Origin of the sequence: Chryseobacterium sp. X308, from assembly GCF_020733145.1 — a bacterium.
Classification (GTDB): Bacteria; Bacteroidota; Bacteroidia; order Flavobacteriales; family Weeksellaceae; genus Chryseobacterium; species Chryseobacterium cupriresistens.
This window is the reverse complement of record NZ_JAJFZH010000002.1, coordinates 288,358-519,043: the sequence shown is the minus strand read 5'-3', so window position 1 is coordinate 519,043 and position 230,686 is coordinate 288,358. Positions and strand designations below refer to the sequence as shown.

The 230,686-nt window shown below is 36.8% G+C and carries 206 protein-coding genes, 3 tRNA genes and 1 CRISPR repeat array (2 of these 210 running past the window's edge); of the genes, 129 read left to right on the top strand and 80 right to left on the bottom strand.

Translation table 11 applies throughout. The features are described from left to right. Both purD and guaA read left to right on the top strand, forming a co-directional pair. Positions 1 to 11: the 3' portion of a phosphoribosylamine--glycine ligase gene (gene purD, locus LIV57_RS05300; protein ID WP_137904208.1), read on the top strand. Its footprint begins 1,228 nt before the window's first position; 11 of the gene's 1,239 nt are visible here — the last part of the coding sequence; the start codon falls outside the window, past its left edge; its stop codon occupies positions 9 to 11. A gap of 195 nt (positions 12 to 206) precedes the next feature. Beyond that, positions 207 to 1,736 carry a glutamine-hydrolyzing GMP synthase gene (gene guaA / locus LIV57_RS05295; RefSeq protein WP_227941741.1) on the top strand — a complete coding sequence of 510 codons (1,530 nt, stop codon included), beginning with the start codon at positions 207 to 209 and terminating at the stop codon, positions 1,734 to 1,736. Positions 1,737 to 2,234: 498 nt separating this feature from the next. Here guaA and LIV57_RS05290 read toward each other — a convergent pair whose 3' ends face one another. Beyond that, positions 2,235 to 2,420, bottom strand: a complete 186-nt coding sequence (locus LIV57_RS05290; protein ID WP_227941740.1) for a hypothetical protein — start codon at positions 2,418 to 2,420, stop codon at positions 2,235 to 2,237. A gap of 90 nt (positions 2,421 to 2,510) precedes the next feature. Here LIV57_RS05290 and LIV57_RS05285 point away from each other — a divergent pair, with 90 nt between their 5' ends. Beyond that, positions 2,511 to 4,013, top strand: coding sequence for a carbon-nitrogen hydrolase family protein (locus tag LIV57_RS05285; RefSeq protein ID WP_227941739.1), 1,503 nt, complete (start codon positions 2,511 to 2,513; stop codon positions 4,011 to 4,013). Positions 4,014 to 4,075: 62 nt separating this feature from the next. Here the strand turns inward: LIV57_RS05285 and LIV57_RS05280 are convergent, their stop codons facing one another. Beyond that, the gene (locus tag LIV57_RS05280) at positions 4,076 to 4,720 is read right to left on the bottom strand and encodes a hypothetical protein (RefSeq protein ID WP_227941738.1); all 645 of its coding nucleotides are present in this window, start codon (positions 4,718 to 4,720) and stop codon (positions 4,076 to 4,078) included. A 151-nt stretch (positions 4,721 to 4,871) separates the two neighbouring features. Then, positions 4,872 to 5,036 (bottom strand): hypothetical protein, encoded by a 165-nt coding sequence (locus LIV57_RS05275; protein ID WP_202843929.1) that lies wholly within the window; start codon positions 5,034 to 5,036, stop codon positions 4,872 to 4,874. A 213-nt stretch (positions 5,037 to 5,249) separates the two neighbouring features. Here LIV57_RS05275 and LIV57_RS05270 point away from each other — a divergent pair, with 213 nt between their 5' ends. From LIV57_RS05270 to LIV57_RS05260, 3 genes are all read left to right on the top strand, one after another. Then, positions 5,250 to 6,896 (top strand): ABC1 kinase family protein, encoded by a 1,647-nt coding sequence (locus LIV57_RS05270; RefSeq protein ID WP_227941737.1) that lies wholly within the window; start codon positions 5,250 to 5,252, stop codon positions 6,894 to 6,896. A 100-nt stretch (positions 6,897 to 6,996) separates the two neighbouring features. Further along, entirely contained in the window at positions 6,997 to 7,506 is a 510-nt protein-coding gene (locus LIV57_RS05265) for a hypothetical protein (protein ID WP_227941736.1), read from the top strand. A gap of 158 nt (positions 7,507 to 7,664) precedes the next feature. Continuing rightward, entirely contained in the window at positions 7,665 to 9,017 is a 1,353-nt protein-coding gene (locus LIV57_RS05260) for a DEAD/DEAH box helicase (protein ID WP_227941735.1), read from the top strand. Between the two features lie 45 nt (positions 9,018 to 9,062). Here LIV57_RS05260 and LIV57_RS05255 read toward each other — a convergent pair whose 3' ends face one another. The 5 genes from LIV57_RS05255 to LIV57_RS05235 form a co-directional block, all read right to left on the bottom strand. After that, positions 9,063 to 9,533, bottom strand: a complete 471-nt coding sequence (locus tag LIV57_RS05255) for a hypothetical protein (protein WP_227941734.1) — start codon at positions 9,531 to 9,533, stop codon at positions 9,063 to 9,065. A gap of 2 nt (positions 9,534 to 9,535) precedes the next feature. Further along, positions 9,536 to 10,192, bottom strand: coding sequence for a GDSL-type esterase/lipase family protein (locus tag LIV57_RS05250; RefSeq protein ID WP_227941733.1), 657 nt, complete (start codon positions 10,190 to 10,192; stop codon positions 9,536 to 9,538). Between the two features lie 63 nt (positions 10,193 to 10,255). Then, the gene (locus LIV57_RS05245) at positions 10,256 to 10,717 is read right to left on the bottom strand and encodes a lipocalin family protein (RefSeq protein ID WP_110009340.1); all 462 of its coding nucleotides are present in this window, start codon (positions 10,715 to 10,717) and stop codon (positions 10,256 to 10,258) included. A gap of 251 nt (positions 10,718 to 10,968) precedes the next feature. Continuing rightward, positions 10,969 to 12,132, bottom strand: a complete 1,164-nt coding sequence (locus LIV57_RS05240) for an iron-containing alcohol dehydrogenase (protein ID WP_227941732.1) — start codon at positions 12,130 to 12,132, stop codon at positions 10,969 to 10,971. A 152-nt stretch (positions 12,133 to 12,284) separates the two neighbouring features. After that, positions 12,285 to 12,686: a winged helix-turn-helix transcriptional regulator gene (locus LIV57_RS05235; protein ID WP_227941731.1), complete on the bottom strand. Its 402-nt coding sequence runs from the start codon at positions 12,684 to 12,686 to the stop codon at positions 12,285 to 12,287. Between the two features lie 99 nt (positions 12,687 to 12,785). Between LIV57_RS05235 and lpdA the strand changes: the two genes are divergently transcribed. After that, a complete protein-coding gene (gene lpdA / locus LIV57_RS05230; RefSeq protein ID WP_227941730.1) occupies positions 12,786 to 14,186 on the top strand; it encodes a dihydrolipoyl dehydrogenase in 1,401 nt (466 codons plus the stop codon). 156 nt (positions 14,187 to 14,342) lie between these two features. Here the strand turns inward: lpdA and LIV57_RS05225 are convergent, their stop codons facing one another. Both LIV57_RS05225 and LIV57_RS05220 read right to left on the bottom strand, forming a co-directional pair. Next, positions 14,343 to 14,948 (bottom strand): hypothetical protein, encoded by a 606-nt coding sequence (locus LIV57_RS05225; RefSeq protein ID WP_227941729.1) that lies wholly within the window; start codon positions 14,946 to 14,948, stop codon positions 14,343 to 14,345. A gap of 37 nt (positions 14,949 to 14,985) precedes the next feature. Then, positions 14,986 to 15,390 (bottom strand): hypothetical protein, encoded by a 405-nt coding sequence (locus LIV57_RS05220; protein WP_227941728.1) that lies wholly within the window; start codon positions 15,388 to 15,390, stop codon positions 14,986 to 14,988. Positions 15,391 to 15,610: 220 nt separating this feature from the next. Between LIV57_RS05220 and LIV57_RS05215 the strand changes: the two genes are divergently transcribed. Continuing rightward, a complete protein-coding gene (locus LIV57_RS05215) occupies positions 15,611 to 18,145 on the top strand; it encodes a phosphoenolpyruvate carboxylase (protein ID WP_227941727.1) in 2,535 nt (844 codons plus the stop codon). A gap of 207 nt (positions 18,146 to 18,352) precedes the next feature. Here the strand turns inward: LIV57_RS05215 and LIV57_RS05210 are convergent, their stop codons facing one another. Together LIV57_RS05210 and LIV57_RS05205 are read right to left on the bottom strand one after the other, a co-directional pair. Then, positions 18,353 to 19,237, bottom strand: a complete 885-nt coding sequence (locus tag LIV57_RS05210) for a S8/S53 family peptidase (protein ID WP_227941726.1) — start codon at positions 19,235 to 19,237, stop codon at positions 18,353 to 18,355. Next, positions 19,209 to 19,955: a hypothetical protein gene (locus LIV57_RS05205; protein ID WP_227941725.1), complete on the bottom strand. Its 747-nt coding sequence runs from the start codon at positions 19,953 to 19,955 to the stop codon at positions 19,209 to 19,211. Before LIV57_RS05205 ends, LIV57_RS05210 begins: the two co-directional genes overlap by 29 nt. Before the next feature lie 88 nt (positions 19,956 to 20,043). On the opposite strand from LIV57_RS05205, the gene LIV57_RS05200 reads away from it, so the two are divergent. The 4 genes from LIV57_RS05200 to LIV57_RS05185 all read left to right on the top strand — a co-directional run bounded on the left by LIV57_RS05200 (position 20,044) and on the right by LIV57_RS05185 (position 23,199). Beyond that, complete coding sequence (locus LIV57_RS05200; RefSeq protein WP_110009332.1) at positions 20,044 to 21,168, top strand: DegT/DnrJ/EryC1/StrS family aminotransferase; 1,125 nt, start codon at positions 20,044 to 20,046, stop codon at positions 21,166 to 21,168. A 3-nt stretch (positions 21,169 to 21,171) separates the two neighbouring features. Beyond that, positions 21,172 to 21,582 (top strand): hypothetical protein, encoded by a 411-nt coding sequence (locus LIV57_RS05195; RefSeq protein ID WP_227941724.1) that lies wholly within the window; start codon positions 21,172 to 21,174, stop codon positions 21,580 to 21,582. Positions 21,583 to 21,591: 9 nt separating this feature from the next. Further along, positions 21,592 to 22,614, top strand: a complete 1,023-nt coding sequence (gene galE / locus LIV57_RS05190) for a UDP-glucose 4-epimerase GalE (RefSeq protein WP_227941723.1) — start codon at positions 21,592 to 21,594, stop codon at positions 22,612 to 22,614. Positions 22,615 to 22,746: 132 nt separating this feature from the next. Beyond that, positions 22,747 to 23,199, top strand: a complete 453-nt coding sequence (locus LIV57_RS05185) for an adenylyltransferase/cytidyltransferase family protein (protein WP_110009329.1) — start codon at positions 22,747 to 22,749, stop codon at positions 23,197 to 23,199. Positions 23,200 to 23,244: 45 nt separating this feature from the next. On the opposite strand, the gene LIV57_RS05180 is transcribed toward LIV57_RS05185, so the two are convergent. The 5 genes from LIV57_RS05180 to pnuC all read right to left on the bottom strand — a co-directional run bounded on the left by LIV57_RS05180 (position 23,245) and on the right by pnuC (position 29,234). Then, positions 23,245 to 25,854 carry a TonB-dependent receptor gene (locus tag LIV57_RS05180; RefSeq protein ID WP_227941722.1) on the bottom strand — a complete coding sequence of 870 codons (2,610 nt, stop codon included), beginning with the start codon at positions 25,852 to 25,854 and terminating at the stop codon, positions 23,245 to 23,247. 132 nt (positions 25,855 to 25,986) lie between these two features. Beyond that, positions 25,987 to 27,012: an endolytic transglycosylase MltG gene (gene mltG / locus LIV57_RS05175; protein WP_227941721.1), complete on the bottom strand. Its 1,026-nt coding sequence runs from the start codon at positions 27,010 to 27,012 to the stop codon at positions 25,987 to 25,989. Between the two features lie 29 nt (positions 27,013 to 27,041). Further along, on the bottom strand, positions 27,042 to 27,809 hold the full coding sequence (gene dapF, locus LIV57_RS05170) for a diaminopimelate epimerase (RefSeq protein ID WP_227941720.1): 768 nt from the start codon (positions 27,807 to 27,809) through the stop codon (positions 27,042 to 27,044). A gap of 89 nt (positions 27,810 to 27,898) precedes the next feature. Then, complete coding sequence (locus tag LIV57_RS05165) at positions 27,899 to 28,555, bottom strand: hypothetical protein (protein ID WP_227941719.1); 657 nt, start codon at positions 28,553 to 28,555, stop codon at positions 27,899 to 27,901. Between the two features lie 4 nt (positions 28,556 to 28,559). After that, entirely contained in the window at positions 28,560 to 29,234 is a 675-nt protein-coding gene (gene pnuC, locus LIV57_RS05160) for a nicotinamide riboside transporter PnuC (RefSeq protein WP_227941718.1), read from the bottom strand. Positions 29,235 to 29,675: 441 nt separating this feature from the next. On the opposite strand from pnuC, the gene LIV57_RS05155 reads away from it, so the two are divergent. The 3 genes from LIV57_RS05155 to hemN all read left to right on the top strand — a co-directional run bounded on the left by LIV57_RS05155 (position 29,676) and on the right by hemN (position 33,790). Beyond that, on the top strand, positions 29,676 to 31,193 hold the full coding sequence (locus tag LIV57_RS05155; RefSeq protein WP_227941717.1) for an amino acid permease: 1,518 nt from the start codon (positions 29,676 to 29,678) through the stop codon (positions 31,191 to 31,193). 48 nt (positions 31,194 to 31,241) lie between these two features. Beyond that, complete coding sequence (locus LIV57_RS05150) at positions 31,242 to 32,255, top strand: WD40/YVTN/BNR-like repeat-containing protein (RefSeq protein ID WP_227941716.1); 1,014 nt, start codon at positions 31,242 to 31,244, stop codon at positions 32,253 to 32,255. 176 nt (positions 32,256 to 32,431) lie between these two features. Beyond that, positions 32,432 to 33,790 (top strand): oxygen-independent coproporphyrinogen III oxidase, encoded by a 1,359-nt coding sequence (gene hemN, locus LIV57_RS05145; protein WP_227941714.1) that lies wholly within the window; start codon positions 32,432 to 32,434, stop codon positions 33,788 to 33,790. Positions 33,791 to 34,076: 286 nt separating this feature from the next. Here hemN and LIV57_RS05140 read toward each other — a convergent pair whose 3' ends face one another. After that, positions 34,077 to 35,447: a PQQ-dependent sugar dehydrogenase gene (locus tag LIV57_RS05140; RefSeq protein ID WP_227941713.1), complete on the bottom strand. Its 1,371-nt coding sequence runs from the start codon at positions 35,445 to 35,447 to the stop codon at positions 34,077 to 34,079. 216 nt (positions 35,448 to 35,663) lie between these two features. Here LIV57_RS05140 and secD point away from each other — a divergent pair, with 216 nt between their 5' ends. From secD to LIV57_RS05125, 3 genes are all read left to right on the top strand, one after another. After that, entirely contained in the window at positions 35,664 to 38,573 is a 2,910-nt protein-coding gene (gene secD, locus LIV57_RS05135) for a protein translocase subunit SecD (RefSeq protein ID WP_227941712.1), read from the top strand. A gap of 188 nt (positions 38,574 to 38,761) precedes the next feature. After that, the gene (locus tag LIV57_RS05130) at positions 38,762 to 40,021 is read left to right on the top strand and encodes a TCR/Tet family MFS transporter (RefSeq protein WP_110011131.1); all 1,260 of its coding nucleotides are present in this window, start codon (positions 38,762 to 38,764) and stop codon (positions 40,019 to 40,021) included. Between the two features lie 91 nt (positions 40,022 to 40,112). Beyond that, positions 40,113 to 40,916, top strand: coding sequence for an arylamine N-acetyltransferase family protein (locus tag LIV57_RS05125; RefSeq protein WP_227941711.1), 804 nt, complete (start codon positions 40,113 to 40,115; stop codon positions 40,914 to 40,916). Between the two features lie 74 nt (positions 40,917 to 40,990). Here the strand turns inward: LIV57_RS05125 and LIV57_RS05120 are convergent, their stop codons facing one another. After that, the gene (locus tag LIV57_RS05120; protein ID WP_227941710.1) at positions 40,991 to 41,938 is read right to left on the bottom strand and encodes a hypothetical protein; all 948 of its coding nucleotides are present in this window, start codon (positions 41,936 to 41,938) and stop codon (positions 40,991 to 40,993) included. Between the two features lie 400 nt (positions 41,939 to 42,338). Here LIV57_RS05120 and LIV57_RS05115 point away from each other — a divergent pair, with 400 nt between their 5' ends. From LIV57_RS05115 to LIV57_RS05100, 4 genes are all read left to right on the top strand, one after another. Continuing rightward, positions 42,339 to 42,683: a twin-arginine translocase TatA/TatE family subunit gene (locus LIV57_RS05115; RefSeq protein ID WP_110011128.1), complete on the top strand. Its 345-nt coding sequence runs from the start codon at positions 42,339 to 42,341 to the stop codon at positions 42,681 to 42,683. 2 nt (positions 42,684 to 42,685) lie between these two features. Next, positions 42,686 to 43,252, top strand: a complete 567-nt coding sequence (locus tag LIV57_RS05110; protein ID WP_110011127.1) for a phosphatase PAP2 family protein — start codon at positions 42,686 to 42,688, stop codon at positions 43,250 to 43,252. After that, a complete protein-coding gene (locus LIV57_RS05105) occupies positions 43,249 to 44,061 on the top strand; it encodes a tetratricopeptide repeat protein (RefSeq protein ID WP_227941709.1) in 813 nt (270 codons plus the stop codon). Before LIV57_RS05110 ends, LIV57_RS05105 begins: the two co-directional genes overlap by 4 nt. Positions 44,062 to 44,125: 64 nt before the next feature. Further along, complete coding sequence (locus tag LIV57_RS05100) at positions 44,126 to 44,578, top strand: tRNA (cytidine(34)-2'-O)-methyltransferase (protein WP_202843859.1); 453 nt, start codon at positions 44,126 to 44,128, stop codon at positions 44,576 to 44,578. A gap of 82 nt (positions 44,579 to 44,660) precedes the next feature. Here the strand turns inward: LIV57_RS05100 and LIV57_RS05095 are convergent, their stop codons facing one another. Continuing rightward, a complete protein-coding gene (locus tag LIV57_RS05095; RefSeq protein ID WP_227941707.1) occupies positions 44,661 to 45,134 on the bottom strand; it encodes a 23S rRNA (pseudouridine(1915)-N(3))-methyltransferase RlmH in 474 nt (157 codons plus the stop codon). Between the two features lie 308 nt (positions 45,135 to 45,442). Between LIV57_RS05095 and LIV57_RS05090 the strand changes: the two genes are divergently transcribed. After that, positions 45,443 to 46,456, top strand: a complete 1,014-nt coding sequence (locus tag LIV57_RS05090; RefSeq protein ID WP_202843857.1) for a YihY/virulence factor BrkB family protein — start codon at positions 45,443 to 45,445, stop codon at positions 46,454 to 46,456. Here the strand turns inward: LIV57_RS05090 and nhaA are convergent. From nhaA to LIV57_RS05025, 13 genes are all read right to left on the bottom strand, one after another. Continuing rightward, the gene (nhaA, locus tag LIV57_RS05085) at positions 46,453 to 47,631 is read right to left on the bottom strand and encodes a Na+/H+ antiporter NhaA (RefSeq protein ID WP_227941706.1); all 1,179 of its coding nucleotides are present in this window, start codon (positions 47,629 to 47,631) and stop codon (positions 46,453 to 46,455) included. The genes LIV57_RS05090 and nhaA overlap by 4 nt on opposite strands. 2 nt (positions 47,632 to 47,633) lie before the next feature. Further along, complete coding sequence (locus LIV57_RS05080; protein WP_137904224.1) at positions 47,634 to 49,844, bottom strand: RelA/SpoT family protein; 2,211 nt, start codon at positions 49,842 to 49,844, stop codon at positions 47,634 to 47,636. A 109-nt stretch (positions 49,845 to 49,953) separates the two neighbouring features. Then, a complete protein-coding gene (locus LIV57_RS05075) occupies positions 49,954 to 50,319 on the bottom strand; it encodes a hypothetical protein (RefSeq protein WP_227941705.1) in 366 nt (121 codons plus the stop codon). 744 nt (positions 50,320 to 51,063) lie between these two features. Next, positions 51,064 to 52,971 carry an acetate--CoA ligase gene (gene acs, locus LIV57_RS05070; RefSeq protein WP_227941704.1) on the bottom strand — a complete coding sequence of 636 codons (1,908 nt, stop codon included), beginning with the start codon at positions 52,969 to 52,971 and terminating at the stop codon, positions 51,064 to 51,066. A gap of 62 nt (positions 52,972 to 53,033) precedes the next feature. After that, positions 53,034 to 54,920 (bottom strand): AMP-binding protein, encoded by a 1,887-nt coding sequence (locus tag LIV57_RS05065; protein ID WP_227941782.1) that lies wholly within the window; start codon positions 54,918 to 54,920, stop codon positions 53,034 to 53,036. Between the two features lie 69 nt (positions 54,921 to 54,989). Further along, positions 54,990 to 55,349 carry a response regulator transcription factor gene (locus tag LIV57_RS05060; RefSeq protein WP_227941703.1) on the bottom strand — a complete coding sequence of 120 codons (360 nt, stop codon included), beginning with the start codon at positions 55,347 to 55,349 and terminating at the stop codon, positions 54,990 to 54,992. Between the two features lie 9 nt (positions 55,350 to 55,358). Next, positions 55,359 to 58,061 (bottom strand): ATP-binding protein, encoded by a 2,703-nt coding sequence (locus LIV57_RS05055; protein ID WP_410673321.1) that lies wholly within the window; start codon positions 58,059 to 58,061, stop codon positions 55,359 to 55,361. Continuing rightward, positions 58,054 to 58,248: a hypothetical protein gene (locus tag LIV57_RS05050; RefSeq protein ID WP_062670711.1), complete on the bottom strand. Its 195-nt coding sequence runs from the start codon at positions 58,246 to 58,248 to the stop codon at positions 58,054 to 58,056. Before LIV57_RS05050 ends, LIV57_RS05055 begins: the two co-directional genes overlap by 8 nt. Before the next feature lie 2 nt (positions 58,249 to 58,250). After that, on the bottom strand, positions 58,251 to 58,709 hold the full coding sequence (locus tag LIV57_RS05045; protein WP_062670709.1) for a GNAT family N-acetyltransferase: 459 nt from the start codon (positions 58,707 to 58,709) through the stop codon (positions 58,251 to 58,253). A 64-nt stretch (positions 58,710 to 58,773) separates the two neighbouring features. Then, positions 58,774 to 59,001: a DUF6814 family protein gene (locus LIV57_RS05040; RefSeq protein WP_062670707.1), complete on the bottom strand. Its 228-nt coding sequence runs from the start codon at positions 58,999 to 59,001 to the stop codon at positions 58,774 to 58,776. 43 nt (positions 59,002 to 59,044) lie between these two features. Next, positions 59,045 to 60,625: an MFS transporter gene (locus LIV57_RS05035; protein ID WP_227941701.1), complete on the bottom strand. Its 1,581-nt coding sequence runs from the start codon at positions 60,623 to 60,625 to the stop codon at positions 59,045 to 59,047. Between the two features lie 184 nt (positions 60,626 to 60,809). After that, positions 60,810 to 62,189 carry a porin gene (locus tag LIV57_RS05030; protein ID WP_227941700.1) on the bottom strand — a complete coding sequence of 460 codons (1,380 nt, stop codon included), beginning with the start codon at positions 62,187 to 62,189 and terminating at the stop codon, positions 60,810 to 60,812. A gap of 291 nt (positions 62,190 to 62,480) precedes the next feature. Further along, positions 62,481 to 62,897: a helix-turn-helix domain-containing protein gene (locus tag LIV57_RS05025; protein ID WP_227941699.1), complete on the bottom strand. Its 417-nt coding sequence runs from the start codon at positions 62,895 to 62,897 to the stop codon at positions 62,481 to 62,483. Between the two features lie 160 nt (positions 62,898 to 63,057). Between LIV57_RS05025 and LIV57_RS05020 the strand changes: the two genes are divergently transcribed. The 8 genes from LIV57_RS05020 (at position 63,058) to argH (ending at position 72,002) form a co-directional block, all read left to right on the top strand. Then, complete coding sequence (locus LIV57_RS05020) at positions 63,058 to 63,723, top strand: GNAT family N-acetyltransferase (RefSeq protein WP_227941697.1); 666 nt, start codon at positions 63,058 to 63,060, stop codon at positions 63,721 to 63,723. Continuing rightward, positions 63,695 to 64,891 (top strand): argininosuccinate synthase, encoded by a 1,197-nt coding sequence (gene argG / locus LIV57_RS05015; protein ID WP_227941696.1) that lies wholly within the window; start codon positions 63,695 to 63,697, stop codon positions 64,889 to 64,891. Before LIV57_RS05020 ends, argG begins: the two co-directional genes overlap by 29 nt. A 52-nt stretch (positions 64,892 to 64,943) precedes the next feature. Next, entirely contained in the window at positions 64,944 to 65,909 is a 966-nt protein-coding gene (gene argC, locus LIV57_RS05010) for an N-acetyl-gamma-glutamyl-phosphate reductase (RefSeq protein WP_227941695.1), read from the top strand. 257 nt (positions 65,910 to 66,166) lie between these two features. Beyond that, the gene (locus tag LIV57_RS05005) at positions 66,167 to 67,306 is read left to right on the top strand and encodes an aspartate aminotransferase family protein (RefSeq protein ID WP_227941694.1); all 1,140 of its coding nucleotides are present in this window, start codon (positions 66,167 to 66,169) and stop codon (positions 67,304 to 67,306) included. Between the two features lie 240 nt (positions 67,307 to 67,546). Next, positions 67,547 to 68,506, top strand: a complete 960-nt coding sequence (locus LIV57_RS05000) for an N-acetylornithine carbamoyltransferase (RefSeq protein WP_227941693.1) — start codon at positions 67,547 to 67,549, stop codon at positions 68,504 to 68,506. A gap of 66 nt (positions 68,507 to 68,572) precedes the next feature. Continuing rightward, on the top strand, positions 68,573 to 69,367 hold the full coding sequence (gene argB, locus LIV57_RS04995) for an acetylglutamate kinase (RefSeq protein WP_227941692.1): 795 nt from the start codon (positions 68,573 to 68,575) through the stop codon (positions 69,365 to 69,367). Next, entirely contained in the window at positions 69,342 to 70,424 is a 1,083-nt protein-coding gene (locus tag LIV57_RS04990) for a M20 family metallo-hydrolase (protein ID WP_227941691.1), read from the top strand. Before argB ends, LIV57_RS04990 begins: the two co-directional genes overlap by 26 nt. A gap of 273 nt (positions 70,425 to 70,697) precedes the next feature. Then, a complete protein-coding gene (gene argH / locus LIV57_RS04985) occupies positions 70,698 to 72,002 on the top strand; it encodes an argininosuccinate lyase (protein WP_227941690.1) in 1,305 nt (434 codons plus the stop codon). Between the two features lie 431 nt (positions 72,003 to 72,433). Here the strand turns inward: argH and LIV57_RS04980 are convergent, their stop codons facing one another. Continuing rightward, on the bottom strand, positions 72,434 to 72,895 hold the full coding sequence (locus LIV57_RS04980) for an Lrp/AsnC family transcriptional regulator (protein ID WP_002980286.1): 462 nt from the start codon (positions 72,893 to 72,895) through the stop codon (positions 72,434 to 72,436). A 240-nt stretch (positions 72,896 to 73,135) separates the two neighbouring features. Here LIV57_RS04980 and LIV57_RS04975 point away from each other — a divergent pair, with 240 nt between their 5' ends. The 11 genes from LIV57_RS04975 (at position 73,136) to LIV57_RS04925 (ending at position 86,229) form a co-directional block, all read left to right on the top strand. Then, positions 73,136 to 74,026 carry an aspartate carbamoyltransferase catalytic subunit gene (locus tag LIV57_RS04975; protein WP_262908295.1) on the top strand — a complete coding sequence of 297 codons (891 nt, stop codon included), beginning with the start codon at positions 73,136 to 73,138 and terminating at the stop codon, positions 74,024 to 74,026. Between the two features lie 166 nt (positions 74,027 to 74,192). After that, positions 74,193 to 75,266, top strand: coding sequence for a carbamoyl phosphate synthase small subunit (locus LIV57_RS04970; RefSeq protein WP_227941689.1), 1,074 nt, complete (start codon positions 74,193 to 74,195; stop codon positions 75,264 to 75,266). Positions 75,267 to 75,307: 41 nt separating this feature from the next. Beyond that, a complete protein-coding gene (locus tag LIV57_RS04965; RefSeq protein WP_062670677.1) occupies positions 75,308 to 75,661 on the top strand; it encodes a four helix bundle protein in 354 nt (117 codons plus the stop codon). Positions 75,662 to 75,719: 58 nt separating this feature from the next. Then, complete coding sequence (gene carB / locus LIV57_RS04960; RefSeq protein ID WP_227941688.1) at positions 75,720 to 78,902, top strand: carbamoyl-phosphate synthase large subunit; 3,183 nt, start codon at positions 75,720 to 75,722, stop codon at positions 78,900 to 78,902. 120 nt (positions 78,903 to 79,022) lie between these two features. After that, the gene (locus LIV57_RS04955; RefSeq protein ID WP_227941687.1) at positions 79,023 to 79,466 is read left to right on the top strand and encodes a hypothetical protein; all 444 of its coding nucleotides are present in this window, start codon (positions 79,023 to 79,025) and stop codon (positions 79,464 to 79,466) included. Positions 79,467 to 79,480: 14 nt separating this feature from the next. Continuing rightward, positions 79,481 to 80,176, top strand: a complete 696-nt coding sequence (locus LIV57_RS04950; protein ID WP_227941686.1) for a hypothetical protein — start codon at positions 79,481 to 79,483, stop codon at positions 80,174 to 80,176. 202 nt (positions 80,177 to 80,378) lie between these two features. Further along, positions 80,379 to 80,879 (top strand): hypothetical protein, encoded by a 501-nt coding sequence (locus tag LIV57_RS04945; protein ID WP_227941685.1) that lies wholly within the window; start codon positions 80,379 to 80,381, stop codon positions 80,877 to 80,879. A gap of 52 nt (positions 80,880 to 80,931) precedes the next feature. Further along, the gene (locus tag LIV57_RS04940; protein ID WP_202843822.1) at positions 80,932 to 81,393 is read left to right on the top strand and encodes a hypothetical protein; all 462 of its coding nucleotides are present in this window, start codon (positions 80,932 to 80,934) and stop codon (positions 81,391 to 81,393) included. Positions 81,394 to 81,550: 157 nt separating this feature from the next. Continuing rightward, positions 81,551 to 83,701: a TonB-dependent siderophore receptor gene (locus LIV57_RS04935; RefSeq protein WP_227941684.1), complete on the top strand. Its 2,151-nt coding sequence runs from the start codon at positions 81,551 to 81,553 to the stop codon at positions 83,699 to 83,701. A 217-nt stretch (positions 83,702 to 83,918) separates the two neighbouring features. Further along, a complete protein-coding gene (locus LIV57_RS04930; RefSeq protein ID WP_227941683.1) occupies positions 83,919 to 85,193 on the top strand; it encodes a PepSY-associated TM helix domain-containing protein in 1,275 nt (424 codons plus the stop codon). After that, positions 85,177 to 86,229, top strand: coding sequence for an alpha/beta hydrolase (locus tag LIV57_RS04925; RefSeq protein WP_227941682.1), 1,053 nt, complete (start codon positions 85,177 to 85,179; stop codon positions 86,227 to 86,229). The genes LIV57_RS04930 and LIV57_RS04925 overlap by 17 nt, the downstream gene beginning before the upstream one ends. Before the next feature lie 231 nt (positions 86,230 to 86,460). Here the strand turns inward: LIV57_RS04925 and LIV57_RS04920 are convergent, their stop codons facing one another. Next, positions 86,461 to 87,504, bottom strand: coding sequence for a hypothetical protein (locus tag LIV57_RS04920; RefSeq protein ID WP_227941681.1), 1,044 nt, complete (start codon positions 87,502 to 87,504; stop codon positions 86,461 to 86,463). 3 nt (positions 87,505 to 87,507) lie between these two features. Further along, positions 87,508 to 88,362 (bottom strand): hypothetical protein, encoded by an 855-nt coding sequence (locus LIV57_RS04915; RefSeq protein WP_227941680.1) that lies wholly within the window; start codon positions 88,360 to 88,362, stop codon positions 87,508 to 87,510. Positions 88,363 to 88,431: 69 nt separating this feature from the next. On the opposite strand from LIV57_RS04915, the gene LIV57_RS04910 reads away from it, so the two are divergent. From LIV57_RS04910 to LIV57_RS04860, 10 genes are all read left to right on the top strand, one after another. Next, on the top strand, positions 88,432 to 88,950 hold the full coding sequence (locus tag LIV57_RS04910) for a Crp/Fnr family transcriptional regulator (protein WP_227941679.1): 519 nt from the start codon (positions 88,432 to 88,434) through the stop codon (positions 88,948 to 88,950). Positions 88,951 to 89,003: 53 nt separating this feature from the next. Then, on the top strand, positions 89,004 to 89,549 hold the full coding sequence (locus LIV57_RS04905; RefSeq protein ID WP_227941678.1) for a DinB family protein: 546 nt from the start codon (positions 89,004 to 89,006) through the stop codon (positions 89,547 to 89,549). Between the two features lie 280 nt (positions 89,550 to 89,829). Then, positions 89,830 to 90,102, top strand: coding sequence for a methylated-DNA--[protein]-cysteine S-methyltransferase (locus LIV57_RS04900; RefSeq protein ID WP_227941677.1), 273 nt, complete (start codon positions 89,830 to 89,832; stop codon positions 90,100 to 90,102). 94 nt (positions 90,103 to 90,196) lie between these two features. After that, complete coding sequence (locus tag LIV57_RS04895) at positions 90,197 to 90,964, top strand: isocitrate lyase/phosphoenolpyruvate mutase family protein (protein WP_227941676.1); 768 nt, start codon at positions 90,197 to 90,199, stop codon at positions 90,962 to 90,964. Then, positions 90,961 to 92,007 carry a methylated-DNA--[protein]-cysteine S-methyltransferase gene (locus LIV57_RS22945; RefSeq protein WP_317259034.1) on the top strand — a complete coding sequence of 349 codons (1,047 nt, stop codon included), beginning with the start codon at positions 90,961 to 90,963 and terminating at the stop codon, positions 92,005 to 92,007. The genes LIV57_RS04895 and LIV57_RS22945 overlap by 4 nt, the downstream gene beginning before the upstream one ends. Positions 92,008 to 92,062: 55 nt before the next feature. Then, complete coding sequence (locus tag LIV57_RS04880) at positions 92,063 to 92,668, top strand: CDP-alcohol phosphatidyltransferase family protein (RefSeq protein WP_227941675.1); 606 nt, start codon at positions 92,063 to 92,065, stop codon at positions 92,666 to 92,668. 128 nt (positions 92,669 to 92,796) lie between these two features. Beyond that, positions 92,797 to 93,399 carry a DUF2911 domain-containing protein gene (locus LIV57_RS04875; protein ID WP_227941674.1) on the top strand — a complete coding sequence of 201 codons (603 nt, stop codon included), beginning with the start codon at positions 92,797 to 92,799 and terminating at the stop codon, positions 93,397 to 93,399. 3 nt (positions 93,400 to 93,402) lie between these two features. Next, the gene (locus LIV57_RS04870; protein WP_227941673.1) at positions 93,403 to 93,930 is read left to right on the top strand and encodes a GNAT family N-acetyltransferase; all 528 of its coding nucleotides are present in this window, start codon (positions 93,403 to 93,405) and stop codon (positions 93,928 to 93,930) included. After that, on the top strand, positions 93,927 to 94,298 hold the full coding sequence (locus LIV57_RS04865) for a cupin domain-containing protein (RefSeq protein ID WP_110011086.1): 372 nt from the start codon (positions 93,927 to 93,929) through the stop codon (positions 94,296 to 94,298). Before LIV57_RS04870 ends, LIV57_RS04865 begins: the two co-directional genes overlap by 4 nt. Before the next feature lie 245 nt (positions 94,299 to 94,543). Continuing rightward, the gene (locus tag LIV57_RS04860; protein ID WP_227941672.1) at positions 94,544 to 94,924 is read left to right on the top strand and encodes a PEGA domain-containing protein; all 381 of its coding nucleotides are present in this window, start codon (positions 94,544 to 94,546) and stop codon (positions 94,922 to 94,924) included. 59 nt (positions 94,925 to 94,983) lie between these two features. On the opposite strand, the gene LIV57_RS04855 is transcribed toward LIV57_RS04860, so the two are convergent. Together LIV57_RS04855 and LIV57_RS04850 are read right to left on the bottom strand one after the other, a co-directional pair. Beyond that, positions 94,984 to 95,727: a dienelactone hydrolase family protein gene (locus LIV57_RS04855; protein WP_227941671.1), complete on the bottom strand. Its 744-nt coding sequence runs from the start codon at positions 95,725 to 95,727 to the stop codon at positions 94,984 to 94,986. 197 nt (positions 95,728 to 95,924) lie between these two features. Then, the gene (locus tag LIV57_RS04850) at positions 95,925 to 96,356 is read right to left on the bottom strand and encodes a type I restriction enzyme HsdR N-terminal domain-containing protein (protein ID WP_062670636.1); all 432 of its coding nucleotides are present in this window, start codon (positions 96,354 to 96,356) and stop codon (positions 95,925 to 95,927) included. A gap of 7 nt (positions 96,357 to 96,363) precedes the next feature. Here LIV57_RS04850 and holA point away from each other — a divergent pair, with 7 nt between their 5' ends. After that, positions 96,364 to 97,401: a DNA polymerase III subunit delta gene (holA, locus tag LIV57_RS04845; RefSeq protein WP_227941670.1), complete on the top strand. Its 1,038-nt coding sequence runs from the start codon at positions 96,364 to 96,366 to the stop codon at positions 97,399 to 97,401. 317 nt (positions 97,402 to 97,718) lie between these two features. Then, positions 97,719 to 98,663 (top strand): thioredoxin-disulfide reductase, encoded by a 945-nt coding sequence (gene trxB / locus LIV57_RS04840; protein WP_227941669.1) that lies wholly within the window; start codon positions 97,719 to 97,721, stop codon positions 98,661 to 98,663. Positions 98,664 to 99,202: 539 nt separating this feature from the next. Here the strand turns inward: trxB and LIV57_RS04835 are convergent. Beyond that, on the bottom strand, positions 99,203 to 100,054 hold the full coding sequence (locus LIV57_RS04835; RefSeq protein WP_227941668.1) for a hypothetical protein: 852 nt from the start codon (positions 100,052 to 100,054) through the stop codon (positions 99,203 to 99,205). A gap of 172 nt (positions 100,055 to 100,226) precedes the next feature. On the opposite strand from LIV57_RS04835, the gene LIV57_RS04830 reads away from it, so the two are divergent. Next, entirely contained in the window at positions 100,227 to 100,439 is a 213-nt protein-coding gene (locus LIV57_RS04830; RefSeq protein WP_227941667.1) for a glyceraldehyde-3-phosphate dehydrogenase, read from the top strand. 71 nt (positions 100,440 to 100,510) lie between these two features. Here the strand turns inward: LIV57_RS04830 and LIV57_RS04825 are convergent, their stop codons facing one another. Further along, on the bottom strand, positions 100,511 to 100,882 hold the full coding sequence (locus LIV57_RS04825; protein ID WP_317259033.1) for a helix-turn-helix transcriptional regulator: 372 nt from the start codon (positions 100,880 to 100,882) through the stop codon (positions 100,511 to 100,513). A 283-nt stretch (positions 100,883 to 101,165) separates the two neighbouring features. Here LIV57_RS04825 and LIV57_RS04820 point away from each other — a divergent pair. Together LIV57_RS04820 and LIV57_RS04815 are read left to right on the top strand one after the other, a co-directional pair. Beyond that, positions 101,166 to 101,250, top strand: a tRNA-Ser gene (locus tag LIV57_RS04820). Positions 101,251 to 101,544: 294 nt separating this feature from the next. Further along, positions 101,545 to 102,918 (top strand): site-specific integrase, encoded by a 1,374-nt coding sequence (locus LIV57_RS04815; RefSeq protein WP_227941665.1) that lies wholly within the window; start codon positions 101,545 to 101,547, stop codon positions 102,916 to 102,918. A 51-nt stretch (positions 102,919 to 102,969) separates the two neighbouring features. Here LIV57_RS04815 and LIV57_RS04810 read toward each other — a convergent pair whose 3' ends face one another. Both LIV57_RS04810 and LIV57_RS04805 read right to left on the bottom strand, forming a co-directional pair. Beyond that, positions 102,970 to 103,272 carry a hypothetical protein gene (locus LIV57_RS04810; RefSeq protein ID WP_227941664.1) on the bottom strand — a complete coding sequence of 101 codons (303 nt, stop codon included), beginning with the start codon at positions 103,270 to 103,272 and terminating at the stop codon, positions 102,970 to 102,972. Further along, positions 103,259 to 103,531 (bottom strand): helix-turn-helix domain-containing protein, encoded by a 273-nt coding sequence (locus LIV57_RS04805; protein ID WP_227941663.1) that lies wholly within the window; start codon positions 103,529 to 103,531, stop codon positions 103,259 to 103,261. The genes LIV57_RS04810 and LIV57_RS04805 overlap by 14 nt, the downstream gene beginning before the upstream one ends. 401 nt (positions 103,532 to 103,932) lie before the next feature. Between LIV57_RS04805 and cas9 the strand changes: the two genes are divergently transcribed. The 3 genes from cas9 to cas2 are packed head-to-tail and all read left to right on the top strand — an operon-like array spanning position 103,933 to position 109,486. Further along, entirely contained in the window at positions 103,933 to 108,255 is a 4,323-nt protein-coding gene (gene cas9 / locus LIV57_RS04800) for a type II CRISPR RNA-guided endonuclease Cas9 (protein ID WP_227941779.1), read from the top strand. A 2-nt stretch (positions 108,256 to 108,257) separates the two neighbouring features. Further along, positions 108,258 to 109,151, top strand: coding sequence for a type II CRISPR-associated endonuclease Cas1 (gene cas1 / locus LIV57_RS04795; RefSeq protein ID WP_227941662.1), 894 nt, complete (start codon positions 108,258 to 108,260; stop codon positions 109,149 to 109,151). Then, positions 109,148 to 109,486 (top strand): CRISPR-associated endonuclease Cas2, encoded by a 339-nt coding sequence (gene cas2, locus LIV57_RS04790; protein ID WP_227941661.1) that lies wholly within the window; start codon positions 109,148 to 109,150, stop codon positions 109,484 to 109,486. Before cas1 ends, cas2 begins: the two co-directional genes overlap by 4 nt. Before the next feature lie 57 nt (positions 109,487 to 109,543). Further along, positions 109,544 to 111,438: direct repeats of the CRISPR family, unit length 47 nt; unit sequence GCTGTGACTAATCACGAAGATAATAATTTTTGAAAGCAATTCACAAC. 2,078 nt (positions 111,439 to 113,516) lie between these two features. Here the strand turns inward: cas2 and LIV57_RS04785 are convergent. After that, positions 113,517 to 113,834, bottom strand: a complete 318-nt coding sequence (locus LIV57_RS04785; RefSeq protein WP_227941660.1) for a DUF6922 domain-containing protein — start codon at positions 113,832 to 113,834, stop codon at positions 113,517 to 113,519. A gap of 37 nt (positions 113,835 to 113,871) precedes the next feature. Further along, a complete protein-coding gene (locus tag LIV57_RS04780; protein WP_227941659.1) occupies positions 113,872 to 114,552 on the bottom strand; it encodes a nucleotidyl transferase AbiEii/AbiGii toxin family protein in 681 nt (226 codons plus the stop codon). Between the two features lie 764 nt (positions 114,553 to 115,316). On the opposite strand from LIV57_RS04780, the gene LIV57_RS04775 reads away from it, so the two are divergent. From LIV57_RS04775 to LIV57_RS04745, 7 genes are all read left to right on the top strand, one after another. Continuing rightward, positions 115,317 to 116,858 carry a T9SS type A sorting domain-containing protein gene (locus LIV57_RS04775; RefSeq protein ID WP_227941658.1) on the top strand — a complete coding sequence of 514 codons (1,542 nt, stop codon included), beginning with the start codon at positions 115,317 to 115,319 and terminating at the stop codon, positions 116,856 to 116,858. A 6-nt stretch (positions 116,859 to 116,864) separates the two neighbouring features. Next, on the top strand, positions 116,865 to 120,275 hold the full coding sequence (locus tag LIV57_RS04770) for a hypothetical protein (RefSeq protein WP_227941657.1): 3,411 nt from the start codon (positions 116,865 to 116,867) through the stop codon (positions 120,273 to 120,275). Between the two features lie 5 nt (positions 120,276 to 120,280). After that, positions 120,281 to 123,835 carry a DUF6443 domain-containing protein gene (locus LIV57_RS04765; RefSeq protein WP_227941656.1) on the top strand — a complete coding sequence of 1,185 codons (3,555 nt, stop codon included), beginning with the start codon at positions 120,281 to 120,283 and terminating at the stop codon, positions 123,833 to 123,835. 1 nt (position 123,836) lies between these two features. Beyond that, a complete protein-coding gene (locus LIV57_RS04760; RefSeq protein ID WP_227941655.1) occupies positions 123,837 to 124,637 on the top strand; it encodes a hypothetical protein in 801 nt (266 codons plus the stop codon). A gap of 363 nt (positions 124,638 to 125,000) precedes the next feature. Further along, positions 125,001 to 125,510, top strand: coding sequence for a hypothetical protein (locus tag LIV57_RS04755; protein WP_227941654.1), 510 nt, complete (start codon positions 125,001 to 125,003; stop codon positions 125,508 to 125,510). Between the two features lie 23 nt (positions 125,511 to 125,533). Next, the gene (locus LIV57_RS04750; protein ID WP_227941653.1) at positions 125,534 to 126,085 is read left to right on the top strand and encodes a DUF922 domain-containing protein; all 552 of its coding nucleotides are present in this window, start codon (positions 125,534 to 125,536) and stop codon (positions 126,083 to 126,085) included. Positions 126,086 to 126,544: 459 nt separating this feature from the next. Continuing rightward, complete coding sequence (locus tag LIV57_RS04745) at positions 126,545 to 127,513, top strand: hypothetical protein (protein WP_227941652.1); 969 nt, start codon at positions 126,545 to 126,547, stop codon at positions 127,511 to 127,513. A gap of 589 nt (positions 127,514 to 128,102) precedes the next feature. Here LIV57_RS04745 and LIV57_RS04740 read toward each other — a convergent pair. Next, positions 128,103 to 129,197, bottom strand: a complete 1,095-nt coding sequence (locus LIV57_RS04740; protein ID WP_227941651.1) for a hypothetical protein — start codon at positions 129,195 to 129,197, stop codon at positions 128,103 to 128,105. Between the two features lies 1 nt (position 129,198). Then, complete coding sequence (locus LIV57_RS04735) at positions 129,199 to 130,017, bottom strand: RNA polymerase sigma factor (RefSeq protein WP_227941650.1); 819 nt, start codon at positions 130,015 to 130,017, stop codon at positions 129,199 to 129,201. A gap of 362 nt (positions 130,018 to 130,379) precedes the next feature. On the opposite strand from LIV57_RS04735, the gene LIV57_RS04730 reads away from it, so the two are divergent. The 4 genes from LIV57_RS04730 (at position 130,380) to LIV57_RS04715 (ending at position 137,246) form a co-directional block, all read left to right on the top strand. Next, entirely contained in the window at positions 130,380 to 130,604 is a 225-nt protein-coding gene (locus LIV57_RS04730) for a helix-turn-helix domain-containing protein (protein ID WP_227941649.1), read from the top strand. A 692-nt stretch (positions 130,605 to 131,296) separates the two neighbouring features. Beyond that, entirely contained in the window at positions 131,297 to 134,734 is a 3,438-nt protein-coding gene (gene cas13b, locus LIV57_RS04725; RefSeq protein WP_227941648.1) for a type VI-B CRISPR-associated RNA-guided ribonuclease Cas13b, read from the top strand. 1,478 nt (positions 134,735 to 136,212) lie between these two features. Further along, positions 136,213 to 136,392 carry a bacteriocin-like protein gene (locus tag LIV57_RS04720; RefSeq protein WP_227941647.1) on the top strand — a complete coding sequence of 60 codons (180 nt, stop codon included), beginning with the start codon at positions 136,213 to 136,215 and terminating at the stop codon, positions 136,390 to 136,392. Continuing rightward, positions 136,386 to 137,246 carry a GLPGLI family protein gene (locus tag LIV57_RS04715; RefSeq protein WP_227941646.1) on the top strand — a complete coding sequence of 287 codons (861 nt, stop codon included), beginning with the start codon at positions 136,386 to 136,388 and terminating at the stop codon, positions 137,244 to 137,246. Before LIV57_RS04720 ends, LIV57_RS04715 begins: the two co-directional genes overlap by 7 nt. Positions 137,247 to 137,564: 318 nt before the next feature. On the opposite strand, the gene LIV57_RS04710 is transcribed toward LIV57_RS04715, so the two are convergent. Together LIV57_RS04710 and LIV57_RS04705 are read right to left on the bottom strand one after the other, a co-directional pair. Further along, positions 137,565 to 138,548 (bottom strand): sterol desaturase family protein, encoded by a 984-nt coding sequence (locus LIV57_RS04710; protein ID WP_227941645.1) that lies wholly within the window; start codon positions 138,546 to 138,548, stop codon positions 137,565 to 137,567. Positions 138,549 to 138,559: 11 nt separating this feature from the next. Then, positions 138,560 to 139,132 carry a lysoplasmalogenase gene (locus tag LIV57_RS04705; protein WP_227941778.1) on the bottom strand — a complete coding sequence of 191 codons (573 nt, stop codon included), beginning with the start codon at positions 139,130 to 139,132 and terminating at the stop codon, positions 138,560 to 138,562. 853 nt (positions 139,133 to 139,985) lie between these two features. Here LIV57_RS04705 and LIV57_RS04700 point away from each other — a divergent pair. Together LIV57_RS04700 and LIV57_RS04695 are read left to right on the top strand one after the other, a co-directional pair. Next, positions 139,986 to 141,134, top strand: a complete 1,149-nt coding sequence (locus LIV57_RS04700; RefSeq protein WP_227941644.1) for a cation:proton antiporter — start codon at positions 139,986 to 139,988, stop codon at positions 141,132 to 141,134. Positions 141,135 to 141,329: 195 nt separating this feature from the next. Beyond that, positions 141,330 to 141,782 (top strand): Hsp20/alpha crystallin family protein, encoded by a 453-nt coding sequence (locus tag LIV57_RS04695; protein WP_202843791.1) that lies wholly within the window; start codon positions 141,330 to 141,332, stop codon positions 141,780 to 141,782. 136 nt (positions 141,783 to 141,918) lie between these two features. Here LIV57_RS04695 and LIV57_RS04690 read toward each other — a convergent pair whose 3' ends face one another. Then, the gene (locus LIV57_RS04690) at positions 141,919 to 142,707 is read right to left on the bottom strand and encodes a PhzF family phenazine biosynthesis protein (protein WP_227941643.1); all 789 of its coding nucleotides are present in this window, start codon (positions 142,705 to 142,707) and stop codon (positions 141,919 to 141,921) included. Between the two features lie 316 nt (positions 142,708 to 143,023). On the opposite strand from LIV57_RS04690, the gene LIV57_RS04685 reads away from it, so the two are divergent. Continuing rightward, positions 143,024 to 144,316, top strand: a complete 1,293-nt coding sequence (locus LIV57_RS04685; RefSeq protein ID WP_227941642.1) for a hypothetical protein — start codon at positions 143,024 to 143,026, stop codon at positions 144,314 to 144,316. 55 nt (positions 144,317 to 144,371) lie between these two features. On the opposite strand, the gene arsB is transcribed toward LIV57_RS04685, so the two are convergent. The 7 genes from arsB to LIV57_RS04650 form a co-directional block, all read right to left on the bottom strand. Further along, a complete protein-coding gene (gene arsB / locus LIV57_RS04680; protein WP_227941641.1) occupies positions 144,372 to 145,403 on the bottom strand; it encodes an ACR3 family arsenite efflux transporter in 1,032 nt (343 codons plus the stop codon). 2 nt (positions 145,404 to 145,405) lie between these two features. Further along, on the bottom strand, positions 145,406 to 146,017 hold the full coding sequence (locus LIV57_RS04675) for a low molecular weight phosphatase family protein (RefSeq protein ID WP_227941640.1): 612 nt from the start codon (positions 146,015 to 146,017) through the stop codon (positions 145,406 to 145,408). Positions 146,018 to 146,031: 14 nt separating this feature from the next. Beyond that, entirely contained in the window at positions 146,032 to 146,505 is a 474-nt protein-coding gene (locus LIV57_RS04670) for a DUF6428 family protein (RefSeq protein ID WP_227941639.1), read from the bottom strand. 76 nt (positions 146,506 to 146,581) lie between these two features. Further along, positions 146,582 to 146,911, bottom strand: coding sequence for an ArsR/SmtB family transcription factor (locus tag LIV57_RS04665; protein WP_137904257.1), 330 nt, complete (start codon positions 146,909 to 146,911; stop codon positions 146,582 to 146,584). 173 nt (positions 146,912 to 147,084) lie between these two features. Continuing rightward, entirely contained in the window at positions 147,085 to 148,026 is a 942-nt protein-coding gene (locus tag LIV57_RS04660; RefSeq protein ID WP_227941638.1) for a 3',5'-cyclic-nucleotide phosphodiesterase, read from the bottom strand. A gap of 126 nt (positions 148,027 to 148,152) precedes the next feature. Then, positions 148,153 to 149,274, bottom strand: coding sequence for an agmatine/peptidylarginine deiminase (locus LIV57_RS04655; protein WP_410673267.1), 1,122 nt, complete (start codon positions 149,272 to 149,274; stop codon positions 148,153 to 148,155). Between the two features lie 69 nt (positions 149,275 to 149,343). Further along, positions 149,344 to 150,168 carry a GyrI-like domain-containing protein gene (locus LIV57_RS04650; RefSeq protein WP_227941636.1) on the bottom strand — a complete coding sequence of 275 codons (825 nt, stop codon included), beginning with the start codon at positions 150,166 to 150,168 and terminating at the stop codon, positions 149,344 to 149,346. 162 nt (positions 150,169 to 150,330) lie between these two features. Here LIV57_RS04650 and LIV57_RS04645 point away from each other — a divergent pair, with 162 nt between their 5' ends. Beyond that, entirely contained in the window at positions 150,331 to 150,579 is a 249-nt protein-coding gene (locus LIV57_RS04645; RefSeq protein WP_110009680.1) for an FUSC family protein, read from the top strand. Next, a complete protein-coding gene (locus tag LIV57_RS04640) occupies positions 150,579 to 150,986 on the top strand; it encodes a YybH family protein (protein ID WP_227941635.1) in 408 nt (135 codons plus the stop codon). The genes LIV57_RS04645 and LIV57_RS04640 overlap by 1 nt, the downstream gene beginning before the upstream one ends. Before the next feature lie 70 nt (positions 150,987 to 151,056). On the opposite strand, the gene LIV57_RS04635 is transcribed toward LIV57_RS04640, so the two are convergent. Both LIV57_RS04635 and LIV57_RS04630 read right to left on the bottom strand, forming a co-directional pair. Continuing rightward, positions 151,057 to 152,511, bottom strand: coding sequence for a sigma 54-interacting transcriptional regulator (locus LIV57_RS04635; RefSeq protein ID WP_227941634.1), 1,455 nt, complete (start codon positions 152,509 to 152,511; stop codon positions 151,057 to 151,059). A gap of 61 nt (positions 152,512 to 152,572) precedes the next feature. Then, positions 152,573 to 153,712 (bottom strand): vWA domain-containing protein, encoded by a 1,140-nt coding sequence (locus LIV57_RS04630; RefSeq protein WP_227941633.1) that lies wholly within the window; start codon positions 153,710 to 153,712, stop codon positions 152,573 to 152,575. Positions 153,713 to 154,288: 576 nt separating this feature from the next. On the opposite strand from LIV57_RS04630, the gene LIV57_RS04625 reads away from it, so the two are divergent. The 4 genes from LIV57_RS04625 to LIV57_RS04610 all read left to right on the top strand — a co-directional run bounded on the left by LIV57_RS04625 (position 154,289) and on the right by LIV57_RS04610 (position 158,668). Then, a complete protein-coding gene (locus LIV57_RS04625; RefSeq protein ID WP_110009683.1) occupies positions 154,289 to 156,022 on the top strand; it encodes a sensor histidine kinase in 1,734 nt (577 codons plus the stop codon). Next, positions 156,000 to 156,653 carry a LuxR C-terminal-related transcriptional regulator gene (locus LIV57_RS04620; RefSeq protein WP_227941632.1) on the top strand — a complete coding sequence of 218 codons (654 nt, stop codon included), beginning with the start codon at positions 156,000 to 156,002 and terminating at the stop codon, positions 156,651 to 156,653. The genes LIV57_RS04625 and LIV57_RS04620 overlap by 23 nt, the downstream gene beginning before the upstream one ends. Positions 156,654 to 157,173: 520 nt before the next feature. Then, positions 157,174 to 157,581 (top strand): ACT domain-containing protein, encoded by a 408-nt coding sequence (locus tag LIV57_RS04615; RefSeq protein WP_227941631.1) that lies wholly within the window; start codon positions 157,174 to 157,176, stop codon positions 157,579 to 157,581. Between the two features lie 139 nt (positions 157,582 to 157,720). Further along, a complete protein-coding gene (locus tag LIV57_RS04610) occupies positions 157,721 to 158,668 on the top strand; it encodes an alpha/beta fold hydrolase (RefSeq protein ID WP_227941630.1) in 948 nt (315 codons plus the stop codon). A gap of 71 nt (positions 158,669 to 158,739) precedes the next feature. Here the strand turns inward: LIV57_RS04610 and LIV57_RS04605 are convergent, their stop codons facing one another. Next, positions 158,740 to 159,135, bottom strand: a complete 396-nt coding sequence (locus tag LIV57_RS04605; RefSeq protein ID WP_227941629.1) for a VOC family protein — start codon at positions 159,133 to 159,135, stop codon at positions 158,740 to 158,742. A gap of 98 nt (positions 159,136 to 159,233) precedes the next feature. Next, positions 159,234 to 159,920 (bottom strand): Crp/Fnr family transcriptional regulator, encoded by a 687-nt coding sequence (locus LIV57_RS04600; protein ID WP_202843153.1) that lies wholly within the window; start codon positions 159,918 to 159,920, stop codon positions 159,234 to 159,236. A 365-nt stretch (positions 159,921 to 160,285) separates the two neighbouring features. Between LIV57_RS04600 and LIV57_RS04595 the strand changes: the two genes are divergently transcribed. After that, on the top strand, positions 160,286 to 161,011 hold the full coding sequence (locus tag LIV57_RS04595; RefSeq protein ID WP_227941628.1) for a YoaK family protein: 726 nt from the start codon (positions 160,286 to 160,288) through the stop codon (positions 161,009 to 161,011). A 48-nt stretch (positions 161,012 to 161,059) separates the two neighbouring features. Here the strand turns inward: LIV57_RS04595 and LIV57_RS04590 are convergent, their stop codons facing one another. From LIV57_RS04590 to LIV57_RS04580, 3 genes are all read right to left on the bottom strand, one after another. After that, complete coding sequence (locus tag LIV57_RS04590) at positions 161,060 to 161,875, bottom strand: DUF4249 domain-containing protein (protein ID WP_227941627.1); 816 nt, start codon at positions 161,873 to 161,875, stop codon at positions 161,060 to 161,062. Between the two features lie 3 nt (positions 161,876 to 161,878). After that, the gene (locus LIV57_RS04585) at positions 161,879 to 164,209 is read right to left on the bottom strand and encodes a TonB-dependent receptor (RefSeq protein ID WP_227941626.1); all 2,331 of its coding nucleotides are present in this window, start codon (positions 164,207 to 164,209) and stop codon (positions 161,879 to 161,881) included. Between the two features lie 322 nt (positions 164,210 to 164,531). Next, the gene (locus tag LIV57_RS04580) at positions 164,532 to 165,515 is read right to left on the bottom strand and encodes a helix-turn-helix transcriptional regulator (protein ID WP_227941625.1); all 984 of its coding nucleotides are present in this window, start codon (positions 165,513 to 165,515) and stop codon (positions 164,532 to 164,534) included. Between the two features lie 197 nt (positions 165,516 to 165,712). Here LIV57_RS04580 and LIV57_RS04575 point away from each other — a divergent pair, with 197 nt between their 5' ends. The 5 genes from LIV57_RS04575 (at position 165,713) to LIV57_RS04555 (ending at position 172,344) form a co-directional block, all read left to right on the top strand. Next, positions 165,713 to 166,432 (top strand): DUF6796 family protein, encoded by a 720-nt coding sequence (locus tag LIV57_RS04575; protein ID WP_227941624.1) that lies wholly within the window; start codon positions 165,713 to 165,715, stop codon positions 166,430 to 166,432. Between the two features lie 155 nt (positions 166,433 to 166,587). Further along, entirely contained in the window at positions 166,588 to 167,190 is a 603-nt protein-coding gene (locus LIV57_RS04570) for a TlpA family protein disulfide reductase (protein ID WP_227941623.1), read from the top strand. 9 nt (positions 167,191 to 167,199) lie between these two features. After that, entirely contained in the window at positions 167,200 to 167,691 is a 492-nt protein-coding gene (locus LIV57_RS04565) for an SMI1/KNR4 family protein (protein ID WP_227941622.1), read from the top strand. A gap of 102 nt (positions 167,692 to 167,793) precedes the next feature. Next, positions 167,794 to 168,582, top strand: coding sequence for an SDR family oxidoreductase (locus LIV57_RS04560; RefSeq protein WP_227941621.1), 789 nt, complete (start codon positions 167,794 to 167,796; stop codon positions 168,580 to 168,582). Positions 168,583 to 168,858: 276 nt separating this feature from the next. Next, a complete protein-coding gene (locus LIV57_RS04555) occupies positions 168,859 to 172,344 on the top strand; it encodes a DUF2723 domain-containing protein (RefSeq protein ID WP_227941620.1) in 3,486 nt (1,161 codons plus the stop codon). A gap of 64 nt (positions 172,345 to 172,408) precedes the next feature. Here LIV57_RS04555 and LIV57_RS04550 read toward each other — a convergent pair whose 3' ends face one another. Then, positions 172,409 to 173,221: a helix-turn-helix domain-containing protein gene (locus tag LIV57_RS04550; RefSeq protein WP_227941619.1), complete on the bottom strand. Its 813-nt coding sequence runs from the start codon at positions 173,219 to 173,221 to the stop codon at positions 172,409 to 172,411. A 131-nt stretch (positions 173,222 to 173,352) separates the two neighbouring features. Between LIV57_RS04550 and LIV57_RS04545 the strand changes: the two genes are divergently transcribed. The 5 genes from LIV57_RS04545 (at position 173,353) to LIV57_RS04525 (ending at position 179,264) form a co-directional block, all read left to right on the top strand. Next, positions 173,353 to 174,675 (top strand): TolC family protein, encoded by a 1,323-nt coding sequence (locus LIV57_RS04545; protein ID WP_227941618.1) that lies wholly within the window; start codon positions 173,353 to 173,355, stop codon positions 174,673 to 174,675. A 4-nt stretch (positions 174,676 to 174,679) separates the two neighbouring features. Next, positions 174,680 to 175,744, top strand: a complete 1,065-nt coding sequence (locus LIV57_RS04540; protein ID WP_227941617.1) for an HlyD family secretion protein — start codon at positions 174,680 to 174,682, stop codon at positions 175,742 to 175,744. Next, complete coding sequence (locus tag LIV57_RS04535) at positions 175,737 to 177,329, top strand: beta-carotene 15,15'-monooxygenase (RefSeq protein ID WP_227941616.1); 1,593 nt, start codon at positions 175,737 to 175,739, stop codon at positions 177,327 to 177,329. Before LIV57_RS04540 ends, LIV57_RS04535 begins: the two co-directional genes overlap by 8 nt. 195 nt (positions 177,330 to 177,524) lie before the next feature. After that, entirely contained in the window at positions 177,525 to 178,523 is a 999-nt protein-coding gene (locus LIV57_RS04530) for a GlxA family transcriptional regulator (protein ID WP_227941615.1), read from the top strand. 102 nt (positions 178,524 to 178,625) lie between these two features. Beyond that, entirely contained in the window at positions 178,626 to 179,264 is a 639-nt protein-coding gene (locus LIV57_RS04525) for a DJ-1/PfpI family protein (RefSeq protein WP_227941614.1), read from the top strand. A 68-nt stretch (positions 179,265 to 179,332) separates the two neighbouring features. Here the strand turns inward: LIV57_RS04525 and LIV57_RS04520 are convergent, their stop codons facing one another. Together LIV57_RS04520 and LIV57_RS04515 are read right to left on the bottom strand one after the other, a co-directional pair. Further along, a complete protein-coding gene (locus LIV57_RS04520; protein ID WP_227941613.1) occupies positions 179,333 to 179,836 on the bottom strand; it encodes a transposase in 504 nt (167 codons plus the stop codon). 14 nt (positions 179,837 to 179,850) lie between these two features. Next, a complete protein-coding gene (locus LIV57_RS04515) occupies positions 179,851 to 180,306 on the bottom strand; it encodes a MarR family winged helix-turn-helix transcriptional regulator (RefSeq protein WP_227941612.1) in 456 nt (151 codons plus the stop codon). 284 nt (positions 180,307 to 180,590) lie between these two features. On the opposite strand from LIV57_RS04515, the gene LIV57_RS04510 reads away from it, so the two are divergent. Next, a tRNA-Lys gene (locus tag LIV57_RS04510) sits at positions 180,591 to 180,663 on the top strand. Positions 180,664 to 180,844: 181 nt separating this feature from the next. Here the strand turns inward: LIV57_RS04510 and LIV57_RS04505 are convergent. Beyond that, complete coding sequence (locus LIV57_RS04505; RefSeq protein ID WP_227941611.1) at positions 180,845 to 181,006, bottom strand: hypothetical protein; 162 nt, start codon at positions 181,004 to 181,006, stop codon at positions 180,845 to 180,847. 327 nt (positions 181,007 to 181,333) lie between these two features. Between LIV57_RS04505 and LIV57_RS04500 the strand changes: the two genes are divergently transcribed. Beyond that, positions 181,334 to 181,406: transfer RNA gene (locus LIV57_RS04500), tRNA-Lys, on the top strand. Between the two features lie 204 nt (positions 181,407 to 181,610). On the opposite strand, the gene LIV57_RS04495 is transcribed toward LIV57_RS04500, so the two are convergent. After that, positions 181,611 to 181,919, bottom strand: coding sequence for a hypothetical protein (locus LIV57_RS04495; RefSeq protein WP_227941610.1), 309 nt, complete (start codon positions 181,917 to 181,919; stop codon positions 181,611 to 181,613). Between the two features lie 281 nt (positions 181,920 to 182,200). Here LIV57_RS04495 and LIV57_RS04490 point away from each other — a divergent pair, with 281 nt between their 5' ends. The 10 genes from LIV57_RS04490 to LIV57_RS04445 all read left to right on the top strand — a co-directional run bounded on the left by LIV57_RS04490 (position 182,201) and on the right by LIV57_RS04445 (position 189,915). Next, positions 182,201 to 182,854, top strand: coding sequence for a MarR family winged helix-turn-helix transcriptional regulator (locus LIV57_RS04490; protein ID WP_227941609.1), 654 nt, complete (start codon positions 182,201 to 182,203; stop codon positions 182,852 to 182,854). A gap of 44 nt (positions 182,855 to 182,898) precedes the next feature. Then, on the top strand, positions 182,899 to 184,383 hold the full coding sequence (locus LIV57_RS04485; protein ID WP_227941608.1) for a phytoene desaturase family protein: 1,485 nt from the start codon (positions 182,899 to 182,901) through the stop codon (positions 184,381 to 184,383). A 6-nt stretch (positions 184,384 to 184,389) separates the two neighbouring features. Further along, positions 184,390 to 185,226, top strand: coding sequence for a phytoene/squalene synthase family protein (locus LIV57_RS04480; RefSeq protein ID WP_227941607.1), 837 nt, complete (start codon positions 184,390 to 184,392; stop codon positions 185,224 to 185,226). A gap of 56 nt (positions 185,227 to 185,282) precedes the next feature. Continuing rightward, positions 185,283 to 185,747, top strand: a complete 465-nt coding sequence (locus tag LIV57_RS04475) for an SRPBCC family protein (protein WP_227941606.1) — start codon at positions 185,283 to 185,285, stop codon at positions 185,745 to 185,747. 1 nt (position 185,748) lies between these two features. Further along, positions 185,749 to 186,201, top strand: coding sequence for a sterol desaturase family protein (locus LIV57_RS04470; RefSeq protein WP_110009708.1), 453 nt, complete (start codon positions 185,749 to 185,751; stop codon positions 186,199 to 186,201). Next, complete coding sequence (locus LIV57_RS04465) at positions 186,198 to 186,887, top strand: lycopene cyclase domain-containing protein (RefSeq protein WP_227941605.1); 690 nt, start codon at positions 186,198 to 186,200, stop codon at positions 186,885 to 186,887. The genes LIV57_RS04470 and LIV57_RS04465 overlap by 4 nt, the downstream gene beginning before the upstream one ends. Continuing rightward, the gene (locus LIV57_RS04460; protein ID WP_227941604.1) at positions 186,877 to 187,425 is read left to right on the top strand and encodes a lipocalin family protein; all 549 of its coding nucleotides are present in this window, start codon (positions 186,877 to 186,879) and stop codon (positions 187,423 to 187,425) included. The genes LIV57_RS04465 and LIV57_RS04460 overlap by 11 nt, the downstream gene beginning before the upstream one ends. 29 nt (positions 187,426 to 187,454) lie before the next feature. After that, positions 187,455 to 188,045 carry a GTP cyclohydrolase II gene (ribA, locus tag LIV57_RS04455; RefSeq protein ID WP_227941603.1) on the top strand — a complete coding sequence of 197 codons (591 nt, stop codon included), beginning with the start codon at positions 187,455 to 187,457 and terminating at the stop codon, positions 188,043 to 188,045. A 48-nt stretch (positions 188,046 to 188,093) separates the two neighbouring features. Then, positions 188,094 to 189,533, top strand: a complete 1,440-nt coding sequence (locus tag LIV57_RS04450; RefSeq protein ID WP_227941602.1) for an SDR family oxidoreductase — start codon at positions 188,094 to 188,096, stop codon at positions 189,531 to 189,533. A gap of 82 nt (positions 189,534 to 189,615) precedes the next feature. Continuing rightward, on the top strand, positions 189,616 to 189,915 hold the full coding sequence (locus tag LIV57_RS04445; protein ID WP_227941601.1) for a hypothetical protein: 300 nt from the start codon (positions 189,616 to 189,618) through the stop codon (positions 189,913 to 189,915). Between the two features lie 103 nt (positions 189,916 to 190,018). Here the strand turns inward: LIV57_RS04445 and LIV57_RS04440 are convergent, their stop codons facing one another. Continuing rightward, positions 190,019 to 190,636, bottom strand: a complete 618-nt coding sequence (locus tag LIV57_RS04440) for a Crp/Fnr family transcriptional regulator (RefSeq protein WP_227941600.1) — start codon at positions 190,634 to 190,636, stop codon at positions 190,019 to 190,021. A gap of 198 nt (positions 190,637 to 190,834) precedes the next feature. Between LIV57_RS04440 and LIV57_RS04435 the strand changes: the two genes are divergently transcribed. The 6 genes from LIV57_RS04435 to LIV57_RS04410 are packed head-to-tail and all read left to right on the top strand — an operon-like array spanning position 190,835 to position 198,108. Beyond that, positions 190,835 to 192,307 (top strand): response regulator, encoded by a 1,473-nt coding sequence (locus tag LIV57_RS04435; protein ID WP_227941599.1) that lies wholly within the window; start codon positions 190,835 to 190,837, stop codon positions 192,305 to 192,307. Between the two features lie 5 nt (positions 192,308 to 192,312). Next, positions 192,313 to 195,915 (top strand): response regulator, encoded by a 3,603-nt coding sequence (locus LIV57_RS04430; RefSeq protein WP_227941598.1) that lies wholly within the window; start codon positions 192,313 to 192,315, stop codon positions 195,913 to 195,915. A gap of 15 nt (positions 195,916 to 195,930) precedes the next feature. Next, positions 195,931 to 196,296 carry a response regulator gene (locus LIV57_RS04425; RefSeq protein ID WP_227941597.1) on the top strand — a complete coding sequence of 122 codons (366 nt, stop codon included), beginning with the start codon at positions 195,931 to 195,933 and terminating at the stop codon, positions 196,294 to 196,296. After that, positions 196,297 to 197,127: a CheR family methyltransferase gene (locus LIV57_RS04420; protein ID WP_110009717.1), complete on the top strand. Its 831-nt coding sequence runs from the start codon at positions 196,297 to 196,299 to the stop codon at positions 197,125 to 197,127. Positions 197,128 to 197,129: 2 nt separating this feature from the next. Further along, entirely contained in the window at positions 197,130 to 197,708 is a 579-nt protein-coding gene (locus tag LIV57_RS04415) for a chemotaxis protein CheB (protein WP_227941596.1), read from the top strand. Between the two features lie 28 nt (positions 197,709 to 197,736). Further along, entirely contained in the window at positions 197,737 to 198,108 is a 372-nt protein-coding gene (locus LIV57_RS04410; protein ID WP_227941595.1) for a PleD family two-component system response regulator, read from the top strand. A 48-nt stretch (positions 198,109 to 198,156) separates the two neighbouring features. Here LIV57_RS04410 and LIV57_RS04405 read toward each other — a convergent pair whose 3' ends face one another. Further along, entirely contained in the window at positions 198,157 to 198,444 is a 288-nt protein-coding gene (locus tag LIV57_RS04405; protein ID WP_227941594.1) for a hypothetical protein, read from the bottom strand. A 262-nt stretch (positions 198,445 to 198,706) separates the two neighbouring features. Between LIV57_RS04405 and LIV57_RS04400 the strand changes: the two genes are divergently transcribed. The 3 genes from LIV57_RS04400 (at position 198,707) to LIV57_RS04390 (ending at position 200,833) form a co-directional block, all read left to right on the top strand. Continuing rightward, positions 198,707 to 199,384: a MarR family winged helix-turn-helix transcriptional regulator gene (locus tag LIV57_RS04400; RefSeq protein WP_227941593.1), complete on the top strand. Its 678-nt coding sequence runs from the start codon at positions 198,707 to 198,709 to the stop codon at positions 199,382 to 199,384. A gap of 78 nt (positions 199,385 to 199,462) precedes the next feature. Continuing rightward, on the top strand, positions 199,463 to 200,092 hold the full coding sequence (locus LIV57_RS04395; protein WP_227941592.1) for a Crp/Fnr family transcriptional regulator: 630 nt from the start codon (positions 199,463 to 199,465) through the stop codon (positions 200,090 to 200,092). Between the two features lie 54 nt (positions 200,093 to 200,146). Then, positions 200,147 to 200,833, top strand: coding sequence for an MBL fold metallo-hydrolase (locus tag LIV57_RS04390; RefSeq protein WP_227941591.1), 687 nt, complete (start codon positions 200,147 to 200,149; stop codon positions 200,831 to 200,833). A gap of 5 nt (positions 200,834 to 200,838) precedes the next feature. Here LIV57_RS04390 and LIV57_RS04385 read toward each other — a convergent pair whose 3' ends face one another. Then, positions 200,839 to 201,705 carry an alpha/beta fold hydrolase gene (locus LIV57_RS04385; protein ID WP_227941590.1) on the bottom strand — a complete coding sequence of 289 codons (867 nt, stop codon included), beginning with the start codon at positions 201,703 to 201,705 and terminating at the stop codon, positions 200,839 to 200,841. Between the two features lie 151 nt (positions 201,706 to 201,856). Continuing rightward, positions 201,857 to 202,342, bottom strand: a complete 486-nt coding sequence (locus tag LIV57_RS04380; RefSeq protein ID WP_227941589.1) for a GNAT family N-acetyltransferase — start codon at positions 202,340 to 202,342, stop codon at positions 201,857 to 201,859. Between the two features lie 395 nt (positions 202,343 to 202,737). Here LIV57_RS04380 and LIV57_RS04375 point away from each other — a divergent pair, with 395 nt between their 5' ends. The 3 genes from LIV57_RS04375 to LIV57_RS04365 all read left to right on the top strand — a co-directional run bounded on the left by LIV57_RS04375 (position 202,738) and on the right by LIV57_RS04365 (position 209,475). Next, on the top strand, positions 202,738 to 204,231 hold the full coding sequence (locus tag LIV57_RS04375) for a tetratricopeptide repeat protein (protein ID WP_227941588.1): 1,494 nt from the start codon (positions 202,738 to 202,740) through the stop codon (positions 204,229 to 204,231). A 171-nt stretch (positions 204,232 to 204,402) separates the two neighbouring features. Further along, positions 204,403 to 205,827, top strand: coding sequence for a tetratricopeptide repeat protein (locus LIV57_RS04370; RefSeq protein ID WP_227941587.1), 1,425 nt, complete (start codon positions 204,403 to 204,405; stop codon positions 205,825 to 205,827). A gap of 645 nt (positions 205,828 to 206,472) precedes the next feature. Continuing rightward, positions 206,473 to 209,475, top strand: coding sequence for a reprolysin-like metallopeptidase (locus tag LIV57_RS04365; RefSeq protein WP_227941586.1), 3,003 nt, complete (start codon positions 206,473 to 206,475; stop codon positions 209,473 to 209,475). 100 nt (positions 209,476 to 209,575) lie between these two features. Here the strand turns inward: LIV57_RS04365 and LIV57_RS04360 are convergent, their stop codons facing one another. Next, positions 209,576 to 210,739 (bottom strand): FAD-dependent oxidoreductase, encoded by a 1,164-nt coding sequence (locus LIV57_RS04360; protein WP_227941585.1) that lies wholly within the window; start codon positions 210,737 to 210,739, stop codon positions 209,576 to 209,578. A gap of 27 nt (positions 210,740 to 210,766) precedes the next feature. Further along, positions 210,767 to 211,522 (bottom strand): helix-turn-helix domain-containing protein, encoded by a 756-nt coding sequence (locus LIV57_RS04355; RefSeq protein WP_227941584.1) that lies wholly within the window; start codon positions 211,520 to 211,522, stop codon positions 210,767 to 210,769. A 142-nt stretch (positions 211,523 to 211,664) separates the two neighbouring features. Between LIV57_RS04355 and LIV57_RS04350 the strand changes: the two genes are divergently transcribed. Together LIV57_RS04350 and LIV57_RS04345 are read left to right on the top strand one after the other, a co-directional pair. Continuing rightward, complete coding sequence (locus LIV57_RS04350) at positions 211,665 to 212,246, top strand: Crp/Fnr family transcriptional regulator (RefSeq protein WP_227941583.1); 582 nt, start codon at positions 211,665 to 211,667, stop codon at positions 212,244 to 212,246. A 64-nt stretch (positions 212,247 to 212,310) separates the two neighbouring features. After that, positions 212,311 to 213,246, top strand: a complete 936-nt coding sequence (locus LIV57_RS04345) for a ketopantoate reductase family protein (RefSeq protein ID WP_227941582.1) — start codon at positions 212,311 to 212,313, stop codon at positions 213,244 to 213,246. Positions 213,247 to 213,330: 84 nt separating this feature from the next. Here the strand turns inward: LIV57_RS04345 and LIV57_RS04340 are convergent, their stop codons facing one another. The 4 genes from LIV57_RS04340 to LIV57_RS04325 form a co-directional block, all read right to left on the bottom strand. Then, the gene (locus LIV57_RS04340; protein ID WP_227941581.1) at positions 213,331 to 213,681 is read right to left on the bottom strand and encodes a 4Fe-4S dicluster domain-containing protein; all 351 of its coding nucleotides are present in this window, start codon (positions 213,679 to 213,681) and stop codon (positions 213,331 to 213,333) included. Positions 213,682 to 213,850: 169 nt separating this feature from the next. Further along, positions 213,851 to 214,408 carry an NADPH-dependent FMN reductase gene (locus LIV57_RS04335; RefSeq protein ID WP_227941580.1) on the bottom strand — a complete coding sequence of 186 codons (558 nt, stop codon included), beginning with the start codon at positions 214,406 to 214,408 and terminating at the stop codon, positions 213,851 to 213,853. A 3-nt stretch (positions 214,409 to 214,411) separates the two neighbouring features. Then, complete coding sequence (locus LIV57_RS04330) at positions 214,412 to 214,912, bottom strand: DUF2480 family protein (protein ID WP_227941579.1); 501 nt, start codon at positions 214,910 to 214,912, stop codon at positions 214,412 to 214,414. A 23-nt stretch (positions 214,913 to 214,935) separates the two neighbouring features. Further along, the gene (locus LIV57_RS04325; RefSeq protein ID WP_227941578.1) at positions 214,936 to 215,562 is read right to left on the bottom strand and encodes a superoxide dismutase; all 627 of its coding nucleotides are present in this window, start codon (positions 215,560 to 215,562) and stop codon (positions 214,936 to 214,938) included. Positions 215,563 to 215,756: 194 nt separating this feature from the next. Between LIV57_RS04325 and LIV57_RS04320 the strand changes: the two genes are divergently transcribed. Then, positions 215,757 to 216,377: a helix-turn-helix transcriptional regulator gene (locus LIV57_RS04320; RefSeq protein ID WP_227941577.1), complete on the top strand. Its 621-nt coding sequence runs from the start codon at positions 215,757 to 215,759 to the stop codon at positions 216,375 to 216,377. A 35-nt stretch (positions 216,378 to 216,412) separates the two neighbouring features. Further along, complete coding sequence (hxpB, locus tag LIV57_RS04315; RefSeq protein ID WP_227941576.1) at positions 216,413 to 217,060, top strand: hexitol phosphatase HxpB; 648 nt, start codon at positions 216,413 to 216,415, stop codon at positions 217,058 to 217,060. A gap of 416 nt (positions 217,061 to 217,476) precedes the next feature. Here the strand turns inward: hxpB and LIV57_RS04310 are convergent, their stop codons facing one another. Continuing rightward, positions 217,477 to 218,103: an RNA polymerase sigma factor gene (locus LIV57_RS04310; protein WP_227941575.1), complete on the bottom strand. Its 627-nt coding sequence runs from the start codon at positions 218,101 to 218,103 to the stop codon at positions 217,477 to 217,479. Positions 218,104 to 218,344: 241 nt separating this feature from the next. On the opposite strand from LIV57_RS04310, the gene LIV57_RS04305 reads away from it, so the two are divergent. From LIV57_RS04305 to LIV57_RS04260, 10 genes are all read left to right on the top strand, one after another. Further along, positions 218,345 to 219,301, top strand: coding sequence for a FecR family protein (locus LIV57_RS04305; protein WP_227941574.1), 957 nt, complete (start codon positions 218,345 to 218,347; stop codon positions 219,299 to 219,301). A 47-nt stretch (positions 219,302 to 219,348) separates the two neighbouring features. Further along, the gene (locus LIV57_RS04300) at positions 219,349 to 222,636 is read left to right on the top strand and encodes a TonB-dependent receptor (protein ID WP_227941573.1); all 3,288 of its coding nucleotides are present in this window, start codon (positions 219,349 to 219,351) and stop codon (positions 222,634 to 222,636) included. A 289-nt stretch (positions 222,637 to 222,925) separates the two neighbouring features. Continuing rightward, positions 222,926 to 224,218 (top strand): hypothetical protein, encoded by a 1,293-nt coding sequence (locus LIV57_RS04295; protein WP_227941572.1) that lies wholly within the window; start codon positions 222,926 to 222,928, stop codon positions 224,216 to 224,218. Positions 224,219 to 224,272: 54 nt separating this feature from the next. Further along, complete coding sequence (locus LIV57_RS04290; protein ID WP_227941571.1) at positions 224,273 to 224,488, top strand: hypothetical protein; 216 nt, start codon at positions 224,273 to 224,275, stop codon at positions 224,486 to 224,488. Between the two features lie 53 nt (positions 224,489 to 224,541). Continuing rightward, entirely contained in the window at positions 224,542 to 225,834 is a 1,293-nt protein-coding gene (locus LIV57_RS04285; protein ID WP_227941570.1) for a hypothetical protein, read from the top strand. Positions 225,835 to 225,910: 76 nt separating this feature from the next. Next, the gene (locus LIV57_RS04280; RefSeq protein WP_227941569.1) at positions 225,911 to 226,834 is read left to right on the top strand and encodes a T9SS-dependent choice-of-anchor J family protein; all 924 of its coding nucleotides are present in this window, start codon (positions 225,911 to 225,913) and stop codon (positions 226,832 to 226,834) included. A 177-nt stretch (positions 226,835 to 227,011) separates the two neighbouring features. After that, a complete protein-coding gene (locus tag LIV57_RS04275; protein ID WP_227941568.1) occupies positions 227,012 to 227,755 on the top strand; it encodes a hypothetical protein in 744 nt (247 codons plus the stop codon). Between the two features lie 6 nt (positions 227,756 to 227,761). After that, positions 227,762 to 229,102 (top strand): S41 family peptidase, encoded by a 1,341-nt coding sequence (locus LIV57_RS04270; protein WP_227941567.1) that lies wholly within the window; start codon positions 227,762 to 227,764, stop codon positions 229,100 to 229,102. Between the two features lie 270 nt (positions 229,103 to 229,372). Continuing rightward, on the top strand, positions 229,373 to 229,642 hold the full coding sequence (locus LIV57_RS04265) for a hypothetical protein (protein ID WP_062670440.1): 270 nt from the start codon (positions 229,373 to 229,375) through the stop codon (positions 229,640 to 229,642). A gap of 79 nt (positions 229,643 to 229,721) precedes the next feature. Beyond that, positions 229,722 to 230,444, top strand: a complete 723-nt coding sequence (locus LIV57_RS04260; protein ID WP_227941566.1) for a sterol desaturase family protein — start codon at positions 229,722 to 229,724, stop codon at positions 230,442 to 230,444. A gap of 9 nt (positions 230,445 to 230,453) precedes the next feature. Here the strand turns inward: LIV57_RS04260 and LIV57_RS04255 are convergent, their stop codons facing one another. Next, positions 230,454 to 230,686, bottom strand: the 3' portion of a protein-coding gene (locus tag LIV57_RS04255; RefSeq protein ID WP_227941565.1) for a MarR family winged helix-turn-helix transcriptional regulator. It continues 190 nt past the right edge of the window; 233 of the gene's 423 nt are visible here — the last part of the coding sequence; its start codon lies off the right edge, out of view — the gene reads right to left on this strand; its stop codon occupies positions 230,454 to 230,456.

Below are 230,686 nucleotides of genomic sequence, written 5' to 3'. Positions count from 1 at the left end.
GAAAGTTTTAATAAAAATCACGAAAAAAGATTTGGAGTCATTCCAAGTCTTTTTTTGTAAAACAGTTAATAATTAGAAGGTAGAAGCTAGAGGTTAGAAATTTAATTGCTGAAAGTGAAATTGGGAAATTATTTCCAGGCCAGAAGCCATTAGCCAGTGGCCATTAGCTCTATCATTTATCAATCATCATTTATCAATTATCAAAAATGAACAACGGTATTATTATTTTAGATTTCGGATCCCAGTACAACCAGCTTATCGGAAGAAGAATCCGTGAGATGGGTGTGTACTCTGAAATCTTGCCTTACAATACACCATTACAAGATATTTTAGCAAAACAGCCAAAAGGAATCATCCTTTCCGGTGGACCAAGTTCTGTAAATGCAGAAAATGCCCACCTGGTTGAAAAAGAATTATATGAGCAGGGAGTTCCTGTCTTAGGAATCTGTTACGGAATGCAGATGACAGCTCACCTTTTAGGAGGTAAAGTAAACAAAGGAGAAAAAGGAGAGTATGGTAAAGCCAACTTAGAGATCGTTAAAGAAAGCTCTTTATTAAAAGGAGTTACTCAGAACTCTGTTGTTTGGATGAGCCACTTTGATGAAGTAGGAGAATTACCTGCAGGTTTTGAATTAAATGCGAAATCAGGTGTAATTGCCTCTATCTCCAATGAAGATAAAAAAATCTTCTGCGTTCAGTTCCACCCGGAAGTTTCTCATACAGAAGAAGGAGGGAAAATGCTTGAAAATTTCGTTTTCAGCATCTGTAACTCAGAGAAAAACTGGAAACTGACTAACTATATTGAAAAAACAGTTGAGGAAATCCGCGAGAAAGTAGGTAACAACAAAGTGATCCTTGGTCTTTCCGGAGGAGTAGACTCTTCTGTAGCTGCTGTTTTGATCCACAAAGCCATCGGTGATCAGTTGACTTGTATTTTCGTAGATACGGGATTATTAAGAAAGGATGAAGGGAAGAAAGTAATGGATCAGTATGGAGAGCATTTCCATATGAACATTAAAATGGTGGATGCTAAAGAAAGATTCCTTTCAAAACTAGCCGGAGTAGACGATCCGGAAGCAAAGAGAAAGATCATCGGAAACGAATTCATCCACGTATTTGACGAAGAATCTCACAAAATTGAAGGTGCTAAGTTCTTAGCTCAGGGAACCATTTATCCTGACGTTATCGAAAGCCAGTCTGTCAACGGACCATCTGCAGTAATCAAGTCTCACCACAATGTGGGAGGACTTCCTGAAGATATGGAATTCGAGTTATTGGAGCCATTAAGAGAGCTTTTCAAGGACGAAGTAAGAAGAGTAGGAGAAGAATTGGGTATTCCTCATCATCTGGTATACAGACACCCTTTCCCAGGTCCTGGATTAGGAATCAGAGTATTGGGAGCTGTGGATGCTGAGAAAGTACGAATCCTTCAGGAAGCTGATGATATCTTCATCGAAGAATTATACAAAAATGATCTTTACGAAAAAGTATCTCAGGCATTTGTAGTCCTTCTTCCTGTAAAATCTGTAGGAGTAATGGGGGATGAAAGAACATATGAATACACTGCTGTAGTTCGTTCTGCCAATACCATCGATTTCATGACAGCAACATGGAGCAGACTTCCTTACGAGTTCCTGGATACCGTTTCCAGCAGAATCATCAACGAAGTAAGAGGAATCAACAGAGTAGCTTACGATATTTCAAGCAAACCGCCTGCAACGATTGAGTGGGAATAATTTTTGACTTGAATTTAAATATAAATCCTGCCCTTTTTGGGTGGGATTTTTTTGTTAAAACTGTTTCAATGAAGAAATGATCAGTAAAATATTTAAAGCAATTAACAAGCAATATATCAGCTTGAAGAGTATATGTTTATGGAAAATGACATAACTTGTTAACATAGTACCTATTAAATAAAGTAAATAAAACTTTTCGCTTCCTGAGGCTTTATTTCAGATGCTGAAAACAAGTTTAAATTATGCGAAACATGGGCTGATGTATCAGCATAAAAGATTCTTAAAGTAAAAATAATGGTACATCATGAATTAACAGGTCGCTCCTCCGGAGCTTTATTTTTATGGGAACTTCTTTTTTCTATTAACAGCAGATCCCGACGGGATCAAATCCAGCTCCACTAGGAGCTAACTGTTAATAGGACATATTTGTTTTAAAATTATAGCTCCGGAGGAGCGACCTGCTAATTAAGTTTTAGGTTAATCGGACAAGAATGATTTTTAATTTACATTGTAAAAGTAAAAATCTTCCGCAGAAAAAGCATTCAGGTTTTCCATAAAATCAAAATAAGCATTATAAATATCAGGATCTACAGTCAAATATGGATCAGTTACAGAAATAAAATCACAGTGTTTCCAATAATTATTTGAGTGAACTGCTGCTTGCAAAATTTCGGTGATATCCACTGTTAAATTTTGTATAAATAGTTGGGGAAGTACTTTTCTGTAAGGGTTGAAATAAAATATTTTCCCTAAATTTAAGTAAAATTACATCAAATGCAAATAGAAACAAGAAACCTGACCCTTCAGGATTATGATGAACTGGCGGAAACGATGAAAAGGGCCTACCCACAGATGTCGGAGTCTATATGGTCCAAAAAAAGTATTGATAAACTGACAAAAATATTCCCTAACGGACAAATTTGTATTACGGTTGACGGAAAACTCGCTGCTGTAGCGCTTTCCATTATCGTCAATTATGAAGAATTCGGGGACGACCATACCTATAGTGATATTACAGGAAATTATACATTCAATACCCATACTTCAACGGGGAATGTTCTCTACGGAATTGAAGTTTTTGTAGATCCTGAGTTTCGGGAACTACGTTTGGGAAGAAGATTGTACGATGCACGAAAAGAACTTTGTGAGTTATTAAACCTGAAATCGATTATTCTTGGAGGCAGAATCCCTAATTATCACAAATACAGCCACGAACTTTCTGCAAGAAATTATATCCGAAAAGTAAGAGATAAGGAGATCTATGATCCGGTATTGTCTTTCCAGCTTTCCAATAATTTTCTTCCGATAAAAATCCTGAAAAAATATCTTCCGGAAGATGAAGCTTCCAGAGAAAATGCAGTTCTTTTGCAGTGGAACAACATTTATTACAGCAGAAAGCCGAATACCATGCAGGACAGCATTATCCGTCTCGGATTGGTGCAATGGCAGATGAGGCATTTTAAAGATATTGAAGCTTTTTATGAACAGGTAGAATTCTTTGTAAACGTTATGGGAGATTACAAATCTGATTTTGTTCTTTTCCCGGAGCTGTTCAACACGCCTTTGCTGGCACCCTTTAATAATCTTTCCGAAAGGGACAGTATGATAGAGCTGGCGAAGCTGACAGAGAAAATCAAAGAAAAAATTTCAGAGCTGGCCATCAGTTACAACGTCAATATTATTTCGGGAAGCATGCCTGTTTTTGAAAATAATGAATTATACAACGTAAGCTATCTTCTTCACCGTGACGGACGTATGGATGAATACAGAAAAATTCATATTACTCCAAACGAAAAGAGATATTATGGAATGAAAGGCGGAAATGAAATCAAAGTTTTTGATACCGACTGCGGAAAAATAGGTCTTGTCATCTGCTATGACGTGGAATTTCCGGAGTTACCAAGAATTCTTGCCGATCAGGGGATGAAGATTCTGTTTGTTCCTTATCTTACAGACACTCAGAATGCCTACATGAGAGTACGCCACTGTGCCGCAGCAAGAGCCATTGAAAACGAATGCTACGTTGCCATTGCCGGTTGTGTAGGAAACCTTCCGAAGGTTAATAATATGGATATTCAGTTCGGACAGGCTGCCGTATTTACCCCTTCCGATTTTGCCTTCCCATCCAATGCCGTGAAAGGAGAAGCTACTCCAAACACCGAAATGACCCTGATTGTGGATGTAGACCTGAACCTCCTGAAAGATCTCCATCATAACGGTTCTGTTCAGGTTATGAAAGACCGAAGAAAAGACCTTTACGAAACTTATCTTAAATAATAAAACTTCGGGGCGGCTCCATAGGAGCCGCCCCGAAGTTTTAAGTATTAACACAAACTGAATTATCCTTTTTTAACAGAGTCCCTGATTAAATCCTGGTTATTTTTATACACCTCATATTGCTCAGGACTTAGTATCTTTTTAAAATCTTTGTCCAGTGTTTTAAAATCACTGATGATAACCTTTTTTGCCTTATTGCTGTCAGCATCTTCAGGACCTGCATTTTTCTTGTTAAGACGCTTTCCAAAGTCTTTCTGAACCTTCTGTACTCCTTTAAAGTTGATCTCATAGGCCTGCTCAACCTGTCTTTCGGTCAGATCCAGAATAGGGATCATAATCAATGTTCTGAAAAGAGCAATCTTTTCTGCCCTGTCTTGTTTTACAATTGCCATCTGCTCAGGAGTCAGGATCTGTTCCATTGCCTGATGACGTTGGGCAATGATGCTTACAAATTCGTCAGCAATAATTTTGTTGTTTTCAGGGCTGGTATTGTTACCGGCTTTGTTATCAAGAGCAATAAGTGCATCTGCTGTAGTATTATTGATCTCAGCAACTTTATTCACCTGTGATTCTGTAAGTCCTAAATAACTCATTTCTTTTGTGGCTACTTCGGCAATAGAATGAGCTGATGCTACCTGAGCTTTTATTTGTGTTGTAAACAGAACTGCTGATACAATAAGACCAGCTGAAATAATTTTTTTTAACATAGTGTTGTATTTAAATATTTATAAAATTTTTTTGTTCTTCCAGATGGAAATAATGTGCCAGAAATTGAGGTACGTAGGCATTTTTTAGGGTAAAAAAAATACCCGAAGAATATTTCTTCGGGTACTGTATAATTCTGTATAAAATTTGATCTTACATATACTGAGGGCATACTACAGCAGGACAGATCAGTCCAGGACATTTTGGTCTTCCGTCTGTAGGGCAGCATTGGTTTGAGCAGTTTCCGATAATAATTCCGTTTCCTGCAATTCCTTTTAATTGCTCTCTTGAAAGTTTGTTGTTGCGTAAATTTTTCATGTTCTAATACTTTTGATTTGTTTTAATTTTGTACGTTGTAAATATATTAATTTTTACAATATATGATGTGTTTTTATTGATATTGGTGTATTTTATTCTTTAAAATACTGATTATGTGTTGTTATTTTTAATTTTATTTGTTGGCGTTGTTGTCATAATTGTTTTCATAAAGGAACAATTTTTGGAGTAAATTGCACCTACTATTGATACACTATGTTTGATAAACCTCAAAGAAAACTGAAAAGATCCGCAAGACTGATTTCCGTACTCAGTAAATATGGATTCAAAGATCTTCTGGCCAGAATGAACGGAAATAAGCAGGAAGAAGCTTCGGGTCATTCAGATGAAATCATCTCAAAAGGAACCGTTTACGAAAGAATTAGACTAGCTCTTGAAGAGTTGGGGCCTACCTTTGTAAAATTGGGTCAGACATTCAGTAACAGGGAAGATTTATTGCCGCCGGAAATGATCCAGGAACTGCAGAAACTTCAGGACAAAGTGGAAACAGTAGATATGAATGTGGAAGAAGCGCTGGAAAGTGAATTCAATATTTCCGTCAAAGATTATTTCCGTGAAATTCAGAAAAAGCCTTTGGCTACAGCTTCCATTGCACAGGTTTACAAAGCTGTTCTGCTGGATGGCAGCCCGGTGATTTTAAAATTGAGAAAACCCGATGTACAGTCCGTCATTGAAGATGATTTACTGTTGATTAAAGATATTGAAAAACTGATATCCACTTATTCGGAGATAGGAGAAAAACTGAATCTGAAACAGGCCATTTCTACCTTTGAAAGATCTTTACTGGAAGAAGTTTCTTTGATCAATGAAAAAAACAATATCCAGCAGTTTCGTGTGAACTTTAAGAACAATAAAGAAACTTATGTTCCTAAAGTCTACGAAGAGTTTTCCAACAACAATATTCTTTGTATGGAATTTATTGATGGAATCAAAGTAACCGATAAATCTGTTCTTTTGGCCAATGATATTGATCCTGTAAAAGTTTCGGAAGAAGGACTAAGGCTTTTTGTATCGCAGATTTTAGATTATGGATTTTTCCATGCCGATCCTCATGCCGGAAATATTTTAGTAAGAAAAGATGGCAGAATTGTTTTCATTGATTTTGGAGCGGTAGGGAAAATTCAGCCAAACGATAAAGAAATTCTTGAAAATCTTATCGTAAGCTTTGTTGCCAAAAACTCTCATAAAATAGTCCGTTCACTCAAAAAGATGGCAATCAGCTATGAAATACCTGATGAAAGACGCTTTGAAAATGATGTGGAAGAAATTCTGAATTTTGTACACAGTTCATCATTACAGGACATTAATGTACAGGTGATCATCAATAAGATGAAAGACATTTTAAAAGACAACAGGCTTTATATGCCGGATTATTTCTATCTTTTATTCAAAGGAATCAGCCTGATAGAAGGAGTGGGAAGAAGCATTAATCCTGATCTTGATATTGTTAAAAGTCTTCATCCTTACACCAAAAAGATTTTTACCAAGAAAATCAGCCCTAAAAATCTTTTAAAAACAGGGATGGACCGTATGATGAATTTCACGGATAATGTAGATGAAATTCCGAAAGAACTTCGTTCCGTTCTTCAAAAACTGGATGAAAATAAATTCACTGTTTCCAGTGAAATCAAAAATATAGAGAAGACCAACCAGCTCATCAAATCCAGTGTCATCAATCTGATTCTGGCCATGGTTTTAGGTGCGAATATCATTGCCACGGCTATTGTTTTTTCTTCCGAATCCGGACCAAGAATCGGAGAACTGTCGTTAGTTGCCGTTTTAGGTTTTATTTTTTCAATTCTTTTAGTCATTATCCTTCTGCTAAGAGTAACCAGAAAATAAAAAGGAAGTTGGCTTTGAACCCGAAGAATGTATAAACGCTAATCCCGCACCTCGTAACCCGTAACCCGAATCCCGCCACCCCGTATTTAAACCAAAAACAATGAAAACACTTATTATAACATCCATCACCTTATTCAGCTCACTTTGTATGGCTCAACAAGGAAGTGAAGAAAAACTTCAGGGAGATTTTGACGGAAACGGAACAAAAGAATACGCTTACACAAAAGTCAGCGACTGTGGCGACGAATGTGAAGGGAAGTGTGAAACCACCATTTATTTCAGCGATAAAAATATACATCCGATCACTATTACTCCTGCAAACCAGGGAAGTCTGTATAACTTAGGAGATCTTAATGGTGACGGAAAAGACGAGATCGGCTTTTATCCCAATTGGTGCACCAGCTGCTGGCATCCGTTCTATGTGTATACTTTAAGTAAAACGGGTTGGAAGCCATTATTGCCTTCTATCTCAACCCATTGTAATCAGTGGGAAGAAGATCAGTTTCCTATTAAAAAAGATCCGAAAAAGAAAGGATACGTTATCGTTACCTCCAGTAAATGGGAAGATGATGATATTAAAATCAGTAGTAAAAGTGTAAAAGTGAATTGATTACAATCGCTTGAGGCTGGAAGAGGGAAGGAAATGACCTGTATTAATACATTGATCTGTTTCATTATGCATTCAAAAAATTAAAAGAACGTTTGATAATCTTCCAGCTTAAGACTTCGTGCTTCCATACTACAAAATTAAATACCTATCTTTGCAAAATGGAAAAACTCACTTTTGCGGATTTTGACCTTCCGGTTAAAATTCTCGATGTTTTAGCGGATCTGGAATTATTTGAACCTACTCCAATTCAGGAGAAGAGCTTAAAGCCTATACTTTCGGGAAGAGATGTAATGGGAATTGCGCAGACAGGAACCGGGAAAACATTAGCTTATCTTTTACCTGTTCTTAAAACATGGAAATACAGCAAGACAGGAAATCCAACTGTTTTGGTGCTTGTTCCTACAAGAGAACTGGTGGTACAGGTAACAGAAATCCTTGAAAAACTGACAGAAAATATTACGGCAAGAGTAATCGGAATATACGGTGGAAAAAATATCAATACTCAAAAACTATTGTTTAATGATGGCTGTGATATTCTGGTAGGAACACCGGGACGAGTGATGGATCTTTCCATAGACAACGCGATTTCTCTGAAAGAAGTTCAGAAGCTGATCATCGATGAGTTTGATGAGATGCTTAACCTTGGTTTCAGACCACAGCTTACTCACATTTTTGAAATGATGAAGGAGAAGAGACAGAATATTCTTTTCTCTGCAACCATGACGGAAGCGGTAGATGAAATGCTGGATGTTTATTTTGCCAATCCGATTGAAATTTCATTGGCTAAATCAGGAACACCACTTGAGAAAATCGAACAGATTGGTTACAAAGTAGAAAACTTTAATACCAAGATCAATTTACTGGAGCATTTGCTGAAAAATGATGCAGACATGTCCAAAGTATTGATCTTCAATAACAATAAAAGACATGCAGACCTTCTCTTTACTAAAATCGATGAGCTTTTCCCAGAACAGTTTGATGTGATTCATTCCAATAAATCGCAGAACTACAGACTGAAAGCGATGAAAAGGTTTGAGAATGAAGAGATCAGAGGTTTGATTACCACAGATGTCATGGCAAGAGGTCTGGATATCTCGAACATTACACACGTCATCAATTTTGAAACGCCTGATATTCCGGAGCAGTATATCCACAGAATCGGTAGAACAGGTAGAGCAGACAAAGAAGGGAAAGCTTTGGTTTTTGTAACAAAAAAAGAAGAACCTTTGCTTCTTGATATTGAGCTGTTGATGGATAAGGAATTGAAATTTAATGAATTCCCTGAGGAAGTTAAAATCAATCCTAAAAAGATTGCTGCCGAAGAAGATCAGGTAGTCATGAAAAATCCTGTACAGGTAAAACTGAACGAAGGAGGAGGAGCTTTCCACGAGAAAAAGGCTAAAAATACCAAAGAAAACTGGGGTGGTCCTTCCAAGAGAAAGGCACCTAAGAAGTTTGGAGCCAACAGAGCGCAACAGAAGGCAAAATCTAAATCGAAAAGAAAGAAATAAAATAAAAAAACGATTCCTGAAATTGGAATCGTTTTTTTTATGGATTTAGTTATCCTCATCATCTTCATCCAAAAAGTCTAGTTCATCGTCTCTTTGAATATAATCAGGTGATATGCCGGGAGGGTTGAATAGTCCCCACTCATCAACAATATAATGCTTGGGATTAAATCCGGCAACCCAGTCAATAAATAAAAGACGAAATTCTTCTATCATATTGCGGATAATCTTATAATATTTGGCATCAGAAAATCCTAAATATTCAAGCTGATGACCACTCACCATGATCTCACGTGCTGCTTTTCGGATTATAGCCGCATTTTCCATTTTAATATCATACAGCTTCACAGCTTCAGCACCTGAAATTTTAGCCTGAATTACCATGATATCTTCCAATAAATTAGATTTCAGATGTTGGAGATAGTCATTGTCTTCAGGAAAGAGGTCTGTAATGGTCTGCAATGTTTTGTAGATCTCTTCAGCCTTTTTATAAATAGGTAAATCACGGTGCTCTTTCATTTTTATTTCATATAAGGAGTGATCACCTTAGCCCAGATTTTATATCCTTCCGGCTTAAAATGAAGCATGTCTTCCACAAAAATATCTTTTCTTACATTTCCATTAGCATCTTCCATTGCTTTGGTAACATCAATAAATTCTGCGTTTGGTTCCTTTTTCATGAACGCAGCAATCTTTTTGTTGGCAACCTTCATCTGAGGCCAGATCACTTCTCGGCTCGGCGAATATTTGATGGAGATATAATCTACTTCAATATCAGGAAACCTCTCACGGATTTTTTTGTAAAAAGCTTTGAATCGGTCAACGACTACTTTGGCTTTTAGCTTATGATTATCTGCAAAATCATTTTCACCACAGTAAATGATGATCTGTTTGGGCTGATAAGGCGCTAAAAGGTCATTCGCAAAATCATTAAGATCTGTAAGTCTTGATCCTCCAAACCCTCTGTTGATGATTGTTTTACCAGGAAAATAATCTGCTACATCAGTCCATTTTGTGAATGATGAGCTTCCGATAAATAAAATAGCATCCTTTTGAGGCGGGCTTTGCTGGTCCAGCTTTTTAAATTCCTGGATGTCCTGCCAGAACATCGGTTTTTTCTCCTGAGAAAAAGCAATAGCAAAATACAGCAATAGAAATGCTGATAGAATCTTCTTCATTATATTCAGTTTTAAATTAGATATAAAAGTAATAAAAAACTCCCGATTAGCGGGAGTTATAATTTATCTTTTGTAGGTTACGTAAGGGACATCCGGTATTTTATCTCCATCCATATCAAAGATTCCTGACTGCTGGGCAAGTTTAAGATCTTTGGCTGTCAGAATATCAATTCTGTAGTTTACTGATCCTTCATCACCAAGTTTAATTCCAATGATTTTTGAATCGGCATCGTAGGTAAATGTTCCTTCAGTTTTTGGCGATGGGGTACAGTCTGCACCTTCTCCCGTATACGCTGTATAGCTTACATAATAATCTGTTCTGAAGAAAAGAGTATTTTTAGCTGCACATCCTGTTAAAGTTTCAGTATAAAGCACTGTTTTATTGTCTTTTCCGGAAATTACTTCCCTTTTAACTTCCTTCCAATCTCCCTTCATGATTTCCATATCATAAGCTTCGAGATTGTCATCTTTACAAGAAGTAAGTGCCAAGGCAGAAAAGGCAAATAAAAGTAGCTGTTTTTTCATTTTCACAAATTTAAGAATATGCTAAAATATAAATAAATTTGAAATATCTGTAATGAAATAGTGAATTTTTAAACGAATGTTTGTAAATTAAATAATTTTATAGAGGTTGCAATACGAGATGCGGCTTTCGGTTATCTATTTTCAACTTGAAAATGAATATAAACATTTTCGTTTTACTACAAACCCATTCACCCGAATCTCGAAATAGCGTAGCTCAAACCTCGTACCGCGAAACCCGTACCCCGAATCCCTTAATAGCTCATCTCTACAATCTTATAAGCATCCTGCGGAGTCAGTTTTTTATATTCTCCAAGGCCTAGCCACTTTCTGTCTGTAAAGGCTTTTTCAACCTTTTCAGCGGTTCCTTTAAAGTCCTCCGTATATTCGGAAAGCTTGGTTTTGATATGAAGACTGTGGAAAAATTCTTCCAGCTTTTTAATGCCCAGTTCAGCTTTTTCCTCTACACTTCCGTCTTTGATTCCCCAAACTCTTTCAGCGTACTGAGCCAGTTTTCCTTTTTTATCTTCAAAGTTGTAACGGTAATGAGAAGGAGCAATAATGGCCAGTGTTCTTGCATGATCAATTCCAAAATAAGCGGTCAGCTCATGTCCCATTGCATGTACGGCCCAGTCTGTAATAACTCCTTTCTGGATCAGTCCGTTTAACGCCATGGTACAGCACCACATAAAGTTTCCTGCAGCATCGTAGTTGAAATCATCAGCCAATACTTTTGGAGCAGTTTCCTGCAGGCTGATCAGGATGCTTTCTGCAATTCTTTCCTGAAGGTCGGCAGAAGAAGGAGCGGTCATATATTGTTCCAATACGTGAGTATAGGCATCTGTGATTCCGTTCACAATCTGATTTTTTGGAATAGATCTGATTACCTCCGGATCCAGTACAGAAAATTGCGGGAAAAGTCCCGGTCCTCCTGAAGATAATTTCTCATGGGTTTCCCTTCTGGAGATCACATACCCGGAATTCATTTCTGATCCCGTTGCAGGCAGTGTTAAAATACTTCCGAAAGGCATTCCTTCCCCTTCAAAAGTTCTTACCGATTTTCTCAGGATATCCCATGGCTCACCGTCATAATTGGCTGCTGCAGAAAGGAATTTTGTACCGTCAATGACAGATCCGCCACCTACAGCAAGAAGGTAAGTAATGTTTTTCTCTTTAATAAAGCTTAAAGCATTGATCAGAACTTCATATTCAGGGTTGGCAGGAACTCCGCCAAACTCGTATAATTCATGATCTTTTAAAGCCTCTTTTACCTGATCGTAAACACCATTGTTTTTGATGCTTCCGCCACCGTAAATCATTAATATTCTTGCGTCTTGAGGAATTTCTTTGGAAATTTTAGCGATTTCGCCTTTCCCGAAAAGTATTTTTGTTGGGTTTTTAAACTCGAAATTAAGCATTGTTCTATATTTATTTTAGTCAAATTTACGGAATGAAAAAAGAAAAGTAGGTTAATGAAATTTTAAAATTGCTATTATTCTATTTTATGAAAGCTATTGCTTTTAGCTTTTCCGATTCCTATTTCCGATTCTCTTGTAACATTTATTTATATCTAAGAAGAAAGAAAGGCCTTTGCTCTTTTTATAAAACCTTCCTTATCCTTTTTAATCTCGTCCAGCAATTTTTTCCGGTCATCAGGAATCGTAAGATACTGATCACCCCAAAGATTGATTTCAACGATTACGGGAATAAGGTCAATTCCTTTCTGAGTCAGAAAATAAAGAATTTTCAGCTTACTGTCCGGATGGTCTTTTTTATCAATGATTCCATTGTCCAATAGGTTTTGAAGTCTTGCAGCCAGAATATTCGTTGCAATTTTTTCATCAGCCTTAAGGAAGTCTCCGTAAGTGCATTCCTTTTTCAGCATGAGATCCCTTATGATCAACAGAGTCCATTTGTCTCCCCACATTTCAAGTGAGCAGCTGATGGGGCAGTCTGATCTTTTTTTACTCATTTTGTTAATTTAAAAATAATACTTGCAAATTGAAAGTGTTTGGTTTAAATTTGCTTTTGTTTTGCAAGTAAATTTAATCATAAAAAATTAATAAATCAAATGGATCATTATGACATTGCCGTAATCGGCTCAGGACCCGGCGGATATGTAGCGGCGATAAGAAGCGCCCAGCTGGGATATAAAACCGTGATTATCGAGAAATATGATACACTGGGAGGAACATGTACCAATGTGGGCTGTATTCCGACTAAAGCTTTATTGGACAGTACACATCATTATTCAGAAGCACAGCATCAATTCAATGAACATGGGATTAAGCTGGATCATATAGAACTGGACTTTTCTCAGATGTACAGAAGAAAAGCAGATGTAGTTTCAAAAAATACAGGTGGCCTGGATTTTTTAATGAGTAAAAATAATATTACAAGATTACAGGGAACGGCTGGATTTATCAATAATTCTACCATCAGAGTTGTAAACGGATCTGAAGTTAAAGAAATAACTGCCCGATATTATATCATTGCTACAGGTTCGAAACCATCCACTATTCCCGGAGTGGAAATTGATAAAAAAAGAATTATTACTTCCACAGAAGCATTGTCATTAAAGGAAAAACCTGAATCTATGATAATCATAGGCGGTGGAGTAATCGGGGTGGAAATGGCTTCTATTTTCAACCGCATCGGAACGAAAGTCACTATCCTTGAATATGCTGATTATCTGATCGCTGCTATGGACCATGAATTGGGGAAAAGCCTTCAGAAAATCCTGAAAAAAGGAGGAATTGATATCCGGCTTAATCATGCGGTGTATAAAACTGAGGATACCGGATCTGCTGCTAAAGTGTTTTTTAAAGATAACAACGGAACAGAAGGCGAGCTGGAAGCAGATTATGTATTGGTAGCGGTGGGAAGAAGTCCTTATATAAAAGGTCTTGATCTTGAAAATACTGATGTACAGCTGGATGAGAGAGGATTTATTAAAGTGGATGAAAACAGCCGGACTTCCGCATCCAATATCTATGCGATTGGTGATGTTATTGGTGGTGCAATGCTGGCTCACAAAGCTGAGGAAGAAGGTGTTTTTGTAGTTGAAACCATTAACGGGCAAAAACGACCGATTCACTATAACCGTATTCCTTCAGTGGTGTATACCTGGCCGGAAGTAGCTTCAGTAGGCTATACCGAAGAATATCTGAAACAAAATAATATCGCATATAATGTAGGGAAATTTCCATTTTCTGCCAGTGCAAGAGCCCGCGCTTCAATGGATATGGAAGGTTTTGCGAAAGTTTTGGTGGATCCGAAATATGGCGAAGTGCTGGGTGTTCACATCATTGGAGCCAGAGCTGCCGATTTGATTGCACAGGGGGTCATAGCTCAGGAATATGAAGTGACCGCCGAGGATATGTTCCGTATTTCCTATGCGCATCCAACCTATTCTGAAACATTGAAGGAAGCTTACCTGATTGCATCTGGGCAGGGAGCTATTAATATATAAGAAATTAAACCATTAAGGTTAATGAAGACAATAAGAATAATTAAGATCCATCTTTGATGGAAGATAAAGCGGATCGCTGAAAAATAGCTTAGCTATTCCTTAACTATCATTATCAACTTAAAAAATCTTAATGGTTTATTTGCGTTTTCAAAAGAACTACAACGAATTACAGTTTTCATCCTTCGCATACACGCCATTGCTTTTTGCCTCCAGCCTTCCGGTTTTTCTGTTGATTGTAACTAAAAAGGACTCTTTCACAGCCGGGCAGCCCTTAGACTGCATCAGATACATGGAGATATGACGGTTTTCAATTTTATATGATCCGCTAAAGCGATTGCTTGTATCCACAGAATACCCATACGTTTTAGCCAGTAAAATAGCCTCCGGAAGATTGTCTACTGTTCCGATAAAATCTCTCAACTGTTGTTCATTGGAAAAATAAACTGATCTTTCATTCTTACACGCCAGAATGTATGAAAAACAGTTGTTCCCGATACATTTCTGGAAAAAGCCTCTTTCTGGAACAGGTTCATTGATCGTCATAAAATCAGGAGCCTGGCTTTCATAGAGTACTGCTTTTTCATAATCCATATCATTGCTGAGAACACGCCAGTAAGCATACTCTTTATCAGGAATAATGAAAGGGTAGAGGTATTCTGCAGTATCAAGAATATCAGGAATTTTTTTATAATCATCGGGAACCTTGATCTGGCTGTAAAGCAGATTGGAGAGAATCAGGAAAAATGTGATGATTACTTTCATAGAGAGTGGGTTTCCGGTGCAAATGTAAGAAAGAGAATTATTCCAGTACAATTTTATAATATCCTTTTTCAGCAGTTACATCAATATCTATACCTGTAAAAGTCAGTTTATTGATCTGATAACCATCACAGCCTCCATTAAACTCCGATGACTGGATGGAAAAGTCAATATCTTTAATATTAGAATAAAATTTATAATTTTTTGTTCCGTTATAAGCACCTACATTTTCTAAAAGAACTCTGTCATCGGATGTTTTGGATAATTGTACACCAGCATTATTTTCATCCTGAATGGAATACGTTGTTAATGTTCCATTGGTGATAAGATTTTCATTATTGGAATTGACGAACTCAAAAATGACAGGTAATGGTGCATTGTAACAATCTTTTTCACAAGAGATGAACAGAAGGGTAATAAGTAAGAAAGTCAATATTTTTTTCATGGATGATGGTTAGTGTTAACAGTAAAGTTAATCAAAATTATATTAATCCTGAATGAGTAAAACGGATTTCTATGTTTTTATACCTGTACAATATTTCATGGTTAATCGTTCGTTTATTCTGAAAAGTACTTATAAATTTTAAATATATTTTTTGATTTTCGTCCTTAATTTTTGTCATTTGTCAATTAAATTAATTTGAAAATCGCTTACATTTGTTAGTATGATACATGACCAACGCGCAGAAAAATTCAGGCAGATTGTGGAAAATAAGTTCCAGATCTATAATTCATTATTTATGAGCCTGCCTTATGATAAAATGACGAATATCGGAATGCTGCTTCCATTTCTTTATGAGGAAAGCAGGACCGGCTATGAAGCAGGAAAAACTCCTGAAAATATCGTCGAAGAATTTTTTAAAAACCATACAGATCTCCAGACGGAAGAGCAGAAACTGGAATTGCTTTTCAAGATCATACAATATATAGAAAGACAGGTCGTTTTGTTTGACAGTATTGAGGATGCTGCATTTCCCAACCTTCATTCTGAAAGTGATAATGGAACAGTAACCAATCTTTTTGAACGTTCTTTTCAGGATCATAAAATTGAAAAAGTACGCGAGAAATTAAAAGACTTTAGCGTTAAGGTCGTATTTACGGCACACCCGACCCAGTTTTATCCTAGTTCGGTACAAAGAATTATTCAGGATTTGAGAGGGGCCATTACCAGTGATTCGGTTACCCAGATTGATATGCTTCTTCAACAGCTGGGCAAGACTCCTTTTGTCAATAAAGAAAAACCGACTCCGATAGATGAAGCGCTGAGTATTATTTCTTACCTGAGATATGTATATTATGATACCATTGGGGAATTGTTTACGAAGATCAAAAAGACTTTCGGAAATGGCCATTTTCATCTTCATGAAGATATTATCCAGCTTGGTTTCTGGCCGGGAGGAGACAGGGACGGAAATCCTTTTGTAACAGCGGATGTAACGAAAAGAGTAGCGGAAGAACTTCGTTCAGCGATTCTGAAATCATACTACAGCCATTTGAAATTTATCAGGAGAAGATTGAGTTTCAGAGGTGTTTCTGAAGTCTTAACCCAATTAAGTGAAGAATTGTATGCAGCCATTTTTGACGGAAAGAGCATTAAAGCAGAAGATATTTTAAACAAAGCTGCTGAGGCAGAAAAAATACTGATCAACGAGCATAACTCTTTGTTTTTAGATCTTTTGGTGAATTTCAGGGATCGTGTGATGATCTTCGGAACTCACTTTGCTACGCTGGATATCCGCCAGGACAGCAGAATTCATCAGAAAGTTATTGATGAGGTTTATGCAAAAGTATACGGAAATGAAGACGCTGATTATGAACAGAAATTCAATAAGCTTATTCAGACTTCAGAAACGGTAGCTGCTGAAGATTTTGAAGACATTGTAAAAGATACTTTGTTAACGGTTTCACAGGTTAAGGATATCCAGCATCTGAACGGATTAAGAGGAATGAACCGCTATATTATTTCCAATTCTGACGCGGTAAAAGATGTTATGAATGTATATGCCTTCTTTAAAATCTGCGGTTATAAGGATGAAGCGATCAATATGGATATTGTTCCGCTTTTTGAAACCATGGAAGGGCTTGCCAATGCAGAAAATGTAATGAATGAGCTGTATCATAATCCTGTTTATAAAAAGCATCTTGAAAAAAGAGGAAATCAGCAGACGATCATGCTCGGATTCTCTGATGGAACCAAAGACGGAGGTTATTTAAAAGCCAACTGGGAAATTTATAAAGCCAAAGAAGTACTGACAAAACTTTCCGAGCAGAATAATATCAAAGTCGTATTTTTCGATGGCAGAGGAGGACCGCCGGCAAGAGGAGGTGGAAAAACCCACGACTTCTATGCTTCCCAGGGAAAAACGATTGCCAATAATAAGATTGAATTAACCATTCAGGGGCAGACCATTACCAGTATTTTTGGAAACAAAGAGCAGGCAAAATACAACTTTGAACAGCTTCTGACCGCTGGTGTTGAAAATGATGTATTCAAAAATTCAAAAAAAGAACTTACAGAAAAAGAAAGAGCTTTGATTATTGAGTTGGCGGATATCAGCTATAAAAAATATTCGGATCTGAAAGCGCACCCTATGTTTGTTCCCTATCTGCAGGAAATGAGTACGCTTGAATATTACGGAAAAACGAATATCGGAAGCCGGCCTTCAAAAAGAGGAAACGGAAGCGAACTGAAATTTGAAGATCTGAGAGCCATCCCGTTTGTAGGATCGTGGTCACAACTGAAGCAAAACGTACCTGGGTTCTTCGGTTTTGGATATGCGATGCAAAAGATGAAAGAACAGGGTAGATTTGAAGAAGTAAGAGAGCTGTATAAAGGTTCAGATTTCTTTAAGACTTTAGTTCTGAACTCCATGATGAGTATGAACAAGTCTTACTTCCCATTGACTTACTATATCAAAAATAATCCGAAGTTCGGTGCTTTCTGGAATGTCCTTTTTGATGAATATGAGCTTTCCAGAGACATTATGCTGGAACTGACAGGATTTAAAATGCTTCAGGAAGAAGACCCGCTTTCCAGAAAATCGGTGAAGATCCGTGAAAAGATCGTCCTTCCATTGCTAAGTATCCAGCAGTATGCGTTGATGAAAATTCAGAAAGGGGAAGGGAACAAAGAAGCTTATGAAAAGCTGGTGACCCGTTCTTTATTTGGGAATATTAATGCCAGCAGAAATTCGGCATAAGCTATTTTTAAAATGAGAATGATCATAACGAAATGATAATCAATATCAATAGAAACGGGCTTTAGCCCGTTTTTTTATTATAAACCATTCAATGAGCTTTAGTTCAAATTTATGTTGTAGTAAGACCCAAAATAGTAATATATCTCCCACAGATTGCACAGATGTTTATGTTGTAATCAATCTGTACAATCTGAGGGAAATAAAAAATTACTCCTTTAAGAATTTTTCGTAGAAAACCTTGTCCTTCATCTGAATCTTCAGATAATAAGTTCCTTTGGAAAAATCTTCCACTTTTATAGATTTCTGGTTGTTGCTTTTCCTGATGAGTCTTCCAAGGTTATCATATATTTCTAACGATTCCACTTCTAGCTCTGATGCAATATTCAGGATGCTTTTTGCAGGATTCGGGAATATGGAGAACCTGTCTTTTTTTACAGTCTCAGAGGTATTCAGAACGAGATTATATAAACTTCCGAAATTAAGAATACCATATCCCATCTGATCGGTATGGGCAGGATATAGTGAAGCCGTTTGTCTCAGCTTTGCTCTCATCTGCTCTCTGTTCATCGCTGGAAATGCCTGAATAAGACATGCAACACCGCCGGCAGCAATAGGAGTAGCAATTGAAGTTCCATTCACGATTAAGGTAGCATTATCATAAACGGTTGTCGTACCGGTTCCCTGGGTGCTTCCGTCCGGTTTTACCACTCCGAGAGCATTGGGTCCGAAAGAAGAAAAAGCTGAAGCGTTTCCGGCTGAATCTACAGATCCGATAGAAAATACTTTAGCGTTATCAGCCGGTGTCATAAGGTAATGCCACGGCTGTTGTCCGGCGTTACCGGCAGCGGCAAGAACAAAAATACCTTTTTCAGCCGCAATACCAGCTCCGCGGGCAATGAAGGATGTGTTACCATCCATATTGGCATATGTATAATTGTAGCGGCTTTCGTCAAAAACATTGTATCCCAATGATGAGGTGATAATGTCAACCCCTTTACGGTCTGCTTCCTCAGCTGCTTCAATCCAGTATAGCTCTTCTTCGGGAATTTCTACCGCCGCATTTTCACTGCGGTAAAGATAAAAAATCAGCATCCGGTGCTGCTCCTACAAAAACATTCTGCAGATATCCTCCTATAACTCCTAACACGACAGAGCCATGTGTGCTGAGTGAAGTATTATAAATATCTCCTGTTTTGGTTACAAAATCATAAGAGGCTTTGATGTGATTGTTGGTCCATAATCTTGCAAAAGCAGTTCCTGTATTCACCGTTGGGAATCCGGCATCAATTACCGCAATGGAAACTCCTGTGCCTGTATAGCCTGCCAGATGAAGCGGCCGGATATTGACCTGATCAATTTGTCCGGCCCCTGAACCATAATTGAAGTTAGTAAGTGTTTTATTGATACCTGCATCGTCTTTCCATTTTCCCGGTGCTGTTTTCACGGTAGTAGAACTGTTTCTGGCAAAACTTTCAACAGATAAAACATAAGATTGAGCCTGTAATAAAGTTTTTTGTGCCGGAGTAGCATTTACCGCAGCTCCGTTAAGCCATTTTGAATAATCTGTCACAACAAATCCCAGGTTTTGAAGATTCTGAAGATAAGACTGTTCAATAGGGGCGTCCTGGTCATTAAGCGGAATTCCCAGCGCAGTGCGTCTGCTAAGTGATTTCTGGCTGAGTTCTGACAGCGGATTTGCATAAAAAGCAGCTTTATTAGGCTTATCCGTGAAGTAAACAAAAACAAGCTCCGTTTGTGCGAAAACGGTTAGGTAACCTGTTAGGAAACAAAAGAGTAAAAGTTTTTTCATAAAATTTATTTGTATAAAGATAAAAACAAAATCAATAAAATTTTTGATAGGATTTTAAATTCCTTATTTTTACAGAAATATTTAGTATATGAAAAAAATTCAGATGGTTGATTTGCAAAGTCAGTATTACAAAATAAAGAATGATGTAGACAATGCAGTTTTGAATGTAATGGATTCTGCGGCATTTATTAACGGTCCTGAAGTAAAGTCTTTCCAGAATGAATTGGAGTCTTATTTAGACGTAAAACATGTGATTCCGTGTGCCAATGGTACAGATGCATTACAGATTGCCCTGATGGCTTTGGACCTGAAAGAAGGAGACGAAATTATCACGGCTGATTTTACTTTTGCTGCAACAGTAGAAGTAATTCATTTGCTTAAATTAAAGTCTGTATTGGTAGATGTAGATTATGATACATTCACAATCTCTACAGAACAAATTAAAAAAGCAATTACGCCCAAAACAAAAGCAATTATTCCGGTACACATTTTCGGACAGTGTGCCAATATGGAAGAAATTTTAAAAATTGCTGAAGAACATAATTTATATGTTATTGAAGATAATGCCCAGGCAATCGGTTCAGAATATACTTTCTCCGACGGAACAGTAAAACAGGCAGGAACAATGGCAACAGTGGGAACAACTTCTTTCTTTCCTTCCAAAAACCTGGGATGCTACGGAGACGGGGGTGCTATTTTTACCAATAATGATGAATTAGCTCACCGTTTAAGAGGAATTGTAAACCACGGAATGTATGAAAGATATTACCATGACGAGGTAGGGGTAAACTCACGTCTGGACAGCATTCAGGCAGCAGTTTTAAGAAAAAAACTTCCTCATCTGGACTCTTACAACGAAGCAAGAAGAAAAGCAGCAGATTTCTATGATGAAGCATTTGCTGGTCACCCGGATATCCTGACTCCAAAAAGAGCGGAAAACTCTACTCACGTATTCCACCAGTATACGTTAAGAATTCTGAACGGAAAGCGTAATGAGCTTCAGAAGTTTTTATCAGAAAAAGATATTCCTGCAATGATCTATTATCCTGTAGCATTAAGAAAGCAAAAAGCATACTTTCAGGAAAGTAATGCTGCAGATTTTGTGAATACAGATAAGCTTTTGGATCAGGTAATTTCTTTACCGATGCATACGGAATTAGACGAAGAGCAGCTGAAGTATATTACGGATGCAGTGCTTGAGTTTATGGGATAATTAATGAAAAGAAAGATATTTAAATATAAGCTGGTATACTATATAGCGGTAATAACCAGCTTACTACTTTTTATAATATCTGCATTTTGGATTCTTGAAATATTTAATGACTTTAACCTATATAAAACATTATTTATTGTTATTTCGTTAGTTATTAATGCATTTGCATTTGTTAATCTGATTGAAAAATATGATAAAGCAATTTTGTTTCTAAATCTCAGTTTATTACTATCCATAATTCTTTTAGGTTATCCTTTATTGTTTGGATTTTTAAACGGATATTCTGTTTTAGAACATTTTACTTTTAGATTTTTAATCATATTTATATTGTGTTTATTAATTGTAAATGTATTTAAGGTGAAAAAAAATGACGGAGTAAAAGAAATAGAACACATAGGAAAAAGCGAAGATTAAAAAATAAAAATGGCAATACTTGTTACCGGCGGACTTGGATATATTGGTTCTCACACAGTGGTAGAACTTATTAATAACGGCTTTGAAGTGGTTATTGTTGATGATTTATCCAATACGGAAAGGTTTATTTTAAATAATATTGAGGAAATTACGGGTAAGAAACCTGTTTTTTATCCTTTTGATCTGAGAAGAAAAGAGCTTCTTACTCAGGTTTTTGATGCTCACCAGATTGATGGTTGTATCAATTTTGCTGCCTCTAAAGCAGTAGGAGAGAGTCAGATCATACCTGTAGACTATTATGAGAATAATCTGTTTTCCTTGATTAATATTCTTCAGGAATTTAAAACAAGAAAGATCTCCAACTTTATTTTCAGCTCATCATGTACGGTATACGGACAGGCAGATGTGATGCCGATCGATGAAAATACTCCGTTGAAAACCCCTGAAAGTGTCTATGGGAAAACAAAACAAATGGGCGAACAGATCCTTATTGATTTTGCCAAAGCCTATCAAAGTAAAATATCACTGTTAAGGTATTTTAATCCAATCGGAGCACATCCTTCCGGAAAGCTGGGTGAATTGCCAATCGGGATTCCTAATAATTTAGTGCCTTATGTAATGCAGACGGCTTCAGGAGTGCGTGAGAAACTGAATATCTGGGGCGATGATTACCCTACAGAGGATGGAACTGCTGTTCGTGATTATATCTATGTTGTTGACCTGGCAAAAGCGCACGTTGCAGCATTAAAGAAGCTGATAGAAGATTCTTCATCTGATGCGGTGATTGATACCTACAACCTGGGAACAGGAAAAGGCTCATCCGTACTGGAAGTAGTAAAAGCATTTGAAAAAGCCAATAATGTAGAAGTGCCATATCAGATCTGTGCAAGAAGAGAAGGGGATATTACTATAGCGTATGCCAACCCCGGAAAAGCAGAGAAAGAACTCAACTGGAAGTCTGAAACGTCTCTGGAAGAGGCTTTGAGGACAGTTTGGGAGTGGCAGAAATATCTGAACACCAGAAATTCGTAAATTAGCATTGAGAAATAATTGCATCAAAACAACAATTTAAACAATCATAAAACAAATTACAAAACATTTTACTGAAGAGTAAGTGTTATCCTAAAAACATTGAATTCAGTGAAGCTTTAATTTTAAATTAGTATGAAGACACAGAGAATAGGTATTACATTTTCGTCATTTGACTTATTACATGCGGGTCACATCAAAATGCTTGAAGAAGCTAAAACTGTATGTGACTATTTAATCGTCGGACTTCAAATTGATCCGTCCCACGACCGTCCTACTAAAAATAAGCCAAGCCAGACTATTGTTGAAAGATATATTCAACTGAAAGCTGTGAATGCTGTGGATGAGATCATTCCTTATTACACGGAAGAAGACCTTTTGGATATTCTTAAATCATTTGTAATTGATGTAAGAATCATAGGAGATGATTATATGGACAAAGACTTTACAGGTAAAAAATACTGTGAAGAAAAAGGAATTGAAATTTTTTTCAACAAGAGAGACCATAGGTTTTCCACCAGTGATCTGAGAAGAAGGATCTATGAAGCTGAAAAAGAAAAATATTCGAAAGCAGAACCTGTAAAATAACAGAAATAAAAAATCCCGAAAGTAACTTTCGGGATTTTTGTTGTATTACATTGGGCCGCCTTGCTGGTCATCACCTGTTGCATTGGAATTGATGTCCTTTTTCTTTTTAGGCTGTTCAATTCTCTCTCCCTGCTTAAATCTGTAAGTTAAGGAAATAGCAAACTGTCTTGGCTGCCACTGCATATAGTTTCTTCGTGTATAATCATCATTGAAACTGAATACTTCTCTGCTTCTTGTATTGAATATATCCTGGATATTGAAGGAAATTGTTCCGTCTCCTTTCCAGATTGTCTTGGAGGCACCAAGATTCAGAGCATACATATCCTCTGTATTCTGGCTGGCCGTTTTCTGTGCTCCTCTATAGAATCCCTGTAATTGTACACTTAAAGTTTTGTCAAGTTTAAATGTTGTATTAAGACGGGCTCTGGTAGAAAATCCGTTTCCTGTGAAATCCATACTGCGGGTTTGCTGCAGCTTATTTTTATCAATGGCATCATAATAAGCAATTCCACTTGTTTTATATCCGAACATATCCAGACTTCCCATGATTTTCAACCATGCAAAAGGATCATAAGTAAAGTTCAGATCCAAACCATAACGGTCATCATTTCCTAAGTTGATTGGTTTTGTATAAAATACACCCAGGCTTTCATCAGGTCTGTATACCAGCATTTTGGTATCATCAGTGGCGTGTCTGTAGTATAGGGTAGGATTAACCGTAAATTTTTTTCTGGTAATATTATATCCTACTTCAAATGAATCTACGTACGATGGATTCAGGTCTATGTTTCCTTCAAAAATATTCTGGCTGTTGCTGTAATTCGGGAAAGGAACCATAAAGAATGACCTTGGTCTGTCTATTCTACGGGAATAATTAAGCAAAATCTGATTATTTTTAGATACGTCATAGCTTAAGAATACACTTGGAAATAAATTGTTGTAGTTCTTTGTTTTATTTAATTGCGGATCATTAGGATTTTGATTGATGTAATTGATCTTTACATTGGAAAGTTCATCTCTTAAGCCTAGCTGATAAGCAAATTTTTCTCCGATTTTACTCTTAAATTGCAGATAGAAAGCATTGAAGACTTCTTTATAATCTGTATTGTTATTGTAGCTTGGAATAAAAGGATTGTTGGAAGTACTGCTTACAAAATTATCGTAAGTATTATCATTCACATCCAGTCTGTATCCTGCTTCAAGCTTGGATTGTTCTCCTATTGGCAGCTCATAGTCAGCTTTACCAATAATGGTTTTACTTAGTGAATATCTTCTGGTAATATCCTGTACATCAGGACGAAGATCGTAAGTTTCCAGAATATCCGCATTATTGTTACTTCTGTTTCTTTGCAGACTTAATGATACAGATAAATTTTGCCCGTTATCATCAAATTTGTGATCTAATCCCAGATCTCCCTGGAAAGCAAGGTTATTGAAGACACTTTTAGAATCTCTCCTTCCATACGGATTTAATAAATTCCATTTTCCTGCTGTAGTACTTGGATCCGGTGAATCTCTGAAAAACCTGTAAAAACTGTCATACGTATCAAGAAGTTCATTTCCGTCTCCCTCAAATGTTCTCACCAATCCTGTAAAATTGATTGAAGTCTTATCAGATAAATCATAGACAAAACCTGCACTTACGTTATAATTTTTATTATACGTTTTATTCTCGGAGTTTTGTAATTGATGTTCAAGAACATCATTAGGCTGCTGGAAAGGAATCACATTGGGAAATGTGAGATTGTGATAGGTTGTTTCCGAATTATTCTTCGTTTTGTTTTCCGTGTAACCACCGCCACCATTCAGGAACCAGGTCCAGTTGTTTTTTCTCCAGCTAAGGTTCGTGTTAAGGGATGTTCTTGGAAAATATCCCAGTGACCCTACCACACTACCATTAAATCCTACCTTTTTGTTCTTTTTAAGGATGATATTCAGGATACCGGATGTTCCGCTTGCTTCAAATTTAGAAGAAGGATTGGTAATTACTTCAATTCTTTCAATCTGGTCAGCGGGAATACTCTGCAATGCATTAGCTCCGTCATCTATCCCAAGAAGGGCAGAAGGCTTTCCATTGATCAGAAACTTTACATTGGTACTTCCTCTCATCGAAACTGTTCCGTCCGTATCCACAGACACTGAAGGAACATTGGTTAAAACATCCTGAAGATTTCCTCCTTTGCTCACAATGTCCTGTGAAGGATCATATGTTTTCTTGTCAAGCTCTACTTTATAAGGTTTTGCTGCTGAAGCAGTAATAACAACACCCTGAATTTCTTTTGTTTTGCCATCAACCGTAGAAGAGGGCTCTGCTTCAATAGATAATGCACCGATATTACCTGCTGTTGCAATATTTTTGCTGACTACACTTTTTTTGTAATCAATGGCTTCTACTGTAATTTCGTAATCGCCGGGCATAAGTTGCAGCTGATACTGTCCTTTTTCATCAGTCAGTACGGCATCACTTAAAGTTTTGTTGGCCTTATTGCTGAAAGTTACAGAAGCGTAAGGAACCGGTTGATTTTTCTTGTTGACAATGATTCCTGAAACTCCAGCCTTCTCCTGTGCAAAAGCCATTGCTGCCGCTGAAAGTACTAATGTAAGTCCTAAAGTTTTTCTGGTGAAAATAGTGACAATTTCTGTCTTATTCTTCATAGGTTATTTTTTTGTATAAGATCGTGAAAGAATAACCCTTAATATTTTGAATATCCATATCAATTTGATAGCCAAAACATTATGGTTGTTTATTGTTTTCTAACTGTATAAGTTTCCTGGTGCTTTCTAAGCTTATTTTATATTTTTTGAGTTGAGCCAATCCTGATAAGCCTTCGCATTTACAGTGTGTTCTTCTGCACTTGCCGTAAACTTGTGGTATCCGAATCTTGCCGGATCAGCACACATAAATATATAATTGTTGTTTTCAGCATTTAAAACAGCATCTATTGAGTTTTTATCCACTACACAGATGGGGCCCGGAGGAATACCTGCATTGGCATAAGTGTTATAAGGTGAAGGTGTCGATAAATGCTTATATAATACTCTTTTTATGGGTTCTTTAAAATTGGTCTGTTTATTAATCGCATAGATCACCGTAGGATCGGACTGAAGCTTCATTCCTTTTCTGTAACGGTTTAAATATAATCCTGCAATAGTTTTCATTTCATCCTTTTTCCCTCCTGATTCTTTATAAACAATGGAAGCCAAAGCATAAATCTGATCTCTTGTAAGCCCGGACTGCTGCTCCTTATTCTTTCTTTCACTCGTCCAGAAATCATTATACTGATTTTCGAACTTCGCAAAAAATTCTCTCGGACTTACTGTCCAGAAAAAATTATACGTATCGATGAAAAAATATTTTTTTAAATCTTCAACATTTTTATAGCCTTTCTCCTGTGCCACGGCATCCAGATCATTCACAAAATGTAATGAATCAATTTCCGTTTTTTTGGTCACCTTACCAATCATCTGATACATATCTCCAAAATCCCCGATTCTGTAAGAGTTGGCTGTCTGGTTACCTGCTTTGATCATATTGACAAGGTTTTTGTTGCCTGTTCCGCTCTGGATGTGATAACGTCCTGCTTTGAAATTGGTATCAAGACCTTTTTCTTTAGCCACAGCTTCAAAAGATTCCCTGTCTTTAATATAAGGAGCAATAGAATCCAGGATCTGTTTAAAACCTGCTCTATGAGGAATCAGAACATAACCATCTTTTTCTACGTTGTTTCCTAAATATTTATTATAAAATCTCAAACCAAAAAATCCTGCCACTACAAAAACCAGCAGAATGATAATGAGAATAGCTTTTTTCATTCTTAAATGTTGATTAAAAGTTTTTTGTTTTAAAGAAGATCTGTTTTACCTCTAAAAACTTGCTTTGCAGGACCTTCCAGCCAAATATTCTGGAATGCATCACCGCTTTTTTCAGCATATACCTTAAGGTTTCCGCCTAAAGTTTTAACTTTTACAGAGGTTAGATTATGTTTTTGCAGAAAAGTTAAAGCGGAAGCTGTAACTCCTGTTCCACAACTGTAAGTTTCGTCCTCAACGCCTCGTTCATAGGTTCTTACAAAAATTTCATTATCTGAAATTTTTTCTACAAAGTTCACATTGATTCCTTTTTCTTTATATTTTTCAGAATTTCTGATGCCATATCCTTCGTCATAAACGTCATAATCTTTCAGATTGTCTACATATTTTACGTAGTGTGGAGATCCGGTATTCAGCACAAAGTCATTTCCGTCCTGTAAAACGGTGTCTACATTAATCATTTTTAATTTGATGATTCCGTTATGGATTTCAGCTTCATGTTCACCATCTGTCGCAATGAATTTGCATTTGTCTTCAAAGATGTCAAGGAAAAAAGCAAAAGCGACAAGGCATCTTCCTCCGTTTCCACACATCGTACTTTCTCCGCCATCAGAATTGTAGTACACCATTTTGAAATCATAATGAGGATCGTTTTCCAATAGAATAAGACCGTCAGCACCTATTCCGAAACGTCTGTCGCATAATTTTTCAATACTGTCTTTATCTTTGGTAAACTGCAGATCCCGGTTGTCTACCATTACAAAATCATTCCCTGTTCCCTGATATTTATAAAATTCCATATTTTTTTGTTAAATGAAGAAGCAAAATTACTATATTTAAAATAAAAAACGAACAGTGTTAGCTGTTCGTTTTCTTATTTATAATCGTTTTATCTAAAGCCGCCTCCGCCGCTCTGCTGTCTGTTTGAACTGCTGCTTTGGCTGCCTGAGCTATTCCTGAATCCGCCACCAGAGGATTGTGATCTGTTGCTTTCAGAATTTCTGAAACCGCTATTATTCTGGCTGTTCTGATTACTGCTGTTTTGATTTCTGAATCCACTGTTACTGTTGGAATTTCTGAAACCACTGTTGTTCTGATTTCCCTGATTGTTTTGATAACCACTATTCTGGTTTCTGAATCCGCTGTTGCTGTTGGAGTTTCTGTTGTTATTAAATCCTCCGTTATTATTGTATGAACCGTTACTGTTCGTTGTACGCGTATTCTGGAATCCGTTTTGAGGTCTCGAAGATGAAGAAGATCTTCTTTCTACGTAAACTTTTCTTCTTGAGTTATTATAGCTATCATAGTAATAAGGAATACCATTATCATAGTAATAATTAATATTGTTTCTATAATAGTAGCCGTCATTACCCCAATATCCGCCACTTCCGTAATATCCTGACGGAGCATAGTAATATCCGTTGTTATAATACGGATCTCCATACCCATAGCTTCCGTTGCTTCCGTATCCGTCGGTATATGCTAAACAAGAGGTTAAACTGGTAATAGCAAAAATACTGAATGCTATTTTAAATAAATTTTTCATGACTTTATTGTAATTGTATTTTTTTTAAAAAACTTTTTTGCCAATTGGCGTATCCTATTATCGCCATTATAGTAAATACCAAATATTGAACCGAAGTGATTCCAAGTCCCTTAAAAATCATCATAGGGATGCAAATCAAATCTCCGATAATCCAGAAAATCCAGCTCTCAATGCGCTGTTTGGCCATCAACCACATGCCCACTAAAAATATTGAAGTTGTGAATACATCCATCCAGTTGGCCCAATCCAGATGATACAATCCAAAACTGGTTCCTTCCATCGAAAACTGATTATCAATATAAGGTTTATAATAATAGATAAGGGTAACAAGAGCCAGGCTCAGTATAAAAAGGATGCTGGCATAGATCCATTCCTTTCTGGTGGCCCAGCTAACATCGACGTGAATATGATCATCAGAATTTTTTGCCCATAAAATCCATCCGTAGATACTCATTACAGTATAATAAACGTTGATCAGGCAGTCTCCGAGTAAGCCGAAGTTGAAAAGAATATAAACATAGATCAGCGTAGAAACAATACCGGTAGGGTATACCCAGATATTTTTTTTAATCGAAAAATAAACACTCAGAGTTCCAAGGACGGCGCCCGACGTTTCCAGCATAATCTGTAAAGTATCATAACCTTCATAAGGCTTTATGAAAAGATCATATAAATTCATAGTATCAAAAATAAAGAAATTTTGCTTTTAAGAAGTTTCCTGTTATTTATTAATAATAAAGTTCTGGTAAAGTTTCCGGCTTTTTGAAAAATCAACGGGGAAGTGATACCTAATCAGGAAATCTATTTTTTCTGATTCTAAAGCAATTGTCAGATCATCATCAAATCGCTGTAGTTTTTTAACTATAAACGTCATTATTTATCCTTACAAATATTTTTTTTATAAAACTACGGATTACGGCATATTTGTATTATTACTGACTTCCTGATTTTGTGGATCAAAATCAGAACAGGAAAACTTCATGTCTGTAGAATACTATGAATAAGGTGCTGGTCAGGTTTTTAAAGTCTTTAATGTAAAATAAATGATGAAATTTTAACGATTAACGTGAGAGTTTCTAAATTTTTTATATTTTCGTAAATCCTTAATAAATAAAAAAACATGTCGAAAATTTGGGTTAAAAAGCCACTAAGTGCCTATGAGGCAGATATGAAGAAAAGTGAGCTGAAAAAAGTCCTTGGTAAATGGAGTTTAACAGCAATTGGAGTAGGTGCTATCATCGGTGGTGGAATCTTTGTTCTTACCGGAACAGGAGCCTATTATCATGCAGGGCCAGCACTTGCAATTTCCTTTATCATCGCAGGGATCGCCTGCGTTTTTGCTGCATTATGCTATGCAGAGTTTGCATCCATTATTCCTGTAGAGGGTTCAGCATATGCCTACGCGTACGGAACTGTAGGAGAAATTTTTGCATGGGCCATGGGATGGTGTCTCATCCTCGAGTATGCCATGGCCAGTATGGCCGTTTCCGTGAGCTGGTCCGGATATTTTAATAAATTTTTGAAGATTTTTAATATTCACCTACCTTCCTATCTGACTTCAGATCCCGCAAGTTATACCGGAGACGGATTTTCAATGAACCTGCCTGCATTTATTCTTGTTCTTCTGATTACTGCATTATTGGTAAAAGGGACTAAAGAAGCAGCAGGAGCAAATAACCTGATCGTTTTAATGAAAACTTCAGCTGTTATCTTTGTAATTATCGCCGGAGTATATATCATTTTCTCTAATACAGATCTTTATAACGCTGTAGATGGGGTTAAAAACTGGAAGCCTTTTATTCCGGATCCGATAAAGATCAAGAATTCCGAGGGCGATATGGTCTCGGCATATGGTATTAAAGGGATCATTTCCGGAGCAGCAGCTATTTTCTTTGCTTATATCGGTTTTGATGCTGTTTCTACACAGGCTGGAGAAGCTATTAACCCTAAAAAAGATGTACCTTTCGCTATCATCGCTTCACTATTGATCTGTACAGCTTTATATATCTGTGTATCTCTTGTATTGACAGGGATGATGCATTATACAGACTTTAATCCTGAAGGAAGATATCCGGATGCCATCAAAGCACCTGTTGCGTATGCTTTTGAAATTGCAGGAAAGCACTGGGCGAGTAATATCGTAACGATTGCTGCTACTGTAGGGTTGATTTCTGTTGTAATGGTAATGATGATGGGGCAGTCCAGAATCTTCATCGGTATGGCAAAAGACGGCTTGATTCCTAAATTCTTCGGACAGCTTCACCCAAAAACAAAAACACCTTACAAAGGAATTATCCTGTTGGGAATTGTAGTAGCTTTAATCGCTGCATTTACACCAATTTCTACATTGGCAGATATGACAAGTTTCGGAACCCTGTTTGCATTTACACTGGTTTGTATCGCAGTTTGGGTGATGAGAAAGAAAGAACCTAACCTGATCAGACCTTTCAAAGTTCCTGCTTATAAAATCGTAGTGGCATTAGGAGTAATTATCAACCTATATTTGATTTTTAACCTAAGTGCCCATGCATTGGAACTTTCTGCAGTATGGTTATTCTTAGGAGGTTTGGTATACTTCCTTTACGGAAAATCAAACAGTAAGCTTAATAACCCTGAAAAATATCAGAATCAGGATTAATAATAATATAAACCGCTTCGGCGGTTTTTTTTGTCCCAATATCAGTATATGAAAAAACTTTTTTCCATTTTATTTTTGTCCGCTGGACTTACAGCGTTTTCCCAGCAGGTGGAAAGCCTTGAAACCATTCTTAACGATAAAATCAGTATCAGGGCTCTTGAACTATATGACAACAAAGTCTGGTACAGCGGTACGGATTCCAAATTCGGGTTTGTAGATCTTAAAGACTATAAAAACCAGAAACAGATCAGGCTGTCTGAGGAAAAACTTCAGTTCAGAACATTAGCGCAGGACAAAACATCTTTTTATGCAATCAACATTGAAAGTCCTGCACGTTTTTTCAAAATTGATAAAAAAGATCTGAAAGCACAGGTGATTTTTAAAGATACTGCAAAAACTGCTTTTTATGATGCTTTGCATTTCGTGAATGATAAACTTGGCTATACCTTCAGTGACGCAGAAAAAGATCACCTGCTGAAACTGGCAGTGTATAAGGATGGGAAATGGAACATGTTTAAAAATACTGTAACGTTAAATGATGGCGAAGCTGCTTTTGCTGCCAGCAATACCAATATTTCATCCTCTAAAAAATACTTATGGATTGCGACTGGAGGAAAAGCTTCAAGAATCTTAAGAATGAACCTGAAAGATGAAAAAATAGAAGTATTCAACACTCCAATCATACAAGGAGAATCTTCTCAGGGAATGTATTCCATTGATTTTTTTGAAGACCGTTTCGGAATAGCAGCAGGAGGAGATTATACCAAACAGGATGCTAATATCAATAATATCGCAACCACAATTGATGCCGGCGAGACCTGGCAGATTCAGGCTTCAGGGCAGAACGCAGGATATACAACCTGTGTGAAAATTAAACCGGGATCAAAAGGAAAAGAAATCATTGCAGTAGGAGATAAGCATATCAGCTATTCCTCAGATTTTGGGAAGACCTGGAAAAAGATTTCTGATGAAAAAGGCTTCTTTGTCTGCCAATGGATTGATAGGAATAATATTGTTCTTGCAGGAAATAGCAAAATTGCCGTCATGAAATTAAAATTTTAAATATCAGGAATAGAATTTATCACTATTGGCCAAAAGCCTGATCATACGTATTTAGACTCATTATAAAATAGAACCTAATATAATTCATAGGTTAAAATTCATAACTAATGGTTAATTTTGTAAGATGAATTTTAATTATGTTAAATTTCATACCCTTATAAAATTTAATTTTCACAATGAACTCTTTAATAGATAAGTATAATATTCCCGGACCGCGTTACACTTCTTATCCTACCGTTCCGTATTGGGATGAGTCAACATTTTCACCGGAAAAATGGAAGGAAACCGTAATCAGGTCTTTTCATGAAAGCAATGCAGAGGAGGGAATTTCTATTTATATCCATTTGCCTTTCTGTGAGGCATTGTGTACATTTTGTGCATGCCATAAGCGTATCACCAAACAGCACAGTGTTGAAGTTCCTTATCTTGAAAGTGTTTTAAAAGAATGGAAATTATATCTTGATCTTTTCAATGAAAGACCTAAACTGAAAGAACTACACCTTGGAGGAGGAACACCCACGTTCTTCTCACCTGAAAATTTAAGAACATTGCTGGAAGGTATCTTTTCATCAGTGGATATTGCAGAGCATCCTGAATTTTCTTTCGAGGGACATCCAAACAATACGACGAAAGAACATCTTCAGACTTTATACGACCTTGGTTTCAGAAGAGTGAGCTTTGGAGTTCAGGATTACGATCCTAAAGTTCAGAAAGCCATCAACAGAATCCAGCCTTTTGAAAATGTGAAAAACGTTACAGAATGGGCAAAGGAAATAGGGTACAGAGGAATCAGTCATGACCTGGTTTTCGGATTGCCACACCAGAATTGGGAAGCAATGGAACATACCATCAGAAAAACAATGGAACTGAAGCCGGACAGGTTAGCATTCTATTCTTACGCCCATGTTCCATGGGTGAAAGGTGTCGGACAAAGAGGATTTGATGAAAATGACCTCCCAAGCGGTGAAGAAAAACGCCGTTTGTATGAAGATGGGAAAAAGCTTCTTCAGGATTTAGGATATATTGAGGTTGGGATGGATCACTTCTCTCTTGAGCATGATGATCTGTATCAGTCTCTGATTCATAAAAAACTTCACAGAAACTTCATGGGATATACATCAAGCAAAACCCAGCTGATGGTAGGACTTGGGATGTCTGCTATTTCAGATTCATGGTATGCTTTTGCCCAGAATGTAAAAACAGTTGAGGAATACCAGAAAATGGTTGAAGAAGGTGAAATTCCTGTGGTAAAAGGACATGTACTGAGTAAAGAGGATCTTACGGTAAGAAGACATATTCTGAATCTGATGTGCCAGCTTGAAACCACTTTTGATATCAACAACTCTTTCCCTGAGCTTGAAAATGCACTGGAAATGCTGAAAGAGATGGAAAATGACGGTTTGGTTGAAATCAATGGAACTGAAGTTAAAATTACAGAAGCCGGAAGAGCATTCACAAGGAATGTAGCCATGGTTTTTGACCTGAGAATGATGAGAAATAAACCTGAAACAAGGATTTTCTCCATGACAATATAAGCAAAAGCGGTTCAGTTCTGAACCGCTTTTTTATTGACTTATGGGCTTATTTTGAACTTGTTTAAACTTTCAAGAAATATCCAATGTTTTTTGATAGTTTAAACAACTCCTTTATTTAAAAATAATTAAACGCAAGGTTGGCAAAGATTTTATAATGCCGATTTATTTTTTTGCTCGCAAAGCCGCTCTGCTTAGTAATATTTTTGCTTAGTGAAACCCATTTGCAATCCTTTTTTATAGAATGTAAAAACCTTAGCGTTTCGTTTGCGTTTACAACCAGCTACTACTATTTGATAATCAATTTCTGACTATATGATTTCAGTTCCCCGGATTTCAGATTAATATAATACACTCCGGCAGGAACCCCTGAAATATTAATTCCTTTGCCATTAATAATCTGATCCGTTTCCATCACTTTTCTTCCCTCTACACTGATGATTTCCAGGGTTGCTTTTTTATCTTTCACCCCATCAATGAAAACTTCTTTTGAAGCCGGATTAGGATAAACTTTTATATTTCCAAAAGCATTATTTTCTTGGGTTCCCAAAGTACCAGTGGTTATTTTAAAAATCTTTCCACTGTTTACGGCAGCTACGTACAATCCTTTTTGGTAGTCTTCTCCGAAAGTGGAAAAGTTATTTCCGGAATAAGGAGTTGTCCATGTGATGGCATTATTGCTATCCAGAATTCCGATCTGGGTAGAGCAGTAATCGGCAAAAAAATATTTTCCCTGAAGTGACGGATACTGCGTTCCTCTGTAGACATAACCACCCGTGATGGAACATTTGCCACCGGAATGGTCGTATACGGCAACAGGGAAGGTCATGGTGGACTGTGCGGCACATCCTGCAGTATTGTACGCATTATTCCCTTCATAACATCGCCAGCCGTAGTTTAAGCCACCCTGGGTAATAGGCATTTTATTGATTTCCTCTATTGCTCCCTGTCCGACATCAGCAATCATGGCGTTTCCTGTTGTAAGATCAAACGAAAACTTCCATGCGTTTCTGAGCCCGTAAGCCCAGATCTCGTCTGCACCATCCACTCCGGCTCCTGCAAAAGGATTGTCAGGAGGAATGTTATAGGGGCCTGTAGCATCTACATCTATTCTCAACATTTTCCCCAGCAGTGAATTTTTGTTTTGAGCATTGTTATTCGGGTCACCACCGCTTCCTCCGTCTCCGGTGATAATCCAGAGTTTTCCGTCAGGGGCAAAATGGATACTTCCTCCATTGTGATTGTCGAATGGCTTGGGAATGTTCAGCAGAATTTTTTCAGAAGCGGGATCCGCTACATCCGGATTTGTTGAACTTACGCTGTATCTTGCAACAATAATATTCCCAGAAGGGTTGTTGTAGTACACAAAAAAATACCCGTTAGCAGAGTATTGAGGATGAAATGCAAGACCTAGAAGACCTCTTTCGCCGCCAAAAATAATCTTTGTTCCGATATTGAGGAAATTGGTAGCGTTAATTGTCCCATTGGGTTGAATAATTTTAATGATACCGTTCTGTTGAACCACAAAAAGACGGCTGTCATTGGCATTCGTAATCTCTACAGGACTCGTCAGTCCTGTGGCAAATTCTTCCAAATTAATGCTTTGAGAATTAACAATTAAGGAAGAAAAAATACTGATGCAAAAAAGTAATTTTTTCATAATATTTTGAGAGTTAGTGTGTTGGAAAAGTAAATGAAAATTTTATACCAATCGATTTTGAAGACTTCATTATAATCGTATGAAAAAATTGTTAAATCTTAAATAGAAATCACCACACCAATATATCTGGAAATAAACCATTTCTGTTGTTAAAAATTCATAAAATACAAGAAAATCATTATATTTGCCGACTTAATTTAACGTAGTTATAACAAAATGCAAGGAAAAGGACTTATTACAATTGTCGCTATTGTACTAGGGTTGATTTGCTTAAACGAGCTATTACCAACATGGTACGCCAGCAAAATTGAAAAGCAGGCGACTGCTTTTGCAGGAGACAATCCGGAGAAGTATCAGAAAGAAATCGCAAGACTTTCTAAGGATACTTTGAACTTAGGATTCACAAAACTTTATTACACTAAAGCCAAAGACAAGGAAATGAAACTTGGTCTTGACCTGAAAGGAGGGATCAACGTTCTTTTGGAAATTAACCAAAGAGATCTTGTGAATGATTTAACCAATTATTCTACAAATCCTATCCTTATTGAGGCTTTAAACAAAACTGATGAAGCACAGAAGAATTCTACTAAACCTTACATCGACAACTTCTTCGAGCAGTTCGATGTAATTAACAAAGCTAAAGGTACCAACCTGAAGTTGGCAGATCCGGAAATTTTCGGAAATACAACGCTTACTGAAGTGAAGTACAACACTCCTGATGATCAGGTAAAAAGCATTGTTAAAAGAAAAATCGATGCATCTGTAGGAACCGCTTTCGAGGTAATCAGAACGAGAATTGACAAGCTTGGAGCGATCCAGCCAAACGTTCAGAGAGTACCTGGTACTGCGAGAATTTCTGTAGAAATGCCTGGTATGAAGGACATCGATAAAGTGAAGAAAATGCTTCAGACTTCTGCAAAACTTCAATTCTGGGAAGTACAGCAGGTTCCTGAAATTGCGCCTTATTTCCAGACTTTGACAACTATGGTTGCTACAAAAGGAGATTCTATGGGAGTGGCAAAGAATGTGAACTTCATGAGCCTTTTACAGCTTGACAAATTAAGAACGAATGGTGTTGCCAACGTAAAATTATCCGATACTGCTGTTGTAAACAAAATCTTAAACAGCAAAGTAGGTCAGTCTTTACGTCCGGCTAACATTAAATATACACAGTTCATGTGGGGTTACAAGCCTGAAGCTACCGATACTGAAAGTTTAGTATTGTATGCGATCAGAGGTAACATCAACCAAAAAGCTCCGGTAGACGGTGCTGTTGAAACTGCAAACATCGGCTACGATGAACTAAGCAGAGTAGTGGTAGATATGCAGATGGACTCTAAAGGAGCTAAAGAATGGAAAACATTAACCGAGAAAAACGTTGGAAAACCAGTTGCTGTAACTCTTGATAACAGAGTATACACAGCTCCTAACGTTGTTAATGCTATCCCTAACGGTAGAACCCAGATCTCCGGTAACTTCTCTCAGGAAGAAGCTAAAGAACTGGTAGACGTGTTAGGTGCCGGTAAATTGCCTGCAGGTGCAAAAGTAGTTCAGGCTACGGTTGTAGGTCCATCTTTAGGACAGGAGGCTATTGATTCTGGATTAATGTCGTTCATCATTGCATTTGCGATTATCATTGTTTATATCATTTTCTACTACGGTGGAGCTGGGGTTTACGCGGTAATTGCGATGGTGATCAACTTATTCTATATTTTCGGTATTATGGATTCGGGAGACTTTACGCTTACGCTTCCAGGTATCGCAGGTATCGTTCTTACGATGGCAGTGGCGGTCGATACGAACGTTATCATTTACGAAAGAACCAAAGAAGAATTATTCGCCGGGAAAAGTATTCTTGAAGCTTACAAAGATGGTTTCAAACATGCATTAAACGCGATTATTGACGGTCACACTACGACTTTCCTAACGGCAGTTGTATTGTTCTTCTTCGGAACAGGACCTATCAAAGGTTTTGCATTGACGTTGATGATCGGTATCTTAATGACATTGTTTACATCTGTATTGCTTTCAAGAGTAATGATCTTCTCAAGATTAAATAAAGGAAAAGGACTTTCTGTATGGACTCCGGCAACGAAGAACCTGTTCAGAAATACCTGGATCGATTTCATCGGAAAGAGAAAATATGCTTACATCATTTCTGCTGTTCTTACAGTTGTATGTATTATTTCTATCGCAACACACGGTTTCAAATACGGTATCGACTTTACCGGTGGTAGAAACTATGTCGTTAGATTTGATAAAGATGTAAAAGCTGAAGATGTTGAAGAAAAATTAGTAGCATTATTTAAAACTGAAGATGGTAAAAACTCTTCTGTAGAAGCTAAAACTTTCGGAAACAACAAACAATTAAAGATCTCTACAGATTACCTTATCGAAGATGAATCTTTAAAAGCTGACCAGATTATCGAACAGAAATTATTTGAAGGTTTAAAATCAAACTTACCGGCAGGAACGACATTGAAAGATTTCAAATCTGCTGATAAAGACCATGCAGGAATTATTTCTTCCGAGAAAGTAGGACCTTCTGTGGCTGATGATATTCAAACTCACGGTATCTATGCGGTATTAGCGGCATTAGCAATGATCTTCATCTATATTCTTGTAAGATTTAGAAAATGGCAGTTCTCTCTTGGAGCGGTTGCTGCACTATTCCACGATGCGGTAATTATTTTGGGAGCCTATTCATTGCTTCACAAATATATGCCGTTCAACATGGAGATCAACCAGGATTTCATCGCTGCAATTCTTACTGTATTAGGTTACTCAATCAACGATACGGTAATTATCTTCGACAGAATCAGAGAATACCTGAGAGAGAAAAAATCTTTAACATTGGCAGGTCTGTTTGATGACTCTATTTCAAGCACATTGGGTAGAACATTCAACACCTCATTCACTACGATTCTGGTGATCCTTGCGATCTTCATTTTCGGTGGAGATAACTTGAGAGGATTTATGTTTGCGATGTTAATCGGTATTGGATTCGGTACTTACTCATCCATCTTTATTGCGTCTGCAATTGCTTACGACTTCCTTAAAACAGGAAAAGAAGAAGAGGTACATGGAAAATCCACTTCTGCTAAAGAAGAACTTGCTTCAAAGTAATACAAACTACAATAAATTAGTAAGGGCCGTTTCGAAAGAGACGGCCTTTTTTTAAAAGTTAAAGTCAGAAATATCAAGATCAGCTATTCATGATCATGTTGGCTTTACAATTTTTTAGTATTCATATTAACTATTCATATCATAATTTAGAATCATTATTTTTCAGATTTGATTAATTTTGCACCATCATGGAAAATTCAAAGAAAAAAGCAGCTATAGGCTTCATATTTATTACTTTACTGATCGATATTACAGGATGGGGGATCATCATTCCTGTTGTTCCCAAATTAATAGAGGAACTTATTCATGCAGATATTAGTGAAGCCGCAAAATATGGTGGCTGGCTCGGATTTGCCTATGCATTTACCCAATTTATATTCTCTCCGTTAGTCGGAAACCTCAGTGATAAATACGGACGAAGACCCATCATTCTGATCTCTCTTTTCGGATTTGCAGTAGATTATATTTTCCTTGCATTGGCTCCCACGATCTGGTGGCTGTTTTTAGGAAGAATCATTGCAGGGATCACAGGAGCAAGTGTCACTACGGCCAGTGCTTATATTGCCGATATTTCCACTGATGAAGACCGTGCCAAGAATTTTGGACTGATAGGGGCAGCCTTTGGTCTTGGATTTATCATTGGGCCGGTTCTGGGTGGAGTTCTCGGGCATTACGGAGCAAGAGTACCTTTCTATGCTGCGGCAGGCCTATGCTTACTTAATTTCCTTTACGGTTATTTTATCCTTCCCGAAAGTCTTGATAAAGATAAAAGAAGAGAATTTGATTGGAAACGTGCCAACCCTATTGGTTCATTTAAGTTTTTAGGCAAGCACCCTGAAATTTCAGGTTTGATTGTTTCTTTGATATTGATCTATATTGCAGGCCATGCGGTACAGAGTAACTGGAGCTTCTTTACGATGTATAAGTTCAGCTGGACAGAAAGAATGGTAGGAATCTCATTGGGAGTAGTAGGTTTGCTGGTAGGTCTTGTACAGGGCGGGCTTATCAGATATACAACGCCAAGGCTGGGAGAGCAGAAAAGCATTTATTACGGACTGGCTTTCTATGCTGTAGGAATGCTGTTGTTTGCCTTTGCTTCAGAAGGCTGGATGATGTTTGTATTTCTGGTGCCTTACTGCTTAGGCGGAATCTGTGGGCCGGCTTTACAGTCTGTTATCACGAAAAGTGTTCCTTCCAACGAACAGGGAGAACTTCAGGGAGCGTTAACGAGCTTAATGAGTGCTACATCCATTATCGGACCTCCGATGATGACGAACTTGTTTTACTATTTCACGCATGATGAAGCACCGTTCAAATTTTCCGGTGCGCCTTTCTTTTTAGCATTTATTTTAATGGCAGTCAGTGTCGTGATTACGTATTCTGCTTTTCAGAAAAAAAATAAAAATTTAGTTGATGTAACCTCGGAAAAGGATTTTCATAAGTCATAGGTCTATTGATGAGCTATAATTGATTTTCGGGTTATATTATTCAATAATTTTACAAGTCTTTTTTATTTATTTTGAAACAAAAAACCAAATTATGAATACATCAGATCTGGAAAAGTATTTGGAACGGATTCATTTCTCCGGAACTCCGGAATTGAGCATGGAAACACTGAAAAGGATTCATCAGCTTCATCCGAAACATATACCCTTTGAGAATATTGACCCTTATACGGGGACTGTTCCTTCTTTAAAGTTAAATGATGTTTTCAGAAAACTGGTGATCGAATCCAGAGGCGGATATTGCTATGAACAAAACCTGCTTTTAAGTGAAGTTTTGAAAACACTAGGTTTCAATGTAAAGCTTCAGCTTGGAAGGGTAGTGTGGGGAAGAGAGGAAGACAGTATGGCGGCGCAGACTCATCTCTTGCTTATTGTGGATCTTGATGGTGATCAATATGTAGTGGATTGCGGATTTGGAACAGCTACGCTTACTTCACCCATACTTTTAAATAAAGAAGATCAGCAGCAAACGCCCAACGGAATATTTAAAATTTCCCACAAGGAAGAAACCTATACACTCTGGATGTGGAAAGAGCAGTGGCTTCCGGTGTACCGGTTTATTCCTGAGCATGTAGAACTTATTGATCTGGATATTTCCAACTGGTATCTGTCTACCCATCCGGATTCCCATTTTAAAAACAGACTGATTCTTTCAAAAGTAGATGAAAATGCCCGCTATACCTATACGGATCATGTGCTGAATATACGCTCCGGCGATGGTGAAAAAGAAGCTGTAACAATAGAAAATGATGTACAGCTTTATGAAATACTGATGAATACTTTTGGCCTTAAAGAAAATGCAATAGAAGCATTGAAATCTAAAGTCAGAATCTGGTAGAACTTATCAATGCAATAAACGGGAAACTCACTGAGCTTCCCGTTTTGATTAAAATCTGATTTTTATGAAAATAACTATGGATAAAGGGATTTTGTCCCGTTACTTACTATATTGCTGCCCAATCCGGAGAATGACACAGAGAAATTAGTGGAATTAAAGCTTAAAGAACCTGTAGGAGTACAAAGTCCAAGGGCATAACGGCATTGTCCGTAGGCACCTGTTCTTTTTATAATTTTACTCTCACTTTTCGCTTTTCCTAAGCTGATGTACCCCCAATCACTGACATCTGCATTGGAAACGGTGGATCCTGAATAATAAATGGTAATCTTATATCCGGCTTCACCTCGTTTAGAACCCCAAAGCCAATTGGCTGTCCACCACTGTTTATACCATGTAGAAGCTACTTTTGAAGCTTCGCTGTCAGATGTTTCTGAATTTCCCCTGGTATCCATCATCACAAGACCTCCGAAGATATTGTCCCATATAATTCCTGAATCTCCATAAAAACACAACGTGGTAAATTTTCCGCTTTTTCCGTTCCATGTTACTTCCATAACTTGAGTGCCCGGTTTTACTTCTTCGGTGATGGCTTCTTTTAATCCCCGTTGTGCAGTTGTCAGATCCTCTCCGTTATACAAATCTCCGATTTTTCCGATTTTTACAGAGGATGGATCCATTATGTTCCCGGATGCAATGAACTCATTTTGATCCGTAATAAGGCTTTTTGAAAGTTCAACACCCTGTTGGGTTGAAATTTTTCCCAGCACTGTTACTCCGGTAATCTGTAAATCATTTTTTAAATAGATTTCGAGATTTTTGCCGGATTCATCCAGCTGATGCTGTACTGCTTCAGGAACAATCTGGGAAGAAGCAGGAGTGATCTCTTTTTTCAGATCGTCTAGGGTTACCTTAGCCTGAATGGTTTCCTGCTGGTTCACCTCATTGTTTTCATTCCGGCAGCTTTGAAGTACCATTACCGTCAACACGGCAAAAACTTTAAAAGTAGTTACTAGTTTTTTCATAATGAATATTGATTTGGTTGTGTATTATAAATATACATAAATATTAATTAATTCTCACTATTTTGAATTAAATATTTGTTAATTAATAAGTGGAGGTTGCAGATGTTAGGAGCTAAGTTTGAGAGTTTGAGAGTTTGAGAGTTTGAGGGTTCAGGGTTCTAAGTTTAAGTTTGTGGGTAACAGGAATAAAAAGAACCAGCAACTCGCCCTCGTAACAACACCAAAAACTCGCTACCAAGCAACCTGCACTAAAATAATCGCGAAACCCGCAACCCGTCTACAAAACATTAAACTTTGAACCTTGAACATTGAATCCTGAACTTCATTATAAAATCTTAAAATTTGTTTAAATTTTTAGTTTACAGTCCATAAATGCAATAATCTTTCGTAATTTTACGCCATGGAATTAAGCATTGGAGAAATGGCACTCATTGCCATTGCAATCGTTGTATTATTCGGTCCGGATAAGCTGCCCCAGATTGCGCGTGACTTAGGTGCAGGCGTTAGAAAGATGCGTGGAGCAGTGGAAGATATTAAAACTGAAATTATGAAAGAAACAGATAACCCTGTTTCTGAAATCAAACGTGAGATTGAGAAGGTAAAAGATGCTGCAAAGGATTTCAATCCGATGAATGATATTCAAAAAGATATTCTAACGGAACCTTCTTCTTCTGTTGCCTCCAATGAGCCGCCAAAACCGAAGCCTGCAGATGATGAGACTTATGAAGGACCTGTAAGCAGATAATCATGGAGGAAATCATACAGGAAGATAAGAAGGTATTTCTTTACCTTAATAATTTGGGGGATTCATCTTTTGACCAGTTTTGGATGCTGATTTCAAGTACCTGGATCTGGGTACCTCTTTATATTATATTTCTTTATTTTTTATACAAAAACCATCAACTAAGATCATTAGTTTTTATCCTTATATTTCTGGCCATCGGTGCGACGGTTTCTGATCAGCTGGCCAGTGTTTTCAAATATGGTGTAGCTAGGTTGAGACCTTGTCATGACCCTACACTGGAACATCATATGAGAATCGTGAAATGTGGTGGGCAATATGGTTTTTATTCTGCTCATGCTTCCAATACATTCTTTTTGGCATCCTTTTTAAGTATTTTATTAAAAAATAAGCTTAAATGGTTTCCATATGCTATATTTGTATGGGCTCTGGTGGTTTCCTACAGCCGGATATATTTAGGAGTGCATTTCCCGATAGATATTTTGGTGGGGGCGTTTGTTGGATCTTTATTGGGAGTGATATTTGGTGCACTCGCCAAAAAAGTGATCAACAAACAAACTATAAACTCATGAAAAAAACTTTACCAGCAGTAATTTCCCTCTTTTTATACCTTAATTTCTATGCCCAGAATAAAAAACTGGCTGAAGAATGCTTTAACAAGGCTGATTATAAATGTGCAGAAGAACAGTATTTAAAACTGGCAGAAAAAGAACAGATCCAAAAATTTCAATCAGAATATTACGATTATCTTGGAACGTCCCAAAGAAGGCTTGGAAAAACGACTCAGGCTTTTAAGTCTTATGATTCTGCTTTAAAAGCAAACCCTATGTCAATTTCTGTATACGTGAATCTGTCATCGCTTTACAGCCAGAAAGGAAACAAAGTAAAGGCATTGGAATATGTAGAAAAAGGACTCAAAGTAAATCCTGAAACAGCTGATTTGTATCTTACCCGTTCCAAAATTTACGACAGCCAGGGAAAAAAAGATCTTGCTATTAAAGATCTTAACCAGATTCTCACTTTTGCTCCGGATAACATTTTTGCAAAAACAGGGCTTGCCAATCTGAAAAAAAATAATGGTGACCTGGATGGAGCGTTGAAAGATTATAATCAACTTCTTGCTGAAAAACCGGAATCATTACTTTATAACGGAAGATCAGACGTCTATTTTAAAATGAAAAAATATAAGGAAGCGCTGGCAGATGCTAATAAAGCAATTTCCATAGATCCGAAATTTGCCCAGTCTTATGTAAGCAAAGCCATGATTCTCCTGGACATCTCCAAACTTAAGGAAGCCTGTGAAAATCTGGATAAAGCAGTGGCTCTAGGCTATGAAAAAGCAGTCCTTACTGATTCTTATGCTAAATGTGTAAAGAAATAAATTAAAAACATTCTACCCAAATCATTAAATAAATCCATACTAAAAAGAATAAAGAGATAAAAAGATGTTGAATATTGTTCTTGTAGAGCCAGAAATACCTAATAATACAGGAAATATCGGAAGATTGTGTGTAGGAACCGAAAGCAGATTACACCTGGTTCATCCGTTTGGATTTGTAATTAATGATAAAAACCTGAAGCGTTCCGGATTGGACTATTGGGTGCATCTGGATGTTTCTGAATATGCAGATGTGGATGAATGGATCAGTACAATCCCTGACAGGTCACGTGTTTTTCTAATGAGCTCCCATGCCGAAAAATCATATCTTGAAACTGATTTTCAGGACGGAGACTGGCTGGTTTTCGGAAAGGAGAGTGTAGGACTGAGTAAAGAGGTTCTGGACCGTTTTGAAAATCATCTGACCATTCCTATGTCTAAACTCATCAGGAGCTTTAATATTGCCAATTCCGTTGCTTTTGTGGTGGGTGAAGCCAAGAGGCAGATCAGTCTGAAATAAAAAAGAGGTTGTTTCAGGAATGTCATTCTGTGTCAGAATGACAAAAACCAATTATTTGACTTTTGAGATAATACCTTTTGTTTTAATCGTTATGATAAGGTTTACCCTGCAAAATCTGATCAGCGCGGTAGAGCTGTTCTACAATAAACAGGCGGATCATCTGGTGGGTAAAAGTCATTTTGGATAAAGACATTTTTTCATTGGCTCTGCTATAGATTTCTTCGGCGAAGCCATAAGCGCCTCCGATCAGAATATGTACTTTCTTGACAGAAGAATTCATCCAGGTGTCAATTTTCTGTGAAAACTCGCGGCTGGTAAACTGTTTTCCTTTTTCATCAAGAATCATCACCAGATCGTTTTTGTCGATATGGTTTAAGAATAACTTGGCTTCTTCTTTTTTAAGAAGGTCTGGAGATAGGTTTTTGGCATTTTTCACATCCGGAATTTCTGTAATTTCAAAATTCCAGTGTTTGGGTAAACGGTTGAGATAATAATTGATTAAAGAGGTAATTTCCTTATCATCCGTTTTTCCGATACAAAGTAAGCTGATTCGCATTGTAAGAAGTTTCAGAGGGCAAAGATAGGGCTTCGCAGGGTAAAGTTCAAAGTTCAGGGGTTTAAAGTTTAGAGTTATTGTTGTTGATTGTTTTGCGGGATACGTGATACGTGATGCGTGATACGTGATGCGGGGTTAGGTGATAAAGAATTGCAGGTGATTACGTTCTCATTAACTTTAAACCTTAAACCTTAAACCTTAAACCTTAAACTTTAAATTCTCAAATTTCTGCTAGCTGCCACCTATCATCTTATATCTTTTCCCATTTAATTTAATTCCCCTACCTTTGTATAAAGACAAACAGATCGATGAGTGTAAAGGTTCCTAAGTTTATTTTAAAGATTCAAGATTTTTTTGACAGCATCCATATTCCTGTTTTGGGAATATCGCTTTGGCAGATGTTTCAGATCTATATCTCCGGGATTTTTAAAGGGAAAATAGGCAGAAAAGCGGCTGCTATTTCGTGGAGTTTTACCATAAGTCTGTTTCCGTTTATTCTGTTTTTGCTTTCTGTACTGCCTCATATGCCGCTGTATGATGAGCTTCAGTTCTATATTTTTGATGTGCTGATGCATAATGTTTTTCCATCCAACATGGAAGGCGACGTAAAAGGATACATTGTAAGCAATATCATCCCGAATATGAAAGGAATCAGTAACCTGACGATTCTTCTGGCTCTTGTTTTTGCAACGAACGGTACATTTTCCCTGATCAACGGATTTAATGAAAATACAGATGAAAAATTAAGTGACGTAAAAGAGTTTATTCTTTCATTTTTTATCACGATAGGCTTTATTACCATCGTTTTTTTAACACTGTTTGGAGTGTATTACGCAGAGGTTGTAATGAAGCTTTTTACGCCGGCTTATGATGTAACCTGGCTGGTAGATAACCTTTCTAAAATTATCGGATTTGTTTCTTTTCCGCTTTTTTATTTTATACTTCTGACCTTATTTTACTGGCTGGGCACTGTGAAGATCACGAGATTCCGACAAGCGGTTCCGGGAGCTATTCTGACTACAGTATTGTTTGTGGTTACAACTTATATTTTTGCCATTTATGTAAAGGATATCGCCCGGTATAATGTTCTTTACGGATCCATTGGCAGTATGATTCTACTGATGGTTTGGGTAAATGTAAATGTATATCTCCTGTTATTCGGGAATGAGCTGAATATGGCGATCCGAAAACTCAGAATAGAAAAGCTGCTGTCTGATGAGATAAAGAAAGAAGCCTCAGAATATCATGCACAGATTACTGAACCGGACTTTGATAGTGATGAGGAACACAAAAGAAAATTGGAGAACCGGAAGGAAGATTAATTCTCTTCCAGTTCAGGGTTTTCTTTTGAACTTAGACTGAGTACAATAAATCCGGCAATGGCGGCAATAAAGGACGCAATCAGAATTGCAAACTTCGCTTCATCCTGAATCGGAATTTCTTCTTTGAAAGAAAGCAATGCAATAAAAATAGACATAGTAAACCCGATTCCGGCCAGCAATCCTACACCAATCATCTGAAGCCAGTTACTGTTTTGAGGTAGTGAACTGAGCTTTAATTTAATAGCAATCAATGAAAACAGATTGATCCCAATCAGCTTACCCAATACCAATCCACAGATAATTCCCAGTCCTAATGTGCTTGTAACTCCTGCCACCATTTCACTGGAAAAAGTAATATTGGTATTCGTTAAAGCAAATATTGGCATGATCAGAAAACTTACCGGAATATGAAGCTGATGCTCCAGTTTTTCCAGAGGTGAAATTTCTACATTCGAAGCATTGGTAGGAATGGAGAACGCCAGCAAAACACCTGCTATGGTTGCATGAATTCCGGAATGATGAAGGAAATACCATAAAAACAGTCCCGGAATGATGTACAATATTGTTTTGGTTACTTTTAAAAAGTTCAAAATAAAAAGTAAGGCTGTTACCCCAAAAGATAGCAGGAGATAGCTCCAGTGAATTTGCTCTGTATAGAAAATCGCGATCACTAGGATCGCTCCCAGATCGTCTACAATAGCTAATGCCGCTAAAAATATCTTGATAGAATTGGGAATCTTTTTGCCTAACATCGAAATAATGGCAAGAGAAAAGGCTATATCGGTTGCCATAGGGATTCCCCAGCCATTGCTGTATTCCGTTCCTGTATTGAAAATGCTGTAGATAACAGCGGGAATAAGCATTCCGCCTACGGCTGCAAAAATAGGAAGAGAAGCATTTTTAAAAGATGAAAGCTCACCTTCTACAAGTTCACGTTTTATTTCAAGACCTACCAGAAGGAAAAAAACTGCCATCAGACCATCATTGATCCAGATGCTGACAGGATATTCCAATCCAAAAAGATGCGTTCCCACCACTTTGTCTAAAAAATGCTGAAAGTTCTCTGCAGCAGACGAATTGGCAATAAGCAATGAAATAAGTACACAGAAAATAAGAATAATTCCTGAGGACTGACTGTTGTTGAAAAATTTTTTAAAATAAAGAGATAAATTCATGTTTACGATTGTACCCGTCTCACTCTGGAAACACCATTAATATTTTTAAGTTTTTTAAAGGTCTCTTCCAGCTGACCTTTATTTTTGACTTCGAGGTTGATATTTCCTGTGAAAACACCATTGTTGGATTCAATAGACATACTTTTCATGTCCATCCCCATACTCCCGCTGATGACAGTCGTGATATCATTAATCATACCCATTCTGTCAAGCCCTTCAATTTCAATTTTTACTCTGTTTTTGAAGCTTTCCGCATTCACCCACTTGGCAGGAATGACACGGTAATCGTACTGTGCCCTCAGATTGATGGCATTCGGGCAGTTGTCACTGTGTACCTTGATTCCGTCTGAAATCGTTATGAATCCGAAGATTTTGTCTCCCGGAATCACTGTGCAGCATTTTGCATACGTGTAGTTAAGTTTCTCTTCGTCCTTCCCAAACACAATCATATCAAGGTTTTCCTCTTTCGGATCGTCAAAATGCAGATTTTTGTTGGGTGATTTTCTGAATCTTGAAAGTAAATTGTTGAATACGTTTTTACTTTCTATATATTTTCTCAGGCTGCTTACATCCAGTTCATTACTTTGGAATTTAAGGAAGAGTTCCTGGGAAGATTTTAAATTAAAGAACTTCTGAAGTTTATTAATTTCATCATCATTAAAATTGATTTTGGCGTGACGAAGTTTTCGCTGCAGAATTTCTTTTCCTTCTTCTACCAGCTGGTTTTTCTGAGAGTTCAGATAACTTTTAATCTTGGATTTGGCCTTAGACGTCACAACAAATTCCAGCCAGTCCGATTTAGGTTTCTGGTTCTGAGAAGACAGGATGTCTACCTGATCTCCGTTTTGAAGGATGTAGGAGATAGGAACCAGTTTTCCATTGATCTTGGCACCTAAGCATTTCATTCCCAGATCGGAGTGAACAGAGAAAGCAAAATCCAGAGCGGTAGCATTAGTCGGAAGGATTTTAATTTCTCCTTTTGGCGTAAAGACAAATACTTCTTTGGAATATAAGTTAAGCTTAATATTATCCAGAAGTTCCGAGGTGGAAAGATTCTGCTGCTGTTCCAGTACTTCACGGATCTCGGTTACCCATTTTTCAAAATTTCTGTCATCAGAACTCTGTTTGTAACCTTCTTTGTATTTATAGTGTGCGGCAACCCCTTTCTCAGCAATTTCATCCATTCTTTCGGAACGGATCTGTACTTCAATCCACTTTTTATCAGGGCCTAAAACTGTTAAATGTAAACTCTCGTATCCTGTAGAGCGGGGCTGGGTAATCCAGTCACGCATTCTGGATGGGTTACTGTGGTATACATCCGTAACGATAGAGTAAATTTTCCAGGCCAGGAATTTTTCATTTTTCGCATCCGATTTATAAATAATTCTGATGGCGTAGTTGTCAAAAACCTCTTCAAAGGAAACTCCCTGTTTCAGCATTTTCCTGTAAATGGAAGAAATAGCTTTCGCGCGGCCTTTGATTTTAAAGTTTAAGCCTTCTTCATGAAGCCTTTCGGATACTTCCTTCTTAAATTCTTCAATATACCTTTCACGGCTTTCCTTGGCCAGTTCCAATTTCTCCGTGATCTCGTTATAGACTTCCGGATTATTATATTTTAAAGAAAGATCTTCAAGCTCAGATTTGATATTATACAATCCAAGACGGTGAGCCATCGGAGCATAGATATACACTGTTTCCGAAGCAATTTTTTTCTGCTTATCCGGAGCCATGCTTTCCAGAGTCCTCATATTATGGAGACGGTCTGCAATTTTAATCAGAATCACTCTGAAATCCTCAGATAATGTCAGTAAGAGTTTTCTGTAGTTTTCAGACTGCACAGAGATATTCTGGTGGTTCATGATGGAAATTTTCGTCAGTCCATTCACGATATTGGCAATCTTCTCACCAAAGATTTTTTTCAGATCTTCGTAGGTATAATCAGAATCTTCAATCACATCGTGCAGAAGTGCACAGGCAATAGAAGTAGCACCCAAACCAATCTCTGTTGCTACAATTTTAGCAACAGCAATAGGGTGGTAGATGTAAGGTTCTCCGGATTTTCTCCTTTGATCCTTGTGGGCATCCAGCGCGATATCGAATGCCTTTCGGATGAGCTTATTATTTTCCTCATCCAATGTTCTGTATGTATTAGAGATCAGGTCCTTATATCTGGCAAGGATCTCTTTATTCTCTTGTTCTAAATCGTAGCTCATTTGTGCACATGCCTATAATTAGACGAAAATACGAAATTTTTTACTTTTTTCAAACATAAAAGATCCGCAGTATGCACTACGGATCTCCGGCTATTAGATTTTATATCGATTAGAATTTCACTTCAGAATTCATACCGTCACTTGACGTTTTGATTTTAATATCAGGGCTGCTGTGGATTTCAGCTCTGTTTCTTGCATCAATATACCTTTTGATGGTATCATAATTGGTTTCATTGATCTTCATATTTTCAAATAAATAGGATTTCAATGCTGCATTCTGAATAAATGCGTTTCTTGCAAGGTCAATCTGATTAAGATCATTTACGGTAACACTTGCCAGAAATTGAGAATTACCGGAACCATCATTAAGGTATACAATATAATCTGAGTTTTCAAATCCTGAATTTTCCAGATCACTTTCCAGTTTTTTGTAGTCGCTGTGATGACCAAATACTCCAGCTAATATATGTGACATAGTTAATTGGTTTTAAGTTCCCATTAAAGTTACTAATAATTTTCTGATTATCATTGCATTTGAGTTAATATAATTTGTTAATTAATATTTGGTTTTCAATAGATATAGGTAATGTTTAAGGATAATTATTGAACGGGTGTTTAATTTTAACAATTGGATAATATTTGTGCTTTTGAAACCTTGATGCCTCTTTTGCTTGGTTTTGCATTTGAAGACAGAAGACCATAAACAAAAAACTTCAAATTGCGGTTTTTTTAACGAGCAAGATGCTCGTGCCAGGGAAGGATTTCAAAGTTGCCTTATCATCATACTTAATGCCCAATATAGCAAAGGAAAATTCTAAAGCATTATTTTTTTAATTTACCAGAAAAAATAAATAATATCCAAAATAAAAAACCAAAAATAAGATCAAATATTAGATTAGTTGATGTTAAATGATGAGAAACTGTAAGGCTATATGTAATATCAATCACTAAGATAATTCCACAAAACATCAATAAATACGTAATTGCTCTTATGATATTCCTTTTCATCGTATTTCTTTTGAATTTAATTGCTTAAAAGATTTTGATTGAATTAAAATTTAGTTTTGTTCACGGTATAAAAATAGTGAAATCTACTTTATTAGGTTACAGTATTTAATGAGTAGGAGAAGGGCGAGGTGATTTTGTTTAATTTATTTATCCATAAACAAAAAGCCCCGAAATAAATTCCGGGGCCCACTATTGGTTAAATAATGATTAATTAAATTCTTTCGTTTTTAATTTCTTCTACAATTTCAGGATTTAAAAGCGTACTGATGTCTCCAAAATTACTGAAGTCACCTTCTGCAATTTTTCTCAGAATTCTACGCATGATCTTTCCGGAACGTGTTTTCGGAAGCCCGGAAACGAACTGTATCTTATCAAGCTTGGCAATAGGTCCGATCTGATCCGAAATTAACTGATTGATCTCCTTTTTAAGATTTTCCTTATCACGTCCTTCTCCGGTTTCTTTAAGCATTACATAGCCATACAGCGCATTTCCTTTGATGTCATGAGGGTAACCTACAATGGCGGATTCTGCAACAGCCGGGTGCTGGTTGATGCTGTCTTCAATAGGTGCTGTTCCAAGATTATGTCCTGAAACGATAATTACATCATCTACACGCCCGGTAATTCTGTAATAGCCCACTTCATCCCTCAAAGCTCCGTCTCCTGTAAAATATTTTCCAGGGAAAGCTGTGAAATAAGTTTCTTTATATCTCTGATGGTCACCCCAGATGGTTCTTGCGATTCCGGGCCATGGAAAACGGATACAAAGATTTCCTGTCACCTGATTTCCTGTGATTTCATTGCGCTTATCATCCATCAGAACTGGTTGTACACCAGGCAAAGGAAGAGTAGCATAAGTTGGCTTTGTAGGTGTTACAAAAGGAAGCGGTGAAATCATGATTCCTCCTGTTTCCGTTTGCCACCATGTATCTACAATCGGACATTTTTTCTTCCCGACATGGTCATTGAACCAGTGCCATGCCTCATCATTGATAGGTTCACCTACTGAGCCAATGACCTTCAGAGAACTTAGATCATGTTTGTCTACCCATTCCGTACTTTCTTTTGCTAAGGAACGGATCGCAGTAGGTGCCGTATAAAACTGAGTGATCTTGTGTTTTTCAATCACTTCCCAGAAACGGTCCGGTTCCGGATAAGTAGGAACGCCTTCAAAGATCACTGTAGTAGCACCGTTCAACAGCGGCCCGTAAAGAATATAGGAGTGTCCGGTGATCCATCCGATATCTGCTGTACACCAGTAAATATCATTTTCTTTATAATTGAAGACGTTTTTGAAGGTGTAAGCGGTGTACACCATATACCCGGCGCAGGTGTGCAACATTCCTTTAGGTTTTCCTGTAGATCCGGAAGTATATAAAATAAAAAGAGGATCTTCAGAATCCATAATGACAGTAACGAAATCAGGAGAAGCTTTTTCATACAGATCGGCCATCCAGTAATCTCTTCCTTCTTTCATTTTAATTTCGTTGTGAGTTCTTTTTACCACAAGAACTTTCTCCACGGTCGGCGTTTTTTCCAGCGCATCATCTACAATGCTTTTCAGATCCAGAACTTTATTACCTCTGTAGCTTCCGTCTGATGTGATAACCATTTTGGCTTCACAGTCATTGACCCTTGAAGCCACTGCTGAAGCTGAGAATCCTGCAAAAATAACAGAATGAATAGCTCCCAGTTTTGCACAGGCAAGCATCGTAACAGCCAGTTCAGGAATCATAGGAAGATAAATGCAGACCCTGTCTCCTTTTTCAATACCCATATCGCGCAAAACATTGGCCGTTTTATTCACCCGGGTGTATAATTCGTTGTAAGAAATATGCTGTGCTTCTTCCTTAGGATCGTTGGGTTCCCAGATGATTGCTGTTTTTTCTCCTCTTATGGTAAGGTGTCTGTCGAGACAGTTTTTGGTAATATTGAGTTTCGCATTTTTAAACCAGGTGATCTTCGCTTCATTCATGTCGTACTTAACAACCTTGCTCCATCTCTGATACCACACGAAGTTTTGATCTGCAACTTTATCCCAGAATTTTTTAGGATTTTTGATAGACTTCTTATAGTCTTCAAAATATTGTGGTAAATCTTCTATTAAGTAATTTCTCATATCCCTTTCGTTTTTTGAAATTTGAATTTATTATATTTTTAAATTTATGTTTAATTTCCCGTTTAAGCTCTATAAACCTGGATTTTTTCCTGAATTTCCTCAATGATTTTTTCATCATCAATAGTGGATGGAATCTGAAAATCTTTACCGTCCAGCAGTGTCCGGATCAGCTTTCTTAAAATTTTTCCGGATCTCGTCTTGGGTAAACGTTTGACAACCATTACGTTTTTTAAAAAAGCAACTGCTCCTATTTTATTGCGAACCATCTGAACGATGTCTTTTTCAATATCTTCTTCAGAAATCGCCGAGCCGTTTTTCAAAACCACCGTGGCAAAAGGAACCTGTCCTTTTAAATCATCATCAATGCCTACAACGGCACATTCGGCAACATCAGGATGTGAGGAAACAATTTCTTCCATTTCGGAGGTTGAAAGCCTGTGTCCAGCTACATTGATCACGTCATCCACTCTTCCTGTGATGAAAATATAACCGTCTTCATCCTGAATAGCACCGTCTCCCGAAAAATAATACCCTTTATACTGAGACAGGTAACTGCTTTCAAAACGGGCGTAGTCTTTCCATATTCCAAGCATGGCGCCAGGTGGGAGGGGAAGTTTGATCACCAGATAACCTTCATGGTGAGGATCGAGTTCGTAACCGTTTTCATCAAATATTTTAATATCATATCCCGGAACAGGCTTTCCTGCAGAGGCCCTTTTGATCTGATAGTTTTCTTCGTGAGTGAGCAATCCAAGCATTGGCCAGCCGGATTCTGTCTGCCACCAATGGTCTATTGCAGGAACACCAATATGTTCTGCAAACCAGTCCAAAGTGGCAACATCGCATCTTTCACCAGCGAGAAACTGTTTTTTAAAATGGGTTAAATCGTATTTTTTTACCAGCTCTCCGTTCGGATCTTCTTTTTTAATAGCTCTGATAGCTGTAGGGGCCGTAAACATCACCGAAACTTTATATTCTGAGATAATTCTCCAGAAAGTTCCTGCATCAGGAGTCATGATAGGTTTTCCTTCAAAAATAATGGTCGTGTTTCTGTTGATTAAGGGGCCGTACACAGAAAAGCTATGGCCAACCGCCCATCCGAAGTCTGAAGCAGCCCAATACGTTTCTCCCGGCTCAACACCATAGACATAAGTCATTGAGAATTGTAATGCCGTGGCATAACCTCCTGTATCACGAACGATCCCTTTAGGTTTTCCGGTAGTTCCTGAGGTGTAAAGCAGGTAGAGTGGATGAGTAGATTCTACAGAAACGCAGTCCGCAAGAGCTGATTTTTCTACCAGTTCTTCATAATCAATAAGACCTTCAAACATTTCATTCTGATTATCAACTAGTTTTCTGTTGTATACAACAATATTGTCTACTTTGTCCTGAGCCAGCTCGATCGCTTTTTCTACCAGCGGCAGATAGGGGATTCTCTTTGCAATTTCAACACCGGCCGTGGCTGTGATTAAAACTTTCGGTTTGCAGTCATCAATTCTTACTACAAGCTCATGAGGAGCAAAGCCTCCGAAAACTACATTGTGAATCACCCCGATTCTTGCGCATGCCAGCATGGCAAAAAGCGTCTGCGGAATCATAGGCATATAAATAACGGCTGTGTCTCCTTTTTTTAATCCTAAAGAAACCAATCCTCCTGCCAGTTTTGCTATTTCCTCTTTTGCCTGATGAAATGTGTAGGTTTTCTTCTGATGGGTTACAGGAGAATCATAAACGATCGCAATCTGATCACCAAAACCGTCTTCAATGTGTCTGTCAATGCATAAGTAACACATATTGAGCTTTCCGTCAGAAAACCACTGTGGATAATCGTTCTCACCATTGGAAAGAATCTGCTGCGGAAATTCAAACCATTGTATTTTCCCGGCCTGTTCCTTCCAGAAGTCTTCTTTGTTTTCTATGCTTTGTTTAAATAAGGTATCTGTATTCATATCAATATCAAGGTCAATAGTTGTGTTTAGTGTCTGCATGTCATTACGAGCCGCAGGCGAAGCAATCTCTTAAAACATCTCCTCAATCTGCTGCATCAGTTTCTTAATCGAGTAGGGTTTTGTAACGTAAGCGTTAGCTCCCATTTCCAATCCTCTTTCAATATCTCTCGGGTTATTTTTAGCACTTAGAAAGATCACTTTGGTGTCTTTCAGTTTTTCATCCTGTTTAATAAGATCCAGGGTGCTGTAGCCATCAAGATTGGGCATCATAATATCGAGAAGAATCACATCCGGAACCATGGTTTTCAGAAAGTCAAGGACTTCCATTCCGTCACGGGCAATGTAAACATCATATCCGTTTTTCTTAAAGCTGTATTCCAACGACATCAATATTTTGTGTTCGTCATCCGCAATGATTATCTTTCTCATAATAAGTTTTTAATGGTGTTCAACTTCATCTGTAATCTCTTTTTTAGTTTTTTTGGGAATGTTGATGGTGAAAGTTACGCCCAGCCCGCTGTTTTCTGCTTTTATACTTCCTCCGTGTGCCTCTACAATTTTTTTGGAAATGGCCAGTCCCAGTCCGCTTCCTGTAGGCTTTAATATGTTTTGATTTTTCGATTGATAAAATTTATCAAAAATCATTTCCAGATCCTCTTCCGGGATATGCTTTCCGGTATTGAAAATGGTAATGATCAGCTGCTGATCTTTTTCAAACAATTTGGTCTGAATGGTGCCGTGTTCTTCCGTAAATTTTAAAGCATTTCCCCAGATATTCTGAAACAGCTGAATCATTCTTGCTTCATCATATTCAAATATAGACTGATTCAGGAGATTAACTTCACTTAAATGAATATTTTTCTGCTGTATCAGGTGAAGAAGCGGATTCAATGCTTTTTTATACGTGTCAACAATATTGTTTTCCTGAATATGCAAAGAGATTTCACCATGCTGCAGTTTATCCAGATAAAGAATATCATTGATGATTTCGCTTAATCTGTCGGATTCTGTGATGATGTTGCTTAAAAACTCCTGTTTGATGTCAAAAGGAATATCATCGTCATCCGCTAAAATTTCTCCTGCTGAACGGATGGCCGTAATCGGAGTTCTTAGCTCGTGAGCGACAGAATCCAGAAAGTCGTCTTTTTGGCGGTCTTTAATAATCAGACTTTCGTTGGCAGTTCTTAGATCATTAGACAATTTCTGAAGTTCTGCAGACTGTTCGGTAAGCTTTTTATTTAAGCTGATATTTTCCTGCGATTCTTCGAGAATATTTAAAACTTCTTTTAAAGATATTTTATCTTCCTTGGTTACTCCTTCAATCAATATTTTTGCGGAAGCTGTACCGATTCTTCCGGCCAATAGGTTTTCTGAGAATTTGATAAACCTTGAATCGGCAGTCTCAGTATTGGAGTCGATGTTATATTTTAAATTAAAAATCCTTAAGGCCTGCTCCGTTTTATTCTTACCTAAGAAACGTTCCAGAATATTTTGAATATCAGAAATATATGCGGTTCCACGCCAGATGAAAGCATTTTCGTGATTCTGAATGTACTTATCAATGTCTACGTAAAGCTCAGCAAAGTTTCTTTCGCGGTAATTTCCTTTGGAGCTTACAGAAACAATTGTAAATAAACTTGTGTTCACCAGTATCGACCAGAAAAAGATCTGTGGAATCATTCCTAAATAAGGAATGGTAAAAAATCCGAAAGCATTATACATATCCCTCAAGACCCCTTTAAATTCCTGATTGTACGAAAAATAATATTGTGGAATAATCAGCCCGAAATAGCAGATTACCAATCCGGCTAAAAGTCCTGTAACAGCACCCTTATAACTTCCTCTTCTCCAGAATAAAGCTCCGAAAAATGCAGGTGCCAGCTGTGCAATCACTACAAATGAGATTAATCCTACCGAATCAAGTGAGGTCTTCAGAATGAAATATTTATAGAAGGCAAAAGCCATAATGATCAATGCGAAAATACTGAACTTCCTGATATTGGTGATGATTCTTGTATTTTGCTCCTCGCTTTCAGATTTTAATTTTCCCAGTAATCCGTATGGAATGATGAGGTTGTTGGAAAGCATGATGGATAAAGTAATGGCAGAGATAATGATCATGGAAATACATGAGCTCAATCCTCCAAGAAAGACGAATACTGTGATCAAAGTATTGTCGAAATGCTGTGGAATCAGAATAGAGTAGAACTCAGGATTTACTTTCTGTCCGTCAAAAATTAATCTTCCTCCCCAGGCAATCGGGAAAATAAATACAGTAAAGATTAGAAGGTAAAGCGGAAAAAACCAAATAGCTGTTCTGATGTGCTTTTCCTGCCTGTTTTCAACAATAGCAGTGTGGAACTGTCTTGGGAGAATGCAGATCGCTGTTGCGGAAATCATGCAGAGAACCATCCAGTTCAGGGCACCTTCAATTCCGTTGAAGGTGTTTTTTTCTTTAAAATCTTCAAATTTACTGGCTTTCTCATAAATATCTGAGAAACCATCAAAAACATAATAAATAACGAAAAATCCGAGAATAATAATGAAAAACAGCTTTAAAAAACTTTCCAGAGCAATGGCGGAGATAATTCCAAGCCTTTTTTCTGAAGCATCCACATATCGTGTTCCATAGTAAGAAGAAAATAAAGCGATTAAAATTACCACGAAAGTTGCATTATCAGTAAGAATGTCTTTCGACATCGGAGTTTCAGTTACCAGATGGAAGGTTTCAGAAATGGCTTTAATCTGCAGCCCGATATAAGGAACTATCGCCAGAAGGCAGACTATCGTGATAATGGCACTCAGGCTTCTGCTGTTCCCGTATCTCAATGAAATGAAATCGGCAAGGCTGCTTATTTTGTTGACCCTTGAAATTCTTACAATCCGGGTATTGATATAGATCCATGCCGGAATAATCATAATAGGTCCAATGTAAATTGGTAAATAGTTTAATCCGCTTGTTGCTGCCACACCGATACTTCCATAATACGTCCAGGCAGTACAATATACAGCAAGAGATAAAGCATAGATGTATGGATTATTGATCCAAAGCTTGCTTCTTTTCTTCTCTGCCAGGTAGGCAACTAAGAAAAGGAGGGCCAGATAAAACAGAACGACAAAAAATAATGCGAAACTACTCATCATGTCTTTTTACAATTACAAAAGAAATCACAATGGAAATCATCCAGACCACGAACAGATAAATAAGGATCATAGGATAGCCCAAAACTTCCCTGTCACTATTGAAAAGAAGTGAAATAGGAATGCTGAAAGCAATCATAAGCCCTACGCTCAGTATGATAAGTTTTTGTTCGTGTCTTTTTTTCATAATTATTTTATTTCCTTACTGAAGCATATCGCTTCTTCACGTCCGATGTAAATTCCATAATTTTCAATGACCTTATATTCGTTTTTCAGATAAAACTTTACGGCATTGTCATTTTTTTTACGGGTTTCCAGATAGATGTATTTATAGTCGAATTGTTTTGCGGCTTTTTCTAACGCCGAGAGAATCTTTCCGCCCAGGCCTATGTTTTTGTCCAGGGAGAACATGCGTTTAATTTCACATATTTCTGGTGAAAGGGGGCGAAAACCTCCACAGGCTATGGGTTTTTCATCACTTACAGCAATGAGGAACAAAGCTTTCTCCTGACAAAAGTCATCAAGGTTTGCACTTTTGCTTCCACTCTCACCAGAGATTGTAATAAGAGAAGTATTTAATCTGTGGATGAGGTCAATAACGCTCTTATCCTGAGAAGGACGGGGAATTGCTTTAATCGTGATATCCATTTTTTTATAATTTATAACAGATCATTGATGAATGCCGCATTCATCAATGATCTGTTTTTTGCTTTTAAATTTTATCGTCAGAATATTCTCCTTTTAAGGCGTAATAACCGAAAACTGCCATTCCGCCTGAGATAATCGGCATCAGTACAAAAAGAATGATGATGCCAAAAACCAGATCTTCCTGTTTTCCGGAAGTTATTTTCGGGATTCCCAGTACGGTAATTCCGAAGTAACCCACAATTACTGCTATTGCGATCCAGAGAATGCCTAATATTTTTTTTAGTCCGTTCATTTTAGTAGTTTTAAAATTAATAAAAATTTGAGTGATTCAGTACCTAATCGTGAAGATTATTGTTCTTATTTTTAAGATAAAATAATCCGATGATCAAACATACGGCAGCGACTCCAATCGGGTACCAGAGTCCTTCCAGATACCATGTTGCATGTCCTGCTTCTTTTCCTGTAGTCACCAGATAAGTAGCTACCGCTGGAAGAAGTCCTCCAAATACCCCGTTTCCAATATGATAAGGTAATGACATTGAGGTGTAACGGATTCTCACAGGGAACATTTCAACAAGGAAGGCAGCGATAGGTCCGTAAACCATCGTTACAAAGATCACCTGGATGAAAACAAGGAATACCAGGTACCATTTGGTGTTGTCACTTAATTTTAAACTTTGAGAAACTTTGGCTTCCTCCGGTTTTCCGTCTTTCATAACAACTCCTGATGGAGACCAATGAACTACGCTGTCTTTTTTAATTAAAGTTCCGTCCGTATAAAGTGTTTCTTTGTGAAAAGTCACCAGGCTGTCTGTCGCAATATCATTGTGGATTTTCGCCGTTCTTTTTTCTGTAATTCCATTGGCTGCAATCGTTTTGTTTTCGAGGTTTACACTTTTAAACATGCTGTCGTAGATAGGTCTGTACGCTAAAATAGCGATCAGCATTCCGGTCATCATCACTGCTTTTCTGCCGATTTTGTCAGAAAGCCATCCGAAGAATACAAAGAAGGGTGTTCCTAAAAATAAAGCCGTAGCCATCAGTGAATCTACCTGCGCCGATTCTACATTCATGACCTTTTGAAGGAAACTCATGGCATAGAATTGTCCTGTATACCAGATCACCCCTTGCCCCATCGCAGCCCCGAATAAAGCCAGTAGTACAAATTTGAAATTGTATTTGTTTCCAAAACTTTCCTTTAAAGGGTTTTTGGACGTTTTTCCCTCGCTTTTGGCTTTCGCAAAAAGGGGTGATTCTTTCATGTTCTTTCTGATAATATAAGATACGGCCACCATCAGAATAGAAATCCAGAATGGAACTCTCCATCCCCAGGTATCAAATTCTTCTGCAGAAAGAGTAGTCTTGGTGATCAGAATAACGATTAATGAAATGAAAAGTCCGGCTGTTGCTGTAGTCTGGATCCAGGAGGTCCAGTATCCGCGGCGATGAGGTTGTGCGTATTCTGCAACATACGTGGCAGCACCTCCGTATTCACCTCCTAAAGCAAGCCCCTGAAGTAATCTTAAAATTAAAACCAAGACCGGCGCCAGAAATCCAATGGTTTCATAGCTGGGAATACACCCGATCAGAAAAGTGGAAAATCCCATAATCAGTAACGTAACCAGGAAAGTATATTTTCTTCCGATAAGATCTCCCAGTCTCCCGAAAAATAATGCCCCGAAAGGTCTTACTACAAATCCGGCAGCAAAAGTAGCCAGGGTAGATAAAAATGCGGCAGTAGGATTATCCGCAGGGAAAAATTTGGTCGCTAAAACAACGGCCAGACTTCCAAAGATATAGAAGTCATACCATTCTATCAATGTTCCGAGAGATGAGGCAGTGATCACACTCCAGATGGTGCGGTTTTTCTGCCTGTCGGTCATATTTTCGTAGCTTTCGTGATGATTTTCGCTCATATTGATTAGTTTTTGATGTTAGTGGAATAGGAATTTAATTTGTTTTAAACCATTAAGGGATTTTAAGTTGATAAGAATAATTAAGATGATAGCTGAAGCTATTTTATTCAGCGGTATGCTTTTATCCATCTTTGATGGAGCTTAATTTATCTTAAATTCTTTACTATTCTTAATGGTTCAAATTTTAAAGGTAGATTTGAAACTGTACAATAAATTCTCCTTTAGAAGAAGGACTTTCTGTAGGATTTGTATAAACAGGTCTTGTGGAATACTGTGTCGTTATTTTTGCGTGATGTCCGTCTATAAACCAATTGGCTCCGACATCAAACTGAGATGAAGATTTATCAAAAGCCTCAAAGCTTTTGTGGGTATAAGCAGCAAAAGGCTGTATTCTGATTTTTGGCTTTTCTGCCTGACTCGGTAATAGTAAACCTGCCTGGGCGTAGATAATATTACCTGTTCCAATGGTTGGCTGTAGATTTCCTGGCCCTGCAATGGCTTTATTGCCGATGAAATTAGGATCAGAGGCGCCAATATTCATGGTCCCCAGATTTCTTACATAGTTCGGTCCGAAATTGTAATTATAATATCCGGCATAGGCAGAAACGGCCATTTTGTTTTTTGCCTCACCCAAAGGTATATCTGCAAACGCATCTACCGCAAAAAGGGTAATATCATGTTTTTCAATGTTTGAATTTACGGACGTTCTTGTTCCGTCAGCCTGATGATAAAAACCGGCACCTATATTGAAAACTTTTTTTGTTCCCAGGTAAGATCCAACTTTAAAAGGAAGGGTATTGGATTCTTCATCAAGAAACTGATATTCAACATATCCTGCCTTTGAAAAACTGGGATTTCCGTTATTATCAACAGCGACTGCTTTTGAAGGATCTGTTACATTCACAGGAACAAGGTCTGTGGCGAAAGGTTTATTTAAACTGAAACGATATTCCAGTTTTCCATACTTTCCTTTGGCAAACATTCCGAGCTGTCTTGCAAACTGATCTGAATTATCAATTAAAGGCCATGAAAAAACAGGAGAATCTAATGTAAGAAAGTTAAGCGTAGAAGCCATGGTCATACGGGAAAGTCCCGTATAATAGTGAAGCCCGGCCCCTAAAGTTAAACTGAATTTTCCCGCTTCTCCAGGTAAAATAACTGCATATTCGTTCCAGGCATCATGAAAAAACAGCTGGGTTTTCTTTCCGTTTCCATAACCTCCTGTTCCTAAGGTGCCTGAAGCGCCGCCATTGATGAAAGTCTGATTATTAATTCCGAAATGGAGCAGGATCATATATCTCTTAGAGATCTGTGCGTACGTTAATGCACGTAACCTTCTGTTTCCCAGGCTCCATGAGTTGTCAGCAGGTTCACCGCCTACCATGGTTCCGGGGTTCATAGATGTATTTCGTACCCAAAACTGGTCCCATAAAATAAATCTGACGAATTTATCCCCGTTTTGGTTGAGGTTAAGTTTTAAGCCACTGCCATAATCAGGAGAACCTTGTGAATATAAGGAACCGCTGATTAAAGCTAATCCAATGAATATAAGTAATTTCTTCATAAATTATCAATTTTTGGCGTTGTTTTTTGTGAATGCCAAATTGTAATTAATAATTTATTTATGAAAATTTAATATATATTAGTGGTAATAGTATAGTTGGTATTTAGTAGACTTTGATTTTCGGGATGCGGGGTTCGAGGTTTGCGATTAGAGATTTAGGGTGCGAGATTTTAAAATTATAATTTTTTTAAAGATTTGATATACCGTTTTTTGCAAGAGTATTTTCACCTCGGTTTTTAAACCTCGTAACTCGCATCCCGAAACCCCGCATCCCGTAACTCGTACCCCGTACTACTTCTTAAACCGTTCCCACTTAATCAGCATATACTTATCGGCAAATTGTGTGATGATAATTCCGGAGTTTTTAATATTCTCTTCCTGAGCGATATACTCAATCAGTTCGCTTTGTTTTAATATTTTATAAACAGGATGGAATTCAGAATGGGGAGGTCTTGTGATATTGTATTTTTTAATCCATGAGCTTATGGTAACATGGGAAACACCAATGATTCTTTCAATTTCACGGTAACTTAAACCTTCCAGATAAAGCTGAAGAGCTTTGGTTACGTAGTAATCGTCAATTTGTTTTCCCAGTTTTTTAACGGTAAAATAATAATTGCAGTCTTTGCAGTGGAAACGCTGTTTATTGTTGATAATGCCGCTTTTTACTACTTTGACACTCTTGCATTTAGGACAGGTATTTTCCATAACTATATTATTTTAGCAAATATATAATAAATTAGCAAATGTATATTTTTTCATAAAGATAATTTTACCTGTTTAAAATTTTAAAACAAAAAAAATATCTTTTTTATTTGGATTTAAAAGAAATTATATTTTAAATTTGCCAAAAAATTTAGATAAATAAATGGAAATAGAAATTTCCTCATGCGAACATCTAATGTATGTGAGTGAAATACAGCAGGAAATGTACGATTCTGCACAGCGTAGAGGAACGGGTATCGCAAAACGTTCCATAGAATATTTGAGTAAGAAGATTTCAGAAGGCAATGCTGTGGTAGCCACTGAAAACGGTGAGTGGGTAGGTTTCTGTTATATAGAGACCTGGTCGCACGGGAAGTTTGTGGCCAATTCGGGCCTGATTGTGTCACCGAAATTCAGGAACGGGGGAGTAGCGACTCAGATCAAGCAGAAAGTTTTCCAGTTATCTAGAGACAAATATCCGGATGCAAAAGTATTTGGATTAACAACAGGTTTGGCAGTGATGAAAATCAATAGTGATTTGGGATATAAACCCGTGATCTATTCTGAACTGACTCAGGATGAAGAATTCTGGAACGGCTGCAAGAACTGTGTAAACTATGAGATTTTAATGATGAAGGAACGCAAAAACTGTCTGTGTACAGCCATGTTATTTGTTCCTGAAAATGATAAAAAAAAAGAGGAGGTAGTGAATAATCTGCCTGAAAATAAATATGATGGAATGATTCAGAAAGATTTTGATGAATTCCATGCGACCATTAATAAAAATAAAAAGAGTCCAGATGAAAAAGAAAGTCATCTTAGCGTTTAGCGGAGGTTTAGATACTTCCTACTGTGCTAAATATCTTAGTGAAACACTGGGATATGATGTGTATGCCGTTACTGTAAATACCGGAGGTTTTTCAAAAGAAGAGGAAAAAGAACTGGAGAAAAAAGCCTTAAACCTTGGAGTAAAAGAATACAGGTGCGTAGACGCTCAGGAAGATTACTATAATTCATGTGTGAAATATTTGATTTTCGGGAATGTATTGAAAAATAATACGTATCCGCTTTCTGTAAGTGCTGAGCGTACTATTCAGGCGCAGGAAATTGCAAAATATGCCATTGAAGTACAGGCAGATGCCATTGCTCACGGAAGTACAGGAGCTGGGAATGACCAGGTTCGTTTTGATCTGATTTTTCAGGTAATGTGTCCGAATATCGAAATCATTACGCCTATCCGTGATATGGCTTTATCCCGTGAGGAAGAGATTGAGTTTTTGAAGCAGCATGGGTATGAAATGGAATTCCATAAAGCTCAATATTCTGTTAATAAAGGACTTTGGGGAACTTCAGTAGGCGGTAAAGAAACTTTAACTTCAAGAAATTACCTGCCTGAAGAAGCTTTTCCATCTCAGATTAAAGAAACTCAGCCTTCAGAACTTGAAATTGAGTTTAAAAACGGAGAGGTTGTAGCTGTCAATGGAGAAAGTTTTGAACATTCAGTATATGCCATTCAAAAAATAGAAGAATTGGCTTCAGCATATGGAATTGGCCGTGATATTCATGTAGGTGATACTATTGTTGGGATTAAAGGAAGAGTAGGATTTGAAGCAGCTGCAGCATCGGTGATTATCAAAGCGCATCATTTATTGGAAAAGCATACGCTTTCAAAATATCAGCAAATGATGAAGTCGCAGTTATCCGACTGGTATGGAAACTGGCTTCATGAAGCACTTTTCTTAGATCCTGTGATGAGAAATATTGAGTCGTTCCTGACAGATTCTCAGAAAACAGTAACCGGGAAAGTATTTGTAACCCTTCATCCTTACAGATTTATTTTGAATGGAATTGAATCTGCTCATGATCTGATGTCCGACAAATTCGGAAGCTATGGAGAAGCGAACAGAGCATGGACAGGCGATGATGTGAAAGGGTATACTAAGATTGTTAGCAATTCTCTCAATATATACCACCAGATTAACCAGAATATCAACTAGTTCCGAAGGGACGATTTAATGAAAGGCAGAACAAAATTCTGTCAGAATCAAAATGAAGAAAACAGTAGGAATCATTGGTGCCAACGGTTATACAGGAAGTGAGCTGATACGCTTACTGGCTTTTCATCCCCATGTGACATTGAGTTTTTTATATAGTCGTTCGAATTCGGGAACAAAAATTTCAGATCTGTACCCGGATTTAACGACGGTTTGTGAAATGGTTTTGACTGATAAATCTGAAGACGTAGATATTCTTTTTCTGTGTCTTCCGCATAAAGAAAGTCAAAACTGGTTAACGCAGAACCCTGTCAAAGATGAAACGCTGGTGATTGATCTTGGAAACGATTTCCGTTTAGAAGGAAATTTCGGAAACAGAGATTTTATCTACGGATTACCTGAAATTAATAAAAAACAACTAACGGGTGCTAAGAGTATCGCCAATCCGGGATGTTTTGCTACGGCTATTCAGTTGGCTTTGCTGCCATTGGCAGAAAAAGGAGTGTTGAATGAAGTCTTTACCACGGGGATTACGGGTTCTACAGGAGCCGGGCAGTCTCTGCAGGCAACGACTCATTTTACCTGGAGAAATGATAATGTTTCAGCCTATAAAACTTTAACACATCAACATGTGGATGAGATTTTACAACAGCTGATTGCATTCAATAATAAAGAAGTAAACCTGAACTTTGTTCCTTGGAGAGGAGATTTTGCAAGAGGGATTTTTACAAGTTCCACCATGAAGACGGAGCTGGAGCTGGAGGAAATAGAACAGTTGTATCAGGATTTTTATGCAGAGGAGCCTTTTGTTACAGTAAGCAGGAAGGCAGTGGATTTAAAGCAGGTTGTCAATACCAATCGCTGTGTGATTCAAATCGAAAAGAGTGGAAATGTGGTCGTTATTCACTCAGCGATTGACAATTTGTTAAAAGGTGCTTCGGGACAGGCCGTACAGAATATGAATCTGGCTATGGACTGGGAAGAAAATGCAGGATTAAACCTGAAACCGATTGCCTTTTAAATTGACAATAATTGAAAATTTTAAACAAAAAGTAAATCCGACTTAGGAAAGTGGAGCGTTAAGAAAATTAATTCTATGAACGTTAAGAAAATTCTACTGTTCGAAGTGCGAGGAAAATAGAGGGCCGAAGAACCCATTTGGATTTCGCGCAAGTTTTAGAATTTTTAGAGAATAGAACTAATTTTTAGCGGAAGTTTCCAGGTCTTGAACTTTTGTTTCTTTTGTTTTAAGACAAAAGAAAAATAAAAAACAAAAAAATGAATTTATTCAACGTATATCCATTATTCAATATCAATCCGGTTAAAGCACAGGGATCTTTTCTGTGGGATGACAAAGGAGAACAATATCTTGATTTTTACGGAGGTCATGCGGTAATCTCTATCGGGCACAACCATCCGTATTATCAGAATAAGCTGAAAGATCAGCTGGAAAAAATATCTTTCTATTCCAATTCTGTTCAGAATGAATTGCAGACTGAGTTAGCAGAAAAACTGGGTAAACTTTCAGGGTATAAAGATTATAACCTTTTCCTGTGTAATTCCGGAGCAGAAGCGAATGAAAATGCATTGAAGCTGGCTTCTTTTCATAACGGGAAAAGCAAAGTGCTTTACTTTTCAGGCTCATTCCACGGCAGAACTTCTGCAGCGGTTTCAGTGACTGATAATCCGAAAATTGTAGCTCCGGTTAATTTTTCTGAAAGATTTATCAAATCAGAATGGAATGATGTACAACAGCTTGAAGAAACCTTTGAAAAATATGGAAATGAAATCTCTTCTGTGATCATCGAGGGAATTCAGGGAGTTGGCGGCATTATGATTCCGACACCGGAATTTTTATCTAAAATCAAGGAACTGTGTGAAAAATATGATGCTGTTCTTATTTTGGATGAAGTGCAGTCAGGATACGGAAGAAGCGGATATTTCTTTGCGCATCAGGAATTTGGTGTAGAAGCAGATATTATTACGACTGCTAAAGGAATGGGAAATGGCTTCCCTGTGGGCGGAGTTTTGATCCATCCTAAATTTGAGGCAAGCAACGGTTTGCTGGGAACGACATTTGGAGGAAACCACCTTGCCTGTGCCGCTTCTATTGCTGTTCTGGATGTTATGAAAGATGAAAATCTTATCGAAAATGCTCAGAAAATGGGTGAGTATATTGAAAATGAAATTAAAGATTTACCACATATTAAATCCATCCGAAGGAAAGGATTGATGATCGGAATAGAACTCGACAGAGACTGTTCAGAAGTAAGGAAAGAGCTCCTTTTTGATCATCATATTTTCACAGGAAACTCAAATGATAAAACCGTGTTGAGGATTCTTCCGGCACTGAATATCAAAAAAGAGGAAACGGATCTTTTCATCAATGCTTTGAAAGCAGTGCTTGGAAATATTTAAACCATAAAAGTCACAAAAGAATTTAAACACTTAAGTGATTTTAAGAAAATACTAAAGGCTTAAGAAGTGCACTTAAGTTTTCGAAAATCTTTGATTTTCTTCTTCTGTGAGCTTATATATTTTCAAAATAATCAACTTTTAAAACTTAAGTGTTCTAAAGTGTTTTAGTAAAAACTTTTGTGCCTTTTGTGGTTAGATCAACAATCAATGTGTAAACAAAATCTTTAAAATTAGTTTAAAATGAAAAAATTTACCTCTGTAAGTGATGTAGAAAACTTACAGGAAATCATAAAAAAAGCTTTACAGATAAAAGCAGACCCCCTTACTGAAACAGAAAAAGGAAAGGGAAAAACAATCGGACTTGTATTTTTGAATTCAAGTTTAAGAACCCGTCTGAGCAGCCAGATTGCAGCTCAAAATCTTGGATTGAATGTATTGACGTTAAACGCAGCACAGGAAGCCTGGAATCTTGAATTTGCTGACGGAGCGGTAATGAACGGAGACACGGTAGAACATATCAAAGATGCTATTGAAGTCTTAAATCAATATTGTGATATCATTGCGGTACGTTGTTTTGCAGGGATGAAGAGCAAAGAAGATGATGTGAATGAAAGCATATTAAGCCAGTTTGAAAAGCATGCAAAAGTACCTGTCATTTCTTTGGAATCAGCTACACGCCATCCTTTACAAAGTCTTGCAGACTGCATCACCATTACAGAAAACTGGAAAAAAGACCATAAACCAAAAGTAGTATTAACATGGGCGCCGCACATCAAGCCTATCGCTCATGCTGTTGGAAATTCTTTCGCAGAATGGATGCAGGAAATGGATGTGGAATTGGTGATTGCTAATCCCGAAGGGTATGATTTAGATAAAAACTTTACCAAAGATGTGAAAGTAATCCATGATCAGGATGAAGCGTTGAAAAATGCAGACTTTATCTATGTGAAGAACTGGTCTTCTTTTGATGATTATGCTGCAATGCCAGAAGTGAAGGGAAACTGGATGCTCACGAATGAAAAATTAGCCAATACCAATAATGCGAAAGTAATGCACTGCCTTCCGGTTCGCCGTAATGTAGAATTGAGCGATGAAGTAATGGATGGAGATCATTCTATTATCTATCAGCAGGCAAAAAACCGGATTTTTTCTGCACAGGCTGTGTTCAGTAAAATTTTAGATGAATTAAAAGCCCAATAATAATCCTTGTCAAGGTTCAAAACCCTGACAAGGATAGAAAAAAGTAAGGATCACAAAACGTTTACAATGAAAGAAAAGTTATACATCATAAAAATTGGCGGAGCTTTAATAGATGATGAGGAATTATTAAACCAATTCTTAGAACAGTTTTCTGAAATTACTGAAAAGAAAATCCTTGTTCATGGCGGTGGCAAGCTGGCAACAACGTTGGCTGATAAACTGGGCATTGAACAGAAAATGATTAATGGCAGGAGGATTACGGATAAAGAGACATTGGATATTGTAACGATGGTATATGCAGGAGGAATTAATAAAAATATCGTTGAAAAGCTGCAGCAGAAAAAATGCAATGCCATAGGATTCTCGGGGGCAGACGGAAATTTAATTAAAGCTAAGAAAAGAGAACATCCTGAAATAGATTTTGGATTTGTGGGGGATATTACAAAAAAAAGCGTGAACAGGAAGCTGGTGTCAAAATTAATCAAGCTGGATCTTGTTCCTGTGTTTTCTGCGATTACCCACGACAGAAAAGGAAATCTTTTCAACACTAATGCTGATACTATTGCCTCTGTGATGGCTCAGGCTTTGTCTGAGAAATATGAAGTTGAACTGTTGTATTGTTTTGATAAAGAAGGTGTTTTAGAAGATGTAAACGATCCGGAATCTGTGATCAAAACTGTCAATGAAGAAGAATTCACGGTATTAAAAGACGAAGGGAAACTTCATAAAGGGATTTTACCCAAACTTGAAAATGCTCTTGGAGCGATAAAAAATAATGTAAATAAAGTGTTTCTGATCAAAGAAACAGAACTGAAAAACCATATAGAAAATCATCATGCAGGAACTGAAATCTGTTTATAATAAAGAAGAACTGTTGAATAACGCGGTCGGATTGCTTAAAAATTTGATTGAGATTCCTTCATTCAGTAAAGATGAATTCAATACGTCGGTAGAGATTGAAAATTTTTTCAAAAAACATCAGATTCCTACCAAACGTTTTAAAAACAATATCTGGGCGGTGAACAAACACTTTGATGTGTTTAAGCCTTCCGTTTTACTGAATACCCATCATGATACGGTAAAGCCTAATAAAGCTTATACACTTGATCCGTTTGTACCGATCGAAAAAGAAGGTAAACTGTTCGGATTAGGTAGCAATGATGCAGGAGCTTCTCTGGTTTCTATGGCACAGGTTTTTTTACATTTTTATGATAAAGAAGATTTAAAATATAATTTAGTTATTGCTTTGACGGCAGAGGAGGAGATTTCAGGATTTGATGGAATCGAAGCCTTATTTCCGCAGCTACCCAACGTAGAACTCGCCATTGTAGGAGAACCCACGCAGATGAACCTGGCGATTGCAGAAAAAGGACTTCTTGTGATTGATGGAGAAATGAAAGGTACTCCTTCTCACGCCGCTCATCCTAATGATGATAACTCAATTGTAAAATGTATGCAGGATCTGCAGAATATTCTTTCCTTTAAATTTCCGAAGGTTTCAGAATATCTGGGCGAAGTTAAAGTGACTTTATCAGGGATCCATGCAGGAGTACAGCATAATGTGGTTCCGGAATCGTGCAATTTTACACTGGATGTGAGGGTAACGGATGAATATTCCAATCAGGAAGCATTTGAAATTATCCAATCTCAGATGAAATCTACATTAACGGCAAGATCGTTCAGGTTGAATTCCTCCAGGATCGAAATGGATCATCCGTTTGTAAAAGCAGGAATTGAAGTCGGAAGGACAACCTACGGTTCACCTACTTCCTCAGATCAGGCGATTATTCCATGTACATCTGTGAAGATAGGTCCTGGAGACAGCAGGCGCTCTCACACAGCAGATGAATTTATCTATATCCAGGAAATAGAAGAAGGGATAGAAATCTACATCAGCATTTTAGAAAAAGTGTTATAAAAGTGAGAAACTAGAAGCTAGAGACTAGAAATTAGTAAAAAAAGACCGTATAAAGGTTGTAACTAACTTCTAACATCTAATTTCTAACCTCTAAAATATATGTTTTGACTCCGTCCGGCAGGCTCTAAAAGTTCAGTTTTTAATAAGATTTATGCAAAAAGAAAATTAAAAATGAAAGCTTTACATAAGGAAATGTTTTTTTATAGTTATTAGTAATAAGGATTGCCTTGCCGGGCATGTCAAAACCAACAAATATTTAAATCAAATATTATCATGAAAAAAATATGGCAGAAGGATGACCTTGCCACCAATATATTAGTCAATCAATTTACAGTCGGTAAAGATCTTGACTTCGACGAGCGTTTAGCCAAATATGACGTTAAAGGTTCTATGGCACATTGTAAAATGCTGGCACAAACCGGCATTATTACAAAAGAAGAATCAGAGCAGATGTTATCTGTTTTAAATAGTATTTTAAATCAAATTGAGGATGGGACTTTTGAAATTGATAAAGAAGCTGAGGATATCCATTCTCAGGTAGAAGCGATCCTGATTGAAGAATTAGGAGATACGGGAAAGAAAATCCATACGGCACGATCAAGAAATGATCAGGTTTTACTGGATATCAAATTGTATTTATTGGATGAAATCCGTGAAATTACAGCCCTTACAGACGAGTTTTTTCAGATTTTAATTCAGCTGGCAGATCAGCATAAAAATGTTCTGCTTCCGGGATATACCCATTTCCAGATTGCGATGCCTTCATCATTTGGGTTGTGGTTCGGAGCTTATGCAGAAGCGCTTTTGGATGATGTGGAAATGCTGTTTTCAGTGAAGAATATCATTAATAAAAATCCACTGGGATCAGCTGCTGGTTATGGTTCGTCTTTTCCGATCAATCGTGAAAGTACCACCTATAACTTAGGCTTCCAGTCCATGAATTACAATTCTGTGTACGCTCAGATGACCCGTGGAAAGTCGGAAAAAATGCTGGCCATGGCGATGGCCACTTTAGCGGGAACGCTTGGTAAGTTCGCTTATGATGTATGTCTTTATCTGAGCCAGAACTTTGATTTTATCAGTTTTCCAAAAGAATTTACTACGGGAAGCAGTATTATGCCGCACAAAAAAAATCCGGATATCTTTGAGCTGGTTCGTGCACGATGCAACAGAATTCAGTCACTTCCAAACGAACTGATCCTTTTAACAAGCAATCTGCCTTCAGGATATCACAGAGATGTACAGCTGACAAAAGAAATTCTTTTCCCTGCGATAGATTCTTTAAAGGAATGTCTGGAAATCTTAAGCTATACTTTACCGAATATTAAGGTGAAAGACGGGATTCTGGAGGACGAGAAATACAAATACCTTTTCAGTGTGGAAAAGATCAATGAAGAGGTGAAAAGCGGAAGCTCTTTCCGTGATGCTTATGTAAAAGTAGGGCAGGAGATTGAAAACAATACGTTTGAATTTGAACCCGGCAACCTTGAACATACCCATCAGGGAAGTATAGGAAATCTTTGTCTGGATAAAATAGAATATCAGTTCAATAAACTGAAAAATAAATTATTGGGTTAGAATCTAAGCCATTAAGGTCATCAAAACTTAGGCAAAAATCAGTAGAATTTCTAAAATTATTTTAGCCTGCTGTCTTTTCGTTGTGGAAGCCTTAATCTTAAATCTTATCTGCTTAAGTGATCTTAATGGTTGGATTTTACTCTGCTCTTTGAATTTGATGATTGATCTTTAAACTGACTATGGTTGAAAATTGAGATTAAATCTGCTGTATAAAATTTTATCAGAGATAAAATCTTTGCGCCTTAAAGCATAAAGTTTATAAATTTCTTTTGCGTCTTTGCGTTTTCTAACAAAATAGTAGAAATGAAAAGGTTGGTATACGCAAAGGCGCAAGGAATTGTATAATTAATATTACTCTTTTAAGACGCAAGAAAATCAAAAATTTTCAGCAATTGAAATAGGAATGAATAATGAGTTTAAAATAGAAGGGATTATTCCAGATCAATTTTAAATTTGGTAGATTTTTTCACCTCGTGAAGAACGATAGAACTGTGGTACTGTCCGATATTGGGAATGTTTGAAATAACATTAACCGCAAATTCGTTATAAGAATTGATGTCCTTGGCAATAATCTTCAACATATAATCGTACTCTCCGGAAAGGCTGATGATTTCCTGTACTTCATCATATTTTCCGATATGGTTCTCAAAAGTTTCCAAAACTTTCTTGGATTGTTCTTTGAGACGGACATTACAATAGACTACAATATTTAAACCCAGTTTTTCACGGTTTAAAAGTCCCACATACTTCTGAATGATCCCCTGCTTCTCCAATTGTTTGATTCGCTCATACGTAGGAGTAAAGGTAAGACCTATCTTTTCGGAAATTTCTTTAACCGATAGCGTAGAGTCTTCCTGAATAATGCTGAGAATCATTTTGTCTTTTAAATCCATAGAATAAATTTGAGTGTTAACAAAAATATTAATTTTAAATGAGAATAAGGAAAGACTGAAGTTTTTAATTTATTTTAAACATAATTTTTGCCAGTTCATAAAATTGTTGTATCTTTGCACCTAATGAATAAAAAAGCATTTATATCATTAGATTTACCGGGCGAAAGCGCCCTTTACGATATTTATTGTTATTAGCGAAGATTGTTGTCTTCGCTTTTTTTATGCCCAAAAATTAGAATTATGTTTACGATTACAGAACTAAGCACCGAGAGAATCAACAGTATACTGAAAGAAGCACTGGCTTTTGCAAACGGTAAAACTGCTAAAATTGAAGGAGAAGTTTTTTGCTCAAATCTTTTCTTCGAAGACAGTACAAGAACGAAAACAAGTTTTGATCTTGCAGAAAGAAAACTGGGACTTCAGGTAGTTCCTTTTGATGCATCACACAGTTCGGTAAACAAAGGTGAGAGTCTTTATGACACCGTAAAGACTATTGAAAGTATAGGAGTAAACCTTGTAGTGATCCGCGATAAGAAAGACAGATACTTCGAAGAACTGAAAAATATTAACATTCCGGTGATCAACGGAGGAGACGGAACAGGAAACCACCCTTCACAATGTATGCTGGATTTGCTGACTATCTATCAGGAATTCGGAAAGTTTGAAGGCCTTAAGGTAGGAATTGTAGGAGATGTAAAACACAGCCGTGTAGCCAACTCAAATGCAGAGGCGCTAAGAAGACTGGGAGCCAAAGTATACTTCTCGGGACCGGAACAGTGGTTTGACGAAGGAGCCCTGATCAACGGAACTTATATGTCAGTAGATGAACTGATCGGCGAAGTGGATGTGTTAATGCTATTAAGAATCCAGCACGAAAGACACGATTCCGCAATGAGTTTCACCGCTTCAGAATACCATAAAAGATATGGTCTGACGAAAGAAAGAGAAAAGGCGATGAAAAAAGAAGCAATCATCATGCATCCGGCTCCCATCAACAGAGGAGTGGAAATAGATTCGGATCTTGTAGAATGCGAAAGATCAAGAGTCTTCAAACAAATGCAAAACGGAGTATTCGCAAGAATGGCCATCCTAAAAGGAGCATTGGAAAGCAAAGGGTATACTTTTAAATAAGAACCAGGGTAAAAGAACCAGGGTAAAAGTAAAAAGTAAAAAGTAAAGAGCCCTGTAAGGACGGCCTGTTAATAGCCATAGAAACAAAAGGATTTAGATAATCCTAGCCCCGTAGGGGCGACCTGTTAATGACATATAATAAAATAATAAGAGATAAAAGTTTAAAATGAAGAAAAAATTAATACTGGAGTCCGGTGAAGTGTTTCATGGAGAAGGTTTCGGAGCAGAATTGGAAACTGCAGGGGAAGTAGTTTTCAATACCGGAATGACAGGGTATCAGGAATTGATTTCTGACCCATCGTATTGCGGTCAGATAGTTTGTATGACCTATCCGCTTATCGGGAATTATGGTATTAACCGTGATGATTATGAAAGTATCGAGCCGGCAATCAAAGGGCTTATCGTAAAAGAACTTTGCGATCTTCCTTCCAATTTCCGTACTCAGATCACTTTAGATGAATTATTTAAAAAGAAAAACCTTTCAGGAATTTCAGGAATCGACACCAGAAGACTGACAAGAGTTCTTCGTAACCATGGAGTAGTAAAAGGAAAAATTGTAAATGCTGATGCTGATGAAACTGCAGTAGCTTCTGAGTTGAAATCAACAAATTTCCCAACCAACCAGGTTGAGGAGGTTTCTACAAAAACACCTTATGCTAATCCAAACAGAGGTTTCAAAGTAGTATTGGTAGATTTCGGAGCCAAACTGGGAATTATCAGAGAACTGTCTCAAAGAAACTGTGACATCATCGTTGTTTCTCAGGATACCACAGCAGAAGAAATTCTATTGATGAATCCGGACGGAATTATGTTGTCAAACGGTCCTGGTGACCCTGAAGATGTACCACATGCTTTAGACATGATCAGAGGATTATTAGGAAAAGTCCCAATCTTCGGAATCTGTTTAGGACACCAGTTAATTGGTCTTGCTTGCGGAGCAAAAACTTTCAAACTGAAATTCGGACACAGAGGAGGAAACCACCCGGTATTGGATCTGGAGAAAAATACAGTAGCCATTACTTCTCAAAACCACGGATATGCGGTAGATCAGGAAAGTTTAAAAGGGACAGACCTTATCGAAACGCACATCGCCCTGAATGACAGAACAAACGAAGGATTAAAACACAAAATCCACCCTTGCTTCTCCGTTCAGTATCACCCTGAAGCAAGCCCGGGTCCGGAAGATGCAAACTACCTGTTTGATGAGTTCATTCAAATGATGGAGGACTTTAAGAAATAAGAGTGACTTCAGATATTAGACATCAGATAGCAGACTTTATCATGCATAATTTTGAAAAATTGGTCTTTTGGCAGAAATCTATTGAACTTGCAAAACAGGTTTATATCATTTGTGCAGAGTTACCTAAAGATGAAAAGTTTGGTTTGATTTCTCAAATTAAAAGATCTGTAATCTCTATTCCTTCAAATATAGCTGAAGGTGCAGGAAGAAATAATGATAGAGAATTTTATCATTTTCTTGGAATAGCAAATGCATCCTCCTTTGAGTTACAGACCCAGTTAATTTTAACTAGAGAATTAAATTTACTTGAAGCAGAAAAAGTTAATGGTTTAATATCAAATCTAAATGAAATTCAAAGAATGATTTATACATTCAAATCTAATTTAAAAAAGTAAAACAACTTGTTGGAAGTCTGAAATCTGACATCTAACATCTTGTATCTAAAAAAGAAAAATGGCAAAACGTACAGATATAAAAACAATTTTAGTAATCGGTTCAGGACCTATCATCATCGGTCAGGCAGCTGAATTCGATTATGCAGGAACGCAGGCTTGTCTGTCTCTGAAAGAAGAAGGCTACAAGGTAATTTTGATCAACTCAAACCCTGCAACGATCATGACGGATGTGGAAATCGCTGATAAAGTATACATCGAGCCGATTTCATTACAGTTTGTAAGCCACATCATCAGAAAAGAACGTCCGGATGCTTTATTACCAACTCTTGGAGGCCAGACAGGTCTTAACATGGCGGTAGAACTGGAGAAATCAGGAATTCTTGAAGAGTGCAAAGTGGAAGTATTGGGAACCAAGCTTTCTGCCATCAACAGAGCAGAAGACAGAGACCTTTTCCGTGAGCTGATGAGAGAACTGAACGAGCCGGTACCGGAATCTGATATTGTCAATACGGTAGAAGGAGCGCTTGCTTTCGCAGATGAAATCGGATATCCTGTAATTGTTCGTCCTGCCTTTACAATGGGAGGAACCGGAGGTGGTATCGCTTCCACAGAAGCTGAATTGAAAGAAATCGCTGAATTGGGACTAAAGCACAGCCCGGTTACACAGTGTCTTATTGAAAAATCAATCGCAGGTTTCAAAGAAATTGAATACGAAGTAATGCGTGATGCAAACGACAACGCCATTGTAGTTTGTAACATGGAAAATATTGACCCGGTAGGAGTTCATACAGGAGATTCAATCGTAGTTGCGCCTTCTCAGACACTTTCAGACAGAGAATATCAGCTGCTGAGAAATGCTTCACTGAAAATCATCAGAGCATTAGGTATTGAAGGAGGATGTAACGTACAGTTAGCTTTAGATCCGCATTCATTCGATTACTATATCATCGAAGTAAACCCTAGAGTTTCCCGTTCATCAGCATTAGCAAGTAAAGCAACAGGTTACCCGATTGCAAAGATTGCTGCGAAGATCGCAGTTGGATTAACTCTGGATGAAATCATGAACCCGGTAACAGGAAAAACATACGCATGTTTTGAGCCGGCTCTTGACTACGTAGTAACAAAATTCCCAAGATTCCCATTCGATAAATTCGAAACGGCAGACAGAAGACTTTCCACTCAGATGAAAGCAACTGGTGAAGTAATGGCGATCGGAAGAAACCTTGAAGAATCTTTACAGAAAGCCATCCGCTCATTAGAAACAGGAATCAAGCATTTAGGATTAAAAACAAAGCAGGCTCAGGCTCTTACTGCTGAAGAAATCGAAAGAAGAATCAGAGTATGTGATGATGAGAGATTATTCATCATCGGGGATGCTTTAAGAAGAGGATACGACTGGGAACAGATCGTAGAATGGAGTAAAATCGACAAGTTCTTTATCTGGAAACTAAAAAAACTGGTTGACTTCGAAAAAGTAATCGCTGACAACAAATTTGATAAAGAAACCCTGATTGAAGCTAAGAGATTAGGTTTCGCAGACATCAACATCGCAGTTCTTTGGGATGTAAAAGAGCGTGAGGTGTTCAACTTCAGAAAAGAAAACGGAATCATGCCGGTGTACAAAATGGTAGACACCTGCGCCGCTGAATTTGAAAGTGAAACACCTTACTTCTACGGTACGTACGAAGAAGAAAATGAAAGTGTAGTTTCTGACAAAGAAAAAATCATCGTACTGGGTTCAGGACCTATCAGAATCGGACAAGGTGTAGAATTTGACTACGCAACCGTTCACTCCGTATGGGCAATCAAAGAAATGGGTTACGAAGCGATCATCATCAACAACAACCCGGAAACAGTTTCTACAGACTTCTCCATCTCTGATAAATTATATTTCGAGCCGCTTACTGAAGAAGATGTAATGAACATCATCGAGCTGGAAAAACCCAAAGGTGTAGTGGTACAGTTCGGAGGACAGACTGCCATCAACCTTGCAGATAAATTAGCCGCTCACGGAGTACAGATCCTAGGAACTTCACTGGAAGATCTTGACAGAGCTGAAAACAGAGATAAATTTGAAAAAGCACTTCAGGAGCTTGGAATTCCTCAGCCAAAAGGAAGAACTTCAACTTCTAAAGAAGAAGCGATAAAAATTGCCAACGAAATCGGATATCCGGTATTGGTACGTCCAAGTTACGTTCTTGGAGGTAGAGCAATGGAAATTGTATACGCTGAAACAGAATTGGCTCACTACATGGAGCACGCAGTAGATGCGAGTCCTGAACACCCTGTTTTGGTTGACAAGTACATGGTAGGAAAAGAAATCGAAGTAGATGCCATCTGCGACGGTGAAACGGTAGTGATTCCTGGAATTATGGAGCACATCGAAAGAGCAGGGGTTCACTCCGGAGACTCAATCGCGGTATATCCGCCACAAAATATATCTCAGAGCGAGATTGATACTTTGGTAGATTACACGCAGAGACTGGCAAAAGGACTGAATGTTATCGGATTAATGAATATCCAGTATGTTCTTTTCGAAGGAAATGTCTATGTAATTGAAGTAAATCCACGTTCTTCAAGAACAGTTCCTTTCTTGTCTAAAATCACAGAGGTTCCTATGGCTAACCTTGCAACAAAGGCAATCTTAGGGCAAAAACTGAAAGATTTAGGATACGAAAACGGATTGGTTCCAAATAAAGAAGGCGTATTTGTAAAAGTACCGGTATTCTCTTTCTCTAAGCTAACGAAAGTTGACATCTCTTTAGGCCCTGAAATGAAGTCTACAGGAGAAGTTATGGGGAAAGATACAACCCTTGAAAAAGCACTTTACAAAGGATTGGTAGCAGCAGGAAGAAAAGTCCCTATGCACGGATCTATCCTGTTCACAGTAGCTGATAAGCATAAAGATGAAGCAGCAGCTCTTGCAGCGAGATTCCATGAAGTTGGATTTAGAATCTGGGCTACAGAAGGTACTGCGAAGTTCTTTGAAGAAAAAGGAATCCCTTGTAAAATCGGATACAAAATCGGAGAGGAAGATGTAAACCTTATCGACCTGATCCAGAAAGGAAAAGTTCAGTATGTTGTGAATACCACTACAAAAGGTAAGCAGGCAGAAAGAGACGGATTCCAGATCAGAAGAATGAGTGTGGAAAACGGTGTTCCTTGTTTAACTTCAATGGATACGGTAGAAGCCATCTTAAAAGTAATCGAAAGCATGAGCTTCAAAATGGAGACGATGTAATTTCGAGCCAGAATAAATACTTAAATTCCGCAAGTTTTCTTGCGGAATTTTTTTATCGATTAATCCATAAAAATAAAGGATTCTGTTTACTTTTGCAAAAGCCATTTAAACTTCAATATAATGAGTATAAAATCAATTACGATAGGATTTCTATGTTGTATTTTCGTAGCAGTGCTTTCAGGATGTTCCTGGATAACTGATTTCTATATTCAAAACCTGACGGGCTCCAAAAAAATAATTAAGATCAATTACAGTTATCCCATCTCAAAAGCAATTGATAATGAATCTGACAGCTTTGCATTTAATTATGAAAATGGAATATTGTCACCTCGGTCTTTCTATAAAATCAAAAATGCAAAGTCTCTTGAAAAAATAGAAGTAAAAGACTCTTCCATTGTTCTTGAGCTTTATCCAAATTCAACAACAAAAATTTACAAAAGCCATAATGGAAGCTGGAGATATAGGATTAAAAGTGTTGAGATTAATGGAACCATTTTTTATCCTTCAGAATTAATAAATAAAAGCAGATATATCAGTAAGAGTTATGTTTATAAAATTGAATAAAGGAAAAAGCTGTAATGTATGATCAGGAAGACATAAGCCATGATGAAATTTGCAGGAGAATTAAAAGTGCTGTGGCTGGTATTGAAAAGCAGAAAGTTGTGGAAGCTTTCGTATATAGTTTAAGTACAAGACAACTAGAATATCGCTCATTTTTATCCAGCTATTGTATTGCAGAAAGTCTGGAAGAGCATAGCTTTACGCCAAGCCCGGAACCTAATGAAGACATCTGTGCCATATGCGGGCTTCATACATATGAGTTTGAAGATCCTATCGAATTCAAGACAATCAATTATTTCAAATACAAGGATGGATGTTGTTTTGATAGTTTTATCCAGGTTTTATTTGATGTAGAACAGTTTCCAAAACTTCCGGTCGTTAAACCCATCGAAAATGACTACAGGATTCTTAATGAACTGAAAGAAATTATTGAAACATCAGAACCCGGCGACAGAATTTCTCAACTTAAAAAGAGAATCGCCAAAACAGTAAAATCAAATGATGAAGAAAGATTAGGATTGTTGGACATCTTAGGAGTTATCGGAATTTTACATGATGATGCTCATTTTGGGTATGCAGATCAATATGTTACCTATCCGGAAAGAGAACACAGACCCATTAGGAATGATGATGTTGGTTATCCCGCAAGATGGTGGCAGGGGAAATTTGGAATTGATAATGAAAAATGGAAGTACTGGTTTGAAAGCAATTAAGTGATTTTTTATCATGCTATCATACATTTAAAGCAAATTTTCAATACAAAAAACAGGGCTAAAATGATTTCGGAAGTGTTTTTATCGGTTTAGCTTTAAAATAGATTATGTTTGCCGAATTATTTATAAATTAGAGCGTTAAAATTCAAGCTGTTAATATTATTTAAAAACTAATACAATTCCATCAAATCAAAATATAACCATGGCAGAATATTACGCAAAATCAAGCAATTCTTTAACTTTTGAAATCACAAAAGAGGAAAAATTAATTGGGAAACTTGCCTACACAAGTTGGTTTAAATTTAATGCTGTCATTGAAATTGCAGATGGTAAAATCTATCAGGTGGAGCCGAAAGGTTTTTGGGGAACCACCATTGAACTGAAAGATCAGGAAAGAGTGCTTTTGAAATTCAGGATGAACTGGAACGGGGAAATTGTGGTGCAAACTTATTTTGACGGCGTGAAGAATGGCTACCTTTTCAAGCACAGAGGCATTTTTAAAGAATCATTTGTCCTTACAGATCAGGAAGGTATTGAGCTGATGATCATAAAACCCCATCTGAAATGGACTTCTATGAATTACGAATACCAGATCACCACCTCTGATGCCTATGAAACCCTTCCGGAAAAAGAAATTGTTTTAATTAATGCATTGCATTGCGCCAATTATTATATGTCGATGATGGCCGCTGCTGTTATATAAGACAGTTAAATTAAAACTTTAGCAATAAGTTACCTTTATTTTTATTAGCCTTATGGTAAAAAAGAATTGTGTCCTGAGTATTTTCGGACTGCTATTACTATTTCAATGTAATCCTGTTAGCAAAAATTACAAAAAAGAATTTGAAAAATTTGTTTTTGATTCTGATCAGGTTTTATCCAATGGTGATATTTTACATCCTGCTTATGCCTATCTTAAAGATGGAAAATTAAAAGGTCTTGAGTTTAATAATCATCCAGAATGTGGAGAAAATACCAAAAGATATTTTTTTTCTGAAAATGAAAAAATAAAGAAGATTGTTATTGAGAAAAATTATTATAATGAAAGCTGTGGCAAAACTTTTGACTCATTATTCATTATATATCCCGTATTGGGCAAAACAATTGTGTATGCGGATAATACAAACGCAAAAGAAATAGAAGGTAATGTTTTGCGGGAGGAAAAAATTAATATTGATCGCTATATGAAAATGATTAAAAATTGGAAAAATAAATAAAAAAACTTATATATTGATTGAATAAAGGGTTTTCGGAATTTTCGAAAACCCTTTATTTATGGGCTATTTCATTGAGTAAGTTTTATGATTTGTATCATGTTTTTATTTAGAATTAATAAAAATAAAATAATTTTGCAGAACTAACTTAATTATAAACATGAAAAAAACTATTATTTCTGCAGCTCTGTTAGCCGTAACGATGCTGGATGCCCAGGAAAAGGATACCATCAAAGTGGCTGAAATCCAGTCTGTATCACTCCAGGGAACTCAGAATTACAGAACCAAAAAATCTGAATCCATCGCAAGACTACCTCTTGAAAACCTTGAAAATCCCACTGTTTATAACCTTGTTCCCAAAGAAATCATCAGTGAAATGGGAGCTATGGACTTCAATACAGCAATGGCTTCCGCACCAGGTATTGTCGTAAGCAACAGTGTCAACGACAGCGGGAATGATATTTTCATGAGAGGTTTCAGTTCCAATGCCAGTTTCAGAAACGGATTGACTCAAAACCCAAGGGTACAGTCCGAGATCGCTAATATCGAAAGAGTAGAAGTAATAAAAGGCCCATCCGGAACTTTATTCGGAGGAACGTTAGCCAATTATGGCGGTGTGGTGAACATCGTTACGAAAAAACCACAGGAAAACTTCGGGGGAATTATCAATTATACTACCGGAAGCTGGGGAATGTACAGAATCACAGCCGATGTAAACACCCCTTTGAACAAAGAAAAAACAGCATTGGCAAGATTCAATGTGGCAGCCTATTCTCAGGATTCTTTCCAGGATGCAGGGTATAATAAAGGACTATTTTTCTCAGGAAGTGTTTTGTACAAAGTAAGCGACAAAACCACGGTGACACTTGATACGGAGTTCCATGCTCCTGACAAAACATTGAATGCTTATGTAAGAAACTCAGAAAAGCTGACTCTCCACTCCATGAAAGACCTGGAAGTAGCTTACAAAAGAGCGTTTACAAGTAATGACATCGGTTCCAAAAGAACCAATTTTGTAACAATGGCTGAGGTTACCCATAAATTCAATGATCAATGGACGTCAAGAACATCTTACCAAAGAGGGGAAGCCAATGAAAACGAGTCGATCTTTTTGGTGTTAAGATATCTGAATAATAATCAGGTAGAAAGAATGATCCGTCCTTTCGACAGCTTTAAAGTGACCACAGACAATATCCAGCAGAATTTTACAGGAGATTTTAAAATAGCAGGTCTGCGAAACCGTCTGGTAGTGGGAATAGATTACTTCCAGCAAACAACAAAATATCAGTTCCCTTACTATGAGGCCAACGGATACAGTAATGTTTTCATGCCTTATGACAAGGTAAATCTTGACAGTTCTTCTCCATGGGATCCTATCTCAAGAAACAAATTCATGAATAAGGAAAGAAAATCCACAGAATCGGATATTACAAGATTCAGAACCATCAGCGGTTATATTTCCAATGTTTTGAATATCACAGATAACTTACTGGTAATGGCCAGTTTGAGAGTAGACCACTATAAAAATGACGACACAGTAGTAAACGGTGTAGAGATCTCTACCATAAACGGATATCCTGAAAATAAAGTGACAGGGTACAGTCAGACCCAGTTTTCACCAAAATTCGGATTGGTGTATGAAATTGTAAAAGATCAGATCTCATTCTTTGCCAATTATGTGAACGGATTTAAAAACTATGCACCATCACTGAATGAAGTGGGTGTTCTGACAAAATGGGATCCTGAGCAGGGAAATCAGATTGAAACTGGTTTTAAAGTAGATCTTTTCCATAAAAAATTACTGACAACCGTAAGCTATTATAATATCAATGTTAAAAACAGACTGGTTGCAGATCCGGGCGGAATAGGAAGTATTCAGGATGGGAATATCAAAAGTCAGGGACTGGAAATAGGCATCATTGCCAACCCTTTTAGAGGATGGAATATCGTTGCCGGTTACGGATATAACGATAACAAATATGATGACCGGAGCAAAGACAGTGGAAAAAGAATCGCATGGACTCCAAAACATGTAGCCAATCTATGGACAAGTTACAAAATTATGGATGGAGCTTATGAAGGACTTGGTTTCGGAGCCGGATTTAATTTTGTAGACCAGACCTATATCAACATCAACAATCATTTTCTTGCTCCTTCTTATACTACGGTAGGTTCTACAGTTTTTTATGACAGGAAAAAATACAGAATCGGTCTGAAAATGAATAATGCGCTGAATGAAAACTACTGGAACTTCTATGGGCAGCCACAGAAGCCTAGAGAAATCCTGGCCAATTTTGCATTCAAATTTTAATAACCAAAACAAAAAATAATCTCAACGAAAATATAGGGATGAAAACCGCAAAGGCACAATGCTTTGATTAATAATAAACAATGTTTCTGATGCCTCAAATATGCTAAAGTAAATGGCATCAGGAATAACTCTTTCACTTTACAAATGCGCCGTTATTATAATCCTTTTGTGCCTTTGCATTTTTTGCTGTAACATGTTGAGTAGATGAAAAACAGATATGGAGAATAAAAAAACTAATCCTAAGAAAAAGCAGGGAAAATCCATCACCAAAAAGATCACCGGCTGGATACACCTCTGGCTTGGGCTGGTTTCGGGAATCATTGTTCTTACAGTGACTCTTTCAGGAACTGTCTTTGTCTTTTGTGACGAAATCATTGATCTGTGCGGCGGAAGCGCAAAATATGTCCAGGCTCCGGCTCATGCTGAAAAAATGCCCCCTGAAGAATTGCTTGCTCATTTTCACCAGCAGGTTCCTGACAGAAAAGCGTTTTATTTTGATACGTACAAAGATGCTGACAGAAGCTTCAGAGTAGCTTCAGCAACGAAGCCACATAAAGATAAAAGTTCGGACAAGGCAGAAAAACCAAAGAAAAAAGGGCGTGGCCCAAGAGGTGTATTTGCCTATCATTATCTCAACCCATACACCGGAAAAGTAATCGGTTCTACAAAAAGCTATGAGTTTTTCTATATTGTGGCCCATATTCATGCGCAATTACTGGCAGGAAAGTTCGGGAAAACGGTAGTTGGCGTTGCTTCCATCATATTTTTTATCCAGCTCATCGGCGGACTGATTCTCTGGTGGCCGAAAAAATGGAACAAAACCACAAGAACAACCGCTTTTAAAATCAAATCCGGAACAAAATGGCGCAGAAAAAACTACGACTTTCATAATGTTTTTGGGTTTTATTCATTGCTTCCTGCAGTGTTTATTACTATTACCGGACTGATCATGGCATACAAGATCTTAACCGATCTTACCCAGCAGGCTTTCGGAGGAGCCGTGGATGCCCATACCATTGCAGAAAAATATGAGCCTAAGTTTGATCCGGAGAAAAAAGCTTTGTCCTACGCTGATTTTGCAGATCGAAAATTTAAAGAATTTCCTGATGCAAAACAGTTCAGAATGAGTATTCCGAGAAATGATTCCGCAACGGTCTATCATGTGGTGGCAGCTCAGTTTATTGGTCTGAAAAGCCTTGTCAACGGGAAAAGGATGGAAACCAACAAATACACCGGAAAAGAAATTGATTATCCTGAAGAAGTACAGAGGCATGAAGTGATAGAGCATATGAATTTTGACCTTCATGTAGGGTATTGGGGCGGAATGTTTGGTAAAATATTCACCTTCATTATCGGAATCATCTGTACAAGTCTGCCGGTTACCGGATTTCTGATCTGGTGGGGCAGAAGAAACAAATCGCCCAAAAAGAATAAAGAAATTAAGAACATTCATCAACACAGAAAAGATTCACACCATGAACAGCTGGTTTAAAATTATTGCCCTCTCATTACTTTTAGTATTTACCTCAGGAAAAGCTCAGGACAAACTGATGATAGGAGAGAAACAAAACCTTTTTTCAAAAGTTTTAAACGAAAACAGAGAAATATGGATTCATCTTCCCAAAACCTATAACGACAATACTATCAATCCTGCAAAATATCCGGTGATCTATCTTCTGGATGGAGAAATCAATTTTGAATATTACACAGGATTAACGGATTTTATTGCCCGAACTCCTTATGCAGATATTCCGGAATGTATTGTTGTCGGGATTAAAAACACAGAAAGAACAAGAGATCTTACCCCGACAAAGTCTCAAAAGAAAAGTCCTGTAAACCCTAATATTACTCTTTTTGCAGATAGTGGCGGAAGTGAAGACTTTCTGAGATTCATGCAGGAAGAATTGAAGCCGTTCGTTAATAAAAACTACAGAACACAGGATTATTCCGTGTTGGTAGGGCACTCTTTCGGAGGATTGTTTGCCATTAATACCTTCCTTTTACATCCTGATTATTTCAATGCTTATGTTGCGAATGATCCCAGTTTATGGTGGGACAATAAAGTAACCCTCAAAAGAACAAAAGAGTATTTGGAAAAAAATAAAAAGTTTCCTGCAAAAAAATCTTTGTATGTTTCTCAGGCAGACAATGAAGAACAGCAAAAAAACTGGAACTCCGATATGACCCAGGCGATTGAAGAATTTAAAGGAATGATAGAAAAAAACGGATCTTTGAACTATAAACATAGCTTTTTCGAAGGAGAAACCCACGGAACTGTTTCCTATCCCGGAAATTATGAAGCCTTGAAATTTATATTTAAAGGTTTCAGAACCGATATAAAACAGTTGGCCAAAAATCCCAAACTGCTTGAAGAAGAGTATAAAAATTTTTCCGAAAAGATGGGAACAAATTTTATTCCTTCAGAAGCTTATCTGAATGTAGTGATCAAATTTATGAAAAGTAATGGTTTTAAAGAGTCCGAAACCTATTTTATGAATCTGAAAGACAACTATTATCCTGAGAAATAATGCACTGAAAATAAAAACCAAATCCGTTTACCAACAGATTTGGTTTTTTTTTATATCTTGATTCTAAAGTAAGCTTTGGCTAAAGCAGATTTATTCTAAAAACCTATCCGCACAGTTTGTTATTCCGATTACTTTTATTTAGATGGTAAGAGTATAGATCCCCTGCGGAATGGACAACTGAGTGTATAATGGATTATTCCGGTAGAAATCTAAATAAATTCTTTCAGTGAATTAATGTCTGTTATCACAATTGATCGGAAAATCCTTCTCCTTTTGATCTAAAAAGCTAATGGAAGGACAGCCAAAAGACTGGGCAATGAATCCAAAAATAACCGGAGGTTTTCCTTTGAAAAGGTGGCCTGTATATTGGAAAATATTAGATTCATCAGCATCTATTCCATAAAGAGGAAGAAACTCTCCGCCATCACTTCCTGCAAGGCTGAATATCTTCTCCGCAATTTTTTCCTTACGATCATTGATGACTGCAAGCTTACGTTCTGTGATATTTCCTTCTTCAAGATAATCCTGAAGATAATAGGTCAGATTTTCATATTGTGACTGATAGGTTTTTCCCTTGGTAAGTTTGGACTGACTAAAATATTTTCCTGAACTGGCCGCATCAGCTTTTTGCCATTTCACAGCTTTCATTTTATGGTCTACGAAAGGATTTTTATTTCCAAAATAAGCGATAGCATTAGTATACCGGTCGTATTCTGTTGTTTTTTGATGAGTAGCCACCTGGAATCCCATCATATAAGAATCCGGGTCTAAATCCTGATCATCGGAATAAGGACTTAAGTAGGCCACGGCTTTTAATTGGCTGACTGGCATTTTTTGAAGTTGATTAGAACCATACTCATAGATGTACAGAGAATCATTTTCTGTGAGATGAATTCCATCAAGCAGTTTTTTTCTGCTGGGTGCATCCAGTTCAAAATGCTGGCGTTCCTCATAAGTCATCTGTTTCCGGTTTTTCATAATAGCCTCAGGTACAGGCTGTACTCCTTTATAGATATCCGAAACAGAAATGAAAATATCAATATCAGAATCTTTTTCTGCGGATGAAATAACAGACAGACTGAAAATATTAAAATCCGTATAATCTATTTTCTCTTCAGTTTTTACCGTTTTTACAGAATCATTTGTTGTTTTTATTTCTGTAACCACTGTTTTTTTCTCTTCTTTCTTACAGCTGATGATAGCCAATGGCAAAAGTAAAAGAGCAGCGGCAGCTTTGGGTTTAATGATCTTTTTTAGCATTAAAGTGTTTATCATAGTCTAATTCATTTTGTAATAAGGTTCCGAAAAGTATTTGCTGGGTTTGATATAAGCCATTTTCCTTTCTGCATCAAAGATCCAGATAAACCTGCGGAGCATATCAGCACCGAGATAACTTACATTTTGTGTTTTCAGTTCCCCGGAGAAATATCCTACGGAAACATCTTTAAATACACTGTTTCCCAACTTGAAATAGGGCAGAACAGCTTGTTTGGTAATTAAAGTTTTGCCTTCAGAATTCTTTAGGATTTTCTCTCCTGTTATCTTCAATTTTTTTTCAAGATGTTGTTTTTCAGCGAATTCATTGCTGTAGAGTATTGTTCCCGAAAATCCGGACTGTAAGACAAAATAGGTTTCCTGCTGCGGTCCGTCGTCCATAATATTGTCTGCTGCAAGATAAAAGCCCTCATGATCCTGAATGATGTTAATGGGTTGATAATCTTTCAGATCCGGCATTTTATCGTAAATCACAAACTGGTTGTTATCGTAATCAATTTTAAATGCTTTACCTGAGAAAATTCCGGTTCCGATTTTTCCGTCCGCTTCATGACCTGTCAGCTGATTGTCAAAAAAACGCACATTTTCCTGGATGATCTTTCCGATCTCAACAGTATTATTAATGCTGATTTCTTCTTTATTAAAAATAAGATGACCTGCTTTGCACTTGCTGTCGGGAGAAATTGAATAATCCTTCATGGCGATCTGAAACATCAGATCCAGAGAATCCTTTTTGTTAACAAGGGTCTTGACAATGATATTATTATGTTTTGTGATCCGGAAGGGGATGGTCTGCTGTGCTTTCATACCATACAATCCGGCAGAAAGCAGTATGAAAAGTACTGTTCTTTTGAGCATTATCAGTGATTAGTGTTTTAAAACTTTAAAATTACCTATTATCTTTGGAAAAGCAAATAATAAAATGAAATGGTTGAAAAATTGCTTCAAAGCGGAATCCATTGGGAAAAGAAAGCATTCAGGCGGAATGAGTTTCTGAAGATTTCAGGCAGTACAGATACCTCTATTTATTTTATAGAAAATGGAAGTGTCCGGATCTTTATGATGGATGAAGATGAAGAAAGGATCATTCGTTTCGGATACACAGGAAATATTATTGTCAGCCTGGACTCTTTTTTATCGGGAAAGCCTTCGGAACTTTACATTCAGGCGATTAAGAAAACAACAGTGAAAGTAGCTTTAAAAAAGGATTTCTATGCATTTATACAATCAAATGAAGAACACATGAAATTCTGGATGAGTATTCTGGAAGATCTCGTACTACAACAGCTTGAAAGAGAAAAAGATCTGCTGATCAATGCTCCGGGAGAACGCTTTGAAAGAGTTTTAAAACGAAGTCCGAAGCTGTTTCAGGAAGTTCCCAATAAATATATAGCTAATTATCTGAGGATGTCACCGGAAACGTTGTCCAGACTGAAAAAATCTTGAGTTCAGTCAAGATTTAAGAACAACCAGATCAGCATATTTGCATAAAAAACGTAATGAAAATTTCAACCTCAGAATTACTGGATGAGTTAAAAAACAGGACAAAGCAGCATTTACAGTTTGCTGAAATGTTGTCTTTAAAGACGGAACATGATCTGAATTTCAGAACTTCCTCAGACAGCTGGAGTACCTTGGAATGTCTGGAACATCTCAACCGCTATGGAAACTTTTATATTCCTGAAATCAACCGCACTATTTCTTCTGCCGGCAAGCCTTCTCAACTCTATTTTAAGCCCGGAATTCTTGGAAATTATTTTGCTAAAAGTATGCTTCCCAAAGAAAAATTGAATACAATGAAAACGCTTAAAGCCATGAATCCTATCCACAGTAATCTGGATAAAGGTGTAGTGAATACATTCATAAAACAGCAGAAAAAAATGCTTGAGTTACTGGAAGAAGCCCAATATATTGATCTGGAAAAAACAAAAACAAATATCAGTATTTCAAAGCTGATCAAATTGAAGTTGGGAGATACTTTCCGGTTTGTTATTTACCACAATCAAAGGCATGTTGAACAGATAAAAAGAATTTTAACGGATTAAAAACAAGTATGATTTCCAAAAATGCTTACTTTTAAACGAATGGAAATGATACACCAAAAAAATATATCAACCCCTTTGGGTGAAATGATCGCCTGCGCAGTGGATCAGGGAATTCTGTCTGCTTGAATTTACAGACCGGAAGAATATCGAAAAACAGCTGAAGGCACTGTCAAAAGTTTTAAAAGCTGATATTTTAGAAAGAGAACATTTTCATTTTGTACAGCTGGAGAAGGAACTGAAAGAATATTTTGAGGGAAGAAGAACCCGTTTTGAAGTTCCGTTGTTTACCACGGGAACAGAATTTCAGGAGAAGGTCTGGCAGTTGCTGCGTGAAATTCCGATGGGAGAGATAAGAACCTACAGGCAGCAGTCAGAAATACTGGGAAACCCCAAAGCGATACGTGCCGTAGGAACAGCCAACGGAATCAATAAAATTGCTATTTTGATTCCCTGTCATCGTGTGATAGGCTCAAACGGTGAATTGGTTGGATATGCCGGTGGAATCTGGAGAAAACAAAAACTGCTGGAGCTTGAAAAGGCCATCTTATTTTAAACCAAAATTTACATTCTGAGAATTATAAAAAATAGGTGTTCATTTTTCGGTTGTAGAACAGGCAGTAATCTTTCTACTTTTGAATAAAAAAATTATGATCAGTTTTAAACAGTTACATCATGGTGAAGAACCGTTACTTTTGGGTAATGTATGGAATGTAGAAAGCGCAAAGGTATACGAAAAGCTGGGCTATAAAGCATTGGCAACCTCAAGTTCGGCAGTCGCACTGAGTTTAGGATATGAAGATGGAGAAGAGATGACCTTTGAAGAATATTTTTATATCATTAAGAGGATCAGAGCTTCCGTTTCAATTCCTCTGTCGGTAGATCTGGAATCCGGATATGGTCTTGAAAATGATACAGTAGTTTCGAATATCATGAAACTTATAGAAATTGGAATATCAGGGATTAATATCGAAGATACCAATGTTGTTAACGGAATACGAGAACTGGTAAACAGAGATGTTTTCTATGAAAAATTAAAAGATATTTTTATCAAATTAGGAGAAAACAGAGGTAAGGTATTTATCAATGTACGCACAGATCCTTTTTTACTGAATATTGAAAATGCGCTGGAGGAAACTTTAGAGAGAATTAAACTGTTTGAAGAACTTAAAGCCGATGGCGTTTTCATTCCGGGCATGACAGCTGAAAACGAGATCAGAACTATTACAGAAGCTACTTTTCTCCCTGTGAATGTTATGGCTCTTGCTGATTTACCCGATTTTGACACGCTTAAAGCATTAGGGGTAAAAAGAGTTACTTCAGGTGCTTTTATGTACAGACATATTTACAGGGAGCTTGAAAAAGCAAGTCAGAAAATTACAAACGTTAGAAGTTTTTCACCTCTTTTTATCTCATGATGGAACTTACAGAAAAAATAATGTACGAGGCATCTTATATCAAAGATGTTTCATTTGAAGGGATATTCTGGATGGGCGTAAAAACCACAGGGATATTCTGCAGACCGACCTGCACCGCAAGGAAACCTAAATTTGAAAATGTAGAATTTTTTTCCAATACCAAAGATGCAATGCTCAAAGGATATCGCCCGTGTAAAGTGTGCAGGCCTTTGGAAAATCTCAACGCCACACCTCCGTATATCAAAGATTTATTGAAAGAAATTGCCGACGATCCCACATTAAAGCTTAAAGATTATGATCTTGTAAAAAGAGGACTGGAACCCGCAACAGTCCGCAGATGGTTTCTGAAACACCATGGGATTACGTTTCATGCTTTCCAGAGAATGTCAAAACTCAATACAGCATTTAAAAAACTTCAACAAGGAGAATCGGTTACAGAAGTAGCATTTGACACAGGATATGAAAGTCTGAGTGGTTTTAATGAGAGTTTTAAAAATATTTTTGGAGCATCACCTAAGAATAATTCCATGGAAAAGATCATTGATCTGAAGAGAATAGAAACCGTGCTGGGAACAATGATAGCCTGTGCCGATGAACATGGAATCTGTCTTTTAGAATTTTCCGACAGAAAAGCGCTTCCGACAGAATTAAAAAGTGTTGCGGAATATTTTAAAGCAAATATTATACAAGGAGAAAACCCTCATTTTGTTACGCTGGAAGAAGAACTGAAAGAGTATTTTGAAGGAAAAAGAACCGCATTTACAGTTCCTATTTCCCCTGTAGGAACAGCTTTTCAGAAAGAAGTCTGGGCTATTCTTCAGGAAATTCCTTATGGTGCAACAAGAAGCTATCAGGAACAGGCAGATATTATGGGAAATCCTAAATCCGTAAGAGCTGTAGCCAATGCTAATGGTCTGAATAAGATATCCATTATAATCCCTTGTCATCGCGTAATTGGCAGCAACGGACAATTAACAGGCTATGGAGGTGGAATCTGGAGGAAACAAAAACTGTTGGAATTGGAAAAGGCTATTTTATTTTAGTATATATTAAAATATCCTTATATTTCGGAATTTATAATAAACTAGCTCCTTTTTTATGAAATCAAAAATTCCGGATATCCTGATTTTTTCCAGACTGATTATTGGATTTGTCATCGTTTATTTAAGCTTTATTAAAGTAGAAAATTATCAGACAATTGCTGTTGTTCTTTTATCCATAGGCTTACTGACTGATATCTTTGATGGGATTATAGCAAGATATCTTAATGTCTCAACTCAGAAACTCAGACGTCTGGATTCTTCGGTTGATCAGATATTTTTTATATCAGTGGGATTGGCTACGTATATCCAGTGCCCTGTTTTCTTTGAAACCAATGTTTACAAAATAAGTATTCTTGCAGGGGCTGAAGCTCTTATTTACGTGGTAAGCTTTTTAAAATTCAGAAAAGAAGTTGCTACCCATTCTATTGGTGCCAAGATCTGGGCTTTATTGCTTTTTGGAACATTGGTACAGGTAATTTTAGAATGCCGGTCAGTCGTTCTGTTTAATCTTTGCTTCTGGGTAGGGCTGCTAACCAGAGCAGAAATTATTGCTATTCTTTTATTATTGAAAACATGGACAAATGATGTTCCTTCTGTTTTTCATTCAATACAACTTAGAAAAGGGAAAACTATTAAGAAAAGTAAAATTTTTAATAGTTGATTATTTACTTTTTAAAAGGATTTGGTTAAAAAATACCTGTATAGAAAAATATCGGTAAAACAAATTTTAACGAAGTTTATGAAAGTTATTTCGCTCTGAATTTTGTAATTTTAAACAAAAATTTACACGTGAAAAAGTTACTAGCAGCAGTTTGCATTTCAGTTTCAGCATTCAGTTTTGCTCAGGATTATTCTGTGCCGGCAGCAAGTCCGCGCCAGAAGGTTGAGCAGCAGTTTTCAATGTCTAAAATTACCATTGATTATGGAAGACCGGGAGTGAAGGGACGTAAGATTTTCGGAGAACTGGTTCCTTATGGCCAGGTTTGGAGAGCAGGCGCTAACTCATCTACGAAAATTACTTTCGGACAGGCCGTTAACTTCGGAGGGAAAACAGTACCTGCAGGAACTTACGGTTTATTTATCGTTCCTACAGAAAAAGAGTGGAAAGTAATCCTGAATAAAGATTTCCAGCAATGGGGAGCGTATACGTATGATCCTAAGCAGGATGTAGTAGACGTTACGGTACCGGTTAATAAGCTGGCAGACAAACAGGAGTGGTTTGAAATCACTTTAAATCCTACAGATGAAAACTCAGGAAACCTGGTTATCAAATGGGATATGGCTCAGGCAGAAGTTCCTTTGAAACCGTCCAAATTAGACACAGTCATCAAGATTTCCGACAAGTTGAAAGAAATCAAGAAAATAGAATCAGATTCTACTAAAAAGGGCTAAGCAATGAATTTTTCTGTTCAGCCTGTTTTAGAGAATGAAGAATTTCAATTAATCCCCTTACAGCAAGGGGATTTTGAATCTTTATATGAAGTAGCTTCCGATCCTAAAGTATGGGAACAGCATCCCAACAAAGATCGTTACAAGAGAGAAGTTTTCGAGAACTTTTTTAAAGGAGCTATGGAGAGTAAGGGTGCTTTCAAAATTATGGAGAAAGCAACCGGAGATGTACTGGGAAGCAGCCGTTATTATGATTTTGATGAAGAGAAAAATCATATTTTCATCGGTTACACTTTCTACGGAACAAAATCATGGGGAAAAGGCATTAATCCTCAGGTTAAAAAGCTGATGCTGGATTATATTTTCCAGTTTGTAGACAAAGTTCATTTTCATATCGGAAAAGAGAATTTCCGTTCACAGACCGCTTTGGAAAGACTGGGAGGACAAAAAATAGCTGAAGAAGAAGTGGCTTATTTTGCAGAACCTACAAGAACCAATTTCGTATATGAAATTAAAAAAGAAAACTGGGTATGAAAAAATATAAAATACAGCAGTCCCCATTTGTAGTGCCTACTACAGACGGAAAACTGATTGAAGAACATTGGGGAAACTCAACAGGGAATTCCAATGTTTCCATTGCTCATATGGTAGCACCTCCGGATTGGAGCGAACCTCACCAGACTCCTGAGTTTGATGAATTCACCTATATCATTTCAGGAAAAAAGCAATTTGAAATAGACGGAGAAATTGTTGTTCTTGAAAAAGGACAGAGCATCCTTATTGAAAAAGGAGCAAGAATCCGGTATAGCAATCCGTTTTCAGAACCTTGCGAATATCTTGCCATCTGCCTTCCTGCATTTTCTATGGAGCTGGTGCACAGAGAAGAAGAAGGCGTAGACTAAAAAAGCTGTTAAAAAAAAATTAAAAAGCAAATCTGCATATCAGTGGATTTGCTTTTTTTATACCCAATTTTTAAAAGACGATGCAACTTTGTGGTATTTAGCCTTTTGAGATCAGATTTCAGGATGAAGGTACTGAAAACATTTGTCAATACTATATTTTTTAAAATATTTGCTCTGATTGATAGTACTGATTTTTGAATTATTTTGTAAGTTCGCGGACTTAAAAAAATGAACAACTAAGATCTATGAAAAACAAATTATCAATTGTGCTGTCACTGAGTATTGCACTTTCAGCCACTTCATGTGCAACCATTTTTACAGGAACTCAGGATCCAATAGCTTTTACTTCAAACCCTGAAGGGGCAAAAGTCTTTCACAAGGGAATAGAAAAATGTACAACACCTTGTACCACCAAAATTCCAAGAGGTTTGGGTAAGCAGATGGTTACATTTGAAAAAGAAGGATTCGAGAAGAAAGAAGTAAAACTGACAAAAACTTTTAATGCCGTGACTTTACTGAATATTATTCTGGGAGGTGCAATAGGAGTAGGAATTGATGCAGCAACAGGTTCTCTAACCAAATATTCTCCAAAGAAATATGATGTTGAGCTTCAGGCTAAACCATAATTGATTCAGATAAAAAAATAAAGGCAAATTCATTATTTACGAATTTGCCTTTTTTATGTTTATTTCAAAATTTCTTTCAGGAACAGCAATGTGTGGTTCCATGCTCTTTTAGCCATTGTTGCATTGTAATCCGGTGATTTCGGATCTGTAAATGTATGTTTAGAATGGGCATATGTGATGATCTGCCAGTCGGCATTTCCATCGTTCATTTCTTTGATGAGGTTATTGTAATCTTCAGGAGTCACGCTTTTATCATCTGCCGGATTTTCAACAAGAATTTTAGCCGTCAAAGCTTCATTTTTTCTGCTCTGATCTCTGCCCAGACTTCCGTGGATGGAAACAACACCCGCTACAGGAAGATGACCTCTTGCGGATTCCAATGCTCCTGTGCCTCCGAAACAATAGCCGATAACCGCTACCTTATCAGAAATGGCTCCGTTTTTCTTCAGTTGTTCCAACGCCAGCGAAATTCTTTTCTGGTACTCCTGATAATTCTGTTTGTAATACCCTGAGCTTTTTGCAGCAGATTCGTTATCTGCAGGAATTTTCCCTTCACCGTAAATATCAGCAATAAAAGCAATATACCCTTGCTTTTCGAGTTCAATAGCGGCTGTTTTAGCTTCTTCGTCAATACCTTTCCAGGCTGGAAGAATCAGTACTCCGGGAAGTTTTTTTCCGGCATTGGAAGTGATGAGACCATTAAGTTTCTGGGAACCGTCCTGGTAGGAAACAGGTTTAAGTTTCTGACTGAAAAGATTTCCTGAAGCCATAATCATTGCAGTTAATAAGATGGAACGTATCATATTTTGTAATTTAATTTTAATACAGATTACACTAATCCTTTTCACAAATACAACCAATAACAATTGTGCAATTCGTGTAAAAATTTGTGATATTAGTGTTGAAAAGAAATCTTATCGAAATTAATAAAAATAACTCAGAAAGAATATTAATAGAATATTATTTAATACTTTTCAGAAATTATCTGATGTTATAAACCTTACTCAGGTTTGTAAAACTGGTATTGCTCATTTTCATAATAGGCATTAATGTGCTGCAAACCGTTTGTTAAAATAATTTCCCTGGCACCGATAATAGAATTGTATCGGGCAGTCTGTTCAAAAGTTTTTTCCGTTAATTTGATCTGCGGAGCTTTACATTCAATCAGAATTATAGGTTCGGTTTTTTCAGTAACCAGAAGGTCAATTCTTTTGGTAAGACCATTCAGGATAATTTTTTTTTCGGTAATCAGGGCAGATGTTGAGTAGGATTTTACAGTAAGATAATAATGTACCCAATGTTGTCTGACCCATTCCTCAGGAGTGAGCAGAAGATAAGTTTTGCGGACCAAATCATAAATAAAAAACTTATCTTTGTCTTTCTTGAATTTAAAATCAAAAGTTTCCTGAAAATTCAGTTTTGGAAGTTCCATTAATAAGATGAAAGAATTAGATTTAATCCTCAAAAATATTAAAAATAAAGAAGTTTTACCTATTTATTTTTTCCACGGAGAAGAAGCTTACTTTATTGATGTCGCTGTAAAAGCCCTTGAGCATAACTTTTTGGAAGAAGATGAAAAAGCTTTTAACCAAACGGTTACTTATGGAAAAGATACTTCTTATCAGGAAGTTCTTTCCCTGGCAAGACAGTTTCCGATGATGGGAGACAAGCAGGTGATTATTGTGAAAGAAGCTCAGGATTTACGATTCAATGAAGAGGAAAACAGAATTCTGGAAGCCTATGTAGAAAATCCCGTTCCTTCAACGGTATTGGTTTTTGCCCATAAACACAAGAAGCTGGACAGCAGAAAAAAAGCGGCCAAAGCATTGGATAAAGCCAAAGCGCTTTTCCTTAGCGAATCTGTAAAGGAAAGCAATCTGCCGAAATGGATTTCAGATGAGTGTGTAAAGCTTAAAATCAATACAGCTCCCAATATTTCCCATCTGCTGGCAGAATATCTGGGAAATGACCTGTCCAGAATTGCCAACGAGCTGAACAAGCTGAAGATGATCCTTAAAGAAGGGGAAATCCTTGACGGAACCATCGTTGAAAATCATATCGGGATCAGCAAAGAATATAATATTTTTGAGCTCCAGAAGGCTTTAGGAACTAAAAATGCCAATGCAGCTTTTAAAATTGCCCATTTTATGGGTAAAAACCCGAAGAATAATCCTTTTGTCATGATGCTGGCAAGCCTTTACAATTATTTTTCAAATGTTATTATTTATCAGACCATGGCAGGGCAGTCTCCACAGACGATTGCTTCGCAAATGGGAGTGAACCCTTATTTTATCAAAGACTATGCGGAAAGTGCCAGACTTTACCCTTTGAAACATGCTACAAGAGTCATTTCTATTCTCCGTGAATTCGATATGAAAGGAAAAGGACTTGGAGCGGTAAATATGGGAGAAGCTGAGCTGATTCGGGAACTTGTGTATAAGATTATCAATGTAGATAAGATTAAGATGAAGGTGTGAGGAGAGTTTCGAGTTGCGAGATGCGAGGTAGCGAGTTGCGTGATGCGTGTTACGAGATAGTGAGATTCGGGATATGATGAATAAAGGACATTAAAAAGTTTTAAATTTTCTGCCAATCTAAATTCCGTAACACAATAACCCGCACCCCGAACCCCGAATCCCGAACCCCGGACCCCGGAAATCACCCCACAACAGTTACCATCGAAATACAACATATCAGATATTGACAAGTATCATTAAAATAACTTTAAAAAGAAATTAAAAATTCCGAAATTAGCGGTCTAATTCAAATTAAATCTTTTCGAACAAAGCAAATTATGGAGCAAAACATTTTAGATTGTGTGATCGTTGGATCTGGGCCTTCTGGTTTCACAGCTGCTATCTATGCAGCAAGAGCAGACTTAAAACCTGAATTGTATACAGGTTTGGAGCCGGGCGGACAATTAACAACCACTACTGAAGTGGATAACTTCCCAGGGTATCCAGCCGGGATTACAGGTCCTGAAATGATGATGGATCTGCAAAAACAGGCAGAAAGATTTGATACCAAAGTTCATTACGAAATGATCACCAAAGCTGAATTCTCCAAAGAAGCAGGCGGTGTTCACAAATTATATGCAGGAAACAAGGAGATCCTTGCCAGAACAGTTATTATCTCTACAGGAGCTACAGCAAAATATTTAGGTCTTGAAGATGAGAAAAAATATGCAGGAGGCGGTGTATCAGCTTGTGCTACGTGTGATGGTTTCTTCTACAGAGGAAAAGACGTGGTGGTAGTAGGAGCGGGAGATACAGCTGCTGAAGAGGCTACTTACCTTGCCAAACTTTGTAAAAAAGTAACATTGTTGGTGAGAAAAGATGTTTTCAGAGCTTCAAAGGCAATGGTTCACAGAGTGGAAAATACGCCGAATATCGAAGTGAAATTCCACCATGAATTAATCGGGATTGAAGGAGAAAACAGCCTTGTAGAAAGAGCGGTAATCATCAACAATCAGACTCAGGAGAAATCTACAGTAGATGTTGAAGGGATCTTTATTGCCATCGGTCACAAACCGAATACAGATATCTTTGTGGGTCAGGTAGATCTTGATGAAAACGGATATATTTTGACTGAAAAAGGATCTTCAAGAACCAATCTTCCGGGTGTATTTGCTGCCGGAGATGTTCAGGATCATATCTATAGACAGGCTATTACAGCTGCGGGAAGCGGATGTATGGCGGCAATGGATGCAGAGAAATATTTAGCTGAATTACACGGATAGTATTCGGTATTATACAATACAAAGCGTACCCGGTGGGTGCGCTTTTTTTATTGGGAAACACAAAGGAGAAGAGATATTTAAATTATTTTAAACCATTAAGGAACTTGAAGCTGTGAAGGAAACTTAAGGAAACATCTAAGATGTTTTAGAAAGTGTTGCGTTTCATCTTAATATTCTTAATTATTTAATTCATCTTGATGGTTTAATATTAAAAAATGTTTCAGAAGATTTTCAGCGAATGTTCTCGCTTTTGCGCTTACAACATTCAACATTATCCATACCCAATATTCGATAAGAAATTAGATAAATAGCTTTATTTTCCAGAAATACTTCCAAAGTCCTCATGACCGCCTATATAACAACTGAAGACGTACACATTCCCCTCCATCGGAGGGGTGGCAGAAATTCAAAGAATTTTTGACGGGGTGGTTTTCCCCACGCAGATCCTTCCAGATAATGTTTCGGCGAAAGAAGAATCTTACTCAAGTTCGAGATTCTTCCTTCGTCAGAATGACAGTTTTACTGTATTGATGTAATTCTTAATCCAGAATATAGATCTTTTTCTCTTTAAGATTGAATCCCAGTTTTTTACCCAGCCAGTTGATACTCGTTTTCCCTTCATAAATAAGCCCTTCTACAAAAAAGACCTTAGGTTTTTCAACCGTTGCGAAAGGTGTGGAAATAGTTTCTATATCACTTTTATAAAATCTGGTTGTCAGATCAGGGGTGAATTCACTTTTCTTCTCCACCACATTCAGGCCTTCTTTTTTGATGTCCAGTGTTTTCATCAGGCGTTCGCTCAGCCAGAAAGAATCATTGCCGGCACCGGAATCCAGAAGAATATTGATCTTATATTTATTGTTCAAAAGCACATACGTCATAATATCCAGCGACTGATCAGCATTGGTAGACAGCTGAATATCCATCACTTTCTTACTGCTCAGTTTCTCTTTGGGAAAGATCAGTTCTTTTGTGGTGTAATCGATGATAAATTCTGTGTCATAAAGCATGGGCAGGGAGATCAAACCGTCAATTCCTTTGATTTCCATATCATGAGTGGAGTACCAGGTATCTTTAAACTTTTTACCGTTAAAAATAATCTCTTTGGATTGGAACAGGGGAATGGTCATCTTTTCTCCTGTTGCCCTGAAAGCGGTCAGGTAATTATAGGTTTCTTTTGCGCCAAGGTTTTTGGAAAAATTCCCCAGGAAAAGGTTGATTCCTCCGCCGGTATCAAAAATGAAATTTCCTTTCTTGCCATCCACTTCTGCGCCTACTACAAGGTGGCCGGATGGAAGAACAGACAAAGGCATTTTCTGGGAAAAGGACATAGAAGAGAACGCCAGTGAAGCGGCAATAACCGGTTTTTTAATAAAGGATTGGGTAAACATCTGAAATAGTAGTATTAGTTTTTATGTCTGCAAATATACTTTATTCTCTCGTATGGGAAGTCTCTAAAAAGGGTCTCTTGCGGTATTTTTTGCTTATCTGTTCGTATCTCTTCCTGAAAGATCTTTGTACCTGAAGTAAAATTCCTAAATTTAGCCCGTAATCAAAAACAAAATGGAAACAAAAATCATAAAAGTTAAACACGTTACCGGAACCTATATCATTGAAGTTCCCAATGGAGCCCTTAATGACATGAAAACACAGCTGGACAAATGCCTTAACGATGAACAGGGCGCAATTGTAGTAAAAGGAGAGGATGGAGATCAGTTTGTATATCCGTCTGATTTTTTAAAAAACAGTTTTATTTCCATTGTTGATAGGGAATAGGTAGCTTTTACAGGTATAAAATAAAAACGACTTCCAATGGAAGCCGTTTTTTGTTCTTTATGTGGTGGTGATTATCCCTTTTTCAGTTTTTCATTTTCTTTTTTTAAAGCTTTAATCTGCTCTTTCAGAAGATTAATGTATTCCTGTTGATTTTCTAATAAGTAATTGGGAACGTTACAATTATAGATGCCAGACTGATGAAATGAACTAGTATCATTAAATGTTATGTTTTCATTTTTCTGTACAACATTCGGTTCTTTCTCTTCTTTAATATCTTCTACAGAAACATCTAGTGCTTTGGCCAGTTTTTCCCATTCATCATCAAATATTCTGACATCTCCATTTTCTTTTCTGCTGTAGTTGGAGACATCGGTAGCAAGAAGATCAGCAATCTGCTGCTGAGTATAGCCTTTCTGCTTTCTTAAAGTTCTTAGTTTTTCCATTGTCATAGGGTGGCTGTGTTTTTACAAATGTAGTGAAAAATATGTGTGTTTGTAAATATAGCTGTAAGTTTTGTCATACAAAAGCCTTTCTATGATGGGATTCCCCAAAACATGGGTGTTTTAGATTTTTATATTGAAACTTTAGCGAAAGAGTGAAAAATAATTCCCCTGATTCCTAGTCTATTATTAAGTTTTGTTAAAATTTGTGTGGGAAAAGTTTTGCAGAAATTAAAAATCGTTCTATATTTGCACCACTGAAAACAACGGTATAGCCGGAGTTTAGGGAGAGTTGGCAGAGTGGTCGATTGCGGCAGTCTTGAAAACTGTTGACTGTAACAGGTCCGGGGGTTCGAATCCCTCACTCTCCGCAAGATGCAAAAACGTAAGTTTTCAAAAAGCATCAAAAAATATTTAAATCCTGCAAAATCAATGATTTGCAGGATTTTTTATTTATTGCAATTGCTGTAATTTTCAAAAATACTCCAAAAGTTTGTGGCAATTGTGTGGCAATTTTTAAATTGATTGAAAATTGCCATAGAAAGCAGACTTAAAAAGCTGTAAAAATGCATTTAAACAATGTGTAATGAACACGTTGCAAATCTAAACATCTTGATTCGAGGAACTTTTAGTTTGACATTTATAACCTTAAAAAATGTTGAATTATGTTAGTAGAACAAAGCTATGGGCTCACTTTCTTTTTAAAGAGCTCAAAAAATGAAAAGGTCCGCCATATTTATGTGCGGATAACTGTAGATGGTATTCCAAAAGAAACCTCTACGAAAAGAAAATGGTATCCCAACCGATGGGATCAGAAAGAAGGCAAAGCTGTGGGTACGAAAGAAGATGCAAAGATTATTAACCTTTTCCTGGAATCTTTAATGACTAAGATTAACAGCCACAGAACTGAGCTTATGAATAATGGTATTCCCATTACCTCAATTGATCTTATAAACTTCGTAAACGGAAAATATAAACCTAGAAATAAGGTGCTTGAAGAATTTCAGGAACATAATGATGAGATGGGTAAATTGGTAGAGACCGCAGAATATGCCAAAGGAACACATGACCGTTATATTACCGCAAGGTCCCATGTTCAAGAATTTATCAAGTATCAATATAATAAAGAAGACGTAGAGTTCAGAACACTGAACTACGAGTTTGTAAAGGATTATGATTTGTACTTAAAAACAGTAAGGAAATGTTCTAACAATACTTCATTGAAGTATATTAGCAATTTTAAGAAAATAGTATTAAGAGCTGTTGCAAAAGAAATTATTCCTAAAGATCCGTTTAAGCTATTTATTGGAAAGAAAACCAAGGTTAAAAAGAAGCCGCTGACAAAAGCTGAACTAAAACGAATTGAAGAAAAAGAATTTAGCTCAGAAAGGTTGTCGGTAGTACGGGACATTTTTGTTTTTCAGTGTTACACAGGATTGTCCTATATAGATGCTTTCCAACTCAAATGGGAAGATATTAAAGAAGCTAATGATGGAAGTGCCTGGATTATGTCCAGCAGGCAAAAATCAAAATCTGACACTGATATCCCACTCTTGCCTAAAGCGCTGGAAATTGTATCGAAATATAAAGATGATCCATTATGCATAAAAAGAAGCACCGTACTGCCTGGTCGCTCAAATCAGAAAATGAATGAATATCTAAAGGAGATAGCGGTTTTATGTAATGTTAATGTAATACTTAATACTCATAAAGCACGACGTACTTTTGCCAGTACGGTTACTTTAAACAACGGTGTATCAATACACGTTGTTAAAGAAATGCTGGGTCATCATTCAGTGAAACAGACAGAGGATTATGCAATCACTGAACAGGAATCAATTGCTAGAGAAATGAAAGATCTTGAAGCCAAGCTAAGAGGTAACAATAATTTCAATAGGGATTTGGCTAAACTTCTCGAACAGCTCGAAGAAGAATTCCATGATTTAAAAAACACTCGGAACGCTTATTCAGAGCTTTCTCTTGCTGAGAGATGTAATGCTTTTGAAAATATGCTCATTAGGGCAAAGGCTATTATTTAATAGAAACAATCCCCGCAATGCATAAAGTTTTGAGGGGATTGTTTTTCTGTCTCAGCTTTTCTGTATAGACAGAATTTCTACTGTGCTGCGATAATCTGGATGATAAGATGGAATGTATTTAATGTATCCAAACTGCTGAAGTTGCTTAAAATATTTATGATAACTGGTTATTGTAGTGATATGCGAAAACTCCATAAGCTTCCTCCTGCTCACTCTGATAATCCATTTTTCATTTTGCTTGCAAGCAAGGCGGGCAATTGCAGTTAACAAAGCAATATGCCAAACATTCAATTTTGGATCACTTTGAATTTCATCAAGGAAATCAAACCAGTATTGTATATCATTCCTTTTCATAATCAAATAGATGTTGAAGGTCTTCACAATTGTAATAATACGAGCCCAATAATTTCTTGAATCGAATTTTGCCAGTGATCCTGAGGTTTTGTAATGTCGAAGCAGAAATATTCAGTTTTCTGCGAATTACCTTACTCCGCATCCAGCCAAATTCTTCATCCTCTCTTGAATTAGCTAGCTTAGATTTTAGTAGGTTCTCAATATCCGAAACTATTAGGTTTCTCAATGCTGTTAAATCATTTTTCGTTATTGTATCCATTTTTATAAATTTTGATTTAATTCAAAATTTAAACTTTGGACTTACAGATATCCTAAAAGAGGAAGTCACAGGCATAATTTTTCTTTGTATTTCTTATTGCCTGTGCAGGAAATATAGAAAAGTGAGCTTTAAGTAGTCATGGAAGAACAATTCTCGAACCATTTTGTTGAAGATTTAAATAATCTTAAAGGTTTGATGTATTAAAGATGATAATTCTAATAAAAATGCCCCGAAGGTAGTCGAGGCGCTAAATGTTTTCACAACGGAATAATCCTTATTGTGAATTGCTTTCAAAATTATTGATACAAATATAAAAGAAAAAAAATAACTGTATTTATGGGAATCCATAATTTGAATATTTTTTTTATTACTATTTTTATGTGGTATCAAAATTAATAGCGATGAAAAATATACTTGGACTGGACTTGGGAACAAACTCTATTGGGTGGGCTTTAGTAAAACAGGATTTTGAAAACAAACAAGGTGAAATTCTTGGAATGGGGACCAGGATAATTCCGATGTCTCAAGATATTTTGGGCGATTTTGGTAAAGGGAATTCTGTTTCGCAAACTGCGGAACGTACAAAATACAGAAGTGTAAGAAGATTACGTGAACGATTTCTTCTACGAAGGGAGAGGCTTCACAGGGTTTTAAACATTTTGAATTCCCTTCCAGAACACTATGCTTCACAGATTGATTTTGAAAAACGATTTGGGAAGTTCAAAGTTGAAACTGAACCAAAATTGGCCTGGAAAAATATTGAAGGACATTTTTCATTTCTGTTCCAAAACTCTTTCAACGAGATGCTTGAAGATTTTAAAACGAACGGACAGGATTTAAAAATACCGTACGACTGGACGATTTATTATCTCCGTAAAAAGGCACTTTCTCAAAAAATTGAAAAAGAGGAGTTGGCCTGGATTCTTTTGAATTTTAACCAAAAACGTGGATATTATCAATTGCGTGGGGAAGAAGAGGAAGAAAATCCTAATAAAATTGTTGAATTTTATTCTTTAAAAGTTGTGGATGTTCTAGCAGATGAGCCACAAAAAAGCAAATCAGATATATGGTATTCTTTGGTTTTAGAAAATGGATGGATTTACAGAAGGGCAAGTAAAATATCGTTGTTTGATTGGAAAGATAAAACAAGAGATTTTATTGTAACAACTGATTTGAATGATGATGGAAGTGTTAAAACAGACAAAGACGGAAATGAAAAAAGAAGTTTCCGGGCACCGGGTGAGAACGATTGGACTTTGGTAAAGAAGAAAACAGAGCAGGAAATCGAGCAGTCTCATAAAACCGTTGGAATATATATTTACGAAACTCTCCTTAATAATCCCAAACAAAAAATCAAAGGGAAACTAGTTCGTACGATTGAAAGAAAATTCTATAAAGAAGAACTCAGGCAGATATTAGAAAAGCAAAAGCAGTTCCATCAGGAATTACAAAATGATGATTTATATAATAGTTGTATTCGCGAGTTGTACAGAAATAATGAAGCCCATCAACTGACTTTAAGTAAAAAAGATTTTGTACATCTTTTTATGGAGGATATTGTTTTCTACCAAAGACCGTTGAGAAGCCAGAAGTCTTCTATTTCCAACTGTACTTTGGAATTCAGAAAATACAAAGATGAAAATGGAGCAGAACATACACAATATTTAAAAGCCATTCCAAAATCGAATCCATATTATCAGGAGTTTCGTCTCTGGCAATGGATTTTTAATCTTAATCTATATAAAAAAGATAATGATGAAAACGTTATCAAAGAATTTTTAACCACTACCCAGGATATCGAAAATCTGTTTGAGTTTTTAAATAACAGAAAAGAAATTGATCAAAAAGCTCTATTGAAACATTTTAAGCTCAATGAGAAAACACATCGTTGGAATTTTGTAGAGGATAAAAAATACCCCTGCAATGAAACGAAGACGATGATTTCAACTCGATTGGAAAAAGTAGAAAATATTTCCGATGATTTTCTGACCAGGGAAATCGAACAACAGATTTGGCATATTATCTATTCTGTCAATGATAAAATAGAATACGAAAAAGCCTTAAAAACCTTTGCATCAAAACATCATCTAGACGAAAGTTCTTTTTTCGAGGCTTTCAGAAAATTTCCACCATTTAAAAGCGAATATGGTTCCTATTCGGAAAAAGCAATTAAGAAATTGTTGCCTATAATGCGATTGGGCAAATATTGGGATTATGCCAATATTGATCAGTCTTCAAAAGACAGGATTAAGAAGATCATTAATGGAGAATATGATGAAAATATAAAAGATAAGGTAAGAGAAAAGGCAGTCCATCTTACGAATGAAAATGATTTCCAGGGTTTACAATTGTGGCTGGCTCAATATATTGTATATGGAAGACATTCGGAAGCATCAATAACAGCGAAATGGAATTCAGCTGATGATTTGGAAGAATTTTTAAAAGATTTTAAACACCACTCGCTTCGCAATCCAATTGTAGAGCAGGTCATTACTGAGACTTTACGTGTTGTGAAAGATATTTGGCTAAAATACGGAAAAGGAGCAAAAGACTTCTTCAATGAAATTCATATAGAGTTGGGAAGGGAAATGAAACTTCCGGCTGAAGATAGAAAGAAACTTACGAGCCAAATTATTGAAAATGAAAATACGAATCTCCGCATCAAAGCTCTATTAGCTGAAATGATGAATGATCATGCTGTAGAAAATGTTCGTCCGTTTTCACCCCAGCAACAAGAAATTCTGAAAATTTATGAGGACGGTGTTTTAAATTCAGGCATTGAAATTGAAGATGAATATTTAAAAATAAGCAAAACGGCGCAACCTTCTCCTTCAGATTTAAAACGGTATAAACTTTGGCTGGAACAGAAATACAAATCGCCTTATACCGGGCAAATGATTCCACTAAATAAATTGTTTACGCCAGAATATGAAATTGAACATATTATCCCACAAAGTCGATACTTTGATGATAGTTTTAGTAATAAAATTATTTGTGAATCGGCAGTTAACAAATTGAAGGATAATTATATCGGACTTGGATTTATTAAGCAGTTTGGAGGAACTATTATTGAACTTGGTTTGGGTAAAAGCGTGAAGGTTTTTGATATTGATCAATACGAAGATTTTGTTAAGAAGCACTACGCCAATAACCGAAGTAAAAGAAATAAACTTCTTTTAGAAGATATTCCTGAAAAAATGATTGAACGTCAGATCAATGATACTCGTTATATCAGTAAATATATTTCCGGTATACTTTCTAATATTGTTCGCTTAGAAGATGGTTCGGATGAAGGAGTAAATTCTAAAAGCATTGTTCCCGGAAATGGAAAAATTACTACCCAATTGAAAAAGGACTGGGGGCTGAATGATGTTTGGAATGACTTGATTTTACCCCGTTTTAAAAGAATGAATCAGTTGACCAATTCGACGGATTTTACCGCCTGGAACGAAAATTTTCAAAAGTTTTTGCCGACCGTTCCAATTGAGTATTCGAAAGGTTTTTCTAAAAAAAGGATCGACCATCGTCATCATGCTCTAGACGCTTTGGTAATTGCTTGTGCTACAAAGGATCACGTAAATTTATTAAATAATCAATCGGCAAAATCGGAAACCAAACGCTATGATTTGAAAAAGAAATTAATGAAGTTTGAAAGAGTTGTTTATTTCCATACGCAAACAGGGGAGAAGATCGAAAGAGAAGTGCCAAAACAATTTTTAAAACCCTGGAAAAATTTTACTGTTGATGCTATGCATAATTTGGAAACGGTTATTGTAAGTTTTAAACAAAACCTTAGGGTCATTAATAAAGCAACGAATTATTACGAAAAATATGTAGAGAAAGATGGTGTAAGAAATAAGACAAGAATAAAGCAAAAGGGAATAAATTGGGCGATTAGAAAACCAATGCATAAAGATACGGTTTCCGGTAAAGTAGATTTACCTTGGGTAAAAGTCCCAAAAGGAAAAATTTTAACAGCAACAAGGAAAAGCCTTGACGCTTCATTCGATTTAAAATCAATAGGCTCCATTACTGATACAGGGATTCAAAAAATTCTCAAAAATTATATAATGCATAAAGACGGAAATACGGAATTGGCTTTTTCACCCGAAGGAATTGAAGATTTGAATAAAAGTATTGAGAAGTATAATGATGGTAAACCTCATCAGCCCATCAACAAAGTAAGGGTTTTTGAACTGGGTAGTAAATTTCAGGTAGGACAATCCGGAAATAAAAAAGATAAATACGTAGAAGCCGCAAAAGGAACCAATTTGTTTTTTGGAGTGTACGAAGATAAAAACGGCAAGAGAAGCTATGAAACCATTCCTTTGAATGAGGTGATTGAAAGGCAAAAGCAAGGTTTACCTGTGGTTGACTTAAGAAGTACAAATGATTTCTATTTATGCCCGAATGATTTGGTTTATATTCTATCTGATGATGAGCGGGGTAATATGACAAATATCGATTTTGAAAGCCTTTCTGATGAACAAGTTAAAAGGATATATAAATTTGTTAGTTGTACAGGAGGTGAGGGACATTTTATTCCTTACGCAAATGCGACAGAAATAATAAAAAATGAAAATGGTACAAATAGTAAAGGTGAGAGAATGCAGAATTTCTATGATGGGAGTTGTATGTTTGATAAAAACGCCAAGCCCATTATGATAAAAGAAAACTGTGTAAAACTTAAAGTCGACCGTTTAGGGAACATTGCAAAGATATAATTATGATTACCCGTTCAATCTACATCGGTAATCCCGCTTATCTTAAGCTCAAAGATGAGCAGCTGAAAATCCTCTGTCCAGAAACCAAAATGGAAAAGGGGAGTGTTCCTGTGGAAGATTTGGGTTTGCTTATGCTGGATCATTATCAGATTACCATTTCGCATAATTTGATTCAGAAGATGATGGGAAATAATGTGGTGGTCATTAGTTGTGATGCGCATCATTTACCTCTCGGAATTATGCTTCCACTGTATGGTCATACTGAACATTCTGACCGGGTAAAAGATCAGCTTGAAGCCAGTGAACCGCTGAAAAAGCAACTTTGGAAACAGACCGTGGAATGTAAGATCGAAAATCAGAAAAATGTTCTGATGAAGTTGGGAAACTATTATGAACCAATGGTTGAATACCAAACAAATGTAAAGTCTGGGGATTTAAGCAATATGGAAGGTATTGCAGCTCAGCATTATTGGAAATATCTGATCAGCCTTGATTTTTTGAGACAGCGTTTCGGAGAATCACCCAATCAGTTCTTTAATTTCGGGTATGCGGTTCTCAGAAGTATTGTTGCCAGGGCTATTGTTGAAACAGGATTATTGCCCGTATTGGGAATTTTTCATAAAAATAAATATAATCCTTACTGCCTTGCCGATGATCTGATGGAACCTTATCGTCCGTTTATTGATTTACTAGTAATGCAGTGGCTGAAAATTTATCCTGATGCAGAAGAACTGGCGAAAGAATTTAAGGCTCATATTCTGCAGATTGCAACCAAAGATGTGCGTATTGATGATAAAACAAGGCCATTGCTGGTTGCTGTAAAAATGACGGCTTCGTCGCTTTACAAATGCTATACAGGAGAAAAAAGACTGATTTCTTATCCTGAACTGTTATGAACGCCGAAAGGTTTAACGCATACCGGATTATGTGGGTTTTAGTATTATATGATCTCCCGACTGAGACCAAAGCGAATATGAAAGATGCTAACCGCTTTCGGAAAGCGCTCATTGATGATGGTTTCACCTTGTTTCAGTTCTCAATGTATGTACGCCATTGTCCGAGCCGGGAAAATGCTGAGGTTCATATTAAAAGAGTTAAATTTATACTTCCAAAAGCCGGGAAAGTGGCCATTATGTGTATCACGGACAAACAATTTGGAGATATTGAAATCTTCTTTGCCAGGAATAAAGAAGAGCCACCTCCAACCTTTCAGCAGCTTGAATTATTCTAAATTTTAAATTCTAAATATAAAAATAATCTACTGAAAACCAGTAGATTATTTTTTGAGGCTGTGACTAATCACGAAGATAATAATTTTTGAAAGCAATTCACAACAAACGTTGTGCTGTATAATCACGCCCTTTAGCTGTGACTAATCACGAAGATAATAATTTTTGAAAGCAATTCACAACACGTCATCAATTGACAATATGTGGTCGTATAGCTGTGACTAATCACGAAGATAATAATTTTTGAAAGCAATTCACAACAATATTTGATTTGCCTAAAGAAATTGCGCAGCTGTGACTAATCACGAAGATAATAATTTTTGAAAGCAATTCACAACAGCATCATCCAACTTCTGTTTTGCTGTCTCGCTGTGACTAATCACGAAGATAATAATTTTTGAAAGCAATTCACAACTCATCTAAAACACTTTCTTTTTTCTCTTTCGCTGTGACTAATCACGAAGATAATAATTTTTGAAAGCAATTCACAACGTCTTCTGAATACAAATCTTGAAGATCTAGCTGTGACTAATCACGAAGATAATAATTTTTGAAAGCAATTCACAACCTAATTGCCCGGTTATGATAAGGTAATGATGCTGTGACTAATCACGAAGATAATAATTTTTGAAAGCAATTCACAACCTATAGTATCTATTAATCTATCAGCATCAAGCTGTGACTAATCACGAAGATAATAATTTTTGAAAGCAATTCACAACCGCTTCAGTATTCACCAAAATTTTAAGTTTGCTGTGACTAATCACGAAGATAATAATTTTTGAAAGCAATTCACAACTATCTCCCCAAATGTAATTGTCACCATCAAGCTGTGACTAATCACGAAGATAATAATTTTTGAAAGCAATTCACAACACTGTTCTAATGCTTCCAGTGTTTCAGCCTGCTGTGACTAATCACGAAGATAATAATTTTTGAAAGCAATTCACAACAAACATCTTCACCACGATTTTTTCGACGTTGCTGTGACTAATCACGAAGATAATAATTTTTGAAAGCAATTCACAACTACTCCCTATGATAGAACTTGTAAGGGTCTGCTGTGACTAATCACGAAGATAATAATTTTTGAAAGCAATTCACAACTACTCCCTATGATAGAACTTGTAAGGGTCTGCTGTGACTAATCACGAAGATAATAATTTTTGAAAGCAATTCACAACGCCTTAGTTGATGAAGATATTTTCAATTACGCTGTGACTAATCACGAAGATAATAATTTTTGAAAGCAATTCACAACCATATTCGATTGTAAACTGTCCTTCTGAAAGCTGTGACTAATCACGAAGATAATAATTTTTGAAAGCAATTCACAACTCATGTTCAAACGACCGAGACGAGGAGGCAGCTGTGACTAATCACGAAGATAATAATTTTTGAAAGCAATTCACAACCAGTAATTAATCCTTTCATTTATGCAGTTTGCTGTGACTAATCACGAAGATAATAATTTTTGAAAGCAATTCACAACAGAACGCTTTTGCTATGTATTACAAGTTTGGCTGTGACTAATCACGAAGATAATAATTTTTGAAAGCAATTCACAACTAGTGCAGATATCTGTCTAAAATTTTTTCAGCTGTGACTAATCACGAAGATAATAATTTTTGAAAGCAATTCACAACGCTCTGAGAAGCGTCCTGAAATAGTGTGAAGCTGTGACTAATCACGAAGATAATAATTTTTGAAAGCAATTCACAACTTTGTTTTTATCTCTAACTGTTTCATGGTTGCTGTGACTAATCACGAAGATAATAATTTTTGAAAGCAATTCACAACGATAAAAAACAAACCCTTTACGGCCTTAACGCTGTGACTAATCACGAAGATAATAATTTTTGAAAGCAATTCACAACTAGTTAGCTCTTTTGGAGTTTTTATTCCAGGCTGTGACTAATCACGAAGATAGTGATTTTTGAAAGCAGTTCACAACCATGCCTTTTCCAACGTCTGAATATCTGGTGCTGTGGCTAATCACGAAGGTGATAATTTTGAAAGCAATTTACAACTTCTCTTGGTGACTCATAGCTAGTTTTATTGCTGTAACTAATCACTAAGATAATAATTTTGAAAGCAATTCACAACGTTCGTTAAATCATACCGGTTCCTGGCGATGCTGTGATTAATCACGAAGGTAATAATTTTTTGAAAGCAATTCACAACGTCGTTTTCGATTCGGATTAATCTCTTTTCGCTGTGACTAACCACGAAGGTAATAATTTTTGAAAGCAATTCACAACAACGAATTCGTTACGCAAAATATTTCCAATGCTGTGACTAATCACTAAGATAATAAAGATTGAATGCAATTCACAACAGTCCTCCGCATGGGGTCTTTGTGCTCTAAGCTGTGACTAATCACGAAGATAATATTTATTGAAAGCAATTTACAACTAAATCAAAAAGCTGCACTTTGGTTAGTTTGCTGTGACTGATCACGAAGGTAATAATTTTGAAAGCGATTCACAACTACTGACTCGATTGCTTCTTTTCTTACTTCGTTGTGACTAATCAAAGGTGATAATTTTGAAAGCAATTCACAACCAAAGTAAATTCCAGATTGCTTTGAAACATGCTTTGACTGATCACGAATGTAATAATTTTCGAAAGCAATTCACAACTTAGTTGATTTGGTATTGTGGGTTTCCGTAGCTGTGACTGATCTCGAAGATAATAATTTTTGAAAGCAATCCACAACAGTAAATTTACGATAATTCGTGTAGTTAAAACTGTGACTGATCACGAATATAACAATTTTTAAAAGCAATTCACACCAATCGAGTTGTAACTGTTTCATAATTTAGTGCTGTGACTGATCACGAAGATAATATTTTTTGAAAGCAATTCACAACTAAATCAAAAAGCTACACTTTGGTTAGTTTGCTGTGACTGGTCACGAAGGAATAATTTTTGAAGGCAATTCGCAACTGATAAACTGGTCTTCCGGAAGGTTGAAGAGCTGTGATTAATCACGAAGGTAATAATTTTGAAAGCAATTCACAACACATGGTCTCTTTTAGTTCAGTCCAGGTTTGCTGTGATTAATCACGGAGGTAATAATTTTTGAAAGCAATTCACAACGTTGTGTTTGTGATTTGAATCCGGTAAATGGCTGTGACTAATCACGAAGATAATAATTTATGAAGGCAATTCACAACTCCATGGAAAAACATGGAAGAAATAGAAAGAGCTGAGACTAATCACAAAGATAATAATTTTGAAAGCAGTTCACAATTGGGGTTAACAAACAATGGATGAAATGCCGGTTGTGACTAATCACGAAGATAGTAAATTTTGAAAGCAATTCACAACTACTTCCGTATTGACGAATTGTAATCCAATGTTGTGACTAATCACGAAGATAGTAAATTTTGAAAGCAATTCACAACTGTATCGCCTGTAGGTGATAATAAAACACTGCTGTGACCAATCACTAAAGTAATAATTTTCGAAAGCAATTCACAACCATTTCCGTGAGAACTTCACTCAAAGGCACTTGTAACTAATCACTAAGGTAACAATTTTTTGAGAACAACTCACAGCCATGAGCCTCATTACTTCCGGGAATTAAATGCTGTGACTAATCACTAAGGTAATAATTTTTGAAAACAATTCACAGATAACTACTAATATGTTTCCCCATTGGTTTGGCTATGACTACAAGAAGATACTAATTCTCGAAAGCAATTCACAATTTATTTGATAGTCTAGGTTCATGATTGAAAGCTGTGATTAATCACTAAGGTAATGATTTTTGAAAGCAATTCACAACTTAACAGCACATATACCAATGAAACAAGCGCTGTGACTAATTACTAAGATAATAAATTTTGGAAGCAATTCATATCTATGCAATGTATCGTGAAAGGTTTTAGGCTGTTGTAAGTGGTTGGAAAGATAGTAATTTTTGCAATTCATAATCGTTTATCCATTACTATTGCCATTGTTATTTCCAATGTAGCTCCTTTCAATTATATTTTTGAGTTATGTCTCAAATAACTAGTTTCTTAGCTATATCCAATGATATGGTTTATCCTTACGATTGATATAGCAGTGCATATCCTCTTTTTTAAGTTCGGGGAAAAATTCTATAGCTTTATCAATTGCATAATTTGGAAGGAAATGGATTTCGTCACGAATTGCTTTGACTACTTTTTCGTAAGTATAAAATTCTACAATTCTATCAATGTCGTTTTGATTGCCACGTTCAACAATACGGGCAATAATTGACTTATAGGCTTTATCTAGATCCATCTCATCTAAATCAAAATCCCAAAAAAATGAAGGATCAATATCAAAACTTGGTCTTTTTTTATTTCCTGTTTTCATAGTATAAATTTACTGAATAATAGTGATATATAAAAGTTTAATGCTTGAATCCACGTCTCTTTTGTTTATTATTTTGCTCTTTGATTTCAGTAAATTTAAGTAATGGGTTATGTACTGACTTTTTTAATCTCTCCTCTATCTTTTGCCAGGTTATATCTTTACTTTTTATCATCTTTACTTGTACATTCCTATCGATATTGTCGTGATGTAGTAAACTTAATGCAGCAAGTGAGGGATTTCCTCCGTATTTTTTTTGATAAAAATCAAGATAAGTCTTAAGGGAATTATGTTCTAATAGAAAATGCATATCAACGAAATCTTTAATTCTGCTTCCATCTTGAAATATAGCGTGAAGTTTCATAGCGCCTATATCCTCAAGGGATGCCAGCCTAATGTCTTCTTTTGTTATTATTCTAGGTAATTGCCATGGATACTGATGGGCAAGGATATCGACCTTGATTTCAGATATTTTCAAAAGTAATGTGTTTTCAAATGTATTTTTAATTTCTACAGGATAGTTATTCGAAAGATAGTTTAGGACAGACTTCTCATTAAATGGTTTAGTTGTAAACAGATCAATATCAATACTTAAACGATGGCCAAGCATTAGACTGAGTGCGGTACCACCTACCAGGGTAAAGTCCTTTAGTCTTTCTTCTTTCATTAGTTTTTGAAGAAGTTCCCACATTTCCTTACTGACAGTTTCTTTATGTAGCATATTTCATTTTTCAGAAAATTAAATCTGCAAATGATGTATACCTTTACAATGGCGTTGCAAGGAACTATTTGGCTTTGATTATCAATGAAAGCTAAATTATCAGCCTTTTATTGATGGAGATATTAGTAAGTGGAATTACAATTTTTTTCTGTTGGCAGTTAGTATCTGCATAATGATACAGTCCACTTAAATTTTGACATAGTTTGTTCTTCTAATTGGCTCTTATAATTCTAAGAAGTCCGCCTTTTAGTTGGATACCTTAAAATCTACAATATGTAGATGGCTTGATTTGTACTTTTTAAAAGCTTAATGCGAACCAGCTTTATAAAAAGGAATGCTTCTAAAATTATGTTTTTAAGAAAGGATATATTACCTATTAAAATGCGTGCGATTTTACAACTACACGGAGAAGTTAGGAGCTCATTCGCAACTTTGAAAGTCCTTACGTCCTAACAAAGTTGCTACTTCGCTCTGTGAGACTTTTGAATTGGTAAGAAATTTTGATTTGGTCTACGAATATGATTTTAATTTGTAATTCTGTTTTTTATGAGGCTTTTCGTATTTGTTTTTCATCTTTTCAAATTCATTATTAATACGACAAGTTTTGTCGTTTAAACCTTATATTTTTGTGAAATAAGTATAATTTGATGTTTTTAAAAATATAATTGTTTTCTTTTAAATGCGAATGTCTATTGTTTCTTAAAAAATGTTAAATTTGCTGCATTATTAAAAAAACTAATTATCAACTCAAAAAAAACACGGGAATGAAAAAGATCTATCTCAGTGCATTTATCTTATGTACAGCCCTGGGTATCCATGCCCAGGAAGTGGTGTGGCAGAAAGATATAAAGTCCTCAGCCCAGGATTTTTTAAGCCAGATCACTACGACAATTGACGGACAGTATCTTATTACGGGAAGCAGCATTCAAACTGATAAGCTTCAACAAAACAGCAGACAAAACAATGGTTATGACTTTCACCTGATTAAATTAAATCAACAGGGAGGACAGGTTTTTGAGAAGTATTTTGCCGGAAACAATCACGACTATTTATCTTCAACGGTTACTACTCAGGACGGTGGGTTTCTGATTTCTGGAACTTCATATTCAGGAAAGGGGTTGGATAAAAAGGAGGATTCTAAAGGTGGCTCCGACATTTGGTTAATTAGAATCAATGAATTTGGAGATGAATTATGGCAGAAAACCCTAGGAAACTCATCAGATGAAGAAGCAAGATCTGTGATTCAGACTACAGATCAGGGATTCATGGTTGCTGGAAGTGTACAAAATTCCTCTAAAGGTTATGGGTCAAAAGATGTTCTGATCATTAGATTAGACAAGGACGGAAAAACACTATCTGAACAAACATTAGGAGGGCGAGGTTTAGATGAAGTAGAAAAGATGGTCCCTACCCGTGATGGCGGAGCTTTATTAGGCATCTATTCCAGAAGCTGTGTAAGTGGTTCTAAGAAAACTGAAAACTTCGGCGAAGGCGATTACTGGATTGTAAAGCTTGACAAAAACGGAAAAGTGGAATGGGAAAAGAATTTTGGAGGAAAAGGAGATGATCATATCAGAACCCTTGCATTAACTTCAACTGGCTTTATCATTGCTGGAGAATCCAGATCAGAAAGATCAGGCAATAAAACAGTAGGTCTAGAAGAAGGAACAGACCTTTGGCTGATTGCTTTAAATGAAAGAGGAGATGAACAGTGGCAGAAGTCTTACAATTTGGGTAACAGGGATATCCTGATGGGTATTAGCGTTCTTCATTCAGCAGATGATAAATCTTCAAAGGGAATCTTATTGGGAGGCTATACGCAGGCTGAAGGAAGAATTGAAACTGATGATGAAACCTTCTGGATGCTATACCTTGACCAGAATGGAAATGAGCAGTGGAGAAAACATATAAAAGGAGAATCCAGGCAAAAAGAAGAGAGACTTTCAGACCTAAAGCTAAACAGAGACGGTTCTATTATTCTGGCGGGAACCAGCGCAGAAGAGTTTGGTAAAGAGAACTGGAAAATTGTGAAACTGGGAGATAAACAGGTTGATCAGTTAATTGAAAAATATGATATCAAGATATACCCAAATCCTGTATCAGATTATGCTTATGTAGAAATGGGCTTTGATTTTAAAGACGCTGATATTCTGCTGTATGACATGAGTGGAAGACAACTTCAGAGTATTAAAACCAAAAACAGAGTGACTAAGATAAATACCCAGGCTTTGGTTCAGGCAGCTTATCTGGTGACTATAAAAACTGATTCTGGTAAAACTGCAAATGCAAAACTTATTAAAAAATAAACACGAATGAAAAAAATATTGATAATAATAGCGCTAACGGTAAATATTTTACTTTTTTCGCAAAGTTCGCAGAAGCAAACAATTCCATATATCCCCAAAGTATCGTCCCCTGAAGTTTACAATTTGGAATTATATGGTAATTATCCTGTTGATCCTTCAACAGGTGTTCCTAAAATTGATATACCATTGTATATAATTAAAAGTGGAAGTTTATCATTGCCAATCTCACTTTCATATCATGCTAGTGGTATTAAGCTAAACCAAGAAGCTTCTTCAGTAGGGTTAGGATGGGTGCTAAACGCAGGAGGAATGATATTTCGTAATTTACAAGATATTCCTGATGATAAACCAAATGGCTTCTTAACAGGTGGAAATTCTATACCTGTATATAATGATATAAATCAACTTAGCAGTAGCAGTACTCTACTCGGAACGATTGGTAATAATTCAACCATTAAAAGATATTATAATTTTAATGAATATGAAGAAGGAAGTGGAAATTCTTCTTTTCATCAAGATAAGACTCCAGATCAATTTAATATCTCGACGAATGTGGGACTTTCTGGGGCATTTTATATAAATAATGAGGGGAAAGTTGTGAGTGCAGAATTTGATCCTCAAAAGATAGACGCAGTATTTGGGATCGGGAGTATTATTGTGAAAGACGAAAAAGGGACTATCTATAGATTTGGAAAAAGCCTTGAAAATAAAGATAATTGGGAAACGGTGTGGGACACTAAAATGCGAAGTGAAACTGATGGAAATACAAGTTATGATGCTCAGCCGTCACTATATACTTCTTCGTGGTATCTTTCCGAAATTATATCTGCTGATAAAAAAGACACTATTAATATTGAATATGTAAAGTACAGATCAAAAACATATAGAACATTTTCCTCTGAAAATAAGATCCGTATGATCGATAATGTTGGAGGTGTACCTACAGGTAGTAAACAATATTTAGAAACTGAAGTAGATGTTTTGGTTATGGATAAGCTAAAATATAATGATGGATATGTAGAATTTATCAGAAATGAAGATCGTCAAGATGTTTATCCACTAAATAATCGTCCACCGAGAATTTCAGGTTTAATAGTATATAATAAGCAAAACAAATTAATTAACAAAATAATTTTTGATAATAATGATTACTTTGAAAGACCGAAGATTACGGATGTTAATTATTGGTTTATGGATTTTTATAAAAAAAGTCTAAAACTAAATTCAGTAAAGTTTTATGACCAACAAAATGATCTAATAAATCAATTCAAATTTGGATATGATTATAGTTCTCCTCTACCGGCAAGAGAATCAACTTATGGAATAGATTATTGGGGATACTATAATGGAAAAAATAATAACACAACTTTACTACCTACAGTGTTATTTGATAATGCATTATTTGAAAATTTATTTTCACCTGATGCCTTAATTAAAGGAACGTTAACTAACGAAAATCGTCAGGCAAACTTTAATTATATGAAATCGGGAGTGCTTAATAAGATTACCTATCCTACAGGTGGTTCAACAACATATGAATATGAACCAAATTATTTTTTAACAAAACAACAGGAGCTAGGATTGGGAGTTTTTCAGGCAGGAGCAAGTGCATATGCGTTAAAATCTAGTTCTGGTTGTACTGATGAATCAGGACTCATTGCTTCACCTCATACCATAAAAGAATATCAAATTACGCAACAGCCTCTAGGAACAGTAAATTTCGCGATCATGTTATCAGGACACTACAGTTTAGGACAACCTTTAACAGCAACAATAACTGTTGATGGTGAAACAAAAACAGTAACTCATGGACCAACTGGATCCAATAATATTAAAACTGAGTCAATGACATTTTTTATTCATCAAGGCTCTCACATTAAAATTGATTTAGATACCAAAAATGCAACAGGTCCATCAAGTGGAAGCCCATGTAATAGTCCGTTTATATCTGTTTCAGGTACATATAAATATTATGCTCCTGTACCTCCCGAAAGTATTCAACCTACACAGGCTGGAGGATTAAGAATTAAAAATATTATTAATACGGATAGTAACAATACAGTTTTGTCAAAAAAATCATATGATTATGGTTCTAAAAAAGTTAATAATATTGGTATTGGAAAAATATTAACTAACCCTTTTGATTTTGACAATTTCTATAACAGGAAAACAAGAGTAATTATGGGAAATATTACTCACGTAAGATTGATGAATATTATTAGTTCAAACCCCATGGTAGAAATATCTCATAGTAATGGATCGCCTGTATTTTATGACAAGGTGACTGAATATATTGTAGATAATGAACAGGAAAATAATAAACTTGGGAAAATAGAATATTATTATAAAGAAAAAGATGTAGATAAAATATATACAACTAACATATTTATTCCGTATCCAAGATATATTTATCCTGAATGGAAAAAAACGAATCTTATTGAGACTATTTCATACAAAAAAGAAGGAACTAATTATATTCCTGTTAAAAAAGAGGAAAATTTTTATGAAAAGTTTATTGAAAATAGAATCAGGACGGTTAATGTATTTGAACAAGATAATGAATCTAATGTGGGAATAATTAATGGTGGTAATTATGAACAAAATCCAGAAAGGTTCTATTATTTTAATGATTACGTATCAATAGGACGAGTAGCATTAACAAGTAAAAAAATTACAGATTATATGTATGGAAGTCAAACAGATTCCTTAACTACAAAAATCAGTTATCTTTATAGTAATCCTCAACATTATCAATTAACAAAAGAAATTATTACTTCTGCCGATAATATTTTAATCGAAAAAGATTATGCATATGCCCACGAAAAAGCTAATCAAAAGTTGATCAATGCCAATATGGTAGGTGTTCCATTGGAAACAGCGGTAAAGAAAAATGACAAAACCATCAGTAAATCTGAAATAAAATATGATAATCCATTGAATTTGTTCCCAAGTTCTGTCTTATCTACCGATTTGCAAAATAATCAATATACAGAAGTCACTTATGACAAATATGATACTAAAGGCAATCTGCAGCAATATACTACAAAAGCAGGTGTTCCTGTCACAATAATTTGGGGATATAATGAAACTCAGCCTATTGCAAAGATTGAAGGTGCAACATATGATCAGGTTTCGGGATTGATATCTGCAATTATCTCAGCATCCGATTCTGATGCTCAGGCTTTATCAAATAATGATGAAACGTCACTTTTATCAGTACTAAATACATTTAGAAATAGTTTACCAAACTATCTGATTACCACTTATACTTATGATCCAGTGATTGGGGTGCGAAGTATTACGCCATCGTCAGGAATCAGGGAGAATTATCTCTATGATTCAGCAGGCAGACTTCAGAAAGTAGTAGATGTAAATGGTCAGGTTGTAAAAGAGATGAAATACAATTATAAAAACTAAAACTGATGAAAAAAATAAAAATTCAGATAGGAGTATTACTCCTATCCAACTTAACATATGCCCAGCTCACTACACTTCCTAATACTGAAAATTATGTTCAGTCCAAAACTTATCTGGACTATAATGGTACTTCAGTTATAAAATCTTCAGAAACTGTACAGTATTTTGACGGTTTGGGAAGACCCAAACAAATCGTCAATGTAAAGGCCTCTCCGCTAGGACGAGATGTTGTTACTCCCATCAAATACGATGCGTTCGGAAGACAGGTTCAGGACTACCTTCCTGTTCCCCAGGGGGGAACTCTCAATGGAGCCATTACTCCTGATCCATTATCAAATGTAAGCAGTACCCCTTATGGAACAGAGAAAATCTATTCAGAGAAGATTCTTGAGAATTCACCCTTAGACCGTATTTTAAGCCAGAAACAAGTTGGAAACGCTTGGGGTAATAAGCCTGTACAATTTGGATATGATGCCAATGCAGATGGTGAGGTTAAAAAATACACTGCCACTTTTAGCTATACCAATTTTGAATCAAAACTAATATTATCAGGCTCCTATGGAATAGGGCAGTTGTATAAAAATACGGTTACTGATGAAGACGGCAACTCAACCATTGAGTTCAAAAATGGACAAGGCCAGGTTGTATTGGTCAGAAAAGTAATCAGTGCTACAGAAAATGCTGATACCTACTATGTTTACAATGATTATAACCAACTGTCTTATGTGATTCCTCCCAAAGCTTCAGTACAAGCAGATCCCAATACTGTTCTTAATAATTTATGTTACCAGTATAAATATGATGGGAGAAACCGCCTGGTAGAAAAGAAACTTCCCGGCAAAGGCTGGGAATATATGGTGTATAATAAAGCTGATCAGCTTATCCTGACCCAGGATACAGTTCTTAAAGATAAAGGGCAATGGCTCTTTACTAAATATGATCAGTTTGGAAGAACCGTTTACACGGGAATCACAAATAATCCTGCCAGCAGGGCGTCAATGCAAAACAGTATTAATGCCAATGCTAATTTATATGAAACCAGGACTGCTACAGCAGGATGGACCTTAAATGGCATGCCCGTATATTATACTAAACTTTCGACTCCTACCGGTGTTACTCAGGTCTTAAGTGTTAATTATTATGATAACTATCCTGTATATAGTTTTAATCCGGCATTCCCTTCAACGATCCAGGGAGAACCTGTACTTTCCGGAACGCCTACAGCGGATGGAAGAAGTACTAAAGGACTTCCTGTGATGAGCTTTGTAAAGAATATTGAAGATGATAACTGGACAAAAAACTACACTTATTATGATCAAAAGGGGAGGGTTATTGGAACTCATTCCATCAATCATTTAGGAGGCTATACCAGAGCAGAATCTGAGCTGGATTTTACAGGAACACCCAAGAAAACAATTACGAATCATAAGAGATTAGCCAGTGAGCCGGGAGTTACTATTACGGAACGTTTTGAATACGATAATCAGAACAGATTATTGGTTCATAAGCATCAGGTAGATGATAACCCAGAACAGATTCTTACAGAAAACAGTTATAATGAACTAGCTCAACTTACCAACAAAAAAGTAGGGAATAATCTGCAAAGTATTGATTATACCTATAATATAAGAGGGTGGATGACGGATATTAATAAAGGACAGATGTCAGCTCCTGATTTAGGCGGAAAATTATTTTCCTATAAAATCAAATACAATGAAATGACAGGGATAGAAAATCCCGATTCGACTTTGTTTTCTGGTAAAAACGTAAAGCCAAAGTACAACGGGAATATTGCAGAAGTTGACTGGAGAGCCGTAGAATCTATAGGAGCCAATCCGCCTTTGGAGCCTAAAAGATATGGTTATGCATATGATGCCTTGAACAGATTGACAGCAGGATATTATCAAAACCCTATGAATCGTTATAGTAAAGAGCATACAGAATCCTTGACCTATGATCTGAATGGAAATATTACAAACCTTTACAGAACTTCTGCGGTAGAAGGAAATAATACAGCTGCTACCGTCATTGATGAGCTGGAATATATTTATGGACCCAATAATCTAACCAATCAGGTATCTGTGATTAAAGACCATAAGAACAATCCTTCAGGATATGAGGGTGGAGGAGGAACGATTCAGTATGATATCAATGGAAATATGTGGCAGATGCCGGATAAAAACATCACCAAAATCACCTACAACCATCTGAACATGCCCAATAGAATAGAGTATGGAACTTTAGGGCTTTCGGGAATGCATAATTACCTGTACCGAGCAGATGGAGTTAAGATTCAGAAAAAACTTCCCAAAAGTGAATGTGGGATTATCAATTGTTATACGATAACCGGTATCACAGATTACCTTGATGGATTTCAATATTATCATAATGAATCCGATAACAACGGTGGAGGTGGTATTGATGAACTCCGTATGATCTCCGAAAAGTTGAAATATGCTTATGAACAGCAGGCTTACAGTGTAGAAAATGGAATTGTTACCGCGGAGAACCAGCAATTGAATACTCCTTTAGGAATAACAACAGTTAAGACTCCTCAGCTTATGTTTTTTCCTACGGCAGAAGGATTTTATGATTACGGGAAAGATCAGTATATTTACCAATATAAGGATCATTTGGGAAATACAAGGATAAGTTTCGCCAGAAACAGCGCAGGAGCTCTTGAAGTCACAGATTCTAATGATTATTATCCATTTGGGATGAACCATCTGAAGACTGGAAATGCGTTCTTTGGATCTGGTAGTTATAAGAATTACAAGTATCAAGGACAAGAGCTGCAGGAGACTGGTTTTTATAGTTTTAAGTGGAGAAATTACATGCCGGATGTAGGAAGGTTCTTTAATATAGATCCGCTCGCAGAAGAATATCCCACATGGGCTCCTTATGTATTTAGCGGAAATAGAGTTATTGATTCTAGAGAACTTGAAGGACTAGAACCATATTCTGTACATAAATCATATCAAGAAGCTTCAGAAAACTTTGGAAGTCAGTATAATAATATGTCAATCAGGATGAATGGAGAAATTGGCACTAGATTTTATAAAGGTACAAACTCTAATGGAACTTATTATTCATATACGAAGCCTATATCAGCTGGTCCAAACTCAGGAGCTGTAAATTCTAATCTTGCCGATGATCCTCCAAAAGGTACAGTTCAGGTTGGAATAGGACATACACATGGCGAGGGTGATGAAGTAGATTTAGGTAATGGTTATTATAGTCCTGGACAAGATAGACCTTCGGATTATGGCTCAGAAATGGGAGATATTTCAGAATCCATAAAGGCATCTAAAGAAAATCCAAATTTTGAAGGTGATATAGTAATAACTCCAGGAGGTTATGGATTTATATATGGACCTGGAACGAAAAATGGCACAGATGTAAATAAAATGAGACCAGATTTTAATAACATGCCAAAAGATCCAAATTTAAAGAAAAATCCAACTAATAAGAATACTGAAAAAATAACACCTGTTATACTTCCAACTGGAGAAACAGAAGATAATTATATTCAACAACCAAAAAATAACTATAACCCTTAAAATGAAAAAGCAAATTATAATATTATTGTTAAGCTTTTTTTTCATAAATATATATGGGAAAAGCGTTGCTGTCAAACACACAACTAAAAATATAACTGTTCATATATCTTGCTTTTCTTATAGAGAAGAGATCAATAACGGGATTATAATTGGTGAATACGCAAAAGAGTTGTCCAAAAAGTATAATTATACAGATTCTATAGAAATCTTTCTTGAAATGATCCCAAGCAAGCAAACTGAATATTCTTTTCTTCCTAAAAAAAATATTTTTTTACATGTGCAAGCTAATAAGTTTAACTTATTAGAAAACCTTAAACTCATCGAATTTGCTATCCTAAATAAAAATAAAATTTGTAGCAAAATAGATTTTAACAAAATATTAAAAAGTTCAAACTCTAATCAAATAGATGATGTATTAATGTTATTAATTGAACGACCGAATAAAGTTAAGCAATTAGAGAATACTTCTGATTTTTCTTATTATATTCAAAACAATCAATATTATATTTATAAAAAAACAACTAAAGAAATATTATTTAATAGTCCTACTGTTTATCTATTTAAAACAATAGCATATTCAAGACCTTTAATCTTTATTAGCAATCATGAGTTTTATTATAAAAACTTAAATGGCGAGCTAAAATTCATGTCGTTTAGCAATGAGAATATATTATCTGAAGATAATTATCCACTTAAAGAATTTAATTATTTTGTTTTATTTAGTGTAGCGGGGAAAAGGAATAATAATTTAGCTATATTAAACTTAGAAAAGGATAAATTAATTGACAATTTAGAATGGTAAATTTATAAGTACCTCCCCCCTACCGCACGGTTGTATCCTGGGGCAGATAGTAAGTAACCTCATAAAATATGAGGTTACTTACAACTATAAGTACCAAGGATAAGAATTGCAAGATACTTGTTTCTATGGTTTTAAGTGGCGGAATTATATGCCGGATATAGGCAGGTTCTTTAATATTGATCCTTTGGCGGAAAAATTCCCTTATAACAGTACATATGCATTTGCAGAAAACAGAGTTGTTGACGGCAGAGAATTGGAAGGCTTAGAATGGGTATCAAGTAGAAACTTAGAAACCAAGACTGCAATTTACATCTTACATATAAGCCTGCAAATAATACCGTAGGAGTTCTTTCTAATGCACAAATGTCTGCATTACTTCAAGATCGTGAAGCTCAAATTGTATCATCCTTTGGAGAGAAAGATTCTGCTGGAAATCAAGTTAATATTACTTTCAGTCAGAGTGACAAATCTACTATGATCTGGGAATATAATACTGGTTATGATAAAAATAATGTTGATGATTTTAAAGGACAGAGTCAAGAGTTCTTTGATAATGCTACATATTTTACTAATGGAATGACAGATACTAATAACAATATACAGACAAATAGAACTCAGATTAATGTTTTTACTACAGAAGGACTTGGTGCTGATGAAAAAACAGGTCAATTAGCTTTTAATAATAAAAATATATCTGCTGTTGCTAAAACAGGTGCTCATGAAACAGGTCATACATTAGGAATAAAACATAATGATAAAACAACTTTAAAATCCTCTCCAGATAATTTAATGCGAGAAGGAGGTCCAGGTAAGAAAATAACTCCAGAACAAGGAACTAATGCTATTAAATTAGTAGAAGAACAACAACATTAGATCGTAAATTAAAATATAATAATGTGATGTATAAACTTTTTATTGTTTTTTTATTAAGTTCTCAAACTTTATTAAGTCAAGCAATTCAATGGTCAACGGATCGGAAGTTGGATTTTAAAGATTTTGCTCCTCCTACACATGAGGAAGATAATAGTACAGGTGCAGAATCATATATTGGAATAGATTATAAAATTGTTTCTAATTCCATATGGACTGGTAAGATCAAAATAAAAATAGATGCGATATTTTATCCTGAAAAATCATGGGTTAATAAAAAATATATTGCTAATAGTCATATCCTGAATCATGAACAAAAGCATTTTGACATTGCTCATGTATTTGCTGATAAACTTCAAAATATTATAAATAGCCAAATTAAAGGCACAAAAGATTATAATGATAATTTTCAAAAATTATACGACGAGAATTTTGTTGAGTATAGTGCTTTTCAGGTTAGGTATGACTTAGAGACTGAACATGGCGCAAATTTGGAACAGCAAAATAAATATAATGATATTATTGAGAGTATGGTAAATGATACATTAAATGAAAAAGAACATAAGAACAGAAAGTAAGGAAATAACAATAACCCTGGAGATCCTTTGAAAATATAAATTTTCAATTGGGTCCGAATTATTCTCTGTAAGAGAATAAAATAACACCCTTTATTTAGTATTTTATCTCAATACTCCGTTTGATGTCAATTTCATTTTTCACTAATACATAAATCCGTATCGATTAGATATGGATTTATTTTATAAAGCCAATGAGTGAAAATCGAAGTCCAATAAGTCTTATTATCTAATGATAGTGATAATGTGATCTATTTTATTGCTGTGAAAACATCTATCAATTTTAAGGCAGTCAAAACAGATTCCGAAGCGCACAATTTCAGAAGAAAAACCTTCGATTATATAAAAAAGGATCTTACCGGAAAAAATGAGTATTGGGTAGGAGATAAAATTTCAGATAGGCTTAAGTTAATAGAAACGTATTGCAAGGAAAAGTCTGGAAGAAAGTTACAGAAAAATGCATTGCCAATTCGTGAAGCTGTAGTTGTAATTAAAGAAAATACAACGATGCAGGATTTGCATAAGCTTTCTAAAAGGCTTGAAGAAGAACTAAAAATAAGAATTTTCCAAATTGCCATTCATAGGGATGAAGGACATTATGATAAAGATTCTAAAGAATGGAAGCCCAATTACCATGCTCATTTAGTAGCCGACTGGCAGGATTTAGAAACTGGAAAAACATTGAAGCATCAATCCTTTCACTATTCAAAAATGCAGGATATTACGGCTGAATGTCTTGAAATGGATAGAGGTGTTTCAGGTTCTAAAGGACGACTTGAAGCCATAGAATTTAAAATTCAAAAAAAAGAAGAAGAATTTTTGTTGCTAAACAACAAAATAACTGAAATAAAAGCAACGCTCAATTCTAAAAAGTTTGAAGATCTTATCGTAAAAGAAGATGACTTTCTAGGCTTTAGTAAGATCAAAACAGATAAAACGATTGAAAACTACGAGAGAGCTTTTAAATCATATAATACAGAACTGCTTAAAAATAAAGAAACTCTTCAATCCAAAACTAAAATAATTACTGAGCTTCAACAAAAGAATATTGAGTTAACCAAAGAAGTTTCACTATTACAAAACAAGCTGTCCACTATTCTGTCTAATACCACAGCGTATACAAATGAAAAGGACATTTATTTCGATTCAGTGAAAGATACGATTATAAAGGCCATACGGTTTGAAAAATTTAAACAGCCCAAATTATTCGATACTACCAAAGAGAAAGTCATATCAATAGTTGATCGTATTTGTAAAAAAGCTTCTGAAGAGAATAATATTCCTTTTTCATCACTGGAGGAGATTTTTAAAAATCCTGACAGCAGCTTAGAAATTTTTTCGTTATTGAATTTTGATAATCATGGAACAAAGTATAACACCGAAGATATTCAGGTTCAACAAAAAAGGAAAAAGATAAAGAGGTCACAGTAGAACTGTGTAAAAATTCATAAAAGAAAACGAAGGTATTGTTTCAGATTTTTAAAAGACAAGTTCAAGTCCAAAGGTTATGCTAAAAAATCTCCACCTTGCAGGTCGTATTTTTCATCATAAACTTGCTTTTTAAAATCTTTCATAATGAATTTTGTGCTTTCTTTTTTTCCTTTTTCTTTTGAAAAATATAATTAATCGTCAGAATTAGGGTAAGAACTCCAAAATTTTCAATGGAAAAAACAATTAAACGACTATTAAAATTGGAAATATATTTGTTTTTAGATCCTTTTAGAATATTTATTACAGCATTAATAATTTAGCCAGATAACTCTATTTTGTTCAGTTAAAAAATTATATTTCGTTTCTTCCTTTTTGAGAAAGAAATTTCTTCTGATTGAGTCAAGAGCTAAAGCCTCTTGTTTTATTCAAAACTTTATTGTAAAGCGTTTTGTGTTTTTCTCTTATATATTTTCTGTTCAATATTACAAGTAAAAAAAGAACCCACGCCGTTGTATATACTATTATGTATTTAGTGAGAGTTCATAACCTCACCCTACGGGTTTACAAGCACCCTCGTTATTTTTTTTAGCTATCCAATGATTAATTCGATACCAGCTTTTTCTGCTTTATATTTTATTTTGGTCTGTAATTCATAATAACTCCAGTTGCGAAGCACAAATTCCTGTTCTTTTGCGATACCAATTTTGTCCTCTTGATTTTTAAGAATTAGTGTGCCCGCCTGTTGCTGGATGCAGAAATCGATAAGTTTCCGGCTGTACACATGAAGTCGATGACTTACATATCGGCTCTCCAAATTTTCAGTTTTATACAATGCCTTTTGTTTGCGTTTAGCTCCTTTTCCAGAGCGCGCATAGGCAATACTGGATTGAATTCTCTTTTGACTTGCCTGAATGGCAAGCCTGCGATATAAAAACTCTTCTTTTGTGCCAATATTGATTCGTACATTGCCAGTTTTTGCAACTATTGGATGTTCCAGAGACAAGGAAGCCTCAGCGATGATTTCGGGTTTTAAATGATTCTCTTCTTTTTCAAATTCAAATACTGCAAGCCAATAGATTTTCCCGACTTTCAGCTGTATCTGTGATGTGCAAAGTTTTATTTCTCCCCTTAAAAGACGTTCCATTACTAAGCGCTTATCGGAGAAGTCTCTCCCTAAATATGTTTTAACGGGAATAGCAAACATGTTGAAACAAAACGCTTTCTTGTCAGGATCATACTTCATTTTGCTGATACATTTAACCGGAAGCGGAATGGGGATGTCTCTTTTATAGTTTCTAAGTGATTTTAAGCCCTGCCAGTAGTCGACTTTGTTTTTAGAAAAAGTAGATTGAATGGTGTTATTAAGACTTCCCAGAATATCGGTCGGGACCTCTCCTTTAAAATGGTCAAATACCATACGTGCCGTTGTGTTTGTTTTCGAACGTGTAAATATTCCCAATTGATCTTTGTTTGCATCGGCCAGCTTATATTGGATTTTTTCTGTGAGGTAAAAGAAATCCTTAATCATTTCCTGAACATACAGATGGGAAACGATTAAATTAGCCGCTCGGAAACAGCGGTTCTGATAACGGTAGAGTTTTTCCCACATCTCTTTTTTTTCATTACTTGGAACGTCGATCAATAGCTGAATTTTTCGGGTAAGTGTAATCGTTGATTTTTCCATTTCAAAAAGGGATTTGAGAGGTATTTCGATTTTGTAGAAATTGATAAGCATATAGAAATTCCCGGTGGACCTGCTTTTCAGAAAGTTTGAGTTCCTTGGCAATTACTATGAAAGAAGATTTTTGTTCAACCCTCCTTTTTAATATCTCTAGCTGTTGACTACTAAGTTTATCTGGCTGCTCTTCATTACCGGAAGCTTTTTTCTGTGGCTCGAAAGACGTTCCTTTAATGATTTTCCGCAGATCATCTATGGCTCTGTTAACTTCGTTGCTTATATCTTTCACACTGCTTCCCATTGCTTCTGCAATTGGTTTATACCGGAAGCCATATTCAAGGCATAGTTTGATTAGCTGTCTTCTTTTGGGGTTTATCACCTTTAAAACCTTATTAACTTCATCAAAATCTTTTTGAGCGGATTCCTGACGTAGAAGATGTTCCTTGTCTTGCAGAGGATCATATCCGACAAGGTAATCCTGATAATTCTCAAAACTTTCAAGTGAAGCCGTTAAGCGAGCGAATTTATTTTTTGGAGCATTGAAATACGATATACAGTCTCTTTTCAAAACAAACCGTAAAAAGCCAAGAATATGATTCGGGGTTTCAATGGAATCACGGTGTAGCCAAAGTTTGAGAAATGTATCCTGAACAAGTGTTTCTACTACAAAATCATCCTCAAGCATTTGTCTTCCGAGCCACAAAAGAAGTCTTTTATATCGTAAATAAATATGTTCTAAAGAGGTTGGATTACCTTTTTTCAGCAGTTCATATAGCTGGTTATCATTTAACATGCGGGGCAATGGTAATGAATCTGTACTTTTCATAAGCAGTGTATTAGCTGAATTATTGCTGGAAGGAACTGCTTAGATAAAAAGAATTCACTACTTGCTCAAAAGAAAAGGCGTGGAACTCAACTTATTGACTAGAGGTACTGGTATACCCGTGTACGATAAGAGAGCCCACGCCGCGGTCGTGAGCTAATTTACTTATCTTCTCGTACACATAAAATTACCAGTTTTCTAGTCGAGAATCTAAGCAATAGCTTCGATTATTTTTTTGAAGTATTGCAAAGTTACCATTATTGTAACTTATTTAGCAAATATAAAACATTTTTCTTTATGTAGGTTAATTCGACTACAATAATTTATTTAGATTTTATCATTTTTTCTATTCAAAGTTAACTGCGATGGATAAATTAGAATTTAGAATAGCATTTGGTAAAAGAGTTGAGAAGTTTAGAAAAAAGTTGAGTTTGAGTTATAGAGAGTTGGCTCAGAAATGTGATGTAGATCATAGTAATATTAGTAAAATAGAAAAAGGGGAAGTAGATCTTAGAATTTCTACTATTCAAGAGTTAGCCAAAGGACTAGATGTGCATCCACAGGAGCTATTTGATTTTAAATTAAAATAAAAAAACTACTCTTAAACAATTTTTTAAATAAATAAATGAATGAAATACTAATGACAATTGGTATTTTATTGTCTTATAAATGTAATGAGAGTATTTTAAGTATTAAATCAGATCAGAGAACTAAATTTTACTTTGTGATGTAGCTCATAGATACTGAATAGGGAAGGGCTTGCTGATGGAGCATTGCTTGAAAATTCTGGTCACAATTAAAAAATGATTCTATGACAAATACATTAATAATAGATTTTTTATATTTGTAATTCGAAACTAAAGAGTTCTTTAGTCAAGATTTAAGATTTTGCAGAATATAAATATAGAGTTGTGTCAAATTCGTGGCAATTGTCTGGATTGTATTTTAATTATTCCATATTCAGATAGTTTTTGTTGCCAAGTTCGAATCCCTCACTCTCCGCAAAAAAGTAAATCCTGTACGAATATCGTACAGGATTTTTTTCTTGTGTAAACTACCTGAGAAATTGAAGCAAAACTATATTTTTAAGTGGAATAAATAACTAATATTTGATTTTGAAGATAAAATTGATGGTGCTAGCTAATTTAAAAATATACCTATTGCTTCTTTAAGCAGTTAGAAACTCGTTAAGGGATCTGATATTAATGTGGGAACCCGTATTTTAGTTACAAATGAAATTATTATATTAGAATAATTTATTTATACCCACTAATAAACACCTATGGAAACCCAAACAATTGGTCATGGAATAGCCTATGATCATTTTAAAATACAAGACAAACATTTTTTTGGAGGATTCTTAAATTTAGCTGAGAATAATATTAAGGCTGTACTAAAAGCTTTTTCAGAAAAATTTAATGTTGGTAATGTTGATGTGAAACAGTTCGCTGATGTCTCTCTAAAGGATAATCTCCCCGACAACGACTTTCAAAAGAGAGTATCCTTTTTAAAAATGTATTTCCCGGTTGTTGATTTTATCAATAGCCCAAATAATAGAGCAAAGTTCAGATCAGATCTTACTACACTTTTTAAATCAGTAGATCAACTAAGAAATTTTTATACGCATTATTATCACAAGCCTTTAGATTTTGATGCTTCTCTTTTTACTCTTTTGGATGATATTTTTGCCAGGACAGCTAAGGAAGTGAGAGACCAGAAGATGAAAGATGATAAGACCAGACAATTGTTAAGTAAATCCTTATCAGAAGAACTGCAAAAAGGGTATGAGCTGCAGCTGGAGAGATTAAAGGAATTGAAACGACAAGGGAAAAAGGTTAACATACATGATCAGCTGGGAATTAAAAATGGTGTACTTAACAACGCTTTCAATCATTTAATTTATAAAGACGGTGAGTCTTTTAAAACAAAGCTCACTTACAGTTCAGCACTGACCTCCTTCGAATCGGCTGAAAACGGTATTGAAATCTCTCAAAGCGGCCTTTTATTTCTTCTCAGTATGTTTCTTAAGAGGAAGGAAATTGAAGATCTAAAAAGTAGAAATAAAGGATTTAAAGCTAAAGTGGTAATAGATGAAGATGGAAAGGTAAATGGTCTTAAATTTATGGCTACCCACTGGGTTTTTTCCTATCTATGTTTTAAAGGACTCAAATCGAAGTTATCCACTGAATTTCACGAAGAAACATTATTAATTCAGATTATTGATGAGCTCAGTAAAGTTCCAGATGAGCTTTATTGTGCGTTTGATAAGGAAACCAGAGACAAATTTATAGAAGATATTAATGAGTACGTTAAGGAAGGACACCAGGATTTTAGTTTGGAAGATGCTAAAGTCATTCATCCTGTCATTCGTAAACGCTATGAAAATAAGTTCAACTATTTTGCTATTCGGTTTCTAGATGAATTTGTGAAATTCCCTTCGCTAAGGTTTCAGGTTCATGTTGGAAATTATGTCCATGACAGGAGGATAAAAAATATTGATGGAACAACATTCGAGACGGAAAGGGTAGTTAAGGACCGTATAAAAGTTTTCGGAAGACTTTCAGAAATCTCTTCTTATAAGGCTCAATATCTCAGTTCGGTTTCAGATAAACATGATGAAACTGGATGGGAAATATTTCCTAATCCATCTTATGTATTTATCAATAATAACATACCCATTCATATTTCTGTTGATACGAGTTTTAAAAAAGAGATTGCCGATTTTAAAAAACTGAGAAGAGCCCAAGCGCCGGATGAATTAAAGATAAGAGGTGCTGAGAAAAAGAGAAAGTTTGAAATAACCCAAATGATCGGTAGCAAGTCAGTGCTAAACCAGGAAGAACCGATCGCTCTTCTATCCTTAAACGAAATTCCCGCTGTTTTATATGAAATATTAATAAATGGCAAGGAGCCTGCAGAAATTGAAAGAATAATAAAAGACAAACTCAACGAAAGACAGGACGTCATTAAAAATTATAATCCTGAAAATTGGCTTCCTGCTTCTCAGATAAGCAGAAGGCTGCGAAGCAATAAAGGAGAAAGAATTATAAATACAGATAAATTACTTCAATTAGTGACAAAAGAATTGCTTGTTACGGAGCAAAAGCTGAAGATAATCTCGGATAACAGGGAAGCTCTTAAACAAAAGAAAGAGGGTAAATATATCAGGAAGTTTATATTTACAAATTCTGAGCTTGGAAGGGAAGCTATATGGCTCGCCGATGATATCAAACGTTTTATGCCGGCAGATGTACGAAAAGAATGGAAAGGCTACCAGCATAGCCAGTTGCAACAGTCATTAGCTTTCTATAACTCACGGCCCAAAGAAGCACTGGCAATCCTGGAAAGTAGTTGGAATCTAAAAGATGAAAAGATAATCTGGAATGAATGGATATTAAAGAGTTTTACACAAAACAAATTTTTTGATGCTTTTTATAATGAATATTTGAAGGGAAGAAAGAAATATTTTGCTTTTCTATCTGAACATATTGTTCAGTATACTTCCAATGCTAAAAATCTTCAAAAGTTTATGAAGCAGCAGATACCAAAAGACTTATTCGAGAAGCGTCATTATATTATAGAAGATTTACAGACAGAGAAAAATAAAATTTTGTCCAAACCCTTTATTTTTCCAAGAGGTATTTTTGATAAAAAACCAACTTTTATTAAAGATGTCAAGGTCGAAGATAGCCCGGAATCCTTTGCAAACTGGTATCAATATGGTTATCAAAAAGACCATCAATTTCAGAAATTTTATGATTGGAAACGTGACTACAGTGATATTTTTTTAGAACATCTTGGAAAACCTTTTATTAATAATGGTGATAGGAGAACTCTTGGTATGGAGGAATTGAAGGAGCGTATTATTATAAAGCAGGATCTTAAAATCAAAAAAATCAAGATACAGGATCTGTTTCTAAGACTTATAGCCGAGAATTTGTTTCAAAAAGTCTTTAAATATTCCGCAAAACTTCCTTTAAGTGATTTCTACTTAACCCAGGGAGAAAGAATAGAAAAGGAAAATATGGCCGCTCTACAAAGTTTACGGGAGGAAGGTGACAAAAGCCCAAATATCATAAAAGACAATTTTATATGGAGCAAAACGGTTCCGTATAAAAATGGACAGATAATTGAGAACGCTGTTAAACTAAAAGACATCGGGAAGTTAAATGTGTTATCACTAAATGATCAAGTGCAGACGCTCTTATCTTATGATGATGCAAAAACCTGGAGCAAGGCTGCATTAGAAAATGAGTTTTCTATTGGTGAAAATTCTTATGAGGTTATAAGAAGAGAAAAACTATTCAAAGAAATTCAGCAATTCGAATCTGAAATTTTACTTCGATCAGGGTGGGATGGCATTAATCATCCCTCTCAATTGGAAGATAACGGGAACCCAAAGTTTAAGATGTATATTGTTAATGGAATTTTAAGAAAATCTGCAGGACCATACAGTCAAGGTGAAGATATTTGGTTTGAATACAATGCCGATTTTAATAACCTTGATGCAGATGTTTTAGAAACTAAGTCTGAATTGGTACAATTGGCTTTTTTAGTGACAGCTATTCGAAATAAATTTGCTCACAATCAACTTCCGGCAAAAGAATTTTATTTTTATATTAGGGCTAAATATGGATTTGCAGACGAGCCCTCTGTAGCATTAGTTTACCTGAATTTTACAAAGTATGCGATTAATGAATTTAAAAAGGTGATGATATAGGTAAATTTTGTATTACAATGTAATTCAACAACAATTAATCATATCAATGTTGGGACGTATCACAATTAGAAGGGTACCTCACAACCTGCTGTTCATTTTGGACTAGATCGCAGGCGTTGAGACATATCACAGTTTGAAGGGTATTCACAACGGAATTTTAGTTCTGCTTTTTAGCTTGTGGGTTGAGACATATCACAGTTTGAAGGGTATTCACAACCACTCATCATCTGTGCTTGGTAATTCAACAGTTGGGACATATCACAGTTTGAAGGGTATTCACAATCATAATATTTTTGATTTAATTGTTTGAAATGTTGGGACGTATTACAGCTTGAAAAGTATTCACAACAATTCGGTACCCATGCGAAAATATCGCTAAGTTGAGACGTATCATATTTTGCAGGTAGTTACAACTATATGTTTGCTCATAAATTATTCGCAAATGTTGAGACATAACAGTTTAGAGGATATTCACAACATTGATAAAAAGTTTAAGTTATTTTCCGGGTTGGGACATATCGCAATTTGAAGGTACTCACAACCTTTTTTATAATTTGACGCAGAATGATCTGTTGGGACATATCACAGTTTGGAGGATGATCACAACATTATTTATTGGTTAAAGTTGCTTTGTTTAGTTAGGAAGTATGACAGTTTGAAGAGTATTCATAACAATTTGGTACCCATGCTAAAACATCATTAAGTTGGTACATATCACAGTTTGAAGTGTATTCACAACAATATTCATCTGCATAATAACTATCTGTGTGTTGGGAAGTATCACAATTTGAAAGATATTCACAATACATGAAAAATTCCCTCTGCATTAAATCAAGTTGGGACATAGCACAGTTTGAAGGGTAGTCACAACACATATTCGTCGAATATTCGTTGTTTCTCTGTTGAGACATACCATAAAGGGTAGCCACAACATTGATTGTCTTAATTTATATGATGAGGTAATTGGAACCTATCGCGTCTCAATTATTCTTTAATAAGCACGTCAAATATGGGCCTATAAGTATATGTAATAATTGTGTTATATTAAAAAAAGATTTGGTATTTTACTGAATTAAGATGTAAGTAAATCAGTTATTTAATGTTGCTAAGAAAACTCAAAAAGGGTATTAGGAGTTCGACAGGACTCCCTCTCTCTCCGCTTAGGGAGACGTTTATTTTTAAACGTCTCCTTTTTTTATGTCCTAAATGGCTTGATTTCCGGTCGGCAAAGGGAGAGGCTTGTTGTTCATATAGGTAGTTAAACTACATATAAAAAGCTGGTTCAGGTATTGAAATGGGTCTTCACATTCTGAATAAAACCAAAATTCTATCAATAATTTAAATCACATATTTGTAAATCGTAACAATGCATAAGTTGGTGTAAGTTATTTATTAACAACTGCTTAATATAATAAAATTTTTCTCTTTAGAATGATTTATATTGTTATATTAGCTATCGAATTTAAAATAATACAAAAATGAAAAAATTAAAAAAATTATCTCGAAATGATCTTAAAAAAGTAATAGGAGGAACTTGTAGTCAATGGGTTGGTGTTACTGCTCCTTGTGGAGCTTCTTATTCTTTATGCACGGATAATTATAGTAACTGGGCAGAATTACAAGAAGCAGCAGAATACTTTAATGATGTGAAATGCTAAAAAAAATCGGAATAATTACCAATAACCGTAATTTCTTACGGTTATTTTTTTTAGTGATTGGATTCTTTTCAAATGCTCAAATTACTGTAACAGGTAATTTCTCTATGAAACCTGATTCCTATGAAGAAAAAATTATAGACAGTAGTTATCAAAATATTTATTACAAATTAGAATTTGTAAAAGACCCTAAAAAAAAGAAGTTAGAAACAATATGCTTACTTCAAATAGGAAAGAATTTTTCAAGGTTTTCAGATTTTAATTCCTTACGAAAGGATTCTTTAATGTTAAGTTTTAGTCATTTAGAAAAACTAGGAGCTAAAGAATTAAACCAAACACTTAATTTACCTGATAAGTGGAAAAATGTTTTAGTTAAAGATTTTTCAATAAATAAAGTTATCGTACAGGATAGAGCAAATGTAACTTATCAATACGAAGAGAACCAGCCAGCAATAGAATGGAAGCTCGAAAATGAGACAAAAAATATATTGGGTTACTTATGTAATAAAGCCACAACTAAATATAGAGGTAGAAAATACACAGCTTGGTATTCTAAAGAAATCCCAATTAATAATGGACCGTATGTTTTTCAAAATTTACCTGGTCTAATTTTAGAAATTGAGGATAGTAAAAGTAATTTCCATTTTACTGTAATAGCAATGGATAAAAAGCCTAACAGAATCTATCTGAGGAACGAAAAAAGAATATTAACAGTAACAAGAGAGCAATTTAGAAAAGTATTACAAAACTACAATGATAATCCTGGCTTTTTTCATGGTAAAGCCTACAATGAAGATGGTAGTCAGATATCTGTTAAATCAGACCCACTACCATATAATCCCATTGAATTGGAGTAATGAAAATTTATTTTCTTAACACTTTTTTTTAACCAGGAAAGCTTTGTACATAAATTCAATTATATTTAAGCACTTAAAAGCTGCTAAAAAAGTGTTTGGAACTTAATCTGCTATTTATTTTTAATAACTATTTAATAATCAATAATTTAACATACTGGATAATGATTTTATGTTATTTCGAAGTATTTCAGGATAAAAAATTCCCTCCAAATTGTTGAGGGAATTACTTTGTCTAACAAGTCGTAGAAGATTGATGTCTGTTTCTGAATTAATAAAGAGTTTTTATCAGTAATTTACACTTTTCATGCAAGACAACCATCAATTATTCATCTTTTCTTCTAATTCCCGCTTCAAAGTAGAAATCCGCTCATCTTTATCATGATGATGCCAGCCCGGAGCATTGAATATATACCCCAGTTTCGCTTTCCATGTCGGTGCATTCCGGACATCCTTTATCATATTTCCAAACTCATCAAAGACGATATGAAAAACATTATAAGTATGAATATTATGATAGATTCCGTAATCCGTCGTTTTCTTTTCTTCCGCTTTGTATGTGCCGAAAAGATGATCCCAAATCATCAGAATGCCCCCATAATTATTATCTAAATCCTCAATTTTTCGGGAATGATGCACCCGATGGTTGGATGGAGAATTGAATACTTTATCAAACCACCCTAATTTTCCAATAGCATTGGTATGCGGCCAAAATTGAAAAATCAAATTAAACTGATGCATCATAGCAATCATAATAGGATGAAAACCAATCATGATAAAAGGGATATACCAAATGTCCCGATATATGATTTCAAACCATCCCTGACGCAATGCAATAGCAAGACTCAAATGAGTAGCCGAGTGATGATTGACATGACCTGTCCAGAATAATCTGATTTTATGGCTCAACCGATGATGCCAGTAAAAGCCAAAATCCTGAACAATCATAACCAATAACCAAAGCCACCAATGATCTGCATGCCATTGTAAAGTGAAGAATTTATTGAAATCTTTGATCCCGAAAATATCGGTAAGCCTAAAATGATTGTAAATCCAAAAAAAGTAGGATAATGAAATAGCTTTCATCCCAAAGTCTAACATTACTGCTCCAATCCCCAATCCGATACTCGATACATTATCTTTGATGAGTCTTTTTGTGAATACTTTTTGAGGAATCTGATACAAAAATATTTCCCCTACTATCAACAAGATAAACACAGGAATAAAATAAGTAACAGGATCAGTAAAATCCAATGGACAGAATAGGCCAATACTATGAAAAAAACGGTTATCTTTTCTTTTCATAAGTCTTGATTTTATGGGATAATTCTGTTCTTTTTTTCAAGACCAACCACTCCCAACACCAGCATCAATTGGGCTAAAACATAAGTAATCATCACAACAAGTTCTTTCCCAATACTACGCTGTACAAACATATTAATGGCCAATACAGAATCTGATATTACAAACAAAACAGCTCCCAGGATTAATAATAAAGAATAAGTTCTGATACTAAAATACAGCATCGTAGCAATGGTAATTCCGTAAATCACTACGGGGATCTTCATTTCGTTTAAATAAGGAAATATATAGTAAATAAATGAGCCTAAATAAAGCAAAACAAAGGGAAGCCAAATCCAGACATTTTTCTTTTTAACCCTTAAAAAATAAACGATGTAACAAATATGAGCCAACAAAAAGCTTCCCAAACCGGGCATAAATCCCCATCCAAATAACAAAAACACATCACCCAAAAAGCTCAGAATTAATCCAGATAAAAACCATTGGTTGATCCGACATATATTTTGTTGAGAATAAGTAAAATAAAACCAGATAATAACAGGTAACAACAGTGGTTTGGTAAAAAACCGCCAGGAACTATGATCCATAGCAATAAATACTAAATCAAAGGCAAAAACAATGGAAAGAGGGACTAATAACAATTTGATATTGAAAGATTTTATCATGGTATTATTTTATTGCAATTTTTTAATTATCTCTTTACTTGTTACAATATGGATATATCTCAGGTTTACTTCAAGTAGTTTTATATGTGATACTTAGCTCAGATTGTTAAATTACAAATAAAATGAAGATAAAAATACTTTTGAAATGTAAAATACAATGCATCACACTTTAGTTTATTTTATATTTTAGAAATCGACTATTATTAGAAGTATTATTTAAGTTTATGCAGTTTAATCACATCTTTTCCAAAGTAATTTTCGAATTTTTTGGAATGTTCTTCATCCTTGAACTTTAGGGTTGCATGACTACTATCAAAAGTGTTAAAGATGGGATTAGGAGTTCGACAGGGCTCCCTTGCGTTTAGGGAGACGTTAATAATAAACGTCTCCTTTTTATGACCTAAATTGCTTGATTTCCGGTCGGTATACCCTGGTAGCTTGGTCTGGATTTTGTATTCAGATTTGAAAATAACTAATAACCAGAACATGTAATAAGTTAGAGTTTATTATTAATAATTTTGTTATGATAATCAATGAAAATTTTTTACTGGAGTTCGGTGCAGAATGTTTTGACTTTTTTCCTGAGAAGGTCTTATGCAATAAAGATGAGATCCCTCTTTATTTTTTTTCAATTAAAAACAGTATAGTTGAACTGATCGGTTACCACAAGGATGGTACAGACCTCAATATTCTTCACACAGACAGCGTTTGAGGAAATTCAACATAAGACAATACTATTAAATACGAAATTATCTCAATCTAAAACGTTATCAATATGCTTTGGACTGTATGTATTTTGTGTATGACCATCTTAGGACTGATGTTTTTACTGAAGAAATTTAATCAGCCTTATCTTATTGCCTATATTATTGCCGGGGTGTTATTAGGTCCTTATGTACTAAAGTTATTTAACAAACCGGAAGAAATAGAAACGATTGGCGAAATAGGAATACTATTGCTGATGTTTTTTATAGGAGTGGAAATCAATATTCCCAATAAAAAGAGCCTTATTATTAAGCCAATATTGGCTCAGGGGATGAAAATACTCTTAAGTTGTATATTTGCGTATTTTGTGGGTGAGTTACTCCATCTGAATATTGAAAGTGTGCTCCTCATTGCCATTCTGTTTATGTTCAATAGTACTGCAGTGGTAGTCGAGTTTCTGAAGAAGCACGGAACCCTGCATACTGCCTTTGGAATCATTATCCTCAATATTTTGTTATTACAGGATCTACTTCTGGCTCCGGTGCTCACGGTGTTGAAATTTTGGAATAGCAAAGAGTTCAGTATATTGAATGTGATGCTTCCGATAGCGATATGTCTCGGCATTTTTTTGATATTCCGGAAAATCAGACATCTGAAGGAAATCAAATTGTCAAGTACATTCCTTGAAAATGACCATGAGCTTCAGGTATTTTCAGGCTTACTGATCTGTCTCGGCTTTGGTCTTATAGCAGAAACGGTAGGTATGAGTGCTGCACTTGGAAGTTTTATGGCAGGGGTCTTAGTCGGAAAAATTCAGGCATTTCAATGGCTGGAACATTCCTTGCTTCCATTCAAGGTTTTCTTTGTGGCATTGTTTTTTGTATCCATTGGTTTACGGCTGGATATCAATTATCTGTTATCCAATTATAAGCTTATTACTATAGGAACTTTAATTGTACTGATAAGCAACAGTATTATGTCGGCTCTCTTTTTCAGAATGCTGAATTTTAAATGGCAGGATAGTTTTTATGGAGGTGCTCTGCTTTCTCAAACAGGTGAATTTGGAATACTGGCTATTTCGATTGCTTACAAGACCGGTATGGTAGAGTACGATCTTTATAAAGCCGGCCTGGGTATTACCTGCTTATCACTTTTATTGTCCACAATATGGATCAGTTGCGGTACGTTTTTCAGGCTTCGTAAAAATTTTTCGTATTGAGAATAAAGAATAAAAACAAAAGAGTGATGAATGTTCTGATGATCAGTATTTTGTGTCATAAATTATGAAAAAATGACAGAAAACCGGAAAAAATTTCATTCGTACTCAAATGGTATTTTTTTTGTAAAATTTTATGTACAGCTGGCCAGCTGACGTGTTTTTAATGATTGTTAAACTTAATTAAAAATGATTGCTATGAATAATCTAATAAGAAGAAACGGAAACAGCAACCTGGGCTTTTCAAGTGTCTTTGATGATTTTTTTGGTCGTGAACTTTTTAACTGGGGCAATAACAATTACTCATCTACCAGTACAACCGTACCATCGGTCAATATAAAGGAGAACGGAGAAGCTTATGAAGTTCAGGTTGCAGCACCAGGTATGGATAAAAATGATTTTCAGATCAGGCTGGATGGTAACCTGCTTACTATTTCATCAACGAAGGAAGATCGTAAAGAGACAAAAGATGAAAACTTCACACGAAGAGAATTCAGTTACCAATCTTTCCAGAGAAGTTTTGAGCTCCCAAAAGATGTTGTAGATCAGGATAATATTAATGCAAAATATGAAAATGGCCTTTTAATGTTAACCATCCCGAAAAAAGAAGATGCGAAGCAGAAACCACCAAGAATGATTGAAATATCATAGAAATAATTACAAAATTGGCTACCAAAAGAGTAGCCAATTTTTTTTATAATTTTTGAAAATGCAGATCAACTTAAATCTTTGAACCAAATGATTCAAGGCTTTTATTATTAATATTGCAGTATTGTATTCTCTTCTCTTACTCTACCCGGAAATGTCCGACAGAATATGTTTGGGCTTTCCCCGCCACAATGACCCTTTCTTTTTTGTTCTCACAATAGAGCTGTCCGCCTCTTTCAGAGATCTGACGGGCAAAAAGCTGATCTTTTCCTAACCTTGATGACCAGAAGGGAATCAGTGAACAGTGTGCAGAGCCGGTAACCGGATCTTCAAGAATAGAGGACTGCGGGGTAAAATACCTTGAAACAAAATCACTGTCTGTCCCTTCCGAAGTTACAATAACACCGCCCGGATCAAGATTAATAAGATCAAAAACAGATCTTTCAATCCTGATATTTTTTACATCTTCTTCAGAATCGTATACCAGAACATAATCTCTTGCTTTGAAGACTTCTTTAGGCTGGATATTAAGTGATCTCGATATTGTATCCGGAAGAGTAGAGGCTTCGGGCATTCTGGACGGAAAATCCATATAATACATCCCATCTTTAACATCTACTGTCAGTTCGCCACTTTTGGTTTCAAAAATGATTCTATTGCGCTCATAATTTAAGATGGAAACAAGACAATGGGTAGTAGCCAGGGTAGCGTGGCCGCATAAATCCATCTCTATTTCAGGGGTAAACCATCTCAGGTGAATGCTATCACCGTTATCAATGAAAAAGGCGGTTTCTGCCACTGCATTTTCACGGGCTATTTTTAAAAGGATTTCATCGGGTAACCAGTTTTCTAATGGTACAACACATGCCGGATTTCCATGGAAAACAGATTCTGTAAAAGCATCTATCTGATATAATTCTAACTTCATTATTAATAAAAATTTCGTTCCCTATAAAGATAATCTATTTCTGAGATAAAGTCCTTATTTGTCCATAATTCCATACAACATTTAATGGTCTCTGATTTATTTTCTTATACAGATAAATATTTATTCCTTCGTTCTCCGGTTTGTAATAATTTTTCCACAACCGGATGGCCATTTTCTTACAGGTGTTTTTTGGGACTGTAATTGCTCTTGATTGCTATAATTCATTATATTAGCTTTCTAAAGTATTATCATGTGCGTATTATTGTAGATGCAGCCATCTATTTTAGAGAAAAACTTAACCATAAAGAATTTAACCATGAAGCAGACTGTTGCTACAGCTTTCTTTTTCTTGTTTGTATTAGGTGTAAAAGCACAAACGCAATCTACTTCCCCTGATACAGTTTCTATTTTTTTCGATGAGTTAAAAACAGCTTCAAAGAAGAATATCGGACTTTGGAACAAAGATTTATACGGTCCTATGATTTTAATTGATCCGAAAACCAGGGAGCTTTTTGCCAATGAGCCTGATTTGGAGGGCATTCTGAAAGGTAACGGTACTACTTATTCTGGAATTTTACCTGCTGCTGTCAATATTGCCAATACCGCGGTCAATTGGGGTGGAAAAAGATGGGCAATGGCTATGCTCCCCCTTTCTGAAAATAAAGAAAACAGGATTAATCTTTTGGCTCATGAATCTTTTCATAGCATTCAGCCTTCATTGGGATTTACGCTTAACAATGCGGAAAATAATCATCTGGATCAGAAGGAGGGCAGGATTTACCTGCGTCTCGAATTGGAAGCGCTAAAGCAGGCAATCCGCTCAAATTCAGAAAAAGAAATGAAGCAGCATCTCACCAGTGCCTTTACCTTTAGGAAATACAGGAATACACTTTACAAAGGTTCTGAAACAACAGAAAATCTGCTGGAACTGAATGAAGGAATTGCTGAGTTTACGGGGCTCATTGTGAGCGGCAGAAATAAAGAGCAGGCAAGGTCTTCTCTTTTGAATGGTATTGATGGTTTTATGAAAAATCCCACATTTGTACGTTCATTTGCTTATTATACAACACCTGTTTATGGATATTTGCTGTATCAAAAAGATCCGGACTGGAATAAAAAAATTGATGCAAAAACTAACTTGACCAGCCATTTCAGTAAAGCATTCGATATAAGAATTCAGGCTGACCTGCAAAAAGAAGTTAAGAAACGATCTGATCATTATAACGGACAATCAATTATAAAGGAGGAAACCGAAAGAGAAGAACAAACTAAGAGGCTTATTGCTGAATATAAACTGAAATTCATTCAACAGCCTCATTTTGAAATCAAATTTGAAAAAATGAATGTTTCCTTTGATCCGAGAAATATTATGCCTGTAGAAGATCTAGGGACAGTATATCCCAATATCCGGATTACTGATTTGTGGGGTATTCTGACAATTGAAAACGGGGCATTAATGAGCCCAAACTGGGATAAAATTTCAATATCCAATCCAGTGAAAACTGAAAATAGAAAAGTGTCAGGTGACGGATGGACTCTTGAACTGAAAGATGGTTATACAATCACTAAAGATGAAGGCAGTGGAAATTATAAATTGAGTAAGAACTGATATCCATAAAAAAAGCATCACTGTTTCGGCGATGCTTCTTGTTTTGGTAATGAAATTAATGATACCATTTCTTTTTCATAAATAAACTGGCTTTTACGAGAAGTATTAATACCGGAACCTCTACCAATGGACCAATCACCCCTACAAATGCCTGAGGCGAATGTATACCAAAGACTGAGATGGCCACAGCAATAGCCAGTTCAAAATTATTTCCGGTAGCAGTAAAGGCTATGGATGCATTTTTATCATAAGGAATTTTTAATGTTTTATTGATGATAAAACTTACAAAAAACATCAGAACAAAATAGATTACCAAGGGGACTGCTACCTTAATGACATCCATTGGCAATTCCAGTATTTTAGAGCCTTTCAAACTAAACATGAGTACGATGGTAAATAACAGAGCGTACAATGTCACAGGAGAAATTTTAGGTGCAAATTTTCTGTTGTACCAGTCTGCTCCTTTTGATTTGATCAGGACATAGCGGGTAAGAAAACCTGCAAGAAAAGGAATTCCAAGGTAGATCAATACACTTTCTGTGATATCCTGCATAGAAACACTCACATTAAAGCTTGCAAGACCTAACTGATCGGGAAGGACATTGATAAACAGCCATACCAGGAAGCTATAGGTGAATACCTGAAAGATACTGTTTAAAGCAACAAGCAATGCCGCATATTCTCTGTTTCCTTTAGCGAGGTCATTCCAGACAATCACCATAGCAATACATCTGGCCAGCCCAATGAGGATTAATCCGGACATATAATCAGGTTCATGTCTTAAAAAAAGAATAGCGAGAACAAACATCAGAACCGGACCAATAATCCAGTTCAGCAATAAAGAAATGCCGATTACTTTTTTATCCCTGAAAGCCAATGGCAGGAGAGTATAATCAACCTTTGCCAGGGGCGGATACATCATCAGAATGAGACCGATGGCCAGAGGAATATTAGTGGTTCCTAGAGACTGTGAATTGATGATATCAGGAATAGCCGGGAAAAAATGCCCCAAAGCAATCCCTGTCCCCATAGCCAGAAAGATCCATAAGGTAAGATAACGGTCTAAAAATTTTAATCTGGGCTGCATGATTATTTTTTGATTTTAGAAAAAACATACAACATTTCTTCTGCAATTTGTAAGCTTCTTTCAGTATATATTGCTGACTGTTCCGGTGTGTTATCTGAAATCTTTGGATCTTCAAAGGTGATCGGAATTCTTTTTTCCGCACCAGGGATAAAAGGACATCCGTCATCTGCCTGCGAACAGGTCATAATTGCTGCAAAATCAGATACAGGATTGAACGGACTGTCATATTTTTTTGAAAAACCAATTACCGGAAGACTGTTGTCATCATATTTTACAGCATATACAGGATTGGTGGTATCAGCAATACCGAAAACTGAAAAGCCTTGTTCTGCTAAAACTTCTGCAATCTTAGGAAATAATGCCGTTGTTTCCGTGCCTCCGGAATAGCAGTGAACTTCCGGAATGGCAAACAAAGAAGCCGCTGTTTGTGCCCAAACCTGTGCCAGATGGCTCCGGCGTGAATTGTGGGTACAGATAAAATTCAGGTTGATTTCTTTGCGGTCATCCACCTTTTGCTGGATAAAACTGATCAAAGGCTCCAGAACTTCTTTTCTGTCGGCATCTATACTTTCCCATTTCAGAGATTGAATCGTGTTTAATAATTCCTGATACATAAGATTTTAATAAATTAACAGCAGCCGGATCCCGGAGTGCAGGCCGATGTTGGGTTTACAGATAGTTCAGACAGATTTTTCTTTTGTTTTTCAGCAGGAATTCCGCAGGCTTCCCTGGCAAGACAGGCTGTTGTTTTATTTTTCAGCACGAAATTTTTTCCGTTAAATTCAAGGTCATATTTACCAATGGTGTCTCCCTGGTATTCAACTTCAATTTCCGAGTCTTCTATTCCAAGTTTTTCTTCGGAAAGCTGAATGATATGAAGTAATTTTCCGGGTTTCAGACGATGTTCATAATCATCAGCATCCCATAGCTGGAAATTAACTACTTTTTCATTTCTGATGACCCCGCCGCAGTCGATGAAATTTTTTGTGATCTGACCCACTTCTGTTACGTGGAAATGTTCTGGAACAAAATTTCCGTTTTCTAATTGAAATTCAACATTTTCCAATGCCGGTAGGATTTCTTTGATTTCTGATAGTCTCATAGTAGATTAAAATTGAGTGTTATAATTTTGTAATAATATATTGCAATATTACGATGCTTATATTCAAAAAAATGCCTTAACAGCATTGTTTTATAGTAACATCCTGATTAAAAAACAGGTTGAATTCATTCTGAAACTGTTTCCATGTACTTTCATTAATGCAGTAACATACAGACTTTCCTTCAATGGAACCTTTGATGATTCCAATATTCTTAAGCTCTTTTAAATGCTGCGAAATGGTGGCCTGTGCCAATCCGAGTTCTTCAACGAGATCATTACAGATACATGCTTTTTGATTAATGATGTACTGTAAAATTGCGATTCTCGCCGGATGTCCCAAAACTTTAAGCAGAGAAGCCAGCTTATTTTGCTCGTCAGTATAAATTTCTGTTTTAGTAACTCCCATTGTTGTATTTTATATTGCAATATTACGATGATAAATTAATTAAGCAATGAAAAAATTTCATAATTTTCATTAATGATATTTAAATTACTGATTGTCATTATTTTAAAATTCAATGAATCATGTCTGAAATAAAAAAGATGAAGCCTGTTTTTGCCTCATCTTTTAATTTACTGTTAGGGTAAACTAATCTTTTTGCCTTGTTCGGGAAAAATGTAATTTACTTTTAAAGGATTGTTCTCCAATAATTCCTTTTTGATCAATTCAGGATTATCACCTGTCGGCTTTCTGTGAGTAACCACGATATTAAGGCCTTCAAGGCTGCTTTGTCCGGTCTTTTCTTTAAGTTTACTCAATTCCTCGGTCAGCAGATCAGGAGTAAGGTGCCCAAACAGAAGATGTTCCGGCTGACTGTTGGGGAAGGAAACTTCAATTAATATTGTATTGAGCTGTTTTTTCTTAACAAGAGGAGCTGCCACGTTCCAAAGTTGATCCAAACGGTCAGATTTTTCTATACGGTCAGCACCCGTATCTCCCAGATAAAGCAAATAATGGTTGTCCCTTCTTACCAAGGCTGCACTGCTCTTATAAGGATTTACATGGCTTAGTTCATAGCCGGTTACAAAAAAGGGAGTTTTAGGTGCAGGAATTTCACTTCCTGCCTGCAGTTCATTATAATGGTATTTTCCAAGGATAGGTTTTTGCCCCTGATCAGCAAAATTGATCCAGGTATCCGTGATAAAGTAGTGATTCTGAAGAATCTGAATCACAGGAGCTATAGCAAAAATATCTTTTTTCGAATCGGCCGGAGAATTGATGATCAGCCCTGATAAATGATCCAGGTGGCCGTGAGATACAAAATATCCTTTTATCTGATCCTTCAGAACTGTTTCTGTAGTTCCGTCCAGGCTTTTCATTTCGATTGCTTTCCGGATTCCGGCATTTACCGTACCGGCATCAAGGCAGAGAAATGCATTGTCTTTCGGAGCGCCTACCAGATACGCTGATAAATTATCTTCCTGTTCACCACCATATATTCCTAAGGGAATTACATCAAAATTCTGTGCCTGGCAAACCATATTCAGAAGAACCAATAAAGAAAGGGCTGTTTTTTTCATACTACTTATAATAAAAACCATCTTTTTAGAGATGGACAGGGCAAATTTACGCTATTTTTTGACGATGGGCATTCTCTATTAGTAAAGCCTGCTGAAAGTCAGCAGACTTTATTTTTAATAACATTTTTACTGAGGTTGTTGCTGTGTTACACAATGAACCATTCCGCCATTGGCAAATAAATTCCGGCAGTCTATACCAACCACCTGTTTGCCAGGATAAAGCTGTTGGATAATATTGTTGGCAACTGCATCGTTAGGGTCGTTATAATTAGGAACCAATACACGGTTATTCGCAATATAATAATTGATATAAGAAGCACGACCTACATTCTTTCCGTACGTAGTGATCACATCATTTCTTGTTAAAGGTACTTTTACAAAGTGATAGGCAGCTCCGGTTTTTGTGGTTGCATCATACAGTTTATCAATATCTCCGTCCGGTACCTGCCAGTAGGCCAGATCATCAGGACTCATTGTAATAATGGTGGAAGAATTGGCAAACCGGGCAAAACCATCAATGTGCATATCTGTAATATCCAGACCGGCTTTTCCATTCAGCCAGATAAATTTGGTTACTCCGAGGTTTTTAGTAAATATAGCCTCTGCCTGTTGTTGCGTCATTCCCGGATTTCTGTTATTATTCAGAATGGAACTTTTGCAAGCCATTAATACTCCGTTTCCGTCAATTTCCACACTTCCGCCTTCATTGATCATCACTGAGTTAAGATTGATTTTTGGTATATTGGTATCGGCTGCTATTTTTGAAGGTATTACGTTACATTTGCTGTAATCGGCTTTGTTTCCCCAGCCGTTAAATCCCCAGTCCTGAATGAATAACTGTCCGTTCTGATCTTTTACATAAATAGGACCGTTATCCCTTACCCAGAAATCATCCGTTGGATAAATTTTGAAGTTGATATTGGTGAGAGAAACTCCAGCATTGTTGAGCAGGCCTATAATACGATTCTTTTCTGTCCCGTCATAGGCAATGATATGAACCTTTTCACTTTGTACAAGTTCTTTGGTCATCGCTACCCAGGTGGCATCCAGTCTGTTGCGGTAAGTCACTCCATACTGATACTGATGAGGCCATTGAAGCCAGGTTCCTTCATGGGGAGCTGATTCTTCAGGCATTTTGTAAACAATGGTTTCCGGATTTACCATACCCGGTAATTCTGTTAAGTCCGCTGATGAGCAGGATAATAGAAGAAGAGGTAATAATGGGAACATGATTTTCTTTTTTTGCATAACTGATCTATTTTTAACAGAGCAAAATTAGATCGATTGTTTTTCTTAAAGTTGTCCCAAATTGACAACTTACTTCAAAGGTAATAAAATATAGGTCAGCTGTTTTTCCTGGCCGTCTTCATTTTCAGCATGATTTTCATACTTTTCAATGATAGGAGTGTGTGAAAACTCAAGACCTGAATTGAAAATCCAGCGGGAATAGATTTTCGTATACGTGTCGTCTATTGTTTCGTAGCTTCCATGATGGGTAAAACGGGCATATTTACCTCCGAATATCATTTTTGAAGGTAGCTTTTTATTTCCGGACTGAACGGATGAGCATGCATCATAGCGGCAGTTGATTTCTGTTTTTATTAATGGTTCATCGGCTATAACTCCAAAATATTCTATCCCGGAGTCAGGGAAATCATTTTCCATGAACTTTTCCCACAGAACTTCAATCTCTTCATTGTTATAATAGGTGTTAATACTCTGATAATATACCTGGACAGGTTTCAGATAAACAATTTCGGGTTCCAGCAAGACCTCTGAGGTAACAGGAATGATAGTACCTCCACAAAGGAGTTGTTCCTTACTTTGTTTTGCAGTTTTAGGAGAAATCCCAAAATGTTGTTTAAAAGCTTTGGAAAAGGAAGCGATATTGGCAAAACCCACTTCAATGGCAATGGAGGTGAGATTTTCCTGGGTATAAAGAATGCGTTTATAGGCATTTTCTACTTTTAATCTTTGCTGGAAAGCACCTATTGTCTCCCCACAGCTGTGCTTGAAAATGCGCTGGATATTCCGGTAAGAATAATGAGAAATGTCTTCCAGTTCCTTTGCAGAAACATGCTGGTCGTAATTCTTCTCCATGAAATTGATAACTCTGTAAATACAATTCAGGTTGTCTTCCATAAGCATTGAAATTTTTCCGAAACTGGTGATATGAAATAAATTACAAATAAAAGAAATAAAAAAATATCTTGACAATATTGTAATTTAGCTTTCGGTAAAAATAGATTTAAAAAAAATGAATTTTACCGCTCTAAAACGAAAAACCAAGAAATACTATTAAATATGGAAAAAGATTTGTCAGAATTAACGGATCAGGAGCTGATAGAGAAAAAAAGAACTATTGAAGCCAGAAATGTTGTGAATGCTATCATCCTGGGGGTATTGGCTGGAATTGCTATTTATAGTACCATAACCAAAGGGATCAGTTTCACTACTTTTTTACCGATACTTCTTGCTTTTTTTGTGGCCAACAGCTGGAATAAAGGTAAGAAAGGCTTGAAAAGGGAAATGGACTCCAGAAATGTGAAGTAATGCAGGAATTTAACAGAAAAACAGAAACTGGTGCTGTAGCCTATTTCCGGTATTGCATCAGAAACGGAGATGTAAAAGGAGCATTAAGCTGTTTTCATCCTGAAGCAGTCTACATAGACCGCGATGGAAGAGAGTGGAGAGGGCTTGAACAGATAGAAAGGGCAATGAATGAGATTTGCCGCTTACAACTGGATATTCAAGGTGAAACTCCACATATCACTGTTGTAAATGATCTGGCGATGTGGCAGGATCAGTGGGAAATAACGGGAACTGCTCCGGATGGGCATTCTATTCATATGACAGGCAATACTTCCTGTATCATGAAAAGAAATGAAGAAGGAGAGTGGCTGTGGCTGGTTGACAATCCTTTCGGTTCTGCTGTGCTTAAAAATGACAATCTGGTATAAAGTCTTTCAGAAACAAATAAAAAACCTTCAGCTGAACTGAAGGTTTTACTTTTATATTATTTTACTGATTTTAGTTGCGTAAGAATTGGCCGATCCCGGGAGAATCGAAAGTGAATGCATTCTGATTTTCAGATTTGTCAATTTTATTGCTGATGGTTAATGCCCATAATACAAGCTCTTTGCAGAAATTCTGATCTTCTTTGCTCAATTCAGAGGCATTTTCTTCCACCACAGTTGTCAAAGGTTCTATCTTGTCAAGTTTAGCATAAAATTCTTCATCCGTATCATTGTAGTTAAGTTCTAAATGATTTTTGTTAAACCATCTGATCAGGTCAGTGTACGGAGTTTTGATGCCTTCTTTTTCCAGTTTTGAAATACGTGGGAACAGGCTTTCGAATTGGGTCATTACCGCTTTATCAATTAATATTTTGGCCACGTAATCTGCTCCTTCCTGTTCTCCTTCATAGACCAGCTCAATTTTCCCTGTGATGGATGGAATGATCGACATAAAATCTAGCAGACGTACAGTGGTTCTTTCTGCTCCGGATTCAATTAAACGTAATTTCGCCGCTGCCACTAAATTTTCCATGGCACTGATGGTCAAACGGGCACTGACACCACTTTTGGCATCCACATATTCGCTGATACGGGCGGCAAAAGCAACCTCTTCCAAAAGATCTTTTGCCAGATCAGGAATCTGAATCTGTTCTTTATCTTCAGCAGAAATCAGTGCTTCCTGTTCTGTAATTTGTCTGGCAAGTGCTATTGTTTTGGGATAGTGTGTGAAGATCTGAGATCCGATTCTGTCTTTCAGCGGCGTTACAATACTTCCTCTGTTCGTATAGTCTTCCGGATTGGCGGTAAAGACAAACTGAATATCAAGCGGCATTCTCAGCTGGAATCCGCGGATCTGAATATCTCCTTCCTGTAAAATATTAAACAAAGAAACCTGAATTCTTGCCTGCAGATCCGGTAATTCATTTAAAACAAAAATAGAACGGTTGGCACGCGGAATCATTCCATAATGGAGGACACGTTCGTCGGAATAGGGCAGTTTCAGGGTTGCAGCTTTAATAGGATCAATGTCACCGATTAAGTCAGCAACATTTACATCGGGAGTGGCCAGTTTTTCGTAGAAACGGTGAGAACGGTGCACCCATGAAATCGGAGTTTCATCACCCAGTTCAGCAATCAGGTCTTTGGCAAATTTTGAAATGGGCTGAAACGGGCTGTCATTGATTTCAGACCCTTTTACGATAGGCATATATTCATCAAGCAGATTAACCATACTTCTTGCAATCCTGGTTTTTGCCTGTCCGCGCAGTCCCAGTAAATTGATGTGGTGTCCGGCAAGAATTGCCTTTTTCAGTTGGGGAACAACCGTGTCTTCATAGCCCCAAAGCCCTTCAAACACAGGTTCTTTAGATTTGATTCTGGCAATCAGATTGGCCTGGATTTCCTCATTAATCGTTTTGTGAGTATAACCGGATTTTTTTAATTCTTTGAATGTAATATCGTTTTTCATTGTCTTGTAATACTATTTATCTGATGAGATTTTTATTTTTAAATAATGTAAAATCTGATCTTTATATTCTTCTTATTCTGTTTTTTTCGTAATCTTCAAAAATCATTTGTCCTAATCCTGACAGTCCGGTCAGGAAGGCTTTTCCTTTATTTTGGGCTGTAAACTCTTCCACAAACTGACGCAGGTAAGGATCCTGGGCAATCATGAAAGTCGTGATAGGAATTTTCAGTTTTCTCGCCTGCGCTGCTCTGTTGAAACATTGGTTGACAATCTTTTCATCCAGCCCAAAGCTGTTCATATAAAACTCACCGCTGGGCAACTGAATACAGCTGGGTTTTCCGTCGGTGATCATAAAAATCTGCTTGTTGGTATTTCTTTTTCTGCGAAGGATATCCATGGCGAGTTCCAAACCTGCTACGGTATTGGTATGATAAGGACCAACTTTTAAATAGGGAAGGTCTTTGATCTTAATGGGCCATGCCTCGTTTCCAAAAACAATAATATCGATGGAATCTTTCGGATATTTTCTTTTAATCAATTCTACGAGTGCCATGGCTACTTTTTTGGCCGGAGTAATCCTGTCTTCACCATATAAGATCATAGAATGGCTGATATCAATCATCAGAACAGTACTCATCTGTGCCTTATGCTTGGTTTCCTCTACGATCAGGTCTTCTTCTGTGAGACGAAGGTCTGAGATTCCGTTGTTGATCTGTGCATTCTTTAAACTTTCGGTCATGTTCACAGCAGTAAGGTCATCCCCGTATTGGAAAGAACGGTTTTCGCCATCACGTTCATCTCCGATTCCTGTTTTATGGGTACGGTGATTTCCGGCTCCGTTTTTCTTCAGTTTCCCAAAGATCTGATCCAGCGCATATTCACGAAGGGCAGCTTCCAGTTTCGGGGTTAATATATTTTTACCTTTTCCACTTCCCGTATTACCTTCTTCAGGATCTTCTTCCCTGATATAACCTCGTTTTTTCAAATCCTCTTCAAAATCCTGAAGGGTATACTCATCACTGAAAATATCATATTCCTGATCAAGCATGTCCAGCCAGTCGAAGGCTTCTTCAATATCTCCGGAGGTATGGGTAAGCAGATCTTTGAAAACATCAAAGACACGCTCAAAATGTGATAATTCCTCCGGCACATGCTTGCTGAATATAAAGCCTTTTCCGGGATTAAAATTTTTATCTCTCATAAGATGATAAAGCGGTTTTTGCAGTTAATTGCTTTTGAATATTCAGAGAATTCGGTGAATGGTCTGAAGTATTCTTTAATTCCTTTCAAACTGAAAAGTTAGGAAAATATCATCTCATGATTCCCCTGGAAAAATAGAAAATACTAATGATTGTGATATGGAATCGAAATATAATTCTGGGCTTTTTTTGCTTACTGTGAATTTTACATCCTTAACTTTATCAAAGTTTTGTGAGTTTGTAATGTGCATATTTTCAAATGTTTGAATTGTTTTTTGGAATGAAATAAACAGAAAAAGAACATTTTGCCGGAAGCCTGTTTTTTTGCTATTGATCTAAAAAAATAGATTTACATACATAAAACTGAGTGTTGACAAGCCGTTTTAATTGTAAAAAGAATTAAATTCTCTGTGTTTTATCAAATATTCATTATTAGTAAGAAGACAAAAATTACTTTAACTTTGCCAGTTAGATAATATATGGCTGTTATGAAATTGCTGAAAATAATGCTATATTGTTGAAGACTAATATCTAATGGACTTATGTAGTCAGGAAATTAATTTAACTGATAAACAAATATGAAAAATAAATTCTTAAATTTTAAATTGAGAAAACTTGTTCATTATTCCTTGATCCTTTGTATTTTACTGATACAGGTGATTATTGCCATATTTTTCTACAACGAATTTGTCAACGGGAAAAAGCTGAAGTTTATAAAAGATCAGCTTGAAGAAAGCCGTGCCCTGGGAGGATTAACTGATAATTCCAGGAAAGATTTCATGGATGCACAGGATCATCTTCAGAAATATATGGCTACTCAGGATAATGATGATCTGCAGCTCTATTTCCAGTCGCTGAGAAAACTTAAAACTAATTTTGATAAAATTGGTGAATACGAAAATACAAGTCCAAGATTGAAAAAAAATCTGGCTATTCGTAGTAAGGATACCTTAAAGACTGCAAAACTGAAGACGCTAATAGATTCAGTGTACCAGACATCCCTCAATCCACCGGCAAAAATTGAGGACAAACAATATGAACCTGCCAAGTATAAAAATGATTTTGAAGATTTCAATATTCAGACCCGTACTTATGCGGATACCATTAAAAAGAAAGGCTTTTTCGGGCGTCTGAAAGATGCGGTAACAGGGAAGGTGGATGTTCAGAAGGAGAGTACTGTAATTACAATGACCAATAACAAGACTCTGGATATTTCTCAGGTAAAATCCAAAATGGACAATACCCTAAAATCTATGGACAAGCATTACGCTGCCGAAGTAAAAAAGGTTCAGCTGCTTGCGGCCATTAGTCAGAAGAATAATTTACAGTTTTACAGCAATTTCAGTAAGCTGCTGGTATATAGTAATAACTTAATAGAGGTGTACGAAAATGCTATCAAGGATTTTCAATCTGAACTGGAAAAAGAATACAACGACCAAAGCTCTAATAATAACAAGATAAGAACCTATCTGGTATTGGGACTGATGATTCTGATGTTTATTGTTTCTATCCTGATTATGTATTTTACAAGAATGGCGTTTATCTATGAACAGAAACTGGATGCTGCCAATAAAGAGATTAAAAAGAACCTTAATTTCAAAAACAGGATTCTGGGAATGTTAAGTCATGACCTGAGGTCTCCTTTGAAAATCATCAATATTTTCATTGACAAAATCCACAGAACTACCGAAGATGAAACGATAAAGGATTATCTTAAATCCATCAAGTTCACCAACAGTACCTTGCTTCTGCAGTCTAATCAGATTCTGGAATATACCAAAAACGAGAATGCTGAAAAAGAGCTTATACAGTCGGTCTTCAATCTTAAAGATGAAATCAGCTCTATTGTAAAGGTAATTACCCCTTATCTGGAAACGAGAAACAACAGGTTTGCTGTGACAGACAGAATCCCTGAAAATCTGGTGGTCTATTCGGATAATATCAGAATCAATCAGATTTTTATGAATATTCTGGGGAATGCCAACAAGTTTACAGAAAACGGACAGATTGATCTTGTATTGGCTACAGAATCCCTTGGAGAAAATAAAATTTGCCTGATCACCACAGTAGCGGATACGGGAGTAGGAATATCAGAATCTGATCTTGGTAAAATTTTTGATCCTTATTATCAGGGTATGGTTTCTGATGAAGTAGATAATCTGGGAGCAGGACTTGGGCTTAACCTCGTAAAAGAAATTGTAGAGCTTTTTGACGGCAATATATCGGTCGAAAGCAAATTACATAAAGGAACTAAAGTGACATTCAGGATCAACTTAAACAGTAATAATAATGGAAACACCAATACAAAATAAAGAGATTATATTCCTTCTGGCAGACGATCACAGTATTGTACGCCAGGGAATGGAGATTGTTATCAGCGATATTGTTCCTAACGCCAAAGTTTATCAAACTTCATCCTTACATCAGGTATTGGAACTTATAGAATCGAAAGGAATCGAGATGGCTGTTATTGATGCCCATTTCCCGGACGGAAACAGTCTTCATATTTTACCACAGATGAAAAGCGTAAATCCTGATATTAAAATTTTGATTTTTACAGGACTTGAAGAAGAGCTGCACGGTCTTAAATTCATTAAAGCCGGTGCTGACGGCTATCTGAGTAAACTGAGTGAGGAAGAAGACGTAAGAAAAGCAATTACAACCTTCATCGAAAAGGGAGAGTACTTCTCTGATCTTCTGAGAAACCTGCTGGTACAGTTTGTTTACAATCCGGATCTGATAAGCCCGCTCAACAGTTTAACCAAAAGAGAAATGCAGATTGCAGAACTTTATGCTGAAGGATATGGAAACCTGGAAATTTCAAACAGTCTGAATATCAAACAAAATACAGTAAGCACAATCAAAAAAAATATCTTTGAAAAACTCAAGATTGAAAATATGGTTGAGCTTGTGGACCTTGTCAAAACCCACCATAAACTATAGTGTTTTTTAAGGTGATCTCCACTTCTTATTGTCAGAGTATTATATTTCATCGATAAATATCTATAAGTCGATCGACATGTATCGATGGGGTTTATAGAGAATTTTATTTGGAAATGTTGTTCCTTTGTAGTGTAAAATTTAAGTAATGAAAAACAACTGAGAAATGTTTTTTAACTTCTTAAGTTTCACAAGCAAAAACAACAAATGATGATAACTCAATAAATGGTGGTTATTAGAAACACAAATGATGAAAAATTAAAAAACACTGATGAAATTAAAGAAGTGTATGAAAAACCTTAGACGGACTTCTTAAAAAAGCCAAATGATCAGAAAAAAACACAAACACATATAGTGAGGTTCAGTTAACAGGTTACAGTACAAACACAAAAAGGAGGCATACAGCCTCCTTTTGTGTTTTTGGGCAAGAAATATATTTTCTCACTTCAACAAAACCATTGTGTTTTTTTATCAAATGATAAACAAATACTGCCATCTATCCCTTAGTTTTGTATCAAAAAAGATGTCAGGAGAAAAAGACTTGGCCCTACTGATTCAGAATATGGAACCAGTATTGAATACCGGAGAATATGTATTTTGTACTGTTGAAATTTTAGCTGCAATACCGGATCTCGAAAAGGTTCTGTTTTTTTTCCGGGAAAATGAAGCCGTTACCATTGTGGTAGAAAAAACAGTAGCAGATGAATGGAATATGGATTACAGCTATATTTCTTCATGGATTACTCTTACAATTCACTCTTCTCTTGAGGCCGTAGGGCTTACTGCAGTTTTTGCCAATGCCCTGAAAAAGGAAAATATCAGTTGTAATGTCGTTGCCGCTTACTTCCATGATCATATTTTTGTAGCCCGAAAAGATGCTGAAAAAGCAATGGAAGCCCTTTATGCATTGAGATCAGCTCAGGAGCTGTAAATTATTTTCGAAGAAATTGTATTTCACCTTTTAAAATGTCTGATTGAGCTGCTAAAATGTCCTCTTGATAATGAAATTGAGTGTTCTGCCTGTTTTTGTGTTTTATGTTTGCACCATAATCATACAAAAATAAACGACAATGAAAACAATCAGAAAAATCTCAGCCTTAAGCTTATTATGTTTAACTCTTTTTACTGTAGTGACAGTTTCCTGCACTGAGGAAAATGAGCCTCCCACGGCGCAGGAGATACAAAACAGAAACCACCAGACTGCCAAAACCCAATTCATAACCGTTAAAGGAAATGCCATCGCATACCGTGTTTTTGGAAAAGAAGACGGGATTCCTTTGGTTCTCCTTCCGGGATTAGGCGGCTCAATGGATGACTGGGATCCTGCAGTGACGGATGGACTGGCTAAAAACTATAAAATCATTATCTTTGATAACAAAGGAGTCTCTTCCTCAAAAGGAACCACTCCCAACACAGTCCAGGCGATGGCCGATGATGCGGTAGACTTTATTAAGGCTTTGAACCTGGCCAAAGTGAATATCATGGGATTTTCTATGGGAGGATTCGTCGCACAGCGAATAGTGCTTACCAATCCCTCACTGATTAATAAAGTGATTTTAACAGGTACAGGCCCTCAGGGAGCCATAGGATTGTCTAATCTGCCCAATATTATTGCCGGAACCGCTGGCTTAAGTCCTGAAGCTTCATTCCTGAAATTTGGTTTTACAGAATCTGCTCAGAGTATTGCGGAAGGAAAAGCTTCTTTTGCAAGGGTTCAGCTTCGTACGACGGACAGAGACCTTCCTTTAAGTGATGCTGCCTCCGGTGCTCAGTTTACTGCAGTATTGAGCTGGGCTCAGCCTGATGCTGATGCACTTACAGAAATAGAGAAGATTAAAAATCCGGTACTGATTGTACATGGTGAAAATGATCTTCCGGTATCTGTTCAGAATGCTAAAAATATGGCTCAGCATTTAGACCATGCAGAGCTGGTGATTTTCCCGGATTCAGGACATGCTTCTTTTTATCAGTATCACGATATATTTGTTGCGAAAGCTACAGAATTCCTCGGAAAATAAATCTGTTCTTAAAAAATTATAACAAGAAGACCCGCTGATGAACAGCGGGTCTTTTTTACTGATATCAGGATTTAGCTGAATTTCTTCACAGCCTCTTCGCTTACCGGAGTAAAAAAGTTAATCATATTGCCATCCGGATCACAGAACAGGAGAGATCTGTTTCCCCAGGGCATCGTTGTCGGCTCCTGAATAATTCGGGAAGTCATACTTTTAATCCTTTCGTATTCTTCGTCAACATTTTTAACCATAAATTCAATAATGGTTGATTTTGTTCCTGCGAAATCTGTAAGATCTTCCGAAAACATCTGCATGGTCCGGGTACTTCCGATAGCGATTGTGATAGAATCAGTAGAGAGTTCTGCAAAATCTTCTGTATACCATGTGGCAGAAAATCCGGTAATCTGTTCATAAAATGCTACTGTTGCTTTGATGTCCTGGCTGATCATTCTTAATGAGGTAAGTTTCATAAGGATACTATTTGTTTAAACTAATTTTAAACAAAGGTAACAGGTGTTTATGACAACAGCTTGTCAGTAGAAATCAAGCTCTTTAATCTCAAATATGATTAATAAAAATTAGCGATATGAATTAATCGCTTAATATCAGTAATCTGGATTTTCCTTCCTTCAGATCTGATCAGTTTTTCCTGCTTGAAATCATTGATGATACGGGCTAAGGTTTCTCTTGCTGTTCCCACCATATTGGCAAGATCCACACGGGAAAGGGTAATGAATACTTCATGGTCAGGTGTGTCATTTGATGTATACTTATCGTGAAGAATCAGTAAACTGAGAGCCGCTCTTTCACGGACTGTACGGTGGGATAAAACTGCAATAAGGTTCGCCATTACGCTGAATTCATGGCTTAAAGATTTCAGCAGCAGCCTCGAAAGCACTGATGACTGGCTCAGAATATCCAGAAAACTATCTTTTGAAATAAATGAGATCACAGAATTTTCAAGGGTTGAGGTTGTATCTCCGTAAGATTCATTGCTCAGAATGGCAGAATATCCGAAAAATTCACCGGAACTGTAAATGTAAATAATCTGCTCCCTTCCGTCATTATCTACCTTGTATTTCTTTATTTTACCTTCGTTCAGGTAGTAAACGCCATTGGGTTTCGTTCCGTCAGTAAATATGGGTTCATTTTTACGATAGTTCCTGGTTTTCATAGCTCCTGTAAGAAGATTTTTATCATACTCAGGGAGTTCATCAAAAAGATACTGATTGTTAAAAATAAATTTTGAGATCATAATTTTTCTATACAGGATATTGGATGTACGTTCAGTTTTTAACTTAAATCACATTTTAAACCGATCTAAATCACAAGATTTTTTTCCTGAACGATTTACTTTTACAAAAGTAATGAAATTGATTCTGAAATAAGAAACAGAGGATCTCATAGAGGTCTGGAAGCCTTTTCAGAATAATCATTTATTACTAAAAAATAGGATTTTACGTTAAAGGGGAAATAGTAGATCTATAAAGAACACTGGATAAATATTTAAGCGGACATGTTTTTCACAGTTTGACGCTGACATTTCTAATTATTTTTTTTACTTATTTATTTTATCCGGTTGTTCTTTTCCTGAAGGAAAAGCCCTTATAGAAATTTAAAATGTTCAGACACAGAGGGAAAAACAGAACCTATTTTCACAATCTTAAGCTTGCATCAGTACTTTCATTTGTTGCAGGGATAGTGAATATTGCAGGTGTTTTATCTGTGAAAGTGCTTACTACGAATATAACCGGACATTTTGCCTTCTTTTCTGAAGAAATTCTTCTCGATCATTACAGCAAAGCACTCACTTATTTTATCTTTATTATATGTTTTCTGGGAGGAGCATTTTCATCCAGTTTTATGGTTGAGTTTTCGTCCGGACACAAAATGTTCCGCCCGCATCTCATTCCTTTGATCACCGAAATTCTGATTTTAGGTTTTGTGGGAATAACAGGTGACCAAACATTGAAAATCTCAATATCTCCTTATGCAATTGCCGGGCTTTTGCTTTTTGCAATGGGCGTTCAGAACTCACTGGTAACAAGAGTATCACAATCTGTGGTAAGAACCACTCATCTTACGGGCTTATTTACTGATCTGGGAATAGAGCTTTCAAAACTTTTTTTTAAGGAAAGGGAAAATGAAAAGAGGCAGCTTAAAAAGAATATCGCCCTGAAACTGGTGATTATTGCCTGCTTTTTTGCAGGATGTATGATTGGTGGTTTTGTGTATAGCATGATTCAGCTCAAAACGCTGCTTGTAACTGCGGGATTGCTCTTTGGCGTAATCAGGTATGATAAGTTCCTGTACCGGTATTATGCTTTAAAAAGGAAATTCAGATAGAATACAATAAAAAAGGATATTCCGTTGTTGGGAATATCCTTTTTAAATTTATGGTGTTACAGGCTGGATCACAAAAGTTTCCGTATCTGTTGTGTGGGCTGAAAAATAGCCTAATGCTCCGTTGCTGATATTACTCGGAGGATTAGCTGGAGTAGCAGTTCCGCCGCTGCCGCCCGAAATCTGAAGCAATGCACTGTAGTAAGTAAATACATTGGTGTCGATTGACTGCATTTCCACATGGATTTTGTCTCCCGGCACTACTTCATGGTCGCGGCCCTTGTTATCGTCATTGGGAAGAATCAGAGGCTGTTGGTTCGGTAAGCCATTATTGACATTGTCTGAAAAAGTATTCATGTATTTTTTAGGCAGATCATTAATCGTAAAACTAAAAAGATAACGGTTTCCTAATGGCATTGGATCTGTAAAGAGTGGTAAAAGAGTATAGGTAGTCTTGTCACCAAATTTAAAAGAACTCTGTTCCAGTCCGTCAAAATATACTACCTCAGGCATTGTACTCTGAGCAGTATATTGTTTTCCTTCTGCCTGTATTTTTAATGTATACGTTCTGCCGGGCGTACCTACAAAAGTAGTGGTCTGATACATTCCGTTTCCTGTATAGTGAAGCGTTTCAGTCTGGCCTGTATCATCGCTTAAAACCACCTGGGCTCCGGTTACTGCCGGATACTGATTAGGTTCTGAAAACCCAACGGACTTTGTGATTTTTATAGTATAAGGTCCTGACTGATTGGTTACATTGCCTTCAATGACAATATTCCCGCTCTGATCGTTCAGATCCAGGTCTATTTCCTTTTCACAGGAGGTTAAGGCAAAGAGGGAAACTATGATATAAAAAGTATTTTTCATGAGTTAGAATTTGAAATTATAAGTGATATTAGGGACCCATCGGAATAAGGAGGTCTGCATGGCACGTGTTGTTCCCGGGCGGTCAGGATTGTCTTCAAAATTGATTGTATAAGCATTTTCTCTGCCATACAGGTTATAAATACCAAATGTCCATGAACCACGGAACCGCTTATTGGAACTTGGTTCGTAAGTAGCACTCAAATCCATTCTGTGATATGCAGGCATTCTGTCAGCATTTCTGTTGCTGTACTGGAAGACTGTTTGTCCGTTCAGCTCATATTTTCCGGTAGGGAAGGTAACTGCATTTCCGGTACTGTATACAAATAGCCCTGAAAAACTCCATTTCGGATTAAGCTGATACGTTGCAACGACAGATAAATCATGGGTTTTATCCATTCTGGCGTTATACCATTCATTATTATTGATTCCGTTGATCTTTCTTTCTGTTTTAGAAAGGGTATAGGAGATCCATCCTGTCAGTTTTCCGCTTTTCTTTTTGGCAATGAGTTCCAGACCGTAGGCTCTCCCTTTTCCGAATAATAGTTCACTTTCTACGTCGGCTCCCGTGTCAAAGCCAATCTGAGCCCCGTTTTTAAAGTCGATCTGATTTTTCATATCTTTGTAATAAACCTCAGCGTTCAATTCATAATTATTGTTGTTGAAGTTTCTGCTGTACCCTAAACTGATCTGATCTGCGATTTCCGGTTTTACCGTATAGCTGCTTCCTATCCACTGATCGGTAGGATTTCCACTGTTGCTGTTGCTTAAGAGGTGAAGATTCTGGGTGTTTCTGGAATAACCTCCTTTCACACTGCTCACTTCATTAATGCGGTAGTTGGTGCTGATACGCGGTTCAATATTCACATAGGTCTTCCCGAATTTTCCTTTCTCTAAAAATTTACTGTCGGTAAGCACACCGTTTTCATAGGTATTGAAAGTATCACCTCCCAGTATACTGAACATGGAAAGCCTTGCTCCATAATTGATGGTCAGCTTTTCCGTTGCTTTATAATCATCATTGATGTAAACAGCATTTTCCCACGAGTATCTCGGATTTCTTGCAAAGCTGCTCACCGTAGTACCGGAGGCACTGCTCGGAGTAAGGGTATGATAAATAGACTGCAGACCGAAACGTACAGAATGCTTATTTCCGGCAAACCAGGTAAAATCCTGCTTAAGATTCCAGTCACGGATTTTTGAATTTAAATCAAATACCGTATCATCATTTTTCAGACTGATTTTATAATCATAATTACTGTAAATAAATGAAGTGTTGGAGAATAGCTTACTGCTGATGATGCTGTTCCATCTCAAAGTGGCTGTCGTATTTCCCCAGTCTGTATTGAAAGTATCTCCCAATCCTAAAACATCTCTTCCAAAATATCCGGAAAGGTAAATACGGTTGTTTTCGTTGATCTGATAATTGGCTTTCAGGTTCAGATCGTAAAAATATAATTTGTTGTCCTTATAATCTTTATTAGCTTTAAGAAAAAGATCCGCATACGTTCTTCTTCCCGAAACAATGAATGATGATTTTTCCTTTTGAATAGGCCCTTCCACACTCAGCCTGCTGCTGATAAGCCCGATTCCTCCGTTGATGTTATAATCTTTGTTGTTTCCGTCCTTCATTTTAACATCCAATACAGAAGAAAGACGTCCTCCGTATTGTGCGGGGCTGTTTCCTTTGATAATGCTGGCATCTTTCAGGGCGTCACTGTTGAATGTACTGAAAAAACCAAGAAGGTGAGAAGCATTATAAACAGGAGCTTCATCCAGCAGGATCAGGTTTTGGTCGGTAGCACCTCCTCTTACACTGAATCCGCTGCTTCCTTCACCGTTACTTTTGATCCCGGGTAAAAGCTGTATGGTTTTCATGACATCTTTTTCACCAAAAAGTACAGGAAGTTTCTCTATATTTTTAATACTTAACGTTTCTGCTCCCATTTGAGCTGAGGTCAGGTTTTTATCCTTTTTGATACCCGTTATCACCACCTCATCAATGGCTTTTTCTACAGATTCTGATGGAAGCAGCGGAAGATCAAGTTTTATATTTTGATCCACATTGATCTTCTGTTCAAAATCCTGATATCCCGGGTAGGAAATAATCAGGGTATAATTTCCTTCAGGTAATGAAAGAGAATAAAATCCATATTCGTTGGCAACAACATTAATGGTGGGATCTTCGCTTACTTTTACAGAGACTCCGATGAGCAATTCCCCGTTTTTTTTGTCTTTCACGGTTCCACTTACGGAATACGTTTGTTGGGCCATTGCCAGTGTACTGAAGCAGAGCGCAGCGGTGGCAGCGGTAATTTTTAGAAAGGATGTTTGCATTAGTTTATTTTAAAGTAGTAGATCTCTTGTCTATGAGTTAATGTTTTGATGATGTTCAATGAGTTGGATGAACAGGGGATTTGTTACAGGTAACAAATTAATTATGAAATAAATCCATGGGAAAAGCAGACTTCAGGAAATGATAATGGCAAGGATAAAAGAGGACTGTCAGATAAAAAGCAGTATTATGCATTGGATATTAATTTATTGTTGTTTTTTGGTAGATTTTATTGAAAAACAAATTATTAACGACTGTTATTTAGTTTTTATTATTACCCGGAATTAAAAAAATACAAATAAGCTTTTACAAGACTGTACGATGCTATCTGCTTCTGAGCCGGCTTGGCAGGATATTGAATTTTCGTTTAAATGCTGATGAAAAATGTCTCGGATTTTTATAGCCGATATGGTCAGAAATTTCGCTGATATTCAGGTCGCTGTCGAGAAGCATTTTTTTGGCCTGCTCCATTTTGAGATCATTCCAGAATCCGAAAACAGTAGTCCCGAAAATTTCTTTGAATCCTTTCTTTAAAGTAAATTCGTTGGTTCCCACCAGATGGGCAAGATCATTCAGAGAACTATCTGCATTCAGGTTTTTTACAATATAATCCCTCACAGCGTACATTTTCTCTATATCTTTTTTCTGAAGAGAAGAAGATGAGGATTCACTGTCAAAAAACTGTTCAAGCTGCAACAGAAGAAGTTCATTTACTTTAGCTTCAAGATAAATTCGTTTGAAAGTCCCTTTTCTGTTGCAAAGAATGATGTCGTTCAGAATCTGATACATATCATGGGTGATGCGGTTATGCTCACTCTGAATGAGAGATGAATTCTGCTTGTCAATCGAATTTCTGAATATTTCAAACAGTCCTGAATACTCAGGTAGAAATTTTTTTAAGAACTCAGGAGCAAGATTGATTTCGAATACATACATTTCCGGACCTTCGAATTCCATCCTGCCTTCCATATGATGGGCATAAATAATATTGTGCTGGTAGCTGTCAAACATTATCGTTTTTTGGAAGTTACCCGAAATGGCTTTGCTTTTTCCTTTCAGGGTAAAATGCATTTCTACCGAATCAAAATCACTCTCAAGGTACAATTGAAGCGGTTTATTCAATACAATATTCCCAAAACTGATGTGGACATGGGTAAAGCTTATTTCGTGATAAAAACCATTTCCATAAGGAGGAGTAAGCTGGGTAATGCATTCCTGGATGCCTCCATCATCTAAGAAATAAGAGGAAGGATAATCCCGCTCTATAAGCATGTTTCCAAAGTTTTCATCATATAGCCGTACTGTCATTTCCTTTTGCTTTGTTTGAATTTCCTTTTTACGGACTTTTTATTCCGTTTTACAGACCCTTTCTGTTGAATGTTTAGACTAAGTTTGCACAAAGGTAATAATTATTTAGAATCATTCTTAATAATTAAATTGCTTTTAAATAAAAGAAAGAAATAATGAAACGATATGCATCTTATACAAATTAATTATTAAAAATTATGAAATATTCAGGTAAAATAAACTGGTCTTTTGCTGCAGCAATAGCGGTGTCAATATGTTGGATTATTGGTGATATTTACGTTGCCGGATTTGATCCGGATCCATCAGATTATCCTTTGTTTTCAAAAACCTATGCAGATCAGGTAAATCTGGAATTTGCAACTTTAATGCTGGAAGGTTCCACTCCGAGATTGATGTTTGGTGCTTTGATTGGTGCTCTTACGGGGCCTTTACTGCTTCCTGCTACGTGGCTGGTATATCAGTTTTTCAAAGACACTCAAAAATGGTATGCAGTCTTTGTGTATTGGGTCTTACTGGCAGGGGCGGTTTTATCACCTTTAGGACATGCCGGATTCTTCTATGTTGGGGAGATTTATAAAGCAGTTTACCATACAGACTCTGTCTCTCACCCTTATCTTCTGGAGACGGGAAGAGGTTTTATGAAAATGCTTAACATTGCCTGGGGAACAGCTATTGGTGTATTGGCAGTCGGATGGATTTCCTTTGCTGTTTGTATTCTTTTCAATAAAACTCTATTGCCGGGGTGGATGGCTCTGCTGACACCATTTGCCCTTACTTTGTTTATCATTCCTATAAAAAATCTTTTACCGCTTCCTTTTTCAGGATGGGTAGGAGGTGCCATATTCAATATTGCCTATCTGACATTTTTCAGTTCACTGCTTTTCTTTTTCAGAAAGAAATTGCTGAACAGGATTTAGCTATAAAAAATATGACTATGATCTTAACCTAAAATAAATGGAGAGGAAAGTCTTTAAATCTTAGAATTTAAAGGCTTTTTTACATTAAAAACTATCTTTTTAGGAATATTGATCAAAATATTAACCTTATATTGGCTGGGAATAAGCGGAAGAATATGGAAAATCTGAAAATTTGGTTAAGAAAAAATGCTTCTACGGCAGTACTTACCGTATTATTTATTATCGTTTTGGTGAATAAAGATGCAAAGGCATGGCTCATGCGGCAGGTAGCGTCTACCGGAATCCTTAATTCCAGTATATCAGAATCAAAAGAAGGCCAGCATGTTTCAGCCAAAGTTTCCTATACCGGGCTGATGCTGAAAAAAGAAGATGGAACAATTATCGACGGGTCTGCTTTACAGAATAAAGTGGTCTTCATTAACTTCTGGGCATCGTGGTGCCCTCCCTGCAGGGCTGAATTTCCATCTGTTCAGAAGCTGTATGATCAGTATAAAAATAATCCGGATATGGTATTTCTTACAGTAAATCTGGATGATAATGTCAGCCTGGGAAAATCTTATTTAAAAGAGAAAGGCTTTACAGTTCCTTTTCTTACACCGGCTGGAAATATACCTGATGCATTGTATAGCGGCTCTCTGCCTACAACAGTAGTACTGGACAAGAAAGGAGAAATCCGCATGCAGCATACAGGAGTGGCAGATTATAGCAAAGATTCCTTTTATAAGCAGATTGATGAACTGTTGAACGAAAAGCCATAATTTTTAATAATGATGATTCCCTTTATCTTGCCTGCTCTTGCAGAAATAGAAACTGAAATCCTTAAAGAAAAAAGCACCGTGCAGAATTTTCCAAAGGTTATAGTATTTCCTTTCTCTGAAAGCTATAAAACGTTGGTTACTCAAATAAAAACAACAGAAATCTCTTCTGAGACCATTCTGTACAATTCAGTGGATGCAGTCAATGAAAATAAAGAATTTAACTTGCCGGAGTACTGGTGTTTTGCTGGCAACGGACAAGGTGACCGATGGTTTCTGGACAGGGATCAGAAGGTTTTTTTCTATGATCATGATGATGACGGGAAGCTGAAACCGATGCATATTAATTTTGAAGAATGGCTGCAAATGGCATTCATTATCCGTCAGCTGGATCATTGTTTTGATCAATATGACCATATCACTGAGCCGGTTCGTCAGGAGTTTTATAAAGCCCTGAATACTATTTATCCCACATTAAGTGATGTGTATCCGTTTACATTGTAATGTTGTTTTATATCCGTAACGAAGTTAAATTAAACCTTCAAAATATAATCTGAAGGTTTTTTCTTACATTTATCTATACCAATTACAATATCCAAGGATCTTATGAATATTCAACTCTTTTCAAAAAATGCTTTAGTAGGAGGGGCAACCCAGGGAATAGGCGCCGGGATTGCTTTAGAACTGGCAAAATGCGGTGCTAATGTTACGGTTATGGCCCGTAATGAAGCCAAACTTAAAGACTTTATTTCATCTCTGCCAGTCATCAATCCTGATCAGAAACATGAATACCTGGTAGCCGACTTCTCGGATTTTGAAAGTTACAGGAAAATTATAGCGGGATATTTTAATAATCATTCGGTAGATATTCTGGTGAATAATACCAACGGCCCGGAACCCGGCCTGGCAGTTGACAAAAACACAGATGATTATCAGAAAGCATTTGATCTTCTTTTTAAAACCGTTTGTGAGACGACATTGCTGGCTTTGCCTCATATGATCCAACAGAAAAAAGGGCGTATCATCAATGTTTCATCACTTTCAGTAAAAGAACCGATCGGAAATCTGGCCTTGTCCAATTCTATCCGTTCTGCGGTAATTGCTTGGGCCAAAACGCTTTCCAACGAAATTGCACAACACAATATCACGGTAAATAATGTCTTAACAGGATATTTTGATACTGAAAGAATTCAGAAACTCGTTGCTCATGAAGCTCAGCAAAGTGGCAATGCTGAAGAAGAAATAAAAAAGGCGAGGGAAAATAAGATTCCGATGAAAAGATTCGGACAGCCTGAGGAATATGGACATCTCGTGGCTTTTCTGGCTTCTGAATATTCAAATTATCTTACCGGAACAAGTATTCCTTTGGATGGAGGATTGAATAATACGTATTAAAATTTTACCATTTAGGAAATATAGATTCTTTTAAACCGCAAAAGTTACAAAAGTTTTTGAATTTGTTTCTAAGCTTGCTATTTTGAGTGTTAAAGTACACTTAAGTTATTTGAAATCTTTGCTTTACTTCTTCTTATATGAACTTTTTGCAGCAATGTTTTTAAACTTAATTAAACTACGCCAAGACTTTTATGACTTTTGTGGTTTGAGAATAAAATAAGGTAAATGTAATAAACCCTTTCCCCCAGTTGTCATATACATATTGGAAAATATGATATGAAAAACTGGTCTTTTAAAAAATGGAACACCGTACTGGGATGGTTCCTTTTCGCTATTGCGCTTATTACTTATCTTTCAACGATAGAACATTCTTTGAGTTTCTGGGACTGCGGAGAATATATCTCTTCAGCTGTAAAGCTGGAGGTAACTCATGCTCCGGGAGCCGCTTTATTCCAGATTATAGGAGCCGTGGCGAGTATTTTTGCATTGGGAAATACTGAAAATTATGCTGTGGTGATCAATGCCATGTCGGCGTTATTCAGTGCATTTACCATTCTGTTGCTGTTCTGGACGATCACCCATTTTTTAAGACGGCTTTTGCATAAAGACTTTGAAGAGATTACAAAACATCAGGAAATCTCCATCCTTTTTGCCGGAGCTATCGGTGCCTTATGCTTTACCTTTTCAGATACCTTTTGGTTTTCGGCTGTAGAAGGTGAGGTGTATGCAATGGCTTCGCTGTTTATTGCGTTGCTGGTATGGCTCATCACGAAATGGGAAAATGAATATAAAGCTATTGACAGTGAGAGATGGATCATCCTTATTTTCTTTATCACAGGGCTTTCCGTAGGAGTACATATGATGTGTATGCTAGCTCTTCCGGCAATATGTCTGGTATATTACGCCCGGAATTATACCTTTTCGTGGAAAAGTTTTATCATAGCCAATCTTGTTACTTTGGGAATTCTTGCCTTCGTGTTCAAGATTATTTTCCCTTTGATTATGACCCTCTTTGGACAGCTTGAAATTTTCTTTGTGAATGGTTTAGGACTTCCTTTCCATTCAGGGACCATTGCGGCGTTTGTTCTTATGGCCGCAATAAGTTATTTCTTAATTAAGTATGCCGGAAAAACCAAAAAGAAGGTATACCAGACTGTTGTTTTATCCCTTGTTTACATGATCATTGGTTTCTCCTGCTGGCTGGTGATTCCGATAAGAGCCAATGCCAATCCGCCGATGAATCTTAATGATCCGGATACGGCTATCGGAATGAGAGATTATTATAACAGGGTTCAATATGGTGACTGGCCTACGATTTACGGGCAGAATTATACCGCTTTTCTCGACAAAAACGGGCTGGAAAAAGAGGAAGACGGAAGTTATAAAAGAGACATCACCGGAGATATTTATGAAAAAGATGAAAAGACCGAAACTTACAGAAAAACCGGAGAAAGATTCAACTATGTTTTTAATAAATCTCATATAAGCTTTATGCCAAGGATGTTCAATGAAGATAAAGAAGTGATGGCTAATTATATCTCATTGTATGGAGCTCCTGATTTTACCTTCAATTACGATAATGAAGATGTGGCAGACAATCCTGAGGCTAAACGTATTTTTGAAGAACTGAGAGCAAAATATGAAGGAGATTCTATCACTGCAGAAGATTATCTGAAAGTCAAGCCTTATGATCTTATGAAGGTGCAACGTCCATCCTTCGCTCAGAATATGGATTATTTTATTTCTTTCCAGAATGGATATTACTTTGTGCGATACCTGATGTGGAATTTTGTTGGAAGACAGAACGATCTTCAGGGACATATGGAAAATACCAACGGAAACTGGATTTCAGGATTTTCTTTTATTGATAATGCTCTGTTGGGTGATCAGGATCATATGCCTGCTCAATTTAAAAACGAAAGTACCGTAAAGTTTTTCTTTTTACCATTGATTCTGGGCCTGATTGGTTTCTTTTTCCAGCTGAACAGAGATTTTGGAAGATTTTATGCCATACTTTCACTGTTTATTCTGACCAGTGTGGGAATTGTTTTCTATACCGGAGTAAAACCGTTTGAAGTGCGGGAAAGAGACTATGCCATGGTAGGTTCATTCTATGCCTTTGCCGTGTGGATCGGCCTGGGAGCCGGAGCCATCCTTTGGCTGATTCAGTCTAAGATTAAATCCAATGCAGCCAACATTATACTGGGAGCTGTATTGCTGGGAATTCCTTTTATGATGGGATTCCAGAATTATACATCCCATGACAGAAGCAAAAAAACGGCAGCCCACGATTATGCCTATTCATTTTTACGGTCATTGCCTAAAGATGATATCATTTTTATTTATGGTGATAATGATACTTTTCCGGTGTGGGCGATTCAGGAAACAGAAAGATTCAGGGATGATGTGAAAACGGTCAATTTTACCCTTTTAGCCACTCCATGGAATATTGATCAGGTGAAAAGAAGAACCTACAATGCCATGGGAATTCCGGGTGAGCTGACCCATGAAGAATATAGAGACGGTGTCAATGATCAGGTGTATCTGATGAAAAAAGAAGATTGGGAAGGGCTTTTCCAGATGCTGAAAGAACAGGGAGCGCCGGACACGGCTTTCCAGGAGTTCAGAAAATACCTGACTCAGGATTCCATGACCCTGAAGGAGGCTATAAAATTTCTGAAATTACAATCGTCCGAAAAAGATGAATTGCTGAAAATGTACTTCGGCGAACAACAATATGAAAAATATAATATTCTTCCGGTGAGTAAATTTATTCTTCCGGTAAATAAAGCAAATGCGGTGAAAGCTGGAATCATTACTGAGGCAGATCTTCCAAAAGCTGTAGATCAGATTACAATTAATTATGAAGCCAATACGCTTTATAAAAGTAACCTGATGATGCTGGATATGCTGGCCAATTTCGACTGGAAGCGCCCGATCAGTTTCTCTTCAGGCGGAATGTATGAAAGCGAAAATATTTTTTATCTGGATGAATATCTGCAGTTTGACGGTTTCAGCTACAGATTGGTTCCCATTCATACGCCTCAGGGACCTGATGGAGATAAAGGAAGGGTAGATGCCCAATCTCTTTATCAGGTGGTGAAAAATTTCAGATGGGGAAATTTTAAAGATCTGAGTATTTATTATGATGAAACAGCTACGTCAAATATTTTGGGCTACAGAATGTCGGTGGGCAGAGCTGTATCTGCACTTGTGGCAGGCGGGCAGAAAGCGAAAGCACTCGAGTTACTGGAACTTGCTGCAAAAGAAATTCCTGCTGAAAAATACAACGATCCACGTTCACTGAGCGCCATGGTTACCGGATATATTGTTGCAGGGCAGGAGCAAAAGGGGCTTCAGCTGGCAGAAAATCTCAAAAAAGGAATATTTGAAGAATACGATTATTATCAAAGTCTTACTCCTTCATTTAAAGCAGCAGCCAAAAGACAGATGTGGTCCAAACCGATGGAATATGCATTGGTGGTTTCTGCTGTTACTGAAGGCTACAAAAAGCTCGGGCAAAATGAAAAAGCACATGCATATCTTTTAAAAGCAATGGAGCCTATCGACAAAAAATTCAATATCTTCATAAAAGGTCTGCAGCAGATGGGTAAAGAAAAAGCAATAAAAGAGTCTGAAAATGTACGCCAGATTGCTCCCTTTTATCAGTATCTGTTTAATGTTATGGAACCTTTTGATTCCACCTATTCCAGAAAAAAAGAAATTGAGATTACCAATGCGATGATGAAAGTGACACAGTAATAATCAGTGATAAAGCCTTTAAGCATAATGTTTAAAGGCTTTTATTTAATTCAGGGTGTCCAATTTAATCTGTAAAATTCTGAATGGCTTTATTGCTCTTCCTTAAATCAGAAGGTCTGGATTGGGTAAACTCATGGAAGGTGTCGCTAAAGGCACTGATAGAGCTGTATCCAACGTCATCCGCTATTTCATTGATAGGTTTATCGGTATTTAGAAGTAACTCAATTGCTTTAATAATTCTTAATGTTTTCAGGTACTGCAGAAAAGAAATATCCATATCCGCTTTGAACAGGCGGGACAAAGAGCGTTCACTCAAACCAAATTTACTGCTTACATTAGCCAGAGTCAATTTTTCTCCGATATTCCATTCCAGATAAGATACGATTTTCATCATCTGTTTGTTATGAGTGGCAGGAAGAATAATAGGTAATGGCTGTTGATGGGTTTTGGGAAGGATCTTTTTTAATGCTACCAGAAATTCAAAGTTTTCATCTTTTGCCGTTACATGCTTTTCATCCCATATTTCAGAATATTTGATCATCTGAATCAGGAGTTCTGATGCCGGATAAATGCCCAGTCTGCTGTAGAAAGGATCTGAAATATCATCATGGGCATAGAAGTAAAGAGACCGCAAAACCGTTGCCGTATGTCCGATCTCTAAAATATGCTCCATTCCCTGCGGAATCCAGAAGAAATGCCTTGCCGGAACCACATAGGTCCTGTTGTCAATCGTAATATAGGCGATACCCCCTTCCACATAGCTCAGCTGTCCTTTCGTATGTTTGTGAAAAGGAATCAGTTTTTCTGATTTTTCATGCATGACAAATACACTTTTATCGTCTTTATCAATATCAGGAAGCGCAGCAATTAATCCCATAAAAAAGTTTAAAACCCAAAGAAAATACAAATATAATCATTTGGCTGGAATCATGTAAAAGTTGACTATTTTAGATAAATAAAATTTCCGGATTGCCAATAAATTTGCAGTGCAATAATTCAAAAATTCAAATGAAAATTTATGTCGCCGGATTGCTGATGTTTGGAGTTTTCTCCATCGTATCAGCGCAGACCGGCAGTCCAGCAAAGGATACCATACGACTCTCCCTGAAGGAAGCATGGCAGAAAGCGGAAGAAAACAGCCGCCATATCAGAATCAATACCATCAACGTAGACATTGCCGAAGCCGAAGTAAAAGACGCCAAAAGAGAGCGCCTTCCGGAAATAGAAGTTAAAGGTTCTGCAGAAAAAGCTTCCAACATTCCTATCTATGAAAACGGAATCTTTTCAAAACCTACCCAGCATGAAGTTATCCATACGCTTTACAGAGCCGGAGCAGATTTTTATCTGAATATTTATAACGGAAACAAACTGAATCTTAAGATTAAGGAAAATCAAACGCTTCAGAAAATTAAGGATATCCAAAAAGAACAGTCCGTTTCAGATATTCACTACAAAACAGCATCACTTTATCTGGAATTACAGAAAACCTTAATCTTCAGGGATCTTATCAAGCAGGATATTGCTGATCAGAAAACACAACTGAAAGAAATACAGACTCTTTATAAAAACGGAGTGGTTTTAAAAAGTGATGTTTTAAGAATTGAACTTGAACTTTCAAAACGAAAAATGGCGCTGGTGACCATAGAAAATGATATTCTCATCGCCATGCAGAAACTGAATATCATTCTTGGAATTCCTGATGAACAGATCGTTATCCCTGAAGCACCGTTTAATCAGTGGAATGAAAATACAACATATGATGAATACCTGAAACTGGCACTGGATCATTCTTTTGATTACCACGTTTCTGAACAGCAGACAGCGCTGAGTATCATCAAACTGAAACAGGTAAAAGCGAATGTAAGGCCTAAAATAGGGATGTATGGCGAATTTTATTATGCCAATCCACAGATTTTTCTTTATCCGTACAATCCGTATTGGTATTCATTGGGGATTGTGGGAATTAAAGCTTCATTTTCCATCTCTTCCCTTTACCACAATACCCATAAGGTAAAGGCAGCCCAGCTTGAATTTGAAAAAGAAGAGGAAGTGCACAGGGATACTGAAGATAAAGTAAGACAGCAGGTGAAAGAAGCTTATTTAAGGTACCAGGAAGCTTTGGAACAGATAAAAGTGGCAGAAGCCAATGTCGCTCAGGCAAAGGAAAATGCACGTATTATCAAAAATACTTACTTCAGCCAGACTTCCCTTATTACAGAACTGCTGGATGCAGATATACAGCTGCTTCAGACAAAATTTGAACTGGAAGCAGCTAAAATTATGGCACAGAACAATTATTATTTATTACAAAATATTACAGGCGTTTTATAAAACAATGAAAAAAAAATACACTCCCACCGATAGAATGATCACGAAGATCACAGGATGGATTTCAGTTGTAATCGTTGCTGCACTTGCAGTGTGGGGCGGGTTTACCCTAAAAAATTATTATGCCTATGAGCAGACCAATGATGCACAGGTTCAGGAATATGTAAATCCTATTATTTCAAGAGCCGGAGGATTTATTGTTGCCGTAAAATTTGAGGAAAATCAGGAAGTAAAAAAGGGCGATACTCTTTTAATCATTGATAACCGTGAATATGTCCTTCAGGAAAAGCAGACTCAGGCAGCCCTTCAGAAAGCCCGTGCCCAACTGAGAGTATTGGAAAGTACTACAGGAACTACAGAAAAGGAAGCTGCCGCAGCGATGGCTCAGGTGGATGCCAATAAAGCGAAAGTCTGGAAACAGCAGCTTGATTATAACAGATATAAAAAACTGTATGATGAAGAATCTGCTACCAAACAGCGCCTTGAAGATGTGAAAGCAACACTGGATGTCAACGAAAGTGATTATAAATCTTCACAGAATAATTATGCAGCTTCTGTATCCAGGATTAATGATATTCGGACAGAAAAAGCCGTGGTTTTGGCAGAAATTGCCAGACTGGAAGCATTGCTGGACCGTCATAAACTGGATGTAAGTTATACAGCTGTCACCGCTGCTTATGATGGAAGAATGGGACGACGAACCGTAGAAGTAGGCCAGATGATTGATGCCGGAGAAACGCTGGCATTCATTGTCAATAATGAAACTGATAAATGGGTAGTGGCTAATTATAAAGAAACCCAGATCAGGGATATGCATATCGGTGATCATGTGAAAATTGTTGCAGATTCTTATCCGGACAAAGAATTCCAGGGAACGATTATTTCCCTTTCTCCTGCAACAGGCTCAAGTTTTTCATTGCTTCCACCGGATAACTCTACCGGAAATTATGTGAAAATTGTACAGCGTATTCCTGTAAGAATCAGAGTAGATGGACAAAGAAGTCAGATTGATGTTCTGAAAGTAGGAATGAATGTGAATGTATACGCTGATAAAAAGCATTCCAATGGCTAAAAGACAGATGCCTTATTTCAAAAAATGGGCTCCGGAATGGCTGGTGAAAATTATTCTTTTTTCAATGACACTTCCCGGAATTATTATCTTTTTTCTCCCTTTAGCCAATGTGAATGCAGCAGCAGGATATTACGGAAGCGAGCCGGCAGACATTCAGTTCTCGGTAGCATTATTTTATGCAGGGTATGTAGGTTTTTATAGCCTGGAAAGACGATTTTTCAGTTTTCTGGCTGCAAAAGAATATTTTCTTCTTTTTACCACACTGCAAATTCTGGCCTGTCTGGTATGTTATTCTACCCATGAAATTTATATTCTGTTTCCGGTGCGTTTCATGCAGGGAATGTTATTTGCCGGGAATGTAAACCTTTCACTAACCCTTATTTTCACCCGGCTGAGCAGTGAAAGGGGCCGGGAGATCAGCTTTTCAGTGTTTTTCGGGATCTTAATTTGTGCTTTGCCGTTTAATAACCTTATAACCGCCGACCTCATAGATTCGTATAATTTTAATATCGTCTATAAAACAGCCATCTTCTCATATCTTCCGGGACTTATTTTCCTCACCCTGGCAATGAGTAACTACAGAACCCATGCAAGATTTCATCTCTATAAACTCGACTGGCAGAGTTTTGGACTGTTCAGTACGATGCTGGTGCTCATAGGATATATAACCATTTTCGGGCAGGAATATTATTGGCTGGAGGATAACAGGATTTTGGGAAGCGTCATTGGAATTATTGTCCTGGGTGGAATATCAGTATTTCGCCAGCAGGCTATTAAAAGGCCTTATATTGATCTGCGTGTTTTCAGATACCGGAATTTTAAAGTAGGTCTGCTGATTCTTTTTGTGATGTATATCTGCAGGTTTGCTTCAGGAATTGTCAATAATTATTTTGCATCGGAGCTGCATCTGGACCCATTTCATATTTCCTATATTAATATTTTCAATCTTGCAGGATTGGTTATGGGAGTCATTGTTGCCTGCTGTATGGTTTTGCAGAAAAAAAATATACGGTATATCTGGGGACCGGGTTTTTTAATGCTGCTCATTTTTCATGCGGTCATGTATTATTCTTTTGATGTTCAGGCTGATGAGTTTAATTACTATATCCCGTTATTTATTCAGGGATTGGGTGTGGGATTGATTATGGTTCCGACGATTATCTTTATTATTTCGTCAGTTCCTGCAGTCATTGGCCCTTCAGCTGCGGCAACTGCCTTAGCAATACGGTATCTCGGATTTTGTATCAGTATTGCCCTGATCAATTTTTTTGAACTGTTTGAGAAAAGCCGTCATTATAATGCCTTTCAGGATCATCTAAGTGCTGTCGATCCGGAAGTTAAAAGTTTTCTCCATCAGCAGACTGCTAGGCTTATCGCTCGCGGAATGCCGGAAGATAAGGCTGTTAAAGCTGCCAATAAGCTATTGATTGGCAGAATGAATGTTCAGGATCATGTCCGTTTTGCGATGGATTATTATGAAATGATGGTATGGCTTCTTGCCGCCTCATTGTTATTGATTTTCCTTTTCCCATATCTTAACCGCACTGCTCTTTATTTAAAATCACGCAGATTATCTCCTGCGTAAAGAGAATTTTAATGTTAATCATCGAAAAAGTATAGCTTGTCAGCTAATTTTATAGTAGAGTGCTGAGACTGTCTGATAAGGCAGTCTCTTTTATTTTGATAAAGGATAATGATTACTTCTGGCCGGAATTGTATGTTTTTTGTCATTGCAGACAAAATCCTTTCTCTCTACATTTGTACTCATACAGAACGAGATATGAAGAAAGAAGGGCGAAAAACAGCAATGAAAAATATAGTGCTTTTAGCATTGCCGGAGGTACAGCTGCTTGATATTGCCGGACCATGGGATGTTTTTACATCAGCAAACCGTTTTTTAAATGATAAACAGGATTCCGGTTATCATGTGTATCTGGTATCCGGAACTTCAGAAAAAATAATATATTCAGGTTCAGGAATGCCTTTATCATGCAGCCATACTATTTATGATATTGATTTTTCCGTAGACACTTTACTGGTAGCAGGTACCACGTTGAATGTGCTGGATGAGGTCAATCCGGATATTTATCATTACCTTCAAAATATAGCTCCCGGCGTGAGACGAATGGGATCTGTCTGTGTAGGGGCGTTCATCCTTGCCAAAGCTGGTCTGCTGGATGGCAAACAGGTAACTACTCACTGGAAGTTCGCAGATACTTTACAGAAATCTTATCCAAAATTGGATGTGAATATTAATCCTTTTTTTATCCGTGACAGGCCAATTTATACTTCAGGAGGTGTTTCTTCAGGGATGGATCTTGCATTGGCTCTATTGGAAGAAGACTTTGGAAAACCTTTGGCGGCCGAAGTTGCCCGTCATCTCGTCCTGTATTTAAAAAGATCCGGAGCACAGTCTCAGTTTGGAAATGCATTGCCGGAATATGAAATAATGTCTCCTTTTACAAAACAAATCCGTGATTTATTGAAAGATAAGCTGGGAGAAGCTATTACGGTGGAGTATATGGCAGAGTTCCTGAACATGAGTGTCCGTAACTTTTCCAGGGTATTTGTAAAAGAGTCCGGAATGACTCCCGGTAGATTTCTCGAAAAAATGAGGCTGGATCAGGCTAAAAATATGCTTGAATATACTGACATGAGCATCGATATGATAGCTGGTAAATGCGGATTTAGTAATGCTGTTTCTCTCAGCCGCATATTTCTTAAAAACATCTCCCTCTCTCCGGCACAGTACAGGAAGGCATTCAAGACTACAGGATAATAGCTTTTTCTTATTGATTTTACATAAAACTGGCAATCATCAATTGTCAGCAGGGAAGACCTGTGCCATGATCTGAAAATAATAATCTTAAATAATAAAATTATGAATCACGTACCAAACAGCAAGACAATGAATGTAGCATTTTTAATCTATGATCAGGTGGAAGCACTTGATTTAAATGGCCCTTTAGATGTTTTTGTTAAAGCGAATGTCCTGGAACCGGGCAGCTACAATTGCTTTACAGTTGGGAAAACAAAAGATCCGGTATATATGGAGGCGAACACAATGGCTCTTATTCCTACCTACGATATCCATACATGTCCTCAACCGGATATGATTGTCGTTCCGGGGGCAAATCCTGAATACATTATGAAATATATTCAGGACAGGGATTTTCGGGAAACTGTTCTGAAATGGGTTGAAAATCATTATGATGCAGGAACAGTAGTATTTACGGTATGTACCGGAAGTATGCTTCTGTCAGGGACAGAAATGCTTGCTGATTATGATGTTACTACGCATCATATGTTATTGGATGCCCTTGAACAGCATAATCCGGAAACCAATGTAATCCGGAATGTACGGTATATTGACCAGGGCAGCCTGATAACTACGGCAGGTATCACAGCCGGGATAGATGCCGCTCTTTATCTGGTTGGAAAACATCTCGGACAGAAAACGGTGAACACTATTATAGAGATTTTTGAATATCAGAATGTAAAATCTGAAAACTTAGCGTAAACAAGAATCTGTTGATTTGCAAATTTCGCCGATCAGAGATTGGCGAAATTTATATTTTAGATTGTGGTCTACTGACGAAAACTGAGTACTTTAATACAAAGAGGAATGAAACCAATTGACACCGCAATATAAACAGCAACCCGAATATAGTTAAGGGTTTTCCAAAGTGAAATTCTGGTTATGATTTCCTGTGAAACAGAAGAGGCGGATGCTAGGTTCTGAAACTGTATAATGTTCGGAGCAAAAAAAGCTAATGTCCAGGCTCTTACAGCTGCGTGAATAATGAGTAAAATCAAAAGCCAGTTCCTTACCGGATCAATTTTCCAGCAAAAAGCAATCGCAAGGATAAAGGTTATTTCATGCAAAGAGTGAAGGATGATCCAAAAAAACTTCAGGCTTACTCCATTTCCGTCCTGAAGCAGCTTCAATGTATCGGGTGGGGAAGTAGCCCATTTGGGTACAAAGAGGAGCGTTTCGAAAATCTGTGCCCCGTTCATAAGAAAATAAAGTAATGTTGTAATGCAAAGCCAGATTTCTGCGCGGGTTATATAAGTAACGGTTAAACTTTCCATGGTCTTGTATTGATTTATGGGGTATTTAAATGATCTGTTGTTTCTTTCATAAGAAGGGTAGCTTCCCTGAAATAACGTTCAATAGTTTCTATTTCCTTTTTAGAAAAAGTGGAAACGAGTTTCATGGTTTTTTGCTGCAGTTCTTCAAAAATAGGACCGAGTAATTTCATGCTGTTTTCTGTATTCGGGATGATCATTACTTTTCTGCGGTCTTCTTTAATGAACTGTCTTTTAAGAAGTTCTTTTTTCTCCAGACGGTCAATTAAACCCGTAACAGCGCCGGTTGTAAGACCTGTCAGCTTAGATATTTCACCCGCTGTTATGGATTCGTATTGCAGAATAAGTCCCAGATATTTATGATCTGTGCTGGAAAGTCCTGCTTTTCTGGCAATGGCTTCATGCATAAAGATTGAGGCATCAGAGTAGGCTCTGCTGGCTTCACGGAATTTCTGTATATTATTTTTAGTCATTAATTAAATTATTTTGTAATTATCTTAGTGGCTAAGATATTATTGTTTTTTGATTTATCAAAATAAATTTTTTACTCAAAAAATGATATTATCCGCCAGCTACTATTATTGCTGGGAATTTGAATTTAAAAAAAATAACAACGTAATTAATTTATAAACAGGTGTTTGACCTTTTTGATGCAAATTTTATGATAAAAAAGCTTCAAATAATTTGGATTTAAAGAGGGTTTTCCTATCTTTGCAGTCCCTTAAACAAAGGGATTTACTTGAAAAAGTAAGTGGCCGACTCGGTAGCTCAGCTGGTAGAGCAATACACTTTTAATGTATGGGTCCTGGGTTCGAATCCCAGCCGGGTCACAATCTTAAAGATGCAAAAATAAAAGCATCAGAAAAATACAAAAAAACCTGCAAATTATTTTTTGCAGGTTTTTTATTTATAGTGTTTGCTATAATGTTTCAAATGGGCGTTATTATAAATTTGAATTAACTGACCCGTTTGATTGTTCTCGTTCTATTGCCATTGAAATCAGCAATATCTTTACTCTTCATTTTTGGGTTTAAAGTTTCTCCCTACTCCCTGACGGAGAAATGTAATTTTTCCTTGTAGTTTTTTTGCTTTTTCAAGGACCTCCAATGCTTTTGTTCTTTCGTTAACTTTGCCAGCATGTGTTATATTGTCCTGACGTTCATTTTTTTTCATGTATCAATATAGTGAATTTATTTGACAAAAACAAATTATTGATAATAAGGATGTTTCAAATTTTAAGAAAATAAGATTGTTTTGTTAATCGGACCACGAGTAACAAAGGGATTCACTGCAGTTCTCAATTTTTTATTGAAGCCTTTTTGATTCTTTTTTGAAATTTATAGTAAGAACCTCTTCAGGCATGTGAAATTTTTGTGTCTGATATTGTAAAAGTTAGCGGAATCACAGGTATAAAATGTCCGGGAAGTATTGTAAATAAAGAAAAAGTTTCTATCTTTGCAGTCCCTTACAGAAAGGGATTTACTTGAAAAAGTAAGGGCCGACTCGGTAGCTCAGCTGGTAGAGCAATACACTTTTAATGTATGGGTCCTGGGTTCGAATCCCAGCCGGGTCACTTATGAGGACAAATCATTTTATTAATGGTTTGTCCTTTTTATTTTTCCTTATTTGTTGACTGCCAAATGTATGTTGCAATTCGAAGCTATTCAACGATATTTTAATAATAAAAGCATCCATAACGAACAGTATACAACCGATATAAATAGCAATTTTTGTTTTTATATCGGTTGTATATTGTAATGCTATTGTGGTCCAATACCTACTTTTTTACATTGCCGGATCTTCCCTGCGTATTGTGCGCACTGTCTGAAACTGCTGCATTGATATTGCCTGTGCCATTACCCGTATTATTATTGCTCGTTTTTCTTCCTCCAACGTGATTTTTTGTATTAATACTATCATTACCCGTTGTATTGTCTTGAGTATCCCTGACCGCAGATGCTGTATCAGAATAATTTCTTTGCGTGTTGATTGAATCGGCAACGGGGGTACTACTTGTTGTGTCCTTCTTTTTACAGGCCAGAATCATAAAACCGGCTGCTGCTATTGATAAAACTAATTTTTTCATAGGATTTTATTTTGGTGTTTGTATTTAATCAAATTTCGATATTTAAGCCCGGCAGTGATATGAGCAGGATCATAATAATGAAAATCTAAAGGTATATTACTGAACTGTGTATAATTGTCAACCTGTCTTTCATGAAGACAGGTTTTTTTTATAAACTGTTGTCTGTATTTCTGTTATAGGCCACTTACAATACCCTTCAATAGGGGAAAAATCAAATTTATAATTAAAAATAGTTTATTTATAAACTTATATAAGTATATTTGTGTACTAATTTGTTTGATATGAATTTTGAACTTATAAAATCAGTAGTGGAACTCGTTCAGCAATTTATGGAACAAAATGAAGGTAAAGCTCAATACAGTAATGATCTTCATGGTTTTACAGAATGGATCAATGCTGCCCATCAGCAGGACTTTGAAAATCCTGACTGGATAGGGAAGGAATCAGGAAGAAGTTCAGATAGTATTATAAATACTTTGCTGATCAGAATGAACAGATATGCCAAGTCTTATTCCAGATCGGCAGTCGGCAGTTCTGTTTTTTCCAGTCAGGATGACTTCATTTATCTTATCAGTTTGAAGAATATGGGAGCAATGCCAAAAATACAATTGATAAAGCATAATGTACACGAGAAATCTTCAGGTATGCTTATTATCAACCGCCTGCTCCATAATGGCTGGATTGAACAGGCAGTTTCCCCAAAAGATAAGAGGATAAAAAATATACAGATAACAGAAAAAGGGCTGGCGATACTGGATGAACATATGGAGGAAATCCGCAGGGCTTCCAGGGCTGTTGTAGGAAATCTTACCCATGCTGAACAAATGCTCCTCATTGCAGTACTTTCCAAATTGGATGAATTTCATGATTCTTTTTATCGTATGAATCTGGAAACAAGAGATCTGCTGAACACCGTATATAAAAAGTTAAACTGATTGCGTAGTGAAAATGTCTTTAAACAACTGTTAAAAAAATGACGATGAGTACTGAAAAATCAAGAAAAAGAATAGCGGTAATAGGTTCAGGGTTCTCCGGGCTCTCTGCGGCTGCTTATGCGGCAAAGGCCGGAAATGAAGTGCATGTTTTTGAAAAACATAATCAGCCGGGAGGACGTGCAAGGCAATTTAAAACGGAAGAAGGCTATGTGTTTGACATGGGGCCGAGCTGGTATTGGATGCCTGATATTATCGAAGGTTTTTTCAGTGATTTCAACTGTAAAGCAGCTGATTATTTTAAACTGGTATCCTTAGACCCTCAGTTTGAGATGGTTTTTTCAGAAGAAAAGATTTCAGTTCCTGAAAAAAATGAAGATATCCGTGAGCTATTTGAAAAAACAGAGGCCGGATCGGCTAAAAAATATGATCAATTTATGCAGTCTGCCCGGTTTAAATATGAGGTCGGGATGAAAGATTTTGTGACAAAGCCCTGTTACAGCTGGCTGGAATTTGCTTCATTAAAAATAGCGGGCAGTGCATTGAAGCTTGATCTTTTAAGTAATTTCAGGAAATACGTTTCAGGATATTTTTCTGACCCGAAACTCAGATCTCTGATGGAATTTCCGGTGATATTTCTGGGTGCTTCGCCCCGTAATATTCCCGCACTTTACAGCCTTATGAATTATGGAGGATATGTATTGGGAACAAAATACCCTATGGGAGGTTTTTATCAGCTTGTTATGGCCATGAAGGACGTAGCCGAAAAGCAGGGAGTAAATTTTCATTTTAATCAGGATGTTCAGAAGCTGAATACAGAAGCTGGGAAAGTAGTGTCAGTAACGGCTGGTGATAAAGACTATGAATTTGATGCAGTTATTGCCTCATCAGATTACCACCATACGGAAACACTAATTCCTAAATCTCTGAGGAACTATAATGATGCCTACTGGAAGACAAAAACCTTTGCTCCTTCATGCCTGATCTATTACCTCGGAATCAAAGGGAAAATCTCTGATTTAAAACACCATACCCTGTTCTTTGAAAATGAACTTGATAATCATATAGACTGTATTTATGTCAATAAAAAATGGCCTTCGAAACCCCTTTTTTATGCGTGCTGTCCTTCAAAAACAGATCCCGGTGTAGCTCCGGAAGGCTGTGAAAATCTCTTTTTACTATTGCCTCTGTCACCAGGAATACACGATGAGGAAGCTGTAAGAGAAAAATACCTGAAGGAAATGCTTGAAAGAATCGAAAAGCATACAGGAGAAAATGATCTTATTTCCAGAATTGAATACAAAAGAAGCTATTGTGTAAGTGATTTTATTTCGGATTATAATGCTTATGAGGGGAATGCATACGGACTGTCCAATACTTTATCGCAGACTGCTGTCCTGAAACCTAAAATAAGAAACAAAAAGATCAGTAATCTTTTTTATACCGGGCAGTTAACGGTTCCCGGGCCCGGAGTTCCTCCATCCGTTATCTCCGGGAAGATTGTAGCGCAAGAGGTTAATAAACTAAAATAAAATAATATGAAAAAGTTGTTTGATGAATTGTCTTACGAGGTCAGTAAGTGCACTACTCAAAAATACAGTACCAGTTTTTCATTAGGAATATTGGCTCTGAAGCCTTCTATCAGACCTGCCATTTATGCTGTTTATGGGTATGTACGCCTTGCGGATGAAATTGTTGATAGCTTTCATGGATATGATAAAGAAAAGCTATTGAAAAGATTAAAAGCAGAAACGTATGATGCATTAGAGCAGAGAATATCACTCAATCCTATCTTGCATTCGTTTCAGGAAACCGTGCGTCAGTATGATATCAATATTCAATTGATCGATCAGTTCCTGCACAGCATGGAAATGGATCTGCAGAAAATAGATTACAATTCAGATCTCTATAATGAATATATCTACGGCTCTGCTGAAGTAGTAGGACTTATGTGCCTGCAGATATTTACAGAAGGAGATAAGAAGCAATTTGAAAAGCTTAAACCATTCGCTATGAAACTGGGTTCCGCTTTTCAAAAGGTTAATTTTTTACGTGATCTGAAAGAAGACTACCAGATTTTGGGCAGGACTTATTTTCCATCATTAAATATGTCTGTCTTTGATAATACCGTTAAAGCTCAGATTGAAAAAGAAATTGAAGAAGAATTCAGAGAAGCATTGCAGGGAATCAAGAAGCTGCCGGGTTCTTCTCTGTTTGGAGTATATCTCGCATACAGATACTATCTGTCATTATTTGAAAAAATAAAAAAAACAAGTTCCCAGCATATTTTGCAGCAAAGAATCAGGATTGCTAATTCACAGAAATTATTGGTAGCATTTAAAAGCTATATAAGATACAAATCTGCTTATTTCTGATCACTCATTTGTTTGGAAGATTGTTTTAGGATTTATAAATCAATAAAAAAATAACGATGTACAGATTATATAGAGAACAATATTTGAATTGTGATATAGAGACTGCATGGAAATTCTTTTCCTCTCCTCATAATTTATCTGAAATAACGCCTAAAAGTATGAATTTTGTGGTGCTTTCAGATATACAGGACGAGCCTATTTTTGAAGGAATGGAAATAGATTATACCGTCTCTCCGGTATTGGGAATCCCGATGAAATGGAAAACGATTATCAGCCAGGTAAAAGAAGGCAGAAGCTTTACAGACTTTCAGAAAGAAGGACCTTATAGGCACTGGAACCATTTTCATGAGTTCATTCCGGATGAGAATGGTGTGTTAATGAAAGATACTGTATTTTATGAACTTCCGTTGGGGGTTCTTGGAAGGGCTGCTCATGGTTTATTTGTTAAAGAAAAGCTTAGAAACATTTTCGACTTCAGATACAGCGTTCTGAATGATCTTTTTAACCGCAAACATCATTAATATGAATTTCCTGATCGTTTTACTTGTTTTTATTTCCATGGAAGGAGCCACATGGCTTATTCACAGGTATATTATGCACGGTTTTCTATGGAATCTGCATAAGGATCATCATGATCATAGCAACGATGGTAAACTTGAGAGAAATGATCTGTTCTTTTTCATTTTTGCCAGCCCTGCTATTGCTTTGTTGTATGCGGGAGTAAGGCAGGAATTCAGTTATCTGTTTTTTGTCGGTTTAGGCATAAGCCTTTACGGGATGGCCTATTTCTTTGTTCATGATATTTTTATTCATCAGAGAGCAAAGGTTTTTACCAAAACAAAGAATCCGTATTTCCTTGCTATCAGGCGTGCCCATAAACAGCACCACAAACATTTGGGGAAAGAAAAAGGAGAGTGCTTCGGCTTTTTGTGGGTTCCTATGATTTATTTTAAAATGTATTTCAATAAAAAATGATGCAATACACTTACATACTGATCAATTTTTTCACCGTCATCATCTGCTTTTTGGCTTCTTTTGACCGCAGGATACAGTTTAATCAACTTTTCCTGAAGTTTTTCCTGTCGTCCACTATTGTAGCAGTTCCTTTTATACTATGGGATATATGGTTCACCGGAAAAGGAGTGTGGTGGTTTGATGATCGTTACACATTAGGATTTAAAATGGCAGGCCTTCCCCTGGAAGAGTGGCTGTTCTTTTACTGTATTCCTTTTGCCTGTGTTTTTACATACTACTGCCTGGAAAAATTTTTTACATTCAATCGGGCAGACCTCTTTAATAATCTGATTGTTTTTACCTCAGTTATTGTTCTCAGTGTTGTGGGGCTTCTTTATTACGAAAGAATCTATACCTTGCTGACTGTTATTGTGACAGTGCTTACCCTTTCTTACCTGCATTTTATTGCCAAAAAAGAATGGATCGGTAAAGCAAGTTTTGTATATCTGGTTTTGATGCCTGGATTTTTTGCTGTGAATGGAATCCTGACGGGATCTTTAATTCCATCCCCTGTTGTGAACTACAATCCTGGTGACTTTTTAGGCGTCAGAATGGGAACCATTCCTGTTGAAGATGCTGTTTATGGTTACAGTCAGTTTTTACTCAATATTTATTTCTTTAAAAAAATAACTAAAAATGAAAAATAAAATCATTATTACATTATTACTAAGCTTCGGGTTGTTAAACAGTTTGACTTCCTGTTCTTCCATGCCCGAAAAAGCACAGCCTGTTGACCAGTTTGATGTGAACCGGTATTTGGGGACATGGTACGAGATTGCCAGATTCGATTATCGCTTTGAAAAAGACCTTGACAATGCAATCGCCCAGTATAGCCTTACTGAAGACGGAAATGTAAACGTAGTCAACAGCGGATATAATTTTAAAAAGGATAAATGGGTTTCTGCCAATGGTACTGCTAAATTCAGAGGAGAAAAAAATGTGGCAGCTTTGAAAGTGAGTTTTTTCGGACCTTTTTATGCCGGATATAATGTAGTTGCTCTGGAAGAGTACAAATATGCACTGATTGCAGGAAAAAATCTGGATTATCTCTGGATTCTTTCCCGTGAAAAAACTATTCCTGAAAATATAAAGCAGAAATTTATCAGCAAGGCGCAGGAAATAGGGTATGATACCTCTAAACTCATCTGGGTAAAGCAGGATAAGAAAAGTCCTTTTGATAAATAAATTCTCAAATTTAATTAAAATCGAAACGTATGCTTAGAATACAGGCTCAATCAAAAATACCCACAGATTACGGACTATTCACTATATATGCATTCTCGGAAAATGAAGAAGACTGGAGCCCGCATTTGGTTCTGGTAGCAGAAAATACAGATTATGATAAGACTGTTAATGTCCGCTTTCCTTCTGAGTGCATTACCGGAGAAGTTTTTCATTCTAAAAAATGTGAATGCGGTCAGCAGCTTGATGCAGCGATGAAATATATGTCTGAAAAAGGAGGGATGATCGTTTATCTCCGCCAGGAGGGAAGGAATATTGGGATCATCAATAAGCTGAAAGCATATGCACTTCAGGAACAAGGATTAGATACTGTTGAAGCTAATCTCAGAATTGGTTTGCCCGCTGACGGAAGAAATTTTGATGTTGCCATGGAAATGCTGAATCTGCTGGATGTGAAAGAAATCAATCTGTTAACCAATAATCCTGATAAGATTAAATCTGTTGAGAACAGCAGCATCATTCTCAAAAGCAGGATTCCTTTAGAAATTGATTCCAATGAGATCAATGCAGGTTATCTTATTAAAAAGAAAGACTATTTTGGCCATTTCTTAGAAAAAATATAATAGATTTCAGACGTCAGGATATGTATTGATCTGTTTAATCCAATTATTATGGAAAAAATACTGCTTACAGGAGCAACCGGCTATATCGGTAAAAGAATGATCAGTGTGATTGCCGCACAGGGATATAAAGTCGTTTGCTGCTGCAGGGATACCGGTCGTTTTACAAGAGACATGGATATCGACGACCAGCTCATTGAAGTTATTGAAGTTGACTTTCTAAAGCCGGAAACACTTAAAAATATTCCTGAAGATATTGCAGGTGCTTACTATCTGATGCATTCCATGAGCAATACTGCTGATTATGAAGACTCGGAAAAAAAATGTGCCGCCAACTTTTCTGATTATATTGAGAAGACGCAATGTAAACATGTTGTCTATCTTTCGGGGCTGGTGAATGAAAAAGAACTGTCAAAGCATTTGAATTCAAGGTACGAAGTTGAAAAAATTCTGATGGACTGCAGGGTTCCCGCAACAGTTCTTCGCGCAGGAATTATCATTGGGTCAGGAAGTGCATCATTTGAAATTATAAGGGATCTCGTTGAAAAACTGCCTGTCATGGTGGCTCCCAAATGGCTGTATACCCAATGTCAGCCAATAGGAATTGCCAATGTGCTGGATTTCCTGATTTTTGTTTTGTTTAAAGAAGCTGCTTATCAGAAAAATTTTGACATTGGATGTGATGATGTACTGACTTACAAAGACATGCTGTTGCAGTTTGCACAAGTAAGAGGCCTTAAAAGAACGATTTTTACACTGCCTGTAATGACGCCCAGACTGTCTTCGTACTGGCTCTATTTTATTACTTCAACCTCTTATAACCTGGCCAAAGCATTGGTTGGAAGCATGAAGGTAGAAGTGGTCTGCCGTCCCGAAAGTCTTGCTGAGATCAAACTAATTACCGGTGTGCAGCCGTTTTCATATGACACAGCACTGAAGAGAACTCTTGCAAAAATTCAGGCCAATGAAATCATTTCCAGCTGGAAAGACAGTTTCATCAGCAGCCGTCATGATTCAACCTTGAAAGAATACCAGGATGTACCGAAATACGGTTGTTTTACGGACCTCCGGAGTGAAGAGTATGATGACAGGGATGCCTGTATGAGCCGGGTCTTTCAGTTGGGAGGTGATCATGGATGGTATGGGCAGAATCTTTGGAAAATAAGAGGACTTTTTGATAAACTTGTTGGTGGTCCGGGATTGAGAAGAGGGCGCAGGCATCCTTCAGACCTTAAAGATGGAGATGCATTAGACTTCTGGCGGGTTTTATATGCTGACCGTAAAGAAGGCAAGCTTATATTATTCGCTGAGATGAAACTGCCCGGAGAAGCCTGGCTGATGTTTAAAATTTACAGAAATAAGATCTGGCAAAAAGCTGTATTTCGTCCAAAAGGCCTTTGGGGAAGATTATATTGGTTCATGGTGCTGCCATTTCATGGATTTATTTTCAAAGGAATGATCAGAAGCCTTAGCGGGAAGAAAAAATCTTAATTTTAAGAATATTTTAACATAATGTCTGTTTTTTAGGCATGAACATTGTTTATTTATATACCAAATACCTAAATATTATATTATGAATAATTCAGATTACAACAAAGCAGAAAATGCAGTAGACCAAACAGAAAACTCTTTAAAAAATGCAGCTGATAATGCAAAATGGAAGATCAGTGAATTAGCGGATAAAGCTAAAGATTATATCAATGAAAAAAGAAATAATGATGAGGAAGCAACTCAGGAAGACTGGTTGGACAGAGTAAAATCAAACGTCGCAGATGCATGGGAAGATATCAAGGATAAGGCAGATGAAGCATGGGAAAGCACGAAGGATGCCGCTGAAGATGTGAAGGCAGAATGGAGAAAAAAAACAAATTAAGGTTAGTTTAAAACAGATGGCCGGAATTTAAAAATTCCGGCCATCTGTTTTGTTTTATGGTTTATTTATAATCTATATTTAAAGAAATAGGGTGAGTTTATGATTAGTATAAAATCCTGCGGCCCTCAAGTTTTATTATTTTATTATTTACCATTTTTTTTATCGTTCTGATGACGGTTTCAACCCTCAGTCCTGTAAGATCAGCAATTTGCTGGCGGGTAAGTTCTATAGGAAAACAGTGCTGGCAGTCTCCGTCATGGTAGCTTTTCAGATAATCCATTACACCTTGCAGCCGCTGAATGGGATCTGCTAATGCCAGATTGCGGACCATTAAATTATTATAATAAAGTCTTTGTGATAAACACATGTTCATATCCAGGGAAATATCCGGATTACTTTTAAGCATTTGCATAAAATTATCTTTAGGCATTCTTATAATTTCCGTGGTCTGTAAGCTGATGGCATTGGTAGGATATACTTTTTCAATAAAAAGAAGCGGGTCTCCAAAACTTTGATTTTTACCCAATATATTATGAATAAATTCTTTTCCGTTTTCAGTAAAGATGTTCAGCTTTACTTTTCCGCTGATAATCTGAAAATAATATTGTGAATAATCACCTTCTTTGAAAATAAACTCTTTAGCCTTATAGATGACTTTTTCACCCCCGAACGAGTAAAGGATCTCCTGATCGATATTCATACAGCTTATTGTTTTTTTCATAATTATGGTTTTTCTGAAAATTAGAGAGAATTTTTAAAAATATTGTAAATAATTTCAATCATTATGCCATTGCTGTTTTTCTTAAAAAATGTGGTACGAAATCCTTATGCATAAACCTTTAAAAATTACTGTTTTTTCAAATATTGTGAGTATTTTTGAAGCTAAAGTATCCGTAACTAATTATTGATTTTAACTTCTATGATTTTAATTGTTGATGACAACCAAAGTAATCTTTATTCGCTTCAAAAATTACTTGAATCTAAAGATTTCCAGGTTGAAACGGCCAGCTCCGGTGAAGAGGCTCTCGGCAAAGCATTGAAAAATGACTATGCCTTAATTATTTTAGATGTTCAGATGCCTGATATGGATGGCTTTGAAGTTGCAGAAACACTTGCAGACTACAGTAAAACCAAAGATGTTCCTATTATATTTTTATCCGCTGTTAATACCGATAAAAAATTCATTACCCAAGGTTATGCTTCTGGTGGTAAAGACTACGTAACCAAGCCCGTGGATCCTGAAATTCTTCTGCTTAAAGTGAAAACTTTTTATAATCTCCAGGAACAGAATATTGCTATGAAAAAAACACAGCAGAATCTGGAACTGGAAGTAAAAGGAAGACGGGAATCTCAGGTGACCATGAAATCCCAGATAGACCATTTTCACCTTATGCTGGAGTCTCTTCCACAGATTGCATTTACTCTGAATGAAGAAGGTGCGGTTGATTTTGTTAATGGTAAATGGTACCAATATTCTGACAATGAACAGGATTTTCCGGAAACACATCCTGATGATTATAAGATCAGCGAAGAACTGGAAAGGTGCAGAAAAAAAGGAAAAGCTCTTGAATTGGAGATCAGAATTAAAAATGTTATTTCGGGCCATTACCGTTATCATTTGCTTAGGGTAACCCCTGTATATGATGAACACCGTATTAAAAACTGGGTAGGAACATTTACCGATATTGACGATCAGAAAAAAGTGGAAAAAGAAAAAGATGAATTCTTAAGTATTGCAAGCCACGAATTAAAAACTCCTTTAACCAGTATTAAAGCCTATGTTCAGCTATTGGAAAGAAAGCTGAAACTTGATAAAGACAGCTCCGAAGCAGGATTTGTTACAAAAGTTCAGAGCCAGATTGAAAAGCTGAATACACTCATCACGGATCTTCTTGATGTTTCGAAAATTGAAAACGGAAAACTGAAAATCAATAAAAAGCCGGTGAATCTGGAAAATGTGATCAGTAATGCGATTGAGACCATAAAACAAACCCATGAGCGTCAGGTGAAAATAGAACGTCATGGGGTAAAACCTGATATTTTAATTCCTTTGGATGAAATCCGTATCGAGCAGGTGCTGATTAATTTTCTGACCAATGCGATCAAATATTCCCCTCATAATAACCAGGTGATTGTAACCACCTTTGTGGATGAAGAAGCTCAGGAAGTGAGAGTGAATGTTACAGATTTTGGAATCGGAATTCCTGACTTTAAACAGGAGGCCGTATTCAAGAAGTTCTATCGTGTGGAAGAATCTTCACTGCAGTTCCAGGGAATGGGAATCGGTCTGTTTATATGCTCTGAAATCATCAAACAGCACCACGGAAGTGTTGGTGTTTCCAGTATCGTAGATGAAGGTTCTACGTTTTATTTTACCTTACCATTAAATTAATTTTCATGCCGAAAAAAATTATACGAAATCTCCAGTTTGGAATAGGTCTTTCGCTTTTGATATTGATAGCCAGCTCGGTAGCCTCGTACTGGAGTATTCAAAATCAAATGAATCATCGTGAGAGTCTTTCCAAAAGCAGACGTTCTGTGACGGCTGTTAAGGATGTCCTGGTAGCTTTGCTGGATGCAGAAACAGGAAACAGGGGCTATCAGCTGACCGGAAGGGAAGATTTTCTCGAACCCTATAAACGCGGATTAAGAGAATACTCCAAAGCGCTGGTGCTTGCAGAATCATTGGGATTGAAGGATAAAAACCAACAGGAAAGACTTGCCGGATTAAAAGTAGCGGTGAGCCAGGTGATGGATAACCTGAAAAATCTTGTGGAAAACAGACGAAAGGGTATTGTAATGACCCAGCAGCAAATCGTTACCGGTAAAGCTTATATGGACGAGTGCCGTAAAATTGTAAAAGATTTTGTGCAGTATGAAGAAAGCCAGGTTGAAATCAAAAATAAAGATTTAACACGCTCATCAGAAACGACCGTTCTTTTTATTGTTTTTTCTGCGCTGGCTGCAGTAGTTGTGACCACATTTTTCTATTTTAAAATGAGGGCAGATCTCATCAGAAGAGATGAGCTGGAAAAAATGCTGAGAGATAAAGATCAGGAAATGACGCGCCGTGTAAGTGCCATTCAAAAAATTGCAAACAGAGTAGCCAATGGTGATTACAGCGAGAAAGCTGTAGATAACGCAGAGGATGACCTTGGGGATCTTGTAGAATCCCTGAATCACATGACCGAATCTCTTAAAACATCTTTTGAAAAAATTAATAAAAGCGACTGGCGCCAGAAAGGTCTTGCTTTACTGAATGAATCCCTTGTCGGAAATAAATCGGTAAAAGAAGTTGCCGGCAGGGCTTTACATCAGTTGATTGAATATGGAAACTGTATCAACGGTTCATTGTATCTTTTTGACGAAGGTGTCCTGAAGCTCAACAAAGCATTTGGTCTGGAAGCCAATATGAAACAGACTTTTGAGCCAGGTGAAGGAATGGTGGGGCAGGCCTTTATGAATGCTAAAACACAGGTGTACAATAATCTTCATGAAGATGATTTTGTAGTAACCTTTGCCAGCAGTACCATTAAGATCTATGGCATTATTCTGATACCTGTTTTTGCAGACGGCCATGCCATAGGAGTCCTGGAATTAGGATCTACCTCTAATTTTGAAGAAGACAGAATCAGCTATTTTGAAGAGTGCTGCATCAATATAGGAATAGCCCTGAATGCGGCAAAAGGAAGAGAAAAAGAACAGCAGCTGCTGGAAGAAACCCAGGCACAGTCTGAAGAATTGCAGGTACAGCATTCTGAGCTTGAAAACCTTAATACTGAACTGGAAGCACAAACGCAGAAGCTTCAGGCTTCAGAAGAAGAATTGAAGGTACAGCAGGAAGAATTGATGCAGGCCAATGCCGAATTGGAGGAACGCTCACGATTGCTGGAAGAAAAGAATCATTTGATTGCTGAACGTAATAATGAGATTCAGAAAAAAGTAGAGGAACTGGCACTCAGTACCAAATACAAGTCTGAATTTTTAGCCAATATGTCTCATGAACTGCGTACACCGCTTAATTCAATCCTTCTGTTATCGCGGTTAATGGCAGAAAATCCGGATGAAAACCTTAACGAAGACCAGGTGGAATCCGCCAAAGTTATTCAAAGTTCAGGAACAAGTTTATTAACATTAATAGATGAAATTCTTGACCTGGCCAAAATAGAATCCGGTAAAATGACCCTGGAATATCAGGAAGTGGTTATTGAAGAAATTGTAAAAGATCTGAAGAGCCTGTTTAATCCTGTATTTCAGGAAAAAGCCCTTCCTTTCAATATAGAAATTGATTCAAACGTACAGCCTGTTATTGAAAGTGACCGTCTCAGAATAGATCAGGTATTAAGGAACCTGCTGTCCAATGCTTTAAAGTTTACAACAAAAGGAAGCATCAGTTTATTGATCAAAAAACATTCTGAAAAACCTGATTTTATTATATTTTCAGTAAAAGATACCGGTGTCGGAATAGCTGAGGATAAGCAGAAAATTATCTTTGAAGCATTTCAGCAGGCTGACGGATCTACAAAAAGAAAATTTGGAGGTACAGGTCTGGGACTTTCAATAAGCCGTGAAATTGCAAGACTTTTAGGAGGTGAACTTGTTCTGAAAAGTGAACTCAATAAAGGAAGTGAATTCAGCTTTATTATTCCTGTACATCAGGTAACTGAAATTGTTCATTCCGAAACGGATCAGGATCTGGTGGAAATTATACGGGAAGATGTTGAAGAAATTCAGAATATCCTTGATGAAGGAGAAACGGTTAAAACGAACACGTTGGAAATTCCTGAAGATGTGGAGGACGACAGAGAGAATATTCAGGAAGGGGACAAAATCATCCTTATCATTGAAGATGATACCAATTTTGCAAAAGCTCTATTGAAATATGCCCGCTTACAGAACTATAAAGGGGTAGTGGTCGTAAGAGGAGATTATGGTCTTTCGGCGGCTCAGAAATATCATCCTCACGCCATTTTACTGGATATTCAGCTTCCTGTAAAAGATGGCTGGGAAGTCATGGATGAGTTGAAGTCTGATCCTCAGGTAAAACATATTCCGGTACATATGATGTCTGCCCTGCATGTGAAAAAAGAAAGCCTGATGAAAGGAGCGGTAGACTTTATCAATAAGCCTGTGGCTCTGGATAGAATGACGGATGTATTCAGGAAAATTGAAGAGGCATTACAAAAAGGGCCTCAAAAAGTTTTAATTGTTGAAGAAAATGCCAAACATGCCAGCGCATTGTCTTATTTCCTGAGTAATTTTAATATTTCCTTATCTGTGGAACATAATGTGGAGGATAGTGTAAAAGCACTTACTTCAGACCTTGTCGACTGTGTAATTCTGGACACCGGAAGCGCAAAAGGAAATGATTATCACGTCATAGAATCAATCAAAAGCTATGAGGGACTGGAAAATCTACCGATCATTATTTTTACGGAACATCATTTATCCAAAGAAGAAGAACTGAAAATAAAGCAATATGCAGATTCTATTGTCGTAAAAACTGCACATTCCTATCAAAGAGTTTTAGATGAGGTTGGTTTATTCTTACATTTGGTGGAAGAAAAAAACAGTTCGGCCGAAGGTAATACAGGCAGAATGCTGGGTTCTTTAACAGAAGTGCTGAGTGGTAAAAAAGTACTCATTACTGATGATGATGTCCGCAATATTTTTTCTTTAACCAAAGCACTGGAAAAATATAAAGTTGAGGTCATTGTAGCGATGGATGGAAAACATGCTTTGGAGCAAATCAGCCACAATCCGGATGTAGATGTTATTCTGATGGATATGATGATGCCGGAAATGGATGGCTATGAAACAATTAAGGAAATAAGAAAAATGCCGGCATTTAAAAGACTGCCTATTATAGCTATTACCGCTAAATCAATGATTGGAGAAAGGGAGAAATGTATTACAGCAGGAGCTTCAGACTATATTTCAAAACCTGTCGATATAGATCAGCTATTATCACTCCTTCGTGTTTGGTTGTATGAAAGTTAAACAGATAAAATTCTGATGAATAAGAAAATTTTAATCGTGGATGATGACCCACGCAATATATTTGCTTTAAAACTAACCCTTAAAGCCCGTGGATATACAGTGGAATCATGTACAATGGCACAGGATGCCCTGGAAATGATCAAGTCTGATCCTCAGTTTTCCGTTGTTCTTATGGACATGATGATGCCTGGCATAGACGGATATGAAGCTGTAAGAATGTTAAGGGATACTCAGGAAATCAAACATGTTCCGGTGATTGCTGTCACCGCACAGGCAATGCCCGAAGACCGCCAGAAATGTCTGGAAGCCGGAGCTGATGATTACGTAACAAAACCCATTGATGTGGATCTTTTAATAACGGCAATAGAAAAACTTTCATAGATGCTGGAACCAAGTATCATAAAAGATGAAGAAGTAGAATATCTCATCAGAGATGTGTATGACAGGTATGGCTATGACTTTTCAGGGTATAGCAGGGCTTCATTTAAAAGAAGAGTTAATCGTATATGTCTTTTAGACAGGTTTACCAGTTTTGCAGAGCTCAGATACACTGTGATGAATGATACAGAATACTTAAAACGTTTTGTAGAAGAAGTTACAGTAAATGTTACGGAAATGTTCCGGGATCCTTCTTTTTTTAAAGCACTGCGGGATAATATATTGCCTCAGTTGGGAACCTATCCGCTCATCCGGGTCTGGATTGCAGGATGTTCAACAGGTGAAGAGGCATATTCTATAGCCATTCTGCTGAAAGAAGCCGGGCTTTACAGTAAGTCTCTGATTTATGGAACCGATTTGAACCCCGCTGTTCTTGAAACAGCCAGAGCAGGTATTTTCCCTTTGCAGCAGATGAAGCTGTATTCAGAAAACTACATGCTTTCAGGCGGATTAAAAGACTTTTCAGATTATTATACTGCCAATTATGATAGTGTACGATTTGATAAAAGCTTACAGGAAAAACTGATTTTATCAACACATAACCTCGTGTCAGACAGCTCTTTCAATAGTTTTCAGCTGATTGTATGCAGGAATGTACTGATTTATTTTGACAGAGAACTTCAGGAAAGGGTATTCAGACTTTTTGATAACAGCCTGGAAAATTTAGGTTTTCTTGCATTGGGAGCAAAAGAAACTCTTCGGTTTTCTGCTATCGATAAAAATTACCATCAGGTTGAAGATCAGAAAATCTGGAAAAAAATTGATCACCACTAGTAATGAGCGGAATGAAACCACAAACCAATACAGAATTAATCGTTATCGGCGGATCAGCAGGAAGTTTGCAGGTCATTATAGAAATGATCAAAAACCTGGATAATACCATCCCTGCTCCCATTGTACTGGTGATGCATCGTAAAGCTCAATCGGGAGATATTCTGCGCATTTTACTGCAGCAGTTTACCAAAATACCTGTCATAGAGGTTGAAGATAAAACGGAGGTTGCTGGTAACACCATATATATTGTTCCCGCAGACTATCATTTGTTGTTTGAGAATACGCAATGGATGTCATTGGACAGTTCTGAAAAAATGAATTATTCCCGTCCCTCTATAGATGTTACTTTCAGGTCTGCAGCAGAAATTTATGGGGAAAATTTAATTGGTATCCTTTTATCAGGAGCTAATGCCGATGGAGTAGAAGGACTAAGCTATATTAAAAAGAATAACGGGCAGGTATGGATTCAGGATCCGGAAACAGCAGAAGTGGAATTTATGCCGAAACATGCCATAGAAGAAATTGAGTATGATTTAATTATCACGCCCGCCGGTTTAGCGGATTATATAAAACAATTATAATATTTCAGAATAGAATAATCTACATAATATGAGTAAAAAGAAGATTTTAATTTTTGATGATGAAGCGGCTATCTTAGAAGTGATCACCATCATATTTGAAGAAAACGGGTATGATGTCAGAATCTCAGAGACTTCACACGATATCCTTGAGAAAGTGGCATACTATCAGCCGGATGTTATTCTCATGGATAACTGGATTCCTAAAATAGGAGGCGTAGAAGCTACAAAACTTCTCAAAAGCACCGAGGAATTTAAACATATTCCTGTCATTTATGTTACAGCCAATAATGATATTGTTGCTTTGGCCTCAGAAGCAAAAGCTGATGATTATGTCTCAAAACCTTTTAATCTTGATGATCTGGAAGCAATGGTTGCGAAACATTTGAAAGAACAGGTATAATATCCGGTTACATTAAAAATAAAAGATCTCTCAGGCTTTGAGAGATCTTTATTCTTTTTCCAGTGCTCTTATGATCTGTCCCTTTGTTAAAGAGTGGGTATTCACATCATGGATGAGAGAAGCCAATAAAAGGTACAGTTCAGGAGTTTCCATGACAGCATCTGAAAATGTTTTCACCAGAATTAACTTTCTGGACACAATATTTTGTGCAGCAATATATTCATTACTCACATCGATATCTATATTCAATTCCTTTTTTATGATTAAACTGAAATACTTATCAATGAAATTTTTATCTCTTACCAAATCTATTGGTTCAGTTTCTATATGATCCATACGCTTATTTTACTCCTGTTTATTTTCCAACAATTATTATACCGTGTTACATCGTAATACCACACAACGGGTGATCGGAAAACTTTGATTACCAAAATGATCAGATTATCATTTCTTTTTATTCCAGGTTTGGATAAGATAAAAAACAGAGTATTATACAGGAGATACCCGTTCACCATTGTTCACAGAATCTATTTCTATTTGCTTTAATTTTGCTTATATATGGGGCGGATTTAGTATATTTGTAAACTATTTAACAGAAATGAATTACACGCTTATTAAAGATTATATAGACCTGCTGGAAGAGTTTGAAACTGAAGTCAGTAATAGCCCAGAGTCTTATCCGGTGACTATTCAGGGCTTTAAAGCATGGATTTCTGGTAAAGGGAATATTGAAGAACATCACCTTGATGAGCCCTACTGGGAAGGCAAGGAGAACGGAAGAACGCCGGAGAGTGCCATCAGTACATTACTTGTTCATCTTAACCGGTATGCAAAAACCTATTCAAAGTCTGCCATCTCACATTCTGAATTTTCTACTCAGGAAGATTTTATTTATCTGATTAATCTTAAAGCTTTTGGGGAAATGACAAAAATGGCGCTTATCAAAAAAAATATCCATGATAAGCCGGTAGGGATGCTTATTATCGCAAGGCTTTTGCGTCAGGGACTTATAGAACAGACAGATTCTGATGTAGACAAGCGAAGTAAATTAATCCGTATTACCGAAAGAGGATTACAGGTCCTGGAAAATCAAATGGAAAAAATCCGGCAGGCTACCAATATCGTTGCCGGAAATCTCAACCATAACGAGAAGATGGAACTGATCCGTATTCTTAATAAGCTGGATCGCTTTCATTATCCTATTTTTTCGCGGAACATCAATCCTGATGAGCTGATCAATACGGTGTATGATGAGTATGTATTTAAGGGTTCTTAATATTTAAAAGTGATAGTTAACCTAACCTTATTTTTATAATTAATTCCTTCATTCACCTTAATAAAATTACTGGATCTGATGTGTGATTTGCAAGAAAATAAAAACCAAACAGACAGCGGGATGACTAATGTTTTTGAAAATTATCTGTCCTCAGCAGGAGGATTATCATCCGATGAAGTCAACTTTTCTTTGCCGTTCTTCAAACCGGTTCACTTAAAAAAGGGTGATTTTTTTATTCATGAAGATGAAATCTGCCGTTATATTGGATTTATTGCCAGTGGCGCTGTAAAAGCATATGCTACCGATAAAGAAGGTAAGGAAAATATAACCTGCTTCAAGTTTGAAAATGAATTTGTCACCTCGTTTTCCGGGTTTATAGCGCAGGAAAAATCCGGAAAAAGCTTCAGGGCTGTAGAAGACAGCATAATCTATAGCATAAGTTATCCAGACTATCAGCAGCTGCTGGAAAAGGTGGCTGCTCTGAACGGAGTTACAAAATCGGTGATAGAACAGGAGTATATTCAAAAGGAACGTTATCTTCTGAATTACAATAATAAATCTGCTGTAGACAAATACCGTCATGTCTTATCTGATGAACCGATGCTGGTAAAAAGGATATCGACGCAGGATCTGGCTTCATACCTTGGAATCACACAGCGATCACTTACCCGGGCGAAGGGACAAATCCACAGACCCGGCATATTATAGGACAAATGTCCTTATACCATACTGATCGGCAATGTAGATTTGCAGAAAAAAATTATGCTACGTCAAATTGCTCCTGAAGTATTCCATATTCCACTCATGCCGCGAAACAGTATTAATTGCTATATTATTGAAGGTGTTCTGGTAGACTCGGGAATACGAAGTTCGTACACAACCATAAAGAAAGTCCTGCAGAAATTCCCCGTCCATCAACATGTACTAACCCATGCCCATGCAGACCACCAGGGCTGCAGTGATCATATATGTGCAGAGTTCAACATACCCCTGCTCTGCCATCCCAATGAAGTTTTCAGGACTGAAACAGGTCTCGTAACCAACGACTATCCGGCTCCGCAGCATTGGCTGGCAAAGCTTCAGCAAAAATACTGGGCAGGTCAGGGACATAAAGTAGGGCAGACCATCGTTGAAAACGATAAAATCGGAAATTTTCAGGTAATAGAAACCCCAGGACATGCGGGAGGTCATATTTCCTTGTTCCGCGAGCAGGATGGATTATTGATCATTGGGGATGCCGCTACCAATATGAACCTGCTTACGACAGTGCCGGGGCTTCGGCTTCCTCCCAATATGTTCACCACAGATCAGCAGCGCAATATCAAATCGCTTCAGAAACTGGCAGAATTGAATCCGGCTACTATCTGCTTTGGCCACGGACCGGTCTTACGAAATACAGATCGACAGTTTGAGAAATTTGTAAAGACTTTAAAAAATGATCAGAGTTAAATGGTTTAAAGAAAACCGTTTAACTTTTCTACCACATTAGTCCAAAGCCTGTCTTTCATATTTTTTTTGAAAAAACCGAAATGATCAATTTTTTTCAATCCTAATTCCGAAGGAATTAATTTTGTGAAGGTGATCTCTTTTTTACTGTCAATATGCTGCCAGTACGTTTCTGTGTTCTTCCGGCTTGAAATGGTATCATCGGTAGTCCAGAATAAATGAATGGGGAACGTATAATTCTTGAAATGCCCTACAGGTACACTTCTACCATAAAATTGAGCATCGAAAAAATAATCTCTCTTCTCAAGCCAGGTACGCCACTCAAACACTACATTCCTGGGCAGGTTTTCCATTAACCCAAAGGTTTTGGCTTTCACATAGCCTGTCATGAAAACACTTACCGGCGCAAAAATGTAAAAATAGAAATAAGCTTTCATCCTGTAATAAGGCGGCATATTCCTGTAATAACCTGCTGATACCGCAAAATTGACCATTCCTTTTACATTCTCCAGGTTTTTCATAAATCCTATTTGCTGTCCGCCGGCACTGTGCCCGACAATCATAAACGGAAGATCAGGAAATCTGTTATTCAGAAAATTTTTGATGGCGGGCATATCTTTGACTCCATAATCTGAAAAAGTAAACTCGCAGGATCTCAGATTGCGGGAAGAAGAATCTCCGCTTCCTCTGTAGTCCCAAAGACAGCACAGAAAATCATGTTCAGCAAGATAGGTGAGGAAAGACAGATAAAATTCTTTTCTTGTTGCGGTGCCGCAGTTAAACTGTATCACGGCCTTCGGATGTTCCGGAATAAGAAGAATGCCTTTAAGCTTTACACCGTCTTCACATACTGTTTCAAAATTTTCCGTTTTCATGTTTCAATTTAACTTAAAAAATTAATGATACGTTATAAATTAAACTGTATCCCTTTTCTATGTTAAATTTAATAAATACCCTGATTCCTTTATCATATTTAACTATGCAGTACTAGGTTTCTGTATCATGATTTTGAAAGTTATCCAGCTTTTATTCAGGTGTATATTTCATTACAATATAATTACTGGGATCTTTGGCAGAAGTATTTCTTACTTCCAAAAATCCTGTTTTTCTGTATAAATTGTACGCTTTGTCATTTCCCGGTGTAACTTCCAGGAAAATTTCAATATCATTAAACTGTCTGCCTGCTTCATGAATAACAGCTTCAATCAATCCCCAGCCAATATTCTTTCCCTGGAACTCTCTTTTTACATACATCTGGTAAAGAGTACCTGAGTTTTCGGCACTTTTAACAAAAGCACAGATGCCTATCAGCAAATCATTTGAGAATGCACCCATTACAAATTTTCCAAAAGTCTGTTCTTCAATGTCGTTTTCCATCTGAAATTTTTCAATTTTACTGGCTTCCTGATAGTTTGCGCAAAATGACTCAGGAAACTGTTCCAGACTTTCCAGACGGATTGCCCGATATGCTTTACTTTCTTCGGGAAGAAGTTGGCGATAGCTGATATTCATACTGATAAGATTTTCGTTAGATCAATATACAAATATGGAGATAATTTTGTTTGTCAAAATAATTTATCAAAAATTATAAAACAACCTTATCTTCTTGTAACAAATTTCGTTTCAGATAGTCTTATTAAAAATAAAACATATACTTTTTGACAGAAAGTTCATAAAAAGTCTTTAAATGGTAAAAAGTGTTTGTCTAAACGAGAAATATTACAATATTTTATCTGAATGTTACATTTTTGCGAAATAACCTGTTTATTTCACAATGAACATGATAATTTATGTATATTTATAACACTTATTGGGGAATAATATTAAAATAACGATAGAAAATTATCAACTTATTTTTAAGTAAGTGAATAGGTAGATATGTAGATATACAGGGAAAAGTGGTGCTGATGGGAAAAATTAATGTAATCATTTTTAAAAATAAAACGATCCGCTCAAAGGCTATAAAAGAGATAATAGCCTTTACAATCTTTGTGGGGCTGCTTCTGGTTATGTTTTCATGTCATAAGGAAACCGATAATACAGACCGGGAAAATTTTGATATATCTCTGTTGACTCAAAGCTCTGAGCTTCAGCTGTCTGGTGAATATGAGGCTTTTGTTAAGCTTAATAAAGAATACCTGAAGAAAGCGGCAAAAATAAAATATACAGCAGGAAAAGGTCTTTGCTATCTGAATATGGCAGGCGTAAATGTTTCTGCAGGAAATTATGAAAAAGCCCGTTTTTTTTTCAATAAAGCAGAAAAAGATCTGATCAATTCCGGAAATGCTTATCATAAGGCAGCATTCTATGATGATTACAGCCTCTATTATTCTCATCTTAAATTAAACGATAAGGCTATAGAATGCAATAACAAGGCATTTTATTATCTCAAACAGGCCGGAAAAACGAAGCTTAGCCAAAAACTTCTACCCAGACTTTATGTAAACAAAGGAATTTACTATGCATGGAAAGGATGGCTGGGAACTTCTCTGAAATGCTTTACAAAAGCAAATGTATTGGAAAATTCGGCGTACACCAATTGTATGGTGGCACAATACTATTTATTTACCCATAAACCTGATTCTGCCGGTATATACATCAGCAAAGCGGATGAAAAAATGATCAGTCAGAAAACAACAGACGTGGAATCTCTTTGGGTATATTATACAATGGGATACTACTATAATGAAATTGAAAATAGCGAACAGGCTGAAAAAGCATTAAAAAAAGCACTGGAAATCAATATCAAGACAAGACGGACCTATTCTTCACATATCAAAGAAGTTTATAAATCACTTGCAGAATTATATAAGAAAAAAAATGACGGAGGGAAAGCCTATTTTTATCTGAAGAAATATATGGAAGAGGAGGGAAGATTTGATGCGGAACGATTTGCCGTTATGAACAAAGCTACCGAAGATTTTATTTCGGAAATGAAGCAGGAATCGGACTGGCATAAAAATGATCTTCCGTTATTTATTGCCCTGTCTATCACAGTACTTACTGTTTCGGGAGTATATGTGCGAAAGATGATTAACAAATTACAAAAGAAGAAAAATACTTTAAAAGAACAAACCGACGCATTGAAAAATCACGTCCAGACAAAACAGCTTCAGGAGGTGACTGAACTTGCTAAAAGAAATGATTCTTCTTTCCTGCTGAAATTTAAAGAGCTCTTTCCTGAATTTATTAAATCGCTGCTGGCGATCAATCCGGATCTTGAAAATTCAGAACTGGCTTTTTGTGCAATGCTGAAATTACGTTTTTCATCCAAAGAAATTGCAGATTATACTTTTGTACAGCATAAATCTGTTCAACAAAAGAAATATAGGATCAGAAAAAGACTGAATATTCCCGGAGAAACAGATATTTACGACTTTTTTGAAAACCTGGCGGAATAAAAAAGTACATCACAATAAAAGCAGAATGATTCTGTTTTATGAAAAGGTTTATTGTTGATCTCAGCAGAAATAACCATTGAGAATTTTAAAATTATACAGACTGTTTTTTCTCCGGAGAGATCATTATTTAATCATAATATATACATGAATTTAGCTTAATCAGAGAGACATATGATGCGTATTTTTCTTTTTGTGTTACTTTTTGTTTTAGTTTCGTGCCATTCCCATTCAAAGAAAGAGGCTGAAAAGAAATTTGACGTTGCTTTACTGAGACAGAATGAAAAGTTCAGGCTTGGTGGAGAATATGATTCACTCATTACTCTTAATAAAAGATATTACAAACAGGCCGATGAAATGAATTATCAGGATGGGAAGGCATTGTGCTATATCAATCTGGCAGAACTTAATATATCGCTTGAAAACTTCCAGAAGGCACAGATTCTTTTTGATAATGCAAAGGAAATTCTGGATGATTCGGAAGACAACCTGCACAAAGCAAGATTTTACAACGTGTATGGCCGCTTCAATGTAGAGCTTCGAAGGCTTGATAAAGCTTTTCAATACAATAATGAAGCAATGAGTCTTATCAGTAAAAGTGATCATTCCCCGCTTAAAGACGATATCCTTTTCAGTATTTATTTCAGACAGGCTATTTATCTTGTTCAAAAAAAGCAATACCAAAAAGCACTCAGGTATTTCCATAAAGCAAAACGGCTGGACGATACCGGTCTTGCAGATTGTGCAATAAGTGATTATGTGTATATGCATAAAGACAAAGATTCTGCATATAAGTATATAACCATTGCTTATAATAAAGCCAATCTAAGAGGTAAAGAAGATGGAATAGCCCTCTATGCCAATACCATTATGGGGGAATATTTTCTTTATGATAAACAATATGATAAGGCGGAACAGGCTCTGATTAAAGCATTGAAAATCAATGATAAAACAAAACGTATCTATGTTTATTATGGTAAGTATATCTATAACGATCTCAGAATTTTATATGAACGTACCGGAGATAAAGAGAAGGCCTATTTTTATTTAAAAGCCTATACAGAGGCTTTCGACAGAACCAATACCTCTTTGCTGGCTACCATCAATCAGGATATGGAGTCTTTTATTACGGTCACCCAACAGGATGCTGATCACCATAAAAGCAAAATATACTGGATTATTTCCCTGTCGTTTTTGGGGCTTTGCCTGCTCGGGTTATATGCCTGGAGAATTATTGTTACCTTGAGAAAACGAAAAAAAATTCTTGCCCGGGAAGCTGAAAATCTGAAAATAAGAATGAATGACAATAAGCAGGAGGAAATTATAGAACTTGGTAAAAAGAATGATCCTGAGTTTCTGGATCGTTTTAAAGAAACCTATCCCGAGTTTATCCCTCAGCTTTTTATGATTAACCCCAATCTTGAAAATTCCGAACTGATTTTCTGTGCAATGCTTAAATTACATTTTTCTTCTAAAGAAATAGCAAACTATACGATGGTTCAGCATAGAAGCATTCAACAGAAAAAATACAGGATCAGAAAAAAATTGAATATTCCCGGGGAAACAGATATTTATCATTTCTTTGATACCTTACAATAATCAAAAAAAAACTGTCTGATTCATCAGGTCAGACAGTACTCGAAATATTCTCTTTTCACCACCCGGTTTTTTTTAGTGGTCTCAGTGCTCAAATATGAAAATTTTTGACGGAAACATGAAAAAATACGATACTACACGGATACTACATGTTGTATTTTTGATTTTAAATATTTGATATTTAGGTAATTGTGATTTTTTATTAATTGTTAATCTTTTCATGAAAAATAGCATTAGTTCTTTGGAAGTTTCTCCTTTTTTATACTGTATTCCTGATTATTTCTCTTTTTTACTTCCCCTTTTTTAGTTGATTTTCAATATGTTTTTTCATCCGTTTTTTAGGTTGGAATTGTATTCATCCTTACTTATAAAAAACAGAATTTAGCAAGACAAAATTGAGTGTAAAATGTAATTGATTGATACTTAATAAATTGCAAGTCCTGATGTATACGAGTAGTATCATTTATTTTTGTTTTTTATTGGGAATATACAAGTTTTGTGAAGTGATTTGTTGTGAATTTTTCATCATTGATTTCATTTTGTTGAACTTATGATAATACTTAAGTGGATGGATCAGAATCCAAAATGATCTTTTGATAAAAATGAGCCACCTATACTCATACAACCAAAGTAATTTTAAATAAATCTATGAAAAAAAGAATTTTATTAGTTTGTGCATTAGCATCTTGTTTTACGGTTTTCAACGCTCAGAGATGGGAATCTGTCTCTCAGAAAACGTCACAGATAAGAGAAGGAGTAGAAGTACAACATTCTTATAGAGTGGATCTGAAATCTCTTCGCGAAATGCTGAGAAATGCTGAAGAAACCGGGAAAGGAGCAACACCAGTTATTATTTCTTTACCCACGGTTGAAGGGAAAATTGAAAAGTTTGCTGTCTATAGCAATCCTGTACTTGATAAATCCCTGGCCGAAAGATATCAGCTTGGGTCATATGTAGGAGTAGGCGTAGATGATCCGTCTAAATATTTGAGATTCAGTACCTCTTCCTATGATATGCAGTCTATGATCATCAAAAATGGTATATTTCAGTTTATAGAACCAATAAGTGCTGATAAACAAACTTACGGGGTATTCTATAAATCAAAGAATGAAGGAGAGCACGGCTTTAAATGTGATACAGGAGAACATGATTTTAAGGATATTAATAAGTTGGTAGAGAATGGTAAAAAAATGCTTTCCGGAGTGGGGATTGCCAGCAGACCTACCAATACAAAATACAGAGATTTTAGAATGGCATTGTCCGTTACAGGAGAATACAGCCAATATCAGTTAACAGCGGCAGGAACTCCGGCCAATGCGACCGACGACGTAAAAAAAGGCGTTGTACTGGCCGCCATGAATAATACGATGACCCGCATAAACGGGGTTTTTGAACGGGATTTTGGAGCCCATTTAACGGTTCAGAATATTCCGGATATCATCTATCTTGATCCGGCAACAGATCCTTATACAGGGAATTTGAATCTCCAGCTGCAACAAACCCTTACCTCTGTAGTGGGAAATGCCAACTATGATATCGGCCATGTTCTTAATCAGAATGCTGAGAGAAGCGGAAACGCAGGAGGAATCGGAATTGTCTGCATAGATCCGGCAACCAATACTGAAATAAAAAAAGGTTCTGCTTTCACCCAGGGACCTGTTCCGGTGGGGGAAGTTTTTGATTTTACGGCAGCCCATGAAATGGGACATCAGTTGGGAGCTAACCACACATTTTCAAATACTTCTGTCACAGATGCCAATCAGGGTGCCAATGTAGAGCCTGGAGGAGGGACTACTATTATGGGCTATGCCGGGATTACCTATGATAATGTTCAAGCTAATGCTGACGGATATTTTCATTATAAATCCATTGATCAGGTATTAACTAATTTAGAAAGTAAAGTGAATTGCGGAGCCTCTCAAAATATTATCAACAATACTGCTCCCGCCATTAATCCTTTAGCTGCTTATAGTATTCCTAAAGGAACTGCTTATTATCTTGAAGCTTCAGCTACGGATGCTGAAAATGATTCTGTGAACTATACCTGGGAACAGAATGACAGTACAGATGAATTTTCTACCATTTCCGGCGACAGCGGATGGGGATACAATCCGAAAGGAGCTTTGGCAAGATCAGTTCCCGGAACAGCAAACGGAAGAAGGTATTTTCCCAACTTTGCAAGTGTGATGAATGGAATCCTGACAGACAAACAGAGATGGGAAACAGTATCATATATCCCGCGAACATTGAACTATGCGGTAACGGTAAGAGATCTGAACGCTCAGCGTCCTATGGTTTCAAGCTCAACAACTACAGTGACTGTAGGGAATGACGGGCCATTCAAATTCAATGGACTAACCACATCTTCAGTATTGTATAATGATGCAGTAAATACAATCTATTGGGAGGTTGCCAATACAAATGCTGCCCCTTATAATACAGCGACCGTGAAAATAGATTATACTACAGATAACGGTGCAACCTGGACAAATCTTGTAGCTGCAACTCCAAACACCGGAAGCTATAGTGCACAAATGCCGGGTAATGTAAGCGGAGCAGTAAAGTTAAGAGTGTCAGCTGTAGGAAATATCTTTTATGCCGTATCTCCTGCTGTTACTGTGGGAAGTGCACCTACTTCGACTGCATCAGCACCTACAGGAGTTTCCACGATAGATAGTGAGGTTTTCAAAACAACAGCAAGGGTATCCTGGAACAGTGTTCCCGGAGCTGCTTACTCTGTTAATTACAGAAAAGCAGGAACAGCCAGCTGGTCTAATGTTGCTAGCCAGGCAAATTCTGTAGTTCTGAATAATTTAGAAGATGAAACCAATTATGAAGTTCAGGTAGCAGCTGTGGTAAATTCAGTTCCCGGAACTTTCTCTAATAATTATACATTTAAAACAAAAGGATTAAAGACAGGAGTTGATTACTGCCTTTTAAATTCAGGTTCACCTTATGTAGGAGCCATCTTAAAAGTTACCGTTGCGAATCTTGATTACAGTGATCTTACAGCAAAATCCTATAAAGATTTAAGCGAAGATCTTACTAAAGTTGTTAATTTGACACAAGGAAGTACCTATACGCTTACACCTAGAATAGGGAATTTGTTGCAAAACGGACTTCCGGTAAATGTGTCTGCCTGGATTGATTACAATAGAAACGGAGTATTTGAATCTACAGAAAGGGTAGGACAGACTTCAGCGACAACAAATGCAGGTAATATAGGGTTGCCTGGTTTTAACTTCACAGTTCCTGCTACCACTTACTCTGGAGATAAGATATTAAGAATGAGAGTGGTTGGTAAATTCGCAACGAGTGCCCTGAATAGCGTATGTGGTGAGTTGGAAAGCCAGGCTGGAGGTATTATGGATCTTCCTGTGAAAATTACCGCGAGTACACTTGCTGTGAGAGAAACGGTAGATACAAAATCATCAGAGGTATCTGTTTATCCTAATCCTGCAGATACATTTGTAGAAGTGAAAAACCTGAAAGGTAAAGGTGACTATAAAATCTACAGTGCGGATGGAAGACTGGTTCAGGAAGGTAAGATTGACGGAAAGATTAATGTAGCTTCTCTGGTCAAAGGAATGTATGTGATTACAATAAAAGATGATAAAAATACTTATAATACCAAATTGATCAAGAAATAACACATATGAACCTCCGCACCCGGATCTAAAAGCGGAGAGAAAAAGAGTTTATTAAACTTAAAAAGGCTGTCTCTGGATTGGAGACAGCCTTTTGTTTTACTTATGAAGCCAGGTGACTGTTAAAAAAATCAAGCATGGTGGTTAATGATTTTTCAGAATGCATCCGTTCTCCGTTTTCAAGGGATTCCTGTGTGGCAGCGGCAGCTCTCTTACGCATGTGGTGTTCGTAGGCGGAAATAGCTTCCTTTAAAGTAGTATAATTGTTACCTGTTAAATGCTCGCTCAGTTCCAGGGCATCCAGCATCGCCATATTGGCACCTTCTCCTGCAAAAGGAGGCATTACATGTGCTGCATCACCAATCAGTGTCAGGTTAGGCTGTGTTTCCCAGGTCTGATCCAAGGGCATAGCGTAAATCATGCGTGGAATAAAAGGAGTTATTGCATTTTCAAACAATTCTTCCCAGATAGAAGCCCATTCGGAATATTCTGTTTTGAACCATTTCAGCATCTGTGCCTGATCAGAGAAATCAAGACCGCTGGCGGCAGGCCAGTTTTCATCGGCTTTAAAGCTTGCATAAAATCCGAGATCCCCATTGCCTTTTTGCCCCATTAAAATATTTTGAGAATTTCCGAATGCCATTATTTTTCCTCCTTTGATCAAAGCATCAATCTGAGGTGCATTTTCTTTTGCAACATTTCCTTCCAGCATTATGATTCCGGAATAGACAGGTTTATTATTATTGAGATAAGGACGGATTTTAGAATTGGCACCATCTGAAGCAATGACAATGTCAGCGTACACTGACTTCCCGTTTTTAAAATGAAGCAGCCAGCCTTCATTCTGAGGTTCCATAGAAAGAAAATGACTGTCCCAGATTACCGTTTCAGGATGTAAAGATTCTAACAGCATATTTCGTAACGGGCCGCGGTCTATTTCAGGGCGGAAATGTTCATGACCAAAATCCTCTTCAGGTTTCGTCTCGTGATCATTAAAAAATATTTCTGCCTTTTCATTCATGATCAGTGTTCTGTCTGCACCGGGACGGAAAACCTCTTTAAACTCTTCCAGAAGTTCCGCTTTACGGATGGCTGCCAAACCTGAATCTTCATGCATATCGAGTGGAGAACCCTGTACGCGTGCATTTTTGTTGAAGTCTCTTTCATATACTTTTACATCTGCGCCTTTCAATTGTAAAAGTCTTGCCAGTGTAAGCCCTGCCGGACCGCCACCAACGATTGCTATTGATTTATTGTCTATCAGCATTGTTGATTTAAATTTTACATGGCAAATTTATCTTCCTTTCAACACGGATAATAGTACAAATCGGTCGTTTTCATTTCTGGACAATTCTTTGGGAGCAACCCCGGAAAACTTCTTTACTTCTTTGATAAAATGATTCTGGTCTGTATAATTGAGTTCCGGGAAAAGTTTCCCTTGGGCAATATGTTCCAATGATGCCCTGAAACGTAAAATAGTAGAGTAGGCTTTTAATGACAGTCCAAGCTGTTTGGTAAAGTACCGGTTAATCTGTCTGCTGCTCCAGCCTGTTTTTTCAGAAAGTTCCTGCACACTCATTTCTCCTTTTGAGGCATATACCAGCTCAAAAAGTTTCCGTTTTCTTTCATCTACTTTCAGTGGGAGCAGTTCTTTTATTTTTTGGGTTGCTTTCGTACAGCAATGGCTGAAATCCTTTATATCATCAGCTTTAAAATTCCAGAAATCAGGAGAAAGCTCTTTTCCGATATTCAATAAATCAGCAATGGAGGTATTCAGAATGTATTCAACTGCAAGAGGTTTGAAACTTACAACAAAAGTAGTCATATGGGGAGCTATAAACCTTTGCTCAGGATAGGTTTCCAATCCGAGAAGCGTAACATGAAAAGGTTCTGAAGCCGACTGTGAAAAAAATAAATCAATTCTTCCATCCGGAATGATAACCACTTCCTTAGCTTCATCCGAAAGATTCTGAAAAGTGCCCAGATTTTCAACGAAATCTGCAATCTCTTTATCAGGTTCGATGAAAAGGTAATTGAAGTCATTCTCCATAGTAATATCTCATGTCTTTTAAAGAAGAAAATTACAAAATACATCTGATCTATTAAAAAAGAATATAGTTTATTTTAATAGGTTATAAATGCTATTTTTGTCAGGAGAGATTTAAAAACAAATATGCTGCAGCTTTTATTTTATGGACAAATCATCAATTAATACCTATTTCCATTCTTTATTCAGTATCCAAGCTGAAGTAGTTGAAAAAATTACTGAAAAATTCAGTCATTTTGAGGTAAAAGCAAATACTGTTTTGCTGGATAAAGATACGATCAGTACCAAAACATACTTCCTGGAAAAAGGCTATGTGCGGTCTTATATCCTGAATGAAGATAATGAGGAGATTACCACCAATATTTATACAGCTCCCTGCTTCGTTAATGATTTTCTGTCCTTTTTCAGACAGCAGCCTACCAAAGAAATATATCAGACAATCACCGAATGTGTCTTTTGGGAGACCGGATTGGAAAACGTACAGCATAATTTTCATAATATTCCTGAATTCAGGGAGTTCAGCAGGCTTCTTTTTGTTCTTAATTATTATACGATCCATGACCGGCTCATCGAAATGGCGAGTCAGAAGGCTTCCACGAGATATTTTAACCTGATGAAAAAAGATCCCGATATTTTTCAGCATGTTCCTTTGAAGGTGATTGCTTCTTACCTTGGCATCAAGGACAGTTCCCTGAGCAGGATTAGAAGGGATATTCATAAATTGTAATTTCTTTTCATTTGTCAAGTGATAGTTCAGGAATCATCGCTCATCTTTGCTTAAAAATAATTTCATGAACAAAAAACATATTGTTGTAGTAGGATTAGGTGGTGTAGGCGGTTATTTTGGATTTAAAATAAATCAGAATAATGAAACCACGGAAAAATATACCATTTCTTTTGTTGCCCGTGGAGAAACGTATGAGAAAGTGAAAGAAAACGGCTTGACTTTGTTATCTCCCGAGCATTCCAATTCTCAGACTCATCCTAATGTTATCGTGCAGACTATCAGTGAGATCAAAAATCCTGATCTGGTTTTGATCTGTGTAAAAGAGTACGATCTTGAAAATGTCTGTAAGCAGTTGCAGGAAGTTATTAATAAAGATACTGTATTGCTTCCGATGATGAACGGAGCAGATATTTATGACAGAATCCGTAAAATAATTCCGGAACACACTATTCTTCCAACCTGTATCTACGTAGCTTCCCATATTAAAGAAAGAGGAGTAGTGGAACATAAAGGAAAAGCCGGAAAAATGATTGTGGGAAGAGATCCTGAGCATTTTTCTGCCCCGGTAGAATGGATTACAGAGCTATTGAGTGAAAGTAAAATCGATTTTGATTTTAAAGATAATTCATTATCAGATATCTGGACGAAATTTATTTTTATTGCCAGCTTCGGATTGGTAACAGCAAAGCATAATTCATCTATTGGAACTGTATGTACCGATGAACAACAGCAGAAGGAAGCGTCTGAAATTATGAAAGAAATCAAACAGATTGCTGATAAGAAAGGAATCTATCTTCAGGAAGATATAATCGCTAAAACATTTGAAAAAGCCTCAACATTTCCTTTTGAGACTCCAACTTCCTTACAGCTTGATATTAATTCCGGAAAAAAGGATAATGAGCTGGAATTGTTTGCAGGTGCTGTATTGAAATATAGTTCTGAAACTGGGGTAGAAACTCCTTTTACTCAAAAAATCTACACTGAGATTAAAGCAAAATAAGTTTGGGCCTTAGCTCAAAGAAAAGCAATATAAGAAGGCGGGTTAAGCCCGCCTTTATTGAAATCAAATATAAAATACAGAAGTTTATGCACTGTGCATAAATTTCTGCCGGTTCAAAAGCACTTCTTCTGTTTCCCTATGATCAGGGTCATCTACACAGCAGTCTACAGGGCATACCGCCTTACATTGAGGTTCCTCATGAAACCCTTTACACTCCGTACATTTTCCGGATACAATATAATAAACTTCATCTGAGACTGCCTGATGATATGCATCGGCATCACTTTCCGTACCGTCAGGGAATACAATATGTCCTGAAAGTTTGGTTTTGTCTTTCCAGCGCCAGTCAATAGCACCTTCGTAAATGGCTGAGTTGGGGCATTCAGGTTCACAGGCTCCACAGTTGATACAGGCATCTGTTATTTTTATAGCCATATTGTTTGAATTTAGAGGGTTTAAAAAAGGGATTTCGTCAACGTTGAACGGTTCTGAAATCCCTGCTAAACTTAATTACAGCAGTTCAACACTGTTCTTTAAAAATAAGCAGCATAAAGTGTGCTATTTTTTATTTAAATCATTAATATGCAGTAATTTCTGCCGACACTTAGTCAATAATGGCAATTTTTTTAGAAGATGCAATGCTGATAAGCTTGTCAAACTTACCGGAATACAGATCCGAAATTTGAGTGGATTGCTCATCAGTAAATAATGAGGACCTGACAATCGGAACGCTGAATGGCAATGGCCAGGCACGCAATGATTTGGCTATAGAATCCATGGCGTTAATTCCCTGCATGGCCTGAAGACCATCAGCCCAGCATACCAGCCCTACAGTCTTATCCGTGAGATAAGGCTCGTACCAGTTGGCGGTTACTTCAAGCCAGTCCAGGCAGTTTTTCATTACTCCCGGAATGCTGCCGTGATAAAGAGGAGCCAGCCAGATATGCAGATCAGCATCTGTGAACATTTGAGCCATACGCTCTACGGCCAAAGGAGTTTTGGTAAGCGTGACATCGAATAGAGGAATGCCGGAGTCAGCAAGTGTAAAAATATCAGTCTGAATTCCCAGCATTTTCAGGCGTTCAGAAAAATAATCTGAAATCAGTCCGGAAGTAGATAAAGTTCTTCTTTCCAGCGATCCGTTGAATATGATTGCTTTCATTTTTTAATGTTTAAAAATTACTTTGGGTAACCCTATTTCACCATACATCAGTGTTTTCACCAGCGGTTTCAGTAATCCTGCTGCTAATAAATACAATGAAGGATCATGATGAGTACTTGCGCGGACAACCACTTTCTGATTTTTATACTGTTTCAGATCAGCGTAGATAAGACGGCGTTTCCAGAGATCAAGGAGCACAGTTTCTGCATTGTTTAAATCAGCATAAGAAACGTAAGGAGACAATTTTTCCATAATCAGCATATAAGCCCAGGGCGGAATGATAGCATCCGTAGAACAGATGATTGCTACTGCTTTTTCATTGTAAACAGAAAAATCCACCGCAGCAATTGATTCTTTAAATTCCTTCTCCTTAACAATCATTCCCATGAAAAGATGTTCTTTGATATCCAGTTCTACAATTTCCGTAGTCGGTTTGTAATCTGAAAGGTCAAGAGCAATAATGCCTGAAGCCTTTGCTTTATTGATAAAATTTTCCTCAGTCATAATTTGTTTACTTTCAGTGTTATTTATCTTACTTTTGACAAAGCTTCTTCATATTTTCTTTCAACAGCAGACCAATCCAGTACAGACCAGAAAGCATCCAGATAATCTGCGCGTTTATTTTGATAATTCAGATAATAGGCATGTTCCCAGACATCTATTCCCAAAATCGGAAATCCTCTGTTCATGGAAAGGATATCCATCATCGGATTATCCTGATTAGGGGTAGAGCTGATGGCCAGTGAGCCGTTGAATTTTACAAAAAGCCATACCCATCCTGAACCAAATTGCGACAAACCTGTCTTTTTCATTTCTGCTTGAAGGTTTTCAAGGCTTCCGAAAGTGGCTGTGATATCGTCATGAAGCATGCCTTCAGGATTCAGCTTGGGTTGTGGAGAAATAATTTCCCAGAATAAAGAATGGTTATAGTGGCCGCCACCATTATTTCTGACAGCAGGACTGTATTCACTTATTCTTTGCAGTAATGAATCAAGGTCGGGATCGGTTTCATTGGTTTGTGCCAGTGCTGCATTCAGATTATCTACGTAAGCCTGATGATGTTTCTGATGGTGAATGGTCATCGTTTCTTTATCTATAAAAGGAGCCAAAGCATCGTAAGCATAAGGTAACTGTGGTAATGTAAATGGAGTCATTGTATTTATTTTTTTGATTAATGTCTCACAAAGGTAGAAATATATTTGAATAAAACAACTTTATGTTTGTTTTATTGATTTTCTGATGACTGTAAGTAAAATGTTGTAAATCTTTATTTTATCCTTGATTTTATAAGGTTATAGAAAATGACTATATTTGTTGTTGAAAAATAAAACAACCTAAATATTGTCAAATGAAGAAGCCGGCTGCGGATCGTATTCTGATGTTTTTAAAGATGAGAGGTGAGGCTACATCACTTCTTATTGCTGAAGAATTGTCAATCACCAAGGAAGGAGCAAGAAAGCATTTACTGAATCTTGCTCAGGAAGGATTGATCCGGTCTTCGGTGAAGAGCGAAGGGGTTGGGCGCCCATCTACGTACTATACTCTAACAGAGAAAGGATTGGCTCAGTTTCCGGATACCCATGCGGATGTTACGGTTCAGATTTTGAAATCCGTGAAAAACCTGTTGGGTGAAAATGCTCTGGATTTATTAATCAGTGACCGGGAAAAAAATACCCATGAGCGTTATGAAAAAGTACTTTCAAAGGCAGAATCACTGGAACAGCGCCTCGAATCTCTTTCAAAAGTGCGTAGTGATGAAGGCTATATGGCGGAATGGAAAAAAGAAGGGGAAGTGTATTATCTGGTTGAAAATCATTGCCCGATATGCGCTGCAGCAACAGAATGCCAGGGTTTCTGCCGTGCAGAGCTATCCAATTTCCAATCCCTGATAGGAAAGGAGTATACAGTGGAAAGAATAGATCATATTATTTCCGGTGGGCAGCGTTGTGTGTATAAAATCAGCCAATAATTAATCATTCATCACTTATAATTTATCATTCAAAAATGGCTTTAAAAGCAGTAATATTTGACATGGACGGTGTTCTGGTAGACTCAGAAAAATTCTGGACCCAGGCAGAACTGGATGTATTTTCATCTTATGGAGTGCAGGTTACGGATGATCTTGCGGCACAAACAAAATATATGACCACTCAGGAAGTAACCGAATTCTGGTATAAAAGATTCCCCTGGGAAAATTTTGATGCATCTGATCTTGAAAATAAAGTGGTTACAAGAGTGATCGAAATGATACAGACCGAAAACTGTACCATGTCTGGTGTAGAAAAGTTTATTAAAAATCTTAAGAACAAAGACTACAAAATAGGGCTGGCTACCAATGCTCCTTTACGGGTAGCACATGCGGTGCTTGAAAAGCTTCAGATTCATGACCTGTTTGATACCATTCACTCATCAGAGTTTGAAACTCGGGGAAAACCTCATCCTGCCGTATATCTTACTTCTGCAAAAAATCTTGGAGTCTCCCCGGAACACTGTATTGCTATTGAAGACAGTCAGTCAGGATTAAAGGCCGCAAAAGAAGCCGGAATGCAGACTGTAATTTTCACCAATAATGACGAAAATATAGATTCAAACCTTGCCGATTTTAAAATCCTGGATTTTAATACAGGTTTTCTGCCGTTATTTGGTAAATAGTGAATAGTGAATAGTGAATTCGCTTCGCTGTGAATTTTAACAGGTGTTATAAAAATTGACTATTGACTGCGTAGCAAATTGACGATTGACATTAAAAGTGAATAGTGAATCCGCTTCGCTGTGAATTTTAACAGGTGTTATAAAAATTGACTATTGACTGCGCAGCAAATTGACGATTGACATTAAAAGTGAATAGTGAATCCGCTTCGCTGTGAATTTTAACAGGTGTTATAAAAATTGACCATTGATTGCGGAGCAAATTGACGATTGACTTTAAAAGTGAATGGTGAAAGGTGAATCCGCTTCGCTGTGAATTTAAAAGGTGTTATAAAAATTGACTATTGACTGCGCAGCAAATTGACCATTGAGGAACCTCCGCATCTCGTATCCCAAACCTCATACCCTGCATCCCATTCTCAATACCTCGTCAAAACCTCCATCAACAACAGAATAGAAACCAGCTTTTTAGACGACTGATACTCAGGATTCAGCTGTTCACGGATTTCTCCCAAAGCTTTGCTTAATTTATTACTTACTGTTTTATTGCTGAGTCCCAGCGCTTCTGCTGTTTCATTCACAGACATATTTTTCCTGATTCTCATATCGTATACCTGCTGTTCCGTTGAGGGAAGCTGGGAAACGACTTCATCAATCATAGTCAATAAAGCACTGATCTCATTTTCTTCAAGGATTTCAAAATACTCGGAATCTGCAATTTCTATTTCATTCGGAATATCAAACTCGTCAATACTCAGCGTAGGTGGCGCTTTTTTGTAGCTGTTATAAAAATCAATAATCCGGTAATGAAGATGACGGAGAAGGTAGCCTTTGGCACTTTCTGTATCATCGGTTTGTATGGCATCCGTATTCTCAAGAATCTTCATCCACAGGTTCTGGAGAATTTCCTCAGAAACTTCCTTATCCCGCGTCCGTACATAAACAAAGCGATACAGACTATCCCAATACCGGTCATACAGCAGCATAAATGCAGGGCGGTCACCTGATTTTATTTTCTCTAATAATATATAGTCTGTTGGGCTCATATTGTGATACAAAATTACCTAAAGGAAAATTAACTTTTTGTGAACTTTGGGGATGGTAAGATTAAATATTTCTGAAAAACAGGCCGAAAATTGAACGTCAATGTTGAGTAAATGTGAAATATGACGAAAATTATTAACAATTTGGTTGCAATGTGAATATAACGTTAAGAATGCCCCGGGGAAGTTTTTCATTTTCATTGTCTTATAGATAGAAGTATCTGTGAATACATGAAAGACCTCTATGAAAAAACTTTTACCATATAAAAATATTGAAGCCTTTGTTTTCAGACTTTGGGAACGGGAAGTTATGGAAGACTCAATTTCTGAAAAAGAAAATGAACTTTTAAAACAGTGGAAAAATCTTGCAGAAAAAGATCTGGACGCTGTTCATAGAAAAGAATCCAGAGAAAGGGTATTATCCGGACTGGAAAATTACTTTTCTCAAAAAGATATTGTGTCTATCCCGTCCGCAAAAAGCTTTAGAACACATCTTTATAAAATTGCAGCGGTTATTATTCTGCTTTTGTCATTGGGCGGAGTTTTTACCTACACCCTATTCATTAAGCCTGATGTTTATCTTGCAGAATCCGGCAACCGTATTGTTCACCTTGAAGACGGATCTGTAGTTACGCTCTTATCAGGCGCAGAACTGACTGTCGAAAAATCTTTTCCTGCGTCCACCAGAGTCGTGGATTTAAAAGGAGATGCGATATTCTCTGTAGCAAAATCTAAAAAACATCCATTCATCGTTCGTGCAGAGGGGTTCAGTACTAAAGTATTGGGAACGGTATTTAAAATCTCACAGTCCGGGAAGAAAAAAGCGGTTGATCTTTATGAAGGAAAGGTAGCTGTATCCACTCCCGGGGTTCCGGTTTCTTTCCTTAAGCCTAATCAGAAGTGGACCAACTTCGGAATTGCTCATACTACGGCAGTTATTTCACTGAAACCTGTAAAAAATTCAGCAGACAGAATTGCTGCAATATTGTCTCTGAGTTTTAACGATGTTTCTTTAAAAGAAGTTGTAGCAGTCCTGGAAAGCAATTATCATACAAAGGTTCAGTATCCTAAGGAAGCTGAAGATAAAAAAATTACTGCTGATTTTACGGGAGGAACGGTCGGAGAAAATATTGAATCACTGGCTTTCATCCTGGGACTGGAAGTACAGAAAAAAGAAAATACCTATATCCTTAAGAAATAAATCATTATAAAAAATAAATAATCATAATCAAGAGAACACTATTAAGTATGAAAAGTTTGAAATGTGGGATTACCATAGCAGCCTTATTTTTTACTGTAGCCGCAGAAGCTCAGGAGCTGGTTCAGAAAGTAACATTTTCTGTACCTGCCAACAGACCGTTGATTGAAGTTTTGGAAGAATTTGCGGGAAAAACGGGGATGAGACTGGCTTATTCCAAAGTAGATATTAAAGAGCTGAAGGTAAAAGGGATAAAATGCGAAAATACTTCTGTCAACAACTGTCTGAAGGATATTACCAATGGCCTTCCTGTAGTATACCGCCTGCATGGTGATCTTATTTCGATAAAATATGAAAATTCTAATATCTCAGTACTGGGAAACGGAAGAATTTCCGGTAAAATAGTGGATGAGGTAGGAAACCCCATTACCGGAGCTGAAATTAATATAGCTAAGAAAACCGTAGTCACAGATAATAACGGAGATTTTACAGTAGATCTTCCTTCAGGAACTTATAATCTGACGATAAAAGCACCTAAATATAATACGCTGAGAGTTGAAAAACTGTCTGTCAACGATAAAGAAACAAGCTCGGTATCATTTGCATTGAACAAAGCTTCTGATAAAATTACAGACATTAAAGAAGTTGTGATTACTGCAGCCCGTAAAGCAGATACACAGGCGGGACTTCTTGCCCAGCAGAAGAAAGCAGCCCAGATGAGTGATGGTATTTCTGCGGAACAGATTTCCAAGACACCCGACAGCGATGTGGGAGGAACTTTGAAAAGGGTAACAGGAATTACCACCATTGATAATAAATATGTAGTGGTAAGATCCATGGGAGAACGTTGGAACACCGCGGCCATGGACGGAATCAACCTGCCCAGCACGGAAGCGTATAACCAGAACTTCTCATTTGATATCATTCCTACGGCAATGGTGGAAAGTGTGGTGGTAAGCAAATCTGCCACTCCTGATATGAATGCCAGCTTTGCAGGAGGTTACGTAGAAGTTAGGACCAAGGATATTCCCAACGAGAACTTTACAACCGTTACATTAGGAACTTCATATAACGATCAGTCGGCCTTCAAAGAATTTCTGACCCGCAAGCGGGGAAAGTACGATTATTTCGGATATGATGACGGAACAAGAGATTTTCCCAAAGGACTGGAGCCGATGAACTGGACAGATCCAAGGTTTTTTGAACAGTCCAGGCAGTTTACCAATGACAATTTCAGCACCTATAAGACCAGAGGTGATATGGGATCTAATATACAGCTGGCATTAGGAAGAACATATGCTCTTAAAAACAATAATAAATGGGGATTTGCCGGAGCATTTGTCATCAGAAATGAACAGAATAAACTGGATATTGACCATACGGGAAGAGGAAACTGGCTGGATACCACAGGAATACCTGATGCAAACGGACAGATTCCATTCTATAACTTCAAAAATAGCGGGGCTTCCTATAATTACAATTCGACACTGGCAGGAATGCTTAATTTTGGATTGCAACTTGGGAAAAACAGAATCTCATTCCGTAATTCATATACCCATATTTTTGATAATACGCTCACAAGAGTAACTGGATGGAATGAGTATACTACTAATAGTGGCATGGCATCCAATGCAGAATTAGCCTATAATTATTTTTATAACGGAATCATCCCCAATAATGATCCTTCCCAGATTAAAAACCTGGACAGACCTTACACTGATAATACCAACTATCCCATTTTTCAGACCCTTTTGCAGAATAAACTGGAAGGGAACCATAAAATAGGCAATACTGAAGTCAGCTGGTTTGCAGCAAGAACAGGGATAACTTCTGATACGAAAGATTATACCCAATATCTGACCCTTTATGATTTTATTGGAAGTGAAATTCTGGCCTATCATAAAATTTATAACACCGGAGCAAATTTTTATAGAGGATATATCGCCAACAAAGAAACCGATTACAATTACGGAGCTTCTGTGAAATGGGATCTGGATACAGGAAATTTTAAAAATACGGTGAAGACAGGATACGCAGGAACATTAAAGAATAACACCAACCAGCAGCAGAAATTCTTCTTAAGGGTAGATGAGAACCGGGACGTTCCGAATAGCGAAAAAAATTACCTGACGATGTATGGTACCCTTGCGGATTGGTTCAATGGATCTCAGTATGTACCGGGAGGTATCGGGTGGGAAACCAAAGCATTGTATAAAAACGATAAATATGAAGGAGAAGTGAAACAGCACGCTCTTTATGTTATGTTTGATAACCGTTGGAAGAATTTAAGATTGGTATGGGGACTTCGTGCAGAGTACTTTAAGTATGACCTTATTTCCCAGCAACTGGACACAACTGATGATAAGAATATTGAAAGAGCAGCTATTGAGGATAAACCATGGCAATGGATGCCTTCTGCAAACTTTACCTACAGTCCTACCAATAAAATTAACCTAAGGCTTGCTTACAACAGATCTGTGATCCGTCCTCAGTTTAATGAAAGAACAGGACTTCCTTATTTCGATCCGATAGCTAATGGTTTAATCTATAATACAGAAATGACATCTTCTGTCATTAATAATTATGATTTCAAATTTGAATGGTTTCCAGGATTGGGAGAAATATTTTCCGCAGGACTTTACTATAAAAATATAGACAGACCCATAGAACGTGAAGGGCATATTTCCAGTGAAGGGAATCTATATCTCTATAACGGTAATTCAAAAAATGCAAAATTATTGGGTGTGGAAGCCGAGGTAAGAAAGAATTTAGGATTTATAGCAGACGAAACCTTTCTGAAAAAGCTTTTTATAAGCGGAAACTTTACCTATAATCATACAAAGGTAATAGCCTTTATAGATCTTTATAAAACAGGAGACAATGATGAAACCTATGAAGTAAAACGTCCGCTATATGGACAGACTCCATATGCCTATAACTTTGGACTGACCTATGATGGCGACCGTTTGGGCCTGAGCTTTTTATACAATGCTAAAGGAGATCAGTATATCACCGTAGGATATGCTTACAAAGGAGAAGAAATACAGCGTCCTTATGCGGTGGCAGACGCACAGGTCTCCTATAAATTCCTTCGCAATAAAAATCTTGAATTAAAATTTAATGTAAGAAACATCTTCAACAGGGTAAAGGAATATTACAACAACTATAATTCTTATCTGGCTGCAAAAGAGGTAGGAGGAAGCAATATAGGTACAATAAGAGAAGCTTGGGATCTTCTTCCCGGAGCAACGGATAAGTATGATAAAAATATTGACACAATTATGTTCCGAGCTTACAGCGGAAGAATGTTCAGTCTTAGTGTGAATTATACTTTTTAGATAAGTATGCCAACGATATAGAAAGATATCTTAATGATAGAAATGTACAGATTTCGGGAACCTGATCAAAAACTGAAATATTGATGATGCGCAAAGCAGTACAGTTCTGAGAAAACCGGACGTTAGCAGCTTTAACGGATTGTATGGGAACTCCCGCAATGCAGTTCCTCCTGCAGAGATGGGATGAACCCAAAAACAATACGAAGAAATAGAGAGCAAGATATTACTGAATACTAAAAACTGATCTGGTATAAAAATAAAACAACCGGATTTATTAAAAATTATAACAATGAAAAGATTCATTCTAATTGCAGTGGCAGGACTATCCCTTACTGCCTGTCAAAATGATCATTTAGCGGATTCTTCTACTTCATTCGAAATGAAATCTACTTATGCTGAGTATATTACAGCTTCTGCTCTTCCGGTAACCAGTGTAAGCGGAGATATTACTTCCAATACAACATGGAGCGGGGTGATTGAAATGGATGGAGTTGTAACGGTAAAAAACGGGGCAACTTTAACAATCCAGCCGGGTACATTCATTAAAGCTAAACCAAGCACAAACTATACCCCTACAGGGGTTTTGGTAATTGCTAAAACAGGAAAAATCAACGCGGCAGGTACAGAAGCCCAGCCCATCATCTTCACCAGCTACAAATTGTTAGACGGAAACGAAGATACTACTGCTGCCCCTGGTGACTTCGGAGGTGTTATCTTGTTGGGAGATGCCCCTGCAAATACAATTAATACTAAAACAATTGAAGGATTATCTGGGTATGATTTTTATTACGGAGGTACAAACCCTTCTCACAATGCAGGAATATTGAAGTATGTTCGTATTGAATTTGCAGGATATGACTATGGAGGAGCTAATTCGGGAAACGAAATCAACGGTCTGACTTTAGGAGGTGTTGGTAACGGAACTACTTTAGATCATATTCAGGTATCTTATGGGAAAGATGACTCTTTCGAATTCTTCGGGGGAAACGTAAATGCTTACAACCTTGTTTCTTTTGCTGCTGAGGACGATAACTTTGATTTTGATAACGGATATACTGGTACAATCACTTGTGCACTGGCTTTGGCAGATTACAACTCTACACACAGTCCTAGCAGCTCTAGTCCGGATTCTAACGGTATTGAACTTGATAACAATGCAGATGGTTCTTATACAACATTGTTGACTCATCCGGTGATCAATAACCTTACTATTATCGGTGCTAAGAATTCTTCTAAAGGCGTTTTATATGAAAACGGTATCCATATCAGAAGACACGGAAGATTGACATTGAACAATGCTGTTGTAACAGGTTATCCAGTAGGAATCAAAGTAGAAGGTACTGGTTCTGAACTTTCTGCAGCTTCCAATTTAGGTTCAATCCAGGTACACGGATTTGGTACTTCCGTTACAGGAGCTGGTACGGCAGGAATTCCTGCTTCTAACCTATTAACAGGAACTACTGCATCTCTATGGGGTATGAGCCAACCTTTCTATAACGAAGGAAGCTGGAATGTATCTCCAAGAAACTGTGGAAACTTCCAGGGACTTTGGACCAAGTATAATTTCTCCATTTTAGAATAAGGAAATGAACCTTATGAGTATGGAGATAGAAACTTAGAGTAAAAAGATATCTTAATGATAGAAACGTACAGGTTTCGGGAACCTGATCAAAAACTGAAGAATACTGATGATGCGCACAGCAGTACAGTTCTGAGAAAACCGGACGTTAACAGCTTTTCCCAGGCATTAACGGATTTTATGGGAACTCCCCCAATGCAGCTCCTCCTGCAGCGACGGGATGAACACCAAAAAACAAATCGAAGGAATAGAGAGGAAGATATTCCTGAATAAAAAACTGATCTGGTATAAAAATAACACAACCGGATTTATTAAAAATTATAACAATGAAAAGACTAACTCTAATTGCAGTGGCAGCATTATCTCTTACAGCTTGTCAAAATGATCAACTGGCAGATTCATCTTCTCCATTCGAAATGAAATCTACTTCTGCTGAGTACCTTACAGCTTCTGCTCTTCCGGTAACTACCGTAAGTGGTGCTATTACTTCAAATACTACATGGAGTGGAGTAGTTGAATTAGATGGAATTGTAACAGTAAAAAATGGGGCTACATTAACCATTCAGCCGGGTACATTCATTAAAGCCAAGCCAAGCGCAAACAATACAGCTACAGGAGTTTTGGTAATTGCTAAAACAGGAAAAATCAACGCAGCGGGTACAGAAGCTCAGCCTATTATTTTCACCAGCTACAAATTGTTAGACGGAAACGAAGATACAACTGCTGCTCCTGGTGACTTCGGAGGTGTTGTTATATTAGGTGATGCGCCTACAAACACTCCGTTCACAAAAACAATTGAAGGATTATCCGGTCCTGATTTCTACTACGGCGGTACCAATGCTTCTCACAACGGAGGAACATTGAAATATGTACGTATCGAGTTTGCAGGATATGATCTTTTAGCTCCGAACTCAGGTAACGAAATCAACGGTCTTACGCTAGGAGGAGTTGGAAACGGAACTACTTTGGACCATATTCAGGTTTCTTTCGGAAAAGATGACTCTTTTGAATTCTTCGGAGGAACTGTAAACGCTTCAAACCTTGTTTCTTTTGCTGCTGATGACGATAACTTCGACTTCGATAACGGATATACAGGAACAATTACTTGTGCATTAGCTTTGGCAGATTACAACTCTACACACAGTCTTAGCGGAGCAAGCCCGGATTCTAACGGTATCGAACTTGATAACAACGCAGAAGGTTCTTCTACAACATTGTTGACTCATCCGGTGATCAACAACCTTACTATTATCGGTGCTAAGAACTCTTCTAAAGGTGTTTTATATGAAAACGGTATCCACATCAGAAGACACGGAAGATTAACATTAAATAACGCTGTCGTTACAGGTTACCCTGTGGGTATCAAAGTAGAAGGTACAGGTTCTGAGCTTTCTTCAGCTTCAGCATACAGCACCATCCAGGTTCACGGATTTACTACTTCAGTTACAGGTACAGGTACAGCAGGAATCCCTGCAGCTAACCTGGCGACTGGTACTCCAGCATCTCTATGGGGTATGAGCCAGCCTTTCTTCAACGAAGGTGGTTGGAATGTGTCTCCAAGAAACTGTGGAAATTTCCAGGGACTTTGGACAAAATACAACTTCTCCATTGTAGAATAATAAAAACTTTAAAAAAGCAGGGAACAGCACATGCTGATTCCTTGCTTTTACTTCAAAAATTTTAATCATCAGCATTATGAAAAAAATAATTTTATCATCTGTTCTGTTTTTATCCCACCTGGCTGCAGCACAGTCTCTGGTATGGGGAAATTCGTTTGATACTCCTGCCGATCTTCAGGGCTGGACTTTTCATGACCTGAACAACAATGGCAATGGATGGGTACAGGGGCAGAATATTTATCACAACGGAACTACCTTGGCCTATGGAACTGCGGGTGTTCTCCGCCATTCTATCAATTTGGTTCCAAGTGGAAATGCTAACGGATTTACCACAGAAAATGACTGGATTATTTCTCCTCAGATTGATCTTACCAATATTGCAGGAACCATTACGCTGGCCGCCTATATAGGGAGACAGAGATCTACTCACACGATTGTTGCCAGAGAACTTTTTATCTATGTAAGCACACCGCAGAAAGAAGTTCCAACGTTATCGGACTTTCAGGCAATGACCGTAGATGCAGACGGAAATGATGTTCAGAGTATGTATAAAATACAGGTAGGTGACTCAGCCAATCCTTTTCCGGCAGATCTTACTCAGTTTGTGGAATCCCTTGTAGATCTTTCTGCTTTTGCCGGGAAAAAGATCTATATCGGAATGTGGTCAAACAGAAAAACAAGCGGAAATAATGTCCAGAACATTAATATTGATGAAATCGGAATTTATGCTACTTCATTTTTGGGAACTAAGGATGTAAAAAGAAACAAAATTGTAACACAAATAGCAGAAAATCCGGTAAGAGAATCTTTACAGCTGCAGCTTAATCCGGCGTTGAAAGAAAATATAACTATGGTTAGTATTTACAATGCAGCAGGACAGAAAGTTCTTACCACTCAGTATTCTAAAGCGATCAGCACAGCAGAGCTTACATCCGGAGCGTATATCGCAGAAATTACAGATGGAAAGACTACGGAAAGGCTGAAGTTTATTAAAAAATAATCATTCTATCCCCTTGGAATCTGATTTTAGGAACACCATGAAATTTTAAATAAATAACGGAGAGTCTTTGAAAAAAGCTATCCGGAACATATCCAACTAGTTTTTTTATAATTATATATTGCCCGGCCCACGGGCCGGGCAATATTTTTAAGTTTTACAAGAAATAATTGAAGAAAGATGAATAAAATCTTTGCATTACTACTGTTTTTCACTGCACTTTTTTCATGTACAGACAGCAATACGATGGAGCTGTATGATAAAGTGCAGAAACCCGGAGAGGTAAATATCAAAGGATTTTCCAAACCTGATGTCCTTCAGTTGAGGTTGAACGGACAGCCTGTATCCATTGACGGAAAAACGTCCTATACCAATAAAATTGAAACCCAGCTTCAGTTTGTTCTGGATCAGGAAGAAACTAATAAATTGTCTGTCTATAATCATGAAACAGGCGCTGAAATTGCAAAATACAATATTACCTATGACAATATAAATGATTATAAAAACCTCTACTTTTTTAATCTTCCCGGAATCTATCTGCAGACCTATGCCGTAAAACCCCAGGTGAATCTGGGGAAAGTAGGTTTTGAGTTTATTTTTCCCAACCTGGGTGAATTTTCCGGAAGCTCTCTGAAAGAGGTAAAAGGTATTTTGAAAAGAGAAAACGGAGTGGTGCTTGCCGAGTTTGATAATATTGGAAAAGACAACTTTACGGCAGTGAAAATCTATAGTTTTTTCAGCTCAACAGCTCCCATATATCTTGAATTATACAAGCCGGGAACAACGGAGCCTTACGCAGGTTCTAAGATGATTCAGGTAAAATTAAAACAACATACGGGCGCTAATATGATTGTCCTTCAGGAAAAAATGGAAAATGGAGAATGGGTGGTAAAAGGAGATATCGATATAGCAGAATATCTGTAATTACGTATGAAAAGCTTTTTAAAACTTCAATGTATTGCGGCAGCAGTCTTTCTTATGTCGTGTACCAGTAATAATGACGAAAGCGCACCCGTATTTCCGGAAGGAAGTACCGAAGCTGTAAACCTTTGGGTTCAGGACAGCATGAAAAGATACTATTACTGGGCAGATCAGATGCCTGCAAAGCCGGATTATAAGCTTCCTGTAAAAGATTTTTTCAAAAGTTTGCTGTCTTCAAAGGACCGGTTTTCTTTCATGGTGAATACTGAAGATTCTTCTTCCTATCCACGTTCGATAAGGAATATGTACGGTTTTGACTATACCATTGTTCAGCTTGCTAATAATGAAGTGGTTACTGTAGTGAAGCTGGTGCTCCAAAATTCCCCGGCTTTCAATGCAGGGCTGGAAAGGGGAATGATCATTACCAAAGTGAATGGAAAAGCAATGACAGCCGCGAATGCCGAAGCAATGGCTTCATCCATTAAAGATCAGACCGTTGTAGAGCTTACCGTTGGAAAGTGGCAAAACGGAGGCGTTACGGATGAAAAAAATATTACCGTTTATTATGGTTTTTCTTTTGAGCAGCCGGTTTTATCGAAAATTTTTGAGAAAAACGGAAAAAAAGTGGGCTATCTGTACATCTATGATTTTCCGGACGGGATGACGCAGACGTTGTACCAAAAATTTGGAGAATTCAAAATGGCAGGAGTACAGGAGCTGATTCTCGATCTCCGTTATAATTATGGAGGCTCGGTGTCATCTGCCGCAGCACTTTGTTCACTGATTCCTTCAGGACTATCATCCGCCTCGCCGTTCATCATTTTTAAAGGAAATAAAAATGGAGGTGAAGTAAAAAGAACATTTTCCCAGCAAATTGCCTATGATCCCAAAGCGCTGGACTTTGCAACGTTGCGTGCGAATGCGCTGGGATTACAGAAAGTATGTATTCTCACATCGAACAGTACGGCATCTGCTGCCGAGATTGTTGTGAATAATCTCAAACCTTACATACAGGTGATGCAGATAGGAGATACTACGCTGGGGAAAGATATGGCCGGATTTGTAGTGGAAGACAAGCGTAAACCCAGAAAAATTTCCTGGCAGATTCATCCGGTGATCTATAAAGTCTTTAATGCCAACGGAGCAGGAGAATACAGTAATGGAATTCCCCCGCAGAGCAATGTCAATGAATTTGCCGGACTGCCATTATTACCTTTGGGAGATCCCAATGAAACCCTTATTTCTTCTGCACTTAACGGAGGTTATTTCAAATCAGCAGGTCACGAAAAGAATGGAAATATCAAAATTTTATTTCAAAGTGATGTACCTCCGGTTATGATGGAAAAATAATTTGCATGGAAAAGACAAAGAAAGAAAATGAATGTCAATATTTTAAACCATTAAGAAGCTTGAAGAAATAAAGTAAAGTTAAGACCAATCATTCTGATTTTAAGTAATACGAAACTTATCTTCATCATCTTAACACCTTAATACCATCTTAATGGTTCAAGAAAAAATTTAAAAGATTTATTTAATAGTTAAAAAATAATATATCGAAAAGTAAAAGAATAAAACATTTTGCCTTTTACCTATTTAAAAACACAATAAAATCATAAAATCATGCAGGGAATAGAACCAAAACTTCACATGAACCTGACCAGCCGTATTGAGTATTACCGTCTGCTGATAGAAGCTGCGGAAGATCCTGAAAGCCAGCCTTCGGAGGTGATTACCCAGATTTCAGAACTTGGACATCTGTACGAAGAGTATCTGCTTAACAAGAAAAATCTGGAAAACAGCATCAAAAACTACCGGGCCTATCATAACGATTTGAGAAAAAAGCTCACGTCAAGACTGAGGGAGCTCAGAAGAAAGGCAAGACAGAAATAAAGCAAGGAATGTACTTTATCGGTTGATTTTACGGTGAAATTCATACCTTTATGACATCAAGCAGAAGGATGAAAGACTTATGAATTTTACTCAGGCAGAACTTTCCGGTTATTTACAGGTATTTTGGCAGTTTTCCTGGCTGCAATGGATGATATTCAGCCTGATTGCCAATATTTTCCTCTACCTGTTTTCCATAGGTTTATATGTTTTTATCGAGAAGACTTGCCGTAAAAGTCAGCTGCAGGAGAAGAATCATCCTGTCACCGGATCCGATTTTTATCTTAGTCTGCTTACAATATTGTGTAACAGCTTTGTCATGTTGCTCGGAGCTTTTTTATGGAAAAAAGGATGGATTGTGCCGGGACAGACAGAATCAGTAATTGGCATAACAGCGGAAGTCGCTGTTTTACTTCTTTTAATGGATTTTTTGATGTATCTCTTCCATTTTACGGCACATTTACCTTTCATCTATAAAATGTTCCATGGAAAACATCATGAGCATGTCAGTACCAACTTTTTAAGCCTTTTTGTTCTGCATCCTTTGGAAACCATAGGGTTTGGACTGATGCTGCTGGTTATACTCATAGGATATGATTTCTCTGTCATTTCGATTTCCATCTATCTTTTGCTTAATCTGATCTGGGGAACGATAGGGCATCTGAACAGAGAATTTTTTCCGGCATCTTTTGACGGCTTTTTTGTGGGAACAACCAGGTTTCATAACCAGCACCATTTGGATGAAAGTAAAAACTTTGGATTTTATACTTCAATCTGGGACAGGTTATTCGGGACGTATAAGTAACTATGAATACTACAGTTTTATATTATTCAAAACTTTACCCAGCAGATAATTAAAATTTTTTAATTCTTCAGAGGTAAGTATGGAAGCCGTCTGATGAGTGATAGCCTTACGGAAAGTTTCAGAATTATCTACAATAAACCTTCCTTTATCCGTTACTGAAAGATTGAATTTCCTGTGGTCTGCTTTCTCTTGTTCCCGGACAATCAAATCTTGACCGATCAGAAATTTCAACTGTTTTGAAA

Coding starts and splice junctions, on each gene's coding strand:
- guaA (WP_227941741.1), top strand. CDS start 207: ATGAACAACGGTATTATTATTTTAGATTTCGGATCCCAGTACAACCAG.
- LIV57_RS05285 (WP_227941739.1), top strand. CDS start 2,511: ATGCAAATAGAAACAAGAAACCTGACCCTTCAGGATTATGATGAACTG.
- LIV57_RS05280 (WP_227941738.1), bottom strand. CDS start 4,720: ATGTTAAAAAAAATTATTTCAGCTGGTCTTATTGTATCAGCAGTTCTG.
- LIV57_RS05275 (WP_202843929.1), bottom strand. CDS start 5,036: ATGAAAAATTTACGCAACAACAAACTTTCAAGAGAGCAATTAAAAGGA.
- LIV57_RS05270 (WP_227941737.1), top strand. CDS start 5,250: ATGTTTGATAAACCTCAAAGAAAACTGAAAAGATCCGCAAGACTGATT.
- LIV57_RS05265 (WP_227941736.1), top strand. CDS start 6,997: ATGAAAACACTTATTATAACATCCATCACCTTATTCAGCTCACTTTGT.
- LIV57_RS05260 (WP_227941735.1), top strand. CDS start 7,665: ATGGAAAAACTCACTTTTGCGGATTTTGACCTTCCGGTTAAAATTCTC.
- LIV57_RS05255 (WP_227941734.1), bottom strand. CDS start 9,533: ATGAAAGAGCACCGTGATTTACCTATTTATAAAAAGGCTGAAGAGATC.
- LIV57_RS05250 (WP_227941733.1), bottom strand. CDS start 10,192: ATGAAGAAGATTCTATCAGCATTTCTATTGCTGTATTTTGCTATTGCT.
- LIV57_RS05245 (WP_110009340.1), bottom strand. CDS start 10,717: ATGAAAAAACAGCTACTTTTATTTGCCTTTTCTGCCTTGGCACTTACT.
- LIV57_RS05240 (WP_227941732.1), bottom strand. CDS start 12,132: ATGCTTAATTTCGAGTTTAAAAACCCAACAAAAATACTTTTCGGGAAA.
- LIV57_RS05235 (WP_227941731.1), bottom strand. CDS start 12,686: ATGAGTAAAAAAAGATCAGACTGCCCCATCAGCTGCTCACTTGAAATG.
- lpdA (WP_227941730.1), top strand. CDS start 12,786: ATGGATCATTATGACATTGCCGTAATCGGCTCAGGACCCGGCGGATAT.
- LIV57_RS05225 (WP_227941729.1), bottom strand. CDS start 14,948: ATGAAAGTAATCATCACATTTTTCCTGATTCTCTCCAATCTGCTTTAC.
- LIV57_RS05220 (WP_227941728.1), bottom strand. CDS start 15,390: ATGAAAAAAATATTGACTTTCTTACTTATTACCCTTCTGTTCATCTCT.
- LIV57_RS05215 (WP_227941727.1), top strand. CDS start 15,611: ATGATACATGACCAACGCGCAGAAAAATTCAGGCAGATTGTGGAAAAT.
- LIV57_RS05210 (WP_227941726.1), bottom strand. CDS start 19,237: ATGCTGATTTTTTATCTTTACCGCAGTGAAAATGCGGCGGTAGAAATT.
- LIV57_RS05205 (WP_227941725.1), bottom strand. CDS start 19,955: ATGAAAAAACTTTTACTCTTTTGTTTCCTAACAGGTTACCTAACCGTT.
- LIV57_RS05200 (WP_110009332.1), top strand. CDS start 20,044: ATGAAAAAAATTCAGATGGTTGATTTGCAAAGTCAGTATTACAAAATA.
- LIV57_RS05195 (WP_227941724.1), top strand. CDS start 21,172: ATGAAAAGAAAGATATTTAAATATAAGCTGGTATACTATATAGCGGTA.
- galE (WP_227941723.1), top strand. CDS start 21,592: ATGGCAATACTTGTTACCGGCGGACTTGGATATATTGGTTCTCACACA.
- LIV57_RS05185 (WP_110009329.1), top strand. CDS start 22,747: ATGAAGACACAGAGAATAGGTATTACATTTTCGTCATTTGACTTATTA.
- LIV57_RS05180 (WP_227941722.1), bottom strand. CDS start 25,854: ATGAAGAATAAGACAGAAATTGTCACTATTTTCACCAGAAAAACTTTA.
- mltG (WP_227941721.1), bottom strand. CDS start 27,012: ATGAAAAAAGCTATTCTCATTATCATTCTGCTGGTTTTTGTAGTGGCA.
- dapF (WP_227941720.1), bottom strand. CDS start 27,809: ATGGAATTTTATAAATATCAGGGAACAGGGAATGATTTTGTAATGGTA.
- LIV57_RS05165 (WP_227941719.1), bottom strand. CDS start 28,555: ATGAAAAATTTATTTAAAATAGCATTCAGTATTTTTGCTATTACCAGT.
- pnuC (WP_227941718.1), bottom strand. CDS start 29,234: ATGAATTTATATGATCTTTTCATAAAGCCTTATGAAGGTTATGATACT.
- LIV57_RS05155 (WP_227941717.1), top strand. CDS start 29,676: ATGTCGAAAATTTGGGTTAAAAAGCCACTAAGTGCCTATGAGGCAGAT.
- LIV57_RS05150 (WP_227941716.1), top strand. CDS start 31,242: ATGAAAAAACTTTTTTCCATTTTATTTTTGTCCGCTGGACTTACAGCG.
- hemN (WP_227941714.1), top strand. CDS start 32,432: ATGAACTCTTTAATAGATAAGTATAATATTCCCGGACCGCGTTACACT.
- LIV57_RS05140 (WP_227941713.1), bottom strand. CDS start 35,447: ATGAAAAAATTACTTTTTTGCATCAGTATTTTTTCTTCCTTAATTGTT.
- secD (WP_227941712.1), top strand. CDS start 35,664: ATGCAAGGAAAAGGACTTATTACAATTGTCGCTATTGTACTAGGGTTG.
- LIV57_RS05130 (WP_110011131.1), top strand. CDS start 38,762: ATGGAAAATTCAAAGAAAAAAGCAGCTATAGGCTTCATATTTATTACT.
- LIV57_RS05125 (WP_227941711.1), top strand. CDS start 40,113: ATGAATACATCAGATCTGGAAAAGTATTTGGAACGGATTCATTTCTCC.
- LIV57_RS05120 (WP_227941710.1), bottom strand. CDS start 41,938: ATGAAAAAACTAGTAACTACTTTTAAAGTTTTTGCCGTGTTGACGGTA.
- LIV57_RS05115 (WP_110011128.1), top strand. CDS start 42,339: ATGGAATTAAGCATTGGAGAAATGGCACTCATTGCCATTGCAATCGTT.
- LIV57_RS05110 (WP_110011127.1), top strand. CDS start 42,686: ATGGAGGAAATCATACAGGAAGATAAGAAGGTATTTCTTTACCTTAAT.
- LIV57_RS05105 (WP_227941709.1), top strand. CDS start 43,249: ATGAAAAAAACTTTACCAGCAGTAATTTCCCTCTTTTTATACCTTAAT.
- LIV57_RS05100 (WP_202843859.1), top strand. CDS start 44,126: ATGTTGAATATTGTTCTTGTAGAGCCAGAAATACCTAATAATACAGGA.
- LIV57_RS05095 (WP_227941707.1), bottom strand. CDS start 45,134: ATGCGAATCAGCTTACTTTGTATCGGAAAAACGGATGATAAGGAAATT.
- LIV57_RS05090 (WP_202843857.1), top strand. CDS start 45,443: ATGAGTGTAAAGGTTCCTAAGTTTATTTTAAAGATTCAAGATTTTTTT.
- nhaA (WP_227941706.1), bottom strand. CDS start 47,631: ATGAATTTATCTCTTTATTTTAAAAAATTTTTCAACAACAGTCAGTCC.
- LIV57_RS05080 (WP_137904224.1), bottom strand. CDS start 49,844: ATGAGCTACGATTTAGAACAAGAGAATAAAGAGATCCTTGCCAGATAT.
- LIV57_RS05075 (WP_227941705.1), bottom strand. CDS start 50,319: ATGTCACATATATTAGCTGGAGTATTTGGTCATCACAGCGACTACAAA.
- acs (WP_227941704.1), bottom strand. CDS start 52,971: ATGAGAAATTACTTAATAGAAGATTTACCACAATATTTTGAAGACTAT.
- LIV57_RS05065 (WP_227941782.1), bottom strand. CDS start 54,920: ATGAATACAGATACCTTATTTAAACAAAGCATAGAAAACAAAGAAGAC.
- LIV57_RS05060 (WP_227941703.1), bottom strand. CDS start 55,349: ATGAGAAAGATAATCATTGCGGATGACGAACACAAAATATTGATGTCG.
- LIV57_RS05055 (WP_410673321.1), bottom strand. CDS start 58,061: ATGAGTAGTTTCGCATTATTTTTTGTCGTTCTGTTTTATCTGGCCCTC.
- LIV57_RS05050 (WP_062670711.1), bottom strand. CDS start 58,248: ATGAAAAAAAGACACGAACAAAAACTTATCATACTGAGCGTAGGGCTT.
- LIV57_RS05045 (WP_062670709.1), bottom strand. CDS start 58,709: ATGGATATCACGATTAAAGCAATTCCCCGTCCTTCTCAGGATAAGAGC.
- LIV57_RS05040 (WP_062670707.1), bottom strand. CDS start 59,001: ATGAACGGACTAAAAAAAATATTAGGCATTCTCTGGATCGCAATAGCA.
- LIV57_RS05035 (WP_227941701.1), bottom strand. CDS start 60,625: ATGAGCGAAAATCATCACGAAAGCTACGAAAATATGACCGACAGGCAG.
- LIV57_RS05030 (WP_227941700.1), bottom strand. CDS start 62,189: ATGAAGAAATTACTTATATTCATTGGATTAGCTTTAATCAGCGGTTCC.
- LIV57_RS05025 (WP_227941699.1), bottom strand. CDS start 62,897: ATGGAAAATACCTGTCCTAAATGCAAGAGTGTCAAAGTAGTAAAAAGC.
- LIV57_RS05020 (WP_227941697.1), top strand. CDS start 63,058: ATGGAAATAGAAATTTCCTCATGCGAACATCTAATGTATGTGAGTGAA.
- argG (WP_227941696.1), top strand. CDS start 63,695: ATGAAAAAGAAAGTCATCTTAGCGTTTAGCGGAGGTTTAGATACTTCC.
- argC (WP_227941695.1), top strand. CDS start 64,944: ATGAAGAAAACAGTAGGAATCATTGGTGCCAACGGTTATACAGGAAGT.
- LIV57_RS05005 (WP_227941694.1), top strand. CDS start 66,167: ATGAATTTATTCAACGTATATCCATTATTCAATATCAATCCGGTTAAA.
- LIV57_RS05000 (WP_227941693.1), top strand. CDS start 67,547: ATGAAAAAATTTACCTCTGTAAGTGATGTAGAAAACTTACAGGAAATC.
- argB (WP_227941692.1), top strand. CDS start 68,573: ATGAAAGAAAAGTTATACATCATAAAAATTGGCGGAGCTTTAATAGAT.
- LIV57_RS04990 (WP_227941691.1), top strand. CDS start 69,342: ATGCAGGAACTGAAATCTGTTTATAATAAAGAAGAACTGTTGAATAAC.
- argH (WP_227941690.1), top strand. CDS start 70,698: ATGAAAAAAATATGGCAGAAGGATGACCTTGCCACCAATATATTAGTC.
- LIV57_RS04980 (WP_002980286.1), bottom strand. CDS start 72,895: ATGGATTTAAAAGACAAAATGATTCTCAGCATTATTCAGGAAGACTCT.
- LIV57_RS04975 (WP_262908295.1), top strand. CDS start 73,136: ATGTTTACGATTACAGAACTAAGCACCGAGAGAATCAACAGTATACTG.
- LIV57_RS04970 (WP_227941689.1), top strand. CDS start 74,193: ATGAAGAAAAAATTAATACTGGAGTCCGGTGAAGTGTTTCATGGAGAA.
- LIV57_RS04965 (WP_062670677.1), top strand. CDS start 75,308: ATGCATAATTTTGAAAAATTGGTCTTTTGGCAGAAATCTATTGAACTT.
- carB (WP_227941688.1), top strand. CDS start 75,720: ATGGCAAAACGTACAGATATAAAAACAATTTTAGTAATCGGTTCAGGA.
- LIV57_RS04955 (WP_227941687.1), top strand. CDS start 79,023: ATGAGTATAAAATCAATTACGATAGGATTTCTATGTTGTATTTTCGTA.
- LIV57_RS04950 (WP_227941686.1), top strand. CDS start 79,481: ATGTATGATCAGGAAGACATAAGCCATGATGAAATTTGCAGGAGAATT.
- LIV57_RS04945 (WP_227941685.1), top strand. CDS start 80,379: ATGGCAGAATATTACGCAAAATCAAGCAATTCTTTAACTTTTGAAATC.
- LIV57_RS04940 (WP_202843822.1), top strand. CDS start 80,932: ATGGTAAAAAAGAATTGTGTCCTGAGTATTTTCGGACTGCTATTACTA.
- LIV57_RS04935 (WP_227941684.1), top strand. CDS start 81,551: ATGAAAAAAACTATTATTTCTGCAGCTCTGTTAGCCGTAACGATGCTG.
- LIV57_RS04930 (WP_227941683.1), top strand. CDS start 83,919: ATGGAGAATAAAAAAACTAATCCTAAGAAAAAGCAGGGAAAATCCATC.
- LIV57_RS04925 (WP_227941682.1), top strand. CDS start 85,177: ATGAACAGCTGGTTTAAAATTATTGCCCTCTCATTACTTTTAGTATTT.
- LIV57_RS04920 (WP_227941681.1), bottom strand. CDS start 87,504: ATGATAAACACTTTAATGCTAAAAAAGATCATTAAACCCAAAGCTGCC.
- LIV57_RS04915 (WP_227941680.1), bottom strand. CDS start 88,362: ATGCTCAAAAGAACAGTACTTTTCATACTGCTTTCTGCCGGATTGTAT.
- LIV57_RS04910 (WP_227941679.1), top strand. CDS start 88,432: ATGGTTGAAAAATTGCTTCAAAGCGGAATCCATTGGGAAAAGAAAGCA.
- LIV57_RS04905 (WP_227941678.1), top strand. CDS start 89,004: ATGAAAATTTCAACCTCAGAATTACTGGATGAGTTAAAAAACAGGACA.
- LIV57_RS04895 (WP_227941676.1), top strand. CDS start 90,197: ATGATCAGTTTTAAACAGTTACATCATGGTGAAGAACCGTTACTTTTG.
- LIV57_RS22945 (WP_317259034.1), top strand. CDS start 90,961: ATGATGGAACTTACAGAAAAAATAATGTACGAGGCATCTTATATCAAA.
- LIV57_RS04880 (WP_227941675.1), top strand. CDS start 92,063: ATGAAATCAAAAATTCCGGATATCCTGATTTTTTCCAGACTGATTATT.
- LIV57_RS04870 (WP_227941673.1), top strand. CDS start 93,403: ATGAATTTTTCTGTTCAGCCTGTTTTAGAGAATGAAGAATTTCAATTA.
- LIV57_RS04865 (WP_110011086.1), top strand. CDS start 93,927: ATGAAAAAATATAAAATACAGCAGTCCCCATTTGTAGTGCCTACTACA.
- LIV57_RS04860 (WP_227941672.1), top strand. CDS start 94,544: ATGAAAAACAAATTATCAATTGTGCTGTCACTGAGTATTGCACTTTCA.
- LIV57_RS04855 (WP_227941671.1), bottom strand. CDS start 95,727: ATGATACGTTCCATCTTATTAACTGCAATGATTATGGCTTCAGGAAAT.
- LIV57_RS04850 (WP_062670636.1), bottom strand. CDS start 96,356: ATGGAACTTCCAAAACTGAATTTTCAGGAAACTTTTGATTTTAAATTC.
- holA (WP_227941670.1), top strand. CDS start 96,364: ATGAAAGAATTAGATTTAATCCTCAAAAATATTAAAAATAAAGAAGTT.
- trxB (WP_227941669.1), top strand. CDS start 97,719: ATGGAGCAAAACATTTTAGATTGTGTGATCGTTGGATCTGGGCCTTCT.
- LIV57_RS04835 (WP_227941668.1), bottom strand. CDS start 100,054: ATGTTTACCCAATCCTTTATTAAAAAACCGGTTATTGCCGCTTCACTG.
- LIV57_RS04830 (WP_227941667.1), top strand. CDS start 100,227: ATGGAAACAAAAATCATAAAAGTTAAACACGTTACCGGAACCTATATC.
- LIV57_RS04825 (WP_317259033.1), bottom strand. CDS start 100,882: ATGGAAAAACTAAGAACTTTAAGAAAGCAGAAAGGCTATACTCAGCAG.
- LIV57_RS04815 (WP_227941665.1), top strand. CDS start 101,545: ATGTTAGTAGAACAAAGCTATGGGCTCACTTTCTTTTTAAAGAGCTCA.
- LIV57_RS04810 (WP_227941664.1), bottom strand. CDS start 103,272: ATGAAAAGGAATGATATACAATACTGGTTTGATTTCCTTGATGAAATT.
- LIV57_RS04805 (WP_227941663.1), bottom strand. CDS start 103,531: ATGGATACAATAACGAAAAATGATTTAACAGCATTGAGAAACCTAATA.
- cas9 (WP_227941779.1), top strand. CDS start 103,933: ATGAAAAATATACTTGGACTGGACTTGGGAACAAACTCTATTGGGTGG.
- cas1 (WP_227941662.1), top strand. CDS start 108,258: ATGATTACCCGTTCAATCTACATCGGTAATCCCGCTTATCTTAAGCTC.
- cas2 (WP_227941661.1), top strand. CDS start 109,148: ATGAACGCCGAAAGGTTTAACGCATACCGGATTATGTGGGTTTTAGTA.
- LIV57_RS04785 (WP_227941660.1), bottom strand. CDS start 113,834: ATGAAAACAGGAAATAAAAAAAGACCAAGTTTTGATATTGATCCTTCA.
- LIV57_RS04780 (WP_227941659.1), bottom strand. CDS start 114,552: ATGCTACATAAAGAAACTGTCAGTAAGGAAATGTGGGAACTTCTTCAA.
- LIV57_RS04775 (WP_227941658.1), top strand. CDS start 115,317: ATGAAAAAGATCTATCTCAGTGCATTTATCTTATGTACAGCCCTGGGT.
- LIV57_RS04770 (WP_227941657.1), top strand. CDS start 116,865: ATGAAAAAAATATTGATAATAATAGCGCTAACGGTAAATATTTTACTT.
- LIV57_RS04765 (WP_227941656.1), top strand. CDS start 120,281: ATGAAAAAAATAAAAATTCAGATAGGAGTATTACTCCTATCCAACTTA.
- LIV57_RS04760 (WP_227941655.1), top strand. CDS start 123,837: ATGAAAAAGCAAATTATAATATTATTGTTAAGCTTTTTTTTCATAAAT.
- LIV57_RS04755 (WP_227941654.1), top strand. CDS start 125,001: ATGTCTGCATTACTTCAAGATCGTGAAGCTCAAATTGTATCATCCTTT.
- LIV57_RS04740 (WP_227941651.1), bottom strand. CDS start 129,197: ATGGAAAAATCAACGATTACACTTACCCGAAAAATTCAGCTATTGATC.
- LIV57_RS04735 (WP_227941650.1), bottom strand. CDS start 130,017: ATGAAAAGTACAGATTCATTACCATTGCCCCGCATGTTAAATGATAAC.
- LIV57_RS04730 (WP_227941649.1), top strand. CDS start 130,380: ATGGATAAATTAGAATTTAGAATAGCATTTGGTAAAAGAGTTGAGAAG.
- cas13b (WP_227941648.1), top strand. CDS start 131,297: ATGGAAACCCAAACAATTGGTCATGGAATAGCCTATGATCATTTTAAA.
- LIV57_RS04720 (WP_227941647.1), top strand. CDS start 136,213: ATGAAAAAATTAAAAAAATTATCTCGAAATGATCTTAAAAAAGTAATA.
- LIV57_RS04715 (WP_227941646.1), top strand. CDS start 136,386: ATGCTAAAAAAAATCGGAATAATTACCAATAACCGTAATTTCTTACGG.
- LIV57_RS04710 (WP_227941645.1), bottom strand. CDS start 138,548: ATGAAAAGAAAAGATAACCGTTTTTTTCATAGTATTGGCCTATTCTGT.
- LIV57_RS04705 (WP_227941778.1), bottom strand. CDS start 139,132: ATGGATCATAGTTCCTGGCGGTTTTTTACCAAACCACTGTTGTTACCT.
- LIV57_RS04700 (WP_227941644.1), top strand. CDS start 139,986: ATGCTTTGGACTGTATGTATTTTGTGTATGACCATCTTAGGACTGATG.
- LIV57_RS04695 (WP_202843791.1), top strand. CDS start 141,330: ATGAATAATCTAATAAGAAGAAACGGAAACAGCAACCTGGGCTTTTCA.
- LIV57_RS04690 (WP_227941643.1), bottom strand. CDS start 142,707: ATGAAGTTAGAATTATATCAGATAGATGCTTTTACAGAATCTGTTTTC.
- LIV57_RS04685 (WP_227941642.1), top strand. CDS start 143,024: ATGAAGCAGACTGTTGCTACAGCTTTCTTTTTCTTGTTTGTATTAGGT.
- arsB (WP_227941641.1), bottom strand. CDS start 145,403: ATGCAGCCCAGATTAAAATTTTTAGACCGTTATCTTACCTTATGGATC.
- LIV57_RS04675 (WP_227941640.1), bottom strand. CDS start 146,017: ATGTATCAGGAATTATTAAACACGATTCAATCTCTGAAATGGGAAAGT.
- LIV57_RS04670 (WP_227941639.1), bottom strand. CDS start 146,505: ATGAGACTATCAGAAATCAAAGAAATCCTACCGGCATTGGAAAATGTT.
- LIV57_RS04665 (WP_137904257.1), bottom strand. CDS start 146,911: ATGGGAGTTACTAAAACAGAAATTTATACTGACGAGCAAAATAAGCTG.
- LIV57_RS04660 (WP_227941638.1), bottom strand. CDS start 148,026: ATGAAAAAAACAGCCCTTTCTTTATTGGTTCTTCTGAATATGGTTTGC.
- LIV57_RS04655 (WP_410673267.1), bottom strand. CDS start 149,274: ATGCAAAAAAAGAAAATCATGTTCCCATTATTACCTCTTCTTCTATTA.
- LIV57_RS04650 (WP_227941636.1), bottom strand. CDS start 150,168: ATGGAAGACAACCTGAATTGTATTTACAGAGTTATCAATTTCATGGAG.
- LIV57_RS04645 (WP_110009680.1), top strand. CDS start 150,331: ATGGAAAAAGATTTGTCAGAATTAACGGATCAGGAGCTGATAGAGAAA.
- LIV57_RS04640 (WP_227941635.1), top strand. CDS start 150,579: ATGCAGGAATTTAACAGAAAAACAGAAACTGGTGCTGTAGCCTATTTC.
- LIV57_RS04635 (WP_227941634.1), bottom strand. CDS start 152,511: ATGAAAAACGATATTACATTCAAAGAATTAAAAAAATCCGGTTATACT.
- LIV57_RS04630 (WP_227941633.1), bottom strand. CDS start 153,712: ATGAGAGATAAAAATTTTAATCCCGGAAAAGGCTTTATATTCAGCAAG.
- LIV57_RS04625 (WP_110009683.1), top strand. CDS start 154,289: ATGAAAAATAAATTCTTAAATTTTAAATTGAGAAAACTTGTTCATTAT.
- LIV57_RS04620 (WP_227941632.1), top strand. CDS start 156,000: ATGGAAACACCAATACAAAATAAAGAGATTATATTCCTTCTGGCAGAC.
- LIV57_RS04615 (WP_227941631.1), top strand. CDS start 157,174: ATGTCAGGAGAAAAAGACTTGGCCCTACTGATTCAGAATATGGAACCA.
- LIV57_RS04610 (WP_227941630.1), top strand. CDS start 157,721: ATGAAAACAATCAGAAAAATCTCAGCCTTAAGCTTATTATGTTTAACT.
- LIV57_RS04605 (WP_227941629.1), bottom strand. CDS start 159,135: ATGAAACTTACCTCATTAAGAATGATCAGCCAGGACATCAAAGCAACA.
- LIV57_RS04600 (WP_202843153.1), bottom strand. CDS start 159,920: ATGATCTCAAAATTTATTTTTAACAATCAGTATCTTTTTGATGAACTC.
- LIV57_RS04595 (WP_227941628.1), top strand. CDS start 160,286: ATGTTCAGACACAGAGGGAAAAACAGAACCTATTTTCACAATCTTAAG.
- LIV57_RS04590 (WP_227941627.1), bottom strand. CDS start 161,875: ATGAAAAATACTTTTTATATCATAGTTTCCCTCTTTGCCTTAACCTCC.
- LIV57_RS04585 (WP_227941626.1), bottom strand. CDS start 164,209: ATGCAAACATCCTTTCTAAAAATTACCGCTGCCACCGCTGCGCTCTGC.
- LIV57_RS04580 (WP_227941625.1), bottom strand. CDS start 165,515: ATGACAGTACGGCTATATGATGAAAACTTTGGAAACATGCTTATAGAG.
- LIV57_RS04575 (WP_227941624.1), top strand. CDS start 165,713: ATGAAATATTCAGGTAAAATAAACTGGTCTTTTGCTGCAGCAATAGCG.
- LIV57_RS04570 (WP_227941623.1), top strand. CDS start 166,588: ATGGAAAATCTGAAAATTTGGTTAAGAAAAAATGCTTCTACGGCAGTA.
- LIV57_RS04565 (WP_227941622.1), top strand. CDS start 167,200: ATGATGATTCCCTTTATCTTGCCTGCTCTTGCAGAAATAGAAACTGAA.
- LIV57_RS04560 (WP_227941621.1), top strand. CDS start 167,794: ATGAATATTCAACTCTTTTCAAAAAATGCTTTAGTAGGAGGGGCAACC.
- LIV57_RS04555 (WP_227941620.1), top strand. CDS start 168,859: ATGAAAAACTGGTCTTTTAAAAAATGGAACACCGTACTGGGATGGTTC.
- LIV57_RS04550 (WP_227941619.1), bottom strand. CDS start 173,221: ATGGGATTAATTGCTGCGCTTCCTGATATTGATAAAGACGATAAAAGT.
- LIV57_RS04545 (WP_227941618.1), top strand. CDS start 173,353: ATGAAAATTTATGTCGCCGGATTGCTGATGTTTGGAGTTTTCTCCATC.
- LIV57_RS04540 (WP_227941617.1), top strand. CDS start 174,680: ATGAAAAAAAAATACACTCCCACCGATAGAATGATCACGAAGATCACA.
- LIV57_RS04535 (WP_227941616.1), top strand. CDS start 175,737: ATGGCTAAAAGACAGATGCCTTATTTCAAAAAATGGGCTCCGGAATGG.
- LIV57_RS04530 (WP_227941615.1), top strand. CDS start 177,525: ATGAAGAAAGAAGGGCGAAAAACAGCAATGAAAAATATAGTGCTTTTA.
- LIV57_RS04525 (WP_227941614.1), top strand. CDS start 178,626: ATGAATCACGTACCAAACAGCAAGACAATGAATGTAGCATTTTTAATC.
- LIV57_RS04520 (WP_227941613.1), bottom strand. CDS start 179,836: ATGGAAAGTTTAACCGTTACTTATATAACCCGCGCAGAAATCTGGCTT.
- LIV57_RS04515 (WP_227941612.1), bottom strand. CDS start 180,306: ATGACTAAAAATAATATACAGAAATTCCGTGAAGCCAGCAGAGCCTAC.
- LIV57_RS04505 (WP_227941611.1), bottom strand. CDS start 181,006: ATGAAAAAAAATGAACGTCAGGACAATATAACACATGCTGGCAAAGTT.
- LIV57_RS04495 (WP_227941610.1), bottom strand. CDS start 181,919: ATGAAAAAATTAGTTTTATCAATAGCAGCAGCCGGTTTTATGATTCTG.
- LIV57_RS04490 (WP_227941609.1), top strand. CDS start 182,201: ATGAATTTTGAACTTATAAAATCAGTAGTGGAACTCGTTCAGCAATTT.
- LIV57_RS04485 (WP_227941608.1), top strand. CDS start 182,899: ATGAGTACTGAAAAATCAAGAAAAAGAATAGCGGTAATAGGTTCAGGG.
- LIV57_RS04480 (WP_227941607.1), top strand. CDS start 184,390: ATGAAAAAGTTGTTTGATGAATTGTCTTACGAGGTCAGTAAGTGCACT.
- LIV57_RS04475 (WP_227941606.1), top strand. CDS start 185,283: ATGTACAGATTATATAGAGAACAATATTTGAATTGTGATATAGAGACT.
- LIV57_RS04470 (WP_110009708.1), top strand. CDS start 185,749: ATGAATTTCCTGATCGTTTTACTTGTTTTTATTTCCATGGAAGGAGCC.
- LIV57_RS04465 (WP_227941605.1), top strand. CDS start 186,198: ATGATGCAATACACTTACATACTGATCAATTTTTTCACCGTCATCATC.
- LIV57_RS04460 (WP_227941604.1), top strand. CDS start 186,877: ATGAAAAATAAAATCATTATTACATTATTACTAAGCTTCGGGTTGTTA.
- ribA (WP_227941603.1), top strand. CDS start 187,455: ATGCTTAGAATACAGGCTCAATCAAAAATACCCACAGATTACGGACTA.
- LIV57_RS04450 (WP_227941602.1), top strand. CDS start 188,094: ATGGAAAAAATACTGCTTACAGGAGCAACCGGCTATATCGGTAAAAGA.
- LIV57_RS04445 (WP_227941601.1), top strand. CDS start 189,616: ATGAATAATTCAGATTACAACAAAGCAGAAAATGCAGTAGACCAAACA.
- LIV57_RS04440 (WP_227941600.1), bottom strand. CDS start 190,636: ATGAAAAAAACAATAAGCTGTATGAATATCGATCAGGAGATCCTTTAC.
- LIV57_RS04435 (WP_227941599.1), top strand. CDS start 190,835: ATGATTTTAATTGTTGATGACAACCAAAGTAATCTTTATTCGCTTCAA.
- LIV57_RS04430 (WP_227941598.1), top strand. CDS start 192,313: ATGCCGAAAAAAATTATACGAAATCTCCAGTTTGGAATAGGTCTTTCG.
- LIV57_RS04425 (WP_227941597.1), top strand. CDS start 195,931: ATGAATAAGAAAATTTTAATCGTGGATGATGACCCACGCAATATATTT.
- LIV57_RS04420 (WP_110009717.1), top strand. CDS start 196,297: ATGCTGGAACCAAGTATCATAAAAGATGAAGAAGTAGAATATCTCATC.
- LIV57_RS04415 (WP_227941596.1), top strand. CDS start 197,130: ATGAGCGGAATGAAACCACAAACCAATACAGAATTAATCGTTATCGGC.
- LIV57_RS04410 (WP_227941595.1), top strand. CDS start 197,737: ATGAGTAAAAAGAAGATTTTAATTTTTGATGATGAAGCGGCTATCTTA.
- LIV57_RS04405 (WP_227941594.1), bottom strand. CDS start 198,444: ATGGATCATATAGAAACTGAACCAATAGATTTGGTAAGAGATAAAAAT.
- LIV57_RS04400 (WP_227941593.1), top strand. CDS start 198,707: ATGAATTACACGCTTATTAAAGATTATATAGACCTGCTGGAAGAGTTT.
- LIV57_RS04395 (WP_227941592.1), top strand. CDS start 199,463: ATGTGTGATTTGCAAGAAAATAAAAACCAAACAGACAGCGGGATGACT.
- LIV57_RS04390 (WP_227941591.1), top strand. CDS start 200,147: ATGCTACGTCAAATTGCTCCTGAAGTATTCCATATTCCACTCATGCCG.
- LIV57_RS04385 (WP_227941590.1), bottom strand. CDS start 201,705: ATGAAAACGGAAAATTTTGAAACAGTATGTGAAGACGGTGTAAAGCTT.
- LIV57_RS04380 (WP_227941589.1), bottom strand. CDS start 202,342: ATGAATATCAGCTATCGCCAACTTCTTCCCGAAGAAAGTAAAGCATAT.
- LIV57_RS04375 (WP_227941588.1), top strand. CDS start 202,738: ATGGGAAAAATTAATGTAATCATTTTTAAAAATAAAACGATCCGCTCA.
- LIV57_RS04370 (WP_227941587.1), top strand. CDS start 204,403: ATGATGCGTATTTTTCTTTTTGTGTTACTTTTTGTTTTAGTTTCGTGC.
- LIV57_RS04365 (WP_227941586.1), top strand. CDS start 206,473: ATGAAAAAAAGAATTTTATTAGTTTGTGCATTAGCATCTTGTTTTACG.
- LIV57_RS04360 (WP_227941585.1), bottom strand. CDS start 210,739: ATGCTGATAGACAATAAATCAATAGCAATCGTTGGTGGCGGTCCGGCA.
- LIV57_RS04355 (WP_227941584.1), bottom strand. CDS start 211,522: ATGGAGAATGACTTCAATTACCTTTTCATCGAACCTGATAAAGAGATT.
- LIV57_RS04350 (WP_227941583.1), top strand. CDS start 211,665: ATGGACAAATCATCAATTAATACCTATTTCCATTCTTTATTCAGTATC.
- LIV57_RS04345 (WP_227941582.1), top strand. CDS start 212,311: ATGAACAAAAAACATATTGTTGTAGTAGGATTAGGTGGTGTAGGCGGT.
- LIV57_RS04340 (WP_227941581.1), bottom strand. CDS start 213,681: ATGGCTATAAAAATAACAGATGCCTGTATCAACTGTGGAGCCTGTGAA.
- LIV57_RS04335 (WP_227941580.1), bottom strand. CDS start 214,408: ATGAAAGCAATCATATTCAACGGATCGCTGGAAAGAAGAACTTTATCT.
- LIV57_RS04330 (WP_227941579.1), bottom strand. CDS start 214,912: ATGACTGAGGAAAATTTTATCAATAAAGCAAAGGCTTCAGGCATTATT.
- LIV57_RS04325 (WP_227941578.1), bottom strand. CDS start 215,562: ATGACTCCATTTACATTACCACAGTTACCTTATGCTTACGATGCTTTG.
- LIV57_RS04320 (WP_227941577.1), top strand. CDS start 215,757: ATGAAGAAGCCGGCTGCGGATCGTATTCTGATGTTTTTAAAGATGAGA.
- hxpB (WP_227941576.1), top strand. CDS start 216,413: ATGGCTTTAAAAGCAGTAATATTTGACATGGACGGTGTTCTGGTAGAC.
- LIV57_RS04310 (WP_227941575.1), bottom strand. CDS start 218,103: ATGAGCCCAACAGACTATATATTATTAGAGAAAATAAAATCAGGTGAC.
- LIV57_RS04305 (WP_227941574.1), top strand. CDS start 218,345: ATGAAAAAACTTTTACCATATAAAAATATTGAAGCCTTTGTTTTCAGA.
- LIV57_RS04300 (WP_227941573.1), top strand. CDS start 219,349: ATGAAAAGTTTGAAATGTGGGATTACCATAGCAGCCTTATTTTTTACT.
- LIV57_RS04295 (WP_227941572.1), top strand. CDS start 222,926: ATGAAAAGATTCATTCTAATTGCAGTGGCAGGACTATCCCTTACTGCC.
- LIV57_RS04290 (WP_227941571.1), top strand. CDS start 224,273: ATGATAGAAACGTACAGGTTTCGGGAACCTGATCAAAAACTGAAGAAT.
- LIV57_RS04285 (WP_227941570.1), top strand. CDS start 224,542: ATGAAAAGACTAACTCTAATTGCAGTGGCAGCATTATCTCTTACAGCT.
- LIV57_RS04280 (WP_227941569.1), top strand. CDS start 225,911: ATGAAAAAAATAATTTTATCATCTGTTCTGTTTTTATCCCACCTGGCT.
- LIV57_RS04275 (WP_227941568.1), top strand. CDS start 227,012: ATGAATAAAATCTTTGCATTACTACTGTTTTTCACTGCACTTTTTTCA.
- LIV57_RS04270 (WP_227941567.1), top strand. CDS start 227,762: ATGAAAAGCTTTTTAAAACTTCAATGTATTGCGGCAGCAGTCTTTCTT.
- LIV57_RS04265 (WP_062670440.1), top strand. CDS start 229,373: ATGCAGGGAATAGAACCAAAACTTCACATGAACCTGACCAGCCGTATT.
- LIV57_RS04260 (WP_227941566.1), top strand. CDS start 229,722: ATGAATTTTACTCAGGCAGAACTTTCCGGTTATTTACAGGTATTTTGG.